This window comes from Brevibacillus choshinensis, assembly GCF_001420695.1.
Lineage (GTDB): Bacteria > Bacillota > Bacilli > Brevibacillales > Brevibacillaceae > Brevibacillus > Brevibacillus choshinensis.
Map to the genome: position 1 here is coordinate 575491 of NZ_LJJB01000013.1, position 230686 is coordinate 806176.

Genomic DNA, 230686 nt, shown 5'->3' on the forward strand with positions numbered 1-230686 from the left:
TCATAGCGAGATCTGGCGAGCCAAGCAGAGCTGAGCGGACAGACTCGTCATTCGAAAAACAATTGGCGACCAACCTACTGGGCCTTTTTGCGGAAACGTCCGTCAAAACGGGTAGAACACGGTTCGATGCCAGAACGCCATTGGAAGTTGAGATAATTTGCAAGCTGGTCACGTACGGTTACCAAAAGCACATGTTCGGGATTGAACTGAAGATAGGTTCGAAGCGACGATACATTGTGAAAAAAATAAAGGATTGCTTAGAGCGGATCGAGCAAGGAAAACCATATGAATTCACGAGCCACTTCCGTTACGATCCAACTCTTCACTATTTCCAAAAGGAAGATGAGTTCGTTCTCAAACAACTGATTGAGATCCTCCAAAATGAAAAGATGTATCGAGAGACTTCTCACCGTACCTCGATCCATAACCGCGATAGTGAAACGAGGACGTTACTCGTTCCGCCTATCTCTTGGGGAAAACTGATGGAGTCTCTTTTGCGTGCTCCGATAATAACCTTTGAATTGGAAAACGGGACGTTCGAGGGGATTACGGTATCCGAGGAACCATTACCGTTGTGCTTTTCGTTTGATCAAGGAAGCTCGGACAGTTATCAAATGGAAATAAAAGGTCTTGAGCATGTCACCGTGATGGAACCATATGGTGTAGCGGTTTCCAATGGAAAGCTGCATAAGCTGTCCCCAGAGATGGGCTATCGCCTCTCCGAGTTGAAAAGGATGCTAGCTACTTCGCGTAAACACGGCATTCAAATCTCGCAGGATCAGATGGAGCCTTTTATGGTACAAGTTGTCCCGGAGCTGGTGAAGGTTGGGAGCGTGGCGATCGCACCATCTGTTTCTTCTCGCTTGGTACGTACACAGCTCCAGGCAAGATTGTATTTGGATCGAATCAGGGATCGGCTGATAGCTGGACTGGAATTTCAATACGGAGATATTGTTTTTAATCCTCTTGAAGACTCCTCTCAAAGTCGTGGGACTGACCTGATTGTGGTAAGGGATGGAGAACGGGAACGGCAAATTTTAGAGCTGATGGAGCAGAGTGCCTTTGCCCAGACAGAAGCAGGCTATTATATGGAAGATGAAGAATCAGAATATGAATTCTTGTATCGGATGGTCCCACAGCTGGAAAAGCTGATAAAAGTTTATGCTACCAATGCAGTAAAAGTGAGATTACACACTGCAACTGCTCCTCCAAAGATCAGGGTGGACGTAGACGAGCGAACGAACTGGTTAGATTTTACATTTGACATTGACGGGATTCCAGAGACAGAGATTCGTAGTTTATTGAAGTCACTGGAGGAAAAGCGAAAGTATTACCTTCTCCCAAATGGAGCCATGCTTCCATTAGAAAGTGCTGAATATCAAGACATTCAACGCTTTATGGGCGAAATGGGAATCCATGGGAAAGATATTCAGGGTACCCAGCTACGCCTCCCCATCGCACGCGGTCTAACGATGATGGATACAGACAACAGAAGCACAGCGATTACCGTGGGAAAATCATTTCGTCGACTCCTGGAAAACGTGCGCAATCCGGACAATCTGGACTTTCCTGTACCGGAGAGCCTGTTGAACGTCCTACGCGACTATCAGGTGTATGGGTATCAGTGGTTAAAGACACTCGCCCACTATCATTTCGGAGGGATTTTGGCAGATGATATGGGACTGGGAAAAACTGTGCAGAGTATTGCGTTTCTCGTGTCTGTCCTGCCGGAGATCAGGGAGCGCAAACAGCCTGCATTAATCGTGTCGCCTGCCTCTCTTATCTACAACTGGCGAAGTGAGCTGAAGAAATTTGCGCCGCAGATCCGCGCGGTCATTGCGGACGGCACCAAGAGTGAGCGTACACAGACCTTGAAGGATGCGTCACAGGTTGATGTCATTATTACCTCGTATCCTCTATTACGCAGAGACTTTGCTACGTATGCGAAGGATTCGTACCATACACTCTTTCTGGATGAGGCGCAGGCATTCAAGAATCACACAACACAGACAGCCCAAGCAGTAAAAGGCATACAGGCTGCCTACCGATTTGCCCTCACTGGTACGCCTGTCGAGAACGGATTAGATGAATTGTGGTCGATTTATGACGCAGTCTTTCCGGGCCTTTTCCCGGCTCGAAAAGCATTTCACGACTTATCCAGAGAACAGGTGGCCAAACGCGTCCGTCCATTCCTGTTGCGGAGATTGAAGACAGATGTCTTGAGGGAGCTTCCAGAAAAGATCGAAACTCTTCAAGCCACCGTGCTCTTGCCGGAACAGAAAAAGCTCTATGTAGCCTATTTGGCTAAGCTTCAGCAAGAGACGCTGAAGCATTTGTACAAAGAAACCTTTCAGAAAAACCGGATCAAGATTCTTGCTGGCTTAACCAGACTACGTCAGCTGTGCTGTCATCCCGCCCTTTTTGTGGAAGACTACGAAGGAAGCTCAGCCAAATTCGAGCAGTTGATGGAAATCCTAGAGGATTGCCGAAATGCAGGGAAACGAGTATTGTTGTTCTCCCAATTTACGGAAATGCTCGGGATAATTGGACGTGAGCTAGGCTACGAAGGAATTCCATTCTTTTATTTGGACGGAGACACGCCGGCAGCGACACGCGTTGAGCTGTGCAATAGGTTTAATGAAGGGGAGAGAAATCTATTTTTGCTTTCACTCAAGGCAGGGGGTACGGGATTGAATTTGACTGGTGCTGACACGGTGATTCTCTACGATCTATGGTGGAATCCAGCTGTGGAGCAGCAAGCGGCAGATCGAGCCCATCGAATCGGGCAAAAAAATGTCGTCCAAGTCATCCGCCTCGTCGCAGAAGGTACAGTGGAAGAAAAAATGTTTGAACTTCAGCAAAAAAAGAAGAACCTCATTCAGGAAGTAATCCAACCCGGCCAAGAAGCGTTGTCCAGCTTGACGGAACAGGATATTAGAGAGCTATTGATGATCGGGTGAGATGATTAGATAAAAGTCTTGGTCTGTGTCATATACAGATCAAGGCTTTTTTAATTGGCTTCCCCATGGATATTTGTCCGTTTCCTGTTCAAAATAGAACGAATAGTTTATTAAGAATTCGTAAGGAATTTCCAATTGTACCGGGGGGGGGGAATGGAATGGAACAGTATCTGATTACGCCGTGGGATACTCGGGTGGGTTCTGAACCGACTCCTTTGGACTGGGATATGCACGTACCGCCAGAAGTTGATGCGATAGCGGAGCAGGTCATCAAACTATACGACATGACCGTTACTTCTCGTACACTGATCACTTCTAAGCCAGACAAAGGTGGAGCGATTTGGAGGATAGAGACGAATAAGGGACCACGCAGTCTAAAACTGTTGCATCGGAATCCAGAGCGAAGCTTGTTCAGTGTGGGACTGCAGGAGTATGTTGTTCAGCAAGGTGCGAGGGTACCGGCACTGATCCCTGCGATAGATGGCAAATTATTTGTAGAGATGGGCGGAAAGCTTTGGATCGTTACGGACTGGATCAATCTTACGCCGGCAACTAAAGTGGATTTAGTAGGCGCACAAGAATTGTGCTACGGACTTGGTGAATTCCATCGGCATACCAAAGGGTACTTGCCTCCGTTTGGTGCCAAAAACTCTTCTCGTTTGTATCGTTGGCCGAATTACTATCAAAAAATAGCCAAGAAAATCGGCTGGATGAGAGAAATGGCCAAGGCATACCGCGATACTGTAGCAAGCCCATCGATTTTGGCAGTAGTCGATCAGTACGAGCAACAGGCGGTGGAAGCATTGAATCGCCTGAAAGCTTCAGCCTACCCAAGAATGGTTACGATGGGGGAGCCTCACTGGGGGCTGGTGCATCAAGATTACGGTTGGTCTAACGGACAGAATGGACCCGGTGGGTTGTGGGTAATCGATTTAGATGGCGTTTCATACGATCTGCCATTTCGAGATTTGCGCAAGCTGATTACGAGTACGATGGACGACATGGGCGTCTGGGATTTGACGTGGATGCGTGGCATGATCGATGCGTATCACCAAGCCAATCCTCTTGATGCTGAGTCCTACGAGGTACTTTTGATCGATATGGCAGTGCCGAACGAATTTTATAAGCATTTGAAAGAAATGTTTTTCGACCCCATTATGTTTTTGAATACAGAAGCGGATGCAATCCTGCAGCGGGTGGTTGCGACCGATCAATCAAAAGCACATGCATTGGCTGAACTGGCAGGCGACTTGGGGAAATACAAGGCTGGCGATTACGAGCAAAAAATTGCAGCTACGGAACCTCAGCGTGTACCTTCCGAGAGCAGTACGTGGAATCAAAACAACTGGGGCCTGCAGCCACAAAAGACAGCAAACGCCGAGGATACTGCTGGATCGAAGGAAAAAAGAACGGAGAAAATCAAAGTCACAAAGAAGCGGTCCAAGTCTGTTGCAGCTGAACATACACCGGCTGTGGAAGGAAGCAAGTCACTACTCGAATCCGGGAGATCGGCTAAAAAAACAAGTGCAGAGCAGAAAGAGTCCAAATCAACGACAAAAGAAGCGAAACCGGTAAAAGAGGAATCCAAAACGTCGACAAAAGAAGTGAAACCGGTAAAAGAGGAATCCAAATCGACGACAAAAGAAGCGAAACCGGTAAAAGAGGAATCCAAATCGACAAAAAAAGAAGCAAAATTGGAAAAAGTGCAATCCAAATCAGCTTCAAAAGAAGAAAAGTCAGCAAAAGAAGAAACCAAATCAGCTTCGAGAAAAGCAAAACTCGTGACAGTTGAGCCTCAATCGTATGGGAAGAGCAGAACAACTACTGGATCAACCAAAGAAGAGACGAACACTTCTTCAGAACAAAGCACAACACGTACGCGCAGGGCGCCTTCCTCCAATGTGATTGACCTTACCCCTTATCTTGCTAGCGGACAAACCAAAAAGACGAATGCGAAAAAGAAGGTCGTACGCAAGAAAGCCGCGAGCGCGAGTACCTCTTCCGCCAAAAGAAAGACAACAACGCTTGCGAAGTTAAAACAGCAGGCTCAAAAGAATAAGATTGTTGCCGCATCTAAAGCTGTCTCTTTACAGCAACGAAAGGCAAAAATGGCCAAACAGAACGTTAAACAGGCTAGCAAACAGTCTGTCAACCAAGCAGCGAAATCAGTGAAACAAACAGCATCTGTAGGGAATAAAACAAAAAAAGCGGCTTCGTCTAACATCAAACACTCTTATGCCAAGGTTACTGCACCTAGCAAGAAAATGAACAAACAGGCAGCGAATAAACCAAGCGCAAAAAAAGGGGTAAAGTCCAGAGGAGTGCGATGAGCCGTACGAGGAAAGGAGAATTCGGATGAAGGTAGTCATGATCTGTACGGAAAAATTGCCCGTCCCTCCAGTCCGCGGCGGCGCCATCCAGACCTATATAGCGGGAATCGTCGATTTTCTCGGTCAACATCATGACCTGACTGTATTAGGAACGACAGACCCTTCCCTTGCGTTGGATGAGAGGGTCCGCAATGTACGGTATGTGAGGGTAGACGGACAAGGTGTATTTGAGACATATGCAGAACAAGTCATTCAGTTTTTAGCCACCCAATCCTACGACATTATCCACGTGTTTAACCGGCCGAGATTGGTGCCGCTCATTCGGGAAGTTTGTCCGAATGCGCGAATCGTCCTCAGCATGCACAACGATATGTTTGATCAGGCAAAAATTGATCCACAGGAAGCTGCCAAAACGATTGCTACAACTGACCGAATTATCACCATCAGCGATTATGTGGGGCGGGTGATTCAGTCCCTCTATCCGGATGCTGCTGGAAAGCTCCGTACCATTTATTCCGGAGTCGATTTGCAAACGTTCGTCCCATGGGAAAAATCTCAGTCAGCGCGTCAGATAAGGCAAGAACTTAGGGCCATGCACAATCTGGGAAACAGACAGGTGATATTGTTCGTAGGTAGATTGACTCCGAAAAAAGGGGCAGACATCTTGGTAAGGGCAATGAATGAGCTTCACTCTCAACATTCAAATATCGCACTTGTCCTCGTCGGTGGAGCTTGGTACGGAGTCGATAAAATTAGCGACTATGTAGCCTATGTGCGTTCTCTGGCAGATCGTTCGCCCATTCCGGTAATTACAACCGGATATGTAAATGCAGAACAGATCCACCAATGGTTTTGGACAGGAGACATTTTCGTCTGTCCTTCACAGTGGGAGGAGCCGTTGGCAAGAGTACACTACGAGGCGATGGCGGCAGGGCTGCCATTTGTGACAACCAAGCGGGGGGGAAATGCCGAAGTCATCATTGGGGAAAATGGATTCTTGGTTGAAGAGCCTGAAAATCCACGTTCCTTTGCTGACCAGCTAAACAAGCTACTCTCCAGCCGGGATTTACAGAAGAATATGGGAAGTGTCGGGAGAAAGCTGGCCGAAAACAGGTTCACCTGGGATCGGGTCGCAATAGAAGTATTAGAGGTTTGGAACGGGATATCTTCTCAAGATTAAATAGGCTAAGAGTCGGAAGCCCGCTTTCCCTATTCATGTTAAGGGGAGGTGGGCAAGGCTCCATAGGTTGTCTGGCTATTGAAGCGAGGCAATCTTTTTTAGACAGAAAAAAGGACAAGCAGTACTTGAAACGAACCAGGCTTGTCCGACGGCGATAAAAGAGCAGGGTCTTGGGCAGGGAGCAGTATGCTGGTGACCACTCCCCCCGAGCCAAGAGAGGTCTTATCCTGATGCGAGATGGCGGTTTGTAGATTCATCAATATCCTCAGGCCAATGTAGGGAAATGGTTTGCTCCATTTCCTCCTCGATTTCATGAGGTTCCATTCCTTCTGAAGACAGCTGTAGATTGGGAATGACGGCAACAATTCGGTTGAGCGGGATCAGGATGCTGCTTGCATTCATGTCGAGCGAAGCACTCGTACCTAGTTCAATCATACCCTCCTCGACTCGAATCAGAGTGCCGATTCGGTATCGCCGGTTATCTGGGCCCCAGTCTGATTCAAGAAGCAGCTCAATGGTTTGGTTTTGTTTCATACACCTTTTCAGTTCTTTGCGGAGACCTTTCATACTGGCTTCTTCAACGCGCTCCTCTGCCTCGACTTCCACTTGAACAATCGGGGCTGGAATAATGATTGGCTTGGGAGCTTGAATATTCACAGATGGTGCTTCTACTTGAACGGTGGGCACCGAAGCGGAAACAGAGACCTGCGGAGTAGGTGTGGTGACGTGAACCTTTGGAGCACGCACGTTGACCCGAAGCAAACGGTGCAGTCTTTTTTGCAACAGATCGACTTGACGAAGTCTGGCTTTTGCTGATTTGACCCGCCTTCTTTTCCGAGCAGCTTTCGTCATTTTCATAAAGGACACCTCCCACTTGACATGGTTTATCATATTCAGTGCGGGAGGGTCTGTTGTGGACAAATACCCGGTCAAGGAAAAATGGGGTAGGATGCCTTATTTCTCAGCAAGAGCAATTCGGATACCGATTCCAGCATACAAGATCGCTTTACCGTAATTGACATACTTTCCGACAGAGGCGCGACCTAGTAATTTTTGACCGAAAATCCCGGCAAAAACAGCGACGGCTGAAAAGAGGATAATGGTCTGAATCATGAATATGACTCCGAGAATCATCATCTGGAGTGGCTCATTTCCTGTTCCTGGGGTAATGAACTGTGGAAGAAACGCCAGGAAGAACAACGATACTTTAGGATTCAAGACATTCATCAAGATCCCGGTGCGATACAGTCGTAGGGGGGACTTTATTTCTGGTGCAGCTGTGGTTAAGGGGGTTGCTCCTTCTTTTATCGCTTGATAAGCCAGATAAAGGAGATAAAGAGCGCCAGCGTATTTGACGAGCTGAAAGGCAAAAGCGGAGTTGTAAAGAATGGCCGTGATACCTAAAGCGGCTGCAGTCGTGTGAGCGATGAGACCCGTCGTCAACCCCATGGCTGTAGCGATGCCAGCTTTACGACCGTTTGAGATGCTCTGTGCGATGACGAACAGAATGTCAGGTCCGGGAGTCAGCGTCAGCAAGACCGATACTGCCAAGAAAGAGAGAAGCAGAGTGAGATCCATGGATCATGTCGCCTCCTGAGTCAAAAATAAAAACCATTTGACCCATACATTACGGGAAATCAGAAGGACGGTCTAGCGGAAAGGGAAATTTTATTGAAAGAGGAACAAAGAAAATCAAAGGAGTTCTAGATCGGACTTGGCAATTAAACCAAGTTTTACTAAAAACAAATGGAAATTCATGTATAATGGTTCAGGTAATCTTAAAAAAAGAGACATGGAGGTTTCGGCATGAATCAAACGCCGCTCGCTCCTATGGGAGTAGGAAAGCTGCTGGACCGCAGCTTCGTTGTTTATCGTCAGCATTTTGGTGCTTTTTTTCTCATGACCTTGATGCTATTTGGTCCGTTTTTGCTCTTGCAGGATTTACTCCTGTTTGATCTGGGGAGTATGTCTTTCTTCGTACAGGATACGGATGGTTCAGATTTTTGGGAATCGATGGCCAGCAGGTTTACCGCAGAAGACACACGGACTACTGATCAAATTGGATTTCTTCTCCTGTACCTTCTGGTAGTATTGCCGCTGATGACATTGGGTGCCTATCCCCAATTGCTGTCCGGAGCGCTTCTCTTGACCAAAGCCTCGATAGAAGGAAGAGAACTCGGTATCGGGGATGCATTAAAGCAATCGTTTCGCCGATTCTGGCCACTAGTAGGCGCAAGTCTTGTGTACGCTCTGGTCATTATCGGGATCATCCTCGGTTTCATGCTCGTATGCGCGCTGTTCTTTTTCCTGTTTTCACTCGTGTCCGGAGCCACGCTCGGATCTTTGTTTGAAGGCGATAGCGAAATAGGACCCATCGTACTTGTCATCTTTTTTGTGTTGGCCTACCTGGTCTTTTTACTGGTGCTCCTGGTTGTACCCGGCTTTTTTATGCTCCGCTGGGGGTTCTATTTGCCGTTTACATTACTGGAAGGCGATGGAGTAGCGCTCGGAAAAAGCTGGCGCTTGACGCAAGGGAACTTTTGGCGACTTTTCGGTCTTTACCTGGTTCTCATGGTGTTGTATTCCGTTTTGTCTGGCGGTGTTCAGGCTGTCATTACCGCAGCGATGGGAACGTCCATCATCAGCCAACTCATCATGCTTCTCGTATCTTGCCTGTTGACGCCTTGGATGCTGATTGTCTATTCGCTGGCCTACTTCGATCTGCAAGTCAGAAAAGAAGGCACAGACTTGTTCTCGATGCTCCATCAGCAGATGGCACAAGAGCCAGCACCCGATACCACACAGAGCTTTGGAGCTTCCCATGAGTAGTGGACTTACTTGGACAGAAGACAAGGAAAGGCTAGCGGAGATCTTGTCTCGAGAAGAGTATGCCCATCAACAAGGGGAACAGGGAAGCTGGTTGAATCAGCTGCTAGAACCACTGTTCCGTGCTCTATCTCGCATGTTTGAGTTGGCGGAGCTACCGAGTGGGACGGCGAGCACCGTTTCGACGATCATTCTCGTTCTTTTCGTGATGGGGCTGCTCCTTTTTTTATATTGGCTGTCCCGCCGGATTGTGCGTGAGCAACGACTAAGGCAGCCTTTCCTTGCAAAGGGAGAGAAAATACGCACCTACACAGATTATTTACAGGAAGCAAGAGAACGCGGTCATAAGAAAGAGTGGCGTGAGGGGGAGCGATCCTTATTTCTCGCCCTCTTGGTATATTTGCAAAAAAGAGCATGGATTCGCGTAGAACCATGGAAAACGAATTGGGAGTACGCGGAGGAAATCCAATTGAATCAACCGTGGGCAGTAGACTTGTTTCGCAGTCATGCCCGCATCTTCGAACAGGTGTGGTACGGACAAGGGGCCGTTAGTGAGGGGCAATTCTGGGACCGTTTGAAACACCTGGAGACGATTTGCAGAGAGGAGGGGCTAGATGGATAGCTTGCGCACATATCGCGTGGGAATCGCCCTTGCTATTCTGCTCTTGCTCGTTTGTGGGTGGCTTCTGGTCAAGCCGCAGGGTCCCGATTTTCCCCCCTATGTCTCGGTTTCTGCCGAGCCTGACGGACTAAAGGCGTTGACTACCTTGCTAGAGGATAAGGGAAGCCGCGTCAAAGAATGGAAACAACCGATGCGGGTATTGCCTACTGGCCAAGGTCAGGCGCTTGTCATGGTTGAACCACAAGCCCTGTCTACCAATGAGCAAACAGAACTACTCGAATGGGTCAAACAAGGAAATGACGTGATCCTGTTTGCAGAAAATGCGGATGAGTGGGTGGGAGTTCCTTTTTCCACGTTCAAAATGGAAGAGGAAAACGTTCAGGAACGCAATGTTCAAGGTCCGATGCTCGACCAGGGACGAAGTGGAATAGCTCGGACGCCGTACAGGCTCCATCAAGCTCCTTCTCTGGAAGCCCTGCTATATGACGATCTCGGAATACTTGCAGGACGCACTCAGATTGATGAGGGGAGCGTGACCTTGTTTCTCGTACCCGAATGGTTGACTAATGAAAGCATCCTGCAGCATAACCACTTTGAGGCGATTTGGCCGTATTTTCAAAAAGGCTGGTCGGTTCTCTGGATGGATGAGTACCACCACGGTCTACAAGAAAAGCCTGGTTGGCTGGCCGTCTACCCGGGCTGGCTGATCGTGGGATGTGGGCAATTGGCGTTAACGCTTTTGATATGGGTGTGGTGGAAAGGAAAACGCTTCGGTCCCGTCTATACGCTACGGGAATGGACAGTTCGCAGAGGTGATGAGACCTTGCTTGCCATAGCGAGCTGGTACGAACGAAGGCATCTCGCACTCGATGCCCTTTTGCATAGGGAGACGTTCTTGCGGCAACTGTTGTTCGATCACTGGGGAGTGCATCGCCGGGCTGACCGTGCAGAAATTGTTCGTCTGGCGAAGACAAAATGGAGCGCAACAGAAGTAGACAAGATCGAACGCTTGTTGGAGAGAATCGAACGGGCGAAAACAGAAAAAAGGTACACGTCCAAGCGTCTGCTTGAAGACAGCATCTTGATCGACGATATCACCAAGCGCCTGGAGAAGGAGTGAAAACGTAGTGGAGCATTTACTAGGATATATGGAAAAGGAACTGATCGGCCAGCGACAAAACATCCGTTTGCTTGTGGCTGCCTTGCTGGCTGGGGGACATGTGCTGCTGGAAGGGGTACCGGGAATCGGGAAGACAAAGATGGTTCGAACTTTATCCCATCTGATCGGCGGGGAGAGCAAGAGGGTCCAGTTTACGCCGGACATGATGCCGAGTGATATTATCGGCCATGTCGTTTTCAACATGCAGCTCAATCATTTTGAGACGATCAAAGGCCCTATTTTTGCCAATTTGTTGTTAGCAGACGAAATCAATCGTACGGCCCCCAAGACACAAGCTGCCCTACTCGAAGCGATGGAAGAGCACCAAGTCACGATCCAGGGTGTCACCTACCCGTTGCCAGAGCCATTTTTTGTGGTAGCTACCCAAAACCCGGTGGAGTACGAAGGTACATATATATTACCGGAAGCCCAGTTGGACCGTTTTTTGTTCAAGCTCAACATGCAGTATCCATCCTATGATCACGAAAAACAAATTCTCAAGCAGCATCTTGTACAGGCAGAGAGATTGGGGGCGCTGCCTCTGCCGATCTATTCGATGGAAGATATTTTGATTGAACGGCAAAAACTTAATGATGTCGTGGTAGACGATTCGCTTGTCGATTACATCACGACACTGATTCGAAAAACAAGGGAGACAACGCGGTTGCAGCTCGGGGCAAGCTCACGGGCCGGGATTGCCGTCCTGCAGGCGAGCAAGGCATGGGCGCTCCTGGATAACCGAATGTACGTAACACCGGACGATGTGAAGACAGTGGCTCGTCCAGCACTCCGGCATCGACTTATCCTGTCGCCACAAGTGGAATTGGAGGGAGGTACCAGTGACCAAATCATCGACGAGACGTTGGCCGCTATTCCGGTACCTCGCTGATATACTGCAAGATCGCTTTCTTTTGCCAACGAAGCGATTGATTATGCTGCTGTTTCTGGGTACACCGATCGCAGTAGCCGGATATCTGCTGGGGACGGGATATCAAGGGTTTTGGATGTACAATGGTTTGATCGTTTTAGCCTGCCTGATTGACTGGTTTACGCTGCCGCGAAGGACAGATTTGAGCCTGCAAAGAACGATACCAGAACAGACGGATTTGGGTCATTCCTTTCAGGTAGGGATCCGCTTGCATAATAAAAGCGGTCAATTCCTTGGATATTCGATCGTAGACGATCTGCCGATTACCTTTAAAGAGGCTGGTCTGCTCCAAGGACAGATGGAAGGAACAGAGGCGGATATTACGTATTCCACTCAAGGGAACGAGCGGGGACAATACCTGTTTCAATGGGTGTATATGCGTTGGCAGGGACGGGTCGGGCTCTGGTGGAGACAGAGTAGGTTTTCGGCAGAACAGTCCATCCGCGTATATCCGGATTTGTCAGCGGTTCGAGGATATTTAGCTTCACTGCAAGATAGTCTGATTGTGGATGGGAAAAAGATTATGCGCAGGGCAAGGGCTGGATCAGAATTTCACGCCATTCGGGAATACGGCTATGACGATGACCCTAGGATGATCAATTGGTCGGCTTCAGCTCGCACGCGGAGACTGATGACCAATCAGTATCGGCCCGAGCAAGGAAAAGTCGTGACGATCATGCTGGACTGTGGAAGGCTGATGGGAGTGGAGTGGAATGGCCGAACACGACTTGACTCGACGCTAGAGGCAGCGATGACCTTGGCTGCAGTCGCTTTGCGACAAGGAGATCAGGTCGCGCTGCTCGTATACTCAAATGTAATCAAAACGTACATTCCTCCAGGGAAAGGTCTACGGCATTTGCACGTCTTGCTGGAGGCAACGTATGATTTACGCAGTGATTTTGTCGAGTCTGACCCTGCAAAAGCGTTGGAATATTTGTATCGTCAGCAGAAGAAAAGAAGTCTGATGGTTCTCTTTTCTGATATGGAAAACTACTTGGTGGAAGATCAATTGGGTGGTCATCTGTGGAGATTGCGACGTTCTCACTTACTCCTGTTGCTTAGTCTAGCAGATCCGCTGCTGCATGGGTGGAGTAAAGGGGAAACGGCGAGTAGCCATATCGCCTACGTAAAAGCGGTGGCGCAACGATTTCAACTGGATCGCAGAGCCTTCCAACAAAAAATGACCGGCGCGGGCATCCAGGTGCTGGATGTTCCGGCCGATCAGCTGACAGTGACCTTGATCAATACTTATCTGGAAATCAAATCGAGGGATGCCTTGTAAGTGCGCGTTTTAGGCTAATCCCCCAAGCATACCAGCCAACAAGAGCTACCAAGGTAAGTAAGGCAACCCCATACTTGGTTTCCAAGGAAAGGCTAGAAGGTGTAATGTAGCCTTCAATGACACCGGCGACAACGAGCAGGGGGAGTGTCGCGAGCAATAATTGAGCGGATTCTTTGGCAGCTATGAGAAATTGATGCTTGCGGTTATACCGCCCAGGCACGAGCATTCTGTATCCCATATGGAGTCCAGCGCCCCCTGCAATAAATATGGCTGTCAGCTCGATGACACCATGGGGTAGTATGTAAGCCCAAAAGGCGTAGCTACTGTCAGCTTGGGCATATACAGCAGCCAAGGCACCCACCAGTAGACCGTTGAACAACAGCAAGTAGATGGGGAGAATCCCTAGTGTTATGCCACCAACAAAGGCTAACATGGCAACCTTCATGTTATTGGTCATGATCATGGTAGAGAGGACGGGGCTGTTCACAGAGTCGTGTCCTGCTCCCAGCTGAGTCGGATTGATTTGTTCGGCCATCCCTTGCGGAAGGACGACATACAAGTTCAACGGATCTACCATGACAGCAGCGAAACCAGCTATTCCACCGATGAGAAATAAAAGGGCTGCCATGCCGATAAACCCCATTCGTTGTCGAATCAGCAGCAAGAGATAGCTGCCAAAGAAGTGCTTTAATTGATACCAACTAGTTCCCTGTTGTTTGTATGTCAGGTTATGCGCTCGGGATACAAGCTGGTTGAGATACAGCGTGACTTCGTCTGTCGGGTGAAACGTGCGGATGTAGGCGAGATGCGCTGACGTCTTCTTATACAGCAACGTAAGCTTGTCGATCTCATCTGCATGTATCTTTCGCGGTTGCTTTGTGAACCGTTCGACCAATTGCTCCAACTCAGCCCACGAGGCTTTATGTCGATGCCAAAATGAGGTAACATCCATGAATCGTGCCTCCATTCAACAGTTTATAAGAGGGGGAAATGAAGGGAAATGATTGAACCAACGCAACAGCATCATGAGCGCGAAACATCGATCGTGACTCCTGAGCACGTGTTGCTCCGCTTCCAGACAGCGGGTATGGGTAGTCGGGCAGCTGCTATGATGATTGACTTCGCGATTCTTTTCTTGGTTAATCTTACTGTATTCATCGTGTTTGGCCTAGTCATATTTGGTAAAGATAGCGAATTTTTCCTTGAAACAGAAAATATGGCGTTGGCAATCGTCATCCTCGTTGTCTTTGTCCTTAACTTTGGATACTTTTTGCTTCAGGAAGCATTTTGGTCTGGTCAGACGATAGGCAAACGTCTGATGGGCTTGAGAGTCATGAGAGACAATGGCCAACCGATCACGTTTTTGGGAGCGACGATTCGTAATGTATTTCGAATCGTGGATGGATTGCCGATGGGATACTTCCTCGGTGCGCTGATTTCCTTTTTTCATCCGCAGGACAAACGGCTCGGAGATCTAGTTGCAGGCACGATCGTCGTCGTAGAAAGCGGGCGGCCAGCACGGCCATCTCGTAAAAAAGCTACGCAGCCATCTTTGCAAAAGCACGATTATCCGCAGGTGCTCGAGCTGGATGAACGTCAAAAGCAGTTGATAACACGCGAGGACTGGCAGTTGCTCTCGTCCTTTATCGAGCGCATGTCTTCCCTATCCCCTGATAAGAGAAAAGAACTCGGTACACAAGTAGCCAGCCTGCTGGCAAAAAAGCTAGGTGTGCAGGATGAACCGCTGGTCAGGAATGATCCGATTGTTTTCCTCCACTTCTTGCATAGGATTTTGCAAAAAGAATGGAAGCTCGGTTCTTCATGAAAGGACTCTGAAACGAAACCGCCGATCAGGCGGTTTTTTACCGTATAAGAATATATAAGCGCAAACGCTTATGAATTCTGGAGCGCATAAAAACATTCCACTTAAACGCGGTCGCTCCTACATGAACAAGCCGCGATAGAGGTTTTTTTACTAGGTACTGATTGGCAGGAAGGTGTATAGTCAATTCTAAAGGTTATTTTTTGCAAACGAGGAAACGATGCAAGAGAAAGGGAAGGATTTGCGATGAGCACAACAAAACAGCTGGCTGAAACCTACAAGAACAGCAAGTATCAAGTGCCGGGACATGGACCACGAAACATTCACGTTCTGCAAAATGCGCTGGCAGAGCTGGATGGGAATCTGGAAAGCGACATCTACGGGAAGGGACAAGTGATTGAAGAATTCGAAAAGAAGCTGGCTGCGATCTTAGGAAAAGAGACAGCCGTGTTTTTCCCAAGTGGAACAATGGCTCAGCAAATTGCCCTGCGCATTTGGTGTGATCAAAAGTCTGTTAAAAAAGTGGCGTATCATCCACTCTCTCATCTGGAAATTCACGAAGAGGATGGGCTAAAAAAGCTGCATCTGATTGAATCCGTCTTGCTCGCAGACAAGACCCGGTTGATTCGACTGGAAGATGTGAAAAATATGGACACCGACGTCGCTTGTCTATTGCTGGAATTGCCGCAACGTGAGATCGGTGGTGAATTGCCAGAATATGAAGAATTGGTAGCAATCTCCGAGTTTTGCCGAGAAAAAGAAATCAAGCTGCAGCTAGATGGTGCCCGTCTATTTGAAGTCCTCCCTTACTATCAGAAGTCCGCTGCCGAAATCTGCCAGTTGTTTGACAGCATTTATGTTTCCTTTTACAAAGGAATCGGGGGACTTGCAGGTTCGATCCTGGCCGGAGATGAGGAATTTACAAAAGAAGCAAAGGTCTGGAAGCGGCGTCATGGGGGAGACCTGATCAGCTTGTATCCGTACATTCTCAGTGCAGACTATTACTTCGAGCAAAGAAAGAATCGTTTTCCACAATACTATGAACAGGCAAAAGAGCTGGCGAGCTTTTACAATGGATGTCATGGGATCACTACCCGCCCCGTTGTGCCCGTCTCCAACATGTTTCACGTCCATCTGCCATTCCCGAAAGAGACGCTTGAACCCGTGTTTCAGGCGGTCTATGAACAAGCAGGGGTAGGCCTTGCGATGGCTCTTCATGCCGTCGATGAGGCAAGCTGCTACTTTGAGGTGAGTGTCGGTGATAATTACGGAGGCATCCCGAAAGAAGCGCTGCAACATGCTTTCCGCGTGCTTGATGAGAAAATGAAAGAAGTTTAGTTCGTTACGAGAGCTTCCTTAGAGATATTCCTGAGGAGCTTTTTTAATTCAATTTTAACAATATTCCGCAAAAGGCTTGACGAAAAATGTTCTATGTTATAATAAAGCCTCACTCTTTGTCATAGAAAGGAGGGGGTAGCCGATGAGCGATAAATACATTCGTGCTCAATCGACAACGTCATCCACACTGCAACTCCCCGCAAATGGAGGGCAGGAGGGAAGGCGTAAAAGAACCGGATTGTTTCGGAGCTTGTTCCAGACGTTGGTTCCCTCCCAGACAGAAGGCAAACGATCCCCATGGCCGCTGATTGCGACTATCGTGGTCTGGGTTGGCCTCGCTTATGCAGGATATGCCTTTGCGGTCCACACGTTGGACAAGCAGCAGCAATATGTCAACCAACGCTTTGAACAGGTCCAGTCTGAGAATCAGAAGCAAATGATTGCGCTTGGTGATCAATTGACACAAGTACAGGATGAGATGAAAACCGTGCAGGACGGCCTGTCCAATTTGGAAGAAAATTTACAATTGACAGGCGAAACGATTGGCGGATCAAATAAGACGAAGGAAGCACTCCAGGATCGGATCGACCAGTTGAACAAACAACTCGTGGATTTGAAAGCTTCGCTGAAAAAACTGGAGGATGCAGCTCGTGCTTGGTAAAGTAAACCGATTGTTTGCGTTTCTGCTGGCGCCGGCGCTGGGGTTTTTGGTTGCTTTTTCATGGGCCAATCCGGTGGACAAGCTCCAGGTAGAGGCTCTGAAACTGCCAATAGAGCAGTCACATGAACAGGCGACAGCGCTTCGTGAAAAACTGGATGAGACCCGTGAGCAGATCAGTAATGCCGAAGAACTAATTGATGATATTCGCGATCGAACAGAAAAGGAAAAGAAAGATTACGAGCAGCAAAATGAGCATATCAACAGCTTGTTGGCAGCGAGTAAATCACAAACGCAAAAATCCGCAGATGTGTTGGATACGATCTTGTCCAACATGCTAGGGAATCCCATCGGACAATCATTTGGCAAAAATTCTACGGTGAAAGTGTACTCTCTGGAGGAAGCTGGATATCGTGGATACATGGCCAAGGTGCGGCTCAATGATCCCAAGGCATTAAAAATGGTCCTCGCCAACAATTCAGTCAAGAGTAAGGGCGAAACGACCAGTCATGCAGGCAAACGTACGGGAGCCGTCTTGGCGATCAACGCTGGTGGATTTATGACGGATAAGAGCGGGTACGTAACCCCTCTTGGAATTACGGTTGTTGACGGGAAGATTCGTACCTTTTCAAACAATTCGAATTTGAGTTTCGTCGGATTTAACAACAAAGGCCACCTCGTCGGAACGAAGATTACTACCCAACAGCAAATTTCCCAGCAAGGCATTTTGCAAGGGGCCAGCTTCCTCCCGCGACTTCTGCAGGATGGTAAACGTTTGGCGATTCCTCGTGGATGGGCGAATGCCCGTCAGCCGCGTACATTGATCGGTCACTTCGACAATGGAGATTTACTGGTGATTGTGATCGACGGCAGACGCGAAGGCTGGAGTAATGGTGTTACCTTGGAAGAAGCTCAGAGAAAACTACAGGAGTTCCACGTCGTCGATGCCTACAATCTCGACGGTGGCGGCTCCAGCGCTTTCTATTACAAAGGCAAATTGATGAACAAGCCTTCGGGTGGTAAAGAACGCCCGGTCGTCAGCAATCTGGTCATCATGCCGTAAGAATCTGTCTTGCCCTACACCTTTTTAGGTCATGTCCACTAATTGGATTTGATCGGGAAAGGTGTTTTTGCGTGGCCAAGTTTTCTAAAAGGACCATAGACATGTTGACCAATAAAAATGCTGAAAATTATAATAATGGTAGAAACAAGAAAATCTGTAAGGGGGGATCGTATGAAAAAGGTAAGGCTGTTTGCCCTTTCGCTTCTCACGGTTGCGACATTTGCATTTCCAGCTCAGGCGAAGGTGCCGGGTGTACCTGTAGGTGTAGATGGAGCGACGAAAGGGATCGTAGCCGTATCGCATCCAGCAGCAGCCCAAGTCGGCATGGACATCTTGGCGAAGGGAGGAAACGCGGTGGATGCTGCCGCCGCTATACAGCTTGCACTGAACGTAGCAGAGCCGTATATGTCTGGTATGGGCGGCGGCGGTTTCATGATGATTTACCTCAAGGATCAGAACAAGGTCACGGTGTTTGACAGCAGGGAAGTAGCACCTGCTGGGGCGAAACCGAATATGTTCCTGCAGGAGGACGGCAAACCGATTCCGTTTGATGAGAGGCACACGACTGGACAGGCGGTAGGGATACCTGGAACATTGCTCGGCGTAGAAAAAGCACTTAAAAGCTACGGTACCATGAAGCTGCCTGATGTCATCGAACCTGCGATTGATTTGGCAGCAAAAGGTGTGCGTGTGAACTGGGTAACTGCGGATAACATCAAGAACTCACTCGATAAATTACAGAAACATGAAACAGCGGCAAAGGTATTTGCACCAGACGGCGTGCCATTAAAAGAGGGAGACGTCTTGGTACAGCCAGATTTGGCGAAAACGCTCCAATTGGTACACGATAAGGGAACGAACGCTTTTTACAACGGGGAGATCGGTCAAGCACTGGTGCAGGAGGTACAGCGGACAGGTGGGTCCTTGACCTTGCAGGACTTGAAAGCCTATACGGTAAAGGAGAGGGAGCCTGTTCGAGGCACGTTCCGCGGTTATGAAGTCGTCACGATGGGACCGCCTAGCTCCGGAGGCTTGACGATGCTGCAAATCTTAAAGCTGATGGAGGGCTATGACAACCAGAAGGATGGCTTTGGTTCTGTCGCTTATTTGCACCATCTGATTGAGGCCAATCACCTCGCCTATGCGGATCGTGCGGCTTACATGGCAGACGAAGATGTGTATCCGGTGCCCAAACAAGGCTTGATCAACGAAGAGTACATCAAAGAACGCCGAGCACTCATCAGTGACGATACGGTCAATACAAAGGTGCAGGCAGGAGATCCGTGGAAATACGATCCTGGGAAAAAGCCTGTCGTCGCCATGAACTTCAGCGATCCTTCGCCTGTGAAGCAAACCACTCATTTTTCCGTTATGGACCAATGGGGCAATCTCGTTTCCTACACGACCACCATTGAGGATGTGTTTGGTAGCGGGATCATGGTGCCGGGATATGGATTCATGCTAAATAACGAGCTCACTGACTTCGATGCTGTTCCAGGGGGTGTCAATCAAGTAGAGCCTGGAAAGCGACCGCGTTCGAGTATGACTCCGACGATCGTTTTGAAGGATGGAAAGCCGTTTCTGGCAGTGGGCTCACCAGGCGGGTCAACCATTATCGCTTCCGTCTCGCAAACGATTCTAAATGTCATCGATCATGGCATGGAGATTCAGGATGCGATCGTGGCACCGCGAATTTTCTCTAGCGCTTACCCGGCAGTGACATGGGAGGCTGGCTTGGATCAGGATGTCATTCTGCAGCTTCTGGCAATAGGACACAGCTTTGCGGAGAAGCCGACGAATATCGGCAATGTTCAGGCGATTGTGTACGACTTGGAGACAGGAAAAATGTACGGGGGAGCAGACAACACGCGGCAAGGAACGGTTCTCGGTGTCGACGCTGTTGCCTACACGACGGTACAACCCGAAGCGCAACAAGAGGAATTGACGGGGCCATTCGTGCTTGAAGTGAACGGACTGGTTTATCCATACAAGGCGGATCAGAAGCGCATGGTGAATGGAACCGCATATATTCAGGCAGAAAAGCTGCTGCTCGGCTTGAATGGAGACTTTGCAACATTCAGGGAGAAAGCAGTCGCGATCGATGGGATAGGATTCTTGCCGGTTAAAAAAGTTGCTGAAGCATTGGGCTATACGGTGGAATGGAATGCTACGGAACGAACGCTACACTTGCAAAAATAATAGAAGATGGAGGTGCTCAGCTTGAAGAAAGTACTCGTTTTAGGCGGAACCCGTTTTTTTGGAAAAAGATTGGTGCATCTGTTGGTGGCGGCAGGAGCAGATGTGACGGTGGCGACCAGAGGGATGACGGATGTCGAGCTTCCCCCTCAAGTTAAGCGTTTGACCCTGGATCGAGATGATCCGGCGTCTCTGGCAGCTGCGGGGGAACAGGAATGGGATATCGTTTACGATAATATTTGCTATTCCTCAAAAAATGCGCTGGAAGCCTGCGACGTTTTCCGAGGGAAAGTAGGCAAGTACGTGTTGACCTCCACGCTTTCCGTGTATGATTTCTCGGAGGAGGGTCTGAAGGAAGAGGCATTTGATCCTTATACGTATGACATTCAGCCTGCGACGAGAGACAAGGTCACTTATCAGGAAGGGAAACGTCAAGCAGAAGCAGTGTTTTTTCAGCAGACAGAGTTCCCGGTTGTAGCTGTGCGGTTTCCTATCGTTTTGGCAGAGGATGACTATACCAAGCGACTGCACTTCCATGTCGAGCATATTCAAGAAGAACGTCCGATCGGGATTGCGAATCCGCAAGCAATCATGTGCTTTATTCATGCACAGGAGGCAGCGGAGTTCTTACAATGGGTGGGGGCAACGACTTTGACAGGTCCGGTAAATGCCTGCTCACATGGAACCATTCGCCAGCAGACTTTGATGGAGGACATTGCTGACGTAGTTGGCAAACCGGCTCAACTGGTAGCCGAAAAAGATGCTGCCGACTTTTCGCCCTTTGCTTTCCCTGCCTCGTTTTATATGGATAACGAAAAGGCAGCAGCAGCGGGATTCTCTTTTTGGAAGCTAGAGGCTTGGCTTCCTAAACTGATTCAGACAATTTCCACAACAAAATCAGAGCATAAAGTGTGACAATCTGCGCTTTTTTTCTGTCTAACTCCATGGTAAGGTAGAGCAGAACGTATGTGTCTGTATGGAATCAGGAGGACAGGAAATGAAAAGAAATCATACTACTGGTCTTGCTCTCGTCGCAGCATTATCAGCAGCCCTATTAGGTGGATGTGAAGCACCATCGCTCAGCAACCTGTTGTCAGGAGAAAAGTCTCAGGCTTCTGCAGCACCGACTGACTCCTCTTCAGGTCAGACAGCCACACCTGAGCAACAGGAGGCTAGCGCTGTAAAAAATAAACAGCCTTCATTGGAGGAAACCATACAAATGGTGGATGGTGTGCCTACGGTGACCAATCCGACGGAAATGACTGTAGTTGTGAATAAACAGCGAGCGTTGCCTTCTGATTATATTCCTTCTGATCTCGTTGAACCGAATGTACCGTTCCCCTTTGACGAGAAAGTAGAGAAGCGGATGATGCGCGCGGAAGCAGCGGGTGCTCTCGAAAAATTGTTTGCGCAAGCGAAAGAGCAAGGCATCGAGCTCTATGCCGTTTCAGGCTATCGTTCGTACCGTACGCAAAAATCCTTGTTTGATACGTACGTGAAAACGCAAGGAGCTGATCACGCGGCTGCGTACAGTGCGGTTCCAGGTAAGAGTGAACACCAGACTGGTCTTGCTATGGATGTCTCCGGAGTCGACGCTCAGACTCGATTGGAAGAGTCATTCGCGGATACGCCAGAAGGCCAATGGCTCGCGGCTAACTGTGCGCCATTCGGATTTATTATCCGCTATGTGAAAGGGAAAGAAGACATTACAGGGTATGCGTATGAGCCGTGGCACCTGCGTTACGTAGGAAAAGAAATCGCGCAGGAGATCATGAGCAAAGGCATTACGCTGGAAGATTACTTTAAAGAATCTGGATCCGCTCAAAAACAATAGAGAATACGACAAAAGCCGCTCACGAAGAGCGGCTTTTTTGCTTGAGGCCAAACGTCTCGATTAATGGGGAAGGCGGATGTCAGCAAGTGGCCAATAAACAGCTTCGGCACGCCCTACCACATGATCCAGCTTTACGGGACCGATTACCCGGCTGTCCATACTGTTGTTGCGATTGTCTCCCATGACAAACACGCTGCCTTCAGGGATGGTGATTGGGCCAAAGTCTTCGGTGAGGGTCACACCGGCAGCTGAGGCTTTCAACTTGTTGTTCGTCAAATATTCTTCGCTGAGCGGCTTGCCATTGACGTACAGTTGATCATCTTTTGCTTCTACCGTATCTCCAGCTTTGGCAACGACACGTTTGATCCAGTTATCGCCGCTCGCATCTGGATGGATGATCACGATGTCACCTGGTTGCGGGTCTTTCAAGTAATAGATGGCTTTGTTTACGATGACGCGCTCGCGATCGTGTAGAGTACTTTCCATAGAGCGTCCCTGAACCACGTATGGAGCCATCACAAATACGTAGATAAAGACGGTCAAGCCGCCAATCAGTAAGAACGATTTCAACCAATCAAACAATTCTACTTTCCATTTTGTTGCACTATTCGTTTGCTCCATAGATCTGATCTCCTATGTAAGTGGTTTTCGGGTAGATGCCTGCCCAGTATCAAAATCTGCCCTTTCATTATACATGCTTTACGTTTGAATACGAAAGAAGATTCAAGGAAAAGGTTGCCAGAGGCACAAAAGTCTCAAGTCACGATTTTGCCATTTTCGGCTATTGTCAGTTTTTCCTGTTTGAGGTAAGATAATGTTGCAAATAAGTTTTATAGTAAAAATATTAACTTGTAAACACATTGTCACAGTTCACACCTATTTATTTTCAGAAAATAATTTTTGAAGAGTAACGCTTGCTCTTCATGTACTTACACTATATAGTTTTATAGTAAAAGTATCGTTAAAAATTTCTGAAAATAGGTGATGATGTGAGCGAAATGTCCCGCGCCAGTAAAATCGAAGAATTGGATCGAGTATTTGTCGAGATGGCTCGCTATTTTATCAGCCAGTGGCTGGAAGAAGAAGAGCAGATCAGCCCAAAGCAATTTATATTGCTACGGGTGCTTCATCAACGGGGACGAAGTACCGTATCTGAACTGGCGAATATACTGAAGCAGTCCAATAGCGCTACAACGATTGCGCTCAATAGACTAGTAAAAGCTGGTTTTATTGATCGGGTCCGAGACGAACAGGACCGACGTGTCGTATGGGTTACTCTATCTGAAAAGGCAGTTCCATTGATTGAGAGCCTGTTGTCTCGTCGGCGTGTGCTACTAAGTAAGCTGTTGGAAAACCTGAGCGACGAAGAAATTGTACAGTTTACGCATTTTCTGGTGAAAATGAAGCAATGTTTGTAGCAAGCCGTCAGGTTAGCGGGTGGGGGACATTTCTGAGGACAGTGTGTACAACCAATGGGGAGTGTACACAAGATGAGAAAAAGCAGCACATTGATGATGGGAAGCATGATTCTGGGAGCAGCATTGTTTGCGCAAGCAGCTTGTGCAGAGGAGGCTACTCAAACAACAGCTCCAGCTGAAACACCAGTAGTAGCTCCGGCGCCAACTGCTCCACAGGCTACTACAGAAGTAGGCCAACCAGGATGGGTCAACATGCCTGTAGAAGATCAGTTCGTCCTTCCACAGAAAGAGCAAGTAACATCTGAATCTGCTGGTTGGGTTAACATGCCGCATGAGGATCAATATGTCATCTTAAATGGCGCGCAAGCAACTCAGGCAGTTGGAACTGGCTGGGTATATGGTCCAGTCGAGGATCAATTCGTGATCCAAAACCCAAAAACGCCAGTAGATGCGCCTGCAACTGGCTGGGTAGCAGCTCCAGTAGAAGATCAATTTGTGATCGTAAATCCTAGCGCTCAACCAACTGCTCCTACGGCAAGCGGCTGGGTAGCAGGTCCAGTAGAAGACGAAAGCATCATCATCAACGGCAAAGCTTTCCAAAACACAGGTAGCAGCAGTGGCTGGTCTTGGACTGCACCTGAGTCTGACAACGATAAATAAGCTCGACCGAATACAAACGCTTTGCTCATTTTTGGGCAAGGCGTTTTTTCACGTTTTCATTGCGAATGTGATTGATGGGTAAACAGGGAGTATTCGGTAAAAACTATAGCGGAATCATCCGGAAAGGAGGAGGACGAATGGAGCAACAACAGAATGGAAGAAATGAATCGTCCCAGCAGGATAGAGCAATGGATGCAGCTGAGATGGGAGAAACACCTGAGACAGCAAACGGAATGGCGACTACGCAAGAACAGGTGAGTGATATGTACAAGATGGGGACGATTGAAGACAGGGGGAGTACGAGGTAGCATGTCAGTGAAGGCCAGCCAGTGGAAGACAGGCTGGTTCTTCTCTGTTTCATTTGATAAAATATATTTTATTGACTTATCGTGATTTATCGTTAAAAATACAAGAGGAATCAGAAAATTGGGAAAGGGTGTGTGATTCATGAGAGACCCACGTCTTGAGCAATTGGCTTATAACCTCGTAAACTATTCGGTTCGAGTGCAACCAGGTGAAAACATTCTGATTAATGCCAAAGGAGAAACGCCAGAACTGGTAACTGCGCTGGTGCGTGAGATCTACAAGGCAAAAGGTAACCCTTACGTTCAGTTGATCAATCCAGCTGTGAGCCGCGAATTGGCGATGCACTGCAACGAAGAGCAGCTGGCAGTCATGGCTGAGCACGAAGTAAAGTTGATGGAGAAGATGGACGGCTACATAGGAATTCGTGCAGGAAGCAACATCAACGAGATGGCAGATGTGCCAGGTGACAAGCTGGGCCAATACTCTCGCCTGTATGAATTGCCTGTCATGAACGTCCGAGTGCCCCATACTAAATGGGTCGTTCTTCGCTATCCGAATGCTTCGATGGCACAGCTCGCGAATATGTCGACGGTAGCATTCGAAGACTTTTACTTCCAGGTGTGCAATCTGGACTACGCAAAAATGGATAAGGCAATGGATAGCCTCGTCGAATTGATGAATCGCACCGATCAAGTGCGTCTGGTAGGTCCAGATACCGATCTCACCTTCTCCATCAAAGATATCCCTGCTGTCAAATGTGCTGGACTGCGCAATATTCCGGATGGAGAGGTATACACCGCTCCTGTGAAGGATTCAGTGAATGGTACCATTACACACAACGCGCCGACACCGTACCATGGATTTGTGTTTGAAAATGTCCAGCTGACCTTTGAAAACGGGAAGATTGTAAAAGCGACAGCAAATGATACCGAACGAATCAATGAGATTCTCGATACCGATGAAGGAGCACGCTACATCGGTGAATTTGCTATCGGGGTTAACCCGTTCATCCGCAACCCGATGAAAGATATCCTGTTTGATGAAAAAATTGACGGTAGCTTTCATTTTACTCCAGGTCAATGTTACGACGAAGCATACAATGGCAACAAATCGTCGGTTCACTGGGACATGGTATCCATCCAACGTCCAGAGTGGGGCGGAGGAGAGATCTGGTTTGATGGCGTGCTAATTCGCAAAGATGGAATCTTCGTCATTCCTGAGCTGGAATGCCTCAACCCTGAGAACTTGAAAGCATAGAATTGCTTATCTATTGGATATATTGTTTCAAACGCTCTTGAGCTAACTCTACATCCATATCAACTTGAAACAGCATATGGAGGTTGCTAGAGCTCAAGATGCTTCTTCTGGCTGCATGGTACAAGATTGGTTTGGTTTGTTTGACGATGGTCATGATTTCTATGGATGGGGGTACGACTTGTTTGATCCGCAGTACTCCCTGCAAGTAGCGGAGAAATTTTTGGATGGTTTCCTGATCGTCCTGGTTTGGGATGGTATCGATTAAGCCAAAAAATTCTCTGACGATCATTCGTCTTGTCTCCAGAGGTTCAAATACGCTGGTCCGTTGCAAGAGTGTCACCTCACGAGTAAGATAGAGTACTCTATCTTTTACCTCCAGATGAACAAGCGTAAACCTCTAAATGTGAAAAAAGTCTCCGTCATCTAATTGATGACTGGGACTTTTTTGCTATCTTTCTACTCTTTTGTTTGATAAACCGCGCTCTCTTCCATCGGAATCCGGATACGCAGTAGTAGCCATGCATTCAAAAGCGTAAAAGAGAAGGCAGTTAGAGACGCTCCAAACGTCATCGGTAATGCAAAAAGTTCGATTGCTACAACCAAATAGTTCGGGTGCCGAATAACGCGATACGGACCACGAATGATGGGCAAAGAGTCAGGCAGGATCAAGATGCGGGTATTCCAGCGGCTCCCGAGACTCCAGATGCACCAGTACCGCAGGATCTGAGCTGCGAGAAAGAAGGCAAAGGAAAGTAGCCACCAGCGAGGAAGTGAAGATGGTTGGGACATCGTCACCTCTAGAATCAAACTGATGAAAAAGAGAGTGTGGAGAGCTACGATGTAAAGGTAGTGCTCTGCCCCGATCTCGTAACCACCCAACGAGCGAATGATTCGTGCGTTTCTGGCTGCTAGAAATAGTTCACCGACCCGTTGCAGCAAGAGAATCCCGAGTACGATCCAGAAAAAGATCATGGGAGTCACCTCGCTTCCAGCAGCAGCATTTCTGAACTAAATCCGGGCCCAAGCGCCGCAAGCAGACCTAAATCGCCATGCTCCCAGTTCTGCTCCATGCTTTTCTCTAGAACAAAGAGGACAGTCGGAGAAGACATATTGCCAAAGTTGTTGAGTATTTCAGCGGAAAGACGTGTGGCGTCAGCAGAAATGCCCAATGAGCTTTGATAGGCAGTCAGTACCTTGGCACCACCGGGATGGAAAATAAAATGACGCAAACGATCCACGGAGGTGCCGTGCGGGGAAAGAAAGCTATCGACGTTTTCCTTCATCGATTGGCGGATGATACTGGGAATATCGCGGGAAAAGATGACTTTCAAGCCTGGTTCGGTGAGCTCCCAACCCATGACGTCTAATGTGTCTGGCCAGGTCGTTGTACGTGCCCCGCAGAATCGTAGTCGGGGAGCGCGTGAATCGGTTAGGTGAACCGTATCGCCTTCGATTAATACAGCAGCTGCCCCATCTCCAAACAGGCAGGTGGCTACCAGATTACTTTTGGACATATCTTGACGGATAAAGGTCAATCCACATAGCTCAACACTCAAAAGTAGCACTCGGCGATCTGGATAGGCACGAGCGTACTCGCAGGCACGTGAGAGTCCCATGGCTCCACCCGCACATCCCAACCCCCAAAGGGGCACCCTGGTGACGTCCGAGCGCAGTCCTAATCGGTTGACCAAACGTGAGTCAAGACTCGGTGTAGCAATGCCTGTACTGGATACAAACATGAGACAGTCAATGGAGTCTGCAGAGAGGTTTGCTTTTTCCAGACATTTACGCGCAGCGAGGACAGCGAGAGCTTCTGCATTTTCAACGTACAACTTGTTTTTTTCTGCAAAATGCCGCTCACTTTCGTACCAGTCCATCGGCATGCAAAGGTGACGCTTTTGAATTTGACTGTTCCCGAATACACCCAAGAGCCGATCAATATCAGGGTAAGCGTCTTGGAAAAAACGCCGAGCCAATTTCATTGAATCCTCTTGGCTAATCTCGTAGGGAGGAACTGCAGTTGCGACAGCTTCAATACGGGGCATTCAGTCAATCACTCCCGTCTTTAAGTAGGTAACTTCTAGTTTTCCCTTTCCATATCGTTCCAATTCGTGCCGGGTAGAAATTAAAACCTTTTTTTGATTGCCAGGGATAGGCATACAAAAAGCCTAATGCGCGAAACAAGCGACATTAGGCTTTTTTGTGCAATTTATCAATTATACAGAAGGAGAAACTGCCTGTTGTTCTGTCGAGGAAGAAGAAGGTTCTTGACGGAGCATCGCTTTTTTGACAAAACGGTATTGAAAAAGTCCACCGATGATCAGTATCAAGCCTAATACAGAGAACCAAAAAGCGCCGCCTATGCCGCGAAAAGCGACTGCTCCTACGGACGGTCCGATTGTTCCGGTAATGCCCCAGTTGGCGCCGAAAACAGCAAAATAACGTCCTCGGAACTCTTCTGGAGCCATGACAGAGATTGCTTTTTGGATTTGAGGGCCGTACAGCATTTCACCAATCGTAAAGACGGTTTCCGCGATAATAAGGACCAGCAAGCCTGGTGCCCACCCATAACCGAAACCGACACAGGCGAGGAATAGGTACGCGATCAAGATGACACGGTGAGCAGGAAAACGCTCGGCGAATTTGGCAATAGCGATTTGGCAACAGACGACGAGAATCCCGTTAATGGTCATTAAGGTAGCGAAGATCGTGAGGAAGTCATCGTATTTAGTCCGCAAGTGCTGCGGCAGGATGATTTCGACCTGCGAATACAGCAAGGATACGGGGATGGCGGCCAAGGTCATCCAGATCAAGGTTTTGTGCTCGGCAAGCTTGATCCGAGGTGCAGGGTTCCCACCATCCTTGCTCCTCGCATGATTCCGCTTTTCCAGTGGCAATGTCTCAGGCACTTGCCACAAGATCAGCAAACAGTAAATAAAGAGAGCGAGTGCACAGATTCCAAATGCAATTCCCGGATTGATCTTGTAGAGCGCAACCCCGATTAATGGGCCTGCTGCAGCTCCAACGTTTAGGGCGGTATGGAGCAAAGCAAATACTTCGCTTCTTTTCTCCTCAGGCACGATGTCGGTTACTTGAGCGCTGGCAGCTGGCCAGAACAGGGACGCACCTACTCCATTGAGAATGGTCAGAAAGGCAAAAGCGTAGAGGGATTCTGCCCAGATGTAGCCTGCCATGGATATGGACTCGATCAAAAGGGCGGCAACCATCAACGGCTTTCGGCCGTATCGATCGGATATGCTCCCCGCAAAATAGCCAGAAATGATACTAGTTAGTGGTTGCAAACTTGTCACCATTGCGGCAAGCAAAAGATTGCCATCCATTCTGTCATACAGATAAAAGGCGAGGAATGGTCGGAGCATGAAGCCAGCAAACGTTGTTAGGATTGTCCCGATGACGCGAATCCAGATCGCTCTGTCATAGCGGGATAGGAGGTGTTGCAGCCAAACCATTCAGTTAATCCTCCTTATCGATAAAGGATATTTTTGTAAGTATAATGGAGCGTCATAAGAAAAGAAAGAGGGTTGGGATAAATGTGAATAGTAAGTTTTTTGTGATTCGAGAACGAAAATGTATGAAAATTGCGAAAAAATGGGTCTTTGAGTCAGTGAATTTATCTTGAATTCGAGAAAAAACATAGGTAAAATATTCCTATGATTACGAATGAAGTCCTAATTTTGCATAATAAAAATAGGTCTTATGTATCACTAGGAAGCGCGGTGTTGTTTACATTGACCGGAGGGGGATTTCTTTGGATTCACGCTGGATTGGCTTGGGAGCATCCTGCTTGATGATTGGTGTATGGATGGTAGCATTTGGGCTGCCCACAGAGCAAAATGATGTAGGATGGGTATTCTGGGCTGCAGCTGTTCAGTTAGCAGTTGGCTATTGCGTTGGAAAATACGTCCATTCATTGCAGCACATGGCCTACCATGATTCGCTTACAGGAGTTCTGGTCAATCGTCGCTTTGTTAGTAGAATGAATCATGAGGTAGAAATGGCGCGTAGATCTAAATACCCAGTGACCTTATTGTTTATTGATTTGGATAATTTCAAAAAATACAATGACCAGCATGGGCATTTGGAAGGGGACAGACTCTTGTGTCATTTTGCGACGGTCTTGCAAGCCTGCGTGCGTAGGCAAGACGCTGTTGGAAGATGGGGGGGTGAAGAATTTGTCGTCCTGCTTCCTCACACCGATACGAAAAAGGGGCTAGCAATCGGTGAGCGGATCCAGAAGCAAGTCCGAGAAGAGCTTGCTGGTGTTACGGTTAGCATAGGTGTGGCATCATTTCCTCTCCATGCTGCAGATGCTATGCAACTGACTGAAAAAGCCGATACATTAATGTACGAGGCCAAGAAGAAAAAAGACTGTATGTTGGCTGCAACGAATTAAACTGGGGAGCCTATGGCAAAACTAACATTCGTACCGAATCGGCTACGAGTGTTTTCTTTTGGGAAATGTAAAGGTGATTTACAAAAACTTAATAATATTTTAAAGAAAAATACATACACTTTCCCTTGTTTTTAAATTTACGTTAACAATAATGTTCGATATAATCGTCTAGGTGTGATTTTTCCAAAGGAGTGACTAGGGAACGTATGTTGAAATCAAACAAGTATATCTTCTTCGATCTGTTCGAACAGCAAATTGCCACTGTCCACAAAGGAACTCATCTCTTCTATGAGATGATAGGGAACTATCAAGATCTAGAGGCGAAAGTCAAGGCAATCAAAGCTGTAGAAAAAGAAGGGGATGAAATCGTTCGTCGCATCATGAACGAATTGAACTCCACTTTTATCACTCCGCTTGAGCGCGAAGATATTCATCAGTTGGCTCATACGATGGACTCGATGATCGATTACATCGATGGTGTGGCAGATCGCATGTATCTCTATCAGGTTCAACAGCCTGATCCACGCGTCCTCGCACAAGCCAACATTCTCGTAAAATGCTCAGCGAAGCTGATCGAACTGATCCGTACCCTTCGCAAGCTGGACCATCAAGTCGTTACGAAAATCGCACGTGAAATCAAGGATTTGGAACATGAGTCCGATTCCAACTACCGTAAAATGGTTTCCGACCTCCTGAACGCCCCGAATGCGAATCCGATCGAAGCCATCAAGCTGAAAGAGATTTACGACAAGCTTGAAGACTGTGCGGATTTTGCAGAAGACGTATCCAATCTGGTAGAAGGGATCGTGTTAAAGAATGCCTGATCTTTCGCCAGAGGTGATAATTCTCGTACTCGTCGTCATCATGGCGTTAAGTTTTGACTTTATCAACGGCTTTCACGACACCGCCAACGCGATTGCTACATCCGTATCCACAAGAGCGTTGAGTCCGCGTACAGCCATCATTATTGCTTCTGTATTCAACCTGCTTGGTGCCCTCACTTACACGGGGGTAGCAAAGACGATTGGTGGTAAAATTACCGATCCATTCAAGTTGGAAAACGGATTAGTTGTTGTTCTTGCAGCACTTACCGCCGCCATTCTGTGGAATCTGATCACGTGGTGGTTTGGGATTCCGAGTTCTTCCTCTCATGCAATTATCGGCGGTGTAGCCGGTGCTGCGGTAGGTGCTGCAGGATTTGGTGCAATCAATATGGAAGGCTTCCTCGATATTGTTAAAGCACTGATTATTTCACCTATCGTTGCTTTTGTGATCGGTTTTATCGTCATCAAGATCGTTTCAAAACTCGTAGCGAATACCGCCTATCATCGTACGAATCGTAGCTTCCGTGTCCTGCAAGTTCTGTCAGCTTCCTGGCAGTCCTTTAGCCATGGTGCAAACGATGCGCAGAAAACAATGGGGGTAATCACTCTCGCTCTGCTTTCTGGAGGGTTTTTGCATCAAGCTCCAGGAGAGTTCACGATCCCACTTTGGGTAAAGCTGTCAGCCGCAATTGCGATGGCGCTTGGTACTTCCGTAGGGGGATGGCGCATCATTAAGACGATGGGTGGCAAGATTATGAAAATCAAGCCAATCAGCGGTTTCTCGGCTGACCTGTCCTCTGCCTTGATCATTACCATCTTTACAGCGCTCAAGCTGCCTGTAAGTACTACACACGTCATTACTTCCTCGATCTTGGGGGTAGGCGCATCCACGAAGCTGAACGCTGTCAAATGGGGATTGGCTGGCCGTATTCTGGTAACGTGGGTGATTACCCTTCCTGTTACGGCTTTGCTCGCAGCAGCCTGTTATGTCGTTTTTGATGTATTTCTGTAAGAACGGTACAAGACCGGTTTTGGTTACATAAAAAAGGCACCTGACATCGGACAAGCCGGTGGAAGGTGCCTTTTTTATGAACCTTACGCAGAGCCTGTCAAACGTTCCCACAGACCTGGTTTTGGCTTGATTTGTACGAGTCGAATAGATGATAAAGGGATGTAATCCAACGAACCATCTGCTTCTTCCAACAAAATCCCGGTTGGGCTGTAGTCGTACAGTTTGCCTTCCACATGAGGAGCTAGCCCGGGACCAATCATACCCGGGGCAAAGTGAATGCGAACCGAGCGATCCAGAAATTCCTCCAAAATTTCCTCATCCATTGCACATTCTCCTTTTTCGTTTTCCTTCTCTTCTTCTCATGATATCCAGCTTTGTGACAATTCAGACAAGCAACACAAAAAAAGCACCCTTCCAGTAGAAAGGGTACTTCCATTGATGCAAATTGTTACTCCATGGAGTTGTGGGAATGACCCGATTGCTTGCTTCTGCGAGCAAAGATGAGCATCAGGATGAGGCCGAAGGCGATCAAGCTTAGACTGACCAGCTGAGCAACACGCAAGGTATCGGCAATCAGCAGGCTGTCCGTGCGCATTCCTTCAATGAAGAAGCGTCCGATAGAGTAGAGGATCATGTAGCTGAACAAGATTTGTCCATCGAATTTCTTGAAACGGTACAGCATGAGCATCAAGATCGCGAATACCACTAGGTTCCATAGCGATTCATACAAAAAGGTTGGGTGATAGTACTGACCGCCGATGTACATTTGGTCGCGGATAAATGCCGGAAACTTCGCCATAAACTCTGCAGTGGCGGGGCCTCCATGTGCTTCCTGGTTAATAAAGTTCCCCCAACGGCCAATGGCTTGACCCAAAATGACGCTCGGAATCATCAAGTCAGCCAGCTTCAGGAACGGCAGGTTGTGTTTGCGAATATACCAAGCCCCAGCCAAAACACCGCCGATCAGACCTCCGTGAATGGCGAGACCGCCCTTCCAAACAGCGAAAATGTCCATCAGGTTGTTCTTATATTGATCCCATTCGAAGATCACATAGTAGAGGCGGGCACAAATAATGGCGGCCGGTATGATCAATACGACCATGTTCAGGACGTGATCAGCGTCAATACCTGAACGTTTGGAGTTGTACCGGGCGAGATAAGTGCCTAGGAAAAATGCGAGTCCCATAATAATGCCGTACCAGTGGATCTTTAAGGGCCCGAGTGCAATTGCGATCGGATCAATCATGAATCTTCCTCCTTGCCTCTAAACGTCTCAGGACAGTATAGCATAAACTGAAGCAAGGATTCAAAAGTCACGATTACTTCCTCTGCAAAAACGAAAGAATGGCATCCAGTGATGCTCGGTGGGAAGGGGAGCTCACTGCAGCAAAGAGATCTCCCTGCGCTTGCAGTCGATCCGGCACGCTATGCACGGTAAAATGAGTCGGATGAATATGGGGTACCTCGTTCCACGATAAGGGTGTGGAAACGGTAGCATGCTCTCTGGCACGTGTAGAATACGGTGCAGGTAACGTTTTGCCTCGCCAATGCTGCAAGAAGTCGATGTACAATTTCGTTCCCCGATTTTTGATCAATCTTTCAATCGTGATCAACTTTGGATGTTTATTCACCAGATAGGAAGCGACAAACTGTCCCACTTCCCGCGTTTGTTCAAACGAGTAGCCAAGCTCGATAGGAACGTAGATTTGCAGCCCGCTCGCTCCTGAGGTTTTTACTGTGGAGGGCAAATGCAGCTCATCCAGCAGTTCTTTTAAGAGCATGGCTGTTTCGATGACGACAGAGAAGTCATCTGTCGAAGGATCTAAATCAAATACGAGCTCGGTAGGAATCTCATCCTGTGCGAGATGAAAAGAAACGTGCCATTCCAATGCTGCTTTGTTGGCCATCCAGATGAGAGTTGCTTGATCGTTGCACAGTACGTAACGGGTATTCTCCCAGAGACTGGTCTGAATCCAGAGTGGGGAATACTCGGGAGCGTTCTTTTGATAAAAATGCTTGTCATGGATCCCGTGTGGATAGCGTATGACCGTCAACAGCCTGTCCTTCGCATAGGTGAGAAGAGGAGAAGATACCAGCAATAAATACCGGATGTAGTCAAGCTTGGTCACATTTGCTTCGGGCCATAACGGTTTGTATGGATTGGTGATGGTCATGGTGTGGCCTTCTAGAGTAAGTTCGTACTCTTTGGTTGCTGCAGGCAAACGGACACCTTCTTCCCAGACATACTTTGCCCCTACTTTCTCCACCCGCCAGTTCCTTATGCGAGGAAATGGCTCCCTGCATACTTTCGGAGGATTTTATCCATAATACGGTTATCTTACCAGTGGTTGGTGAAGAGATGAAGTTCCCTAATAGAAACAAGCCAAAAGATTTGATCGAGACGATTGACACCTGCAGTCTGATGGAATTGGAGGGCATCCCCCTCTTACCGCGGCTTGATGAGAATGTTGTTTTTTTAAAGCGGCTGTTTTCCGATTGCTCTGATTTTGTTCTACGAGAGTTTCAAATGAAAAACAGTGTCCGGGCCATCGCGGTTTTTGTGGATGGATTGATTGATACCAAAGAAGTAAATCAGGCGTTAAAGTCGTTAATGATCTTGGAAGATGGCGACGAAGATATCGAAGTGATCGAGGAAGCCCTTTTGCCCGTCTCGCAAATAGCTCGAGTCGATGATTACAAAAAGCTATTGCAGGCTGTCCTATCCGGCGATACGGGCATACTCGTGGAAGGAAACGAAGAGGGACTCACCCTGGGAATCCGCGGGGCGGAAAAACGCTCGGTAAACGAACCGGAGGGCGAGGCCGTTGTCCGCGGCCCCCGCGAAGGCTTTATCGAAAACATCCGCACAAATACATCGATGCTGCGCCGAAAGCTGAAAACGCCACGACTGAAAATGAAGTCATTAGTGGTTGGACGAGAGACAAACACCAACATTGTGGTTTCCTTCTTGGAGGGAATTGCGGATCCCCAAGTCGTGAAAGAAGTGTCCCAGCGAATCAGCAATATCGATATGGATGCCGTATTGGAAAGCGGCTATATCGAAGAGTTGATCCAGGACAATGCGTACTCCCCTTTCCCACAGGTGATGTATTCCGAGCGTCCGGACACGATAGCTGGGGCTTTGCTTGAGGGGCGCGTAGCCATTTTCGTGGACGGAACTCCAATGGTGTTGATCGTCCCTGCAACCTTCTGGATGATGATGCAAGCGAGTGAAGACTATTTCGAACGTTCCATAATGACGACCCTGGTCCGATTGTTGCGCTTTCTGTTCTTGGTACTCGCGCTGGTTACCCCTGCCTTCTATGTGGCGATTACCACGTTTCATCAACAGATGCTGCCAACGACTCTATTGCTTAGCGTTGCCGCTGCCCGTGAGTCGATTCCTTTTCCGGCCATTGTGGAGGCACTGATAATGGAAATCTCCTTTGAAGCGTTGCGGGAAGCAGGGATCCGCCTGCCCAAGACCGTGGGCCAAGCTGTCAGTATTCTGGGAGCGCTGGTTGTTGGCCAGGCAGCCGTACAGGCAGGGATCGTCTCTGCGCCGATGGTTATTGTCGTTTCTCTTACAGGGATTGCCTCATTTACCATCCCTCATTTCAACGCTTCCATCTCGATCAGGATCCTACGCTTTCCATTGATGATAGCCGCTTCGATACTCGGGATCTACGGGATCCTGGTCGGGGTCCTGGTCATGCTGGGTCATATGGCAAACCTTCGTTCCTTTGGCGTACCGTATCTCTCACCAATCGCGCCGATGTCGATTGGAGATTTAAAAGACATTTTCATAAGGGTTCCCTGGTCCATGATGGAAAAGCGCCCGAGCTTTTTGGGCGTGGAAAATGCAAGGAGAATGGACGATGGCTTTGCTAACGAAGTCCAGCAAAAAGGAGGGCAGGCGGGGACATCAGGCAACAGCAATTCGAACGAGGAGGGAAAAGCGTGAGCCATGTTGCCCGATTTTTCGTGTTGCTGCTCTGTATGCTTGCGATATCAGGTTGCTGGGATCGTCGTGAAGTGAATGACATGGCGATCGTCATCGCTATGGGCATGGACAAGGAACCGGATGGGATGTATCGCCTATCAGTACAGGTTCCATTGGTAAGCAGCCTGGGCGCTCAGTCAGGCGGTGGAGGAGGAACGAGTGGTAACAAGAGTTTCTACGTGGATTCCGCTGTAGGCAAAACAATCAGAGATGCCAATAGTGTCATTCAGTCGAGGATGTCTCGCAGTATTTATTACTCGCACCATCGGATGATCGTTATTGGTGAACGATTGGCCGAGGAAGGCTTGAGTGATGCATTGGACATCGTTGCCCGTTTTCCAGAAAATCGATTGACGGCTTATCTCGTCATGAGCAAAGGCAAAGCGATCGATCTATTAACGGTACAACCGCAATTTGAGCGGTTTTCTGGTGAAGCCATGCGAGAACTAATCAAGATGGAAGCGATCCCGGTTTCGCTCAAGGACGTTTCCCAAATGTTGAACACACCGGGTGTGGATGCCTTTCTTCCGGTTCTTTCAGCTGTGGATTCTCACCCCAAAGGAAAATCGAAAGAAATACAATTCACGGGGATTGCTATGTTTCGAAAAGACAAGATTGTTGCGGTCTCGAAAGTCGAACAGATCAGTGGGCTGCGGTGGTTTCAACGTACGTTTATTCCGTTTTCTATCGCCTTGCCGCTAAACAACAAGGAGCGGCTCACCTTTGAGTTCACGAAAGGGAAAACAGATCTCAAGCCTGTTATTCGGAATGGCCAAATTCAATTCGAGATTACCGCATACGTTACGGCTGTTGTCATCGAGAACATGACAAACCTGGACTTGGAAGAGGAAAAGAATATGGTCTTGCTGCAAAACAAGCTTTCCCAAGAAATCAACAGCAGCATAAAAAAGACGTTAGATCTGATGCAAAAAAAACGCTCCGATCCGATTGGCTTGGGAATCATGCTGGCGCGCCATTATCCTCGCGAATGGCGGGAAACGTATCGGAACAACTGGAACGAGGTGCTTCCGGATCTAACTTTCCAGATTCGTTCCAAAGTGAACGTAGCTAGCATCGGTCAGACAACGAAGAATATAACGAAGGAAGAGCACGATGAATAGATTGTTCTTATTCTCGTTTGGACTGATGTTGATCATCTCCCTGATCGAGTTCATTATCAGCAGCAAAAAAATGGAAGGGAAACAAAAGAGAGTGATTTCCATCCTTTACGTGCTTACGGTCGTATTCATGATCGCTCTGCAGTTTCAGTACAATCAGATGGTGCCGACCGGTTACCTGCTCAATTATCTCTCGCCCCGTGTGAAAATATGGATTGATCAGATGCTGTAGAGGAGGACGAATCATGATTCACAAGCAAGTCATCAATCATCGGCAAATTGCATGGCTGGTCGGAAGCGTCCTGATGACGGGCATGATGATCAGCTTTCTTAGGTCGGTGGTCCAGTTGGCAAGAATGGACGCATGGTTTTCTCAAGTGATACCTGTCGGTTATGCCATCTTGGTGGCGTATGTGCTTGCGGAATTAACCCGCGTCTTCCCTGGAAAAAACCTCTTTGAAATCTTGTTTATCGTCTGTGGGAAGTGGGTGGGTGGAGCCCTCAACCTGGTCATTCTGTTTTATATCTGGATCATCTTGGCACTCGATATAAAAGGAGCATCCGATTTTCTCCACATATCACTGCTGCCACATACGCCATTGGAAATCATTTTGCTCGTCTTTGTTCTGCTGATGATGTACTACGGGCGGACTAGCCTGGAAGTAGCGGCTCGGGTAAATGAAATATATTTTCCCGCTTATTTTTTGTGTAACTTACTGCTTTATTTCTTGTTGGTCAACGAGTACAGTCTCGAACGTTTGGAACCCATCTTGAGCAACAGTTTGGGGAGGATCGCAGTTAGTAATCTCCTGCCTTTAGGTTTATATGGAGACATTTTGTTATTCGGAGCTTTCCTGCATGCAGTCGCGCAACCTCGCCTGTTTTTTGCGGCAATGAAGCATGGGGTCCTCATTGTCGGCTTTTCCGCCACGATGATCCTGCTCATCCTTCTCGGGGTCATGGGTTATACCATTGCCAGTCGGTTGAATTTTCCTGTTTATATTCTTGTGCAGCAAATTCATGTGACCGATTTTCTGGACAGGGTGGAGATGATCGTATTCAGCTTGTGGTTCCCGGCTTTCACCATAAAGGTGATCGTGGCATATTTGGCATTTTTGGTTGGCATAGGATCATTTGGCGGGCAGCAGCATTACAATGCCTTTAATGCCCCGTGCGGTTGGTTCATGGTGGTGACATCCATGTTGGCCTTTCCGAATGTGGCGGATATCGATCAATTTATCAGTTACAGCTTGCCGGTCATCGTATTGGTGATTCAAGTACCGTTGCTTGTGTTCTTGTTCGTGATGGCACGAATCAGAGGAAAACGCGACACCAATGTCGGAATTCCAGAAGGAACCAAATTATATCGCTTTTATAAAAGCGCTGTGAGGACTGGCTATTTATCGCTGCTCGGTTGTGTGCTTACGGTCGTTATCAGCGACATGTTTGTGGATAAATCACCATGGTGGGGGGGATTAGCGTCGATAGGTTTCATCTTTTGTTTTTTTCTGGCGCTGGTGGCGAGCTATTTGGAGATGCAAGCATTGAACCATGGCAAGCAAAAGATCGCGAAATCCACGGGACCAGGGGCGTTCCGGCAATAGGGGGAGGGTAATGATGAAGCCGATCATTCCGATGGAACCGATAAGCTGTGACATTCTTCCTCGTGGCGACGAATGGGCCGCACAAGTCAAGTGGGATGGTGTTCGAGTTCTAACTTACTATGATAGTCGTGAGGTCCAACTCTTTAACAGGAGATTAAATGAACGTACTTTCCATTTTCCGGAGGTTACTGATCTCTCCTCTTACTGTAATGCCCACTCGGTTATTTTAGATGGTGAAGTGATTGCTCTCGGATCAGATGGCAAGCCCTCTTTTTACGAAGTGATGCGGAGAGATGGTCTGCGACGGTTGGAAAAAGTTCCGCAGATTCAAAAAGCAGTTCCCATCACCTACATGATCTTTGACGTTCTCTATTTGAATGGTCAATGGATAACTTCTTACCCGCTAAAGGAACGGCAGCAAATACTTAACTCGATAATCACTCCTAATAACCACGTTCAACTCGTTGAGAATTTTAATAACGCTGAAGCCTTGTACCAAGTCATTCAAACCCAGGGAATGGAAGGGGTATTAATTAAAGACCTTACTAGTAGTTACTTGATAAACGGAAAAGATCAGCGATGGAGGAAGAAAAAATTTTATCGGGATATTATTGCTGTGGTCGGTGGGGTTACCATAAGAAATAATATAGTAAATTCACTCCTCCTCGGACTCTTTGATAAGCACGAACATCTATGGTATATCGGACATGCAGGGACCGGACGTTTGACGCAAGCGGATTGGCGGAACCTGACGGAACGAGTAAAACCACTCGTCACAGAGCACAAGCCCTTTGCGAATTTGCCCCCGCGAACGGTAGATACCTGGTGGCTAAAGCCTGAGCTTACGGTCAAAATTGTCTATGCGGAATGGAAAGAGGGACATTCCTTGCGACAGCCGAGCATCCAAGGATTTGTAGACATTCCTGCAGAACAATGCACGCTTGAACCACAAGAGAAAAGGGAATAAAGAAGCCCAATGCGAGTCGTGCACTGGGCTTTACTAATTACTCAATTACTTAAAGGATGCATATTCTTCATCGGCCATTACGACGCTACCATTGATCGCGCTTGCTTCCGGCAAAGAAAGCAGATAAACCGAGTCTGCGATTTGTTCGTTTGATCTGCTAAAGATGGAGTGAGTAGTGGAGAGATGAGAAGAATGGGAATTATAAGAAACATTTTATTTGATTAAGTATTGTTATTCGGGTTATACTTACTCTAATCATTTACTTAGGTCATTCTCGAGAGTGAGCCATCTTCATGCGCTAGAAAAATGGGCTATATCTGGTTGAGTAACTTCCGCTTTAGTGGTACGTCCACCACACCTTCAAGCCGGAATGTATTCTCTGATATAGCCCTTCCTTATTTATTTCACTTTCATTAATACATTTTTAATTGATCTACAATTATCTTGATGATTATAATTGCTTTAGTAATTATTTTATAGGCATGATTTCGGTCACGTCTAGGGAAAGAAGGAATTGTCTTGCCGTTTCTTCGATTTAAAGGCTTTGAAAAAGAATGGTTACAAAATGCTTCTCCCGTAATCATTGATGAATTTGCTCGCATAGCAGAGGTAGCAAAGGAAAAAGTGAAAATTGAACTGCTGCTTGTCGAACAAATCACAAATAGTCCGCTCTCCGTAGAAATTATGATGTTTGAGCGCGAACAAGAAAAGCACGATGCGATCGCCCGTATGATTCATGAGATTCTTAAACCACATGGCTTTGAGAATACCCATATCTTTTTTATCTTGCTTTCCCCTTCTCTCTATTATAAAGAGGGATTGCCATTGCAGACAAAATCTATGCGCTAAGTCAAAAAAGGTCGAATTCCTTTCAGTAGGAACCGACCTTTTTTGTTTTGGGACAGATGTAGCAATAGGCAAATGTTTACGTAATCAAATGCATGGTAAGGAGAAAAAACGTGATGACACTGACACGTATTGCAACAAAGCCTCGGTTCGTACCTTGGCTCATACTATTGTAGGCAAATTCATTGCTAGTGGGATGTAATTACTGGGCGGTCGAAAACAATCGGAATCAAAATACGATTCAAACCATTCCCCGCTATTCTGGTGAAAAGAGCAAGGTCATCCCCTTTGTATACACGGCAAAAAAAGAACTGACCTTTACCTTCAACGGGATGGGGGATGAAGCGACGATGACGCGATTGAGAGCTTAAAGCGCAAAGGCTTTACCTTTGTAAAAATGGCGGACTTGATAAAAGAATAGCAGTTTTGGCCTATCTAACTGTATGGAATTGTCACTAGCTCTTTGCTTTCTATTGGGAGTAGTATTAAAGACTGTATATGTAAATGAATCGATGTATGAATGTCGTGTAATAAGGGGTAGAAAGATGCAGACAGGTATAGAAAAAAGAAGTAACCACTTCTTCTTTAAAATGATCCCAGTGGTCATGGTGCTTTTCTTGTTGACAGGCTGTGTCCCTCTTCGTGGCGAGGAACAAATAGTTGGGTACCGTACACAAGAATCCAAAACTACGCAAAAAGTCATCCGCTATACCGGAGAAAAAAGCAAGGCCATCCCCTTCGTGTCCACAACCAAACGAGAGCTGTCTCTTACCTTTAACGGGATGGCAGACAGCGAGACGATGAAGAAGCTTTTGGATGAATTGGACAAGTATCATCTAAAGGCTACTTTCTTTTTACCCGGGATGAGAGTAGCAGAGGAACCAAATTTGGCAAAAGAAATCGCCTCCCGCGGGCACGAAATCGAGAACAACACGTTGAATCAGCTCGATCTGACCAAGCTCAGTTACGATCAGATCTATTCGGAAATCAAACTGAGTAAGGATGTTATTCAAAAGGAAACGGGAATAGTTCCACGTTACGTCCGAACAAAAGCAGGCACCTACTCCGACGATATCCGACTGGCGGCAGCCCAAAACGGACAAGATGCCGTCATTTCCTATAGCCTCTTTCTGCATAACTGGGAAAACGAAACAGACGCACAAAAAATACATTATGTACGAAAATATATCAATCGAGGCGGCGTCATTACAATAGACACCGAAGAGAGTAAGCAGCTCGTTGAAAATGTTTCTCTCCTTGCAAAGGCTGCTGCCGATGTAGGCTATCAATTCGTCCCCTTGCATGACCTGATTGCAGGAGGGAAAGAGAGAAAACCACTTCAAGAAATCGATGGCTATGACGCGGCTGTCATCCATGCAAATGACAGTCAGGCGACCTATCACTACGTCATGAAAGAAGAGACGGGGAAAAAACAAATTGCCTTGTCCTTTGACGATTGGGGTACGGACTATACGATCACGCGAATATTGGACACCCTCGACAAGTATAGCGTCAAGGCATCGTTCTTTTTGAGAGCGGACGGTGTGGAAAAGAACCCGAATCTAGCAAGGGCGATCGCAGAAGCTGGACATGACGTGGCGAACCACACGTATTCGCACCCGGTTGTTACAAAAATCACCCAGATACAGCTGCAAGAAGAAATCGTCAAAGCTCACCAGATTATCACTGAAGCGATCCAGCAAAAGCCTACGATGTATTTCCGCCCTCCGACTGGGGTATTTGATGAAAGCACGCTAAAGGCGATCGGTGCGACTGGCTACCATAGCATTACGAATTTTGATGTAGATCCGTCAGACTATATCAAAAGCAAGACGGCTGACGAGATTGTAAATGCCATCCTGGAGCAGACACACAGTGGGAGCGTCATTCTCCTGCATATGCTGGACGATACGCACACGGTAGAGGCGTTGCCAATTGTCATAGAAAAGCTAAGAAGCAGAGGCTACACCTTTGTGAAGATGACAGAAATGTTTGGTCCATAATCGACAAATAGAGAGGAAGAACAACATGAATCTATATGAAGCGATTGTAGATCAGCAAGAAAAAATCGCGGTCATCGGACTGGGGTATGTGGGTTTGCCTGTAGCTGTCGCCTTGTCGAAAAAGGCCTCAGTCATCGGCTTTGATGTGAATCGCCAAAAGGTGGAAGACTACCTCAACGGAATATGTGTGGATGGAAGCATCGAGGAAGAACGTCTACGTGCGTGCACGATCGACTTTACGAACGATGAGACGAGATTGAAGGAAGCGCGGTTTTTCATTATTGCTGTTCCGACCCCTATCAAAAGCGGTAATGTGCCAGATCTCCATTATGTACAGGCTGCGACCCGAACTGTGGCCAAGCAGATGCCAAAAGGCTCCGTAGTCGTTTTTGAATCGACGGTCTATCCCGGTGTGACCGAGGAAGTGTGCATCCCGATTCTGGAAAGCGAGTCCGGACTGCGATGCGGAACGGATTTCAAGGTAGGATATTCGCCGGAGCGCATCAATCCGGGGGATCAGGTACACCGGTTTGAAACGATTATCAAGATCGTTTCCGGGATCGATGACGAAACGTTAGAGACGGTAGCTCGGGTCTACGGTCTGGCAGTGGAAGCGGGCGTCTACCGAGCGGAGAGTATCAAAGTAGCAGAAGCAGCCAAAGTCATTGAAAATGCTCAACGTGATATCAATATTGCATTTATGAACGAACTCGCGATGCTGTTTCACCAGATGGGGATCAACACCAAGGCAGTGCTGCAAGCAGCCAGCACGAAATGGAATTTTCTTAAATTCACGCCTGGTCTAGTAGGTGGACATTGCATCGGAATCGATCCTTACTACTTGACGTACAAGGCAGAGGATAGTGGATACCGTTCGAAAATCATCCTTGCGGGACGTCACATCAATGATGGAATGGGGAAATACATCGCGGAGCAAATCATTAAGTCAGTCGTGCGTTTAAAGCTGGACGTCAAGAACGTCAAGATCGGAATCCTTGGCTTGGCTTACAAGGAAAATTGCACCGACATTCGCAATACAAAAGTAACGGATATCATTCACGAACTACACGAATATGGAATGGTTCCTCTCATTGTGGATCCCTTGGTTGATTCTCGACAAGCGTTCGAGGAATACCAAATCGAGCTCTCTTCGCAGGAGGCGCTCAAAGATTTGGACGTGGTAGTCGTAGCGGTTCCACATGCATCCTTTGCACAGATGAGCGTCGAAGATTTTGAGGTCATGTACGGCAGCGAAAAGACGAAAATTATGATCGACGTCAAAGGCATCTACGACAAAGCCGATTTCGAGAACAAAGGATACCATTACTGGAGCTTGTAAGATGGAATGGGGAGAGCGACAGTGTTTTTTAAAAAGAAAAAGCAGAAAGTGGAAGAAGTACTGACTGTCTCCCGAGCAGATCGACGCCTTTTATCAAACGTACCTGATCCGGAAAGGCTACGTACCCAAGTGGATCGCAGAGGTCACGTGTCGGATACCAATGAGGCTGACCCGGAATACTTGGACAAGATTCGGATGCTCAGCTTGAGATACATGGCCAATTTTGATGTTTTAATCTATCCCCGCAAGCAACAGAGAAAAAATGCGCTGAAGGGACGAGCAGTCGACATTTCTTCCACGGGAATATTGGTGGAGCTTGGCCCAGCCTCGACAGATCGCATATTCGTAGGGAAAAAGGTCTACCTTCATTGCGACATCCCACCGGGTACGATGCCGGAAGGATTTGAATCTACGGTAAAAATGGATGGAACGGTAGTCAGGACGTTTCGCGAGGAGCAGGATGGTCAGGAGAAGCTGATGGTAGCCTTTGAATTCGCCAAACCTCTTACGGAGTACTTCCAAAAAAAGAGATGGGGCTATGCCATTTACACATCGAGCGCGATGCTGCTTGTAGCGGCCATATTTATCATACTCATGCGGGCAGAAAGCATTATTTACTTCAAGTACAATATCCTCTTGTACCTGTATAGTCTCATTGCTGCAGCTTTTTTGCTGACGCGCTATTTTTTCGGTGCGCTCTATCGGGATGTTCCGATCAATCCAGACTATACACCAGGCGTGTCCATCATTATCCCCTGCTTCAATGAAGAGGAATGGATTCACCGGACGATTCTGAGCTGTGTGAATCAAAACTACCCGATCGACAAACTGGAAGTCATCGTGGTAGATGACCGTTCAACGGACAAATCAGTGGAACAGATCGAGAAAGTCATCCAGATGATTCATAATGAAGCGGAGCGTTTCATGACCAAAGAACGGGTACGGATGTTTGTGCTTCCCGAAAATGGAGGGAAGCGGGTCGCTCTCGTGAAAGGTGTGGAAATGGCCATGCATGACTTAGTCGTGTTCGTAGACTCTGACAGCTTTCTGGAGCCGACCGCTATCAGACATCTGGTTCAACCGTTTCAAGATCCCAAAATGGGCGGCGTAGCAGGACGGACGGACGTGGAGAATAAGTTTACGAACTCCATCACGAAATTGCAAACGGTTCGTTATTATATCGCTTTTCGTATTATGAAGGCGGCCGAAGCATGGTTTGACAGTGTCACTTGTCTGTCAGGGCCGCTGTCATGTTACCGAAAAGATCTGGTGATCAAACATTCCGAGGCTTGGCTCACACAAAAATTTCTCGGACAGCCGGCTACATTTGGTGATGACCGAAGCATGACCAACTTCATATTGAAAACGCATCGGACATCTTATCAAGACTCGGCGATATGCTCTACCATCGTGCCTTCAAACATGGGAGTGTTCCTCAAGCAGCAGATGCGCTGGAAGCGATCATGGCTGCGAGAATCGCTGCGAGCCAGTACCTTCATTTGGAAAAAGGAACCATTCATGGCGCTGTTCTTTTATATTGGACTCATAGTCCCGATTGCAGCACCCGTTATCGTTTTGTACAACCTCGGGTACGTACCGCTCGTCCATCACGTGTTTCCTGGCACATTCCTGATGGGGTTGTTCCTGATGGCGTCGCTCATGAGTCTGGCTCACTTGTTGTATCGCAAGAGTAGGCTTTGGGTTTTCGGTATGGTTTTTTGCGTGTTCTATGAGTTCGTTTTGCTATGGCAGATGCCAGTCGCATGGGTGACTTTCTGGAAATCCACATGGGGAACGAGGGAAACTCCGCAAGATATTGAGGCAAGGAAGAAAAAAGAAGCCCGCAAACAAAAGAACAAAAAGGGGTTCGGGTTGCCTTTTTAAAGGACACCAGTAGAGTTCATGAGTGAGGGTGGCAGATATGATGAAGGAAAAACGCGATTCCGCTCTGGATTATCAAAAGAAAAATCGCAGAAAAAAGATTCGTGCCGTAGGGCAATTTGCGATCTTGTTGTTCGTGGGCATTTTACTGTATCTAGCCGTATTTGATACGAAGCGGTACGAAGAAGCAGACCTGTCTCAATGGCAGAATGAAAAAGGCTTCATTGCTCTTTCTTATTTTGGGGTGGGTCGCTCCGGTACACCTAAGCTGATTGCAAAGGAACACTTAGACGAACAGCTGCAGGCGCTACAACAGCAAGGGTATGTGACGATCTCACAGCAGGACATTCTTGATTTTTATAAAAAACAAAAGCCTCTTCCAGAAAAGGCTTTGTTCCTGGCCTTTGAGGATGGACGCAACGACTCCCATTTGTTTGCCCAACCGCTCTTGGAAAAGTACAATTACAAGGCAACCGCATTGACGTACGCCAATAAAATGGGCAACAGTGACAATAAATTCCTACAGCCTAAGGACCTGCTGCGCATGCAGGAAAATGGCTTCTGGGAAATGGGAACGAACGGCTATCGACTCACATACATCAATATTTTCGATCAAGATGGGCGCTTTATTGGAGTGAAGGACGAAAATGAGCTGCCCACGAAAAATCATGTGGAGTATTACAATCATTATTTGATGGATTTCATCCGTGATCACAACATGATCCCTGTGGAAGACAGGGCGCAGATGGAAGCTCGAATCACTCATGACTACAAAGAGATGAATCAAATTTACACCAACTCACTAGGGTTCGTACCGAACGTTTATATGATCATGCATGCCAATACGCTCTACCAAGGGATGAATCGACTCGTTTCCAATGTGAATGATGCCAACATCCGTCAAATGTTTGCGATGCATTTCAATCGGGAAGGAAATGCGTTCAATTCCAGCCAGGATAGTCTGTACGACCTGTCGAGGGTCCAGCCTGCTCCGTATTGGTACACGAACCATCTGCTGATGAAAATTCAAAAAGATACTCAACAGAAGATGAAATTCGTGCAAGGCGACGAACAGCACGCGGAACAGTGGGACCGTTTGAGTGGCGCGGAAGAGTTCAAGGAAAACAAAATCGTGCTGACCTCCCCTCCAGGGGAAAACGGCATGCTGTACTTACGAGATAGTGAAAAAAGCCAGGATGTAAAGGTGTCTGCGAAACTGGAAGGGAATGTCGTCGGTAAGCAATCCATTTACCTGCGCTATGATCGCCAAAAAGATTCTTTCGTGCGATTGACCTTGCACGACAATGAATTGACGATTGAGCAGAAAAAGGCAGGCAGTGCCATCACTGAGTTGTCCACCACGAAATTAAGTGAGGTCCAGTGGCAGCCTGAGGATCTGGCCTACGACAAGGCGGCGGTCTACAGTAAAGCCCAGACTGAGGCAGGGGCACCAAAGGAAGAGGAAGGCTATCCGATCAACATTCAAAATTCACGACAGATGGATATCGTCGTCCGAGGGGATCAACTGACTGTGTCTGTGGACGAGCAGATGATGATCGACAAGAAGAGAATTGATGGCACCCTTGACAAGGGCGGTGTGGCACTGGAATCTGAATACAGCAAGCAAAACAAGAAGGATGACATTTATGATGCTGTGTTTACCGATGTAAACGTGATTGCCGTAGCAAACAAATCCTCTGCTCAAGAAAACGTACTCTACCGAAATTCTTACACGGGCTTTGAAAAAGTTGTCAACTTTATCAAAAAAGCGATCTCTGCCACGATAGACTGGGTCATCGAAACGTTCTGATCAGGAAGAAAAGGGGATACGAGGTAGGTGACAATGAAGAAGCAGATGAGAAAACATGTGGTAGTCCTGACCGTTTGCCTGAGCGTTTCTGGTGCATGCCTAACGGGATGCGGGAATGACAGAAGTGCTCCCGATTCGATGAAAACCGTAGCAGCGGCGGAGCAGCCATTGAAGAAAACAGCATGGGTGGTCGACTGGCAGTGGAAGGCTGGCTCCGAGGATTTGCAGGGAATGACGAATGGATTGACGAGTGTCCAAATGTTTGCGGCGTATTTCGATGAGTCAGATAACCTGTTCTTTACCGAAGCTTTCAAAAAAGGGTTGCCGAAAGTACAGGAGATATCCCGGAAAAGCAGCTTGGTTCACGTGGATTTGACTATCGTCAACGATCAGATACGAAAAGACGGCTCCGATATTCAAAAAGACCCGACCATTGTCACGAGATTGATGGCTACAAAAGAGAGCCGCACCAAGCACGTCGATCAAATCATGGAGGCCGTATCTACGTATCAGTTCCATGGTGTGGAAATTGATTACGAGCGCATACATGAAAAAGATTGGAACAACGTGCTCGCATTTATCGAGGAGTTGTATCAGCGACTCCAGGAGCAGGATAAAACGCTTCGCATTGTGCTTGAGCCGCGCACGCCATTCGAGAGTCTCTCGTTACCTAAAGGACCCGTTTATGTCATGATGGCGTACAATTTGTTTGGCACACAGACCGGTCCAGGACCAAAGGCAGATCGGTCCTTTATTACCGAGCTTGCGAACCGAATGAAAAAAGTACCGGGAGAGAAGGTAATCGCCCTCTCAGCTGGCGGATTTGATTGGTCCGAATCCGGTGATGTTACAGCCGTTACGGAAGAGCAGGCCGCTGAGCTCGCGAAGTCCAGCCTGGAAATGCCCAGACGGGATAATGCGAGTGGCAGCATACACTTTCAGTATGTAGATGAAAAAAATCAAAAGCATACGGTTTGGTATGCAGATGGGACGACGTTGCAGACGTGGGCAAATGTCATTTCCGTCGAAGGGTTTCACAACATCGCCTTGTGGCGGCTGGGAGATTTGGGTAGAGAAAGCGTCCGCTTCATGAACAAGTGATAATCGTATGGATAAAACCAGACCGAAGAGGACTGCTCTTCGGTCTTTTTGATCGTCCATCATTTCTGTTCAATAATATAGACTTTCGGTAAACAGACACTTCACGCAGGTTCGAGCGAGCGTAGACTCTTGAAATTGGTGTGCACAGCTTTGCTGCAAACTGAGGAGCTGATGATGATGCTCCTGGATGGATTCCTGAAGTCGCCTGATTTCTTCCCGCAATCGGATGGCTTCATCCATGTGCAGTTCCCTCCTTCGTTCCTAATACTACGTATAAAGGCGGCTTCCTTGTTGGCGAAACTCCTCTGCCTTTTCCTTCATGCCTTCCTCCCGTGCGGTATCTGCACTCACTTGCTTTTCGTGTGCATACGCCCGAATGTCCTGTGTAATTTTCATGCTGCAAAATTTGGGTCCGCACATGGAGCAGAAATGAGCGGATTTGGCCCCTTCTGCAGGCAACGTCTCATCGTGGTACTCCCGTGCGCGTTCTGGATCAAGTGACAAGTTAAATTGATCGACCCAACGGAATTCAAATCGCGCTTTGGACAAAGCATCGTCCCGTTCCTTGGCACGAGGGTGGCCCTTTGCCAGATCAGCGGCGTGCGCGGCTATCTTATAGGCGATCAAACCGTTACGCACGTCTTCCTTGTTCGGTAAGCCGAGATGCTCTTTCGGAGTCACGTAGCAGAGCATGGCTGTTCCAAACCATCCGATCATGGCGGCACCGATAGCTGAAGTGATGTGGTCATAACCAGGTGCAATATCTGTCGTCAGCGGACCTAGTGTATAGAAAGGTGCCTCGTGGCAGATGGTAAGCTGCTTCTCCATGTTCTCCTTGATCTGGTGCATCGGGACGTGGCCGGGTCCCTCTATCATGACTTGGACATCGTGTTTCCAAGCGATTTTCGTCAACTCGCCCAGCGTCTCCAGTTCAGCAAATTGTGCTTCGTCGTTTGCATCCGCGATGGAACCGGGCCTTAGACCATCCCCTAAAGACACGGAGATGTCATACGCTTTTAGAATTTCACAAATCTCTTCAAAATGTGTGTACAGGAAATTTTCCTCATGATGAGCGAGGCACCAAGCAGCGTGGATGGAGCCACCTCGAGAGACGATCCCTGTGACCCTTTTGGCGGTCAGTGGGATGTATCGTAACAGGACACCAGCATGAATGGTGAAGTAGTCCACGCCTTGCTCCGCTTGCTCAATCAGCGTGTCGCGATAGATCTCCCAAGTCAAGTCCTCTGCTTTGCCGTTTACTTTCTCCAACGCTTGGTAGATGGGGACAGTACCGATGGGGACTGGGCTGTTTCGGATGATCCATTCACGGGTAGTGTGAATGTGCGAACCTGTGGACAGATCCATAATGGTATCAGCCCCCCAGCGTACGGACCACATCATTTTTTCCACTTCCTCCCCAATCGAAGAGGTTACAGCGGACGTGCCGATATTTGCATTCACCTTGACATGGAAGTGACGGCCAATGATCATGGGCTCGCTCTCAGGGTGATTGATGTTGACAGGAATGATCGCTCGGCCGCGGGCGATCTCTTCTCGCACGAACTCGGGATCGACACCTTCTCGGAGCGCGACGAACTCCATTTCAGGTGTCACCATTCCTCGTCTCGCATAGGAGAGCTGAGTGACAGCCAGCCCTTGTTTGGATCGTAGGGGCTGGTGTCCTTCTCGAGGAAAGGTAGGAACCGGATTCTGAGGGTTTTCTTTTCTCCCTCCGTTGTCCCGTGGCTGAACCGGTCGTCCTTCGTATGCTTCCGTATCCTGACGAGCCGCAATCCATTGGGAACGCAAAAGAGGCAGCCCGCGCTGAATGTCGGGCATGTAGCCCTCGAATGTGTACTCTCCACTGGTGTCGTAGACGCGGAGAGGGGGATTAGGGACAGTGCCCGTCAGTCCTTCGGAAGGATGTAGCGAAATTTCTCTCATGGGAACACGGATGTCTGGGCTGCTGCCGATCGTGTAGACTTTTCGGCTTCCAGGAAAAGATTCGACTGGGGTCAAGGAAAACGGGGAGTTACTGGATGATGTGGACATAATAAAACCTCCTTGGTCATGGTTGCACGTTGCGTGAACCTTGCGGTGGGAGGCGAAAGAATCCCCGCGCCACGAAAAAGCGCCGCATGGGAGCATGCGACGCCAGACGCGAGAGAAGAAAAGATACGGGTATCCTATAGATACGTGGTATCTGATCGTGTCGTATATGACAATTCCTCCGCTGGCATTACCCAGTTCAGGTTCAACGGTCGATGGCAAGGTAGCCATCCTCTCAGCCTGGTTTCTCCCAAGCTCCCGTGCTGTTTTATTTTGGATTGCATGATTAGCATACAGGCATCCAATTCCATTTTCAAGTAAAAGTTTGGGAAGAAGGATTGCGCTCACGCAACATAGTTTCCTTTCCCCTATAGTCATGAATCGTTCTAAAACTGTTTCTGTAGACCCACACGAAATGGGTCTGATACGATGAAGTTCGGAAATAGAGCACGTATCTTTTTCAGTCCTGTCCCCTATGGAGACAACCGAGATTGTAGAGGTGATGATGTATGGATGTGTATTCCAATTTAAAACAAGGGGAACGTGGAGCGTGGGTGAGCATATTCGCCTACATTTTTTGTTCGGCTTTAAAAATTACGATTGCGATTTTGGCAGGATCCGAAGCCTTGATGGCGGACGGTTTGAATAACTCCACAGACGTTGTGGCCTCCGTTGCGGTCTTGGTTGGCTTGCGTATCTCCCGCAAACCACCTGATCAAGACCATCCTTACGGTCATTTTCGAGCAGAGACCATTTCCGCACTCGTAGCTTCTTTTATTATGTTGTTTGTTGGGATTCAGGTTGTCACAGATGCTATCCCGGCTCTTTTTGATCCCAACCATACGGCGCCGAATATGCTGGCAGGTTGGACGGCACTTTTTACGTCCGTCATCATGTTCTTTGTGTATCGTTACAACCGGGCGCTGGCACAGAGAACGAACAGTCAGGCGCTGATGGCAGCAGCCGTAGACAATCGCTCAGACGCACTGGTGAGCATTGGTACGTTTGTGGGGGTAGCAGGCGCACAATTTCACTTGGATTGGCTCGACCCATTGGCGGCTTTTGTTGTCGGCCTCATCATCCTGAAGACGGCGTGGAGCATCTTCCGCGAATCAACGCATCGATTGACCGATGGCTTCGATCAAGACTTACTCGAACAGCTGCGTGGCACGATCTCGGCAATTCCCGGTGTGGAAGAGATCAGTGATATTAAAGCGCGATATCTCGGCAGCAGCGTGCTTGTGGATGTCGTCGTTCATGTAAATCCAGACCTGAACGTAGTGGAGAGCCACACGATTACGGAAAAGATCGAAGACCGTATGAGAAAAGTCCACAAAATCAACACAGTCCACATCCACATTGAACCCATTCACAAATGGGCACCAAAAATATGACAAAAACCTGTCTTAGTGCGGACAGGTTTTTTGTTGATTGTATGGATTTCACACGGTGGTTTTCTTTCGGCGCAATGTTTTTGTGGTGGCCCCAGGAGTAGAGGCGCCTGCTGCCTGTTGGACAGGCGCTGCTTCTTTGGCAGATGAGGTAGCCTGTTTACGGGCTGGCTTTTTCTTAGCAGGCTCTGGAGTTGGCTCTGACTCGATCTTGACGGGGACAGCGCCGTTGCCACCAGTCGCTTCGAGGCTTTCCTTGAGTGCTTGCATGAGATCGATGACATTCGTACGCGGTACGGCGGGAGAGGTGGCAATTTCTTGACCCTCCAGCTTTTTTTCGATCATGGCTTGAAGCTCTGAACGGTATTCATCTGTATATTTGCTCGGATCAAACGGAATGGTCATGTTGTTGATGAGTTCCGTCGCCATCTTCAGCTCATTTTCCGCCAGTGTAACGTTCGAATCAGGAAGGGCAGGGACTTGATTCACCGGTCGGACTTCGTCAGGATAGAAAATGGTTTCCAGCATGATGCAATGGTCGTACAAGCGCACAACGGCCAGACTTTGACGATTGCGCATCGTTACCTGTGCCACGGCGATTTTGCCGGTCTCCTCCATAGCAGCACGCAGCAGAGAATACGCCTTATCGCCTGTTTCTTGGGGGGAGAGAAAGTAGCTTTTGTCAAAGTAGATGGGGTCGATGTCTTTCAGATCCACGAAATCGAGAATTTCGATGGCTCTCCGTGTATCTGGTGTGATTGCCTCCAGATCAGAGTCTTCGATGATGACAAAATGCCCTTTTTCGTATTCATAACCACGAACGATCTCGCTAGCCTCAAGCTCGCGTTGGCAGTGGGGACACATCTTGGTGTATTTGATGGGTGTGTGACATTCTTTGTGCAATTGGCGAAAACGGATGTCGCGTTCTTCCGTAGCGGTGAACATTTTGACAGGGATATTCACGAGTCCAAAGCTGATGGAGCCTTTCCACACTGTATGCATGACATTCCTCCAGTCTGCGCCTCATGTGAGTAGTATTTGCTATCTATGTCAGGTGCGCGAAGGAAAATGCAGGTGTAACAAGCGCATATAGAAAGCCAGCCGAATGTGTGGGTTCGGCTGGCCTTTACGTTCTTATTGTCCGTGTTTGATGATGTCTGATTGATCGGCTTCGGATTGCATCTGTCTTGCTTGCTCCGCGCCTTCACCGGTGCGATCCGCAATGGATTGGGCTTCGGATGCTTGTAGCTTTTGCTTGGATGGTTGTTTTTCGGCCAAGATAGCTCACTCCTTTTCGACGCAGGGTTCGGTGGATGGAGGTACATCCTATGTTGTATCGTGCCCGAACATAAAAAAAATACCCCATCGCCACAAGACGACGAGGCAGCTGTTCAACTCCTCCCGCGTGGGGAGAAATGGCACGGAATGCTCCTATCAGACACGCCGTGCGCTTAAGTGAACCGCCTTTCAATTATGGGAGAGGAGAAACCGGAGGAAGAGCTTATGGGGAAACGTAAGTCTTCTCCGCGGTTGTCAGCGACAACGTTGCGTCGCTATCCATAAGCTTTTCCCATTTGTTTGCCAAGTATACCTATTCGAGAGCATAAAATTACCACTAGCAATTTTACGCGTTCCTAGCAGTTGTGATAGTATGAAATCATTCTTGGTCTTCTTACAACAAGAACAACTACATAAACAAAAATGACAGGTGAAAATGTATGCGGGTCATCTCAGGTGAACACAAAGGACGTAGGTTGGCAGCCGTTCCTGGTAAAGGAACTCGCCCTACGACTGACAAAGTGAAAGAATCGATTTTTAACATGATTGGTCCGTATTTTGACGGCGGGTGGGCGTTAGACCTGTATGCCGGCACGGGCGGTTTAGGGATTGAAGCCTTGAGCAGGGGAGTAGATCGTTCCGTTTTTGTGGAACGCGATGCTAGGGCGTTTGCTGTCGTAAAGCAAAACCTTGAGACATGCAGACTGGAAGGAAGTGCGGATCTGTACCGGATGGATGCCGATCGGGCGATTCGTACATTGGCAACGCGAAAACAAGCGTTTGATCTTGTTTTTCTGGATCCACCGTATGCACAGCAAAAAATTGCCGAAGAAATCCGGCTGTTGCAAGAGCTGGATCTCTTGGCAGACGGAGCCTGGATCGTCGCCGAACACGATGTTGATGTAAAACTGCCGGAAGAGATTGGCGATTGTGTACAGGATCGTGCTTCGACTTACGGGGATACGGCTGTCACGTTGTACTATTTTGATCGTGAATCCCAGGAGGAAATATCGGACATAGGATCAGACGAAGTAACGCAGTCCGAGGAAGGATGATGAGCCATGACCATCGCGGTTTGTTCAGGAAGTTTTGATCCCGTTACGTACGGCCATCTCGATATCATTGCGAGAGGGTCAAAGGTGTTCGACAAGGTGATCGTTGCCGTTTTGATCAATGCAAAGAAAAACTCCTTGTTTAGTGTGGATGAACGTGTGGAGCTTTTGCGGGAAGTGACGGCGGATATGGGCAATGTGGAAGTGGACTCGTTTGACGGTCTCTTGATTGATTACATGAAAAAGCGCAATGCCCAGGTGATTATCCGGGGATTGCGCGCTGTTTCTGATTTCGAATATGAAATGCAGGTTGCTTCTATTAACAAGAAGCTGAATGAAGATGTAGAAACGTTTTTTATGATGACGAACAATCAATACTCTTACCTGAGCTCCAGCATCGTGAAGGAAGTAGCCAGTTACAAGGCGAGCGTGAAGGATCTGGTGCCACCTGCCGTTGAGCAGGCGCTGATTGCCAAGTTGAACCGGTAGCTATTAACGAGTATGGCTTGGACGTAAACGGCGAATCAAGACACTCGTCAAAAGCAATAAGGCGGTCAATCCTAAAACCAGCAGGCTGGAATGCCAGAACGTCTCCCACCAACTGAATACAAGCATGCCTGAAGAGGTAGGTAAAAAGACAGGTAAGGTTTTTTCCGAGAGCCATGCACTTGAGCTGAGTGGACCCCAGAGCACAAAAGTCAGTACGGCTGCTACAAATGCGTGCGCTGAACGTGCGATTATATACGGAGCGACCCGAATATCCGTGTCACTCAAAATGCTCGCGACTTGGGCATGTACACTCAGTCCACCCCAAGAGAGAATCGCACTCGCGATGGCAGCCTTCCATACCATGGAGACACCATCGGGTACGACGCTGGCTGCTTGGGCTCCTAGTGTCACTTCAAACAATCCAGCGACAATCGCATGAGAAAAGGCTGGCGGAAATCCAAACGGCACGAGGAAAATGGACAAGAACGTGCTGATGATTTGCGTGAGATGAATCGCTGCAAACAACTGGATCAACACCGAGAAGACAATGATAAACCCGCCGATCATGAACAGAGTGTTCAAGGCAGATTGGACAGCATCTCCCATGAGCTTTCCAAAAGGACGCGCATCACGCACTCGCGCTCGATGCATGGCCTGGAGGGCTCTCAGTGGCAAGGGCAGGTGTGTCTTCTCCAAAGGCTTGCTGACTGTGGCAAAAGGCGCATGGAACCGGTAGATCAATCCCATGATCACAGCAGAGAGATAGTGGGTAAGAGCAAGTATGACTCCCATCTGTTCACTGTGAAAAAAACCAATGGCTACTGCACCCATGACGAACAACGGGTCACCTGTGGTCGTGAAGGAAACGAGACGTTCTCCCTCTGCCTGGGTCACATTTCCTTGTTGTCTCAAGCGCGTCGTCAGTTTGGCAGCGACAGGGTAACCGGACGAAAAACCCATTGCGAGAACAAATCCTCCCGTACCGGGAACGTTAAATAGCGGGCGCATCAGCGGTTCCAGTAAGACACCGACAAAGTGAACGACGCCGAGACCCATCAAAATCTCTGAGAGGACGATAAATGGTAGCGTGGATGGAAACACCACTTCCCACCATATTTTCAATCCGCGGACTGCTGCCTCAAACGAGATTTGCGAATAGGCCACCAGCGTAAATACGAGGGCTATCGTCGAAAAGGCGAACAACAGGGTAAAAATCGGAGAGTGGCGTGACATGGAATCCTCCTGAACCGACAACGAGATAGTACATGTCTACGTAACGAGTCGGCAAACTATGCTCGGGCATCCAACTTCAAGTATGAAAGGATCGTCGATTCCCTACATACGCTTGATACAGGGGGAATGTGATCATGTCAGCGAAACGCAAACCGGTGGTAGGGGTAGCCCTCGGATCAGGTGGAGCTCGGGGTTTTGCTCATATCGGCGTACTCAAGGCACTGGAGTCACATGGGATTAAAGTGGATATGCTAGCAGGCAGCAGTATGGGCAGTTTGATCGCGGCTGTCTATGCAAACGGTATTGAACCCCACATGATGGGAAAACTGGCGCAAAATCTAAAGCGCAAGCATTGGCTCGATTTGACCGTACCCAGTCTTGGCTTTGTTTCTGGTGAAAAAATCAAACAATTGATTCGACTTCTCACGCATGGCAAACGAATCGAGGAGTTGAACAAACCGCTTGCGATTGTAGCGACGGATATTGAAAGTGGAGAACGAGTAGTTTTTCGTGAGGGACCGATTGATCAGGCTGTGCGAGCCAGCATCTCGATTCCCGGTATTTTTGTTCCGGAGAAGGTAGGGAACCGTCTGCTCGTCGACGGCGGAGTGATTGATCGAGTACCTGTGACCGTCATCCGTGAAATGGGCGCTGATATCGTGATTGCAGTCGACGTCGCGCAGGTGGATACGCCGATGAAAGTCTCGACCATTTTTGATGTCATTGCGCAAACCATTGATGTGATGGAACGGGAAATATTGAAACACAGGATCCTGTCTGCTGATCTCGTAATCCGACCGGATGTTGGACATTATAGCAGTATTGCATATAGCGGAGTCGAAGAAATAATCGAACTAGGTGAGCGTGCTGGGAAAGAACAAGTGCAGCGCATTCACGAATTGATCGAGAATTGGGAGGCAGTAGAATGAGTGAGGATCGGCTAAACTCCAATCAGAGAAGAGCGAAGGGTACCAAAGGCGTAAGCTGGGTACTAGCTCTAGCTTCAGTCGCGCTGGGCCTTTCCTTTTTTATCCCTACGAATTATTACATCACCCGGCCAGGTTCAGCCATTGAGCTGGCTCCGATGATTGAGGTAGAAGGCGGGAAGAAAGACGAATCCGGTTCCTTTATGCTGACCACTGTCCGCATGGGAGAGGCCAATCTTGCTTGGTATGTCTATGCCAAGGTTTCTCCAGACGCAGAGCTGATGCAAAAAGAACTGGTAGTGAGCCAGGGTGAAAGCAACGAAGACTTTGTCCGGCGAGAGCAGGCGGTCATGGACAATTCGCAGAAGCTCGCGGAGGCAGTAGCATTCCGCCTCGCAGGGTACGATGTGAAAGTAGAGAAGCAGGGTGTCTGGGTCATGGGCACCATCGAGGGCCTTCCTGCGAAAAAGGAATTGAAGATCGGGGATGTCATCACGTCTGTTGACGGAGTACCTACTACAGAAGCCAAAGACCTGCTTCAGGTGCTCTCGAAAAAGAAAGCGGGAGACTCTGTAACGATTACATATTCGAGAGATGGACAAGAAGCAAAAACGATGTTAACCTTGGTACCACTGCCTGAATCTAAGTCGGTCGGAATCGGTGTGCGCCCGGATAACAAGCAAAATATTGTGATCCCCAAAAAGGTGAATATCGCATCCAATGGAATCGGAGGTCCATCTGCTGGGTTGATGATGACGTTGGAGATTTTCGACCAATTAAAAACAGATACAGATTTGACAAAGGGCTACAAAATCGCAGGGACGGGTACCATCTCGTTAGACGGTACAGTAGGTCGCATCGGTGGAATCAATCACAAGGTCGTAGCGGCGGACAAGGCAGGTGCAGACATCTTTTTTGCCCCGCAGGATACACCCGGAGCTGATTCCAATTATGAAGAGGCTTTAGCGACTGCAAAGCGCATTGGGACCAAGATGCGTGTCGTGCCGGTCAAGACCGTGAAAGATGCGGTTACGTATCTAAATGAGCAGCCGAAGAAACCTTCCTGACGATATAAGCTGTCAAGGGAAAATGGTTGACAAAGCTTTGGGCAGGGTCTATAATCATCCTTGTTGTGCATGAGGTGAAAGCTATGAATATTAAGTTGACAGAGTTAGAGCATCGCAAGGGAGAGCCGTTACCGTTTCAGTTGACGCTCGATGCGACAGAACTGAAAAAGCGCCATCACGAGATCAGAGGAATTACTCCGGTCGAAGCGAAAGGCGAAGCGGTACAGCTAGGCAATCTCTATTATGTAAAAGGTGATTTGAAAGCGGACGTAGATTTTATATGCGCTCGTTGTCTCAATCCTTTTACACACCATGCGTCAGTTGCATTTTCCGAGACCTTTGCACCCGAAGATGATCCGATTCTTCGTGAGGATGAGGACAGTGACATTCTTCCGCTAGAAGGCGATGAGATCCAATTGGACTCACTGCTCCAGGAAGATTTTCTGCTCGCCATGCCGACCTTCCCACTTTGTGAGGAAGATTGTAAAGGGCTGTGCCCGACGTGCGGTGTCAATCGCAACGAAGTGGCCTGCAGCTGTACGAACGAACGGATTGACCCACGTTTAGCAGGGTTGGCTGATTTGTTCAAAGATAGCAACAAGTAGTCGTTCCTATTGTTTTCAAGATGGGACGCCGATCTTACCGATTGGAGCGTCTCATTTTTGAAGGATGGCATAAGCTTTCGCCTATACTATCCACCCAAATAGAGCATCTTAGCATTTGTCAGTTGAAGGAGGTGTAAGGAAGATGGCAGTACCTCAACGGAGAACTTCCAAAACCCGTAAAAGAATGCGTCGTACGCACTTCAAATTAGAGATTCCAGGCATGATCAAATGCGATAATTGCAGCGAATACAAGCTTGCGCATCGCGTTTGCCCAAGCTGCGGTCACTACAAAGGTGTGAAAGTAGCGAAGTAAGATCCGCTGCTCAAAAAGGCAAGGTGAGAAATCACCTTGTCTTTTTTATGTACAAAAAAGCTAAGTGCTAAATTGAAGAAACACTTACAATTACTTAAGAATGCTTATTTTTACTTGCGCGAGTTGCGAGAATGACTTACAATGATCATGAAATGAGTCGGTTGCAAATGGATGGAGTGGAAGATGATGTATCAAGAAGAGAGGCTTGCGGCCATCTTGCACTATTTGCAGGACCATCAGCGGATCAGTGTACAGGATGTGGTAGAGCAGTTCGGAGTCTCCCGTGATACGGCCAGGCGAGATATTGTAAAGCTGGAGGAACAGGGACAAATTCTCCGTACTCGTGGCGGGGCTATTTTGCCCACGCTTTCCAAGAAGAGTTATTCCTACCAGGAGCGCATGCAGCTCGATCTGACAGGAAAGCGAAGCATTGCAGCCATAGCGGCAGGTCTGGTCAAGAATGGTGACTACTTGTTGCTGGATGCATCCACCACTGTCCAGCTTGCCATCGAATCCTTGGAAACCACGGATCACGTCATCATCACAAGCTCACTCGCAGCGGCTTCCAGTCTCGCAGGAAAAAAGGGCTTTCAGGTAAAACTGCTAGGCGGAGATGTCCATCCCGAAGATCAATATGCATACGGTTCTCGTACGATTCAAAACCTCTCCGATTACCATGTTGATAAGCTGTTTATCGGGGCGTGCGGAATCACCCCTCATGGACTTGTTTCACCAACAGAGGAGTCCGGCTATTTGATTAAAGAAATGATGAAACGAGCTGATCAGGTCATCGTGCTGGCGGATCACTCCAAATTTGGCAAGTCGATGCTGTATCGAGTGGCAGAACTACACCAGCTGGACATCATTGTGACAGACCAAAAGCCGAATGCGGATCTGGTCGAAGCGCTGTTACGTCATGAAGTCGAGCTCCTGGTTGCAGAGGACATACACGAATAAGCGGGTAAACTTCACTTGGCTGGCGTGATTGGCTTTTAAATAGCGTGACAGCAAGTGAATTTATCAGAGGAAGTCCTTCTTACGGAAGGGCTTTCTCTTTTTTGGATGATGTTGTGTTCGGATATATGACGAGACCATAGTGCCATTTTCACCAACTTTGCTTGTAATTCAGGGAAACCTCCCTTATACTTTGTTTGGTACCAGGTATTAAAGACTGATCGCAATCATAGATAGGAATACATGAACCTTGCTGGGGGGGTGTCGAGCATCGCCCGCTTGCCGAAAAAAGATCGCCAGACTCGATTGGTGCAATCATTGCAAGAAAATCCTTTTGCGACTGACGAGGATCTGGCTGAGTTATTTCATGTCAGTATTCAAACAATACGTTTAGACCGATTGGAATTAGGGATACCAGAGTTGCGCGAGCGGATCAAATCGGTGGCAGAGAAAAGTCTGGACCCGGTAAAGTCTCTCGGGATTGATGAAGTCATTGGTGAGATCATCGATCTGCAGCTTGATTCCCAAGCGATTTCCGTTTTGGAAATCAAGGAAGAGCACGTCTTTTCACGAACACAAATTGCTCGTGGACACTACATATTTGCTCAGGCCAACTCATTGGCTGTGGCAGTCATCAATGCGGATGTGGCACTGACAGCGACGGCGAGAATTCGCTTCGTTCGACCTGTGCGGGCGGGTGAAAAGCTAGTTGCAAAGGCACTGGTACGGAGTCGCAACGGCGATGAGTGCAAAGTACGCGTAGAGACAAAAGTGCAAGGCGAATTGGTCTTTACCGCAACGTTCCGCGTCGTCGGAATGTCAGCTGTCCAATAAACGGCATGGTTGAAAACTAAGGAGGAGACTCGGTTGCGAATTGCAGTGGATGCGATGGGCGGAGACAACGCACCGCGCAGTACGGTGCAGGGAGCGTTGGCTGCCATCAAGGAAAACCCATCCATAACAGTTGTTTTGGTGGGAGATGAACAAGGCATTCGGAGCCATCTGCCGGGAGAGATTCCGGCAAACATTGAGATTGTACCTACTTCAGAAGTGATTGAAACGGATGATGAACCCGTGAAGGCAGTGCGGAAGAAGAAAAACTCTTCCCTCGTCGTAGCAGTCCAGATGGCACGCGAAAATTTGGTGGATGCTGCGATATCGGCAGGAAACACCGGTGCTCTCATGACAGCAGGGTTACTATATGCAGGGCGTATGGATGGGATCGAACGTCCAGCTCTGGCAGCCTTTATCCCGAATATTAAAGGGCGCGTGACATTGACGTTGGATGTCGGTGCCAATATGGACGCAAAACCGCATCATTTGCTGCAATATGCGCTGATGGGCAGTCTTTACGCGGAGCGCGTGCTTGGTTTTGAACGCCCGACTGTAGGACTGCTGAATGTGGGAACAGAAGAGGGCAAAGGGAACGAACTGACCAAGGCTGTCTTTCCGTTGCTTGCTGAGGCAGATCTGAATTTTGTCGGAAACGTAGAAGCTCGCGACGTCCTGCAAGGGGCATGCGATGTTCTCGTTTGCGACGGATTTGTAGGAAATGTTTTGTTAAAAGCTGTCGAAGGCTCTGCATCTACAATCTTTTCGCAGTTAAAGCAGGAGTTTACTTCCAGCCTGATTAATAAGGTAGGGGCGGCAATTCTCAAGCCAGGATTGATTCGCTTTAAAAAACGCATGGACTATGCGGAATACGGTGGAGCACCACTACTCGGCTTGCGCAGCCCTGTCATCAAGGCGCATGGGTCGTCTGATGAAAAGGCGATCAAGAATGCGATTGCCAGTGCTGCTCGCTTTGTGAAACAAGACGTCAACGAAATTATTGCGCAAGCTCTACAGAAAAATAGTACGGGAGAAAGCGAGTGAAGCAGATGAATGGCAAACGTTCAGTAGGTATTTTGGCAACTGGCTCCTACACCCCTGATCGGGTGTTGTCCAACTTTGATCTGGAGAAAATGGTGGATACTTCGGATGAGTGGATCGTATCGCGTACGGGTATTCGTGAACGCCGCATTAGTTCCCCGGATCAAGCTTCTTCTGACTTGGCGTACGAGGCAGCAAAAAAGGCATTAGCCAAAGCAAACCTGAGTCCAGAACAATTGGACTTGATTATTGTCGCAACCGTGACACCAGACACGATGTTTCCATCTACGGCTTGCATTTTGCAGGATAAACTAGGAGCGACTCGGGCGGCAGCCATGGATTTGTCAGCGGCTTGCACCGGCTTCTTGTATGGAATCACGACAGCGACCCAGTTTATCTCCAACGGCCTTTACAAATACGTGCTTGTCGTAGGTGTAGAGAGCCTTTCCAAAATTACAAACTACAAAGATCGTAATACATGCGTACTGTTCGGCGACGGCGCAGGTGCAGCTGTCATCGGTGAAGTTCAGGATGGCTATGGCTTCCAATCCTTTGAACTGGGTGCAGACGGATCGGGTGGACCATTGCTCTGCATGCCAGCAGGTGGTTCACGCATTCCAGCATCTAATGAAAGCATAGAAAACGATTTGCACTACCTCGCTATGGCGGGTGGTGAAGTTTTTAAATTCGCAGTTCGCGTGATGAACTCTGCGACTGAAGCGGTATTGAACAAAGCTGGCTTGTCAAAGGACGACATTGATCTCTTGGTGCCACATCAGGCGAACAAACGCATTATTGATTCGGCTGTACAGCGCTTTGGATTGAATGAAGACAAGGTAGTCATTAACCTCGACCGTTACGGAAACATGTCATCTGCTTCGATTCCGGTAGCGTTGGATGAAGCAGTTCAAGATGGGCGTGTAAAAGAAGGCGACCATCTGGTTCTCGTAGGCTTCGGAGGAGGTTTGACTTGGGGGGCAACGCTCCTGAAATGGTCAACCACACCTGTTGAAGGGAGCGAGAAGTAATGGGGAAAGTCGCATTCGTTTTTCCAGGTCAAGGCTCGCAATTCGTAGGCATGGGCCAGGCCCTTACCGAACAATCCGAGGCTGCACGTCTCGTATTTCAACAAGCGGATGAAGCACTTGGCTTTTCGTTATCGGGCCTGTGCTTTGAAGGCCCGGAGGAAGCGCTTCGTTTGACAGCGAATACTCAGCCGGCGATTTTGACTGCGAGTGTTGCTGTTTTGTCCGCTTTTCAAGAGAAACAGCCTGGTTTTCAACCGGATTTTGTAGCTGGTCACAGCTTGGGTGAATACTCCGCACTGGTTGCAGCAGGAGCTCTTTCTTTTGCAGATGCGGTGAAGACCGTACGTGCGCGTGGACAATTCATGGAAGAGGCAGTTCCAGCGGGTGAAGGTGCGATGTCTGCTGTGCTGAACATGGATCGTTCCGCATTGCATACTGTATGTGAAGAAGTGACCGCATCTGGACATCCGGTGCAGCTGGCAAACATGAACTGTGCAGGTCAAATTGTGATTTCCGGTTCGGCTGAAGGTGTCAAACTCGCAGGTGAAAAAGCGAAGGAAGCCGGAGCAAAACGCGTCCTGCCGCTCAATGTTAGCGGACCGTTCCACTCCAGCCTGATGCAGCCAGCTGCTGACAAGCTTCATGCCGTATTAGCAGGAGTCACTGTACAGGATGCCAAGATTCCTGTCGTGGCCAATGTCTCCGCAAGACCAGTATCGGAAGCACAGATGATCGTGGACAGTTTGGTTCAACAAGTGTCTGCTCCTGTTCTTTGGGAAGACTCGGTACAGTGGATGGTAGAACAAGGTGTTACGACCTTCGTTGAAATTGGCCCGGGTAAAGTGTTGGCTGGTTTGATCAAGAAGATTGCTCCTGCAGAGACGACCATTATTTCGGTGCAAGATATGGATTCATTGACAGAGCTGTTGAACGGAGGGGTACTATGCTAGCTGGAAAAACAGCCCTGGTCACAGGTGCATCCCGCGGAATCGGTCGTGCGATTGCATTGAAGTTGGCCGAAGCTGGTGCAAATGTCGTGGTGAACTACGCGGGTAGCGAGGCAGCTGCTGCGGAAACCGTAGCTCTCATCAAAGAATTGGGACGCGACGCTATCATGGTACGTGCGAATGTCTCCCAAACAGAGGAAGTAGGCGAGATGTTTAAGGCTGCTCTCGATCATTTCGGTGCGATTGATATCCTCGTGAACAACGCGGGGATTACTCGAGACAATCTTCTGATGCGCATGAAAGAAGACGAATGGGACGACGTCATTGCGACCAACCTCAAGGGTGTGTTCAATTGCCTGAAAGCTGCTACTCGTCCAATGATGAAACAACGCTCAGGCAAGATTATCAATATTACTTCGGTTGTCGGTGTGCTCGGGAATCCAGGTCAGGCAAACTACGTTGCTGCAAAAGCAGGTGTCATCGGTTTGACCAAGACTGCAGCGCGTGAGCTGGCTACCCGCGGAATTACCGTGAATGCGGTTGCTCCTGGCTTTATTGATACCGAGATGACTTCCGTTCTTTCAGATGATGTGAAGTCTAGCATGATGGGGCAAATCCCATTGGGGAGATTGGGGCAGACAGATGATATTGCTTCTGTCGTCCTGTTCCTGGCTTCAGATGCTGCGAATTACATGACAGGGCAAACGCTCCACGTAGATGGCGGTATGTACATGTAGTCATAGGTTTGAAAGAGTCTTCCCGACCAGATGCAGCGTGGATTTCTCCTCTTATCTATAAACTGGTTTTTTGGAAGCTCATCCACTATAATACGGGAGAGGGGGTGAAGCAAGATGGCAGATACATTGGAACGTGTGAAGAAAATCATCGTCGATCGTCTGGGTGTAGATGAGTCCAAGATTACTTTGGAAGCTTCTTTCAAAGAAGACCTGGGCGCTGACTCCCTGGATGTAGTAGAACTCGTAATGGAACTCGAAGATGAGTTTGATTTAGAGATTTCTGACGAAGATGCTGAAAAGATCACTTCTGTAGGTGAGGTTGTAAAATACATAGAATCTCAGAAGTAGGTCCATCAGTTGGAAGTCCCGTATCGTACGGGACTTCTCCTTCATTACCAAGTGTACATACCTGCAAATGCAAAAATCATGACCAGCTAAGTGAAGTAAACAGAAGCAGATTGCTGACTTTTATATAGAGGTGATCGTAATGAAACGAAGAGTGGTGATTACCGGCGTTGGAGTCATCTCCCCGGTGGGAAATGATGCGCAGACCTTCTGGAACAGTTTGTTGGAAGGGAAATCAGGCATTGATCGCCTGACTGCATTTGACGCTTCGGAGTATCCGACGCAGATCGCGGGAGAAGTCAAAGATTTCAACCCTGAGCTGTATATGGATAAAAAAGAAGTTCGACGTACAGACCGATTCGTTCAATTTGGATTAGCTGCTGCAAAAATGGCGATTGAAGACGCCAAGCTGGAGGTTACAGCTGAAAATGCGGAGCGAGTGGGTGTATACATCGGGTCGGGGATTGGTGGTCTTTCCACGTGGGAAGAACAGCATACGGTTTTGTTGGAGAAAGGTCCACGCCGCGTCAGTCCTTTCTTTATCCCTATGCTGATCGCAAACATGGCGTCTGGAGCGGTTTCCATTCAATATGGAGCTAAAGGTCCGACATCTAGTGCGATTACAGCGTGTGCGACAGGTACCAATGCAATCGGCGATGCGTTGCGCTTGATTCAGTTTGATCATGCAGACGTGATGATTGCGGGTGGAGCTGAAGCAACGGTACGTCCCATGGCATTCGCGGGCTTCTGTTCGGCCAAAGCGATGTCAACCCGTAATGATGAGCCACAAAAAGCGAGCCGACCATTTGACGTTGACCGTGATGGATTCGTCATGGGTGAAGGCGCAGGAGTAGTCATTCTGGAAGAACTGGAACATGCGAAAAAGCGTGGAGCCACAATCATCGCTGAAGTAATTGGGTATGGTATGAGTGCAGACGCGCATCATATCACGTCTCCATCACCTGGTGGCGAAGGTGCAGCTCGTTGCATGAACAATGCTTTGAAAGACGCTGGCATCGATCCGACTGAGGTCGATTACATCAATGCTCACGGTACATCCACCGATCAAGGTGACATCGCGGAAACGCAAGCAATCAAATCGGTGTTTGGTGAACATGCCTACAAGCTTGCTGTCAGCTCGACCAAGTCGATGACAGGCCACTTGCTTGGCGCTACAGGCGGGATTGAAGCGATTGCTTCTGCTTACGCACTGCGTGATCAAATCCTGCCTCCTACAATCAATCTGGAAAATCAGGATCCGGAGTGTGACCTGGACTACGTGCCGAATCATGCACGAAAAGCGAAAGTGGATGTGGCTGTTTCCAATACCTTTGGATTCGGTGGCCACAACGCTACGGTCATCTTGAAACGATACGAAGCATAAATGAGTCCTACTGATAGAATGAGTAGGAAGTCTCCTGGAATGGTGGTGAGGGTGATGAATTTTGCACAGCTGCAAGAGAATATAGGCGTACGCTTTCATGACGAGAGTGTGCTGCGGCAGGCATTCACCCATTCTTCCTACGTGAACGAGCAACGCGGAAAGCGGATACAAGACAATGAACGGCTGGAGTTTTTAGGTGATGCTGTCCTTGAATTGACAGTTTCTCAGTTTTTGTATAAAACATTTCCCAAAATGAGTGAAGGGGAAATGACGAAGCTTCGAGCAGCCATTGTTTGTGAACCGTCTCTGGTGAAGTTTGCTGAGCTGCTGAATTTCGGCGATCTCGTTCTGCTGGGAAAAGGGGAAGAGCTGACGGGTGGACGTCAGCGACCTGCCTTGCTAGCGGACGTTTTTGAAGCATTTGTAGGCGCCCTTTATTTGGATCAAGGGGTGGATGCAGTATTTACCTTTATGGAGAAATACGTCTATCCTCGGGTAGATAAGGGAGAGTTTGCCCAGGTAACCGACTTCAAGAGCCAGTTGCAGGAATTTGTTCAACAAGACAATCTGGGAGACATCCAATATCGCATCGTCGAAGAAAAAGGACCAGCTCATAATCGAGAATTCGTTTCTGAAGTTCTCTTGAACAATCGTTCGCTAGGTGTCGGCTCAGGCCGTTCCAAAAAAGAAGCGGAACAGCAGGCAGCTGCACGGGCATTGGTCAAGCTGGGAGATAAATAAGAAGATGCTAAAAGGGGGGCTGCACCAACTCTAGCCGAGTGGTGTAGCTTTCTCTTTTCCTCCCCGTAATCAAAGGGAAATTACTGCGAGACGTGCTCTTCTATGTTACACTTATGTCGATATGACGAAGCTGATTGTAGTAAGTTCCTGTCCGATACAGGGGCTTCTTTTCGAGCCATGTCCGATAGCCGAGATGCTATCAATCTCATAATTCAGAGAGAGGACTTGGTTCAAGCCATATTTCGGATGGGTTGTTAAGGGAGGACCGTCAGTATGTATTTAAAACGCCTGGAACTGGCAGGATTTAAGTCCTTTGCCGACCGGACGGAACTGGAATTTGTGCCAGGAGTGACAGCGGTAGTAGGCCCAAATGGAAGCGGAAAGAGTAATGTCTCCGATTCGATCCGTTGGGTATTAGGCGAGCAGAGCGCCAAGTCTCTACGCGGAGCAAAGATGGAAGATATCATTTTTGCCGGTAGTGACACCCGCAAGCCCGTAAATTTTGCCGAAGTGACGCTCACGTTGGACAATACGGACCGTTCGCTCGATGTGGAGTATTCGGAAGTCTCCGTTACCCGCAGAGTGTTTCGCTCCGGCGACAGTGAGTACTACATAAACAACAGATCCTGCCGTCTGAAGGACATCATGGAGCTGTTCATGGATACCGGTTTGGGAAAAGAAGCGTATTCGATTATCGGCCAAGGGAAAATCGAAGAAATTCTCAGTACCAAATCAGAAGATCGCCGCGGAATTTTTGAAGAAGCCGCGGGGATTGTAAAGTACAAGACGCGCAAACGTGAAGCGGAAAAGAAGCTCGATGAAACCGAGCAAAACCTCGTACGTATTCATGACATAGTTAGTGAAATTACCGAGCAAATCGGTCCCTTGCAGGAGCAAGCTGATACCGCACGCACCTACAAGGAGCTTCATCGCAAGCTGGTCGAACACGAAGTAGCCTTATATGTACAGCAGATCGAAGTGGCTCATGCCAAATGGGAAGCAGCGACTCAACGTGTTCAAGAGCTACAGGAACAGCTGGTCGGTCAATCGACAGAAGCATCCAAGCAGGAAGCGGATTTGGAGCAAGCTCGCTTTCACGTCACGCAGATTGACCAATCCATCGAAGAACTGCAGCAAGTTCTGTTGACGGTCAGCGAAGAGGCGGAAAAGGTAGAAGGTCAGCGCGAGGTTTTGCGAGAGCGTATGCGCAACCTGCATGCCAATCGCCAGCAGACGATGGAACAGATGCACCGGATCACCGAGAAGCAGCATGCCCTGGAGACAGAACTTGCGGAAGAGCAAGACCGTGCACAGGAAGCCAACCGACGGATGACGGAAGCCAATTCATCGCTCCAAGAAGCAGAGGGACAGTTTTTCTCGATGGTGCAGTCGCTGACAGATGATGTGGAACGGTTGAAAGGGGACTATTTCGAAAAACTTAACGAAATGGCCAACCTGCGTAACGAAATGCGTCATCAGCAGCAATTAGTGCAAACGAGTCAGGCGCGATTGGACCGTCAGCTGTCAGGAAAAGAACAGCTGGATCAAGAAGAACAACAACGCTTGGCCAAGCTGACCTCCCTAAAGGAGCAGCTCGAATCGATCGACCAGACGATTCAGGATACAGTCGCAGGCTACAAGGCATTGATGGAGCGAAATCGCGAGGGACAAGCCCGTCTGGAGGCCTCGCGCCGCGAGTTACGCCAATGGGAGCAAAAGAAGGAAGCAGCCAAGTCTCGCTTTGATCTCTTAAAAGAAATGCAGTCGGAGTTCGCTGGCTTCCAGCAAGGTGTAAAAGAAATTTTGAAGGCTCGTGAGCGAGGCTTTGCAGGCATTCACGGAGCCGTAGCGGAACTTGTCGTGGTACCACAGCAATACGAGACTGCACTGGAAGTAGCACTCGGTGGTGCTCTACAGAACGTTGTCGTAGAAAATGAGGGTGCAGGTCGAGCTGCTATCGCCCACCTCAAGAAACACAACGCCGGTCGTGCCACATTTTTGCCATTGGATGTCATTCGACCGCGCCAGCTTCAGTCTGACGACAAGCGTCAGCTGGCAAAAGAGTCGGGTGTTGTAGGGATCGCGAGTGAGCTGGTAACGTTTGAGGATACGTATCGTCCGATTCTGGAGTCGTTGCTCGGCAATGTGATCGTGACGGAAACGTTGGAACAGGCCAACCGGGTAGCACGTTCTTTAAGCTACCGCTATCGGGTGGTTACGCTCGAAGGGGACATTGTCAATGCAGGTGGTTCCATGACAGGGGGGGCGCTGAAAAAGAACAGTACCAACCTCTTGGGACGCAATCGACAAGCCGAAGAGCTGGAAGTACAAATGAACGAAATCGACCAGGCAATTTCTGGGCATACTACGCATATGGATCAACTGGCGAAAGAATTGCGCCAAATGGAGCAAGAACAAGAAGCGCTACGTTCTCAGGGTGAGGCTCTGCGCCTGAAGGAACAGGAAGTAAAAGGCAATCTCCAGCAAACAGAAGCAGAAGGTCGTTCCTTAGGTGAGCGTTCGAAGTTGGTTGAGCAAGACATTGCTGGTTACCGCCGTGAGATGGAGGACGCTCTGAGCAAGCAAGAAGAGCTGCAAGTGTCTTTGTCTTCCATGGATGCAGATGAAAAGAAGCTAGCAGCACTGATTGCGGCAGCCGAAGCCAAACGCCAGGAGCAGCTCGAATCCAAGGAAGAGATGAATCAGAAAATCACCAGTCTCAAGGTGCTAAATGCACAGGTCATGCAGGAATACCAGTCGCGGATCGAACAAACGGAGCGTTTGAACGAACAAAAAGGCACCTTGCAGAAGGAATGGGAAGAGCAAAACGCGACACTTGCCTCCCTCGATGAGCTAGAAAGAACCAACGAATCGTCTGGTTCCGAGCTGGATCAAAAAATTACCGAAATGCGGCAGGACAAGGATCGCGTAGCCGGGCTGATTCAGGAGCGCCGAAGCGAACGAGCTACCTTGTTCTACAAGCAGGAGCAGGTCGAGCAGCAAGTCAAAGAGATCCGCAGAGAAGTCAAATCGCTCGAAGAAAAGCTGCATCAGGAAGAGGTCAAAGTGAACCGCAATGAGGTCGAACTGGATCACTTGTTGAACAAACTCTCCGAAGAATACGAAATGAGCTACGATCTGGCGAAGCAAAAGTACCCCGCTCGTGGTGAGATATCCGAAGAGGTGCAGATTGTCTCTCGCCTGAAGAAACAGATTGGCGCATTGGGAACCGTGAATTTGGGAGCGATCGAGGAATTCGAGCGTCTGTCTGAGCGCCAGCAATTTTTGAGCTCCCAGGAAGCAGATCTGAACGAAGCAAAAGACATGCTCTATCAGGTCATCCAGGAGATGGACACGGAGATGTCACGCAGGTTCAAAGAGACGTTTGATGCGATATCCGAGCAGTTCCGCGATGTGTTTGTGAAGCTGTTCGGCGGAGGTCGTGCAGATCTTGTGCTCTCCAATCCGGAAAATCTGTTGGAGACAGGGATCGATATCGTTGCTCAGCCACCAGGGAAGAAGCTGCAAAATCTGGCATTGCTCTCAGGTGGCGAACGCGCCCTGACAGCGATGGCTCTACTGTTTGCCATCCTGCGCGTCAAGCCTGTGCCGTTCTGCGTTCTAGATGAGGTCGAGGCAGCGCTGGATGAGGCAAACGTGAACCGCTTTGCCGAATATATGCACCACTTCAGCAATCAGACCCAGTTTATTTGTGTCACGCACCGCAAAGGAACCATGGAGAGTGCAGATGTGCTCTACGGGATCACGATGCAAGAAGGTGGCGTCTCCAAGCTGGTTTCCGTGAAGCTGGAGGAGAGCGACAAATTTATCGAATCTGCTTCGTAATCTCTGTGACCGAACTATTATGACCCGCAAAGGAAGATGACCATGAGCTTTTTCAAGCGTCTACGTGACACGATTGTCCAAAAATCAGAAGAGGTTACCCAGAAGTTTACTGATGGGCTGGCCAAGACGCGGGATCTTCTCGTTGAGAAAGTCGAGGATCTGGTTCGCCGTTATAAAAAAATCGATGATGATTTCTTTGATGAGCTCGAAGAAATTTTGATTACCTCCGACGTTGGTGTCAATACCGTGATGGAGCTGATTGATGACCTGCGCACGGAAGTACGTAAGCAAAAAATCGAAAATGCCATCGATCTACAGCCGATTCTCTCGGAAAAGCTGGTTGCTCTATTGAAAAACGACGAAGCGTCCGATACTGCGCTCAACGTACAGGACGGACGTCTCAACGTCATCTTGTTCGTAGGAGTAAACGGTGTAGGGAAAACCACGACAATCGGAAAAATGGCGCACATGTTCAAGCAACAAGGCAAAAAGGTATTGCTGGCAGCGGGCGATACGTTCCGTGCCGCAGCAATTGAGCAACTGGAAGTATGGGGAGACCGCGTAGGCGTTGACGTCATCAAACAGCAACAAGGCTCGGACCCAGCAGCCGTCATTTACGATGCGATCCAGGCTGCAAAGTCACGTCAAGTGGACATCCTCTTGTGTGATACAGCTGGCCGTCTGCAAAACAAGGTCAATCTCATGGAAGAGCTGGCAAAGGTACACCGTGTTCTGCAACGTGAATTGCCGGGTGCCCCTCATGAAGTATTGCTTGTGCTGGACGCGACGACAGGCCAAAACGCGCTTTCCCAAGCCAAGACCTTCGGGCAGTCTGCCGGAGTGAGCGGGCTTGTCCTGACCAAGCTGGACGGTACGGCAAAAGGTGGAATCGTCATTGCGATCCGCAACGAACTGAACATCCCTGTGAAGTATGTTGGATTGGGCGAGAAGATGGATGATCTGCAGCGTTTTGACCCAGAGCAGTTTGTTCATGCCTTGTTTGCGGGACTCATTGCACAAGAAGTAAATGAGGAACAAAAAGAAGCGTAAGTAGAGGAATTCTCTCCATAAAAAATGATGTCAATAAAAAACCTTGACACTGGGTGTGGAATTGGGTACTATAATCTACGTGCTGTAAAGAAAAAGTCTTTACAGTTTGCACCGAGTACCTCATAGCAAAGGATTGGATTCCATGCTGGAAAAAACCAATCAAGTCAACCTCTTGTTTGATTTCTATGCGCCGCTACTCAAGGGCAAGCAGCGAGAATATCTGGAGCTTTACTATCTGGATGATTTGTCGCTTTCAGAGATCGCCGAGATGCATGAGGTCAGCCGACAAGCTGTTTATGATCACATCAAGCGAGCCGAAAAGCAACTGTTCGAATACGATCAGAAGCTCCACCTCGCAGATCGACATGAACAACGAATGAACGTGCTGAACCGAATGAAAGAGCTTGTGAACGAGCTTGCGGATAGCGAGGCAAGAGACGAACTGAACACTTTGCTACACCAACTGTCAGAGATGGATTAGGAGGGCTCGCATGGCGTTTGAGAGCTTAGCCAATCGGCTGCAGAACGCGTTTGACAAACTGCGAGGCAGAGGCAAGATTGACGAAACCGTCGTCAACGAAGCGATGCGTGAAGTACGACTCGCCCTGTTGGAAGCAGATGTTAACTTTAAAGTAGTAAAAGACTTCGTCGCTCGAGTAAAGGAGCGCGCAGTTGGTCAGGATGTCATGAAAAGCCTGACACCTGGTCAGATGGTTATCAAGATCGTGAACGAAGAGCTGGTCGAGCTGATGGGCGGCAGTGTTGCTCAACTAACGATGGCTCACCGACCACCGACTGTCATCATGATGGCAGGTTTGCAGGGGGCCGGTAAAACGACCACGACTGGTAAACTCGCCAAGTATTTGCAAAAGCAAAACCGCAAGCCTCTGTTAGTGGCGGGTGACATTTATCGCCCAGCAGCGATCAAGCAGTTGCAGGTTTTGGGGGAACAATTAGGAGTCCCCGTCTTCACACTCGGTGATCAAGTCAGTCCAGTAGAAATTGCTCGTCAAGCGATTGATCATGCAAAGACAAATCATCTCGACGTCGTTTTGATCGATACGGCAGGTCGCCTGCACATCGATGAAGCGCTGATGGATGAGCTGAAGCAGATTCGCGAGGTAACCAAGCCCGATGAAATCCTGCTCGTCGTCGATGCGATGACTGGACAAGATGCTGTCAATGTAGCAGAGAGCTTTAACAGTCAGCTGGAGCTGACCGGTGTGGTTCTCACCAAGCTCGACGGCGATACCCGAGGTGGTGCAGCGTTATCTGTCAAGGCTGTCACCGGCAAGCCGATCAAGTTTGCGGCAATGGGTGAAAAGCTCGACGCGCTGGAGGCGTTTCATCCGGATCGTATGGCATCCCGTATCTTGGGTATGGGTGACGTGCTCAGTCTGATTGAAAAGGCACAGGCATCCGTTGATGAAGAGAAGGCGCGCGACATGGAACGCCAAATGCGTCAAGGTGAATTCTCCTTTGACATGTTCCTGGACTCCATGCAGCAGTTACGTAATCTAGGTCCTTTTGAAGACATTCTCGGCATGCTGCCAGGGATGAACAAGATGAAGGACAAAATGAACGTCGATGAGAAGCAGATTGCCCGCGTGGAAGCGATCGCCAAGTCCATGACGAAAGCGGAACGAGCCAATCCTGATCTGTTGAACGCAAACCGTCGCAAGCGAATTGCAAACGGTAGTGGTACCAGCATTCAGGAAGTGAATCGGTTCATCAAACAATTCGATGAAATGAAGAAGATGATGAAGCAGTTCTCTGGTGCCGCAGACAAGATGATGAAGAAGTCCAAGAAAAAAGGTGGACTGGGTCTTCCGTTCATGGGTAAAGGTGGCGGCAAAAACCAGGGTGGCATGAACTTCCCCTTTAATTTCAAACCGCCGTTCAAATGAGTTTGCATGATCTCTTCGCGCCGCTGATTCGTCAGATGACGCGATGGTTCAGATATAGTAGCACCAACGCGAAGTGAATGTCGCGTTGATCCATACAGGAGGTGACACAACATGGCAGTTAAAATCCGTCTGAAGCGTATGGGTTCCAAGAAAGCTCCTTTCTACCGTGTAGTAGTAGCTGACTCTCGTTCCCCTCGTGATGGCCGTTTCATTGAAGAAATCGGTTACTACAATCCGGTTGCACAACCGGCAGTGGTGAAAATTGATACCGACAAAGCGGTACAATGGATCCTGAATGGTGCAGCTCCAACTGATACCGTTCGTAACCTTCTCTCCAAAGAAGGCGTAATGGCTAAAGTACACGAAACCAAATACGGCAAATAAGTCGGTCATCTGGAGGTCTGATGATGAAAGCGCTGGTCGAAACGATCGCAAAAGCTCTCGTCGATCATCCGAATGAGGTTCGTGTGAACGCAGTGGAAAAAGAACGCACTCTCGTCTTTGAATTGTCGGTCCACCCTGATGATATGGGGAAGATCATTGGCAAGCAAGGACGGATTGCGAAAGCACTGCGCACGGTCGTGATGGCGGCATCCGTGGAAACGGACAAGCGCGTCACGGTTGAAATTGTTTGAGTGAAAAGGCTGGGAGAATTCCCAGTCTTTTTTCCTGTGAGAGCAATTCTGGACGGTTGGTTCGATCGTTCGTCGAAAGGAGTGGCACTTCATGCTCACTATTTTTCGTTCGGTACAGGTCAAGATCATCATGACAGAAGCATCCCGTGCAGTGTTGGTAGAGAAGTATGCAAAGCAGATTCGCCAACATCGCGACGGGTGGGAGCAGTGGCAGTTTCAAACGAAAAAGATACTCGCTGACGCTAAAAAAAAGTCAGCCGATACATACGCGCTAGCACAAGAGAAGATAGCGCGAGAAGAAAAGCAGCGCAAAGAAAAGATCGAGATTCTCCAATTTCAGCTCAAGCAGGCGGAAAATTTGCCGGAGGGCAGCGAAATGGATTATCAGACCGTACAGAGCCCGGTAACGGTACAAATCGGCGATGTTTGGGATGAAATCATAGCGGGGACGGAAATCCTGATAAAAGATGGTCAGGTGCATGAGATTCGTCAGCGAACATCAGACCAAAGGTAAGAGTTTAGGAGGAATGGACGGATTGGAAAAGCGTTTCTATGGAGTGGGAAAGCTGGTGAACACCCACGGTTTGCGTGGCGAAGTGCGAATCATACCCAGCACTGATTTTCCTGATCAACGTTTTCGAAAAGGGAACGAATTGTTATTGTTTCACCCGACGCTTGCAGAGCCGTTGAAACTGAAAATCGCGACCCGCCGACCGCATAAAGGGTTTGAGATTTTGAGCTTCCATGGCTATACGAATATTAATGACATCGAGAAGTACAAGGGCGGCGAGTTGAAAATTCCGGAAGAGTCATTGATGGAGCTGGAAGAGGACGAATTTTACATCCATCAGCTCATTGGCTGCGAAGTGGTAACAGACGAAGGCGAGGAGCTAGGAAAAATCGTCGACGTTATGCAACCAGGTGCCAATGATGTTTGGGTAATAAAAGGAAAGCGTGGCGAAATTTTGTTGCCCTACATCGATGATTGCATCAAACAAGTGGATGTCGCGAACAAACGCGTGGTCTGCCATCTGATGGAAGGCTTGCTGTAGGGAGGATCGAATTCGTATGCGCATTGACATTCTTACTCTTTTTCCAGAGATGTTCGAGGGAGTTTTATCCAGCAGTATCTTGGGAAAAGCGAGCGAAAAGAAAATCGTGGATTACCATGTGACCAATTTTCGCGATTTCTCAGAAAGCAAGCACGGTACGGTAGATGATACCCCGTACGGTGGCGGCGGAGGAATGGTTCTAAAGCCTGAACCACTGTTTCGGGCGGTAGAATCGATGGCAGGGGACAAAAAGCCCCGTGTGGTGCTCATGTGCCCTCAGGGAGTGCCTTATCATCAAAAGCTTGCGGAAGAACTCGCCCAGGAAGAGCATCTCGTTTTTATTTGTGGTCATTACGAGGGCTATGATGAGCGTATTCGCGAGCACTTGGTAACGGACGAAATCTCTATCGGCGATTATGTACTGACCGGTGGTGAACTCGCAGCGATGGTCGTGATCGACAGCGTCGTCCGTTTGCAACCAGGCGCATTGGGTAATCAGACTTCAGCTGTAGAAGACTCTTTTTCCACGGGGCTTCTGGAGTACCCACATTACACCAGACCACCTGAATTCCGTGGCTGGAAAGTACCTGACGTGCTTCTCTCCGGTCATCATGCGAATATCGTGAAATGGCGCTTGAAAGAGTCACTGAGACGTACGGGTGAACGCAGACCAGACCTCTTGGACAAACTCGAATTGACAGCGGAAATGAAAAAGCTGCTAGTTGAGCTGGAAAAAGAGAAAAAAATGGAGAACAATCCGTAGAAACTGTCTTGTAGTCCTTCGCCCAATGTGGTAATATACTTCTTGTGGCAATTTTGCCCGCTGACTAAGGCGGTCCGCTACTCGTATCTCGGGCATATGCGCTGAGCCATCTATTGGTAGACGAGTAAGAACGTCTGATCGGAAGGAGGGAATTCAAATGAACCAAGTAATCCGTGAATTGGAAAAAGAGCAATTGAAACAGGACATTCCTGCGTTCCGACCTGGTGACACTGTACGTGTACACGTTAAAGTTATCGAGGGTCAGCGTGAGCGTATTCAGCTCTTCGAAGGCGTATGTATCCGCCGTCGTGGTACTGGTATCAGCGAAACTTTCACCGCTCGTAAGATTTCTTACGGAGTTGGTGTTGAGCGTACCTTCCCATTGCACACGCCTAAGATCGACAAGATCGAAATCGTGCGTCATGGTAAAGTACGTCGTGCGAAACTGTACTATCTGCGTGATCGCGTAGGTAAAGCAGCTCGTATTAAAGAAATCCGTCGATAAGCGTTTGCTAACGCATAAGAAAGAGGACTGGTCTGCTAGCCAGGCCTCTTTTTTCCATTTCGGCAAGAAAAGAATACGATGGACGAGCTAACACGGGAGGATCGGATCATGAGCGAAGAAGTTACCTCCACCCGCGCCAAGAAAAAAGAGCTATGGGAATGGATCAAGGCGCTGGTTATTGCGATTATCCTAGCGTTTCTCATCCGGACCTTCCTATTCGCCCCCTTTATCGTAGAGGGCGAGTCCATGGAAACCACCTTACATAACAACGAAAAACTGGTTGTAAACAAAGCCGTTTATTATATGGGAGATCCGAAGCCAGGAGATATCATTGTGTTCCACGCAGAAAAGACACGCGATTATATCAAGCGGGTCATAGCCGTTGCGGGAGACACTGTGGAGGTCAAGAACGATCAGCTTCTGGTGAACGGTAAGCTAGTAGAAGAGCCTTATCTTGCACAACATAAAGAAGAGGCGAAAAGACAGGGAGAGCCCTTTTTCACAAATGACTTTCCTCCTGTAAAAATACCTGCGGACCACATTTTCGTCATGGGGGACAATCGTCTGAACAGCCATGATAGCCGAGCAATCGGACCCGTCGCAATTAGTACGGTCGTCGGAAGGGCAGAATTCACATTTTGGCCGATGACGGACATCCGCATGACGAGGTAGATGGTAAGGGAATACGCAAGAACAGCTTCAAGGTAGGTGAGACAGCATGACAATCCAATGGTTTCCGGGCCACATGGCAAAGGCGCGCCGTCAAGTGACGGAGAAGCTCAAACTGATTGATGTGGTTATCGAATTACTGGATGCAAGACTTCCTCTATCCAGTAGAAACCCGATGATTGACGAGATTGTCAGTGAGAAGCCAAGGCTGATATTATTAAACAAAGCAGATCTGGCAGATGAAAAAGTAACGGATCAATGGATTAACTATTTCCGTGGGCTAGGAATTCGCACACTGCCGATTGATGCCTTGAGCGGTAAAGGGGTCAACAAGCTGCCCGAGCTATGTAAAGAGCTAGCTGGCGATATGCTGGCGAAGCGTACAGAGCGAGGCATGCAGGGACGTGCCATCCGCATTATGATTCTGGGGATCCCAAACGTAGGGAAGTCCTCTTTGATCAATCGCCTGTCCAAACGTGCAGTCGCGCAAACGGGAGATCGTCCCGCAGTGACAAAAGCACAGCAATGGGTGAAGATGGGGGATACCCTCGAACTTTTGGATACGCCAGGGATTTTGTGGCCTAAATTTGAAGATCAAATGGTCGGTCTGAGACTCGCAGCTAGTGGGGCGATCAAGGACGAGCTGATTGACTTTACGGAAGTAGCTCTGTTTGCCATCAGCTACATGATGCACTACTATCCAGAGCAGCTACTGGAGCGATTCAAGCTAAAAGAAATGCCAGAGGATCGGGTAACCATGCTCGAGGAGATCGGAAAGAAACGCGGCTGTCTCGTATCAGGTGGAAACATCGACTACGACAAGGCGGCGGAACTCTTCTTACGGGAGCTGCGTTCTGGTAAGCTGGGGCAGGTATCAGTGGAGCGTCCGATTGACTGGGAAATGGATGAGCCCATTGGCAAGCCAATCTCGTTATATGAGTAATTAGAGCGCTAGAAAAACCTGTCTATCAATCGTGGTAGGCGGTTTTTTTTACGCGTAGAAAAGTTTTTACGTACATAAGGAGAAATGGATCAATGAATATTGGAGAAATGTCGATAAAGGAAATAAAGGCATGGATCGAAAAATTGGACGAACTACCTAAAGATTTCTTACAATTGTTAAAAGCAGATAACCGGGCTGGTGTTCAGGAAATTGCACGCCAGCAAGAAGCAGCGATCGCGCGTCAAGAAAAGCTCGCTTTGCAATGGAACGAAATGACGCAATACGAACGACAACTACGCGACAAAGGGCATGTCCATCTGTTTGGTGTGGACGAGGTTGGGCGTGGTCCGTTGGCTGGCCCAGTAGTGGCTGCTGCTGTGTGCTTATCTGCAGACTTCTACTTGCCAGGCTTAAATGACTCCAAGAAAGTACCCGTTGCGAGCCGGGAGGCATACTACGAAATTATCATGCGAGATGCAATAGCTGTGGGCATTGGAATCGTGGATGCGGCACGGATTGACTCGATTAATATCTTGAATGCAACAAAAGAAGCCATGGGAAAAGCGATCAACAGTGCTTCTGTAGCTCCTGATGCCTGTCTGATTGACGCAGTACAGCTAACCGGACTCACTTGTGAACAAGTACCCATCATCGGTGGGGACGGAAAAAGTGTATCGATCGCTGCCGCTTCCATTGTCGCAAAAGTGACACGCGACCGAATGATGGCGGATTTCGCAAAAGATTATCCACAATACGGATTCGATAAACATGCAGGCTATGGAACAGCAGAGCATTTGGCTGCCATTGGACGTTATGGACCGACGCCGATCCATCGGATGTCGTTTACCGGCGTTAAAGAGCAAGCGTAATCTCTTCACTGTTTTCTGGTCTAGCGGGAGGTGTGAGGTACCATGTTTTCCCCTTCACAGTTCATTCAATCAATGGTGCAACGCGCACCTGTATCTTCACCCAAACCAGTAGAGCTGACACCAGGGCAAGTGTTCAAAGGAACTGTGATCAAGCAATACCCGGACAATATGGCTCTCGTTCAAATTGGTGGGATGCAAGTACAGGCCAAACTGGAAGCAAAGCTAGAACAGGGACAAAAAGCATGGCTCCAGGTACAGCCATCTGCTGAAGTCGTTACGTTAAAGGTACTGGACACACCGGTGGAGGGACCAGGCAAAGAGGCTTCGATGGAAGGGCTAATCCGTTCGTTGGGCCTCCCTGAAACGAAAGAAAGCAGGGTGATCGTCGCTGCTTTGATGAATGCCAATTTACCTGTCACGAAAGAAACAGTCCAAGCTTTCACGGCGGTCGCCACTCGTCTCGGCACGGATGACGCAACAGTGGAGGCATTCATGATGGCGGTAAAAAGGAACTTGCCGCTTACCCCTGATACGGTCGCAGGCTTGAAAGCATTCTTGGCTGAAAAGCCGATCAGTCAGGTGATTCAGAACTTTTTGCAGCAAGCTTCGCAATTCCTGGACAAAGAAACAGAGGGGTCTCTTCCATCGCCAATGAATGGAAAGGAAGGACGTTCTGGACAAGCAGATGGAGTGATTCGACAGCTGGTAATGAACCTGAGAGAGAAGGTCCAGGCGCTACCTGTGGCCATCACAAATCCGGGAGAATCAGATCAACCAGTTGGGGCAACTCAAAGTCAGGTAAATCGTACCCCTGTCGAGGGACAAGCTTCTCAGGTTCTATCCCAGACGGCTAGTAGTGCAAGTGCAAGTGCTTCCACCGTGAAGCCTTCAGCCCAGCTAAATCCAACTCAACAGGCGATGGCCGCTAAATCCTCCTCTCAAACAGCAAATGCTACAATTACAGACATGCCCGATGACCTTTCATCAAATCAATTTACTCGTCTGGGGCAGAGAGATAGTCAATTCCAGCCGGAATCAAACACTACGAATGGAAGAACCCTCGCAAACAGCGTGAATGCGCCTGCGTTAGGTACCCATAGCCAAGCACAAAGTGGTATCTCGCAAGGGGGCGCAGCACAGTCTGCGGGGGGCGTCCAGCCTGCTGTTCTCAATAACAATGGTCAACAACAACTGCAAACTGCGCAAAGCAAGCCAGTAGAGAAAGTCAGCGCTCAACCAGTGGATGGCGCTAATCAGAGAACTACGATGGCTGTGCAGTCGGCAAACGGAGCTACTGCAAGCGCAGCTTCTGGTACACATCCAATTCAAGAGTTGTTCCGGCAGATGGGGATTGCTCATGAGCGTGATTTAATGGGCCATACGTTGGCGGGAGCTACGGCAGATGTAGGCGCACATAGACAGATGGAGTCAGTAAAGTCCATGCTCTTGCAGCTCACCCAGGCGCAAGCGCACACGGTACCTGCGGCATTACGCGAAGCCGCAGATCAGCTGTTACAACAGGTAACTGGACAGCAATTAATGATGCTCCAACCGACCAGCCAAGCCCTTTCTCAAATCGTCATGCAAATTCCTATCCGCTCAGCGCAAGGGGAGGAGACTGCTTACGTTCAGATCGAATCCAAGAAAAAAGGCGGCGGGCAGGTGGATGCCGAGAACTGCCGTTTGTTTTTCCATCTCGAACTGCAGTCGATGGGGACGACCATGATTGATGTGAGCATTGTGAATCGAATCGTCAATCTGCAAATATTCAACGATTTACCTTGGGTAGATTCTTTTGTTCAGGGGATGAAGAGCGGCTTTGCAGAGCAATTGCAGGAAGTCGGATATTCGCTTTCTTCCGTCCGCGTGCAGTCCATTCCAGAACAAAGGACCAAGTCTTCCATAACGAATGGAGCCAAGGGCGCAATCATGTCGGATTACAAAGGAGTGGATCTTCGCGTATGAGCCAGTCATCCCCTTCCGACAACAAGCGAAAACAGGCAGTTGCCCTCAAGTATCAGGCGGGTACGATGGAAGCGCCAAAAGTGGTGGCTAAAGGGAAGGGTTACGTCGCTGAAAATATGCTAAAGACGGCAAAAGAGCACCAGATCCCGGTTCAGGAGGACCCCTCACTCGTGGAGGTGTTGGGAAAGCTTGATTTAAATCAACAAATTCCACCGGAGTTGTATCAAGTCGTGGCTGAAATTCTCGCTTTCGTTTATCGGTTGGACAAAGGGGGAGCAGGTAACGGATGAGTGCAAGGCGGCGAGCATTGGGACAAAAGGGAGAAGAGATGGCAGAGACCTTCTTAAATCAAAATGGGTACGAAATCCTCGGGCGCAATATTCGTACAAGGCGCGGAGAAATCGATCTGATTGCTCGAGATGGGGACACCCTTGTCTTTGTTGAGGTTCGTACCAGAACGAGTCAAGCCTATGGCTCAGCCGCAGAATCTGTTACATGGAGAAAGAGGCAGAAGCTTCGGGAACTTGCCATGGACTACCTGCAGAACTCTTTGACTTTCATTCCCGCTTTTCGTTTTGATGTTGTCGCGATACATTGTCCCGCGAGAAGTGAAGCTCGGGAGGAAATAACGATCGAGCATTTCAAGCATGCGTTTTAAAAAACGGGCTCGTGAAACCCTAGTGAATGGGGATATGACTACATCAAGCGCCTTGTTGTCAGCGTACTATGTACTGTACTCGACGCGATGAAACTCCTCCAAGCATCAACATGAGCTTTCCGGCGCTACTGCTGGAAAGCATTTTTTTTTGCATATAAAAACCCCGCACGGCTGGTCATAACCCTGTCAAGTAGACTGTCTAAAAACCCATAGTTACGCGGCGATCGCTTTCCGATACTCAATCGGGGAACGGTCGCCAAGTTTTTTCTGAAAACGATTCTGATTATAGAAGGCAATGTATTTTTCAACAGCTTGATTTAATTCCACATGTGTTTTTGGCGAGCATCGATACATCATTTCTGTCTTTAGATGTGAAAAGAATGATTCGATACAGGCATTATCTAGGCAATTTCCCCGTCTCGAATGACTTCCTAGTACTCCGTACTCATCCAAACGTTTATTGTAGTGTCTGGAAGTGTATTGAAAACCTTGGTCCGAGTGTAGGATGGAACCGTTCATTTCTCTTCCCTTACAAAGACTATCTACTGTGCTCATCACAAGTGACAAATCGTTTTGGGAAGAGACCTGCCAAGCANGATCAAATCGTTATTGATAAGACGAACACGGAAGAAGAATTCGAGGTTACTTATGGATGAGTATTTTTAAATGATAGAACATGGATTTGGTACAGTCGAGGCAATAAAAACATTTGCCCACCCCCACTATCTTTTCCTACCCTAAAAGACGAGGGGGGAAGAATCCAATGTACGCATGCAGCTATTCCGGTACGGTACTCGGTATTGATGGCTTGATCGTATCCGTAGAGACAGACATTGCCAATGGCTTACCACAGTTTGACTTGGTGGGTCTCGGCGGCTCAGCTGTAAAGGAAGCGCGCGACCGAGTCCGTGCCGCATTACGCAATGCAGGCTTCGACTACCCGATGCAGCGCATTACCGTAAACCTCGCCCCAGCAGACCAGCGAAAAGAAGGCTCAGGCTTTGACTTCAACACCTGTCTTTTTTCTGGAATACCTAATCTTCTGGCGACTTCTCTAGACGATACTCCGGACTCGTAAAGACGTACCGCTTCCATTTTTTCCTCTTCCGTATAGACCTTATATGTCTGTCCCTTTTTAGCCATAAAAAATCCCCTCTGGTCAATTGTGTCTTACCCAATTGTAACAGTGGGGTTTTAAACACAGTCAACCATGAGGGGATATTACCAGGCTGGACAAGCGGGGTTTTGCGAACCGTTTCACTTTTTGATCTCATCGTACAGCTCAGTTGCCGTACTTGCGATATGTTCAAATGCTGCGCGAAGTTCCTGGATGCTCGCTGAATGATTTTGGGATTGAGATGTGACAGATTGGATGGAAATATTCATCTTATGAATGGAGGTTTCAATGAACTTCAGCTGCTTTTGAATTTCCTCAGAAGCATCTTTGCTCTGTGTAGCCATTTTGCGGATCTCATTGGCAACGATACTAAAGCCTCTGCCATGTTCACCTGCGCGCGCAGCTTCAATCGCCGCATTTAATCCGAGCATATGGGATTGGGACGCCATATCGTTAACAAAAGACAAGACCTTAAAAATCTTTTCAATTTCTTTTGTCACAAATTGTGACTCACTGGATACTGTCATGATTTGCTCGTTTACGTGAATCGAAGCGGAAGCGACCTGATCTGCTGTCGCAGTCATTTCCTCCACCGTCGCAGCTAGTGTGGAAGAGACGGATCGGATGTTTTCGATTTTGGTATTGGCAGTCAAAATGGTGAGGCAACCGACTAACGCACCCTCTTCAAATATAGGTGTAGCAGAGGAGACGTAAGGAATTCCGCAAACCTCTGGTCCTTGTTCCTGTATCATTTTTTTGCCACTACGTAACGCCTTTTCTGTGACGGTACCCTTAATTTCATTGATGAATGTACCTGGTTTGGTTTCGATACCCAACGTTTCACTCTGTAAAAAGGCAATGTACTTTTCTGTATCCGTCAATGCAACACATGCATCTTCCGCTTGACTTGCCTTGATATCCTCCAAGCATGCTAACAAGGCCTGCAATTTTGGCGACATGTCCAAACTCCCCTTTTATCTTTCTTTTCAGTCAATGATTGTAATATTCACACACACTCAGCAATCTTCTGCTTGATGTAGATAAATACCGTTGTTACATACATCGGTAAAATCGGATAGATCGATGAGAAAACAATTGGCGGAAAAAATAACAAATGTTTTTTAAAAAAACTGGTAAAAAGATGTGACGTTTTTCCACACCATACGTCAAACATGATATAGGAAAAATTTTGGAGGTAAATCATGAAAAGAATGAAAAGAAATATTTTTCAAACCCTTACAGTAGCTTTGGCTACGGTATGTGCGGTACATTTTGCGTTTCCGACCGCTACTTTCGCTCAATCGCTTACGAAAGTGCAGGCAGCAAACTCAGAAGGGTTGACTGTTAGCACGTCTGCTATCAACGTAGTGAAGGGAAAAACGGGTACCCTTAAATTAAAGTATAACGGTCAAACTCTGGATTCTTCCCGAGCAACGTGGACTACATCAAACTCTTCGATTGCTACCGTATCGAATGGGGTCGTAACTGGTAGAGGTACGGGTACTACCTTTGTTACGGTACGTTACAGTGGAGAAACGGTAAAAGTCAAAGTGACGGTTTCAGCACCGGATGAATTAAAAGCAAATATTACGAAAACGACCCTGAAAAAAGGGAAAGAGCAAACGATTGATTTGACGTATAACGGAAGTACACTTCAAGGAAGTAAAGCGATTTGGAGCTCGAGTAACTCTTCGGTTGCTACAGTAAAGAATGGAGTCATTACTGCAAAAGCAAACGGAACCGCAATCATTGGCGCCAAATATAAAGATCTAACAGTTTATGTGGATGTAACCGTCGAATCAAACTCTTCCGGTAAGTTGGAAGCAAATGAATCCAAGATCAAATTGGATAAAGGTGACGAAGAAACGATCAAGCTCAAATATGACGACGAGAGTCTTTCTGGCTCAAAAGCATCCTGGTCCACTTCGAAATCATCTGTCGCAACTGTAGATGATGGCGTAGTTACTGCGAAAGGTAAAGGGACAGCTACCATTACTGCTAAGTATAAAAATGACAAAGTTGAGATCGAAGTGATTGTAGGCGGCGGAGGAAGTTCTTCTGATTTGCTGGAAGCAGATGAAACGGATATCACCTTGAAAAAAGGGGATAAAGAAACGATTAAATTGTACTATGATGATAAAATCGTGAGTGCGTCTAGTGCAACTTGGACCACATCCAAATCGTCTGTAGCAACCGTAAGCAAAGGTGTTGTCACAGCAAAAGGGAACGGAACTGCGACAATTACAGCGAAGTACAAAGGTGAAAAGGTTGAAATCGAGGTTACCGTAAAGAATTCCGATAAGCTGGAAGCAGACAGCTCTTCCATGTCCCTGAAAAAAGGGAAAAAAGAAGAGATTCAATTGTATTATGATGACAAGGAATTGAAGGGTTCCAAAGCAACTTGGAGCACTTCGGACTCTTCCGTAGCAACCGTCAAAGATGGGGTCGTTACAGCGAAGAAAAAAGGAACAGCAACGATTACAGCCAAGTACAAAGACGAGTCCGTGAAGGTTAAAGTAACCGTAAAATCGTAACATCTTAGTGGAAAGCCCATCGGAGATTGAGCAAAAGCCGGTGGGCTTTTTTTATCAAAATGTTTGAAATTACTAGTAATAACTACCTACGTTAGTTGGCACTGGAGCTGCCAACGCATCTGAGGCAGTGGATGCTTCCGCTCAATTAAAGTCGAGCTTTGATAATTTCCCCAGCACACTAGAAGTTGGGAAGAGATATCAGTTTACAGTCAGCACAGAAAATGTCGGGACACTTGAAGCCGAAGGAAAGTTTTTCTTCCTGGTATCAAGTGGGGAAAAAATGGAATCAGTAAAGACAACTTTAAACCGAACAAAGAAAGCTTACGTAACAACCGGTTACTTCATCCCAAAAGCTGAGGGTTCCTACATACTTCTCTATTCCATGAAGCAAAAAAATAGTAAGGGTGAAGCGGTAGAGGCAAACGCTGAAAAGAGCTTTAAGACTGTCGACAAAAACAAAATTAACTTAACCGTATCTCCAAATGAAATCACTGCAAAGTTGGGCGAGGAGATTCCAGTCTTAGTCACCTACAGCAGCAGCATCACAACCAAATTGGAATTCAACCAAAAACTAACAGAACTAGGCTCCAGCAGAAAAAACGGTGTGTATAAAAAAGTGTACCTGTGGAAGCCAGAGAAAAAGGGTGAATACACCTTGAAAGTGAAGGCGACTCAAAGCAGAACGGATCGAGTAGAAACCAAGGAAATCACGATTGTGGTAGAATAAAGAATATCGTCAGACCCTCTCATCGTGTCACGATTATGAGAGGGTTTTTCTAATCCAAAGTGCTAAGTAAGAAAGAAGGAACGCTATGTTATTCTACACGACCTCCATCTTGGTTCTCATAATCGATCAACTCTCCAAGTACATGGTTCGATCAACCCTTGATGTAGGGGAAACGGTGTACATCGGGACTACGCAGTTAACCCATTATGAGAACTCAGGGATGGCCTTTAGCTTATTCCAAGGATACGCACGTCTTTTTGCTTTAGTAGCTATTCTATTTGTAGTAGGGATTCTGTATTATCGCATGCATGAAGCCCCGAAAGGAAAGCTGCTGAATACCGCCTTGGGCTTTCTAGTGGGAGGAGCCGCAGGTAATGCAATCGATCGAATCATATTCGGACGAGTGACAGATTTTCTCGTGTCTCGCTCTGGGAAGGGTATCCTCAACTTTGCGGATCATGCCATTAATGTGGGGATTGTTCTGCTGCTTATGCATGGGATTGTGCAGTATGTAGTGGGGAAGTGGGGAAAGAGAGAAGCAAAGTAATTCTAGTTAAAGAAGGAGGAAGAAACATGGATAGAAATGATAACGTCCCTACTCTCTATCGCCATTATAAAGGTGGAGTCTACAAAGTTACTGGAATTGCAACGCACACAGAGACGGATGAAAAAATGGTTGTGTATTATCGAGTAGAGGACGAGGAACTTTTTGTAAGACCATTTCGAATGTTTTTTGAGAAAGTCGAAGTTAACGGGAAGAAAGTACCGAGATTTGAAAAAATGAACTAGCGTGGCAATAAGCGCTACGCCACGATGACCTCGCTATCAGATAAGAAGCGTCACGAGATACAGGAGTGGAAGGTTAGATTTTATCACGAGAATGAAAGGGTCTGGTTGACTGATCATGTTGATAGGAAGTACTTAGACTATTTGATGTAAAAGAGATGACACGTCTAATACGAATCATGGACCATACATTAAGTCAAAAGGACTTATTATGGGGAGGACGGTCAAATGATTATTAGAAGAGCCATTGGGATGCTATCAGTGGCTGCCGGAGCGTTCTGTCTGATCAAAACCGGTGGTGCATTGCCTATCAGCTATAATGCCATCCTAATTTGTCTGAGTGCCGTATTTGTCATCATTGGGTTACATCTTTTTGAGCGATGACCAGCCTGTGTGCTGGTTTTTTATTGTTACGTTATGTCCTGCAATCGTGAGCCAAGGTGGTGGTAGACGTGTGGCTCGGACTTGAAGCTAAAGGATGTCAAATTGACTTGAATATTGGTTTTTATCAAGACCAACTTTCAAAGAATAAAAGATAAGGAAAGATCAAATCGTTATTGATAAGACGAACACGGAAGAAGAATTCGAGGTTACTTATGGATGAGTATTTTTAAATGATAGAACATGGATTTGGTACAGTCGAGGCAATAAAAACATTTGCCCACCCCCACTATCTTTTCCTACCCTAAAAGACGAGGGGGGAAGAATCCAATGTACGCATGCAGCTATTCCGGTACGGTACTCGGTATTGATGGCTTGATCGTATCCGTAGAGACAGACATTGCCAATGGCTTACCACAGTTTGACTTGGTGGGTCTCGGCGGCTCAGCTGTAAAGGAAGCGCGCGACCGAGTCCGTGCCGCATTACGCAATGCAGGCTTCGACTACCCGATGCAGCGCATTACCGTAAACCTCGCCCCAGCAGACCAGCGAAAAGAAGGCTCAGGCTTTGACCTCGCCATCGCTTTCGGCATTTTACTTGCTTCCAAACAAATAACACCCCGTACTGAGCGAATTCTCATCTTAGGCGAGCTCGCTTTAGACGGTTCCTTGCGCCCTGTTACAGGAGTTTTACCAATTCTGCTGGAGGCAAAGCGCACAGGCTTCACGCATGTTATCCTACCTGCACAAAATACCCCCGAGGCAATGCTCGTTGATATAGTCGTGCTTCCTGCTCCTGACTTAACGGCAGCAGTCCATTACTGGAAGCATGAATTACAACCAGATGCCAGCTCCTTAGAGCAAACCCAAACTTCCATTCACCCAAACACCAAAAACCACGATGACACACCTGATTTCGCCAACGTTTACGGTCAACAATTTGTCAAACGAGGACTGGAAATCGCAGCAGCTGGTTTTCATAATGTCCTGCTAGTCGGGCCACCGGGCTCAGGAAAAACGCTTTTGGCCACCTGTTTGCCTGCCATTATGCCGCAAATGTCTACGAATGAATCCTATGAAGTTACGAAAATATACAGCATCGCCGGACAATTGACGCGAACGAGTGGGCTGATCCGCGAAAGACCATTTCGCTCCCCGCATCATACCATTACTGCGACCGCCCTGATTGGAGGAGGAACCCAAGTACCCCGCCCAGGTGAGTGTAGCCTGTCTCACGGAGGGATCCTGTTCCTCGATGAGATGCCAGAGTTCTCGCGACATGTGCTGGAAGTTCTTCGACAGCCGCTGGAAGGAGGAGTCGTTACAATCGGCAGAGCCAAACAAGTGTTTACATTTCCAGCTCGCTTCTTACTCATTGGATCGTGCAATCCTTGTCCGTGTGGCTTCTTTGGCTCCAGAGACCAACAAGCCTGTACCTGCACGCACCAACAAATCCAAAAATATCGCTCCAAGCTGTCTGGTCCTCTGTTGGATCGCATTGATCTTCATCTAGAAGTACCGAGAGTGCCTGTCCAATTATTGAATAAACGAACGATGGAAGAATCGTCCGCAGACATTCGAAGCAGGGTGGAACAGGCAAGAAAAATTCAGAGTGAGAGGTATGCCAAGCGACAAGGATCTCCGTTTAACAGTGCGATGAACGGAAACGAGCTGCGTCGATATGCCTCACTGGACAAAGAAAGTCAGGAGCTGCTGCAGCTTGCCTTTGAGACACTTGGATTGAGTGCAAGGGCCTATGACCGCATTGTAAAAGTTGCACGTACGATCGCTGATTTAGCGGGTTCCTTACGAGTTGAGTCTACTCATGTAGCTGAAGCCATACGCTACCGGGCTTTGGACAGGGGGATATCTTTGTAATCTGTTCACGTCTGTAGTCTGTGTGTAGGTATGTTCGAAGTCTGCTGAATCCTTCTCATTTGTCCTTTACGTAATCTGGACAATTGTAAACGAAAAAGTTGCACAATCGCCTTCGTCCCATGGGCGACAGTATTTCATAGCAATAGATGTCATTCCCTGTCTCAAGGAATGAAAGGTCAAGACTTGATGGCCGCTTTGACCGACACGAGAAGGGGAGGGTGGTGGGAAGAACTCATTGGAGACCAAGGATAGGTAGCGGCTGTCTAAAGGATTGGATAAAAGCCATTGATAGCCAGTCGTCGGATTGGCATTAAATGTGAGGGCAAACGAACGTCCGGACATGACATGGATCGTATGAGTAGTCGAATCTGCCACTGATTTCATCTTTCTTATTTACATGCTTCCCAAACAATATATGTATCTGCTTAAATTGGGTGTTTGCCTTCCGTCGAAGCTGTATACCAACACAGTGTATTTACAAATTAGTGACAAAATGGAAAAGTCCTAATTTTTTTATGAGCATTTAGAATGATATGGAAAGGAATTTGCAAAATATTGGCGAATGAATAGGAATAAAGGCATAAAATGTCGAACGAAAGCAGAAACGATCTACTCAAAAATTCCTATCAGCTGAAATGGTAAGAAGACAACAAGGGCGTTTAGGACGAATGTTACCATGTCGCGACTATTTTTTTGTATATAGATTACTTCCCGGCACTTCCAAAAGAGCAGGTTTTACGATGTCGCTCCTCTCTAATGGGAGAAGCTTTTTCTTTGTGTTCATCTTTTGCTAGAAATGGGAAAGGGAAAGGAAAACTGATGGAAAGCATTGCGAAGTTATTTGAAAAAGAGGAATACTACCATGCATTTCAGCCGATATGCAACCTTCCTGGTAAAAATCGATTAGGATATGAAGCACTACTTCGGAGTAAGAAAGCAGTTCATCCAGAAGGGTTGTTCCAAACAGCCAAAGAAAAAAACAAGTTGCTAGAATTGGATACTCGTTCCTTGTATTACGCTCTATTGGCCTTCTTTCATTCACCAGATCGTTGCAATAATGAGCTATTGTTTGTCAATATTTTTCCTTCGACAATCGTTGAAGACTCATTTCCAGATTTTATTCAGGAGATCACATGTGATTTTGAACCATTCCTGGACCATATTGTGCTGGAAATTAACGAGTCTATTATGGAAGGGAAGATATGGAACGAACCTATTTTTTTACAAAGGATTGCTGATTTACGTCAAATCGGGTTTTTGATTGCGTTAGATGATGTAGGGGAAGGAACAACAACCTTCCGGAAAATACTTGAGATTGCACCTGATTTCATTAAGATCGATCGCTTCTTTTCGCAAAACCTATCCGATTCTCAAGAGAAACAAAAAGTTGTGAGGTTGTTCGTAGAGTTTTGTCGAGATGACTCACAGCTGATTCTAGAAGGAGTGGAAGAAGAAGAGGATTACGCTTGCGCGGCTATGATCGGGGTCGCGATTGGGCAAGGGTATTTGTTTGGAAAGCCTGGACGCTTATTGGGTGAGTAAGAATGGTACCCGGATGGAATGGAGGTATACATATGATTGGTGAAAACAATGTCACGTCTAGAAAAGCAACCTTAACTTTGAAAATCTCAGAATTTGAAGTTCCTCCGATGCAGGATATGCTCATCATTGGAAGGAAAGCACCCATAGGACCGGAAGCGGTAAGGCGAATGGCCGAAGCCCTCTCACCCGAGCAATTCACCCTAATAAAAATGAATCATCCGAAGATCGAAGCAGTCCTTCTTCGGAATTCATTACTACAGATGATCGATGAAAAATTGTTGATGAATATTATTTTGGAAGAGGCAGAGCGAATGATCAGTGATTCGATGGTTCTGCGTTCCGAATTGAAAATAGCCATGTCTGTTCAACGAGAGGTGGACCTGTTATGAAAATCTCCGAAATCATGACAACGGCGGTGTGCTCCATTACCTCTGACAAGAGCGTTTCTCACGCGGCAGAGCAGATGAATGAATACAGCACAAACTCCTTAGTTGTCGTGGACTACGGAGAGTTGACGGGAATTGTTACTTCCCGCCATGTAGCTTCTGCACATCCCAATCGAATTGTTGCTGATGCGATGGATGTTTCACCGAATCGCATTTCTCCTGAGCAAAATATATGGTATGCACATAGTCTTTTACTAGAAAGTGACAAAGATTTATTGATTGTGATGGACCATCAGGAAGAAGTACTGGGCATAGTTACCAGAGAAGCCATACAAATCAAACTAGCGGAATACCTCGATCCGTTAACTGGTCTGTACCGAGCTCCTTATATCCATTACATCGGCGAAAAAATGCTGGCGGAGAACAAACCCTTTCACCTCCTATTTATTGACGTTAACGATTTTGGACAGATCAATAAACAGTTCGGTCATCCTTTTGGGGATGATGTCATTCGTAGCTTTTCGGCTGTACTCTCTTCGCTGGTTGTGGAGCAGGGGGATCATCTATGTAGGTATGCGGGTGATGAATTTATCCTGATTACGTCCGGACCAGAGTCACATGTACAACAGTGCATTGAGACGATTGTCAGTCCTACGGAGATTTATCATGTAACCGTATCAGCAGCGGTAGGATACATGAACGGATATCGGGAACCCAATTTCTTTGCTCGACCTTTGCGTGAGCTAATAGCGAATGCAAGTCTTTTATCGACTGAGGCAAAGAAAAAAAGTCTGTTTCGATGCTGACTTCTTAAACAGTGAACTAGTTGTCTTGGAATAGTAGCGGGGGTACAAGCATACACTCTTTGATGATAAGAACAAAACGCTCATTGGAAAAATGTAACTTGTTAGGTTTTCGATCGTAAAAGGAAGAGAAGTATACAACTGTATATACAGGAGGCTTGCAACATGATTGTATCAACCACAAGTACCTTGCAAGGAAAAGAAATCGAAGCATACTTGGACATTGTCAGCGGTGAAGTGATAATGGGAGCAAACGTCGTACGGGATTTCCTAGCTGGGATCACGGACATCATTGGCGGCAGAAGCGGAACGTATGAAAACAAGCTGGCAGAAGGTCGCGAAGTAGCCATTCGCGAGATGAAGGAAAAAGCGAGAGCCCTTGGTGCGAACGCAGTCATCGGTGTCGATCTCGACTTTGAAACACTGCGCGAAGGTATGATGATGGTCATTGCGACCGGAACTGCCGTCCGTGTGAAGTGAGCCGGAACCTCCGGCTTTTCTTTTTTCTTTGCTCGAAGGAATGAAGAACCTTTTCTTAGAATAGTAGGAACCATACAAGTGCAAGAAAGAGAGTGAATCCGATGTCAGTGGAACAAACTTTGACGGCTTTAGCTGAAAAAATAAATGCCAATCCTCACGCAATTAACGGATTTCATGCTGTTTATCATTTTCTGTTGAGTGGAGAGGATGGCGGGAATTACCAGGTGATTTTCGCGGGAGACCACGCTACTTATCTGAAAGGAACGCCAGATGAAGCAAAATGTTTATTGGAGCTCTCAGATGCCAACTTCATAAAATTAGTGGAAGGAAATTTAAATCCGACAGCAGCTTTCATGATGGGGAAGCTGAAAGTTAAGGGAGATTTAGGGTATTCCCTAAAGCTACAGACAATTCTGAACGCCTATCAATCGTAGAAAATCCTAGTCAACCTTCCAAGGGTTACTGTAAAATATGACCAACGAACGAAGGGTTGCTAATTCAAAAGAACGAGGGGTACCATGCGGCATAATTGTTCATTTGTAGCAGTCGTAGCCAGAGTCGAAGAACAAATTGTACACTTTGATTTTTACCAAGAGTCAAAACGGTCAAAAGCAGGACGAGAGCTACTCAAGCAGAAGGTATCATTACCGAGACATTATTTTGATTACTTACTTCACTCCGGGGTGATGGAGGTGGAGTGCGATCCACCTTATTGCCCTACTGTGACGCAGCCGGCTGCCATTGGGATGAACATCCGTTCACTAGGAAGTTCCGTATTGTTTGACATGTGTTTCTCTCCACAAACGTATAAATTGTGGCAGAACACTGATGCCGTCTTGGAAGACCTCTCCCTTTCTGCCGATATTTTTGAAGAATACGTGTATCGCATGGGGGCGATCAGTAGGTTTCGCTATCTGGGAAGAGTCGATGATCCATCCGTAGCTACACAGCTTGGTGAAAATGACATGATTGAATTCAAACGCGACTTTTTGTTATCGAAAAGCGGCATAATCAAGACGATTGTGGCGTTTGCCAATTCAAACAACGGAAACTTGTTCCTTGGAATTACTGATGAAGGTACGATCATTGGTGTCAATCACGAAATTGAGCAGTACGGCGATCCGGATAAATACCTGCTTGCCATCACTCAATACATCCAGGATAAAACGGCGCCTTTACTATCACCATTCCCTAAAATTTCTTTGAAAAAAGTACAGGATCAATATGTGGTCGCCATTTTTGTGGAAGTATCGTCCGAATTGATTTGTGGACTGGACAAGAATGGTGAAAAGTATGTCGTTATTCGCACAAATAACCGCTCAGTCATCGTGAAGGACCCGCATCAGATTGGAGAAATATACGTAAAAAGAAAGCTCGGCAGTGAAATCAGCCGTCGATTAGGACTTCTGTAGCAAGATCTGACAGATTGCATACATGAAGGAGGATTGCTGCATGAAATCATCTTTACGTGCCTATCTGTTATCCATTGTAGTGGCATGTACGGTCATAACTGCTTGTGCGCAGGATACGAAAGTAACGGATGCGGACATGAGGGATCGAATCGGAACTGAACTGGGAACGGTGGAAAGAGTGACGGTCATGTCGACAGATGGTCAAGAGGTGTCACTTGACTTACCTGAGTTTTTAAAGGGACTCCAAGGTCAAGGAAAAGACCTCCAGTTATCCAATGATCCGTTAAAACAGGAAGATGTTCGATTCACACTGGTTCTGTATAGAAAGCAAGTAGCCCCCCTCGTGGTATCTGTAGGAGAAAAGGCGAGCAAATTTGGAGAAAATACGTATCGGGGTGCTGGAGCCATTACATTTTATCAATGGATTCATCGGCTGACAGGCAACGGGCTATTAGCGATAAAAAGTGAAAACATTCTTTTGAGTGCAGATGATTTATCACTGTCGCGAATGTTGGCAGTAGATGAGACGGCGTACATAGAAAAAGTACTTCAGGTAGCGATTTCGGAAAGTGATCAGAATGTAAATCAGCATCCGCTGTATCCGAACTATCGGCTGCGCATCGACTCAGTCGAAAGACCGCTAGAGGTAACGGTCCTGACACCTACTCTCATCTCAATACCTTTTGGCAGAGAAAGGCACTTCTACCACGTCGACGGACAAATGTTTTCGAGATTGACGGAATATTTGGTCCCCAAAGAGAAAACGACACAACCCATCGATAAACTTTTTAAATCAACCAACATTCGTGTCGAAGCGACAGGTGAGATGCGGGTAAACAACCTGGACTTGGATGTGTCGCAAAGCACCGTCGAGCAAGGAATGGCACATCAAGCAGTTCGCTTGCTAAAGACGGGAGTGCAGCTTGTTGACCGGCCTCAGCAAGGAGTCGGACCAGAGGAATACAGACTTCATTTTCGTGTAAACGGAAAGGACCACACCGTGATCTTTTATTCCCGTCATTTCCGCATCAACGACTCATGGTACGCCCATAACCAACTGCAAAAAGCTATTTGGAAATTAATTGAACCTACTCAAAAATAAGGATCGTCCTCATGAACTGGAACAATAATGGTCACGATAAAGAGAACATATGACTACCACTTTTGCGATTTTTGTCGTAGAATAGTTACTGTTGCACTGATAGTGGCGGTTGGGACTGGAACAGACATTTGTTTATGTATCAGTCATTAAGCCTGCCGATCTTTATCTGCCATAGGAGGATGGAGAATGAACATTCATGAGTATCAAGGTAAAGAGATACTTAAGCAGTACGGTGTGAAAGTTCCTGAAGGTCGCGTTGCTTTCACAGTTGAAGAAGCTGTTGAAGCCGCAAAAGGGCTGGGAACTCAAGTAGTTGTAGTAAAAGCACAAATTCACGCAGGTGGACGCGGTAAAGCGGGCGGCGTGAAAGTGGCAAAAAATCTGGATGAAGCTCGTACATATGCTGGGGAAATTCTTGGCAAAGTACTGGTTACTCACCAAACAGGTCCAGAGGGTAAAGAAGTAAAACGCCTTCTGATCGAACAAGGCTGCGACATCAAAAAAGAATACTACGTGGGTGTTGTTGTAGACCGTGCAACAGGAACCGTAGTAATGATGGCATCTGAAGAGGGCGGTACTGAAATCGAAGAAGTAGCTGCACACTCTCCAGAAAAAATCTTCAAAGAAATTGTTGACCCAGTGACTGGCCTGAATGCTTTCCAAGCACGCCGACTGGCTTATGCAATTAACATTCCGAAAGAGCAGATCAACAAAGCTGCTAAGTTCATGATGAGCTTGTACCAAGCATTTGTTGACAAAGATTGCTCGATCGCTGAAATTAACCCACTGGTAGTTACTGGCGACGGTGAAGTAATGGCACTCGATGCTAAACTGAACTTCGACAGCAACGCTCTGTATCGTCACCCTGACATCGTAGCTCTGCGCGATCTGGATGAAGAAGATGAAAAAGAAATCGAAGCTTCCAAATTTGACCTGTCCTACATCGCTCTCGATGGTAACATCGGTTGCATGGTAAACGGTGCTGGTTTGGCGATGGCTACGATGGACATCGTGAAGTTCTACGGTGGAGATCCTGCTAACTTCCTTGATGTTGGCGGCGGAGCTACTGAAGAGAAAGTAACCGAAGCATTTAAAATCATTCTTCGCGACGAAAAAGTTAAAGGGATCTTCGTTAACATTTTCGGCGGTATCATGAAGTGTGACGTTATTGCGAATGGCGTTGTTAACGCTGCGAAACAAATCAAATTGGACAAACCGCTGGTTGTTCGTCTCGAAGGTACGAACGTAGACCTCGGTAAGAAAATCCTCAATGAGTCCGGTTTGAACATCGTTGCTGCTGAATCCATGGCAGACGGCGCTGAAAAAATCGTATCTTTGGTTAAGTAATCTAGGTAGTTTGATACGTCAAAAAAAGGTGGGAATAATACGCGATGAGTATTCTCGTTAATAAAAATACAAAAGTCATTACACAAGGGATTACGGGTGCAACTGGTCTGTTCCACACTCGCGGAGCCGTTGAATACGGTACTCAAATGGTGGGCGGTGTAACACCTGGTAAAGGTGGCACTGAAGTTGACGGTATTCCAATTTTCAACACAGTAGCAGAAGCAGTAGCAAAAACTGGCGCAAATGCGTCCGTTATCTACGTAGCTCCTCCTTTTGCAGCTGACGCGATCATGGAAGCGGTAGACGCTGAACTGGATCTGGTTATCTGCATTACTGAGGGTATCCCAGTTCTGGACATGGTTAAAGTGAAACGCTACATGGAAGGTAAGAAAACCCTTCTCGTAGGTCCTAACTGCCCAGGCGTTATCACTCCAGGCGAGTGCAAAATCGGCATCATGCCTGGTTACATCCATACTCCAGGTAAAGTGGGTATCGTTTCCCGCTCCGGTACCTTGACGTATGAAGCAGTACACCAAACTTCTACTCGCGGCATTGGTCAATCCACTGCTGTTGGTATCGGTGGAGACCCTGTAAAAGGGATGGAATTCATCGATGTACTGAAAATGTTTAACGAAGACCCAGACACAGAAGCAGTTATCATGATTGGTGAAATCGGTGGTACTGCAGAAGAAGAAGCGGCTGAGTGGATCGCTGCGAACATGAAGAAGCCAGTGGTAGGCTTCATCGGCGGACAAACTGCGCCTCCAGGAAAACGCATGGGCCATGCTGGTGCGATCATTTCCGGTGGTAAAGGTACAGCTGCTGAAAAAATCGCTAAGCTCGAAGAGTGTGGTGTGCGCGTAGCGAAAACACCTGCTGTTATCGGCGAAACCCTTGTTGAAGTGCTGAAAGAACGCGGCATGCTCGACAAGGTTATGAGCAAATAAGATTGATCGTTAAAAGGCGGACAAGCATCGACTTGTCTGTCTTTTTCTTTTTGAACGACCCGCTGTCTTTGGATAAAATAGCACTCGAAACCGCTCGTTCTTTGGCGAAGATGGGGGAGTGCAAAAGATGGTAATGATTGATAGAGAGGAAAGAGACTGGCTGTATTTATTGTCAATAGTACCGGGGCTCGGCAGAAAGCGGATCAGGTCAATCTATGAGATGTATGGATCATTTGCAGAAGTGATAAGTGACTGGCCAACTATCGAAAAACAATGGAGAATTCCCCCTAAGGTCTCAGAGCAAGTTCGTGAACATATAAAGGAAGAAAAAGGGCGAATTCTTGTCGAGCAAAGAAATAGATCCGAAGTAAATTACCTCTGCTTCTTAGATGAAACATTTCCGGACAAACTTCGCCATATTCCAGATGCTCCTCTTACCCTTTACAGCAAGGGAGATCTAACGTTGTTGCACCAGCCAGCGATCGGAGTCGTAGGCTCACGCAGACCGACGCCTTATGGCCGAGCATGCTGTGCCCATCTGGTGAAAGAATTATCAAATCAAGGTTTGGTAATCATATCCGGCCTGGCACAAGGGATTGATGGTGAAGCGCATCGGGCAGCGTTACAAGCGGAAGGCAAGACTGTGGGGGTACTAGGGTGCGGAATTGATCAGATTTATCCCACGGGACATCGAGCACTGTACCGAAAAATTGAGTCTTTGGGCCTGCTTGTATCCGAATATCCGCACGGTACGTTGCCATTACCCGGGCTGTTTCCCGAGCGAAACAGGATTATTAGTGGGCTTTCTCTGGGTATTTTAGTGGTAGAAGGAGCGGAAAAAAGCGGATCATTAGTGACTGCTGATTGTGCGCTCGAACAAGGAAGGGACGTTTTTGCCGTTCCGGGCTCAATTTTTTCATCTGTGAGCACAGGTCCGCATAACTTGATCAAACAAGGAGCAAAGCTAGTAACATCGAGTAAAGATGTACTGGAGGAGTGGAGTCACCTTTTGCCGTCATTTACAGGGAATCATCCGGGTAGTGAGGCTGTTAAGCAGCTAAATGAGCAAGAAAAAGCTGTTTTAACAGCGCTGTCATACGAAGGGATCCATGTGGACGAATTGACAGTGCAGGTAAGTCCAGACTTGCAGATTGTGCTGCATCGGAGCCTTCTTCATTTGGAAGCAAAAGGGATGATTGTTAGCCTTCCTGGTGGGTACTTCGCTAGGAGATAAGGTACATTCTTGATTCCTCCGTCTCCCCTAAGTACTGCAAGTGTTTGACAAATCGGATAAGCATAATTAATAATAGGGAAGATTCCTTACTAAAAGGGGAGGAAAAAAATGGCTGACACGCTCGTAATCGTAGAATCCCCTGCGAAAGCGAAAACCATTGGAAAATATCTGGGTAGCAAATATATCGTCAAAGCTTCTATGGGTCATGTGCGCGATCTCCCAAAGAGCCAAACGGGTGTCGACGTTACACGTGGCTTTGAACCCAAATACATAACCATTCGCGGCAAAGGCGACGTTTTGAAGGCTCTAAAGGATGCCGCCAAAAAAGTAAAGAAAGTCTATCTGGCGGCCGACCCGGATCGCGAAGGGGAAGCAATTGCTTGGCACCTGGCACAATACTTGGGGCTGGATTTGAATCAGCCACTTCGAGTTGTCTTTAATGAAATTACGAAGGATGCCATCAAGGAAGCTTTCAAACACCCTCGACACATTAATATGGATTTGGTGAACGCCCAGCAGGCACGCCGCATTTTGGACAGATTGGTTGGTTACAATATCAGTCCGATTTTGTGGAAGAAAGTGCGCAAGGGCCTGAGTGCTGGTCGTGTACAATCCGTTACCGTAAAACTAATCATGGACCGCGAACGGGAAATTCAGCAGTTTATTCCGGAAGAGTACTGGACAATCGCGAGTAAGCTCATTAGCAATGGCAAAGAATTTGAAGCCAAGTTTTACGGCTATGGAGATGAAAAGATCGAACTCAAGTCGGAGGCTGACGTTCAGGAAGTTTACAAACGTATGACCGATCAGCCGTACCTCGTTCAAAAAGTGACGAAACGCGAGCGCAAGCGCAATCCGGCACCTCCGTTTATCACCAGTTCCTTGCAACAGGAAGCAGCGCGCAAGCTGAATTTCCGTACCGCCAAGACAATGAGGATCGCTCAGGAGCTCTATGAAGGGATTGACGTCGGCAACAAGGAAGGCGCCGTCGGTTTGATCACTTACATGCGTACTGATTCCACGCGTATTTCTACAACCGCACAAGGGGAAGCAAAAGAATACATACTGGAAAAGTTCGGATCTGAGTACATTTTGTCTGAACCGCGTACTCAAGCCAAAAACGAGAATGCTCAGGATGCTCATGAAGCGATCCGTCCTACAGCTGTTATGCGGACGCCTGATGAAATCAAAGAGTTCTTGTCACGTGATCAGCTTCGTCTCTATCGATTGATCTGGGAGCGTTTCCTCGCGAGTCAAATGTCTTCTGCCGTTTTGGACACGATGAGCGTCGACATCGCTGCAGGAGAAGTGACCTTCCGTGCGACAGGCTCCAAGGTAAAGTTTCCTGGCTTTATGAAGGTATATATTGAAGGAAATGATGACGGTACAGAGGAAGAGAGCTTCCTGCCCCCGATCGAAGAGGGGCAAACGCTCGAGCAAAAAGAGATCGAACCGGCACAGCACTTTACACAGCCGCCTCCGCGTTACTCCGAGGCACGTCTGGTAAAGACGCTGGAGGAAAGAGGGATCGGTCGTCCGTCTACATACGCCCCTACCCTGGAAACTGTGCAAAAACGAGGCTATGTCGCCCTCGAGGAGAAACGTTTTATTCCTACCGAATTGGGAGAAATCGTCATCACGCTGATGGAAGAATTCTTCCCTGAGATTCTGAATGTGGAATTTACCGCACATATGGAGAATGGTTTGGATAGCATCGAAGAAGGCATCGCAAATTGGGTGCAAGTCCTAGATGCGTTTTACGGTGACTTTGCCAAACGGCTAGCCTTTGCAGAAGAAGAAATGAAAGAAGTCGAGCTAAAAGATGAAGAATCCGATGAAACTTGTGAGCATTGCGGTCGTGTGATGGTTTACAAGCTGGGACGATTTGGTAAGTTTCTCGCATGCTCTGGCTTCCCGGATTGCCGTAACACCAAGCCGATTGTAAAAGAAACCGGAGTAAAATGCCCGCAATGTGAAACCGGAGAGATTATTGAACGTAAATCTAAGAAGAGCCGTATTTTTTATGGATGCAACCAGTATCCGGAATGTGATTTTGTTTCGTGGGACAAACCGATTGCCCGCCCTTGCCCGAAGTGTTCCAGCATGCTAGTGGAAAAGAAACGCAAGAAGCAAGGTGTGAGCGTTGTTTGCACCAAATGCGATTATCAGGAAGAAGCAGATTCCTGATGAGATTTTTAAAGCTTGGAGGATTATCATCATGACACAACCAACAATCACCGTAGTGGGCGCAGGGCTGGCAGGAAGTGAAGCAGCTTGGCAGATCGCCGAAGCAGGTGTTCCCGTGAGACTATACGAAATGAGACCAAAAACACAAACACCGGCGCATCATACCGACAAGTTTGCAGAACTCGTCTGCAGTAACTCCCTTCGTGCCAATACGCTGACGAATGCAGTCGGAGTATTAAAGGAAGAAATGCGTCGATTAGGTTCTGTCATTATTGATGCAGCGGACCGTTGCGCCGTACCTGCTGGTGGGGCGCTGGCCGTGGATCGGCATGAATTTGCTGATTACGTGACGGAAGCGGTGCGAAATCATCCGCTTGTGGAAGTGGTCTCAGAGGAAATCACAGAGATTCCGGAGGGGATTGTCGTAATCGCGACGGGTCCTCTGACTTCCCCGGCTTTATCTGAGCAGCTCAGAGGATTGACTGGTGAGGACTATCTCTACTTTTACGATGCGGCAGCACCGATCTTGGAAAAGGACTCCATCGATATGGAGAAAGTGTTTGTAGCCTCACGCTATGATAAAGGAGAGGCTGCATACCTGAATTGCCCCATGTCGGAAGAGGAATTTAATCGTTTCTACGATGAACTGATCGCTGCAGAAGCAGTTCCCCTAAAGGAATTTGAAAAAGAGATCTTTTTTGAAGGCTGCATGCCAATCGAAGTGATGGCAAAGCGTGGACGTCAGACCATGCTTTTCGGTCCGTTGAAGCCAGTAGGCCTAACCGACCCGAGAACAGGTAAAAAGCCTCATGCAGTAGTACAGCTGCGCCAGGACAATGGAGCTGCAACCCTCTACAACATCGTAGGCTTTCAGACGCATTTGAAGTGGCCTGAGCAAAAGCGTGTCTTTTCTTTGATCCCTGGTCTGGAAAATTGCGAGATCGTCCGTTACGGTGTCATGCACCGAAATACGTTTATCAACTCGCCTAAACTGCTGAAACCAACGTATCAATATAAAGAACGGGATACATTATTCTTCGCAGGTCAGATGACGGGAGTCGAAGGTTACGTTGAATCCGCAGCATCTGGATTGCTTGCAGGCATCAATGCAGCTCGCTTGGCCAAAGGGGAGGAACTGATGGTCCTTCCACCAGAGACGGTCATGGGAAGTATGGCGAGATACATCACAACAGCAGATTCGAAGCATTTTCAGCCAATGAATGCGAATTTCGGACTCGTTCCAGAGTTGCCCGAGCGTATTCGAAATAAGCGAGAAAAGAACGAAAAGCTTGCTGAGCGGGCGCTAGATACAATTCAGAATTTTACACAAGAACGACACAATTTACGTTGATATCCGAATTTCGACTGTGTTACTATATAGGTGCTTCGAGGAGGGTGCATCCCGTATGGACATTTCGCAACTGAACTCTGCGGAAATTGCGATGTTTACCCGATATTTGCAAGTTGAGAAAAACGCCTCTCCTCACACGGTGAAGCAGTATGTGGCAGATATCCGCGAATTTGTCGCTTTTATGGAACAGCACCAAATCACCGTATTTGCTGCTGTTTCTTATTTGCATGGTCGATCCTTTCTCGCGCATTTGGCGAAAAAAGGTCTCTCCAGGCGGAGTATTGCCCGTAAGCTTTCCAGTTTGCGAAGCCTGTATCGTTTTTTGTTGCGTGAAGGTCAATTGGAACAGAATCCATTCCAACTCGTTTCAACTCCGAAAATGGAGAAGAAACTTCCTACCTTTTTGTATCCACAAGAAGTTCAATCGTTTTTTGATCTGCCTGACATGTCCACTCCGCTTGGGGTGAGGGATCGGCTGATATTTGAACTGTTGTACGCTAGCGGCATACGTGTGACGGAATTGGTTACTCTCTCACTAGATTCAATCAATCCGAGCATGGGCGTCGCGCTCGTTTATGGAAAAGGGGCAAAAGAGCGCTATGTGCCGGTAGGAAGTTATGCCTGCGACGTTCTTAGGCAATACCTAGAGTATGGAAGACAAAAACTGCTGGCTGGTAACGAGGAGCATGGATATCTACTAGTCAATTACCGTGGTGAGCCGTTGTCTGATCGAAGCGTTCGTCGCGTCGTAGACAAATACGTCGAAACCCACGCCCTCCATCTACATGTCTCACCGCATACGTTTCGTCACACATTTGCTACCCACATGCTGAATGGAGGCGCTGACCTCCGCACGGTTCAGGAATTGCTGGGGCATGTAAATGTATCAACGACGCAGGTATACACACATGTGACTAAAGAGAGGCTTCGCCATGTTTACGACACCGCTCATCCGCGTGCTACATCGCGCGATACCGGTTCCGCCAATCGTACCTAAAACGGGAGGAATCAGTCATGGAACAGTTTCATGCCACAACGATTTTTGCCATTCAACATAATGGATCCGTAGCGATGGCCGGAGATGGTCAAGTCACATTTGGCAACAGCATGGTCATGAAGCGCGGTGCAAAAAAAGTGAGACGACTCTATCGTGGAGAAGTCTTGGCTGGCTTCGCTGGATCAGTGGCAGACGCCATTACGCTTTTCGAGAAATTCGAGGGTAAGCTGGAGGAGTATCACGGCAATCTGCAAAGGGCTGCTGTAGAGCTGGCAAAAGAATGGCGAATGGATAAAGTATTACATCGTCTCGAAGCAATGATGATTGTACTGAATAAAGACCATTTACTGCTCATATCTGGAAACGGTGAAATTATTGAACCAGATGATGGGATATTGGCGATCGGTTCCGGAGGCAGCTTTGCATTGTCGGCTGGACGGGCACTGAAAAAGTATGCTCCCCATCTCAGCGCAAGAGAAATTGCAGAAGCATCTCTTCTCACCGCTGCAGAAATTTGCGTTTTCACGAACAACAATCTTGTTGTGGATGAATTGAATTGAGCATAAGGGAGGACGTTTACGTGCTGAATCTTGAGCAATTAACCCCGCGTAAGATCGTTGAGCATTTGGACAAATACATCGTCGGGCAAGCACAAGCCAAGAAAGCAATTGCCGTGGCCTTGCGTAACCGTTATCGCCGTAGCCGCTTGCCGGAACAAATCATTGATGAAGTCGTACCAAAAAATATTTTGATGATCGGACCTACAGGTGTTGGTAAGACGGAAATTGCGCGTCGAATCGCCAAACTGACGGGTGCTCCTTTTATCAAAGTAGAGGCAACTAAATTTACTGAAGTGGGTTACGTGGGCAGAGACGTAGAATCCATGGTTCGAGATTTGGTTGAGGCCTCCATTCGTACCGTGAAGCAAGAAAAGATGGAATCAGTAAAGGAAAAAGCGGAAAAGCTTGCAAATGAAGCCATCGTCAATGTGCTCGTTCCTTCACGCAAACCGCAGAACTCATTTAAAAATCCCCTGGAGATGCTCTTTGGAGGACAGCAGCAACAGCAGTCCTCTACACCGGATCCGGAAGATGCTTCTGTCGAACAGCAACGTAGACAGATCGCATGGCAGCTGGCAAATGGCCAACTGGAAGAGCAAATGATCGAGATCGATGTGGAGGATCAATCTCCAACGATGTTTGACATGTTCCAGGTTCCGGGTACAGAACAAATGGGGATGCAAATGCAGGATATGTTAGGTAGCCTGATGCCAAAGCGGACGAAGAAACGAAAATTGCGAATAAAAGATGCGCGAAAGGTATTAATTCAACAAGAAGCGCAAAAACTGGTGGATATGGATGAAGTCACGCAGGAGTCGGTTCGCCGGGCAGAGAATCACGGAATTATCTTCATCGACGAAATCGACAAGATTGCGGGGAAGGATGGCCGTGGTCCAGATGTTTCCCGAGAAGGGGTACAGCGTGATATCTTGCCAATCGTGGAAGGTTCAACGATCATGACCAAATACGGTCCGGTAAAAACGGATTACGTTTTGTTCATTGCAGCGGGTGCTTTTCACATGGCAAAACCATCTGATCTGATCCCAGAGCTGCAAGGACGCTTTCCCATCCGGGTAGAGCTGACCAGTCTTCGTGTAGAAGAATTTGTGCGGATATTGACAGAGCCTAAGAACGCCCTGTTGAAGCAGTACATTGCGCTCTTGGAAACAGAAGGCGTGCATGTTGAATTTACACCAGAAGCGATCCAGGAGATTGCCAGTTTGGCAGCGGAGGTAAACCAAAGTACCGATAACATCGGTGCCAGACGTTTGCACACGATTTTGGAGAAGCTGTTGGAGGACTTGTCCTTTGAAGCACCAGAAATCCACCTGGAAGTTGTACAAATCACCCCTGATTACGTCCGGCAAAAACTGGGCAATATCGTAGGGAATAAGGATTTAAGCCAATATATCCTGTAAAGAATCGGATAGCATCACCTATACATTGGGAGGAAATACAGATGGATCTACTGTCAAAAACAAGAAGAATTAACCGCATGTTGCAAAAATCAGCAGGGCATGCCGTCAATTTTAATGAAATGGCACAAGTATTGAGCGATGTCATCGAAGCCAATACATTTGTTGTGAGCCGTAAAGGTAAATTGCTCGGTTTTGCTATTCATCAGGAAATGGATAACGCGCGTATCCGCAAGATGCTAGAAGATCGCCGCTTTCCAGAAGACTACAGCCAAGGCTTGCTGAAAGTGGAAGAAACTTCTGCGAACCTGGATGTAGAAAGCCCATACACCATTTTCCCTGTGGAAATGAAAGAAGTATTCCGCACTGGTTGGACTACACTCGTTCCGATCATGGGTGGAGGAGATCGATTGGGTACACTCATTCTCGGCCGTATTAATGATCAGTTCGTCGATGATGACTTGATCCTTGCAGAAGTAGGGGCAACGGTTGTAGGAATGGAAATCTTGCGTGAGCGTTCCGAAGCGATTGAAGAAGAAGCTCGCAGCAAAGCGGTCGTTCAAATGGCGATTGGCTCCCTGTCTTATAGCGAGTTGGAAGCAGTAGAACACATCTTCGAAGAGCTCGAAGGCAAAGAAGGCTTGCTCGTCGCTTCCAAAATTGCAGACCGTGTAGGTATTACACGCTCTGTGATTGTAAACGCTCTTCGCAAGCTTGAAAGTGCTGGTGTGATCGAATCTCGATCCCTTGGCATGAAGGGTACTTTCATTAAAGTATTGAATGAAAAGCTGTTGCCAGAGCTAGAGAAATTGAAAACCTCTTAAACTCGAATGGCTCAAAAGTTATAGTTTGTTAAACAAGAGGTGCAGCACAACTCCGTGCTGCACCTTTTGTCGTGGTACAAAATACCTAAACCCAACAAGATCCGACAGAATCTTAGGATTACTGGATGCGTAAATATTGACGTATTTTCTTTCTAATATATGGGATTTTCCCATTTGCAATTGTAAAATGCAGTAAATAATCAGGAAGGATAAGGGATTTAGTGCCATTGAATCATTTTGAAAATCGTCATGAAAAGGGGCTTTTTTCGCTATAGCAGTTTTGCTATGATTGTAACGTATCTCAGATGTCGAATATGGAAGAATTATAGCGCATTAGCGAAAATGAGATGGAAACTAATGGGGGAGAAGAACCGATGCTGGGAAGCTATCATACGCAGATCCTCGAGCGATCGATGGACGCTGCAAACCTTCGACACAAAACGATCACGAACAACCTGGCCAACATAGACACCCCACAATTTAAGAGCCAGCAAGTCGTTTTCGAAGAGTACCTGCAACAGGAAATATCTGGTTTGCATGGACAGCAAAAGCTGGAAGCGTACCGCACGAGCGACAGACACATTCCTTTTGCAAATGCGGGAGGATTCGCAATGCCACAAATCGTTTCCAATCCAAACAACTTTGTACAAAACAATGGGAACGATGTCGATTTGGAATCAGAAGAAACCGAGTTGGCAAAAAACCAAATTTGGTATAGCGGTCTTACGCAGCTAACAGCAGGGTCTTACCAAAAAATTCGAAGCGTTATTGACGGTGGAGGGAAATAGGGAATGAGTCTATTTCAAGGAATCAACACAAGTGCTTCGGCGCTGACAGCTAATCGGCTGCGTCTGGATACGATCGCTTCCAACATTGCAAACGCAGAGACAACAAGAGCTAACTTCGCAAATGGCGTATGGCAACCATACAAGCGAAAAATGGTAGAGCTTTCCCCAAAATCCAGTGAGTCGTTTGATAATCTACTGCAAGCGGCCGTTGGAAACATTTCAGGGAAAAACGGAGACCAGGGTGTCAGAGTCACTTCGATCAAGGAAGATGAGACTCCATTCAAACGGGTATTTGATCCGAGTCATCCGGACGCTGATAAAGACGGCTACGTGCTGATGCCAAATGTGGACATGATGAAAGAAATGGTGGATATGATATCTGCCTCAAGATCTTACGAGGCGAATATCACAGCATTGAATGCTTCGAAAAACATGATGATGAAGGCTTTGGAAATCAGGTAGAGAGGATGAAGGTAATCGATGGAGATTAACACGATTTCTCAAGTCAGCCCCATTCAGACTTCAGGCGTTGCCAAAACGCAGACTCCAGCTCAGGTAACGAAAGAGTTTGGTTCCTTTCTCAGTGATGCGATCAATCAAGTCAATCAAGCACAAGTTGAGTCTGCAATGTTGGGAGATATGTTTGCAGCAGGAAAAATTGACAGCATTGATCAAGTGATGGTTGCCGGTGTAAAAGCTACGAACATGTTGCAGATGACCTTACAGGTACGTAACAAGGTGATCGAGTCTTATCAAGAAATCATGCGTATGTCGATATGATTTGTTGTTGGTATCCTGTGAGAGGTGAATCATGAACGAACGTATAGCAGTATTCAGAGAACAGCTTGCGTCAAAATGGAACCAGTTTTCCAAGAAACAAAAATGGATGATCGCAGGAATATCCGTGTTTCTGCTCATCTCACTCGGACTATACATATACATTGCATCTCAGCCGGTGTACACACCACTTTACAATCAAAGACTGAGTGAACAAGAAATCGGAACGATCAAACAAGAGCTGGAGAGCTCAAAAATTCCTTATCGAATTACAGGAAATGGGACAGGCATTGAAGTTCCAGAAAAAATGGCACAGGATGTCATTGTTGATTTGGCAGCTCAGGGAATACCTAGCGAGGCGGGAATTAACTCGGAGATCTTTTCCAATACATTGGGTGTGACGGATCGTCAATTCGATGTGATGAAGAAGGAAGCCTTGCAGCAGGAATTGCGCAAGATGCTGGAGCGAGTGAAAGGCGTACGCAGTGCCCAGGTCATGATTACGTTACCGGAAGAAAGTGTGTGGGTAACAGAAACGCCAGATACTGCAACTGCTTCTGTGATTGTTGATGTAGAACCGGGAACGACATTGGATCAAAAGCAAATCAACTCTCTTTACCTGCTTGTGTCCCGAAGTGTTCCAAAACTTCCTATGGAAGCGATCGCGATCACAGACCAATATTCGAATCCATTGGAACGTGCGGCAGCGAATGAAAATGAAGGAACACTAAGTGGCTTTAAGCAACAAGAGGAGATCAAAGCAGAAGTAGAAAAGAAAATTCAACAAAACCTGTATAATCTGCTCGGTACCATCATGGGTAGAGACAAAGTGATCGTCCATACGTTTATCAAGATGAACTTTGATAAGGAAAATCGCGTGGAAAATCTCGTGGAAGCTCCGGACAAAGAAAATAACGAAGGACTTATTATCTCATCTCAAAAATTATCAAAAACGTTTTCTGGTCAAGGTGCTCCTCCAGGGGGAATTGCTGGAACGGGAGCTAGTGCAGTTCCAAGTTATCCTGCGAGCACACCAGCGGGCAGCAACAGTGATTACGAAGAGCTGAATGATACGATCAACCGTGAAGTAAATCGAATTACTCGTAATGTAACGATGAGTCCGTATAAAATCGAGGATGTTACGATCAACGTTGGGGTAGAGCCTCCTGCAGGTGGCACATTGGATGATGCGACTGTTGAGAGCATCAAACAAGTGCTGCGAAATGTTGTTCGTGTGACTTTGAGCAATCAAGGTGTTGATTTGACACAGGAAGAACTGGACAAGCATATTTCTGTCCTGCCTCGTCCATTCTCAGGAAAAGTAGCAGTAGAAGACTCCAATTCTCTTAGCCCCGCCGTTCTTTGGACAGTTGGTGGTATTGCTGTACTGGCACTCGCGGCTGTTGCATTCCTCGTACTGCGCAGACGTAAGCAGGCGAAACAGCAACAAGAAGAAGAAGATGCGGATTTGCTGTCACCTTCACAACCGTTGGAAATCCCAGATCTTATATATCAAGAAGATGGGGATCAGGTCGTGGTCAGGAAGCAGTTGGAAAAATTGGCGCGAAGCAAGCCAGATGAATTTGTTGTACTGCTTCGTACTTGGCTAGCAGAAGACTAAGGAGTGAAAGGGTATGGCTCGCGGCGCTAAAGAGTTGACTGGACGACAGAAGGCGGCTATCCTTCTCATCTCACTCGGGCCGGAAATCTCCGCCCAGGTGTTTAAGCACTTGCGTGAAGATGAGATCGAGCAACTGACATTGGAGATTGCCAATGTCCGTAAAGTCGATACCGATGAAAAAGATAAAATTTTAGCAGAATTTCATCAAATAGCAGTAGCCAAAGAAGTAATTGCCCAAGGCGGTATTACATACGCAAAAGAAATTCTACAGAAGGCATTGGGCGAGACGAAAGCGATGGATATCATTAATCGTCTTACCGCCAATTTGCAAGTTCGACCGTTTGATTTTGCTAGAAAAGCAGATCCTGGTCAGATCCTCAACTTTATCCAGAATGAGCATCCACAAACGATTGCGTTGGTCTTGTCTTATTTGGAAGCCCAGCAAGCTGCTATGATCTTGTCAGCTTTACCACAAGAACGCCAAGCAGAAGTGGCAAAACGGATCGCGATGATGGATAGTACTTCTCCGGAAGTCATTGCACAGGTCGAACAAGTCTTGGAGCAAAAGCTTTCTGCCACTGTTACACAGGATTACACGCAAGCAGGTGGTATCGAAGCAATTGTCGCGGTACTCAATGGTGTCGATCGAGGAACCGAGCGCACGATCCTGGATTCCTTGGAAATTCAAGATCCAGAGCTGGCAGAAGAAATCAAGAAGCGCATGTTCGTTTTCGAAGACATTGCTACCTTGGACAATCGTTCGATCCAGCGTGTCATCCGGGATGTGGAGAACGCAGACCTTCAGCTTTCTCTCAAAGTGGCCAGCGAAGAAGTGCGTGAAGTTATTTTCCGCAATATGTCCAAACGGATGGCCGACACTTTCAAAGAAGAAATGGAATTTATGGGGCCGGTTCGACTTCGCGACGTCGAAGAAGCTCAATCCCGTATCGTTGCCATTATCCGTCGCTTAGAGGAAGCCGGTGAGATCATCATCGCTCGCGGTGGAGGAGATGATATCATTGTCTAGGATCATCAAGGCCTCGTATTATCAGCCTTCAGACGATTCTGTGCTCCTTGCGGTAACGCCTGCACCACTAAAGACGGAAGCAGATCCAGAAAGGTTGCAAGAAAATCAAAAAATTTTAAATCAAGCCGAAGAAGAAGCGCAAATCATCATACAGGACGCGGAAGAAACGGCTCAAAAAATATTGCAGCAGGCAGTGGAACAAGCGGAGCAATTGAAGCAGGACGCGATGATGGAAATGGAACAGTGGTGGGAGCAAAAGCGAATGGATGCGGCCGCTCTGTTCCAGGAAGTTCATGAACAAGCAGGACGTGAAGGTCACGATTCCGGTTATGAAGCAGGCAAGCAACAAGCGTACGAGGAAGAGACGAGCGCAGTCGAACAAGCTAGAAAGCTTCTCGAAAATGCGTTTGCTGAGAAAAAACAAATCGTGGCTGAAGCCGAGCCGTTTTTGGTGGAATTAAGTATCGAGATTGCCAAAAAAGTCATAAACGCAGAGTTGCACCACTCATCTGAACAAGTAATGGAAATCGTGAAGAAAGTGATGCGTCGCTCACGTGTACACGGACATATAACCGTTTGCGTCAATCACAAGTACTTCGACTATGTGCAAGAGCACCGAGCACAATTACTAGAATTGCTCGATGGACAAGCGGAGTTATCAATTTACCCGGATTATACCGTTCAAGATGGCGGATGCGTGATTCGCACACCGTTGGGTAGTGTGGATGCCCGGATCGATACGCAGATGACGGAGATCAAGCAGGCGTTGCTCGAGATTGCACGAGGAAGTGAAGCCCCATGAGTATTCTCGATCTTTCTAAATACAAACACGCATTAATGGGGATGGATCCGATGCGGGTAAACGGAAAGGTGACTCAAGTAGTTGGACTCACGATTGAATCTCAAGGGCCGGAAGTGAAGCTCGGCGAGATCTGTCACCTGTTTCCGAGCAATAGCCAGGAGCCTATCATTGCGGAAGTCGTTGGGTTTCGTGAAAACAAGGTTCTCCTGATGCCGCTTGGTGAATTGACGGCGATCGGTCCCGGCTGTGATGTCGTCGCGACTGGCCGATCATTGGAAGTTAAAGTAGGTCCTGAAATACTCGGTTCCGTTTTGGATGGTCTAGGTCGTCCATTCCAAGGAACTTTACCGTTTGGGCTCTCCTCTTATCCGACCAATAATATGCCGCCGAACCCGATTCTTCGTCCTCGCATTAAAGAAGCACTCAGTGTCGGTGTCCGAGCGATTGACGGACTGCTTACGATCGGTAAAGGACAACGCGTCGGGATCTTTGCAGGTTCTGGTGTGGGGAAGAGTACGCTGATGGGGATGATTGCCCGTAATACTACAGCGGACATCAATGTTATCGGACTGATCGGTGAGCGTGGACGCGAGGTTATGGAGTTTATTGAACGGGATCTAGGGGAAGAAGGACTGAAGAAATCAGTTGTCGTGGTAGCTACATCTGATCAACCTGCGATGATCCGAATCAAGGGAGCCATGATCGCCACATCAATCGCTGAATATTTCAGAGATCGTGGTATGAACGTGATGCTCATGATGGACTCTGTGACCCGATTTGCCATGGCACAGCGGGAAGTAGGACTTGCAATTGGTGAGCCTCCTGCGACGCGAGGTTATACGCCTTCGGTTTTTGCCTTGTTGCCCAAGCTGATGGAAAGAGCTGGAACAGCCGATCGAGGCAGTATCACTGCTTTCTATACCGTGCTTGTTGACTCAGATGACATGAATGATCCGATTGCCGATGCTGTTCGCGGAATTTTAGATGGTCACATTGTATTGGACCGGAAAATTGCGCACAAAGGTCAATTCCCTGCGATTGATGTTCTTGCCAGTGTCAGCCGGGTCATGACTGAGATTGTCACTGACAATCATATAGAAGCAGCCCGGCAGTTAAAAAGACATATGGCGACTTATCGTGATGCAGAAGATCTCATTAATATCGGGGCGTACAAGCCTGGCACGAATCGAGAAATTGATGCCGCCATACGTTATCGGGATGTCATCCGCGATTTTACCGGACAGGGTACACATGAGCCTTCTACTTTACAGAGTGCGATAAAAGCGTTGACCGCTAATTTCGGAGGAGTGAACTAACGTGGCTGTGTTTCAGTTTCATCTCCAAAAGGTTCTGGATCTGAAGGAAAAAGAGAAGGAACAGGCGGAGTGGGCATTCGGCAAATCAGTCCAGCGGAAGAACGAAGAGGAATGGAAGCTGTATCGCCTGCATGAGCACCATGACGAAATGTCTCTGCTTCTACAGGATGCGCAGACACAAACGTGCAGTGCTGCTCAGCTCATCCAGATTACCCAGTACAAACAATCCGTAGAGCGTTCGATTAAAAGCCAAAAGCGGACGTTACATGGTTGCGAACAAGACGTGGAGCGCTGTCAGTCTCGATTGACGGAGAGAATGAAAGAGTCCCAGCTATGGCAGCGTCTACGGGAGCGGTCCCACACTCAATTCATGGACATGGAAAAAGTGCGGGAACAAAAAGAGTTGGACGAGATTGGCACCCAGCTCTATCTTCGTCGAAGCAACTGAGGGAGGTTCCAGATGGAAGAAATCCAAGAAGAACGGGAGTACGGCAGGTGGGAATGGTTTTTTTACATGATCGTGATTCCTGCACTGTTTGCCAGCCTCCTTGGCGGTGTGCTCCTCAGTTTGCTGGGGGTCAACGTGCTGGGGAATGTTCTCCATTGGGCCAAATCCGTACCGTACGTGGAAAAGCTTGTCCCGGACGAATATGCAGCGGCTCCCGGCTCTGATCCAAAAGAAGAGTTAAACAAACAAGTAACGAGTCTGCAAACAGATCATGTGAAAAGTCAGCAAGCTCTTTCTTCATTAAAGGTAGAAACGGCAAAGAAAGACTCCACGATCCAGGCACTGGAAAAACAAGTGCAGGATCTCCAAAAGATGATGGAAGACAAGCGAGCCACAGAAGAGGAACGCCAGCAGCAGTTTACAGACTTGGCCAAGGTATACACGACCATGTCTGCGAAAAATGCAGCAGCGATTATTGAAAATCTCAGCTTGGACGAGTCTGTTACCGTCATGACCAAAATGAAGCCTAATCAGCGTGCAGACATTTTGGCAAAAATGGATCCGAAAAAAGCGGCTGACATTTCGATCATGTTAAAAGATTCAGTAGTCAACAAAGATGATGACATCGCTGCTTTGCAAGAGAGAGTGCAAGTTTTGACCAAAGCACTGAGTGAGACGAGAAATAACACAGCAAGCAACAGCAATACAAAGGAATCATTGGTTAATTCATTCGCGCAAATGCCAGCAGCTGATTCTGCCGCAGTGATCCGGTCCTTGATGCAAACAAACAAGGCAAGGGCCATCTCGATTTTGTCTGACATGCCTGATGACAAGCGGGCACAAACTCTCGCAGCGATTGCACAGGAAGATAAGAAGAAAGATGACAACCTGGCAGCGCGCATTACCGAGGAGTTGCTTCGATAAAAGACAGTGAAAACTGATCGGCTATCGTTTTTATAGCAACAAACCAAGATAAGGGAGGTGAATGAGATGAATGTAGCAAATGTGGCAACACCAGTTGGAGCATCCGGAACCGTTACGGCGACACCGGGAAGCTCATCAGGGAGTGGTAGCGCTGGGATTGGTGATTTGTTCTCCATGCAGCTGGTTCAGGCCTTGCAAAATGTGCCTACAGCTGATGAACTGGCTATCGCCCCTGAAGGGCTGAATGAAGAGGACATGGACGCCTTGCAAGAATTGATGGCACTACTCGCGCAAATGCTCGGGTCAGGTCAACAAGTACCGGAAGAGGTGGCTCCCAAGCTGGAAGAGAAAGCAGGAGCGATCGAGCAGCTCCTTCAGAAGGCACAAGGCCAATTTCCTCAAATCTCGGAAGACTGGAAGCAACTTTTGTCTAAGCTGAACGAAGGCGAACCAGCTTCTGATGAAATGAAAAAACTGGCTGAACTTCTCGAAGCTTTGAAAGCCCAAAAGGGCGAGCAGGAAACAGGAAAGAAAGGTCCCACCTTAAACCGTTCTGACCTCATTGGTAATGGAAACAACTTGCAGCAGGAAGCCAACAAGAGCATTCAACCGCTGCGCTTTAACCAAGGGCTTTCCGCATACAAGGCAGAAGCAGGCATTCCATCTCAACCCGTACAACCAGCAATGCAAGACTCAGGCTTGTTGAATCAGGATAGCAAGGAGGATGGTGGTCTGCCGTTTGGAAATGCACAAGGTCAAGTAAGTGCTACGAACCAGTTGCAGACGAACCAGCCATTCCAGCAATCATCCGTACAGACTCATCAAGTGCATGCCAATCAGCTGACTCAGCAGGTAACCCAGATATTTGTGAAACAGATGAAGCTGACGCAACTGAATGGGGTACACGAAGCCAAGCTCATCTTGAATCCGCAGTCTTTGGGGCAAGTCGATGTGACCATTACGTCGCAAAATGGCGTGATTACGGCACACTTCTCAGCGGAAACACAGGCAGGCAAGGATATGTTGGACAACCAGCTGCCGCAGCTGCGAGCGGCTTTGACCCAACAAGGCTTACAGGTAGATCGTCTGGAAGTCAATCAGCAGCAGGAGACGGCGTTTGGTTTCCAACAACAACGAGAACAGGCTAGACAACAGCAGGATAACAATCGCAAGCAAGACCAGCAGGAAGAGCAGGATTTCGCTCTGGAAGCACTAGTAGACAACAATGAATCGACAGAATCGTTATGGAATCGCCTGTGGGAAACCGCACAAGGCATCGACGATATCGTCTAGGAATGGAATAAAGGAGGAAGCACGATGAACCAATTTCGTGTGTCGCAAACCTACTTCCCTCCGAAAACGAATCACGTCACCAAAGCTACTACCCAGACTGCCCAGGGAAGCGGCAAATCGTTTCAACAGTTTCTGACGGAATCGCTGGGTGCTACCGCCAAAACGCAACCACTCAGCATGAGCCAGCACGCCGTCAATCGACTGAGGGAACGGGGAATAACACTTGATGCCCCTCAAATGGAACGTTTGGAAACAGCCGTGCAAAAAGCGGCTGCCAAAGGAGCCAAAGAGTCTCTCATTCTTATGGATAATGTGGCTTACGTCGTGAGTATCGTAAATCGGAAGATCATTACCGCTGTCGACGATGGAAGCATGAAGGACAATGTGTTTACCAATATTGATAGTGCTATCTTCGTTTAGTACTTAGGCAACATCGGGCTGGACCTCGCGCGAGGAAGCCCAGCGGTTACCGACCGACAGAGGTAATCGTACCGAGGATTAAGTAGAGGAGGAAACAAATTATGCTTCGTTCTATGTACTCGGGTATTTCAGGTTTGCGTGGTTTCCAGACAAAGCTGGACGTTATCGGGAATAACATCGCAAACGTAAATACCGTAGGCTTTAAAAAGGGTCGCGTTATGTTCCAGGATATTTTGAGCCAAAACATCCAAGGGGCAAGTGCTCCTACTGATGGTGGTAAAGGCGGTACAAACCCGACTCAGATCGGTCTGGGTGCGAAAATTGGATCCATCGATACCGTGTTTAACGCAGGTAGCCCGATGACCACAAACTTGCCGACTGACCTCTCTATTGAAGGCGATGGATTCTTTGTCGTAAAAGACGGGGATGACGGATTGACCTACTTTACCCGCGCTGGTAACTTTACACGCGATATGAACGGTACGCTGGTGAATCCACAGGGTATGGTAGTCCAAGCTGCTGGCGGTGGAGCGATTACAATCAGCCGTGACACCTACACCTCTTACTCCATCGGTCAAGATGGGAAAGTAATTGGGGTTACACCAGATGGAACGCTGGAAGAAATCGCTACCATCGGGGTCATGGGTTTTAATAACCCAGGCGGTCTGAAAAAAGTAGGGAACTCTTTGTACGAGAACACAGTGAATGCTGGGGACGTCAATGGAGGAGATCCAAATACTCCTCTGGAGCCATCCGATGACCTCATTAAAGTGAACATCATCGCAGGTCAGTTGGAAATGTCCAACGTTGACCTATCCGAAGAGTTTACTGAAATGATCGTCGCTCAACGTGGCTTCCAGGCAAACTCGCGTATCATCACCACTTCCGACACGGTATTGGAAGAGCTGGTAAACCTGAAGCGCTAATCGCGTAAAGGATGAGTAGGGGGAAGGGAATTGATCGCTTCCCCTGCTCACTACCGAAAGGAGCAGCTGATGATCCAATTGACACGATTTAACGGCGCAATTTTTTATCTGAATATCACGCATATCGAGACGGTAGAGGCTACTCCCGATACGGTGATTACTCTGTTCAACGACAGGAAATACATCGTCAAAGATTCGGCAGAGTCAATCGCTGAACGTGTCCAGGCCTTTTATCAAAATGTTCCTCCGGCAAGTAGTGCACCGAGATTGCCGGAAGATGCAAATGAATAGCGGGAGGCTTTGCGATGTTTCAAAATCGATTGTTTAACATGGCTCTAATTATTATCATCGCGATATCGCTTCTGGGAGTTATTTCGTTCGTGCTCTGGCAAACCTATCTCTCCCCAACTGCACAGACGGCTAGTAGTGCAGAAAAGCAATTGGAACCATTGTCTGCAAAGGAAATGCATGAGTACTCAGTGGACACCGGTGAAATTACTACCAATCTGCTAACGAACAATTACATGATCGTACGATTCACGATCACAGCAGATAATTCCGACGCAAAAGCGGAACTGGAACAACGCCTGCCCCAAATCAATCAGGTCATTATCAAGACTTTGGCTGGTTTGACGCCTGAAGACATCAAGGGTACAGAAGGCGTGAACAAACTGGAAGCAAAAATCATGAATGAAGTCAGCTCCCTGATGCAAGAAGGTAAGATCGTTCAAGTGGTAACGACCAAACGTGTCTTGTCCTAGGGTAGCGACGCAGGTATACATAGCAGGGAGGTGACGATTATATGGCCGAGGTTCTCTCACAAAGTGAGATTGATGCGTTGTTGGCTGCTCTCTCATCGGGGGAGATGGACGCCAACGAGCTGAAAAAAGAAGAGACTGAGCGCAAAGTAAAAGTATATGACTTTAAACGAGCTTTGCGTTTTTCCAAAGATCAGATCCGTGGTCTGACGCGTATTCATGAAAACTACGCGCGGCTGTTGACGACGTATTTTTCCGCTCAGCTCCGTACCTTCGTGCAAATTACGGTTGCCTCCGTCGATCAATTACCGTATGACGAGTTTATTCGTTCCATTCCCAAGATGACCATTCTCAACATCTTTGAAGCGCCACCATTGGAAGGTCGTATGGTCCTGGAAGTGAATCCTAACATCGCTTACACCATGCTCGATCGTCTTTTAGGTGGGCAGGGTGCGATTCCTGAAAAAATGGGCTCCCTTACGGAAATTGAAACAACGGTGATGGAGCGTGTGTTTGGCAAAGCGCTGGATACATTCCACGAGGCATGGAAACAAATCATTGAACTTGATCCTTATCAGGAAGGCCTTGAGATGAATCCGCAGTTTATGCAGATCGTCTCACCCAATGAAATCGTGGTCGTTATTTCATTCAGTACCAAAATCGGGGACACGACTGGCATGATTAACTTGTGTTTGCCACACGTCGTTCTCGAACCGATCATGACAAAGCTGTCCGGACAATACTGGTTCTCAAAACAGAAAAAAACGCGCGACGAAGAAGAACGTCTGCGTGTAGAAGACCGGGTAAAGACTGCGAAGCTACCGATCGTCGCAGAAATGGGCACAGCTACGATTTCGGTAAAAGATTTCCTCCAGCTTCAACAAGGAGATGTCATTCAACTGGATCAGTCGTTAGATAACAAGCTTAAAATCAAGATCGGCAACCACCTGAAATTTCTCGGACAGCCGGGTACTCTTAAAGGAAGAGTTGCCGTACAGATTGATGAAGTCATAGAGGAGGGGGAGGAACACAATGAGTAGAGACATGCTTTCTCAGGACGAGATTGACGCGCTGCTTCGCGCGAACAACTTGGTAGAGGATGAAGAGGAAGCTGATTCGGTAGTCAGTCAGGATGTTGCCGAATTTCTTTCCCCGTTTGAACAGGATGCTCTCGGAGAAATTGGAAATATTTCTTTCGGTAGCGCTGCGACAGCACTCTCCACGCTGCTGAGCAGAAAGGTAGACATTACGACCCCGACTGTTTCGGTAGTCAATGTGAACGAGCTGGAAAGCGAGTTCCCTATTCCCCACGTCGCCGTCCACGTGGAATATACAGACGGGTTTAAAGGAATAAACCTGCTTGTCATCCGCATGGAAGACGCAGCGGTGATTGCCGACCTGATGATGGGTGGAGAAGGTCGACCAGAGAATACAGATCTATCTGAACTACATATCAGCGCAGTACAAGAGGCGATGAACCAGATGATGGGTTCAGCAGCGACCTCTATGTCCACGATCTTTAACCAATTCATCAACATCACTCCTCCTGGTATTGATGTGATGGATCTAGCACAAGGCAAAGGTGGAGATAGCTTCACGGAAGATGACAGCCCATTGGTTAAAGTGTCCTTCCGTTTAAAAGTGGGGGAGCATGGTGAACTGATTGATTCAAACATCATGCAACTACTGCCGCTATCGTTTGCGAAAAAGATGATTGATAGACTGGTGGGAGGTACTGAAGAAGAGGTAGCAGCCGCTGCTGCAGCCGTCGAAATGCCAAGTATCCCGGCCATTACCCAATCAGCTGCACCAGTAGCAGCAGCTCCTGTTCAACCAGAACCGGCCTACGTGCCACCTGCTGCACCACAGCCACAACCACAACCGATGTACGAACAACCGCCTATGGGCTATGCACCACCGCCCATGTACGCGCAACCTATGGGATACCCAGGACAGCCTTATCCGGATGCTTACGCACAGCATGCCATGCCGCCAGGATACGCACCTTATCCACCAGCGTATCCACCGACACCTATGGCGCCGACACCTCAGCATTTTGGCAGCCCAGCTGCAAATCAAGCAAACGTGAAACCAGCGCAATTTGTGCCGCTTGGAGGTGCTCCCATGGTAACGGGAGAAGAGCAAAACTTGAACCTGCTTCTAGACATTCCACTGCAAGTAACAGTCGAACTCGGACGCACCAAGAAATTAATCAGAGAAATCCTTGACTTGTCCGCTGGATCAATTATACAGTTGGACAAGCTGGCAGGTGAGCATGTAGACATCTTGGTAAACAACAAGCTGATTGCCAAGGGAGAAGTGGTCGTCATTGACGAAAACTTTGGGGTCCGTGTCACAGATATCATCAGTCAGTTCGATCGTGTTCAAAAATTACAATAATCCATTCAACAGTGAAGCATTGGGAGGAGCTAATCATGTCAAACAAAGTATTAATCGTGGATGATGCAGCGTTCATGCGTATGATGATCAAGGAGATTTTGTCCAAAAACGGCTACAGCGTTGTCGGGGAAGCGAGCGACGGTGCTCAGGCGATTGAAAAATACAAAGAACTCGGTCCTGACCTGGTAACGATGGACATTACAATGCCAGAAATGGACGGTATTGCTGCTTTGAAGGAAATCAAAAAGCTTGATCCAAACGCACGTGTCATCATGTGCTCTGCGATGGGACAACAAGCCATGGTTATTGATGCGATTCAGGCGGGCGCAAAAGATTTCATCGTGAAGCCGTTCCAGGCTGATCGCGTTCTGGAAGCGATCAAGAAGACATTGAGCTAATGATGAAATTCCGGAATGCAGGGACGCGACTCATTTGGGTTTGTTGTCTCATCATGCTGCTTGTCGCCTCCCTTCCTGTCATGGCATCAGCCGAGGGTACTGTGGCTGATTCCTATAACCAGGGGAATGCACCAAAGAGCAATGCGCCCGCCGGCGGCGAACAGCCGGCGGCCATTCCGGGCAGCGGAAACGGAAGTATGTGGGGATACTTGGTCCAAGTCATCTTCTCACTCGGATTCATTGCTGTGCTCATCTACCTGTTGCTGCGATTTTTGGGCAAGAGGCAAATTGGACAAGGCCACGGACCAATCAAGATCATTTCTGCAGCAGCTCTCGGAAACGGGAAAACCATGCAGGTTGTCATGATAGGGGAAACCTTGTATATCGTCGGAGTTGGTGAAAATGTACAACTGCTCCGAATGATCGAACCGGGAGAAGAAGTCGACCTCATTTTATCAGACGCAGAAATGAAGCCCATTTCTTCACAGTTTACTTTCAAATGGCTGCCTTTCGGGAAAAAGAAACAAGTAGAAGAAGAAATCTTGTATTCTTCCGAAGTGGATGGACAATCGTTTCAAGAGTTGCTGAAGGGACAATGGAATGATGTCCAGAAGCGACCGATTCAAACAGATGTATGGACCAAAGAGGAAGCTCAGGACAGAGGGGACCTAAAATGAAACATTTTTTGCAGGTGCTCGTGATTGCCGCAGTGCTGCTGGCTTTGCCAAATGTCGTAATGGCAGCTCCCGTGGGAACACCGCTTGTTCCGAGCATTGATTTGAAAATTGGCGGCGGAACTGGAACGCCTCAGGAAACATCCTCGGCGATTCAAATTTTGCTGATTTTAACGGTTTTGTCTGTAGCTCCGGCGATTTTGCTGCTCATGACGAGCTTTACCAGGATCGTGATCGTGCTGTCATTCGTCCGTAATGCCCTGGCTACTCAACAAATGCCTCCAAACCAGGTTCTGGTGGCATTAGCGCTCTTTATGACATTTTTTATCATGGCTCCGACACTTGGCAAGGTAAATGAAACAGCCGTTCAGCCTTTTATGGCGGGGAAGATGAGCCAGCAACAGGCTTTTGATACGGCAGTGATCCCTTTCAAGGAATTCATGGCGAAGCAAACAAGGGAAAAAGATTTGGCGTTATTCCTGGAATATACAAAGGCAGATAGACCAAAGACCATTCAAGACATTCCCTTGAGTGCATTGGTACCCGCGTACGCTATCAGTGAATTGAAAACGGCATTTCAAATCGGCTTTATGATCTTCATACCATTCCTCGTAATTGATATGGTCATCTCCAGTATTTTGATGGGGATGGGGATGATGATGTTGCCACCTGTCATGATTTCGTTGCCGTTTAAAATCTTGCTTTTCATCATGGTAGATGGCTGGTATCTGGTCGTAAAATCACTCTTGATCAGTTTCTAGGTACATTCCAAAGGGTCCAAGGAGGTAGAGCATGACACAAGAATTATTGATGCAGATTGCCCAGAGCTCAGTCTATACCATCCTGATGCTTTCGGCGCCTGCCCTAGGGATCGCCTTGCTGGTCGGATTGATTGTCAGCGTCTTCCAGGCAACGACACAAATTCAGGAGCAAACTCTTGCATTCATTCCAAAAATCTTGGCAGTCTTCATCACACTGCTAGCAGTTGGACCATGGATGCTGCGTGTAATGCTTGATTTTACGATGGGAATCTTCGGAAACCTCCATCGATTTGTCGGATAGCCTATGAATCTCTTCTTGATGTACCTTCCCATTTTTTTGCTTGTGTTTGTAAGAATGAGTGCTTTTATTGTAGCCGCTCCTTTCTTTTCGATTAAAGGGGTGCCCAATCAATTCAAAATAGCGTTTGCCTTTATTATGGCGTTGATCAGTTTTCAATACATACCCGTTCAGGCCCAAATAACCATGGATTTGACTTTCATCCTTCATGTGTGTAAGGAAGCGTTAGTAGGACTCATCCTCGGTTATATTTGTGAGTTGATGTTCGTAGCTGTTCAGGTCGCTGGTGGTCTGATGGACATGCAGATGGGACTAGCAATGGCCAACGTAATTGACCCGAGGACGGGTGCATACGTACCGATCACGGGTAACTTCAAAAACATCCTAGCCATTCTCTACTTTTTCAGTATTAATGGGCATCACATGCTCATAAGGGGAGTCATCAAAAGCTACGAGGCGATCCCGGTTGAAGCGGTATGGGCAGCATTCGGCAGTGAGCAAGTCATGATGACTGCTGTCAAAGTCTTTCAAAACATGTTTCTTAGTGCATTTATGATGGCGGCTCCGATCGTCGTGGCGTTATTCCTCGTGGATCTCTCCCTTGGGATCATCGCTAAATCTGTACCGCAATTTAATATTTTCGTAGTAGGTTTACCGATTAAATTGCTCGCAGGATTTCTGTTATTGATTGTGGTGATGCCCGCTTTCCTGTTGACCTTGAACGGATTATTTGAAAGTATGTTCCGGGCACTCGCAGAAATGATGAAAATGCTCGGAGGCACACCATGAAGCAGATCAGGTTTCATTATCCGATAGACTTGCAATTTTTCAATGGGGAAAAAACTGAAAAAGCGACACCGAAGAAAAAAGACGATGCGAGAAAAAAAGGACAGGTTGCCAAGAGTCAGGATTTGTCCCCGTCGATCGCACTCACTACCTTCTTCTTTCTATTGATCATGCTGGGCTCGAACATGCTAGCGACTTTTCAAAACATCATGCGAGAGTCGTTGATTACCTACACGAGCTGGCAGGTAAATGAAGAGAATCTGAAACTCATGGTGTCGCAACTTGCTTTTGAAGCATTCAAAATAGTAGGTCCTGTATTAGGGGCTTCATTGCTCGTCGCTTTTGCCGTGAATTACATGCAGGTCGGTTGGTTAATTTCTACAGAACCCCTTCAGATGAAGCTGGAAAAATTAAATCCGATTGAAGGCGCAAAACGCATTTTTTCCTTACGTTCCATCGTGGAACTGCTCAAATCTTTATTAAAAATCAGTGCTGGAATTTTCGTTGCCTATTCGATTTTATGGAACACCAAAGATCAGGTGGTGCAGCTTTCTCTGAAGTCTTTGGGAGCGGTTCTATCATTTACGGCGGGCGAGGTCGCCAAGCTAGGAATCTACCTCGGATTACTGCTGTTTGTCTTAGCGGTGTTGGATTACGCCTATCAGCGCTATGAACACGAGAAAAATCTACGGATGTCCAAACAAGACCTGAAAGATGAACACAAGCAGGCAGAAGGGGATCCGCTGATTAAAGGAAAGATTCGTGAGCGACAACGCAGCATGGCAATCCGACGAATGATGCAAGAGCTGCCAAAAGCAGATGTGATTATTACCAACCCGACGCACTTTGCCGTTGCTATCCGTTATGACGTCAGTGCCATGAGCGCTCCAACGGTAGTAGCCAAAGGGCAAGACTATCTCGCTTTAAAAATCAGAGAAGTGGCCAAAAAACACCGGATCGTTACGATGGAAAACAAGCCCTTGGCCAGGGCTCTCTATAGTCAGGTTGAGATTGGACAGCAAATTCCCGAAGAGTTGTTTAAAGCGGTAGCGGAAGTTCTCGCGTACGTGTACAAGCTGCAGGGGAAAGCGAAATAAGAGAAAGGAGGATGAACAGTGGGATTCAAGTTCAAGGAAATAGGTACGATCCTATTCGTCATAAGCATTGTGGTCATGATGGTGATCCCACTCCCTTCACAACTGCTTGACTTGCTTTTAATTCTCAATATCTCCCTTGCGTTGACGATTTTGCTTGTGTCCATGTACACAAAGGAAACGTTGGAGTTTTCCATTTTCCCCACGGTCCTGCTCATTACTACGCTTTTTCGCCTGGCTTTGAATGTATCCACGACGAGGAACATTCTTTCTCACGGAGAAGGCGGCAAAGTGATTGAAACCTTTGGGGATTTTGTCGTTGGTGGTAACCAAGTCGTTGGTTTCGTTGTGTTTCTTATCTTGATTATCATCCAGTTTATCGTCATCACGAAAGGTTCCGAGCGTGTGGCAGAGGTAGCAGCCCGCTTTACGTTGGATGCGATGCCAGGGAAGCAGATGAGTATTGATGCGGATCTAAACGCAGGGATGATTACGGAAGCAGAAGCGCGAGCACGACGGAAGAAAATTGAGAATGAAGCAGACTTTTACGGAGCAATGGATGGTGCTAGTAAATTCGTAAAAGGGGATGCCATCGCCGGAATTATTATCTTTATCGTAAATATCATCGGAGGATTTATCATCGGGATGCTCGTCCATGATATGGACTTTGCTGAATCAGCCTCCAAATTTACAACGATGTCGGTAGGGGATGCGCTTGTTAGCCAAATTCCGGCCCTGTTGATTTCGACAGCAGCTGGTATTATCGTGACACGCTCCACCTCCGGAGAAGGGCTCGGAGAAGACATCGTCAAGCAGATGTTCAACTTTCCACGACTGTTGTATATCGTTTCCGGATGTATGCTCTTGTTGGGGCTCTTTACTCCGATTGGCTTGTTGCCAGTACTCCCGGTAGCCGGAATTTTAGGCTTCGCAGCTTGGAAACTGAACAAGAAACAACGAATTGAGATGCTCGAATCCGCCGACAAGGTTGAAGAACAACAGATCGAAGAAGTGCGTAGCCCAGAAAGCGTGGTCAATCTGTTGCAGGTCGATCCGATCGAATTCGAATTTGGCTACGGCTTGATCCCGTTGGCAGATGTCAAACAGGGCGGTGACTTACTCGATCGCGTCATTATGATTCGTCGTCAAATTGCCTTGGAAATGGGAATTGTCGTTCCAGTTATCCGCATTCGGGATAACATCCAGCTCCGTCCGAATGAGTACATGATCAAGATCAAAGGCAATCAGGTAGCTAAAGGGGAAATCATGCTTGATCACTACCTGGCAATGAGCCCTGGGATTGAAGATGACTCCATTGTTGGGATAGAAACAGTAGAACCTGCGTTTGGATTACCTGCTTTATGGGTAACAGAAGAGAATAAGGAGATTGCCGAGTTGTCTGGTTATACGGTAGTCGACCCACCTTCAGTCGTAGCCACACATTTGACCGAGATCATTAAGCGTCACGCACACGAACTACTAGGCCGTCAGGAAACGCGTGCACTGATCGACAATGTGAGAGAGACGGCACCGGTGCTGGTGGACGAGCTCATACCAGGATCTCTGTCTATCGGCGATGTGCAGAAGGTGCTACAAAAGTTGCTGCGGGAAAAAGTATCGGTACGCAACTTGAATGTCATACTCGAGGCTTTGGCGGACCATGCTTTGTACACCAAAGATCCGGAAGTTTTGACAGAGTACGTCAGACAGGCCATGTCGAGGCAGATCACTCTTCAGTTTACAGAACCTGGACAACCGCTTCGAGTACTGACCGCGGGTGCCGGTCTGGAGAAAGCAATCTCCGAACACGTCGAGCAATCTGAGCAAGGCAGCTATTTGGCGATGGATCCAGAAACGTCTCAGCGGATCTACCAGATGATGTCTGCAGAAGTAGGGAAAATGATCAACTCGGGACAACAGCCGATCATCCTTTCTTCTCCAGCCATTCGGATGTATCTACGTCAATTGCTGGATCGGATGATGCCAGATGTACCCGTTTTGTCATACAGCGAGTTGGAGCCACATGTTGAAGTGCAAAGCGTAGGGATGGTGAACATTTCGTGAGAGTGAAGCGTTACATAGTCGATTCAATGCCAGAAGCACTGGACAAGATCAGAGCGGATTTAGGAAAGGATGCCGTCATTTTAAATTCCAAGCCTGTTAAAACAGGTGGAATGTTTGGGATGTTTGGCAAGATGCGGATCGAAGTGATTGCTGCAGTAGATGAAAAGGCATCTGAGAACGAGAAAACTCAGAGGTCCAGTATGAATCGACAAATGGACGCTACCACTCGACCACAGGCCGGGACTTATACGGCGAAACAAGCGTATCGAAATGCTGCTGTCCCACAACGCATGAAGACGGAGAGTGCGGTTGCTGTAGAAGAACGTGAGCCCTCCCCGGACGTTGTATCCCAGGAACCGAAAAGAGATTACGCAACTCGTGAGGCTGCTCCGGCTAACGCTTTGAACGAAAGGCCGAAGCAGCCTGAACCTCCTATTCAAACTTCCAGACAAGTTGAGAATCAGACGGGAACGACTGGCACAGATGAATTGGCGAGTGAAGTAAGAGGGATGCGTCAGATGTTCCAGAAGCTTCTTGTTCATGACTTGAGTCAGCAGCTCCCGGAGGCTTTTCAAGTCATTCGCACACGACTTTTGGATCAAGGAGTTACCGAAGAAGTCACTGCGGAAATCTTGAAAAAGTTGATGGAGAAGACGGATGCAGGTCATCAATGTCAGGTGGAAGAAGCGCGTGATGCTTGCCGAGAGATCATCACCGGAATGCTCGCTGCAAACGCTCAGACATCTGTGAGGCTGGAACGATCCGTGCAGTACGCTTTTTTCTTTGGACCAACAGGAGTGGGAAAAACCACGACGATCGCAAAAATGGCTGCCAACAGTATGTTGAAAGAAAAAAGAAGAATTGGCTTCATCACTGCGGATACGTATCGAATGGCAGCTGTCGAGCAATTGAAAACGTATGCGAACATTCTCAATGTCCCGATGGAAGTCGTGTTTCAGCCGAAAGAAATGGTCACCGCGATGGAACGCTTGAGCGACTGCGACCTGATCTTTGTTGACACGGCTGGGCGTAATTTCCGCAATGACGAATACGTGCAGGGGATACGGGAACTCGTCGAGCAAGGGACAAATAGCGTGAATTACCTGGTGCTCAGTTTAACTTCCAAATACACCGATATGAAGGCCATCATCCAGAACTTTTCGGATGTACCTGTCAAGCAAGTGATCTTTACGAAGGCGGATGAGACACAGAGCTTCGGTACCATGTTGAACGTTTCGGAAGAGATGAAACTGGCTCTCTCCTATATCACGACTGGTCAAAATGTTCCGGATGATATTGTCGTAGCGACACCTACGCTCGTTTCATCCATGGTAGTGGGAGACTGAATGAATGCGTGATCAAGCTGAACAACTCCGCCAACGTATACAACAGAGCGCCCAGAAGCGCCCGACAAAACTCGTAACCGTCACCAGTGGAAAAGGCGGGGTAGGGAAGTCTAATTTCAGTCTCAACTTCGGCCTTGGATTGATTGAAAGAGGACATAAGGCAATCTTATTCGATGTGGACCTAGGCCTCGCCAATCTGGATGTCTTAATGGGTATTACCCCCAAAAAGCATTTGTTCCATCTGTTAGAACCAGATAAGACGGTATGGGACATCATGGAGCAAGGACCCGGGCAATTGGAATTTATTGCTGGTGGGTCAGGTTTTACGCAGATCATGCAATTGGATGATGAAAAGCTTAACCTTTTGTTTAGCAAGCTGGATCCACTGCAAGGGTACGCGGATACGATTATTTTTGATACAGGAGCGGGCTTGTCCAAAGAATCCCTGCACTTCATGCTGTCCTCGGACGAAGTGATTGTCGTGACAACACCTGAACCACCTGCAATCACAGATGCGTACGCCGTTATCAAAATGCTGCACTCTCGTAATCCTGTTGTAAAGATTCGACTGGTAATCAACAGGGCGACATCTGAACGAGAAGGGAAAATGACTGCCGACAAGCTCGCGATGGTGGCAAAACGCTTTCTTGGCATGGAGATTCATTCGTTAGGGTTTGTCTCGGATGATTCCCATGTATCCAAAGCAGTGAAGCAGCAGCGTCCTTTTCTACTTACATATCCGCAATCGCTAGCCTCTCGGAGCATTCGGAATTTAGTTGGGCGGTATTTGGAGAGTTCCATAAAATCAGATATCCCGGCGAATGGTCTCAAAGGATTCCTAGCGAGGCTGAAACACTTCATTCGATAAGTCAACAGGGTGTAAGGAAGGGAGCGACTTTGCATTGAGTAAAATTCGAGTTCTTGTCACAGATGATTCTGCATTCATGAGAAAAGTTATTTCCGACATTTTATCGACAGATCCAGATATCGAAGTCATTGATCGAGCAAGAAACGGACTCGAGTGTATTGAAAAATGCAAGCAACTGAATCCGGACGTCCTCACGTTGGATATTGAAATGCCCGTCATGGACGGACTGACAGCGTTGAAGTCATTGATGAGAGATCATCCCTTGCCGATCGTAATGTTGAGTAGCCTGACGAGAGAGGGAGCGGATGCAACCATTCAAGCGTTGGAATTGGGCGCGTTCGACTTTGTAACCAAACCGTCAGGACCGATATCGCTTGATATACATAAAGTTGGCGATCGTTTGATTGAACGGGTAAAAGCGGCCTATCTCACAAAAGGTCGCTTGCAACGACAATCCGCTATTCAGAATACGATCAAGCCACTAGAGTCGGATCCATTGCAACCAGTTAAGCCGGTTGCTCCTGTACCTGTAACGACAGTAGCGACACCGACTGTTATCGAGCGGGCATTGCCACCGAGAAGGATCGGCATTGCAAAGCCAAGACTGGTGACTTTGGGAACTTCTACTGGTGGACCAAAAGCACTGCAAATCGTTTTGACAGCTATACCAGCTGATTTTCCTGCTCCAATCGCTGTGGTTCAACACATGCCTGCCGGCTTTACCAAATCGTTGGCGCAGCGACTGAATACGTTGTCGAAAATCCACGTAACTGAGGTCGAGGATGGACAAGTATTGGAGCCAGGGACGGCCTATATTGCACCTGGAGGCTTTCATTTTGAAGTTCGGCAAGTGAACGGCCGATTGCAGGCTCATCTGCATCAGGAGGAGCCGCGCGGAGGCCATCGTCCTTCTGTCGACGTTTTATTTGAATCAGTCAGTCGATTGACAAATGTAGACAAATGGGCAATTATCATGACAGGCATGGGAAATGATGGGACAAAAGGTCTAAAAATGATGAAAGAACTCGGGACTGTTACGAGTATTGTCGAAGATGAGTCGACTTGTGTCGTATACGGAATGCCCCGTTCAGCCGTTCATGCAGGCCTGGCAGACAAAGTAGCCCCTGTTGATAAAATTCCAGAGCTGTTGTGCAAGCTCGTGCACTGATTTTGGGAGGTGGATCACCGATGGATATGAATCAGTATTTGGACATGTTTATCGAAGAATCGAAAGAACATTTGCAAGCAATCAATGCAAATCTGCTCCTGTTGGAAAATGATCCCGGCAACATTACACATGTAAAGGAAATTTTCCGCTCTGCTCATACCCTCAAAGGGATGTCGGCGACCATGGGTTTTGAAGACATGGCGAGTCTAACGCACGAAGCAGAAAATGTGTTAGACCTCATTCGCAACCAAAAGCTGACGATTAACAGCGACATCATGGACGTGATTTTCCATAGCGTCGATTTGATCGAGGGCATGGTGATCGACATTACCGAAGGCGGAGATGGGTCTGCAGATGTTTCGATTCCGGTAAAAAAATTGCGATCGATCGTTGCTGGTGATTTTAGCGCCGAGCTGGAAATCGCTGCGGCCGTAGCCGTTGAGGAAGAAGCTCCGGTAGTGGAGCAGGCAGTAGTCGGGGAAAATGAGCTGGATGACTACGCTCTGATGGTCTTGAAACAATCCAAAGAGCTAGGCAATCAATTGATGTGGATCAAGGTTACGTTGAATGAAAATTGCCTGCTCAAAGCGGCTCGTGCCTATATGGTATTCGATCAGCTGGAATCGATGGGTGAAGTCATCAAGACTAAGCCGACTGTAGAAGACATCGAGAACGAACGCTTCGAGACCTCATTCGAGATTGCTTATGTAACGATGCAGTCCGAGGAAAAAATTCGCAATACGATTTTAAACATTTCTGAGACTCATGATGTAAAGATTGATCCAATTCAACTGAAAGAAGCATCGGCTCCAGCACCAGTGGTTGCAGTGCCTTCTGAGTCAGCTTCTGAAGTGAAAAAAGCACCAGAGGTACAGCAAGCGACGGCACGTAAGCAAGCAGCCGGTGGTAAAACGATCCGCGTAGATATCGATCGTCTGGATATTCTGATGAATCTGTTTAGCGAGCTTGTTATCGATCGTGGTCGACTGGAGCAGTTGGCCAAAGAAATTGGCAAAAGTGAGCTGCATGAAACGGTTGAACACATGAGTCGCATCAGTGGAGATCTGCAGAATATCATTTTGACTATGCGAATGGTCCCAGTCGAACAAGTTTTCAATCGCTTCCCACGTATGATTCGCGATTTACAAAAAGATTTGAACAAGAAAGTCAATCTCGAAATCATCGGTGCGGAAACAGAGCTGGATCGTACGGTGATCGATGAAATCGGTGATCCTCTCAATCACTTGCTCCGCAATTCTCTCGACCATGGTATCGAGTCACCTGCTGATAGGAAGAAAGCAGGAAAGCCAGAAGAAGGGACCATTGTCCTGCGCGCATACCACAGTGGGAACCACGTCTTTATTGAAGTAAAAGACGATGGGGCAGGTATCAACAAGGAACGAGTGCTGAAAAAAGCAATCGAGCGAGGGATCGTGAACCCTGCAAATGCGGACAGCATGAGTGACAAGCAAATCCACGAATTGTTGTTTGCGGCTGGCTTTAGCACAGCTGAAGTCATCTCGGATATCTCCGGAAGAGGCGTCGGTCTGGATGTCGTAAAATCAAAGATCGAATCGCTTGGTGGCAGTGTCGGAGTTGATTCCGTACGCGGTCAAGGCACGACATTCTTGATCCAGCTTCCACTTACACTCTCTATTATTTCTGCCATGCTCGTTCAAGTGCAGGATGAGAAATATGCAGTTCCGCTGAGCTCGATTATCGAGACGGCCGTATTCAAGAAAGATCAGATCATGATGGCTCATCGCCAAAAAGTGATCGACTTCCGAGGACGAGTTGTCCCGCTTGTATCCCTTCAAGACATATTCCAAGTGCCTGTGAGTGATGCGGCAGTCGATGAAGATGAAGTTGCTGTCATCATCGTACGAAAAGGAGAAAAGATGGCTGGACTGGTCGTCGATTCCTTCATCGGTCAACAGGAAATCGTACTGAAATCCTTAGGCAAGTATCTGGTTAATGTTTTCGCCATCTCCGGTGCAACGATCCTAGGAGACGGTCAAGTAGCACTCATTATCGATTGCAATGCACTGATCAAGTAAAAGAGGAGGGGCAGCCACATGCTCGAGCACAAGGAAATCGTAGGCGAAGTGAAAGTGATTGTCTTTCGTTTAAAAGATGAAGAGTACGGAGTCGAAGTCAACCAGGTCAAATCGATCGAAAAACTGGAACACATTACACGTGTTCCGCGAACGCCGAAGTTTGTGAAAGGGGTAATCAACCTGCGTGGAGTTGTGACCCCGATCATCGATTTGCGTAACCGTTTTGAGTTGGAAGAGAGCGTCTACTCCGAATCGACACGTATCATTATCGTGGCGGTGGGAGAGCTGGAAGTAGGCTTGATTGTAGATGCTGCCAACGACGTAATTGATATCGCGGTAGACGCGATCGAACCACCGCCAGAAGTAGTTGGCGGAGTAGAGGCAGCCTATCTGCGCGGCGTTGCCAAGCTGGACAAGCGTCTCTTGATTCTCTTGAATCTCGATAAAGTGTTGAGTACAGAAGAAATCAAGCAATTGGACGCAATTGAGGGGTAAGAAAATGGGCTACTTTACGAAGTTTGGAGATTTCCAGTTTGACGTACTGCGAGAAATTGGGAATATTGGAGCGGGACATGCAGCCACCGCCCTCTCTAAACTCATGCAAAAAGAAATCGATATGAAAGTGCCGCAGGTCAGCATTATTCCTTTCGATGAAGTGGCGGATTGTGTGGGTGGGGCTGAGACAGTTGTCGTGACGGTTTTCCTCCGTGTAGAAGGCGACAGCCCCGGGAATATGTTCTTTATTCTTGATATGGATTCAGCCAAGCATATACTGCAGCAAATCACAGGGATCGAAAAGGATGTGCATGAATGGGAAGAGCTTGAGATTTCGGCTTTGCACGAAATCGGGAATATCTTGACAGGCTCTTACCTTTCATCGCTTGCTGATTTTACCCAATTGAATTTGCAGCCATCGGTACCTGCTTTGGCAGTAGACATGGCGGGTGCCATTCTCAGTTATGGTTTGATTGCTCTTGGACAGGCAGGCGATTTCGCACTCACGATTGACACAGCATTCTTTGAGGGAAATGAACAAGTGAAAGGGAACTTCTTTTTGATTCCTGATCCCGATTCCCTCCCCATTCTATTTCGTTCACTAGGAGTTCCTTTCGATGGAGATAATTAAGATTGGTATGGCCGATCTCGGTGTGGCAAAACCGACGAGCCGACTGCGTACTACTGGCCTTGGCTCTTGCGTAGGGGTCGTGCTCTACGACAATATTCATAAAATTGCTGGAATGGCTCATGTCATGCTACCAGAATCATCTCTGGCAAAGGGCGGGGAACTGACAGTAGGGAAATATGCAGACACGGCTATTCCATATCTGATCAATCAGATGGAGCGAGCGGGTGCTTCCACCCGTCATATCGTGGCGAAACTTGCTGGAGGAGCACAAATGTTCGCGTTTCTCGGAAGCACTGATACGATGCGGATTGGTCCGAGGAATGTGGATGCATGTAAATTGGCTTTGAAGGACGCGCAGATAAAAATAGTGGCCGAAGATACAGGGGGTAACTGTGGTCGGACAATAGAGATGGATGCCACAAACGGCGTGCTTCAAATCCGAACTGTAAATCAAGGTGTGAAGGAAGTATAGGGATGATAGGAACCATTTGGATTAATTCTGGCTTGGGACTTCTCGCTTTTGTTGTCACGCTTGCGACGGCATGGGCGAGCAACGTCTGGCTTGTTTCACTGGAACGAGCAGGTGTCGCATTCATTATATTTTTCCTCGCCGCTTTTCCTATCCGTTGGGTTCTCACCAAGGTGACACATAACGCTTCTCTTCCTTCCGTAAAAGAAGGAGAAGTTGCTCTTCATGAAAGGAGTACTTCTCCTCTAGAGGGAAAAGAGGATAGGCAGGCAGACGAGAACACGGAATCATTCTCTCCCCTTTCTATTTCCCAAATGGAGAGAATTCGTCCGATTGAGGATCCCACCACTGTTGCAGAGGTCGTTAGGCGCTTAACAGATGAGTAAAGGCTGGTGACTAATTCGTGGCACGGCTAACCATTCAAGAGAAGGCAAAAGAATTCGATAAATGGGTCATGTGGAAGCAAGAGGGCAGTCGCGAGGCAGAAATCGATCTGATCACACGGTTTTTGCCACTCGTGGACAAAGTGGCCAACCGTTTGGCGATCAACCTACCAGCCAACGTGGACAAAGATGACTTGATCAGTTATGGCCGCTTCGGGCTGCTGGACGCATTGGCCAAGTTTGACCATACACGTGGCTTGCAATTCGAGACGTACGCGATGTGGCGTATTCGTGGTGCCATGATTGACGGATTGCGTGAAAATGACTGGATCCCTCGTACTGTTCGAGACAAGGCCAAAAAAATCGAAGAAGCATACACAACATTGGAACAGCAAATGCTGCGAATGCCCACCGATCAAGAGGTAGCGGAGTACTTGGGGATTAGTGAGAAAGACCTTCAACAGGTGTTTTTTGAGACCTCTCTGGCGACGATGGTGTCTATCGACGAAGCAGTCGGTGATGAAGATGAGCAGAAAACAGCACGGCATTCATACATCGTAGATGAATTGACCCCGCGACCTGAAAATGTGGCGGAGGTTACTAGCCTGAAGGAAGTGCTGGTCACTGTTATCGATAAGCTCCCTGAAAAAGAAAGACTCGTCGTTTCCCTGTTTTACTTCGACGAGATGACCTTATCGGAAATCGCTGAGATCATGGGCCTATCACCTTCACGCATTTCCCAGCTCCATTCCAAGGCTCTTTTCCGTCTTCGTTCTGCGTTGTCCAGGTGGAAGTCGCAATTGATGTAGAGTAAAAGTACCCAATGGTTTAAGGGGGTTAGAAGTTTGGAAGAGATCGGGAAATATCGATTAGAGGTAAAGCTGTCTGCAGACAAATTGGAAGCGGGGATCCTACTTCGAGTAGATGAGGAGGATCTTGACACCCTTTTACTCAGGGAAGAGGACATTTACAAGGAACTGCAAAAACAAAGAGTCACGTTTGGAATCTTGGACAATGTAATCAGAGACATGTGTGCCTTGCCGAGAAAGTATGCCAATGCACAGGCGACCATTGCCCGAGGTATTCAACCAATCCCAGGGAAGGATGGCTCGATGGAGTATCCGTATCTGGATGCCGTGCAAGATGGCAATGGCCCCAAAGAGCTGGAAGATGGTCGAGTCGATTTTTACAACGTGACGGTGATTCCGAATGTAGCCAAAGGACAGCTGCTGGCTCGCAGGATTCCTGCAGATCATGGTCAACCGGGTACAGCTGTTACCGGAGAGCCCATCGCTCCCAAAGCCGGCAAAGAAGTGATCATTAAGCCTGGAAAAAACGTGGTGCATAATCAGGAGAGAACCATGATTTATGCCGCTATCGATGGACAAGTATCGTTCACGGATCAGGATAAGATGAACGTCTTCCCCGTTTTTGAAGTAAATGGAGACGTAGACTTTGGTGTAGGCAACATCGACTTTGTGGGAACGGTGGTCATTCGCGGGAACGTCTTGAATGGTTTTCGTGTAAAAGCATCAGGAGATATTCGTGTATTGGGGAGCGTAGAGGGCGCTGAGCTCCACGCGGAAGGTTCAATCGAAATCAAAAGCGGAATCGTAGCTCAGGACAAAGGTTCTATCGTGGCAGGACAAAACATCCGGACTTCCTTTATTCAGAATGCGAATGTGACTGCTGGTAATCAAGTAATCGTCTCACAAAGTATTATGTTTTCTACGGTTCGTGCAGGGAAACAAATTATTTGCAAAGGCGCGAAAGGCATTATTATTGGCGGTGTTTTACAAGCAGGGGAGAAGATTGCTGCACGCGTATTTGGAAATTCCAGCGCCACTCCCACTGTTTTAGAAGTCGGAGTTAAACCGGAACTCCGTCAAGAATTGGTCCAAATTCAGAAAGAACTGCAACTAGTGTACGAAAATTTGCGCAAAACGGACCAAGGTCTAAGTGTCATGAATCAGATTCTGCAAACAAGTGGCGAGTTGCCAGCAGATAAACGGATGCTGCAAATCAAGCTAACGAACACCCGATTGGTTTTGGAAAAGGAATGCAAGTCTCTGGAGACACGCAAGAAAGACGTAGAAACCGAACTAAAAGGTGAGGGACCTGCGGCTATCGAAGCGTATCACGTCATGTATCCGGGTATTAAAATGACATTTGGTAAGCTCGTTCACTTCATAAAACACGAGTATGCACGGACGCGATTCGTCGTAATGGAAGGCGAGATCAGTACAGCGACGCTCATATAAAATACAGGTCCAGTAACATCTTGTACAAGGGAGTTGGGCTGCGATGAGTTTGAAGACGGTAGAATTGCAAGTCGCGTTGCCGCGTACGCTAGAAGTTAGCCGAATTCAGGAGCATCAACAGCAGCGTACTGTACATGAGCAGCAATCGCTGATCAATGAGAGGAACCTTCACGATCAACAGATGCGTCAACGGCCTCTCGATATCGAGCATACCGAAAAAAATCAGATCCGGGAGCGGGAGAAGAAACAAAAAAAGAACCAGAAAGATTCCGCAGCGTTTGCCTCTTCTGAAGGAGGAGACATGACCGGTGAAGCAAAAACAACCCTTCCTGTATCGATGAGAGATCCCTTACGCGGGCGTATGATTGATATATCTTTGTAATATCGGAAAAAAGACAAGCCAGAAGCAAAGGTGGCTAACATGGACGTAGTGTATCTCATCTTGATCGGTGTGGGAGTACTGAGTATGGTTATTGCTTTGTTCATAAAGGCAAAGCCAGCAGGTGATTTCGACACGATGTTACCGACACATCGCACCACGGACAAGGCAGAGCTAGAGAAGGCTCTGCAGCATATGGGTAGACAAATTAAGCAGGAAAAGGACTGGATGCAGAAACAACTCGACCAGTCTCACGAAGAGCTTCTAATAGAAGTAAAAGATCTAAGACAGCGTTTGGAGCAGCTGGAAAACGGGCGAGGCGTGCAACAAATACAACAAGTCCGTGAGAACGTACAGCACGAGGCAGCGATTGAAAAGCTTGATCCCAAGGAAGAAGACGTGCTGGTACTGCGTGAAAGATATCGCAGAGTCTTTGAATTGCAGCGAGAAGGGCTATCCCTTGATGAAATCGCCAAACGTCTGGGAGCAGGGCGTGGGGAAATCGACCTGATCTTTGCATTGGCTGCGAAGAACGAAAGAGGTATGGCAGATGCGTAAACGGGAGCTGTTATTAGGTTTCGGAGCGGGAATGATCGTAGCTGCCGCTATAACGGGCTGGTTTCAAGCAAAGCAGGTGCCTTCTTCGACGAGGGCTCTTTCGTCTGACCAGATTAAAAATGCCGCAAAGGAATTACAAATGGTTGTTTTGACAAAAGAAGAATATGAGCAGTGGCAGCAGGAGAAGAAAGTGAATGTAAAGCCTGCACCAGCACCACCGAAAGCACCTACAAAGCCACAAGCCCCATTATCGAAGCAGACAAGCACGCCGCATGTCTCAGCCGCGGAGACAAAGGAAACCACCGAGAAGACATCGACACACGAGAATGCAGCTACTGTTACACCGACACCTGCCCAAAATCCAGCTCCTCCTTCTGTAGAGATACCGCAGATTGAAAAGCAGGTTTCCTTTACCGTACCTTATAAAGCAACGGCAGAAGGTGTGGCAAAGCAACTTGTGCAAGCGGGAATCTTACCGACTGACAACAAGTTTGTCGACGAATTACGGAATCAGGACAAACTCAATCGAATCCGGGTGGGGACCTATCAAATATCTACACCTGCGACAGAAGCACAAATCGTCAAACTCATTACGACACCGCCGAAGAAGTGAGGCGGTATTTTTTTGCGAAAATAATGGAATCTGTTTGTTGCAATTGAAAGTTCCATATGATATATTCATTTACGGTGTTGAAATCGCACGTCCACCAATTCCAGCAACGGTGCTGCCTCAGGCAGATTTGTCTGGAACATGCGGTGTGGCGGAGGTACTCATCAAAAAACCACTTTTAAGGAGGTGTGAAATATGGCAGTAATTTCGATGAAACAACTCCTCGAGGCTGGTGTTCACTTTGGTCACCAAACTCGTCGTTGGAACCCGAAAATGGCTCGCTATATCTTCACCGAACGTAACGGAATCTACATTATCGACCTGCAAAAAACCGTAAAAAAAGTTGAGGAAGCGTACAACTTCGTACGTGAACTCTCTCAAAACGGCGGTAAAGTGCTCTTCGTTGGTACGAAGAAACAAGCACAAGAATCCGTTAAGGAAGAAGCAGAACGTACAGGTCACTACTTCATCAACCAACGTTGGTTGGGTGGTACCTTGACTAACTTCACTACCATCAAAAAGCGTACTTCTCGCTTGGCTGAGCTGAAACGCATGGAAGAAGATGGTACGTTTGAAGTATTGCCGAAGAAGGAAGTAATTGTTCTTCGCAAAGAAATGGATCGCCTGGAGAAATTCCTCGGCGGTATCGCTCACATGGATCAACTGCCGGACGCTCTGTTCGTCATCGACCCACGCAAAGAGCGCATCGCTGTTGCAGAAGCTCGCAAACTGGGTATCCCAATCGTTGCAATCGTAGATACTAACTGCGATCCAGACGAGATTGATTATGTAATCCCAGGTAACGACGACGCAATTCGCGCTGTAAAACTGCTGACTGCTAAAATGGCAGATGCCCTGCAAGAAGGCAACCAAGGCGGAGAGCAAGCCACAACAACTGCGTAAGCAAGTGTAAGAGGGTGGACTGAGGGTGTCAGAACCCCCCGTCCATCCTTTTTTACTGAATCAGAATGCAATAGAAGTAACCAAAACGATACTTAGAACGTAACTTTCCAAGGAGGTTAACTCAATGGCAATTAATGCACAGACAGTTAAAGAACTGCGTGAGCGTACAGGTGCAGGTATGATGGATTGCAAACGCGCGCTGGAAGAAACAAACGGCGACATGGAAAAAGCAATTGACTTGCTCCGCGAACGCGGTATTGCGAAAGCGGCGAAAAAATCCGGCCGTATCGCAGCTGAAGGTCTGACAGCGACTGCAGTTTCTGGTAACGTAGCAGCTGTTGTAGAAGTAAACTGCGAAACAGACTTCGTTGCGAAAAACCCTGAGTTCCAAACACTCGTGAAAGACATTGCAGAACACGTTGTTTCCCAACGTCCTGCTACTGTTGAAGAAGCACTGGAGCAACCATTCAAAGGTGAAGGCGAAACCTTGGCTCACGTGATCAACGAGAAAATCTCCACAATCGGTGAAAACATCTCCTTCCGTCGTTTCTTCGTTTCCGAGAAGTCCGACAATGGCGCTTTCGGTGCTTACCTCCATATGGGTGGCCGCATCGGTGTTCTGGTTACACTGGAAGGCACTCAAAACGATGGCCTGGCAAGAGACCTGGGAATGCACGCTGCAGCGTCTAACCCACGCTTTGCAAACCGTGAAGAAGTTTCCGCAGACGAGATCGAACGCGAGCGTGAAGTTCTGAAAAACCAAGCACTGGCTGAAGGCAAACCTGCTAACATCGTTGAGAAAATGGTTGAAGGTCGTCTCTCCAAGTTCTTCGAAGAGTACGTACTGGTTGAACAACCATTTGTTAAAGACCCAGACAAGAAAGTATCTGCTCTGTTGAAAGAAGCGGGCGCTACCTTGAAAGAATTCGCTCGTTTCCAAGTGGGCGAAGGTATCGAGAAAAAGCAAGAAGACTTTGCAGCTGAAGTAATGGCGCAAGTGAATAAACAATAATAAGGATATAGGGAACACCTCCGTGTTCCCTATTTTCAAAGCGAGAGTTTCACTTCATGTGAAACTCTCCTGTACGTAAAAAGCAATGTGCAGCTTTCCTGGCGGGATCCCCGAGACACTTGGTGTTATCCAAGTTTGTAAATCAGAAGGAATGCCGACAATGCACAGAGAATGATTCATGAATGGAGGCCGTTTCACATGCCACTTCCTGCCTATAAACGGGTTGTGTTAAAGTTGAGTGGGGAAGCACTGGCGGGAGACTTGGGGTACGGTATTGACCCTAAAGTGATTTTCTCCGTCGCTAACCAGATCAAGGAAATCGTAGAATTGGGAGTACAAGTCGCAGTAGTCGTCGGGGGAGGAAACATCTGGCGCGGACTTTCCGGCGCATCCAAAGGTATGGATCGGGCAACCGCCGATTACATGGGCATGCTGGCCACGATTATGAACTCACTCGCCTTGCAGGATGGGTTGGAACAAGTGAACGTCCCGACTCGTGTACAAACGTCGATTGAGATGAGACAAGTGGCTGAACCATACATACGCCGACGGGCGATTCGTCATTTGGAAAAAATGCGTGTCGTCATATTCGCTGCGGGTACTGGAAACCCTTATTTCTCTACGGATACAACGGCAGCCTTGCGCGCAGCCGAGATCGAAGCTGAAGTGATTCTAATGGCGAAAAACAAAGTGGACGGCGTATATTCCGCAGACCCAAGCCTGGATCCAACTGCAGAAAAATATGATCGTTTGACTTTCCTGGAAGTCCTGAATAAAGGGCTGGGCGTCATGGATTCAACGGCATCGAGCCTGTGCATGGACAACAGTATTCCACTGATCGTCTTTAACATCTCCGAAGAAGGCAATATTCGCCGGGCAGTGATGGGCGATAAGATCGGTACTCTTGTAAAGGGGGAATAATGAATGGCACAAACCGTGATTAAAGACATGGATGATCGCATGAACAAAGCGATCGCCAATCTGAAAAGAGACCTGTCCACCTTGCGTGCAGGGCGTGCAAACCCTGCTATGCTGGATCGTGTGATGGTTGATTATTATGGCTCACCAACGCCGATTAGCCAATTGGCAAACGTGAGCGTCCCAGAGCCGCGCATGCTGATCATTCAGCCATGGGACAAAACGGCGCTGAAAGAAATTGACCGTGCCCTGCAGCAATCCGACCTCGGTATCTCTCCGAGCAATGATGGTGTTGTCATTCGTATGGTCATTCCACCACTGACGGAAGAACGCCGTAAGGACTTGGTGAAATTGGCAGGAAAAAGCGGGGAAGAAACGAAAGTTGCGATTCGCAATATCCGCCGCGATGCAAATGATGAAATCAAAAAGCTCGAGAAAGCTGCAACGATTTCTGAAGATGATTCTCGCCGTCATCAGGAAACAGTTCAAAAAACGACGGATAAATTTATTGCAGAAGTCGACAAAATCGTTAAGGATAAAGAGAAAGACATCTTGGAAGTGTAATTCAAGGGAATCCCCCTCACATTGAGGGGGATGTACGTCTATATCTCTCATTACGGGGGAACACTTTATGTTAGAACATCTAGCGCGCAAATGGACCCGAAAAGAAAAACAAACCGTACAGGAAGAAGTGGATCTCTCGGGCAAAATCCCAGAGCACGTGGCAGTCATCATGGACGGGAACGGAAGATGGGCCAGTATGCGCAGTTTACCCCGGGTCGCCGGGCATCGAGCAGGTATGAAAACGGTGAAGAATGTCGTGAAGGCCGCTGATGAAATTGGTGTGCGCTATATTACGATGTACGCTTTTTCCACCGAAAACTGGAAGCGACCACGGGACGAAGTGGATTTTCTCATGAAGCTTCCGCAGGAATTTTTGTCGACAGAATTGGATGAATTAATTGAACGAGATGTACGAATTCGCATGCTGGGTAGCAAGGACGAATTGCCTTCTCACACCTTAAAAGCGCTGCTGGAAGCGGAAGAGCAAACAAGGGACAACCGTGGATTACAACTCAATTTTGCGTTAAACTACGGGGGTCGCGATGAGATTGTCAAAGCGTTTTCAATCATTGCGGAGCAAGTAAAAGCGGGGAAACTCGACCCGAAAGATTTGGATGAAGAAGTCATTTCCCGTTACCTGTATACAAGCGAAATTCCCGACCCAGACCTCTTGATTCGCACTAGTGGAGAGATTCGTTTGAGCAACTTTATGCTTTGGCAATTGGCCTACACGGAAATGTGGTTTACGGATGTGCTTTGGCCTGATTTTACCCGTGAACACTTTTATCAAGCGATTGTGGAGTACCAAGGCCGAGCTCGTCGCTACGGGGCGGTATAGCCGAGAGGTGGAATCTGTTGAAGCAACGAATAGTTACTGGTTTGATTGGTGGAGCAGTCTTTCTGTTTTTGATTTACGCAGGAGGAGCTTGGTATTCACTTTTGGTTCTATTATTGGCTCTTGTTGGCCACTTTGAATTTATGAGGATGGCACGCCTTCAGCCATTCAATGTAGCAGGTATTCTGGGATACGTTTTGATGGTGAGCATCCTTTGGCCATCACTTACTTTTTCCACATGGTTACCCATCAGTACGCCGGATCTGATGATAGCGATACTCTTGCTTTTATTGATTTACTCCGTGCTGCGGAAAAATCAGTTTCATATCGAACACATCGCCCTTACGTTGGTGGGGGCGTTATACATAGGCTTCGGTTTTACTTACATGGCTGCTACCCGCAATCTACCGGACGGATTGATGTTAACGGTGCTGGTCATTCTAGCGATCTGGTCGACCGACTCGGGGGCTTATTTTGTCGGTAAAGCGATTGGCAAGAATAAACTGTGGCCAGAGATTAGCCCAAACAAGACGATCGAGGGGTCGTTGGGAGGTCTCGTTGCTGCAGTCGTTGTGGTACTAGCGGTAAATGCATGGCTAGGAAATTTGAGTATCGTACATGCCCTCATGATTGCTGTTGTCGCAGGAATCGTGGGGCAATTGGGAGATTTGGTTGAATCCGGACTGAAGCGTCATTTTGGGGTAAAAGATTCTGGACAGCTTATACCTGGACACGGGGGAGTGCTCGATCGGTTTGACAGTTTCCTACTTGTCTTTCCGGTTTTGCATCTACTAGGTATCGTCTGAGACCTGGCGCATAAAGAAATATAGAGGGTGAAATCATTGAAACAAATAGCACTCTTGGGTTCCACAGGTTCAGTCGGAACGAGTACCCTGAATGTGGTCGAACAGAATCCAGAGGAGTTTTCGGTTGTCGCGATGGCGGCAGGAACCAATGTGGACTTGCTGACAGAACAAGTCAAGAAGTTCAGGCCACAGCTTGTCTCCGTCGGAAATGAACAGGCTGCCACTGCCCTGCAGAATCAACTCGGGGGACAGGTAAAACCTCAGATCGTATACGGGTCTGAGGGATTGGAACTGGTAGCTCGCCATGAAGCTGCTAACTTCGTCATGACCGCAATTGTAGGCAGTGTGGGCGTCGCTCCCACATTGGCTGCCATTGAAGCGGGAAAAACGATTGGCTTGGCTAACAAAGAAACACTCGTTAGCGCTGGACCAGTTGTGATGAAGGCTGCGAGGGAAAAAGGGGTGGAGATCATCCCCGTCGACAGTGAGCACTCTGCTGTTTTTCAGTGTTTGCAAGGCGAGCGCAGTGCAGATGTAGCCCGTATCATTTTGACCGCCTCTGGAGGGTCTTTTCGTCATTTACAGAGGGAAGACTTAGAACAAGTGACTGTTGCCCAAGCCTTGGCTCATCCGAACTGGAGCATGGGAGCGAAAATCACCATCGATTCGGCTACGATGATGAACAAAGGATTCGAGGTGATCGAAGCCCACTGGCTATTTGATATACCTTATGAACAGATCGACTGTGTGCTGCATTATGAAAGTATCATTCACTCTATGGTAGAATACAGGGACAGGGCGGTCATGGCGCAACTGGGGACACCGGATATGAGAGTTCCGATTCAGTATGCGCTTAGCTATCCGGGGAGGATGAATCTGGCTACGGAAGAACTCGATTTGGTGAAGCTGGGCACTCTTCACTTTGCAGCCATGGATTTTGAACGCTATCCTCTGTTACAATTGGCATATGAGTGCGGAAAAGCTGGCGGTACACACACAGCTGTTCTGAACGCAGCCAATGAAGTGGCCGTCGACCTGTTTTTAAAAGGTGCCATCCGTTTTCTAGAAATTGAAACCATCGTCAGAAAGACATGCGAAGCTCACCAAGGAGTAAACGACCCGACACTTGAGGAGATTTTTGCAGCCGATCAGTGGGCTCGTACTCAAGCTAGGGAATTGTATACGGTAGGGCTTTAGATACTGAATGAAAGGTGGCTGTTCACTTGCCTTTTCCCAATATGGATTCCGTTGAATCAATTCTCGCGATTGTAGTCGTTTTTGGGGTACTCGTATTCGTGCATGAACTGGGACATTTCCTGCTGGCCAAAAAGGCGGGAATACTTTGCCGCGAGTTTGCACTTGGCATGGGGCCCAAAATTTTTCGCGTGAAGCGGGGAGAGACGGAATACACGCTTCGCCTGTTGCCTATCGGAGGATTAGTTCGCATGGCGGGCGAAGACCCTGAAATGGATATGTTAAAACCCCACATGGAAGTCAGTGTGGAGCGAGATGCAGTGGGGAAGGTAACTCATATCCTTCTGGATGGGCCAAGTGCTGGCTCGGCTCGAGCTATTTCGGGAACGGTTGTAGACTTTGATCTGGAACAAGCGCTGAATTTGACGCTTGAAATCGATGGCGAACAACGAACGTTCTCCTTGCATCCTCAGGCTCAATTGGTGAAAGATGGACAAGAGGTTCAGATCGCACCACTCAACAGGCAGTTCAAAGGGAAGACGGTATCGCAACGATTTTGGGCGATTTTTGCCGGTCCTGCAGCCAACTTTATTTTGGCGTTTCTGCTGTTTGTCGCGATTGGGCTGATTTACGGGGTACCCAAAGACATTCCTTACCTCGGCGAAGTGAGAGCAGGAGGACCTGCTGCACAAGCTGGGTTGCATCAAGGGGATAAAGTCATCGCCATTCAAGGCAAGCCTGTAGCTTCATGGAAAGAGATCGTAGAGATTGTGAGCCAATCACCGGGTAAGGAGCTAACCTTCGATTACGAGCGTAACGGACAGCGTCATACCGTCCCGGTCAAGGTAGCAAAAGACGAAAACAACGTCGGGAAAATCATGGTCTCCAACTCGTTGACATACGCGCCAGGTGAAGTCTTGAAGTACGGTGCGTCGTCGACCTATGAATTTACCATGATGATCCTGAAAAGCCTAGGAATGCTCTTCACCGGCTCTGTAGGGCTTAATGATCTAAGTGGACCGGTTGGAATCTTTAAGATGACCGGTGAGTTCGCTCAACAAGGCTTGGCGATTCTGATGAAGTGGGCTGCCGTACTGAGCATCAACTTAGGGTTGTTCAATCTGTTGCCGCTTCCGGCGCTGGATGGTGGGCGTCTAGCATTTCTGGCAGTCGAAGCTTTGCGAGGTCGTCCTATCGATCCGCACAAGGAAGGCATGGTTCACTTCCTCGGATTTGCGTTCTTGATGCTTTTGATTCTTGTAGTAACTTGGAATGACCTGCAACGGTTTTTCTTCCAATAACGTACTCACATACTAGAAAGAATACAGACAAAATGAAGGATGGTGCAAAATGTACAAGCGCGAGGAGACGAAACCGGTATTTGTCGGAGGCGTACAAATTGGGGGCCAAAAAAGCGTAGTCATTCAGTCTATGACAACTGCAGACACGCGTGATGTTGAAAAAACATTGGCCGAGATTGGGCGATTGCACGAAGTAGGATGTCAGATTGTTCGACTGGCTGTCATTAACGAAGATGCTGCACGTGCGATTAAACAGATCAAGGAACGGTCCCCATTACCGCTCGTCGCTGACATTCACTTCGATCACAAGCTCGCTTTGATTGCTCTGGAAAGCGGAATCGATAAAATTCGGATCAATCCGGGTAATATCGGATCCAAGGAGAAAACGCAAAGAGTCGTCGAGGCTTGCAGAGAACGTAATGTACCGATCCGTATTGGAGTAAACTCCGGTTCCGTTGAAAAGCGGTTACTCGAAAAATATGGTTATCCATCTCCAGAAGCTATCGTAGAAAGTGCAATGGACCACGTGCAGATCCTCGAAGACTTGAACTACGACAACATTGTCATCTCTTTGAAGTCTTCAGATGTTCCAACGATGATCCAAACGTACTCGCTTATGGCGCAAAAACGTAACTATCCGCTGCACGTCGGGGTTACGGAAGCGGGGACTCAATTCTCTGGCAGCATCAAGTCTGCTGTAGGGATTGGTACCGTTTTGTCCATGGGGATTGGTGATACCATCCGTGTTTCGCTTACAGCAGATCCGGTTGAAGAGATCAAGGTAGCCAAGCAAATTTTGCGCAGTCTCGATATCGTCAATAACGATCCAGTTGTCATTGCATGCCCTTCCTGCGGACGTTGTGCAATTGATCTGATTGGTTTGGCGACGAAAGTTGAGGACGCTATTTCTACCTTGAAAGTTCCTTTGAAAGTAGCCGTTATGGGTTGTGCGGTAAATGGACCTGGAGAAGCGCGTGAGGCCGATGTAGGCGTTGCGGGTGGTAACGGAGAAGGTTTGATTTTCCGCAATGGCGAAATTGTTCGGAAAGTCAAGGAAACCGAACTGTTTGAAGAATTGATGAAGGAAATTGACGAAATGGTCGGTGAGCAAAAACCTACACATGTAGGGTAAGCGATCTGATTGGTGAGCGTTAGGAATGGCTAAGCACAGACGCTCATGAATTCTGAAACGAATGAAGCTTTCTGCTAAACCGCGGTCTCTCATCAATGAGCAGGCCGCGTTAAAGGTTTTCTATAAGGCATAAGGAGGACACGCACGTGTTGAAGCAAAGCCAAATGTTGATTCCTACCCTGCGGGAAGTACCTGCTGACGCGGAGATTGCCAGCCACAAGTTGCTGCTACGCGCCGGTATGGCACGTCAGTTGGCATCCGGTATTTATACCTACCTGCCACTGGCGCTCCGCTCGCTCCATAAAATCCAAGCCATCGTGCGTGAAGAAATGAACAACGCTGGCGGTCAGGAACTGTTGATGCCTGCGATGCAGCCTGCTGAGCTGTGGCACCAAACTGGCCGTTGGGATGTATACGGCCCTGAGCTGGTCCGTCTGCGCGACCGCCATGATCGTTCCTTTGCCTTGGGACCGACCCACGAAGAGGTCATCACCAGCCTGGTTCGTGATGAAATCAATTCTTACAAAAAGCTGCCAATCAACCTGTACCAAATCCAAACCAAGTTTCGTGATGAAGTACGCCCACGCTTCGGACTGATTCGTTGCCGTGAATTCATCATGAAAGATGCGTATTCGTTTGACACGACCCAAGAAGGTCTGGATCGCAATTTCCAAGCGATGTACGATGCCTACACAAACATCTTTACCCGCGTCGGATTGAATTTCCGTGCTGTTGAAGCGGACGCAGGGGCAATCGGTGGAAAAGGAACTTATGAGTTTATGGCGCTGTGTGATATCGGTGAAGACACCATCGCTTACTCCGAAGAAGGTGATTTTGCTGCCAATCTGGAGAAGGCAGAAGTCGTGTACAAGCCTGCCGCAAAACCAGAGACAGAAGCACCAGCAGCAGAAAAATTGCATACGCCTGGTGTGAAAACGATCGAGCAATTGACAAATGCGCTCCATATTGAAGCCAAGCAGATTGTGAAAAGCTTGATCTACCGTGTAGATGACAAGCTTGTAATGGTTCTGGTTCGTGGTGATCACGAGTTGAACGAAATCAAGTTGAAAAACTTGTATGACGCAACCAGCGTAGGGCTGGCGACTGAGGCTGATATTGTATCTGTCACAGGAGCACCTGCAGGATTTGTTGGGCCAGTTGGCATCGACAGTGAGAAAGTGGAAATCATCGCGGATAATAATGTTCAGGATGTTTATGATGGCGTCGTAGGAGCCAACGAAACGGACTACCACCTTCAACACGTTGCTGCAGGACGGGATTTTACAGTTTCTCGTTATGCTGATTTGCGTAATATTACCGAAGAAGATACTTGCCCTCGTACAGGCGGTGCAATTAAATTTGCACGTGGTGTAGAAGTAGGTCATGTATTCAAACTCGGAACGAAATATTCGAAAGCGATTGGCGCGACCTTCCTCGATGAGAATGGAAGAAGCCAACCGATGATCATGGGCTGCTACGGTATCGGGGTATCCCGTACGATCGCGGCAGTCATCGAGCAAAATAACGATGAGAATGGAATCATTTGGCCAGTCGCTGTCGCACCTTTCCACGTGCACGTGATTCCGGTCAATGTTAAAGTAGAAGAACAACGTCAGACCAGTGAGCAGATCACAGAAGCATTGCGTAAATCAGGCGTCGAAGTGCTATTTGATGACCGCCCTGAGCGTGCTGGTGTGAAGTTCAAGGATGCTGACTTGATCGGCTTGCCTCTGCGCATCACCGTGTCCGACAAGGCTGCGGAAGAAGGAACCGTTGAAGTTCGCGTACGTAAAACCGGTGAGACCGTTCATGTCAAACTGGACGATATCACCACTGAAGTGAAAGCTCTGCTTGCTCGTGTGGATCACACTGGAGCAGAACTGTTCGGTCAGTAATTTACAGCAGGAATAAAGTAGGTTTTTGTCGAAATTTACGGGGTACTCCCCTGAGGAAATGGGAGTACCTCTTTTTCTTGTTTTGGGGAAGGTGGGATATCCGTGGACCGTACACAAGAGCAAAAGCATCGTTTCTCCCTGCTGGTCAAGCAAATGGATCTGCCAGCAGAATGGGTGGAGCGTTTTTTTCTGGATGGACAGATTGATAAACTCGAGCTGTACAAGCAAAATCGGGAATGGGTGTTTCGCTTTACGCTGCCCAACATGCTGCCAGCCGACGTATTCCATGCGTTTACGCAACGGTTGTCACAGACGTTTTCGCATTTGGCAAAAGTAGATGCGAGTTTTCGTTATGGGCAAAAACCACCATTATCACAGATCGTAGATGAATATTGGGATGTCCTGCTTGGCAGAGTAGAGCCTGCCCTCAATTCGCTGGCGGTTACGATGAAAACAGCGAGGAAGCAGGTAGATCAGCAAGAGATCAAAGTTTACTTGCCGACCGAAATGACGGTAGAAGTCGCGAAGAAAAAGAAAGCCGACAGCGAGCTGCTAGCGACTTTTCAAAAAGTGACGGACACGTCGCCGAGGTTCACTTTCCATGCCGAGGAGAGTGATGAAGCTTACAAGGCTTTTGTTGAGCAACGAAACGAAGAGGAACGAGCCCTGGTAGAAGTCGTAATGACGGCTGCTGCGGCTGAAAGCAAGTCTTCTGACAAGACCGAAGCCATCACCACCTTAATGATGGGCTATGAGATCAAGGATGCGCCCATTCCGATCTGCGAGATTCAGGATGAAGAGCGTCGTATTGTTATCCAAGGTACCGTGTTCAATGTCGAGGTCAAGGAGCTGCGCAGTGGTCGACACTTGCTTACGTTTAACGTGTCGGACTATACAGACTCACTCACGGTCAAAATGTTTTCTCGCGACAAGGAAGACGTCAAGATGCTGGAAGCCCTCAAGGATGGCATGTGGGTGAAGGTAAGAGGTAGCGTACAGCATGATACCTTTATTCGAGATCTTGTGATGAATGCCAATGATCTCAATCAGATTGAGCAAGTCGTGCGTCGAGATACGGCTGACGAGAAGCGAGTGGAACTGCACTGTCATACACCGATGAGTGCATTGGATGCGGTCGCCTCCGTTAAATCACTGGTATCGACAGCGGCGAAATGGGGTCATCCGGCGATCGCTATAACGGACCATGGAGTCGTACAGTCATTCCCAGAGGCATATTCTGTTGCGAAGAAAAACAACATCAAGTGTATTCTAGGGATGGAAGCGTACGTAATCGAAGACGGGATTGATATCATCTACAATCTCACCTCTGAAAACAACGTCGCCATCGATGAACATACTGAATATGTGGTGTTTGATACGGAGACGACAGGTCTAAATGCCGCAGAACATACGATTATCGAGATCGCTGCTGTAAAGATGAAAGGCTCTGAGATCATCGATCAATGGACGGAATTGATCGACCCACAATTGGAAATTGGACCGAAAACGACTGAGATCACAGGAATTACGAATGAAATGCTGCGTGGTCAAGAGACACTCGACGTTGTTCTTCGCAAATTTAAGGAATTTACGGGAGATGGCATTCTAGTCGCCCATAATGCTGAATTCGATAAAGCGTTTATCAATGCATGTGCGAAACGAGTTGGCATGGAACCTTGGAACAACGCATTTTTGGACACGTTGCCTTTGGCTCGCATGATGTATAAAGGAATGCGGAACTATCGCTTGGGCAGTTTGGCCAAAAAATTTAACGTAGAGTTGATCAATGCTCACCGTGCGTTGGATGATACCGTTGCACTGGCCCATGTGTTCCAGCAAATGCTCAAAGATATCAAGGAAGCAGAAATCAAAACGCTCGCAGAGTTAAACGAGCGAAGTAACGCGGAAGCGGATTATAAGAGCGGACGTCCATTCCACGCGACCATTCTCGTGAAAAACAAGGAAGGGCTCAAAAACCTGTACAAGCTGGTGAGTCGCTCCCATGTTGAAACTTTCTTCAGATGGCCTCGGATTCAACGCAGCCAGTTGACGAAGTACAGAGAAGGTCTGCTCGTAGGAACGGCATGTAAAGATGGAGAGCTGATGCAGGCGATCTTACGCGGGAAATCTCCTGAGGAGCTAAAGGAAGTTGCTGCTTTCTATGACTACTTGGAGCTTCAGCCCGTCGCACAATATTCACCTCTCTTGCGCAATGAAGAAATACCGAGCCTGGAGACGATGAAGGGCTACCACCGTATGATTGTGGAAATGGGCAAAGAGCTGGATAAGCCCGTCGTTGCGACAGGGGACGTACACTTCCTCAATCCGCAGGATGAGATCTTCCGCGATGTCTTTTTGTTATCCAAAGGGGATCCAACAGCGGGTAACCAGCCTCCACTTTACTTGCACACGACGGATGAAATGCTGGAGGCATTCTCTTTCCTGGGAGAAGAAACCGCACGCGAGATTGTCGTGACGAATACGAATGCCATAGCTGACATGATCGAGGATGTCAGCCCAATTCCGGATAAGCTGTACACGCCTATCATCGAGGGTGCAGATGACGAGCTGCGCCAGATGTGCTACGACAAAGCCAGATTACTTTATGGCGACCCACTGCCAGAACTGGTAGAGCACCGTTTGGAAAAGGAATTGACCAGTATTATCAAGCACGGCTTCGGCGTGATTTATTTGATTTCCCAACGTCTGGTGACAAAGTCACTGACAGATGGCTATCTCGTAGGTTCACGGGGATCGGTAGGTTCCTCTTTCGTCGCTACGATGTCGGATATTACCGAGGTTAATCCATTACCGCCGCATTACCGTTGTCCGAGCTGCAAGCACAGTGAATTCATTACGGATGGTTCGATCGCGTCCGGATTTGACCTGCCGGATAAAGAATGTTCGTCTTGTGGCACGAGCTATGCGAAGGATGGACAGGACATTCCGTTCGAAACGTTCCTAGGCTTCAAAGGGGACAAGGTACCGGATATTGACTTGAACTTCTCAGGGGACTATCAGCCACGTGCGCATAAATACACCCAGGAGTTGTTCGGATCGGACTATGTTTATCGAGCGGGCACGATCGGTACCGTAGCGGAAAAAACAGCTTACGGTTACGTCCGCAAATACGCCGATGAACGAAAAATGACTCTGCGCAATGCGGAAGTATCGCGCATTGTAAATGGCTGCACGGGCGTAAAACGGACGACAGGACAGCACCCGGGCGGGATTATCGTTGTTCCGGACTACATGGAAATTGAAGATTTTTGTCCGATTCAGTTCCCAGCGGATGATAACGAGTCAGAATGGCGCACCACTCATTTTGACTTCCACTCGATTCATGATAACTTGTTAAAACTTGATATTCTGGGACACGACGATCCCACGGTGATACGGATGCTGCAAGACTTGACGGGCATGGATCCGAAAACCATTCCGCTGGATGACAAGAAGACCATGTCGATTTTCAGTACGACGGAAGCATTAGGAGTGACTCCTGAGCAAATCGGTACGAATATGGGAACATTGGGAATCCCCGAATTTGGTACCAAATTCGTACGTCAAATGCTTGAAGATACTAAGCCGACCACGTTTGCCGAGCTGGTTCAGATTTCCGGTTTGTCTCACGGAACGGACGTTTGGTTGAATAACGCTCAAGATTTGATTCGCAATGGTACGTGTAAGCTGCCTGACGTTATTGGTTGTCGTGATGACATCATGGTTTACTTGATTTACAAAGGCCTGGAACCTTCACGTGCATTTAAGATCATGGAGTCGGTGCGGAAAGGGAAGGGCGTGCCAGAGGAAGATCAGGTAGAGATGCGGAACAACAACGTTCCTGAATGGTATATCCAGTCATGTCAACGAATTAAGTACATGTTCCCGAAAGCGCATGCCACCGCATACGTGATGATGGCCGTACGCATTGCCTACTTCAAGGTGCATCGCCCGCTGGAGTTTTACGCGACGTACTTTACCGTTCGCGCAGATGATTTCGACATTCCTCTAATGGTAAAAGGCTCGGCGGCTATTCGACAAAAAATTGATGAGATCGAAGGGAAAGGCCATGACGCGCAGCCAAAAGAAAAATCGTTGCTAACCGTACTGGAGATGGCCTTGGAAATGGTGGAGCGTGGTTATCGTTTTGCCAATGTCGATCTGTATGCATCCGATGCCTCCCGCTTTTTGATCGACGGGGATTCCTTGATCGCGCCATTTAATGCGCTGCCTGGATTAGGGACGAATGCTGCGATCAGCATCGTAGAAGCGAGAAAGCAAGGAGAGTTCCTATCCAAGGAAGACTTGCTCTCTCGTTCGCGAATCTCCAAGACCATTTTGGAGTATCTGGAGGAGCAGGGCGCCCTGAAAGGATTGCCAGAATCAAACCAGCTGTCCTTGTTCTAATGAGGCGTCAAGAGACTGTCGCTCATCCAAAGGTTGTCAGCGGAGGGCGCTTATGCTATAATTTTTTTGGAAATACTGGTTTTATACGCATGACAGATCGAGAGTGGGGAAACCCACTCTTTCTTTCTGGCTACACCTCAGGGTTCATACGAGAAGGAGGTACTTGCTTGAGCAAGGTAACGGACATCGTCTCCGAACTGGCCACGCCCATTGTTGACGAATTGGGTCTGGAACTAGTTGAAATTGAGTACAAAAAGGAAGGCAGCAACTGGTTTCTGCGCGTCTTTATCGACAATGAAACTGGCAACATCGACATCGATGACTGCGCCCTTGTCAGCGAGAAGCTGAGCCAAATATTAGATGAAGTGGATCCGATCCCAACTGCATACTTCTTGGAAGTATCCTCGCCGGGCGCTGAGCGTCCGCTGAGAAAAGATAAAGACTTTGAGAAGGCTGTCGGACGGCATGTTCACATCACAACAAAAGAGCCAATAGAAGGAGCGAGCCTATTCGAAGGCGAACTGATATCCTTTGAGGATGGCAAGCTGACAGTTAAGGAACCAAAAAAGACGTACGTGATCCCACAAGAACAAATTGACACGGCCCGCATGGCAATCGTCTTTTAATAGTCAAGGCCGGTGGTAAGTAAAGGAGGAGGCAACGAAAGTCATGAACGGCGATTTTATCGAGGCTCTAGAAGCCATTGAGAGAGAGAAAGGCATCACCAAAGACGTACTGATTGAAGCCATCGAAGCGGCTCTTATCTCTGGATACAAACGTAACTTCAACTCGGCCCAAAATGTGCGAGTAGATGTAAATCGTCATTCGGGTACCGTGCGTGTATACGCGCGTAAAAGCGTAGTAGAGGAAGTATTGGATCCACGCCTTGAGATTTCCCTAGAGGCATCACAGGAAATTGATCCAAATTTCCGTCTGGATGATATTGTTGAAATTGAGGTAACACCACGTGATTTTGGGCGGATTGCAGCGCAAACAGCGAAGCAAGTCGTTACTCAGCGCATTCGCGAAGCGGAGCGTGGATTGATCTACAGCGAATTCATCGAGCGTGAGGACGACATCGTTACGGGTGTTGTACAGCGCATGGATGCTCGCAATTACTACATCGATCTGGGCAAAGCAGAGGCAGTTATGCCGATCACAGAAAAAATGCCTTCCGAAGACTTCAAATCACAAGATCGCGTAAAGGCATATATCATCAAGGTAGAAAAAACAACGAAGGGTCCACAAATTGTGGTATCTCGTACCCACCCAGGCCTTTTGAAGAGACTCTTTGAATTAGAAGTTCCAGAGATTTACGATGGCGTTGTGGAAATCAAGTCCGTCGCTCGTGAAGCCGGAGACCGTTCCAAAATCGCTGTTCATTCGATTAACGCAGACGTAGATCCAGTCGGTGCATGTGTCGGTCCTAAGGGCATGCGTGTACAGACGATTGTCACCGAGCTGAAAGGTGAGAAGATTGACATCGTTCGTTGGTCTGAAGACCCCGCTGAGTATGTCGCAAATGCACTCAGCCCTGCAAAGGTTCTCCACGTTGAAGTGAATGCGGCAGAGAAAGTGACGCGCGTTATCGTGCCAGATTACCAATTGTCTCTGGCGATTGGTAAGCGCGGTCAAAATGCACGTCTTGCTGCCAAACTCACCGGATGGAAAATTGATATTAAGAGTGAGTCCCAGGCTGATCAAGAAGGCATCGCTTATCCAAAAGCAGTAGAGAGCGATGAAGGGGCTGACAACGAATAATCATGAAGCAAAAAAAAATACCTTTACGTAAATGCATCGTTTGCCAAGGAATGTTCCCGAAAAAGGAATTAATTCGTGTGGTCCGGACGCCTGAAGAAGAGATCGTCATTGATCTGACCGGAAAGGCGGCTGGCCGTGGAACTTATGTTTGCCGGCAGGATAGCTGTCTGAAGCCGGATGCGTTCGCGTCGGGAAAATGGAAGAAAGTGCTGGAACGCGCCCTGAATATGTCCATCACCCAAGAGAAATACGATGCATTTCGTGAAAAATGGCTGGAGATGATGGGACAATGATCCCAAAAGCTGCGCAATTGCTCGGACTCGCAATGCGAGCAAGAAAAGTAATTACCGGTGAGGAGCTCGTCCTTGCAGCTGTACGCAGTGGTCAGGCCCGCCTGGTGTTGCTAGCAGCGGATGCATCTGACAACACTGCCAAAAAAGTAAGAGATAAATGTTCCTATTACGGTGTTTCGTGTGTTACCACTGGGGACCGACACGAACTGGGGCACGCAATCGGAAAAGATGGGCGCGTTACCGTGGCGGTAACCGATGGGAAATTGGCCGAAAGCATTCAGCGTCTGCTCACCTAACTAACGAAAGGGTGAAGTCCATTTGAAGACACGTGTGTATGAATATGCCAAACAACACAACATGAGCAGTAAGGAAATCCTCAATTTGCTAAAGCGATTGAATATAGAAGTAGCAAATCATATGAGTATCATGGAAGAAGGGTCGATCAAAAAGATCGAGGATCACATGGCAAAGCTGCGTGCGAGCTCCAAGCCGGAGCAGCGCTCAACGCCACCAAGTGATGCAAGACCGAAGCAAACAGACGATCAACGACGCCCCAACGAATCCAGAGGACAATCCCGTCCCCAGTCGCAACCAGGGCAAGGTCAACCTTCACAGCAACAGAGGACTGACCGCCCGGCCGACCGTGATCGTGGAGGAAACAACCCGAACAGCAATCGTCCAACGGGTACCAGCCAAAATGGCAACCGTCCCGATCAGCAAAGTCCTCAACATGGAAAAAATCAGGGGAAGAATCAGGAGAGAAGACCAAACAATATGAGAAGTCAACCCGCAAAACCGACTGACCGCAAGCCACAGCCGCAAAACCAACAACAGAGACCATCAAGACCACAAAATCAACAACAACGTCCGCAAAATCAAGCTGCTCCTGCTGCCAGTACTACTGCAGAGCCACGTACGGGAGAGGATTTTGAAGACAAAGTAAAACTCCCTACAAATGTTAGCACTGAGAAACGCGAAAAAATTAAAAAGGCGCCTCAAACCCAGAAAACATTTGAAGACAACAAGAAAAACACGCCTTTCCGTGGCGGCAACAACCGCAACCAAAATAACCGCAGAGGCAATAACCATCGCGCGACGCAAAAACAACCGCGACCAGTTATTGAGCCACCTACAAAAATCACATTCACCGATTCTTTGACTGTGAACGAGCTGGCGGTAAAACTGCGTAAGGAACCGGCGGAAATCATCAAAAAGTTGTTTAATTTGGGGATCATGGCCACTATTAACCAATATCTGGAGAAAGAGGCCATCGAGCTCATCTGCGCGGAGTACAACGTAGAAGTCGAAGAAAAAATCATCATCGATGAGACTAATTTCGAAACACTGGAAGAAGTGGATGCACCAGAAAGCTTGATGGAGCGCCCACCAGTTGTTACGATCATGGGTCACGTTGACCACGGTAAAACGACCTTGCTAGACGCGATCCGCTCTACCAACGTGGTAGCAGGCGAAGCGGGCGGAATTACCCAGCATATCGGTGCTTACCAGGTCGAAATTAAAGGAAAGAAAATTACGTTCCTGGACACCCCTGGTCACGCAGCGTTTACAACCATGCGTGCACGCGGTGCGCAAATTACCGACATTACGATTCTGGTTGTAGCAGCTGATGACGGTGTGATGCCACAAACAATTGAGGCAATCAGCCACGCAAAGGCAGCCAATGTTCCAATCATCGTAGCGGTGAACAAAGTGGATAAGCCAGATGCGAATATTGATCGCATCAAGCAAGAACTGACTGAGTATGAGCTCGTTGCAGAAGAGTGGGGCGGTGAAACGATTTTCTCCCCATTGTCCGCAAAACAACGTACGGGTATCGAGGAGCTGTTGGAGTACATCCTGCTTGTATCCGAAGTACAAGAGCTCAAAGCCAATCCTGACAAACGTGCCCGCGGTACTGTTGTGGAAGCTGAGTTGGACAAAGGACGCGGTCCAGTTGCGACCATCCTCGTACAACAAGGTACACTGCGCGTAGGCGATCCGATCGTTGTGGGCTCCGCATTCGGCCGTGTCCGTGCAATGGTAAATGACAAAGGTCGTCGTCTGAAAGAAGCGGGTCCATCTACTCCTGTAGAAATTACAGGTTTGAATGATGTTCCACAAGCGGGTGACCAGTTCCGCGTCTTTGAAGACGAGAAAAAAGCTCGTGCCATCGGGGAAGCTCGTGCATCGAAACAGCGTGAATCCGAGCGTCGCGATAGTGCTCGCGTGTCGTTGGACGATCTCTTCCAGCAAATTCAAGAAGGCGATATTAAAGAACTGAACCTGATTGTAAAAGCAGACGTTCAAGGTTCTGTAGAAGCTTTGCGTGGTGCTTTGGAAAAAATCGATGTAAACGGTACTCGCGTGAAAATCATTCACACAGGCGCTGGTGCGATTACCGAGTCCGACGTGACTCTGGCAAACGCATCCAACGGGATTATCATCGGTTTCAACGTTCGTCCTGAGCCAAACGCGCGCAACATGGCTGAACAAGAGAAGATCGACATCCGTTTGCACCGTGTTATCTACACCGTAATCGAAGAGATCGAGCAAGCTCTGAAAGGTATGCTGGATCCTGTTTATAAAGAAAACATTATCGGTCAAGCAGAAATTCGTGAAGTGTTCAAAGTATCCAAAGTGGGTAACATTGCTGGTTGCTACGTAACGGAAGGTAAGCTGAGCCGCGATGCGGGAGCTCGTCTGATTCGTGAAGGCATTGTGATTTACGAAGGTAAGCTAGATACCCTGAAACGCTTCAAGGACGATGCGAAAGATGTTGCTGCTGGTTATGAGTGTGGTTTGACACTCGAACGCTTCCAAGATCTGAAGGTGGGAGACGTTGTAGAAGCCTTCGTAATGGTGGAAGTGAAACAATAATGTTCGCTGGTGTGCAGATTGAACTGTTTCTGCCCGCTTGTCAAAACTTGAAAGAGAAAAGGGCCATCGTCAAGAGTCTGATTGGAAAGTTGCGGAGCCGCTTCAATGTCTCCGCAGCAGAGATGGCTTATCCCGAGCAGTGGCAGCGTACCATTTTGGGTATCGCTGCCGTTGCTAATGAGATGTCCTTTTTGCAAAAGGAAATACAGGCTGTTATACGATTGGTGGAAAACCACCCCGACGTGGAGTTGATTCATGCGGATACGGAATACTACGATTAGTGCAGCCAGCGGAGGTGAAAAACATGAACAAGACACGGATGAGCCGAGTAGGGGAAGAGATCAAAAAAGAACTGAGCATTCTTTTGCAACGTGGACTCAAGGACCCGCGCATCGGTTTTGTGACCGTAACAGATGTAGAAGTGAGCAGTGACCTACAGTTGGCAAAAGTATATGTCAGCATCTTCGGCAGTGAGGAAGAGCGCAAAGCATCATTGGCAGGCTTGCAAAAAGCAAAAGGCTACTTGCGTACAGAAATCGGCAAGCGGGTAAAGCTGCGCCACATTCCAGATTTCACTTTCAAACTGGATGAGTCGATCAACTACGGCAGTAAAATAGAATCAATCCTGCGGGAAATCTCCACTGAAGAGGGAAAACAGGATGAATCCAAATCATAATCGTGTGGAGGAAGCGGCGCAATTCATGCATGCGCATGACCGCTTCCTGGTTCTTTCTCATGTCAATCCAGACGGGGATGCGACTGGCTCGGCTCTGGGTGTAGTCATGATTCTAGAGCAATTAGGAAAAGAGTACGTCGTCGTAAATGAAGGAGAAACTCCGGTGAAATTCAACTTTTTACCGCGTTTTGACCAACTGCGAAATCTCTCGAAGCAACCGCTGGACGAAACATTCGAGGCCGTAATCGCTGTAGACTGTGCTGATGAGTCTCGGATGGGCGATGTACGGTCTCTATTTGGTTCAGGAGTTGCTTTGCTGAATATTGACCATCATCCAACAAATGACGGCTTTGGCACCATCAACCTCATTCGGACAGATGCTGCTGCAACCGCAGAAATTTTGTACGATGTGGCATTGGCGGCTGGAGTGACCTTTAACGAAGAGCTGGCACTATGCATCTATACAGGCTTGTTGACAGACACCGGAGGATTCCGATACTCTAACACGTCGCCGTATGTGATGGAAATCGCTTCACAGCTGTTGCGTTACGGTGTCAAACCAGGAGAAGTAGCAGAACGCTGCCTCGAAGAAATTACCTTTGCCCATGTCAAGATTTTGCGCCTCGCGTTGCAATCCTTGGAGCTATCCCACCAAAACCTCGTGGCGTCCATTACTGTTCGTCAAGAGGACTTTGTCCAATCGGGGGCAGAACGTGAAGATGCGGGTGGATTGGTGAACTACTGCCGAAACATCGAGGGCGTAGAAGTCGGAGTTTCTTTCGTAGAGTCCGAAGCAGGGGCAGTTAAGGTGAGTATGCGGGCACGTGATCGGGTAGATGTATCTGCCATCGCCAAGAAACTGGGCGGCGGCGGGCATGCAAAAGCAGCAGGGTGCACCATTCGGGGATCTCTCCAGCAGGCAAAAGAAACAGTAAGGCTTGTCTTGGAAGAAGCACTAGGAGTGAACAGCAATGAGTAACGTAAACGGTGTACTGGTAGTGGACAAACCGGCTGGCATGACCTCTCATGATTGCGTGGCGCGTATCCGTCGCCTCTACGGCACTAAAAAAGTAGGGCATACCGGGACTCTTGATCCTGATGTAACGGGAGTTCTACCGATTTGCCTCGGACAAGCTACACGGCTCGTTGAGTATTTGCAGGAACTGCCCAAACGTTACGATGTGGTCATGCGTATCGGTTCCTCTACGACAACCGAGGATGCCTCAGGTGAAGTCACCCGGCAGATGGCAGTAGATACAGCCTCGATTACCAAAGAACGCGTAGAAGAGTTATTCTGTTCCTTCCTGGGAGAGATTGATCAAGTACCGCCCATGTACTCTGCGGTCAAAGTAAATGGCGTACGACTTTACGATCTGGCTAGGGAAGGGACGGTCATTGAACGGCAAGCCCGCAAAGTGACGATCTATGAGCTGACTCTTCATGAGATCCAGGTGGGTGACGGTGTGGTGGATGTATCGTTTACGTGTACATGCTCCAAAGGCACTTACATGCGCACCTTATGTGTTGACCTTGGGCGCGTACTGGGGTATCCTGCCCATATGAAGCTGTTGCGGCGTATCAAAAGCGGTCCGTTCGTACAAGAGGAAGCGATCCCTCTTCAATTGTTGGAAGATGCGGCTGCTGATCGGGAAGAGCTTTCCCGAAAATTGGTCTCGATCCCGCAAGCGATGTCGTTCTTGCCCGCTATTCAAGTAAAACCGGAGCGCGTCAGAGCGGTGCGTAATGGATTAGTTACTGCACTGCCAGGAGTAAGTGCCGAGGAAGGAAGCTTGATCTGCCTGTTTGATGGGGACGAATTGCTCGGGATTCACCGCGTGTGCCGTGGGGACAAAGGCCTCTACGCCAAAGCAGAAAAAGTCTTTCCTTCCGAGGTGTAACCGTGAAAACGATCTCCCTGACATACCCACTTTCTACTGATTTGCAAACGCAGCCTTGCGCAATCGCATTAGGATATTTCGATGGTGTACATATCGGTCATCGGCGAGTCATTCAAAAAGCAATTGATACCGCAAAGGCGAACGGTTGGCAAAGTACGGTCCTGACTTTTGATCCTCACCCGCGTGAGGTTTTGGGGCAAAGCGGCTATACTCGATACCTGACACCACTCGCTGATAAACTGGAACAATTCGAGAAAATGGGTGTGGATAACACCTACGTAATGAATTTCGATATCGGTTTTGCTGCCGTATATCCGGAAGATTTCATTTCCGAATGCCTCTTGCCACTGGATTGTCGCCACGTGGTAGTCGGTTTTGACTATACGTTTGGACATCGCGGTATGGGGACGGCTCAGACGCTACAGGAAATGAGCGAAGGGCGTTATGGTCTGGATATCGTCGGACCTGTAAATCGCCTGGGAGAAAAGGTGAGCAGTACCATCATCCGGGAATACTTGCATGATGGTGATGTGGATCAGGTCCGTCATTTGCTTGGGCGTCCATACAAAGTTCGGGGGACTGTTGTTCACGGTGATAAACGTGGTCGTACGATTGGTTTTCCTACCGCAAACGTGAAAGTGGCTTCACCTTATTTGATCGGGAAAAACGGTGTGTATGGCGTACGATTTACCGTTGATCAAAAAAGCTACTACGGTGTGATGAACGTAGGAATTAAACCGACCTTTGAGCTTGAAAAGAAAGAAAAATCGCTGGAAGTACACATTTTTGAGTTCTCGGGCGAGATTTACGACAAGGATGTAGAGGTTGAATTTTTGTTCTATATCCGCGAAGAGCAAAAATTTGCAGGTGTCGACGCACTGATCGCTCAAATTCAACGTGACGTGGAAACAGCCAAGCAAAAAATTCGCGAGTAAATCTTGTATTGGAATCTCTTTGCTTTTCGTAAAATGGTATGCTATAATTCAAAACGTTGTACAGATAACCGTAGCTTGGCCGACCGAGGCTCACCGACGGCGGACTCGGCTAACGGTATACAAAATAAGGAGGTGAGTCATGATGGCATTGACTCAAGAACGTAAAACTCAACTGATCCAAGAGTTCCGTACTCATGAGAACGACACCGGTTCGCCGGAAGTACAAATCGCTATCCTGACCGAAAACATTAACAACCTGAACGGACACTTGCGTACGCACAAGAAAGATCACCACAGCCGTCGTGGTCTGTTGAAAATGGTAGGTCAACGTCGTAACCTGTTGACATACTTGCGTGAATCGGACGTACAACGTTACCGTTCGGTAGTAGACCGTCTGGGTCTGCGTCGCTAATTAGCGTCTTGTAAAAAGCGGGTTCATCCCGCTTTTTCTATCGTGTAGGAGGGTGTAGTGCGAATGGAAGTGCTGCACTCTCTGAAACGAATAAACCCTTCAATAGAAGAAGGAATGGTTTCATCAATAGCTTCAATAGAAGCTTTTTTTATTATCTAGAAAGACTGCCAAACGTAACCATTTAATTTTGAGTACGGCAGGAAATAATACATATAGGTAGAAAACAAAGTGTAGATATGCACATTGTCGTGAAGGAGGACTGCTAGCAACATGGAGCAACAATTCCGTACATTTGATTTCGAACTGGCAGGCCGCAAACTGACGCTGGAATTTGGCAAAATGGCCAAACAGGCGCACGGTTCGGTTCTGGTTCGGTACGGCGATACGGCAATCCTGTCTGCAGTGACGGTCTCGAAGGAACCAAAAGCTCTTGATTTCTTCCCGCTAACTGTCAACTACGAGGAACGTCTCTACGCGGTCGGGAAAATACCCGGCGGCTTTATTAAAAGAGAAGGTCGTCCGAGTGAAAAGGCGATTCTGGCCAGTCGTTTGATTGACCGCCCAGTTCGTCCACTTTTCGCAGAAGGTTTCCGTAACGACGTACAAATCGTAAATACCGTTCTGTCTGTTGATCAAGATTGCTCGCCTGAGATTGCCGCTATGATTGGTACATCTGCAGCGTTGTGCGTATCTGAGATTCCTTTCGAAGGCCCGATCGCAGGTGTGATCGTCGGTCGTGTCGATGGACAATTCATCATCAACCCTACTGTAGCTCAAGCTGAGAAGAGCGATATCCATCTGGTCGTAGCGGGAACGCACAAAGCGATCAACATGGTGGAAGCTGGTGCGAATCAAGTGCCAGAATCGGTTATGCTGGAAGCGATCATGACAGGTCATGATGAAATCAAGAAAATCATTGAGTTCCAAAACCAGATCGTAGCAGAAATCGGCAAAGAAAAAATGCAGGTGATCTTGCATGAAGTCGATCCGGAAATCGATCAGGCTGTTCGCGGCTATGCCGAAACTCGTCTGAAAGAAGCCGTTCGTATCGAGGAAAAGCAAGCACGCTACGATGCTATTGATGAGATCAAAGCACAGACCAAGGAGCATTTCGCTACATTGAATCCTGAAGCCTTTGCAGAACAGGAAAAAATGATTAGTGAAGTCTTGGGCAACATCGTAAAAGATGAAGTCCGTCGTCTGATTACAGAAGATAAGGTTCGCCCTGATGGACGATCTCTCGATGAGATCCGACCACTCTCTAGTGAAATTGATATTTTGGCTCGTACTCACGGTTCGGCTATGTTTACACGTGGTCAAACCCAAGCGCTCAGCGTATGTACCCTCGGTGCGCTTGGTGACGTGCAAATCTTGGACGGGCTTGGTTTGGAAGAGTCGAAACGCTTCATGCACCACTACAATTTCCCGCCTTACAGCGTAGGGGAAGCACGTCCGCTTCGTCCTCCTGGTCGTCGTGAAATTGGACATGGTGCGTTGGGTGAACGTGCGATTGAGCCGATCATCCCATCCGAAGTCGAGTTTCCTTACACGATTCGTCTTGTTTCAGAAGTCATTGAATCCAATGGTTCCACATCCCAAGCGTCGATTTGTGCCAGTGTTCTCGCCTTGATGCATGCAGGGGTACCGATCAAAGCTCCGGTAGCGGGGATCGCCATGGGATTGATCATGGGCAAGGATGAGCAATCGTTCTCGATCTTGACCGATATCCAAGGCATGGAAGACCATCTGGGTGACATGGACTTTAAAGTAGCGGGTACCGAAGCGGGTGTTACCGCGATTCAGATGGATATTAAAATTTCCGGTATCAACCGCGAAATCTTGGAAATGGCATTGGAGCAAGCGCGTATCGGCCGCCTGCACATTTTGCAGCATATGATGAGCACGATTTCCGAACCTCGTGAAACGCTGTCTCCATACGCTCCAAAAATCATGACCATGTCCATCAATCCGGAAAAAATCCGTGACGTTATCGGGCCACAAGGTCGCGTAATCAACAAAATCATCGAAGAAACCGGTGTCAAGATCGATATCGAACAAGATGGTCGCGTCTTCATCGCTTCGATCAACCACGAAGCAAACCTGCGTGCAAAACAAATCATCGAAGACCTCGTTCGCGAAGTGGCTGTCGGCCAAACGTATTTGGGTACAGTCAAACGCGTAGAGAAATACGGTGCATTTATCGAGCTGTTTGCAGGTAAAGAAGGATTGTGCCACATCTCTCAATTGGCGGAGGAACGCGTAGCCAAGACAGAAGATGTTGTAGCAGTTGGCGATAAGATAGAAGTAAAAGTAACCGAGATCGACGACCAAGGTCGTGTCAATCTTTCTCGCAAGGCTGTTCTGAAAGAGCAAGCAGCAGCTCAACAAGCGGACTCTGCTCCAGCCACAGCTGAATAAACAACAAGCAAAAGCCTTCGTCACTCGAAGAAATTCGCGTACGGAAGCTTTTTTCTTTTTCGTCTAAGTCAAGTGCCCGACTCATACATTGGACAAAGAGAGACTTGTACGAACGGGAGGATGCGGATGCCCCTATGACGGAAACGAAAAGTAGGCTTTGGTTTACGATCAGCTGTGCGGCATTGTTTATGCTCGTGCTCAATTATCAGCCCATTCATCAATACATAGACGTAATTAAGAAACAAAAGGCCGTAACTGCGGATGGTCGTGTGGATGAAAGAGAGCGTTTGCGGGGTATGATCGAGGAGTGGAAAGAAGGCAAGGAAGAGATGCCGATCGATGCATTCTTCGATAAAAGCTGGAAAGCGGCAATTCCTGGCTACAACGGGCGTATAGTGGATGTAGAAGCATCTGTTAACAAAATGATCGCAACAGGTGCCGTTAATCCTGACTCGATGGTTTACAAAGAAATTCCACCTGCTGTTTCTTTGGAGCAGCTAGGAACTTTGCCGATCTATCGCGGAAATCCGAACAAACCCGCGATTTCTTTCATGATCAATGTCGCCTGGGGGAATGAGTATCTCGACTCAATGCTGGATACGCTTGATAAGCATGGGGTGAAAACGACCTTCTTTCTGGATGGTTCTTGGGTAAAACGTTACCCCGAGGAAGCCAAAAAAATCGCGGCACGTGGTCACGAAATTGGTAATCATGCCTATTCACATCCGGACATGAAAACATTGGGCGTACAGAGGATTCAACAGGAAATCAGTCGGACGCAGGAAGTCATCGAGAAGACGATCGGAGTAAAGCCTACTTTGTTTGCTCCTCCATCTGGTTCATTTAATCAGAGGGTAGTTCAGATCGCGCAATCGCCGTTTCAGATGAAAACCATCTTATGGACTGCAGATACAGTCGATTGGCAAAAGCCTTCTTCGAGCTGGGTCGTTCGCAAAATCAGCCGTTTGATGGGCAATGGTGTGCTCGTGCTGATGCATCCGACAGCTGCTTCTGAGGCGAGCCTCGATCAGCTCCTAATGATTGCCAAGCAAAAAGGACTGGTTGCCACCACAGTATCTGAAGTCATTTCCAGTAACCGCTTGAACAAGTGAGAAAACGTGTACATTTGTTGTGGTGACAAGGGAAGTTTGCTATAGTTAGACGTGTTTACAAGATTTCCCCCTAGAAAGTGGATAGAGACAGATGATCAACCGAGGAGGATTTGTGTGATACTACGTCATACGTGTGATAACGGTCTTAGAATCGTGACGGAAAGGATTCCGTCGGTTCGCTCTGTTGCTCTTGGCATATGGGTTGGGACCGGTTCGAAATATGAGAACGAAGTGAATAACGGAATTTCCCATTTTCTGGAGCACATGTTCTTCAAAGGTACGGCCACTCGTTCGGCCAAGGAAATCGCAGAGACTTTTGACGAAATTGGCGGGAATGTTAACGCCTTTACATCAAAAGAATATACCTGCTACTACGCACGAGTACTTGATCAGCATGCCCCAATCGCCTTGGACGTGCTCTCCGATATGTACTTCAACTCTGTATTTGATGCAGAAGAACTCGAAAAAGAAAAGAACGTAGTTATAGAGGAAATCAGCATGTACGAGGATACGCCAGATGACCTCGTACACGATTTGATTGCTCGCGCCTCTTATGACAAGCATCCATTAGGCTATACGATTTTGGGGACAGAGGATGTCCTGAGAAGCCTGAAGCGCGACGATTTGCAAAGCTACGTAGATCAGCGCTATTTGCCTACAAACACGGTCATTACGGTCGCAGGAAACTTCGACGATAGCTTGATCGAAGACATCCAAAGACGCTTTTCTTCCTACCAGCGCACAGCGAGCTTGCCGATCCTGACGACGCCTGATTTTGCTGCGAACGTCATTTCTCAGCAGAAAAAGACAGAACAAGCTCATTTGTGTATCTCGCTACCTGGTTTCAAGGTTGGTCATGAAGAAGTATATTCCTTGATCTTGCTGAACAATGTACTCGGTGGCAGCATGAGCTCCCGCCTCTTCCAGGAAATTCGTGAAGAGCGAGGATTGGCTTACTCTGTGTACTCGTATCACTCTTCGTATAAAGAGGCAGGTACGTTCACCGTATACACCGGTACAGCTCAAGAGCATGTCGGTCAAGTGTTCGACATCGTATCTCACGTGCTTCGCGATGTAGCCGATCACGGTATAACGGACAAAGAGCTCAATAAAGGCAAGGAGCAGCTGAAGGGCAGTCTCATGCTCAGCCTGGAGAGCACGAATAGCCGTATGAGCCGCCTGGGTAAGAATGAATTGCTGCTGGAACGCCATCTCAGCCTTGATGAGATTTTGGCGAAGATCGACCGGGTGACTCATGAAACGGTCTTGTCGGTAGCGCAGCAGCTCTTCCGTTCCAAACTGGCGCTAGCGATGGTCAGCCCATTGGACGGCTTCCCAGAAAATGTGAAAAACGAAATCCTCTTATAGAAATGACGCTTTCAGGAAAAATCCGGCATAGGCCGGGTTTTTTTGCGTATATCAACAAGTAATCAGGACAAAGGGGGAACCATGATGCGTTTGAGTGAGCTGGGTGGGAAGGAAATCATTGGGCTGGATACAGGTGAGAAAATGGGTGTGATCAGCGATTCAGACCTCGTCATCAATCCGGATGGTGGACAGATTCAATCGATCATCTTGCCAGGTGGCAGTTTCTTTGGATTCGGCAAGAAACGAGAGGATATGGTCATCCCGTGGAGCTCGATCGTGAAAATTGGGCCTGACATGGTCATCATTCAGCTCAATCAGCAGGAGATACAAGCCTCTCAAAAGTAGGCCTCACTGTCACCTAACCCGAGTGTGGAGAATAGGATGGGGGTAGACCGCAACGTTTTTCGTCAACTTTTTCACATGGAAAAACCTTTGCGTTTCGATCAATTAATGCAGTAAAATGTGTGGAAAGGGGAACGCAGCATGCTAACGGGCATACATGTTGCCTTCATCGGCGGAGACGCTCGCCAGTTGGAAGTAATCAAGCGTTGCATTCAACTGGATGCTAGCGTCACGTTAGTAGGCTTCGACAACCTGGAAAGCAATTTCACAGGGGCAACGAAGAAACCATTAACATGCGATGTGTTGAAAGACGTGGACGCCCTCATCCTTCCGATCGTTGGAACCGATGATCAAGGCTTCGTGGAAAGTATCTTTTGCTCCAAACAATTGCAGCTGCAAGATGAGCACGTAGCTAGCTTACCTAAGCACTGCGTGGTATACACGGGAATGGCAAAACCTTATTTGAAAAGATTGTTGAGTCCCAAGCAGATTCCACTGGTGGAGCTGCTGGAGCGTGACGAAGTAGCTATCTATAACTCCATCCCAACGATGGAGGGAGCTTTGATGATGGCGATTCAAAATACCGACATCACAATCCACGGATCACAGTCCATTGTATTAGGTTTAGGCAGAACCGGATTGTCCATGGCTCGAGGGCTGCATGCATTAGGAGCACGCGTCAGAGTGGGGGCTCGGCGTCAAGAACACTTGGCACGCATTTATGAGATGGGAATGACTCCCTTCCATATAAGCGAACTTAAGCAACAGGTGACGAATGCTGATTTCATTTTTAATACTATCCCGCAATTATTACTCACTGCTGAAGTAATCGCCCAGATGTCCCAGTCGGCGTTCATTCTCGACCTGGCTTCCAAGCCGGGTGGCACGGATTTTCGCTACGCCGAAAGACGAGGCATCAAAGCGCTTCTTGCTCCTGGATTACCTGGAATCGTTGCACCAAAAACCGCAGGACAAATTCTAGCTCAAACTTTGTCTCGTCTCATTGCGGAGCAATCGAAAACCAGGGGGGAGCCATCATGAGTAAACTGCAAGGGAAAACGATCGGTTTTGGTTTGTCAGGTTCACATTGTACATTTGAGGAGACTATGCCACAAATCAAAAGGTTTGTGGATGCGGGAGCACGTGTGATCCCGATCGTATCGAATACAATCATGACAACGGATACGCGTTTCGGGACGTCTCTCGGCTGGCAACAGCAGATCAAGGAGCTTACAGGAGAAGAGTTGATTTCAACGATTCCCCAGGCTGAGCCGCTAGGTCCATCCAAACTATTGGACGTGATGCTCATTGCTCCCTGCACAGGTAGTACGACAAGCCGTTTGGCAAATGCCATTACGGACAGTGCCGTGCTGATGGCTGCAAAGGCAACCATGCGCAATCTGCGTCCACTGGTGATCGCGATATCCACAAACGATGGTCTGGGATTAAATGCTGCCAATATTGCCAAGCTGTTGGCTGCGAAAAACATCTATTTCGTCCCGTTCGGACAGGATGCTCCGGATAAAAAGCCTAATTCGCTTGTTGCACGCATGGACTTACTATTGGAGACATGCGAAGCTTCCTTGGAAGGTCGACAATTGCAACCCTTGCTCATCGAAAGATTCAACGATTAATTACACTACAGAAAAACAAAAATCAACCAACTTGTTTTTTCGCGATTAGGAGGAGAGTAAGAGATGGCTAACCAACTGACTTACAACGTCGCTGTGGTAGGCGCAACTGGCGCAGTCGGACAACAAATGATTCGACTTTTGGAAGAGCGCAATTTTCCCATCAAAGAGCTCAAGCTACTAGCTTCCGGACGTTCTGCAGGCAAGAAAGTAACGTTTAAAGGACAGGAAATTGTTCTGGAAGAAGCTACGCCAGAGAGCTTTGCAGGTATTGACTTCGCTTTGTTTAGTGCAGGTGGAGGGATTAGTAAAGAATTGGCTCCCCATGCTGTGCGGCACGGTGCTGTCGTGATTGACAACACAAGTGCATTCCGGATGGACCCGGAAGTTCCTTTGGTCGTTCCGGAAGTAAACATGGAAGCTGCGCTCGCAAATAACGGAATCATTGCGAATCCGAATTGCTCCACGATTCAGATGGTAGCCGCTCTGAAACCCTTGTATGATCGTTTTGGCATAGACCGCATTATCGTATCGACATATCAAGCTGTTTCAGGGGCAGGACAATCCGCAATCAACGAGCTTCAAACGCAAAGCCGTGATATTCTGGATGGCAAGGAGCCGGAGTGCAACGTGCTTCCGGTTGGTAAGCTGCCGGTTCATCATCAAATTGCGTACAATGCGATTCCGCAAATTGATGTATTCACGGATAACGGCTTTACTTATGAAGAAATGAAGATGGTGAACGAGACCAAGAAAATCTTCGGTGATGACACAGTATTGGTATCTGCTACATGCGTTCGCATTCCGGTCGTTTACGGGCATAGCGAATCCGTATACGTAGAACTGAAGCAGGACTTTGATCTGGAAGAAGTGAAGTCACTGCTGGAAAGCGCTCCAGGAGTCGTTCTGGTAGACGTACCGGAAGAGCAACGCTATCCGCTTGCTACCGATGCTACAGGCAAACTGGATGTATTTGTTGGCCGTGTGCGTCGTGATCTCCATCATCCTCGCGGGCTGCATATGTGGATCGTTTCTGACAACCTTCTCAAAGGTGCGGCATGGAATACGGTGCAAATCGCTGAAGAACTCATCAAAGCAAGAGCATAGGGGAGAGGTTTGTGAAGATTCTCGTCCAAAAGTTCGGTGGTTCTTCCTTGACGACGGAAGATTGCCGGATTAGGGCAATCTACCATATGGAAAAAGCGATCGACGAAGGCTACGCCCTCGTCGTTGTCGTATCGGCGATGGGACGCAAAGGTGATCCCTATGCAACCGATACACTTTTGCAGTTGGTTCGCAATAATGGGAACCAACTGCCAAGTCGGGAAATGGATATGCTGATGCATACGGGGGAAATCATTTCGGCTACGATCATGTGCAGCATGTTAAATGCGCGCGGGATCAAAGCGACGATTCTCACAGGTGGTCAAGCGAATATCGTAACCAGTGACGATTTTACCAACGCCCAGATTTTAACGATCGACCCTGCTCGCATCCATAAAGAACTGGAGGCGGGCAATGTCGTGATCGTTCCAGGTTTTCAGGGGCGGACAGCAGAATGGGAAATCACGACGCTGGGACGCGGTGGAAGCGATACGACTGCCACAGCATTGGGAGTCGCTCTGCAAGCGGAAATGGTGGACATTTTCACGGACGTGGAAGGGATCATGACAGCGGACCCACGGATCGTCGAAGAAGCACAGCCTCTGGCCATGGTGACCTATACCGAGATTTGCAATATGGCTCATTTAGGAGCCAAAGTGATTCATCCACGGGCCGTGGAGATCGCCATGCAGGCAAACGTGCCAATTCGCGTGCGCTCCACGTTTTCGGACGACCCTGGGACATTGGTTACGACCATGCTGGAAATCGGCAAGATGGGTTATACTGTTCTCGATCGGGTCGTCATGGGAATTGCCCATGTTCCGAACATTACGCAGGTGAAGGTCGCAAATAAAGAAGGGCATTACGATACTCAATTACAAGTGTTCAAAACAATGGCTACGAACAGCATCAGCGTAGACTTTATCAATGTCAATCCACTAGGGGTTGCATACACCGTCCACGATGAGATGGGAGAAAAAGCGGCCCGCCTGTTGACGGAAATGGGCTATGAACCCCAGCTGTTACCGCATTGTGCGAAAGTATCTGTAATTGGGGCAGGAATGACCGGAGTACCTGGAGTAATGGCACAAATTGTAGAAGCTCTGACGCAAGAAGACATCCAAATCCTGCAATCAGCAGACTCCCATACGACTATATGGGTGCTCGTGCACGAAATGGATATGGTCAGAGCAGTTCGAGCACTCCACCAACAATTCAATCTGCATGCACATCATATGTAAAACTAACAAGAACAGAGGAGTTGGAGAGGCAGTGGCACGTTTTGGCCGATTGGTTACCGCAATGGTGACTCCGTTCAATGAAAGACTGGAGATTGATTACGGGAAAACAGAGCACCTCATCGACCATTTGCTGGCGACGGGGAGCGAAGGGATCGTAATTAGCGGAACGACAGGCGAGTCACCCACTCTGTCTCGCGCAGAAAAATTGGATTTGTTCAAGCACGTAGTTGCTTATGCAAAAGGCAAGTGCCATATCATCGCAGGTACGGGCAGCAACGATACGGCATCCAGCATCGAATTTACACAGGCTGTTCAATCGATCGGCGTAGATGCTGTCATGGTGGTTGCACCTTACTATAGCCGACCTTCACAAGAAGGACTCTATGGTCACTTCAAGTCCTTGGCGGAAGCATCTGAGCTCCCCGTTATGCTGTACAATGTACCAGGGAGATCCGCAGTGAACATGACGGCAGAGACCACATTGCGTCTCGCACAATTGCCGAATGTTGTGTGCATCAAAGAAGCTTCCGGCAACCTCTCTCAAATGGCAAAAATCATCGAACACGCGCCAGAAGGATTTGAGCTGTATAGCGGTGATGACAGTTTGACCTTGCCTACGCTCGCGATTGGTGGCGTAGGGATCGTCAGTGTTGCCAGCCATATCATCGGTAGTCAAATGACGGAGATGATACACGCGTTTTTACATGGTGACCACACCACTGCAGCTAGCGTGCATCGCAAGTTGATGCCAGTGTTTGATGGGTTGTTTGCATATCCGAGTCCAGGACCGACTAAAGTGGCTTTGGAGAAGCTGGGTGTAAAGGTTGGCGGGGTACGCTTGCCGCTAGTTGAGCTGAATGAACAGGAAAAGGCATTTGTCCATTCCTTGCTTGTTTAACCATATCGAAGAAAAAGAGCCGTTCCCCCGGGAATGGCTCTTTTTCCTTGTGTTCATGTTTTCACTTCGGGTATAATGATAACAAGTGATTTGGGGCGGTTTAATTGAGTGGACATGACAACTAAATATAGGAGGTTACACGTTTTGGCAAAGTCGAATCACTCTGTTCTCATTTTCGCCCTGGGCGGAGTCGGCGAAATTGGGAAGAACATGTACGTGGTACAAAGCGAGGATGACATCGTAGTGATTGATGCCGGATTGAAATTCCCAGAAGAGGAAATGCTGGGAATTGACATGGTTATTCCGGATATCACTTACCTCGAGGAGCATCGCGACAAAGTTCGAGGGATTATCGTGACGCACGGACACGAAGACCATATCGGTGGCCTCAGTTATGTACTGAAGCACCTGAATGTGCCAGTCTATGCGACAAAACTTACCCTGGGACTCATTGATGCAAAATTGAAAGAAGCGGGCATCCTAAATGACACCAAGCGCGTTTTGATCAACGGTGAATCGGAGATCGTCCTCGGCAAGATGAAAGCGACCTTTTTCCGAGTAAACCACAGCATTCCTGACTGCGTCGGGGTTTGCTTGGATACTCCAGAAGGGTATGTCGTCCACACGGGGGACTTCAAATTTGATCAAACGCCGGTAAACCAACAAACAGCCGATCTTGCGAAAATGGCGATGATTGGTGACCGTGGTGTATTGTGTCTTCTTTCCGATAGTACCAATGCTGAGCGGCCCGGTTTTACCGGATCGGAACGTTCCGTCGGCATTGCAATTAAGGATGTGTTCAGTAAATCGACTGGTCGCATCATCGTTTCTACATTTGCATCCAACGTACACCGGATTCAACAGGTCGTGGATGCCGCAGCACAATTCAACCGAAAACTGACGGTTGTCGGGAGAAGCATGCAAAACGTTATCAATATTAGTAGAGACTTGGGTTATCTTTTTGTACCTGAGGGCTTGATTGTTGATACGGATGAAATCAACAAATTACCCGCTGAACAAGTGGTTATTTTGTCAACTGGAAGCCAAGGAGAGCCCATGTCTGCGCTCACTCGAATGGCCCGATCCGCCCATCGGAAAATTGACATCCTTCCAGGAGACACTGTCATTATCGCGGCTACTCCCATTCCTGGGAATGAGAAATATGTAGCACGCACAATCGATCAACTTTCTCGCATCGGTGCCGATGTCATCTACGGCGGCCATGGACCAAATGGGACTGTCCACGTCTCCGGTCATGGTAGCCAGGAAGAACTGCGTCTGATGCTTAACCTGATGAAGCCGAAATACTTCATCCCGATTCACGGCGAATATCGGATGTTGAAAACACATTCGCTGTTGGCGGAACAAGTTGGCGTACCTGAAGAGAACATCTTCTTGCTGGATAACGGCGATACGGTGGAGATCTCTGGTGGCAGAGCTCGTTACGGTCCAAAAGTTCATGCAGGCAATGTCCTGATTGATGGTTTGGGCGTTGGAGATGTAGGAAATATCGTACTCAGAGACCGCAAATTACTATCTCAAGATGGAATTCTGGTAGTTGTCGTTACACTCAGTAAACAAAATGGCACGATTTTGTCTGGACCAGATATCATTTCCCGTGGATTCGTTTACGTTCGTGAATCTGAGGAGTTGCTGGATGAGGCCAATCGCATAGTGACCCAAACACTTGTCAAATGCATGGAAGAAAATGTGAATGAATGGTCATCTCTCAAAAATAATGTCAAAGAGGCGTTGGGACGTTATCTGTACGAACAGACTCGTCGCCGCCCGATGATTCTTCCGATTATCATGGAAGTTTAAAACGATGGTTTAGAAGCCGGAAATCCGATCTCAACAGGATTTCCGGCTTTTTACGTTAAGCTGCCAAAGGTGCATTATTTTCCCTCGTCCAAACCATACTAACAGAGGAAAGTGAGGGAGGATTATTCATGTCGAAGCAACAATTTACCGATTTCCTAAATCGGCCACCTTTTGCAAGTTCCATGATGAACAAGGGAAGTTCTCCACAGCCTTCACCTGCTGAAGAGCAAGAACCGAATACGGTTCCGCTTACAGAAGCCCCAGGTCCCGAGGATCCGAAGAAAAAGCTGCTCGATTCCATATCGCAGTTGGGGCAGACAAATGTACCGCAATTGGAAAGCAATATCTATTGTATGAGTATCATCGGGCAAGTAGAAGGTCATATCCAATTACCACCGCAAAACAAAACAACCAAATATGAGCACCTTATTCCCCAATTGGTGGCTGCTGAACAAAACAGCAAGATTGAAGGAGTTCTAGTGATCCTCAATACGGTTGGCGGGGATGTAGAAGCGGGACTCGCGATTGCTGAGATGGTTTCATCGTTGTCTAAACCCGTAGTGACGCTCGTGCTAGGTGGAGGTCATAGCATTGGTGTACCAATCGCAGTGGCGGGTACATACTCGTTTATCGCCGAAACAGCCACGATGACGATTCACCCAATTCGCCTGACTGGTCTGGTCATTAGCGTCCCGCAGACATTCGAATATCTGGACAAAATGCAAGATCGCGTCGTCAGCTTTATTGCACGGCATTCCAAAATATCCGAGCAGCAGTTCCGAGAATTAATGACCCGCACGGGAGAACTGACACGAGATATCGGGACGAATGTGATTGGTGCTGATGCGGTCAAATACGGCCTGATTGACGAAGTAGGCGGTTTGGGCTCGGCCTTGAGAAAGCTCAATGAATTGATGGACCAGGCGCGTAACGGAGAAAAAGAGGTGCTTCAATGATTCTTCACTCGGTCATGCCAGCTGAAACAGTGTTCGCCAATATGGACGCCGTAGAAAAGCAAGAGCTCAAGGAAGTGACATACGGCCACGCCACCATGTTGGTGGAACAGACAGGTCCATTTGAGGGGAGGATTGTGCGGTTGATCAGTCCGGACCCTCAAGACTACTTGAAACCACATTACGCACCTGGTCAGATTGTTCGCTTTCTACCGGATTGGAACTAGCAAGAAGTCCTGTATTTCTATGATTTTCCTGTGTTATACTAGTTGTGTACGAACAGCAGCCGAACAGCGGACGGCTGCCTTTTTACCATTTGGTATACATATCAGAAAAATAGGCAAAAGGAGGCGTGCCATCTGAGTAGAAGAAAAAGAGAGCAGTCGCAAGCGGCATTGGCCTCAGTTGTCAAAATAGAATTGCTGGGGCTGATCGTGATTGTCCTATCCCTGATCGGATTGTTGGAGAGCGGGTGGTTAGGAAAAAACGTTCTTGCCTTTCTATTCCGATTTATTGCAGGTTCATGGGATTTCATTATTCCGGTCCTCTTGATCGGAATGGCGATTCACATGATGTTTACGAGAAAAGCACCACGATTGACGTACCGTGTATTAGGGATTGTCCTGATTGCAGTGGCGATCTTTACGTGGGATCACCTCATTCTTTACAAGCAAATTACGGCTGATGGAAAGTTTGCAGAGCAGAGCATCGTCCGAGTGACGTGGGACAGGTTATGGCTCGACCACAATCAGAAAGTATCGACGACCGGTGTCGGTGGAGGCATGATAGGTGCACTCGTTTTTGCCATCTGCAATGGCTTGGTCGGTATGATCGGAACAGGGCTCGTGATTGTCTTTCTGTTTTTGGTAGGCCTTATGTTCCTGTTCAATATTTCCTATGTGAACATCGTGATGTTCCTGCGTGACAGAGTAGCCCAGATGTACGGGAAGGCCAAAGATACGGTAAAAGATTCCGTACAGCTTTTGCAAGAGGAGAGTGACAAGCGCAAGCAGGAGGCAAAAGAAGCGCGGGAAGCACGCAAAGCGAAACAGGCAGCTGAAGCAGATGCCGCTATCGTGGTTCCGGTCATTCATGACACGCACCATAGCGATTCTTATGATTCCCACTCTTCAGCACCCGCTGAAATACCTGTCGTGGCTCCGGTGATTCGTGATTTTACAGATCGAATTGCTTTGGAGGATGAAGAGCAGCCGAATGCGCAGGCAAATCGGCCGTCATCCGCAAACAAACAAGAAATCACCTTCTCCCTCGAAGGGGAAGAAGAGATTTTTGGTACGCTTGAGACTGGTGAAGCGCAGCCAGCAGCGCCATATGAATTGCCAGGACTGCATATGCTTTCTCGCCCGAAATCAAGTGGAGCGGGAAAAGACGTGGATCATACTTCGAATGCAAACAAGCTCGTTCAGACATTAAAAAGCTTTGGAGTAAATGCGACTGTCTCTGAAGTGCATAGAGGACCAGCCGTAACACGATACGAGGTGCAGCCAGCAACTGGGGTAAAGGTAAGTAGAATCGTCAGTCTGACAGATGACTTGGCGTTGGCTTTGGCAGCGAAAGACATTCGGATCGAGGCGCCGATACCTGGTAAATCAGCAATCGGTATTGAAGTACCGAATTCAGAGGTCGCAGTGGTTTCTCTGCGAGAAGTGCTGGAGGCACCACAGTATCAGGACGCTCCAGGGAAGCTGACAGTGGCGCTGGGGCGAGACATTTCGGGTGAACCGATCGTGGCTGACCTGACCAAGATGCCCCATCTGTTGGTCGCAGGAGCGACGGGAAGCGGAAAATCCGTTTGTATCAACGGCTTGATCATGAGCATTTTATTCAAGGCAAGCCCTGAAGAAGTTAAGCTGATGATGGTAGACCCGAAAATGGTCGAGCTGAATGTTTACAATGGAATCCCACATCTGCTAGCTCCAGTCGTTACGGATCCTCGACGAGCTTCAGTTGCCCTTAAAAAAGTAGTGGCGGAAATGGAACGGCGCTATAATTTATTCGCAAAAACGGGTAGCCGCAATATTGAAATGTACAATGCACAAGTGGAGGGCACTCCGTTGCCTTACATCGTCGTCATCGTTGACGAGTTGGCGGATTTGATGATGGTGGCGCCTGGAGAAGTGGAGGACGCCATTTGTCGACTGGCTCAGATGGCTCGTGCATCTGGTATACATTTGATCATCGCTACACAGCGACCTTCCGTTGATGTTATTACAGGGGTAATCAAAGCGAATATCCCATCACGTATTGCCTTTGGTGTATCGTCGATGGCGGATTCCCGGACGATTTTGGATATGGGTGGCGCTGAAAAGCTGTTGGGAAGAGGCGACATGCTGTCCCTTCCAATGGGAGCTTCCAAACCAATCCGTGTTCAAGGGGCGTTTGTTTCCGACAAAGAAGTAGAGGAAGTTGTTCGCTTCGTGAAAGAGCAGCAGGAAGTTCGCTACAACGAAGAAATGATACCGGGAGACGTACAAGAAGAACAACAGCCCGTAGTCGATGATGAGTTGTATGATCAGGCTGTCCAGATTGTCTCCGAGGCACAAACTGCATCAGCTTCCTTGCTCCAGCGTCGACTTCGTGTCGGGTATACCCGTGCTGCACGCTTGATCGACATGATGGAGGCAAAAGGAATCGTAGGTCCATATGAAGGCAGTAAACCGAGAGAAGTAAGGCTTCCTCGTCCTTCCATCGAAAGTAATATATCTTGATAGGGATTTAGGAGTAGAATCATTTTTGCCGAAGTGGGCGTGAAGTCATGCAAGTATTTATGTTTATGCATATTTATTCATAAATATTTGGCTTGCATGATACACGCCCCTAGGTTAAAATTTTTACGAGATTGAAGGAAATTGTTGTATCGTTTCCCATACGAATCAGAGGTCTGACGTCCTACCTGTTGGGATGGCTAATGGACAGCAGGAGTGAATGACAATGAGCATCAAAGGGAATGTTCGATCGCTTTGTCTCTTAGTTATGGACAAGATCAAGGGAGATATCGAATCAGGTCAACTGCGTCCAGGTGAACGCCTCCCTTCCGAAGCCGAACTTTCAAAACAGTTAGGCGTTAGTAGGGCGACGCTTCGAGAGGCGCTACGTCTTCTAGAAGAAGAGAAGATTGTCATTCGCCGACACGGAGTAGGTACCTTTATCAATTCAAAACCTGTTTTTTCAGGAGGGATTGGGGAACTCTTTAGTGTGACGGATGCGATTGAGCGTCAGGGATATACAGCAGGAACGATGATCCTGAAGACATCCTTTGGCGAGTCTGCTGAAGAAGAGCGAAAAAAACTGTCACTGAATCCGGGCGAAGGCGTGTTAAGTGTTGAGCGCATTCGTACGGCTGATGGGGAGCCTGTGGTCTATTGTGTTGACCGCATTCCCGCACACCTGGTTCCTGAAGGCTACACAGCTGTAGGAGAGTCCATCTTTAAATGGTTAGAGAGTGTGACCGGATTACGCATTGCGTACGCCGTGGCTGAGATTGAACCCATGGGCTACAATGAAAAGGTTTCCAACCTGCTACAATGCGATAAATCTACTCCACTGCTCTTGCTAAAGCAGATTCACTACGACGAAAGTGAAAGGCCTGTGCTGTACTCCCATAACTACTTCAGGGCTGACAAAATTCACTTTCATGTCGTACGGAGACGGTTGTAACTGTGAGGGAAACCTCACTCAACAATTTCATTCAACTAAAAACAGGGGGTATTCTCAGATGAAGAAAGTTCTTTCTGTGCTGTCTGTGGCAACTCTCAGCCTTTCGATCGTTTTGGCTGGGTGTGGTAGCAAACCAGAAGCACAACCTCAAGGTCAAGCTGGCGGTTCGACTGGTGGAGCAGCTGGCGGTGCAGCACCAACTGTAAAAATCGGTATGGTAACGGACGTAGGTGGAGTGAATGACAACTCCTTCAACCAAAGTGCTTGGGAAGGTCTGCAAAAACTGCAAACCGAACTGAACCTCCCGAAAGACAATGTAAACTATCTTCAATCCACCAGCGATGCTGAGTACGTTCCAAACCTGACCCAATTTGTAAAAGACAAATGGGACCTGACTTGGGGTATCGGCTTCCTGATGGGAGACCACCTGAAAAAAGTGGCTGACGAAAACAAAGATGCGAAGCTGGCAATCATTGACGCGGAAGTTGACGCGCCAAACGTGGAATCCGTTCTTTTCAAAGAGCATGAAGGTTCCTTCCTCGCAGGGGTAGTAGCTGCGAAAATGTCCAAAACCAAAAAAGTTGGTTTCGTGGGTGGCGTTGAGATCCCAGTAATCAAACGTTTTGAATTGGGCTTCGAAGCTGGTGTGAAAGCAGTAGATCCAAGTGTTCAAGTACTGAAAGTATACACAGGTGCTTTTGACAAGCCTGACCTTGGTAAGTCCACAGCTTCCCAAATGTACGGTCAAGGTGCAGACATCATCTTCCACGCTTCCGGCGGAACTGGTGATGGCGTATTTAACGAAGCAAAAGACCGCAAAGCTAAAGGCGAAAATGTATGGGTAATCGGTGTTGACAAAGACCAATCCCTGACATTCGGCGATGACATTACCCTGACTTCCATGGTTAAACGTGTAGACCAGGCAGTATTCAAAGTTTCCAAAGACCTCATCGATGGTAAATTCGAAGGCGGAAAAATCGTATGGCTCGGTCTTGCTGAAGACGGTGTAGGACTGGCTGACACTTCCAAGAAAAACGTTCCTGAAGACGTACTGAAGCTGGTTGACGATTACAAGCAAAAAATCGTTAAAGGCGAAATCACTGTACCTGAAAAATAATTACATTGAAGCTGCAAACGGACAAGGCTAGTTCGATCAACTAGCCTTGTTCTTTACCTTCAAACTAGACCCACAAAAACGGGGGGAACATGGTTGAATCCGGTAAAGAATGTTGTTGAAATGCGAGGAATTACCAAGCGTTTCCCAGGAATCATCGCGAATGATAGTATTACGCTATCTGTAAAACATGGGGAAATTCACGCCCTTCTCGGAGAGAACGGCGCAGGCAAGTCTACTCTTATGAACATTTTGTTTGGTCTTTATCAACCTGATGAAGGCGAAATCCTTATCAATGAAAGACCGGTTAAAATCACGAATCCCAATATAGCGAATGAGCTTGGTATTGGTATGGTGCATCAACATTTTATGCTGGTTGAAACATTTACGGTAACAGAAAACATTGTGTTAGGAAATGAACCGAAAAACGGGTTGCAAATAGATATCCAAAGTGCGGAGAGGGCAGTGGAGAAGCTTTCCAATCAATATGGTTTAAAAGTGGATCCGAGAGCAAAGATTCAAGATATTTCTGTGGGTATGCAGCAACGGGTTGAAATTTTGAAAACGCTGTATCGCGGTGCGGATATCCTAATTTTTGACGAGCCGACTGCGGTATTGACACCACAGGAAATCAATGAACTGATCGAGATTATGCATAACTTGGTCAAAGAAGGAAAAACCATTATTCTCATAACCCACAAACTGAAAGAAATTATGGCAGTTTGTGATGCGGTGACGATCATCCGTCGCGGAAAGGTCATTGATTCGGTGTGGGTCAAAGACACGAATCCAGATGATTTGGCAGCGAAAATGGTAGGTCGGGAGGTTAACTTCCGTGTAGACAAGCAGGCTTCCCAGCCAAAAGAAACGATTCTCGCAGTCGAAAACGTGACGGCTATGGGCAATCGTGGTGTCAATGCACTCAACAACCTCAGTCTTGAAGTTCGCTCAGGCGAAATTCTCGGGATTGCTGGGGTAGATGGTAACGGTCAAAGTGAATTGATTGAAGTATTGACAGGTCTGCGAAAAGCGACCAGCGGCCGTGTACTTCTTAATGGCAAAGAAATCACCAATCAGGCTCCACGGCAGATCTCTGAATCTGGGTTGTCCCACATTCCGGAGGACCGTCACAAGCGTGGTTTGATCCTGGATTTCACCATGAGTGAAAACATGGTACTGGAAACTTATTTCCATCCGACGTTCAATAAGAACGGTTTTCTCGATTATGGCGCCATTGACAAGCACGCGGCAAAGCTCATTGAAGAGTTTGATGTCCGTACACCGAGCATATATACCCCAGCTCGCGCTCTTTCTGGTGGAAACCAGCAGAAGGCAATTATTGCTCGCGAAGTGGACAAGAACCCTGATCTGTTGATTGCAGCGCAACCAACACGTGGCTTGGATGTCGGAGCAATTGAGTTCATCCATCGCCGCCTGATTGAACAGCGTGACAATGGAAAGGCAGTCTTGCTGCTATCACTCGAGCTGGATGAAGTGATTAACGTGTCTGACCGTATCGCCGTCATTTATGAAGGTAATATTGTAGGGATTGTCGATGCAAAAACGACGACTGAACAAGAGCTTGGCCTAATGATGTCCGGGGGAAAACGGATGCTAGGAGGGGGAAACGATGAATAGAGTTATTGCTGTATTTACAAAAGAGTCGTTTCTCGTTCCGCTAGTAGCGATCATTCTTGGTTTGTTAACCGGTGCGATCGCGATGTTGGCTGGTGGATTCAATCCGATAAAAGCGTACATGGCTCTTCTTGAGAAGGTATTTGGAAGTGCCTACAACTTCGGGGAGACGATTCGCCAGATTACACCCCTTATCTTTACGGGTCTCGCCGTTGCTTTTGCATTCCGGACAGGTCTATTTAACATCGGTGCCGAAGGTCAGTTCATCGTTGGGATGATCGCTTCTACGGCAGTAGGTGTATCCTTTGATCTTCCGGCTTATATCCATGCTCCTCTCGCAGTCATTGCGGGTGCGGTGGCAGGCGGACTGTGGGGTTCGATTGCCGGTTATTTAAAGGCAGCACGTGGTGTCAATGAGGTTATTACGAGCATTATGTTGAACTGGGTGGCACTCTATTTGGCCAACTGGGTCATGAATGCTTTCTTCGTACCCGCCGGACAACAGCGTTCCGAAATGATTCACGACTCTGCTGTCATTACAATTGGTTGGCTTTCGACGATGTTTGATAGTGCGCGTTTGCACTGGGGTACATTAATTGCGGTGCTTGCAGCTATTTTCTTTTACGTTATCCTGTGGAAAACGAAATCCGGTTATGAACTGCGTGCCGTTGGTTTAAACCCGCATGCTTCTGAGTATGCAGGGATGAACGTAAACCGCAATGTCGTAAAAGCTATGTTTATTGGTGGAATGTTTGCGGGAATTGGCGGAGCTTGTGAGATTCTGGGTGTATTCCATTATCAAGCGATCATGACCGCGCAACCAGGTTATGGATTTGATGGGATCGCAGTAGCGTTGATCGGTGGGAACACACCACTTGGAGTCGTTCTTGGAGCCATCTTGTTTGGGATACTTACGTTCGGTGCGGCAGGGATGAAGTTTGGTGCAGGAGTGCCAGTTGAACTCATCCGTGTCGTAATTGCTTCCGTTATTTTCTTCGTTGCTGCACATGGTATAGTGAAGATTTTTGTGAAACCTATCATGAAGAAGAAAAAGGAAGGTGGAAACTGATGGATTGGGGAATTATTCTAAGCAACCTCGTTCATGATACCATCGTGTTTTCCACTGCCTTGATTTTTGCATCACTAGGTGGACTGTACTCAGAGCGTTCTGGTGTCGTGAACATTGCTTTGGAAGGTATGATGATTATCGGAGCATTTACCGGTGCGGTCATCACTTATGCTTTCCAGGACTCCCTCGCAGGAGGAGCTCCGTGGATTGGATTCCTCGCAGCAGGGATCGCTGGTGCTATTTTTGCACTGCCTCATGCGGTAGCTTCCGTTACTTTTAAAGCTGACCAGACAGTGAGTGGTGTAGCTCTCAACTTCTTGGCAGCAGGTCTTTCTGTCTACTTGACCAAAATTATCTTTAACGGAGCAGGGCAAACCACTACGCTGTCCAGCGTATTTGGTAAGTGGAGCATTCCGTACTTGCATGATATTCCCTATTTGGGTCATGCCATTTTTGAAGCGTATCCGACTAGCTTCTTGGCGTTTATCATGGTGTTTTTCACGTGGTACTTGATCTTTAAGACGCCATTTGGATTGCGTTTGCGCGCAGTGGGTGAGCATCCGCGAGCAGCAGACACAGTAGGGATCAATGTCAAAAAGATGCGTTACATGGCAGTAATGATTAGTGGGTCACTGGCTGCATGGGGTGGAGCAACGATTTCATTGACCACGACCAGTAACTTTTCGCACAACACGGTTTCCGGTCAAGGGTTTATTGCAATCGCAGCCTTGATCTTCGGTAAGTGGCATCCAGCGGGTGCGATGGGAGCAGCCTTGTTCTTCGGGGTAGCTCAAGCCATCAAGTCATTGGTACAAATTTTTGGATTGACTAAGTATGTACCGACAGAGTTTATCTTCATGCTTCCATACGTCTTGACAATTCTCGTCATGGCAGGACTTGTCGGTCGCTCGAATGCTCCAGCAGCATTGGGCAAACCATACGAAACAGGATCTCGTTAGTTGACATAATTTGCGTCTAGAACCTTGATCTTTCCCTATGCGATAATTCTTTGTGTAAGATTGCGCGGGGAGGGATATTGATGAACCGCTGTTTACATAAAAACAGCAGTCGTCTGTGGCCAAAGGTTCTAGGCGCTTTTTTCTTTTGTCTGGGATTAGGTGTCACAGGTACGGGCGGCACAGGAGTGGCTGCAGCTGCAGAACCAGGTCCTGTCATTTCTTTAGTGATTGATGGGAAAGGAATTCCTACAGATGTACAACCGTTACGACAAAATGGTCGCATGCTCGTGCCGATTCGTGTTATTGCCGAGTCTACGGGCGCAGACGTCACATACGAAGCATCCAATCGACAAGTGAATGTCACGGATAAGGGAAAACGGATTGTCCTGCTTGTTGACAGCCGAACGGCGTATGTGGATGGCAAACGCGTCACACTGGATACTCCTGCTATGATCGTGAATCAGCGGACAGTTGTTCCCATCCGCTTTGTTAGTGAAGCATTGGGATACCGTGTTGTATGGGATGATCGATCTGGCGTTGCCCAAATTCAAACCAAGCCCATCGGAGATACGGCAGCAGTGATTAAAGATGCAACCAATCCATATGTGGTTCAGTTAGGTGATACTTTGACCGAGATTGCGAAGCGACACAATACCACTGTGCAGGAAATGAAAAAAAATAACTTTCTGTCTTCAGATGAGCTGACTTTCCAACAGCTTTTATTCTTACCGAAGGGTGCTAAAAAAGCAGAGCATCCATTGTCCAAAGAAGTTGGGGATCGCAGACTGCTTGATGACACTTATTATTTTCCCTTCTCGGAGGTGAGCTGGTACGAACCGTATGGTGACAGCTACGGATCTGACCGAGAATGGACGGAGAGTAATAATGGAAGCGTGCGCAACCATGAAGGAATTGACATCATGGCTCCAAAAGGAACACCGGTGTATTCCGTAGCGGACGGCACGATTAATCGCGTAGGGTGGAATACGTACGGGGGATGGCGTGTAAACATCACAGATGATGCAGGTCTTTATCGGATGTACTACGCACACTTGAGTGCGTATGTTCCAGGACTGGAAATCGGGGACACGATCCGAGCAGGTCAATTGATTGGTTTTGTAGGTGATACCGGGTACGGAGGTACGGGCACGGTTGGAATGTTTGAGCCACATCTTCATTTTGGACTCTACAAAAACAGCGATGGGTTAGCAATCGACCCCTACTACTATTTGAAGTACTGGGAGCAAAAGAAAGTTGGAAGTCCTTACTCGTAATGGGACAAACTATACGGAGTAAATTCCTTTCCATCAAAAGGAGGGCTCTGTATGTGGGTATGCCCATATTGTGGCGGGAATCATGGACTCCCCTTTCATGACGAACATTTGGATGGCATGCTTTGTTTATCGGATGATTGTGGTCGATTTGTACAGGAAGAGACCATCTCTGAAGAGCGGACTGAATGGGACTATAGCGACTTATAAAAAAGAAGGAGCGAAGAAGCTCCTTCTTTTTTTATACAGAAAAAAGATCCGTTTCTGTTTTCGTAGATTGAAAAGACTACACCGTCATCCGTATTCCATACCTTGCATACATAATGAAAAGAATGTGGCAGCAAAAAGCACTTTGTTGAGAAGTTTCGCATGCTTGATGGCCTGTCAATTGGTTACAATAGAGGAGAGTACGCTGATGGAGAAGGGAGATTGAGCGATGAGTGCGAACATAACGGAAATCGCGTTTCAAAGTACCCAGATAAATGGGATGAACGTACATATCTTGCCAACAGGCAAATTCAAGACCACAACTATTGTGACAATGATTGAGCAGGCTCTTTCCGAGGAGACTGTGACGAAGACTGCCTTGCTAGCGATGGTCATGAAACGAGCCAGTGCGCGTTTTCCTGAAACCAAGCTACTGCGTGCACACCTTGACTTTTTGTATGGAGCGATCTTTGACGTTGACGTCACGAAAAAAGGCGAGAGGCAAATTTTGCAGATCTACATGGAAGTACCGAATGAGAAGTATTTGTCGCAAGATGACTCTCTCCTCGACCAAGCCATTCAATTTGTAGGAGATATGCTGACAAAACCTTATGTAGAGAATGGTGCGTTTTTAGAGAAGTATGTCACGCAGGAGAAGGAAACTCTTCGCAAGCGTGTGGAAAGTCTGATTGACGACAAGATGAAGTACGCAAACCAACGTGTTACGGAAGAAATGTGCCAAGGAGAGCCCTTCTCTTTACTCATTCAGGGTAGAGTGAAAGACTTGCCTGCCATTACGGGACAAGAGCTCTATCAGTATTTCAAAGAAATTACAACGTCGAATCCAATCAACATCTTTGTAGTGGGTGACGTGAATCCGCAGGAAGTAGGGCAAGCCATCCAGAAGCATGTTCCATTGGAGCGATCTGAGGTCCAAGCGTTGGACATCAGCAATTCGTCCAAGCAAGTATCGGACGAACGCAAAGTCATCGATCGCTTGGATGTCAATCAAGCAAAGCTCAATATTGGCTGCCGGACGCACATTACGTACAAGGATGATGATTACCCTGCACTGCTCTTATATAACGGTGTCCTCGGTGGGTTCCCTCACTCCAAGCTGTTCGTAAACGTACGTGAAAAGGAAAGTCTTGCATACTATGCGGTATCCCGTCTGGAAAGCCATAAAGGGATCATGATGATCATGTCGGGCATCGATGTAAACAAGTATGAGCGGGCAGTTGAGATCATCAAGCAGCAGATGGATTCCATGCGTCAGGGGAACATCTCTGAAGAAGAAATGAGCCAGACGAGAGCAACGCTATCTAATCAATTTCGCGAGCTACTGGATAGTGCACGCGGCATGATCGAATTTACCTATAATGGTTTGGTTAGTGGACGCAAGCGGCAGCTGGATGAACTATTAAAAGGAATCGAAACGGCTACGATAGAAGACGTCAAAAAAGTGGCAGCCAAAGTGGACATCGATACGATTTATCTGCTGCGTGACAAGAAGGGAGAGGCGTAACGATGCAGACGACCAAATTTGAACAAGTCAACGAAACCGTTTACAACGAGACATTGCCAAATGGCCTGCAGGTGTACTTGGTACCGAAGCAGGGCTTTAGCAAAACCTATGCTGTTTTTACGACGAAATACGGTTCCATCGACAGCCATTTCCGTACCCGTAATGGCGAGGAAATCAACGTGCCAGATGGGATCGCTCACTTTCTCGAGCACAAGATGTTTGAGAAAAAAGACCGGGATGTCATGCATGAGTTTAGTAAAAATGGAGCATCCTGCAACGCCTTTACGAGCTTTAATCGGACAGCATATCTTTTTTCCTGCACAGACAAATTGGACGATAATCTGAATCTCTTGTTGGATTATGTTCAGGAGCCGTATTTTACGGATGCTAGCGTGGAAAAGGAAAAAGGGATCATTGGTCAGGAAATTACCATGTACGACGATAATCCCGACTGGAAGGTCTACATGAATCTCCTAAAGGCCATGTATAAAGACTATCCAATCAATATCGAAATCGCAGGGACGATCGAAACGATTTCCCACATCACGAAAGAAAATCTGTACGAATGCTACGAAACCTTTTATCATCCAGCCAACATGCTGTTGCTGGTCGTAGGTTCTTTTGAGCCCGAGTCAATCATGCATTTAATTCGTCAAAACCAGTCTGCCAAAGAGTTTCCGCCTGCCCCGCAAATCACTCGACTCTTTCCAAAGGAGCAGGCAGAGCCAGCACAGGCAAAAATTGAAGCAAACCTGACCGTCGGTTTGCCCAAATGCATGATTGGGATCAAGGAACGGGATCAAGGCTTGACGAAAGAAGCCTTGTTAAAAAGGGAACTGGCTACTAAACTGTTATTGGATATCGCGTTTGGCACCAGCTCTGCTGTCTACGAGAGGCTATATGACAGCGAGTTGATTACGGAAAGCTTTGATTTTGACTACAGCAGCGAAAAAGATTACGCGTACACCATCATGGGTGGCGATACGCCGGATCCGGAGCGGTTGGTGGAGACGATTCAAGCAGAGATCGAACAATTGAAGCAAAAGGGTATTGATCAAGATGATTTTGAGAGAGCCAAACGGAAGAAAATTGGCAACTTCTTGCGGTCGCTCAACTCTGTAGAGTTTATCGCGAATCAATTCACTAGCTTCAAATTTAATGAAAACGATCTCTTTACTGTAGTGCCGACTCTCGAGTCGATCACTCGCGAAGATGTGGAAAAACGTTTGAATGAGCATTTTGTGGTTGGACAAATGGCTGTTTCTATCGTTCGCTCCGCTTCGCAACAGGAGTAGTGAAAGAGGATGAATCAACAAACGCCATGGGCGTTGGTAACAGGAGCTTCCGGTGAGCTGGGGCAGGCTATAGCCTCGAGCCTAGCTCATGCGGGAGTTCCGCTTTACCTGCATTACAATCAATCGGAGCAAAAATTGGACGGACTCCTTCAGCAGTGTCAGCAATTGGGGGTACCTGCTGTGAAATTGCAGGCAGATTTGCGAGACCCTGTTCAGATCACAGTTATGTTTGAGCAGATGGCGGTCGCTCCGCTGCTGATCGTCAACAACGCTTCTGCGGATCATATCGGCCTTTTTTCAGATGTGACGGTCGCCCAGTTTGATGAGTTAGTGGCCGCGAATGTGCGCTCCGCTTTCTTGGTGAGTCAAGCGGGTCTTTCTTCTATGCTTCGGGAGAGGTACGGCCGCATCGTAAACATTTCCTCTATCTGGGGAATGACCGGCGGTTCGTGTGAAGTGCTCTACTCGTTGACCAAGGGCGCAGTCATTACATTCACTAAAGCACTGGCAAAAGAGCTTGCTCCCAACGGAATTACGGTAAATGCCGTAGCTCCTGGAGCGATTATGGGTGGAATGATGGAACGCTTTTCTCCTGACGAAGTAGAGATGATTGCTGAAGAGATTCCAGCCAATCGCTTGGGTTTACCTAGCGAAGTAGCGGCAGTCGTACGTTTTTTGCTCTCCAGAGAAGCGAGCTATGTTACCGGACAAATTATTAGTCCCAATGGTGGCTGGTATACGTGATGGAATCCCTCGTTTGCCTGCATAAATCCCGAGATTTGGTGGAATTCTACCTCTGTGTGGGCAGCAAACCTGTTCGCAACGTACTTAAGGAGGGAATTTCCACATGTCAGTTCTTGACAATTTTCGCGACTGGAAAGAGTTTCTCGGTGATCGAGTAGAGCAAGCGAAACAGGCAGGTATGGAGAGCGAGACAATGCAAAATGTAGCCTATCAAATCGGTGGCTATCTAGCAGAGCAAGTTGATCCGAAAAACGACCAAGAGCGCTTGCTGAAGCAACTCTGGGATGCTGGAGATCAGCAGCAACAGCAAGCTCTGGCTTCTCTGATGGTGAAGCTGGTCCAAGATCCCAACAATGCTGACCGTGGCATTTAGCCATTAAATCCCCTATTTTGGGGATTTTTCTTTTCCCGGATTGTCGATTGATGGGAACGTGATATACTACATAAGAAGAGAATCTGTATGTCGGAGAGGAATGCATATGGAAGCAAAGAAAGAATGGTATATGGAGTATGAAATTGCCCGTAACCGTCCCGGGCTTTTAGGGGACGTCGCTTCTATTCTGGGGATGTTGAACATTAACATCGTGACCATTAACGGTGTCGATACCATGCGAAGAGGCATGTTACTTTTGACGGACGACGATGAAAAAATTGAGGTTTTGCGCAACGTTGTGCAAAAAATGGACAACATAACCATAACGAGGCTGCGTCCGCCTACGATGCTTGATCGTTTAGCGGTGCGTCATGGCCGCTATATCGAGCGCGACAGCGAAGATAAGAAAACGTTCCGCTTCGTTCGCGATGAGCTGGGATTATTGGTTGACTTCATGGCTGAAATTTTGAAAAAGGAAGGCCATCAATTGATTGGGATCCGCGGGATGCCTCGCGTAGGAAAAACAGAATCTATGATTGCGGCCAGCGTTTCGGCAAATAAACGTTGGACGTTTATTTCTTCGACTCTCTTGCGTCAAACGGTGAGAAGTTCACTTGCCATTGATGAATTGTCTACCGATCATGTATATTTGATAGATGGCATTGTGTCGACGATGCGTTCTACGGAAAAGCACTACACATTGCTTCGGGAAATCATGAATTTCCCAGCCGCCAAAATTATTGAGCATCCGGATATCTTTGTAAGGGAATCAGAGTATGAGCTATCTGATTTTCATTACATTATTGAACTGCGTCATCATCCGGAAGAGGAGATCACCTACGAATTGATCAATAATCGCGGCTTTGATAATTTTGAAATGAATTAAGGAGGGGCAGCTGTGTCTGAGCTTGGTCAAGTACTACAAAGGGCCCGCGAGGAAAAAGGAATCACGCTCGACGACGTCCAACGTATCACGAAGATACAGAGACGTTATTTGGAAGCCATTGAGAGGGGTCATTTTCACGTACTTCCTGGCCACTTTTACGCGCGTGCGTTCATCAAAAGCTATGCGGAAGCCGTTGGTCTCGACCCGAATCACATCATGAATCACTTCCAGTCCGATTTGCCGGCCCAGCCGCCTACAGAACAAGTGGAAAGGTTGCGTCGCCGCCGCGTAGCGTCGACCAACAGTCCATTGCAAGCAGGTCGATGGGTTACGAAGACCCTGCTCGTCCTGTTTATCGCCTTGATCATTGGCGTCATCTACATAGCTGTTGTCAATAGCAATGGTGGAACGATGACACAGCCCGTTCCGGGAGGATCCGTAAACCCTGGAGCAGAGATGGTCTCCCCTGGAAATGGTGGCGGAGCAGCTACATCGCCGATCGCCCAACAACCACAACCCCCGACCAACGTCTCACCGACTCCCGATCCCGGGACTGTCACTACTGACCCGGTCACCGAAACTCCCAAGTCGACGATTACGTTCGAGTCTCAGCAAGGTTCCATATACAACTATGCTGTACAGGGTGAAGAAAAATTGACGGTCAAGTTGAAGGTAAAAGACGACCGTAGCTGGTTTGGTGTATCGGAAGGAAAAGGTAAGAAGTATGTTGAAGAAGGCGAGCTCAAAAAGGGCGAAGAAAAAACAATTGAGCTGGGCAAATCGGCTTATGTGCGTTTGGGTAAGCCAATGCTAGTAGAATTGACGGTAAATGGAGTGCCTGTGGATACTTCTAAAATGAAGTCCATGCCGTCGAATATTGTACTCAAAATGAAAGAGGCAGTGACTCAGTAGGCAAGCATTCGCTTGCCTTTCATACTTTTGTCTCTTTTGACACTTCCTTTACGCTTATATTATACTGGATAGGTGTAATATGGGCTGGTGTGACCAATTGGAGGAAAAATGATGGCAGAGAAGGTAGGCTCGCGAGAAAAAGTTGCGATTGTAACACTGGGCTGTGAGAAGAATCTGGTTGATTCAGATATGATGGCCCATCTGATAGATGAAAAAGGCTATGAACTGGTTGAGAATCCAGAGGAAGCAACCGTAGTCATCGTCAACACCTGTGGTTTCATTGATGCAGCTAAAGAAGAATCGGTTAACAAGATTTTGGACATGGCTGAACTGAAGGAAACGGGCAAGCTCAAATCGCTTGTAGTGGCAGGCTGTCTAACCCAGCGTTACAAAGAGGATATCTTGAATGAGATTCCTGAAGTGGATGGCATTGTCGGAACGGGCGATTTTATGTCGATTACAGGGATCATCGAAGAGTCACTCGAAGGCAAACGCCCTATTTTTGTGGGGAACCCGATTTTTACGTACGAAGACGTAGTAAAGAGGAAAGTGAAGGAAGGTACCTACTCTGCATACATTAAGATTGCAGAGGGTTGTGATAACGCGTGTACCTTTTGCAGCATCCCTCTGATGCGCGGAGGATTTCGAAGCCGTACGATCGAATCCATTCTGGAAGAAACACGTCATCTTGCCGCACAGGGGATCGTCGAAGTAAGCTTAATCGCGCAGGATTCCACCAACTACGGTACAGACATTTACGATGGAAAACTCATGCTCCCAGAACTGTTGAACCGCTTGTCGGAGGTGGACGGAATCCAGTGGATCCGTCTTCATTATGCGTATCCAGGGTTCTTTACGGACGAGTTGATTCACACGTTCGCGACGAATCCAAAAGTATGTAAGTACGTGGATATGCCTCTGCAGCATTCTGAGGATCACATTCTGAAAAGGATGCGTCGACCTGGGCGCCAGACGGATATTCGTGCACTAGTTGCGAAGATCCGCGCGCAAGTACCGGATGTAGCTTTGCGCACGTCGTTGATTGTTGGTTTTCCTGGAGAAACGGAAGAAGACTTTGCTCGTCTCAGTGAGTTCGTAAAAGACATCCGTTTTGATCGTCTTGGCGTATTTACCTATTCCAATGAAGACGATACCCCAGCTTCCAGACTACCAGACCATGTTGAAGAAGAGACGAAAGAAAAGCGTGCCAATCTCCTGATGGAAATTCAGCGTGAAGTGGCAGGCGATCGTAACAGTCGCTTTGTGGGTCAGGTGCTCGAAGTGTTGATCGAACGGTACGAAGGGCGCAATGATATTTACGTGGGACGTACGCAGTATGATGCCCCGGAAATTGATGGTGAAGTATTCGTCTCCGGTTTTAAGGGGGAACTTGGCTCGATCGCGAACGTTAAGATTACGCACTCCTTTGAATACGATTTAGCTGGGGAGGTAGTCTAGGTGAATCTCGCCAACCGCATCACCCTCGCCAGGATTTTCCTGGTACCGGTCGTTATGTTTTTTCTGCTGGTGCGTTACAACATCGGGACGTTTACGATTGGTAGCCTGACGATGACGTTTAACGAGCTGATTGCGGCTTTGGTGTTCATCCTAGCAGCCAGTACGGACGGACTCGATGGATATATTGCACGCAAGCGGAAAATCGTAACGAACTTTGGCAAGTTTTTGGACCCACTCGCCGATAAGCTTCTCATTTCAGCGGCATTGATTTCGTTAGTTGAAATGCAACGGCTTGAAGCGTGGATTGCCATTGTCATTATCAGTAGGGAATTTGCAGTGACGGGTTTGCGGTCGATTGCAGCTGCGGAAGGGCAGGTTATTGCTGCCAGCGCTCTGGGTAAACTGAAGACATGGGTGCAAATCGTAGCCATTACAGTGGTCATGATTCGTAACTTTCCGTTCGAGTTTCTCGGTATACCATTTGACGAGGTCGCTACATGGGCAATGGTCATCATCACGATTTACTCCGGGTACGACTACTTTGCGAAGAATCGCAACGTTATCCAATACTCGTAATGCGGGTATTGGTCTCTTTTTTCACAAGGCTCTTCTCCAATACGGTTGTCAATGATAGACTGTTAGTTTAGAGGCTTTGTACTCTCAATGAGAATGGGTGAGGAAAATGAGAGCGGAGATTATCGCGGTGGGAACCGAGCTTTTATTAGGTCAAATTGCTAATACCAATGCACAGTTTCTTTCGCAAAAACTTGCCGATATTGGTGTCGGGGTGTATTTCCACACGGTTGTAGGCGATAATACGGAGCGGTTGCTCCAAGTCATTCGTATGGCGGCGAAGCGGTCGGATTTGGTCATTTTTTCAGGAGGACTTGGTCCAACACAGGATGATTTGACCAAGGAAACGGTGGCCGCTCACGTCGGTGTAGGATTGGTAAAGGATTCACCGGCTATGCAGCGTATTGAGGACTTCTTTTCACAACGTGGCATTGTCATGACGGAGAACAACCGAAAGCAGGCACTTGTTTTGGAAGGTAGCCATGTATTCTCCAATGACTTCGGGATGGCGCCTGGAATGGCGATCCGTCATGACAGTACTACGTTCGTATTGCTGCCTGGCCCACCTAGTGAGCTGTATCCGATGGTAGATCGCTACGTGATGCCGTATCTGATGAATCTGCTTCCGGAGAGTCAAGTGTTTCATTCCCGTGTTTTCCGCTTCTACGGTATCGGTGAATCAGCATTGGAAGAAAGACTGATTGATCTGATTGAAAAGCAGGATAATCCGACGATTGCACCTTATGCCAAGGAATTTGAAGTCACGTTGCGTGTCACAGCGAGAGCAGCGACTGCGGCCGAAGGTGAAGCGATGATTTTACCAGTGGAAAAAGAGATTCGTGATCGGGTTGGGCAGTATATTTACGGAACAGGAGAGGATTCCTCTCTGCATGAAGTACTGGTCACTGGTCTGATCCAAAGGGGAGAGACGGTCGCTTGTGCGGAGAGCTGCACTGGTGGTACGGTGGCTTCTTTGATTACCTCTGTGCCTGGAAGTTCCGCCGCTTTCAAAGGCGGTGTAGTCTGCTATACAAACGAGGTCAAGCATCAAGTCCTCGGAGTACCTGAAGAAGTATTGAACACGGATGGTGCTGTCAGTGAAAAAACAGCCCAACTGCTAGCTGAACATGTAAGAAAGAAACTGGGATCGACTTATGGGATCTCGGTGACTGGCGTGGCTGGACCCGATTCATCCGAAGGCAAGCCTGTCGGGCTGGTCTACGTAGGTATCGCGGCGGAAGGTCTGCCAACGGTGGTAAAAGAGCTGCGACTTGCAGGAAGAAGGCAGGCAATCGTTGGCCGTGCCGCCAAATTCGCGCTGTTTTACGCGCTGCAAATGCAAAAAGAAAGGTGACGTTTTCATGACGATTTTTTCTGATTTTCCTTTACATAAATCTATTCTTCAAGCGATCCATGACATGGGGTTTGAAGAACCATCACCGATCCAGGAAGCTTGCATTCCAAAGGTGCTAGATGGCGGAGACTTGATCGGTCAAGCACAAACTGGTACAGGGAAGACTGCGGCATTCGGGATTCCGCTGGTTGAGAAAGTAAGCCAGGCAAACCGCGTTCAGGCGATCGTACTGACGCCTACTCGCGAGTTAGCCATTCAGGTAGCGGGAGAGCTGCTGCGCATTTCCAAGTACAACAAGGTGCGTACACTGCCTATCTACGGCGGTCAATCCATCGGTCATCAAATCCGTGCACTGCGCCAAGGCGTTCAAATTGTCGTAGGTACACCTGGTCGCGTGATGGACCATCTTCGTCGCAAGACCTTGAAACTGGATCATGTACATACCCTCGTCCTGGACGAAGCGGATGAAATGCTGGACATGGGCTTTATCGAGGACATCGAGACGATCATTACTCAAATGCCGGAAGAGCGTCAGACCCTGCTGTTCTCCGCGACAATGCCGCCAGAAATCAAGCGCTTGGCGACTCGCTACATGAAGCAACCGCAAACCATCGCGGTAAGCCGTGAAGAAGTAACGGCACCATTGATCGAGCAAGTGTATTACAAAGTGTTCGATCGCAATAAAGTAGAAAGCCTTTGCCGTATCTTGGACAGTGAGGATGTGGAGCTCGGTATCATCTTCTGCCGCACCAAGCGCGGTGTAGACGAACTCACTGAAGTTCTTCAATCTCGTGGGTACCTGGCAGATGGTCTGCACGGAGACTTGTCGCAAGCACAGCGTGATAAAGTTATGAACGCTTTCCGTGAAGGCTCTATCGAGTTCCTCATCGCGACGGATGTAGCGGCTCGCGGTATCGACGTTGGGAACGTATCGCACGTAATCAACTATGATATTCCGCAAGACTCGGAAAGCTACGTTCACCGCATTGGCCGTACGGGTCGTGCAGGTCGCAAAGGGATTGCTATGACCTTGGTGACTCCACGCGAAGTAAGACAGATGATGTTCATCCAAAAGCAAACCAAAGCGCAAGTGATGTCCCGTAATGTTCCTTCCCTCGAGGAAGTAGCAGAGCGCAAGCAAGAGCAGCTGCGTGAGCAATTGACCAGCCTCTTGGAGAGCGATGCGATCGCAGATATGTATCAAAAAGTAGCGGAATCTCTGGTTGGACAATACCCAGCAGAGAAAGTGGCTGCAGCAGCCTTGCATCTTGCTTTCCATAGTGAAGCAGGTCAATCCCAAGAGGTAGAAGCGTACAACTTTGGAGAGACAGGTGCAGCCAAAGGGATGGTTCGTTTCTTCCTGAACGTGGGACGCAATGCAAACATGAAGCCGCAAGATCTCGTTCGCGAGATTTCCGAATCCGTAGGGATCCCTGGAAAAGCGGTTGGACGCATCGATATTTTCGAGAACTTCACCTTCGTGGAAGTACCGGAAGAGGTTGCGGCATTCGTATATGAGTCTCTGCGTCAGACACGTATCAACGGCAAAAGAATCAATCTGGAGCCAGCGAAGCCTCGTGGAGCAAAGCGTACCTAGGCTCTGCCTCTTAACGGGAAAAGACAGTCATTTTGCCAGAAACATCGGCGGATGGCTGTCTTTTTGTGATGCGAATATTTGTTCGCAAAAAACACTTGGCAAACCGTTCTGTCTCGATGTATGATGGAAACAAGAAAAACAGAAGCGAATGTGAAAGGGTGTGTACCATTTGTCAGATCGTCGCGCAGCTTTGGAAAGTGCTTTGCGTCAAATAGAAAAACAGTTCGGAAAAGGTTCCATTATGAAGTTGGGGGAAGTATCCAACATTCAAATTTCCACTACCTCCAGTGGTGCGCTTGCTCTTGATATCGCACTTGGGGTTGGCGGTTTCCCACGCGGCCGAATTGTTGAGATTTACGGACCAGAGTCTTCTGGTAAAACCACAGTAGCCCTCCATGCGATTGCGGAAGTACAGAGGCAGGGTGGACAAGCTGCCTTTATCGATGCCGAGCATGCACTGGACCCTGTGTACGCTGCCAAGCTGGGTGTCAATATTGATGAACTGCTGCTGTCTCAGCCTGATACTGGTGAGCAAGCATTGGAAATCGCAGAAGCATTGGTGCGCTCTGGCGCTGTAGATATTATCGTAGTAGACTCGGTAGCTGCATTGGTGCCAAAAGCAGAGATCGAAGGAGAGATGGGGGATTCCCACGTTGGTCTCCAAGCGCGTCTGATGTCTCAAGCTCTGCGCAAGCTGTCCGGTGCGATCAACAAGTCCAAGACCATTGCGATCTTTATCAACCAGCTTCGTGAAAAAGTGGGCGTCATGTTCGGTAACCCAGAAACAACACCAGGTGGACGTGCCCTCAAGTTCTACGCTAGCGTGCGTCTGGATGTTCGTAAAGCCGAGTCGATCAAAGTCGGCAATGACATCTTGGGTAGCAAAACCAAGATTAAAGTCGTGAAAAATAAAGTGGCTCCACCATTCAAAGTGGCCGAAGTAGACATCATGTACGGCGAAGGGATCTCTAGAGAAGGTAGCATCCTCGACATTGGTTCTGAGATCGATGTGGTACAAAAGAGCGGAGCATGGTACTCCTTCAATGAAGAGCGTCTCGGACAAGGTCGCGAAAATTCGAAAATCTATTTGAAAGAGAACCCGCATGTTGCGGCTCAAATCGAAACGAAAGTCCGTGAGTATTTCAGCCTCAATCCCGGCTCTATTCCTGAAGGGGAAGCTGTCATTGATCCTGAACAGGACGAAGAACCAGCCTTTGATTTAGAGTAAGCGAGTGCTCAAGAAGCAGCCTGTCGACGCGACAGGCTGTTTTGTTAACGTATAGAGGGAAGGAGGGAGCGCGATGAAAAGCGGAACGATCACTGCCGTTCATCGGGATAACAAGCAAAAGCAGCGTTATCACATTGATCTCGATGATGAGTATGCTTTTTCGGTACATGAAGATATACTGGTAAAGTACAATCTCTTTAAAGGCACAGAAGTAGACGAGGCGTTTTATACCGAAGTACTCGTAGCCGAGGAAAAGCATAGGGCGTACCTGAATGCCTTGCGTTATTTGGGCATACGTCCACGAACAAAAACCCAGCTTCACTCCTATCTGCTAGAGAAAGGCTTTCTACCACCGGTAGCGGAGGAAGTTTGCGACCGTTGTCAGGAACAAGGATATATAAATGACGAAGCGTTTGCGCGGCAGTGGGTGGATGAGCGCTTGCGTTTAAAGCCGCGCAGTCCCTATATGCTACGGATGGAGCTCCAACAGCGTGGGGTAGATAGAAGTATCGTAGATGACGCTGTACGCGGCGTTTCTAGAGAGGATGAACTAGTAGCGGCGAGAGCATTGATAGAGAAAAAAGCGAGGCGGCTAGAGGGCCCACCGGATCCGGACGAAGAGCGAAAACTACTGTCAATGCTGATGCGAAAGGGTTTCTCCCATGGAGTGGTTCAGCAAATTCGCGGCGAATTACGTCAGAGAAGTGATGGATAGGTTTGACCCAATTTGCATGATCTTGACAATTCTTGTTCACAAATAATAAAATAGATTTGTATTTACTTGGTGTATCATAACTTTTTGCTGGTTTTCTTACTCGTTGCCTGTGGAACAACTGAAGACCCGTGCGACGAGTGCGGATTCAGCGGACCGAGTCGAATCGGTCTTGTTTTTTAGTCGAATGTCCGATGGTTGATCAAAACGACAGCGGCACTCCATGAAAAACGAATGCTTGGAAAGCGGGGAGATGTCTTACAATAAGGAGGTGAAATGAAAAACCTATGGATCCTATATTAACTGTAGTCATTGTGCTCATCGCTCTGCTCATCGGTGCGGGTGCCGGCTACTTCACTCGCAAATCCATTGCGGAAGCGAAGATCTCTAGTGCTGAAGAAGCTGCTAGACAGATCGTTGAAGAAGCGAAACGGGACGCCGAAGCTGTAAAAAAGGAAAAGGTACTCGAAGCCAAAGATGAAGTGTTCAAGCTTCGTTCAGAGGCGGAAACCGAACTGCGCGAGCGGCGCAACGAGATACAACGTCAGGAACGTCGAATCCTGCAAAAAGAAGAATCGTTGGACCGCAAGATGGAACAACTGGAGCGTAAAGAAGAAGAATTGTCTGAGCGCGACAGAGCCATCGCAGAACTGCAAAGCAAGGTAGAGCACTTATATAAAGAACAAGTTTCTGAGTTGGAACGTATTTCCGGCCTGACACAGGATGAAGCGAAAAATATCATTCTGACAGACGTTGAGAATACGGTTCGCCATGAAATGGCTGTAATGATCAAAGAGATTGAGACACAAGCCAAAGAAGAGGCGGACAAACGCGCTCGAGAAATCATTACGACTTCCATTCAGCGTTGTGCGGCAGATCACGTAGCGGAGACTACTGTTTCCGTTGTTACCCTGCCAAATGATGAAATGAAGGGACGGATTATCGGTCGTGAAGGACGTAACATTCGTGCACTGGAAACGTTGACGGGCATTGACCTCATTATTGACGATACTCCAGAAGCTGTGATCCTGTCTGGTTTTGATCCGATTCGTCGGGAAATTGCCAAGACTGCTTTGGACAAGCTGGTCGCTGATGGACGCATTCACCCAGCCCGTATTGAGGAAATGGTGGAGAAAGCGCGTCGTGAAGTGGACGAGCGTATCCGTGAATATGGTGAACAAGCTACGTTTGAAACAGGCGTACATGGACTGCATCCGGACTTGATCAAAATCCTTGGTCGTTTGCGTTATCGTACAAGTTATGGTCAAAACGTACTGAAGCACTCGATGGAAGTAGCTCATCTCGCAGGATTGATGGCAGCCGAATTGAAAGAAGATGTCAAACTAGCGAAACGCGCAGGTCTTCTTCACGATATCGGAAAAGCGATCGACCACGAAGTGGAAGGCTCCCACGTGGAAATCGGTGTGGAATTGGCCAAGAAGTACAATGAGCATCAAGTGGTTATCAATAGTATTGCATCGCACCATGGTGATACAGAGCCAACCTCCGTTATTGCCATGCTGGTAGGAGCTGCGGATGCGTTGTCTGCTGCTCGCCCAGGCGCACGCCGTGAGACATTGGAAACCTATATCAGACGTTTAGAGAAACTGGAAGAAATCTCTGAGTCGTTCGATGGAGTAGAGAAGTCTTATGCGATTCAAGCAGGACGCGAAATCCGCGTAATGGTTCAGCCTGAAAAGATTGACGATGCAGAAGCAACTCGCTTGGCTCGTGATATTACGAAACGAATCGAAAATGAACTCGACTATCCGGGTCACATCAAAGTGACGGTTATCCGTGAAACACGGGCAGTTGAGTATGCAAAGTAAAGTGGCGATATGCCACTTTACTTTTTTTCTAAGGAAAACAGTAAGATATTGAGACCTCAATAAGGTTTTTTTATCTCTCTTCCGTTGTGTATACTAGCATTGAGGTGATTGGAAATGAAGTTGTTGTTTATCGGAGATATTATGGGTTCACCTGGAAGAGAAATGGTGAAGATGTATTTGCCCCTCTTAAAACGAAAATACCGGCCCACTTTCGTCGTTGCGAATGGTGAGAATGCGGCGCACGGACGAGGAATTACCGAGAAGATTACGAAAGAGTTGTTTGAACTCGGCGTACATGCGATCACACTGGGCAATCATACATGGGATCAAAAAGAGATATTCGATTTTATCGACGACGAACCGCGCATGATTCGTCCAGCGAACTTCCCCGAAGGAGCACCTGGGAAAGGGATTACATACATCAAGCAATCGGAAGGGGAGCTGGCGGTCATCAATTTGCAAGGCCGTACGTTCTTACCCCCGTTGGATTGTCCGTTTAAAATGGCTGATAAATTGGTGGAGCAAGCGAGGAAGCGTACCAAATACATCTTCGTAGATTTCCACGCAGAAGTTACTTCTGAAAAGCAAGCGATGGCCTGGTATTTGGATGGAAGAGTGAGTGCCGTCGTAGGAACACACACTCACGTCCAAACAGCAGATGAACGTGTCTTGCCACAAGGAACGGGATTCTTGTGCGATGTCGGTATGTGTGGCCCGAGCAATGGGATCTTGGGAATGGAGAGAGAAGCCGTGATCAAGAAGTTTTTGACGCAGCTCCCGGTACGCTTTGAAGTGGCACCAGATCCAGCTCAGTTGAACGCCGTAGTGATCACGCTTGATAAGGCGACAGGGACCGCGAAAAAATTGGAACGAATCCGAATTGACGCCGACCACCCGTTTATGGAATAATATGAATAAGATTAGAATTTTTTGAATCTTTCATGGTAGTTAGCAGGAATTTTTAGGGGTTATGCGAATATCATTCTAATGATGACAGGATTCCTATCAGACGGGAGGTTCAAAAGGATGGAAGTATTAAAAGTTTCAGCAAAGTCCAACCCCAATTCCGTTGCTGGTGCCCTTGCCGGTGTGCTTCGCGAACGCGGGGCCGCTGAGATCCAAGCCATTGGCGCTGGGGCGCTTAATCAAGCAGTGAAGGCAGTAGCTATCGCACGAGGGTTCGTAGCGCCGAGTGGAGTTGACCTCATTTGTATTCCAGCCTTTACCGACATCGTGATTGATGGAGAAGAACGAACTGCAATCAAACTAATCGTAGAGCCCAGATAACAAAAAGTGAACACCGTTTGGCCCGCCTGTTTGTTCGACGAATGAACAGGTTTTTTCGTTTGTTTACATAATTAACAAGGCATTCTTACAGAAAAGAGGCGAGTTGGCTCATGAAGATTTTTGACGCACATTGTGATGTATTGATGAAGCTATGGCAAAATCCAGAGATTGATTATTATAAGGGAGACAAGCGTTTACAAGTAGGTTTTCCCGATCTAATAAAAGGGAATGTAGATATACAGGTTCTCGCCTGTTTCGTTCCGACAGATGTGCCGTTTGGGCGTCGTTTTCATACTGTACTAGAAATGATTGACGTTTTTTACGAGCGGGTAGCAAGTGATCAGTTCCGTCCTATCTACACCAAGGCGGATTTGCAGGATAGCGTATTAAAGGGGCGGAAAGGGGCTATTCTGTTTGTAGAAGGAGCGCATGCTCTGGAGGAAAGCCTCGTTCAGTTGCGAACGTGGTATCGTCTAGGAGTTCGAGGAATGACGCTGACGTGGAATCATGGTAACGCGGTTGCTGATGGTAGTGGCGAACCTAATCCAGGTGGAGTGACCGGTTTTGGGAGACAAGTAGTCGCTGAGATGAACCGTTTAGGTATGATCATCGACGTATCTCATTTATCCGACCCTGGTTTTTGGGATATCATGGAACTCTCTCTAGCACCAGTGATTGCTTCCCATTCTAATGCGCGTGCGCTGTGCGACCATCCTCGCAATTTGACAGATGAACAGATCAAAGCAATGATCGCAAAGGATAGCGTGATGGGCCTCACGTTTGTTGACTTCTTTACCGTGAAGGAAAAACGAACGGTTTGGATCGATGATCTCTTGAGACACCTGGATCATGTATGTGCACTGGGTGGAGTAGACCATGTCGCTTTTGGATCCGACTTTGACGGCATATCCCAAACGTTTGGCGACCTTACGTGCGCGGGCGATTATTCGCTTTTACTAGAAGCTTTGTTAAAACGTTATAAAGAGGAAGAAGTAATCAAATTTGTGCAAGGAAACTGGTTGCGTGTTTTCGGAAACGTGCTACAATGATACATGAAGATATATTAATGAACCAAGTTCAACATTAAAATTCAGGTCAAAAGTAAGTTGAGTAAAAGCACTTGCAATTTTACATGGACAGGACTACAATTGTTACTGTCTATGCACAGAATTGTCACATCTTATGTAAGATGGGCAGCTTTTCTCACAGTCACTGAAAGGGTGGAATCTGAATGATTAGTCAACTTTCTTGGAAAGTTGGAGGACAGCAAGGGGAGGGCATCGAGAGTACTGGTGAGATCTTCTCGATGGCGATGAACCGGATGGGCTATCATCTGTATAGCTATCGTCACTTCTCTTCCCGTATTAAGGGTGGACATACGAACAACAAAATCCGCGTAAGCACAACGCCAATGCGCGCGATTTCTGACGATCTGGACATCCTTGTAGCTTTCGACCAGGAGACGATCGATTTTAATGCGCACGAGCTGCGTGAAGGCGGCATCATCATCGCGGATGCTAAATTCAATCCAAAATTGCCAGACGGTTTGAAGGAAGTTCGCTTCTTGACCGTACCACTTAGTGAAATTGCAGATGAACTGGGAACTTCCCTGATGAAGAACATGGTGTCGATCGGTGCTTCCAGCGCGATCCTCGGTATTCCAGTGGAAAGTTACCGTGTCATTGTTGAAGATATGTTCCTCCGCAAGGGCGAAAAAGTGGTTGAAAAGAACATGGATGCCATTCGCCGTGGTTTTGAATTTGTAAGCGAACTGACTGGTGGTCAGCTGCCTGAGTTCCAATTGGACAAAGCAGACCCACAAAAACAATTGTTCCTGATCGGTAACGATGCGATCGCTCTCGGTGCAGTAGCTGCAGGTTGCCGCTTCATGCCTGCTTACCCTATTACTCCTGCTTCCGAAGTAATGGAATACCTCATTAAAAAGCTGCCTAAATTGGGTGGTACCGTTATTCAAACAGAAGACGAGATCGCTGCGATCACAATGGCAATCGGCGCTAACTTCGCTGGTGCTCGTTCCTTGACTGCATCTGCAGGTCCTGGTCTGTCCCTGATGATGGAAGCAATCGGTTTGGCTGGTATCACTGAGACTCCAGTGGTAATTGTTGACACACAACGTGGTGGTCCATCCACTGGTATGCCAACGAAAATCGAGCAATCCGATGTAAACGCTATGATCTATGGTACTCATGGTGATATTCCTAAAGTAGTTTTGGCTCCAAGTACAGTAGAAGAATGCTTCTATGATGCTGTTGAAGCCTTTAACATCGCTGAAGAATACCAACTGCCAGTAATCCTGATGACTGACTTGACTCTGTCCTTGGGCAAACAAACAGTTGTACCGTTTGATTACAGCCAAGTTGAAATCCGTCGTGGGAAACTGATGGCTGGACAAGAATTGCCTGAGAAAGAGCAAAATGACCTGTTCAAACGTTATGAAGTAACGGAAGACGGCATTTCTCCTCGCGTAATTCCTGGCCAAAAATACGGTCTGCACCATGTAACCGGTGTTGAGCATGACCAAACTGGTCGTCCATCCGAGAACGCAGCAAACCGTAAAGCTCAAATGGAAAAACGCATGCGCAAACTCGATGGCGTACTGAAAAACTTCAAAAACCCTGTAACAGTAGACGCACCTCATGCTGACGCTGATGTTCTGGTTGTTGGTATCAACTCCACAATCGGTACGATTCAAGAAGCAAAAGTTCGTCTGGAGCAAGAGGGTGTGAAGGTTAACCATGCCCAAATTCGCCTGTTGCATCCTTTCCCAGCTGAGGAAATGGCAGCACTTGTAGCAAAAGCGAAAAAGGTTGTTGTTGTCGAACACAACATCCAAGGACAAGTTACAAACCTTCTCAAACAGCACGTAGGCAACGCAGAGAAGATCGAATCCGTGCTGAAATATGACGGAAATCCGTTCTTACCAAAAGAAATTTATGCTGAAGTGAAGGAGCTGGTAAAACATGGCGACTATGAAAGAGTTTCGAAATAACGTTAAGCCAAACTGGTGCCCAGGCTGTGGTGACTTCTCCATTCAAGCAGCGATTCAACGCGCTGCAGCGAATGTAGGTTTGGAGCCTGAGGATCTGGCAGTTATTTCTGGTATCGGTTGTTCCGGTCGTATCTCCGGCTACATCAACTGCTATGGTTTCCACGGTATTCACGGACGTTCCCTGCCAATCGCACAAGGTGTGAAAATGGCTAACCGTGAATTGACTGTAATCGCAGCAGGTGGAGACGGTGACGGTTTCGCAATCGGTATGGGTCATACTGTACATGCTATCCGTCGTAACATGAACGTTACGTATATCGTAATGGATAACCAAATCTATGGTCTGACAAAAGGTCAAACCTCCCCGCGTTCCGCGACAGGTTTCGTGACCAAGTCTACACCAGCAGGTTCTATCGAGTCTTCCATTTCTCCAGTTGAACTGGCGCTGTCCGTTGGTGCAACATTCATTGCTCAATCGTTCTCCAGCGATCTGAAAGGCTTGACTGAGCTGATCGAAAAAGGGATCCAACATGAAGGTTTCTCTCTGATCAACGTATTCAGCCCTTGTGTTACTTACAACAAAGTAAACACCTACGATTGGTTCAAAGAGAACATCGTACCAGTAGATACAATCGAAGGTTACGATGCTCATGACCGTATCAAGGCTATGGCTACTTCCATGCAATACAAAGGCTTGCTTACAGGTCTGATCTACCAAAACACCGAGCAAAAATCTTACGAATCTCTCGTATCTGGATTCAAAGAAGAAGGCTTGGTAAATCAAGACATTCGTTTGTCTGATGAAGACTTCGCGAAACTGGTTGCAGAATTTGCATAAGGTTTCGATGAAAAACCTCTCCTTAACCGGGAGAGGTTTTTTTTGTGCTTTTTAAAGTGTTCGTCCACGCCATTGGCGATAGAACAGCATGACCAGGAAAAAGACGACCAGCTGCCCAAAAAGAGGATATAAGAAGCGCAATAGGGAGCTGAATCCGATGAAGCTGATGAAGTAGCAGATGATGAGGATGCCAAAGAGGATAGTCGGTCCGCGAAGACGAGTAACCAGGCGCAATTGTTCCGCTAGTCCGAATACGTTGGCAACGAGAGTAGAGAAAATTTCCGCGTAAACAAGTAAGGAAAACAGGAGAGGAATGCCCCGTCCTACGCCCTGTAGCAAAGCAATCATGGGCATTTCCGCGTGCTGGATACCGGGCATTTTTGCAGATAGGGATGAAAAGGCAAGCACGAGCAACAAGCCAATTCCAAGTCCACCGATGACCCCGCCTGCGATCAAAGGCTTTTCACTGGTACTATGGCGTCCGATTGGGACAAGAACTGCTTGTGTAAGAGTCACGTTTAAGGCAACATAATAAAAGGGAGAGCTTAACCATGCCAATGGCCGGGTCGATTCGCTGATCAAGATGGGATCTTCCCACGGTTGCGTGTACAGAAATACGAGTAAGGTAAAGGCAATAAGTGTAGGAACAAAGATACTATTGACTCGATGGATGGCAAAGAGCCCTTTTCTCGTGACTACGAAAATCATGAGCATGCTGATCCAGATTCCGACTTGGGAAGGCAATTGAAACGATTCCCAGAAGATCGCGCCTGTCGCAGCTAGCATGACAGATGTAGTCCCGAACAATACGGTCAGCAACAGGGTATTGAAGACTGTCCCAAACGGATGACCAAACAAATAGATACTGACATCTTGGTAAGAATTGGCTTGGATTCGATAGGAAATTAACATAACCCGCGTACCAGCCCATATAAATAATGCGGTCGCGAGCAAAATTCCTACCAAGCCTTGCGTTCCATATTGAACAAAGAATTCTACGATTTCTTTACCAGAGGCAAAACCAGCTCCCACGACGGTCCCGATGTACGTAAAAGCGATCTGCCATGCGATTCTCCATGATCCTTGCATCTCAGACCTCCTGTCCCACCTTATTCCATCCTATGAATAGGAGTGAGTCGAATATGCGCGTTACTGTCTTAGGTTATCAATCTCCATATCCAGGGCCTGCAGGAGCTACCCCTGGTTATCTCGTTGAAACCGATCAGATCCGTCTCTTGCTTGATTGTGGGAGTGGTGTACTGGCTCAACTAGGGAAGCATTACCCTATCTATGAGCTGGATGCCTTGATTCTTTCCCACTACCATCACGATCATGTGGCGGATATCGGTGTGCTCCAGTATGGCCTCATGGTTCATCAATTGTTTGGAGAGAGAGATCCACACAAGCCTCTCCCCATTTATGGACCCGAAGCGCCAAATGTTAATACGCAATCACTTCCTTATCGAAATGCGACAGCTTTTTACCCGGTACAGGAGAATACTGATTTGACACTAGCCGATGTCCATGTCCGATTTTTACGAACGGATCATGGCGATGGCGATCCTTGCTACGCGATGCGTTTAGAGGCGGGGAGAAAGGTATTGTTATATGGAGCTGATAGTGGGCCAGGTACGAATTGGGGAAGTTTTATCAGAGAGGCAGACCTTTTTATATGTGAAGGGACTTACTTGGATCACAATCTGCCGAAAACGCCTAATGGTCATCTCTCCGTACGGCAAGCAGCAGAACTGGCAGAACAGCATGCCTGCCGGTCCTTACTGATCACTCACCTTTACCACGCTTATGATTCAGATGAAGTATTACGGCAGGCTGTGGCGTATACAGTCGGGAACTGCCATGTTGCACAAATTGGCTTGCAAATAGCCTTGTAGTTGGCTGTCATTACATAGTGAGGAGAATGAGAAGATGTTTCCAAATGTTTTGGAGGTTGCTCGAAAATTGATAAAGGAGAGAGTGAAGGCTGGGGAAACAGTCATTGATGCGACAATGGGAAACGGAAATGATACTCTATTCCTTGCCCAGCTCGTCCAAGACACTGGTAAAGTAATCGCCTACGACATTCAACCATTGGCAATGGAGAAGACGAGAGAGCGGCTGGAGCGGGAAGGAGTTGCGGGTTGGGTCGCGATGCGTCTCGCGAGTCACGAAGAAATAGAAACTGTGGAAGAGCCTGTAGGGGCCATCATGTTCAATCTCGGGTATCTACCAGGCGGGGATAAAGAAATAACCACTCAGGCTGCCAGCACGATCCGTGCGATCGAGTCAGGACTCCGCGTATTACGTCCGGGAGGCGTGATGACGGTTATGATCTACTGGGGGCACCAGGCAGGAGAAGCGGAAAAAGCAGCTGTAGAATCTTATTGCCAGTCGATCAGTCAATTGGATTACCTCGTTTTGAAATATCAGTACATCAATCAGCAAAACCAAGCGCCCTTTTTACTCGCAATCGAGCGTAGAGAGTTGTAGCAAAGATAGGCCCTTTTCCCGGGCAAGCGCAGATTGCGACAGCGTACTTACGCAAAGCGTGAATTCTGTCAAATTAAGAGACAATTCCTTTCTTTCATCTGACTAAAAATAGGCACGCCCCTTACGATCGAGGCACATACCTTATGTTGAGGAATGAAGCAAGGGGGATCTATGTGAATAGAGTCGGCATTATGTTAGATTGGGGCATTATGCAGAAAGGAATGAAAGGATACAAGTCATACGAGCGCTTGACTCATTATGTCAAAATCGGTAAAGAGCTAGGCTTGGAGCCGGTTTTTTTTCATCCCTTTCATGTTCTTGCTGGCGACGAAAGAGTGCACGGGTACTTTTGGAATGGGAGCAGGCTTATCCCCCGTCTGGTTCAGATCCCACGCGTGATTCATAACCGTGTTTTGACCGGGGATGCGAGAGCACGGGGTGTGATCCAGCGGTTAAGCAGAAAGAAAACGGTCTTTAACGGTTTGGTAGTTCGGGATAAGCGAAAGGTCCATCAGATGCTTTGGAAAAATCCGCAGATTCGCATGTATTTACCACACACGGTGCCTTATTCAGGAGAGCAGCTAAAGCAGTTTTTGGAGAAGTACCGAGTCGTTTACGTGAAGCCTTCGATCGGTTCTGTCGGAATCGGTGTCGCACGAATCGAGAGGCTTGGAAACGAGTATCACTTTATTGCGTCTAAAAAGAGAAAGACCATGTCACTAAAAAGATTGATGTCTGTCGTACGTACCTGGGTAGGAGGCAAGCGCTTCCTCATCCAACAAGGCATTCATTTGGCGAGGTACGAAGGAAAGACCTTTGACATCCGTGTATCCGTTCAAAGAAATGGCGAGCGGGAATGGGCGGTAAGTGGAATGGTCGCCAAAGTTGCCAATCAACAAAACAAACTGAGCAATTTGTCTCGCGGAGGGAGGGCTGTTCCTTTGACGACAGCGATTGCTCCGACGATTCCTATGGACGATCAAAAAGGGACTCTGGACCGCATCCAGGAAGCTGCCATCGTGATTGCAAAGCAGTACGCACATCACTTTCCGTCGCTTGCTGACTTGGGAATGGATATGGGGATCGACGACAAAGGTCATCCCTACTTAATCGAGGTAAACGTCAGGGATCAGCGCTATTCATTTTACAAAGCAGGAGAAAAGGCCATGTTTAAGCAGACGTACCGACATCCGATGGAATATGCTCATACGCTGATTCATGAAGGAAAAAAACCGAAAAAGCAGCTTGCCTGAACGAAGAAAAAGAAGGAGCAGACCGAAGCGTGAAAACAGTGTCTGCTTCTTTTTTAGAGGTAATGTTTTCATACATAATGAATGAATCCTGGGAGGAAGTGTACGTTGCGCCCGTTTGATCGAGTCGTATGGATCATCGTCATCGTATTGGTGTTGCTTCCTTTTGGGTACGTGCAATATAACAGGATGGCGTATGCACACACAACGATGTGATTCAGTTTGGCTATCGTTTGACAGAAGAAGGGAAAAGGAAAGGGGTGGAGAAGAAGGACCTGAGGCATTATGAATCACTTCCAGAGTAGACTAGTCCAGCCGAGGTAAGAAAAAGAACGGAGGCATGTGCACCCGTTCTTTATTTGCGCTTATTCAGTAGAGGTTGTAAGCTGTTGATCCGCATTTGGATAAGGCAAGTTGCGAAAATGGCGGTAAGACAGAGCCAAAATCGATTTGCGCGTGAGAATCCCTTGGAAGTATTGCTCTTCATCTTCAATGCAAATAAAAGGATGGTTGATGGAGACCTCTAATGCTTTTAGAAAATCATCCGTGTACTTGAGTCGAGCAATCTTGGTGTCCATGACTTCATCTACCGTATGTTCGGACATCTTTTCCGTTTCAAATCGTTCCAGACCTAGCGTTTTATTCATGATCATATTGGTGCTGATTAATCCGTGCAAGCGATACTGATGATCCAAAACGGGAATGGCCGAATAGCCGGATTTGATGAGGACGAGCAAGGCATGCTCAATCGAGTTGCCGAGTTGAACATGAGCTACTTTTGTCGATGCAATGATGAGGTCTTTAATGGGTGTATGTAGCAATGGGATATCCTGATTCATCTGGATCCACCACCTTTTCTGTCGTCTATGGCAGTAGGGTAGCTGCCTGTGGTTCTCTTCTATGATACCGTAAGCAGCTTGCCAGTGGTAGGGTTACATTCGAAATCTTCACCTTGCCAAGTCCTTCAAGGAAAAAAGAAAAAGCCCGGCAGCTTCGCCGGGTCAAGAATCGAGGTGTGGAACAATTGTCCCTGTAATTAGTATGCAAGATCGGTTCGGTTTTTACATTAGGAGTTTGGAGGAAAGGTATCCACTTGTTACGCCTTGTGTGCTTCCATACGATAAAGCGGTTTGTATTTCGGTTTTCCTCCACGCGTCCAGTGGGAGAGGAGCGTGTGTTCATACAAGAAAATGCAAAGCGGTGGCGTGATGACAAACATCGCCAGCATGATGAGTGGTGTCGACCAGTCCAATCGGAAAATCACATAGCTTTCCAATAAAAACAGGATTAACGGGTGCACCATATAAATGGCCATGTTTTGTTTCGCGAGTCGGGATAACCATTTTCCGATCGTAGGTAAAGCGCCTAAATATCGGGAAATGGAATAAAAGGCGATCAGAAAGCTCAAGGTGTAGACCAAGTACAGTGGGTCAAATATATTGAGGCTATCCGCGTAGCTTTTCGAACCATTCAAGTACCGCATCATAATCCATGCCCCAGTCACGATGGTAACGGCATAGGAAATCGATTGCAACCGGTATGTCCAGTAACGCCATTTGTCCAGGTTTAGTCCCGCATAAGCGCCGAGTGCAAACGTGAAAATGTACATGTAGAAATAGTTCTGACCGGCTACGTAGCTGTGTTGGATAAGGCCAAGCAACGGATTGGCCGACCAGTCGATCGCCCAGATTGGATCAACAAAAAGGGCTTGGTAGAGCATATATAGTCCGATTTGTCCAAGGAACAAAACAACCAGAACTTTCAAAGACATGTAACGTTCAATGAGTGGCTTCGTCAAAAAGAACAGGACATTCATTTGCAAGTAGAGCGGAATGTAATACAGGTGGTAAAAAGAACTTCCTGTAAAGAGACTGTGAAAGAATGGTCCAGCCAATTCAATCGGATTGATGGTCTGTAATTGAAATCCGGTAAAGATCGCCGTCCAAATCATGTATGGAAAAACGATGACCCGCCAGCGTTTACGCCAAAACGCTGCCCAGTCCATTTGCTTTTTTTGATGCCAATAAAACAAGAGCATTCCCGTTGCAAAGATAAACAGGGAACGGCCAAACCGCAATAATATCAAGGATATCGCTTCGAAATCGCCGTTCCACGGGTAATCGGCTTGGTTTTCGATGAAAAAACCCAGGATGTGAATGATCAAAACCGTACAAGCCCCGAAAACAAAAAGGGCATTCAGATCCTGAAAAGTCCCCTTTCGATTGTTATTCATATGTCCTCCATTATTCTCGCCGACAGCACCTTATGGAGAGTGCCCACCTGGTTGTCAGTAGAACAAGGCCTTTAATCAGGCAACTTCCAGTCTGGTGCAGCCAGTTCTTTTGCTGTATAGGAAAACAAGTGCAAGCGCGAAGACAGATGTTCCTGAGCATCCCGAAGTAAGTCATCTTGCACCATAAAAGGAGCAGGCGACACCGGCCACTCTGTACGTATCGTGGAAAGCAAGCGAGCTTTCACATCATCGACCGTAACGAGTTTCTCTGTCAAACCGGTTATGCTGCCAACCGTAGACCCATCAATACGTGGAATGGGTTTGTGGTTCTCCATTTCTTCTAATCCAGCTACTTGATAAAATCGTTCCATCCATTCGCCGCGAGGTCGCTCGTCCACGTTGATGCAGAGCTGCAGAATCGAGCCATAGCGGGTACGTCGTTGGGCCATGCCCCCAATTTTTTTGCCGTGTAGGGAAAAGTCGTATTCACCCGCACAATAAGAGCCGGCTACTTCGCCAAATTGAATCGATCCGTAATCGCGCAAACCCACCGACAGTAGTTGAGCGACAAAAGAGAAGAAAGAATCAATCGAGATCGTCGTATCCGGCAATAAACAGGCTACATTCAGCACGCCGGCATCTAAAGGCACACAGGCGCCTCCAGAAGAACGGAGTACACAGCCAAAGCCATCTTGACCAAAGCGACGCAGTGCTGCCTCCAGATGCGGTAGTTTCGCATCACGGCGTCCCAGGTAAAGCGCTTGATCGTACACCCAGAGATGAATGATAGGCGGTGAGTTGTGATCACGCATGCCGGCAGCCAATGCTTCATCCCGAACGAGCGGCTCGAGAGGACTGCCCTGATAGGTACCCGAGTCCATCCAATTGAACGGTTGATTGATAGAAAATGACATAGTGAACTCCTCACCGAACAAGAATAGCTACCATTATACAACTGAACCACGTTCATTTCTAGGTTTTAGACGCCCTTTTTTCTAGGTGGTAAATGATGCTTTCTTTCGTATGTATAAAAAAGCCCGACACCATTGCATAAAAGTGTCGGGCTAGTCATTCAGGTTACTTTACTTCTTTAAACGAAAAATTATCCAGATACGTCATTTTGCGAGGCGTGTCTTTCGTTGCTTCACGCTGCAGGTACAATCCCAGCTTCGTTCCTTCTTGTTTGATTTGTTGGTTGCCAAACAAGAACTGTCCGTTCATGTAGATGGACACGGAGCTGCCGTCCACGACGACTTTCAGGCGATTGCTCGACTTCAGCTTGTAGGAGCCAGAAGCGATCCAATCGATATTGTCTTCGTACACATTGTTTACTTTGCCCAGGACAACGCGGTCTTTTTGAACAAAGACGACATTTGCTTTACCGTCTTTGCCATTGAAGAACAGGCCACCCATACCATCTGTATCAGAGGTGTTTACATCGACAGACAGCTCGTAATGATTCACTTTGTCTGACTCATCCCAGTTCAATGGTAGCAGGTAATGATCCAGATTTTTATCTGTAGAGATCGCGGTTACTTGTTTGTTGATAACTCCCCAAGAACCATTTGCCTTGTCAGTCTGCCAGTTCTTCAGATCATTTTCAGAGAAAGCGTCACTGATGTTAATGGGAGTTGGTTTAGGGTCTTCTGGAGCTGGGAAAACCACTTTTGTTTCGTCATCGTCTTTGCGATCAATCAGAGCACGGTAGAGCAGAGACGCGGCTTCCGCACGGGTGATTGGATCTTGAGGACGGAAATAGTTGTTGGAGCCTTGCATCAGGTTCGATTGGATGGCGATGGCGATATAAGAGCGCAGTGCTGGCGAGATATCGTCGTCATCCTTGAACTTTTTCAATTGGTTCAAATCTGCTTTGTACTTCTTGTCGTAGCCGAGCAGGCGAACCAGAGCTACAGCAATGTCTTCACGTACAGCAGATTCATTTGGTTTGTACGTGTAAGTAGAGCCCGATTTGTACCCAGTCAAGTATGGCTTGGCGTATTCCACATAGTAGAATGCCCAGTGAGACTTCGGCACATCTTTAAAGGTTTGAGTGATGGAGCGCTTATCCATGTCGACATCGGCTGCCGCAATCATGATTTTCGCAAACTCAGCACGGGTTACTTGGTTGTTAGGGCGGAACGTTCGGTTGTCGTAGCCTGCGATAATGCCTTTTTCTGCCATCTCGGTAATTTCTTTATACGCCCAGTGACTACGTGGGACGTCGGAGAAAGATGAGTTGGCGGCACTCACAAAGGGAACGACCGTCAAGAACATCATCACCGATAAAAATATGGCTAGTGCTCTTTTCATGTAGGACCTCCTCATTTGGGATTGTGGTTTGTGTCTGGCTGTTATTCAGACGATGGATGGGGGAGGAATGTTGCAAGTTATAAAATGTTTTTTGGAAAAAATGAGTAAATGGTCGCGCTGAGTCGATCGGTAAGCAGGATATATATCCCGATGAGAGGAAGCGTCTATCGTTCTTTGGTATCTGACAAAGGGAGGCACCTGTCAAAGTTCCGTCGGCAAATATTCTTTATATGGAAGAATTGCCGTAGCCAGCATTAATTGGAAGGGGTGAAGCAAGTTGGGTTTTGTACATATTTTGCCTCATTATGCATTAGCGATGTATCGCCCAAAATGCTATAATTCTGTATTGGTGACTATGACAATTAATTCTAGTTGAGGTGATACATTATGAAGGATACGAAAGAGGCGACTGTGGACTTAAAATCCACTAAGTCTCCGAAGACCACGGCAGACTTTGCAAAATACTTTCAAGCACCTTCCCTTAAAGAAGCAAAGCAACGAGGGAAGGAAGATATTTTAGTGCATTACGACTTTGCCATCTCGGACGACATGCGGGATATTGGCAAAGGGAAGCGCTACCACGTACGCACTTATGGCTGCCAGATGAATGAACATGATTCGGAGACGATCTCGGGTATTCTCGAGCAGATGGGGTACACAGCGTCTGAGGAGATCGAGGAAGCAGACGTCATTCTATTCAACACCTGTGCGATTCGGGAAAATGCAGAGGACAAGGTATTTGGAGAGCTGGGTCACATGAAGCGACTGAAGCATAACAATCCGAACCTCATTCTCGGTGTGTGCGGCTGTATGTCGCAAGAAGAAAAGGTCGTCAAAAAGATCCTGAAGAGTTACAACCAAGTTGACCTGATCTTCGGCACACACAATATCCACCGCTTGCCTGAGCTGTTGCGTGATGCGATGTTTAGCAAGGAAATGGTAATTGAGGTATGGTCTAAAGAAGGCGATATTGTCGAGAACATGCCGAAGATCCGTGAAGGAAACACCAAGGCCTGGGTGAACATCATGTATGGCTGTGACAAGTTCTGTACGTACTGCATCGTACCGTACACGCGCGGGAAAGAGCGTAGCCGCCGTCCCGAAGATGTCATTGCTGAAGTGCGTGATCTGGCACGACAAGGCTTTAAAGAAATCATGCTGCTCGGGCAAAATGTAAATGCGTACGGCAAAGACTTCGAAGACATGCAGTACGGCTTTGGTGATTTGTTGGACGAGATCCGCAAGATTGACATTCCACGAATCCGCTTCACTACAAGCCATCCACGCGATTTTGACGATCATTTGATCGAAGTGCTGGCAAAGGGCGGTAATCTGGTGGAGCAAATTCACTTGCCTGTGCAATCGGGATCAAGTGATGTCCTGAAGCGGATGGCGCGCAAGTATACGCGTGAACACTATCTGGAGCTCGTGCGTAAAATTAAAGCGGCGATCCCGAATGTTTCCCTCTCCTCCGATATTATCGTAGGGTTCCCTGGTGAAACGGATGAGCAATTTGAAGAGACGATCTCTATGGTCGAAGAGGTCCGTTACGAATTTGCCTATACCTTCATCTATTCCCCTCGGGAGGGTACGCCGGCGGCCGTCATGGAAGACAACGTACCGATGGAAGTGAAAAAAGCACGCCTGTATCGATTGAACGAAGTCCTGGCGAAAATCGGTCTGGAAGAAAACAAAAAGCTGCAAGATCAAGTACTGGAGGTTCTGGTGGAAGGCGAGTCGAAAAACAATGCAGAAGTATTGGCAGGACGTACTCGCACCAACAAACTGGTTCACTTCAGAGGAGATAAAGCGTTAATTGGCCAATATGTGCATGTCAAAATAACAGATGCGAAAACGTGGACACTCCACGGTGACATCGTTACTACTGTCGAGGTGTAAAGAGATGGAACAAACCAATGTATTCACACAAAAAGAAATTCTAGACAAAGCTCGTGAACTGGCATCGATGATTTCCCGTACCAATGAAGTCGACTTTTTCAAACGCGCAGAGCTGCAGATCAAACACAACGAGCGCGTGCAAGAACTGATTGATTCCCTGAAACAAAAACAGAAGCAGATGGTCATGTTCGAGTCCATCAACAAGCCGGAACTTTTGAAAAAAGTGGAAGATGAATTCAATCAGATGCAAGATGAGCTGGATGCGATCCCGATTGTGAACGAGTTCAAGCAATCCCAAGTCGACGTAAATGACTTGCTGCAAATGGTCACCAACGTCATCACGAATACCGTCTCCGAGCGAATCATTTTGGACACAGGCGGCAATCCTCTGACTGGCGAAACAGGTGGCGGTCCCGAGAAAAAACACGACGGCGGTTGCTGCTCGTAAACCATTTGAAGACAGCGAAACGCAGTCACGATGAGCTTTCCAACGACTTTCTCTAAAATAAGGTGGGTGTTTGCACCCTAGCCGAATGCCCTGCATACAAATGTACAGAAACGTTGTATGGAGGAGGTAACGAAATGTCGGGTACAGACAAAGATCTACAGTGCCGGGAACTCATCGCGAAAGCTGTCTGCGGTAAAGGCCATAAATTCTCTACTACCACCCACACCATCATACCGTCGCAAACTCCTTCGACGATCCTCGGATGCTGGATTATAAACACGAACTTCCAGGCAGAGAAAGTCGGAGACGCGGTTGAAGTATCTGGTACGTATGACGCCAACCTGTGGTTCTCGTTTGCAAATAACACGCAAACCGAAGTCAAGCGGGAAACTGTCAAGTTCTCCGTACTCGTTCCGCTAACGTTCTTCGATAAAAACTGCAGAGGCGATCTTGAAATCGTTGCTCGAGCCGTGGAACAGCCGAAGTGTGTAAAAGCCGAGTTGAGTGGTGGAGGCACGATTACAGTCAAGGTTGAAAGCGAGTTTGCGGTCGAAATCATTGGAGAAACAAAGGTGTGCGTTGTTGTCTGCAATAGTTGCGATGACAAAGACTTCCATGTTCTTGGCGACTACGAAGAGAACAGCGACGAATTTGATGACTTTGATTCAGCCACATTGCTCGACGAGCTTGACTAAAGAGGAGAGAACCATCTCCTCTTTTTTTCTTTTTTTGGAAGGCAAGAGGTTGGCTCACGCTTTCTCACTCTTTTCTGGGCGCTTACATAAGATACAGAAGATCATCAGCGAGGGGAAGTGGATGGTATGCTAGCACGCAATCAAAAGGATGTGGAAGTGCTGCAACAGATGACCGCCAACGCAAAGGGAGCCGTCGACAATTTGAAGCGTCCTGACGTGGGGCGATGGCTGCTTCGCCTCGGTGGTATACCAGTCACCTCGGGAAAAAACTCTCTTCCAGGCTGGCGCACTTACAAGATCAGCCTGTATCAGGAGCATGTTCTGGAAATGGTATGCAGTACAGAAAGTCCGCAGTGGTTGCTGCAGCGTATGGAAGACCCTGCTTTTGATCCGGTTAGTCTCCCTTCTGCAGATCCTGAGGTCAACCTCGTGAAAAGCATGGCTGCTCGAAGCCTCTATGCAGCAGGAATTGATGCAGGCCAAGTAACGATCATGGCTGCTTCTGCACATCGAGCGAAAGTCGTTCGAGTCGATCCGGATTGGCCTATGAAATCCGTAGATCACTATCTCATGAAGGCAAGACAATGGTGGGAAGCAAAACTCGCCACGCATACCCAAGAACTCGAGCGGATGGGGGCAGACCCGGAATTCGCCTTGCGAAAGCCTGACGGGGGAATGGCGCTGGCATCCGATTATTTAAAAGTGAACGGTACAGTCGGATGTGATACAACGAGGTATCGAGAAGAGCTCGCCATGCATCAGCATCCAGTGGCAGAGCTTCGACCGGCTCCGTCTGAAGATCCAGATGACCTCTTTTTCCATGTGTTCGATGCTCTAAAGCTGGCCGCGAAAAAAATAAGCAATCCCAAGCTTGAATGGCTGGCCGGGGGAATGCCTTTTCCTGGGTATCCGATAGGGGGACATATTCATTTTGCAGAAATGACGCCCACCTTTTCCCTTCGGCGTAAACTGGATGCTTATTTGGCATTGCCGCTAGTTCTGATTGAAGATGCCGGTTGCCACCTTCGGAGAAAGCGCTATGGCTTTTTAGGTGATGTCCGTGAAAAAGAATACGGCTTTGAATACCGAACATTACCTAGCTGGCTGGTCCATCCGGATGTGACTCGTGGTCTCTTGCATCTTGCTCGATTGGTTGTCACCTCTTTGCATCAACTACAAGCCACTCCTCATCTCCAGCTTCCCTTGATAAAAGCGTACTACCGAGGAGAAAAAGGCGTTTTGGCACCTTACGTACGGCAAATTTGGAGTGAGCTGTCAGAACTTCCGGGCTATGTGCTTTCTCGTATTCACTTGGATCGTTATTTTACTTACTTGCTTTCCCGAGAGCCTTGGCCTGCTTCGGAGGACTTGCGCAAGATATGGGGTCTGGTCTGAGCAGCTGACTTTGTTCAACTAAATGTTCGAATCGTGTTATAATAACAGTCGAGATTGGTAGGCTAGGAGAAGAATACAATGACTCAATATACCCCGATGATTCAACAGTATCTGGCGATCAAAAAAGATTATCCGGATACTTTCTTATTTTTTCGCTTGGGCGACTTTTACGAACTGTTTTTTGATGACGCTGTTTTGGCATCCCGTGAACTGGAGATTACATTAACGGGGCGTGAAGGCGGTGGGGATGAAAAAATCCCTATGTGCGGTGTTCCTCATCATGCGGCAGACGGCTATATTGCGGAGTTGCTGAAAAAGGGTTACAAAATCGCGGTTTGTGAACAGGTGGAAGACCCGAAGGAAGCAAAAGGGGTAGTCAGACGAGAAGTGACTCGTGTGGTTACGCCAGGCACGATGATGGAAGGCAAATGGTTGACGGATAAGGAAAATAACTACATGGCTGCCGTGGCTGAGCTGGACGGTCGTACAGGGATAGCAGCCTGCGACATGAGTACGGGAGAGATGTATGTGACATCTCTCCCAGGAAAAGGCGAAACCTTGCTTGAAGAAGCGCTGCAATACCGTCCAAAAGAATTGGTATTTTGCGGCCTTTCCTCGATTCCGAAAACAGCCCTTCCCTTTTCTGTGTTGGACGTAAATGAGATCGACGCGTTCGCCGTCGACACCCACTATCAGGAGCAAGCAAAAGATTTGGATGTCGTCATGCGTACGGCAGTCAACGCCCTCCTCGGATACATAGGAACAACTCAAAAGCGTAGTCTCGCACACATGCGGCTGATCAAACGGTATGATGCCAGACAGCATTTGCAGATGGACGGTTTTTCGAGGCGAAACCTAGAGTTGACCGAGACGATTCGGGACAAGACCAAGAAGGGCTCCTTACTCTGGTTGTTAGACAGGACCGAGACAGCGATGGGTGGTCGATTGTTACGCAGATGGATCGAACGACCGTTACTTCGTTTACAGGAGCTGCAAGCCAGACTCGATGCCGTCGAAGCACTGAAAGGAGATCTGCTGTTGCGTTCTGATGTACGTAGCTGCCTGGATCGTGTCTACGATTTAGAACGGTTGGCTGGCCGTATTTCATACGGAAATGCGAACGCACGAGACCTCATTCAATTGCGGTATTCGCTAGAGGCAGTTCCAGAGCTGAAGAGCTTGCTGGTTGAGACGAAATCCCCAGTACTGGAGGATCTCGCGGCTGGTATGGAAGATTGCGCAGATATCGTCGGTTTCTTGCAAACGGCCTTGGTCGATGATCCGCCTATTTCCGTTCGGGAAGGCGGCATGATCCGGACTGGGTATGATGAGTACCTGGACAAGCTTCATTCGGCTAGTCGCGATGGAAAGACGTGGATTGCGCAGCTCGAACAGGGTGAGCGTGAAGCGACTGGCATTCGTTCGTTAAAGGTAGGCTTCAACAAAGTCTTTGGCTACTACATCGAAGTGTCCAAGTCGAATATCGCCAACGTTCCAACCGGACGATACGAGCGAAAACAGACTCTCGCAAACGCTGAGCGCTATATCACACCAGAATTGAAAGAGCGTGAAGCGCTGATTTTGGAAGCGGAAGAAAAAATGATCGAGCTGGAATATCAGTTGTTTTCCGCTGTTCGCTCAGAGGTGGCGCAGCACATTCCTCGCTTGCAGGGCCTGGCTGAACGAATTGCGTCGGTCGATGTTCTACAATCATTTGCAACAGTGAGTGATGAGCGGGGATATGTGCGGCCTGAACTGATGGAGTCTGGCGAGTATGAGATAGTAGATGGCCGTCATCCAGTGGTCGAAGCTGTACTGGAGCGGGAAAAATACGTAGCGAATGACGCACGTATGGATCAGGACAATCGGCAGGTTCTGCTGATTACAGGTCCGAATATGGCAGGGAAGAGCACGTACATGCGGCAAATTGCTCTGATTACCGTGATGGCGCAGGTAGGGTGCTTCGTTCCAGCCAAGTCTGCAAAGCTGGCACTCGTCGATCAAATTTTCACCCGGATCGGTGCAGCGGATGACCTGGTTGGCGGACACAGTACATTCATGGTAGAGATGTTGGAAACGAAGCATGCTCTGCAAAAGGCGACAGCTCAAAGCTTGATTTTGCTGGATGAAATCGGACGAGGCACGTCTACGTACGATGGGATGGCGCTTGCACAAGCGGTCATCGAGTACATTTGCCAAAAAATCGGGGCCAAGACACTCTTTTCTACGCACTATCATGAATTGACGAGTCTGCAAGAGACGATGAGCGGTGTAGTAAACGTCAATGCCCGGTGCGAAGAGCGTGAGGGAAAACTATTGTTCCTGCACAAAATCGAGGAAGGCAGAGCCGATAAGAGCTACGGCATTCATGTGGCTGAATTGGCTGAAATGCCGGTTTGGGTTATCGAACGGGCTCGAAATATTCTTGCCGGTTTGGAAGCGGGAAGTGCAGGATCTGGGTCAGCGGATATGCAAATGTCGTTGGAAATGCTTTGGTCAGCTCCAGTGGCTGCTGTAAAAGAAGAACCGGAATCACTCCTCACCACCGAGGAAGCAGCGATTATGGCTGACTTACGCGAGCTCGACCTGAATCAAACTACACCAATGGATGCCATGATGAAGCTGTTTGCATGGAAACAACAGCTGAAAAAAGGGTAGAGCAAAGGCAGAGAGGAGGAACCCATGGGCAAAATTCAAGTGCTGGATGAACATCTCGCGAACATGATTGCTGCTGGCGAGGTGGTGGAGCGTCCAGCGTCCGTCGTAAAAGAATTGGTGGAAAACGCGATTGATGCGCAAGCAACCACCATTGAAGTGCATGTTGAGGAAGGCGGTTTGGAACTCATTCGCATCGTGGATGACGGTCTGGGCATGGATCGGGAGGATTGCCGTCTCGCATTTGAACGCCATGCGACGAGCAAAATCCAATCTGCACGTGACTTATTTCGCATTCGCACGCTTGGGTTTCGCGGGGAAGCACTACCGAGTATCGCTGCTGTCTCCCGTATGGAGCTTACGAGTAGCCCTTCCAGCAACCAGATCGGTACTCGGCTGACGAATGAGGGTGGACAATTTGGCGAGCCGATGGATGTGGCAGCCGTAAAGGGTACGGAGATTTGTGTTCGCAGTCTGTTTTTCAATACCCCGGCACGGTTGAAATATATGAAATCGATTGCGACTGAAGTCGGGCACATTTCCGATTACGTCAATCGCCTCGCTCTGACTCATCCGTCGATCTCGTTTACCTTGACTCATAATGGAAAGAGCTTGTTACAGACGTCAGGTGATGGAAAGCTCCTACATGTCATGGCTGCCATATACGGTGTCCAAGTAGCCAAACTATTACTGCCGATTTCCGGTGAAACCCTTGATTTCCGCTGGAGCGGGTTTGTCTCCAAGACGGAGGTGACACGGGCCAATCGCACGTATTTATCCACGCTCGTAAACGGTCGATATGTGCGCAGCTACTCCTTGAACAATGCGATCATGCGAGGGTATCATACGCTCTTGCCGATTGGCCGGTTTCCGATCGTTGCGCTTCAGATCGAGATGGATCCTTCTCTTGTCGATGTCAACGTCCACCCGGCAAAGCTGGAGGCGCGCTTTAGCAAAGAAGATGAGCTCTGCAGTGCGATCGAGCAATCGGTAAAAGATACGTTGCGGCAAGGTCTTGGGATAGTGCGACCAATGGTGACGACGCCAAAAGCGAAGGTAATGACACAGGTTGTCCAGCCCCAATTTGACTTGCAGCTACCGAAGCCATCTGTCTCGCTGTCTCCTACTTTGGAAGCTAGCCCACGCTTACAAGAGTGGATGTCCAAACAAGAAACGAAACGAGAACAACCGACGGAATCACTTCCTTCTCAGAGGGAGACGGCCACAATCAAGGAGTCGCTTGCTCGCTATGAAAATGCAGAACAAAAAATAGTTCAGGACTCGATGTGGGAAAAAAGGATGGAAAGGAGTCCATCCGAACCAATACAGACATCCACATTGGGTATTACGGCCGAAAGTGATGTAGGGCTCCAGGATCTTGTGGCTTCAGAAGCAGCTTCAACTATCGAACCTGCCTTGACTGAGATAGTGGAGGAAGCAGGAAGTGTGGAACAACCGACCGACATAGTAGAAGCAGACGATCAATCGGCAGTCCCTCTGTTGTATCCGGTGGGACAAGTACACGGTACTTACATCGTTGCTCAAAATGATGCGGGGATGTATCTCATTGATCAGCATGCTGCTCAGGAACGGATCTTTTACGAGTATTTCATGGCCAAGCTGGCAGATGAAGGCATATCCAGCCAAATGATGCTGTTTCCCCATACGGTAGAGGTGACGATGCAAGAGGCGAGCAAGCTGGAAAAAAGACTCCCTTTGCTTCAGTCCTTCGGGTTGGAAATTGAGTCTTTTGGAGGGCGGACATTCATCGTGCGCGCACATCCTCACTGGTTCCCGGAAGGCGCTGAGATCGAAGTGATCGAGGAATTGATCCAGTTCGTCCTGGAAACGGGTGAAAGCATGCAGGCGAATGTGGTACAAATGCGGGAAAAAGCGGCGATCCTCATGTCATGCAAAGCATCCATTAAAGCCAACCGTTATTTGACGCATGCAGAGATGGAAAGCCTCTTGAACCAGTTGCGTACAACGAGCAGCCCTTTCACTTGTCCTCACGGCAGACCGATCGTCATTCATTTCTCCGGGTACGATTTGGAAAAGATGTTTAAACGAGTCATGTAAACACAAAGCGAAAATCCTCAGGGTCATTCCTGAGGATTTTTTTAAACGTGAGAGAAAACAGTTTTCAAAAAGAATTGTTTGACTCTCCAAATTAATCCTGCGTACAATAAAAGAGTTTCCGTCCACCTGGGACGAACACACGAGGGAAGGAACGGACACATGATCATAACTACCGGACTTGAGCCCTGTATGGATACCTTGTACCACGCAACTGAATTGGCTAAGCGATTTGGTTTGGATGTCGTCAAGCGGGGCGATCTGTCTTTAAAAGAAATGCGGAGTCGGCATGGCGATGAAGAAGTATTGGTTGTATCAGCGCTGGGTGCTCGTCTTGATGTTCCGGGGAAAAAGCCGTTCTTTTTTCATCCGAACACTTCTGCTTTTCGTATAAAGAGGCTAGTGCGAGGCGATACTGATACTATGCTTGTTGCCTGCCAAATTCAACCAGGGGATCGCGTCTTAGATGCGACTATGGGTCTAGGTGCTGACTCGATCGTGTTTGCCCATGCTACGGGTGAAGCTGGACACGTACTAGGGATTGAGTCTGAGGAAGTGTTGGCTATCTTGGTAGAAGATGGATTTCAGCATTGGTCTTCCGACGATCTCGCTCTGGAACAGGCCATGAGGCGCATTGAGGTTCGCTGTGGGAACCATCTGGATGTTCTGAAGGGAATGTATGATCGTTCTTTTGACATCGTTTATTTCGATCCGATGTTTGAAATGACCGTTCAGAGCTCGACAGGAATCGCAGGAGTCCGCGAATATGCGAATCCGGAAGCGTTGCATGAGGAAGCAGTATCTGAAGCACTTCGTGTAGCCAAAAAAAGAGTGGTGCTAAAGGAAGGAAAGACAGGTCGCATGTATGAGCGGTTTGGCTTTACCCCATTTCGCTCTCGCGGCCAACAGGTCGTGTACAGCTACAAAGAGATAAGTGGAGGGGAGTGACCTTGCACAAGAGAGAAAAGCTTGTTGTCATTATTGGCCCGACAGCCGTAGGCAAAACGGATCTCAGTCTGGAGCTGGCCGAACAGTTTGATGGAGAAATCATTTCCGGTGACTCCATGCAGGTCTATCGCGAAATGAATATCGGTACGGCAAAGGCTGCGCCAGAAGAATTGGCACGCGTGCCACATCATTTAATCGATATTATTTCACCGAGTGACGAATATTCTGTCGCCCAATTTCAGGATAGCGCCACAAGACTGATTACTGAGATTAATCAGCGAGGGCATTTGCCATTTATTGTGGGTGGAACGGGTCTCTACATAGAATCGGTAACCCATCGCTTTCAATTCTCACAGACGTCTCAAGATCCAGAACTGCGTGATCAACTGCAACGTCTGGCTGACACCGAAGGAGTGGAAGCACTCCATTCCAGACTAGCAGATGTCGATCCGGTTACGGCTGAACGACTGCACCCGAATGATGTAAAGCGGGTCATTCGCGCTCTCGAGATTTATGAGTGTAGCGGGTACAAAATGTCCGACTTTCAGCTGCGGGCTCAGTATTCTCCGTATGATTTAGTCATCATCGGTCTTACGATGGATCGGGAAAAACTATACCAACGTATTAACCATCGGGTCGATCTGATGATTGAGGCAGGACTGATTGAGGAAGTGAGAAGTCTTTTAGATCGTGGATACGATGCAACTCTGGTGTCCATGCAGGGGCTGGGATATAAAGAAGTGATCCCGTATCTGTATGGAGAGGTTACATTGGAAAAAGCGGTCAATGACATCAAGCAGCGGACTCGACATTTTGCAAAGCGCCAGCTTTCCTGGTTTCGTCGTATGCCACAAATACAGTGGTTTGACATGACTGACCCGGTAGAGCAGCCAAACAACGTGCAAACTATCAAGCAGATATTGGCAGGAAAGTTTCAACAATTGCCGAATATATAACATACAAGTCCTTTTAGGGGGTAATGTACATGAAACAGACGATCAATATTCAAGATACGTTCTTGAATCATTTGCGGAAAGAAAACATCGCGGTCACCATTTACCTGGTGAACGGATTTCAATTGCGTGGCTACATTAAAGCATTCGATAATTTCACGATTGTGATTGATAGCGAAGGCAAACAACAACTGGTATACAAGCATGCGATTTCCACGTTTACCCCGCAACGCCCGGTATCTCTGATGTCTCAAGAGAACAACCAACAGTAACAAAACTTCTTTACTGAAAGCCTGGATATGATCAATCCGGGCTTTTTTCTTTGAAAGAAAGAAACGGGCGAGGATGCGAAAACGCGTATCCTTTGCCCGTTTGTACGTTTCAAATGTTTGAGGAAGCTCAGGATTTTCGGCGGATCATGAATAAATAGCAGAGTGTGGACAGAACGGTAGCAACAGCCATTACAACACCCATCGGTACGGCTGTGCTGCTGCCGCCGATCCCTACCAGTGGCGCCACGATACCACCACCAATAAAGGAAATGAGCCCTTGGAGTGCAGAGGCGCTACCTGCAGCTTTGCTCTGATTTGCCATCGCCAACGAGAAGCCGGTGGCACCCACGATACCTACACTAGAGACCACGAAGAAGAGGGGAACCAGCACAGCGAACAGACCGGTATCGAGAAGGATCATGGTCAACAAGGTAATTCCGCCAATAGCCGCAATGCTAATTCCGGTGACGAACAGCTTGGTTTCTTTGACGTTTCCAGCCAGCTTCCCAGTAATCTGACTCGCAATAATAATGCCCAGCCCGTTGACTGCAAAGATCACGCTAAACATTTGTGGAGAGACGCCAAAAATCTCTTGTAGTACAAAGGGAGAGCCGGAGATATAGGCAAACATAGCAGCGGTCACGAGTCCCTGGGACAATGCATAGCCCATAAAGGTACGATCCTTTATTAAACCGCTAAACGTCTTCAGCGTATTCCCTAAACCGCCCTTGGAGCGCATCCGCGCAGGCAGTGTTTCTGGCAATCCGAACATCACCGTGAAGAACATAACGACCCCAATGAGCCCCAGTGCAAAAAAGACTCCATGCCACGAAGTTACCTGTAGCAGCTGACCACCAACAATGGGAGCTGCAATCGGAGCGATCCCGTTAATCAGCATGAGCAGAGCAAAAAACTTGGTCAATTCGGTACCTGAATACAGATCACGAACTGTAGCGCGAGCAATTACGATCCCCGCGGAGCCAGCCATACCCTGCACCAGACGTAGAAGGAGAAACGTCCAAATGGAAGGGGCTACTGCACATAAAAAGGAAGCAAGCGCATAAAAGATCAGTCCGATTAATAGCGGCTTGCGACGACCTTGAACGTCACTGAGCGGTCCTGCGAACAGTTGCCCGACAGAAAGCCCAACGAGACAGGCTGTCAGACTCATCTGTGCCATCGAGGTCGTTGTTTGCAGATCCGTTTCAAGCATGGGTAACGCAGGTAGATACATATCTAGGGACAACGGTCCGAAAGCAGATAGCGAGCCGAGAATGACTGCCATCCACAGGCGGCGCGATCTACTTACGGAAGATTTTGGGGTTTCCAATTCTTTTGCGAGATTGTTCAAAGAGATGTTCAAACCTTTCTTTATGATAGTTGGCATTAGTAGATACCGATGCCACAAAAAACGCATGCCTAGCTGCTATACTCGCGGTTGAACGTCTCCATATCCGTGTGTAGGCGCGTGAGCATACCTCGAAGCAGGGTGGTTTCCTCGTCCGTAAAATGCTCAAAACACCTGGTCTCCAAGAGCTGTAAGGCTTCTTTCACGGCCAAGGTTGCCACTTTACCCTTTTCCGTTAAATACACTCTAGATATCCGCTGATCGTTCGGATCGGGTGTACGTGTGACAAGACCTGATTTTTCCATCCGATTGATCATGACTGTCAGGGTAGCTGGCTTTACATTCATGCTACGAGCGAGCTCTTTTTGCATCAACCCCCCGTGACGATAAAGACGCAGGAGCAGTGGAGGTTGGCCAGGGTGTACATCGTACTTTTGAATGAGCAAATCAAGATTATGCCGATGGAGCTTCATTACGTGACCCATAATATGAGTCAAGGCATTCACGTAGTCAAAATCCAAGACGATTCCTCCAGTTACTTAGCTGGCTAACTAAGCGTAATGTAAACGATTCTCATTCGGGTGTCAATACTTCTATGAGCATAAGAAAGGACAGACGAGGAATAAGGATGGTTATGGTACAATCAACATTATAGAGAATGTTAGGAAGGATCGGATAAACGAAATGATCATCATGAATGAAAAAATTAAAGCTTCTGAAGTACTGCTGACAGGAGTAAACGGAGAAGATCTAGGAATCATGTCTACAAAAGAAGCGCTTAAAATAGCAAAGGAGTTGCAAGTTGACCTGGTATGCCAGTCTCTTGCCAGCAGTCCACCGCCGTGCCAGCTAGTCAGTCGTACTGATTTCAAACAACAAGTGATCAAAGAAAGCGCAAAAAATCGAAAAGTTGAAAAGGGGCCCAAGCTAAAGGAAATCCGTTTGAGCGCCTATATCGAAGACCATGATTACGATACAAAGAAAGGTCAGGCTGAGCGAATTCTTACTTCCGGCGATGCCGTACAACTAACGGTTCGACTAGAGAAAAAAGAAAGCCAGGAGGCAAAGAAGCTGGTCGAGCAGCTGATCCGTGAACTGACTCACTGTGGAAAGCAAGACAAGGGCATTCAAGTCAGCGGAAAACAAGTGATCGCTGTGATGCTACCCCATTAATGACGTACCAGCACCTAACAAAGGCCATGTCTTTTAAGTTGGGTGCTTTCTTTTTGGAGCTGTATCTTTTTCGTTAGAATGGGCGTCATAACGAGAGAAGAAAGGAGGGCATTCATTGCCATTTACCTTTGCGCACCCAGCCATCGTTCTGCCACTTCGCCAGCATCACTACTTTCATTTTCCTGCCTTACTCATAGGCAGCATGGCGCCCGATTATGAATACTTCTTTCGAATGCAGGCTTATAGTACATACAGTCATACCATCGTAGGGGTGTTTTATTTTGATATACCGCTAGTGATTATGCTGTGGTTGTTGTATACCCATGTAGTGAAAAGACCGTTGCTCCACTCATTACCAGCATTTATAGGCAAAAGCTTTCACCTAGACGGAACGCGACAATCTACGGATGCGCTTCGATCATGGCGGTCCTCAGTGATCTTTTTGTACTCTGCTTTGCTTGGCATCATCAGTCATCTTGTTTGGGATGCCTTTACGCATAAAGGGGCTTTTGCTGTTGCACGGTTACCATTTCTTACGCAGCATCTCTCATTGGGGGGAATAGATCTGCCGGTGTACAAGGTGCTACAGCATGGGAGCACATGTGTTGGTTTTGCCGCCATTGCTTTTGTAATCTGGAGGTGTGGGAAGGGAATCCCCACTTCAACTGTAAAAAGGGTAGTACCTGCGTGGTTGAAATGGCTGTACTGGCTTGGAATAGCTACTGGGGGAGTAGCAGTTGCTTGCCTTCATCTTTTAGCTACGAAAGGATCTCTGTCCCTGACACACCTCTTGTCCGGAATCGTTCCTTTCTTGTCAGGGTGCATGATCACCTTGATCGTTCTCTCATGGTTTGTAGACAGGTTCACGTTGAAAAAATAGGGCAGGTTTACCTTGTTCGTGAGTATACTAATGTATGACGAAGAATTAGGTGATCTCGTGTGAAACCGTCGAACAGGTGGTATTTCACAGACCATACTACCAACACTCATTTTTGAATGACAGGTGGGTGATAAGCTTGAAGCCAATGGAGAGCAATATTTTAGTTGAGTCAAGTGGAATTCCGAGTTCAACCAATCGTATTCAAGTAGTATTCAAGCGTGAGCTCCCCAAAAAGCCAGCAAATACATTGGCAGCAAGTATTAGTGCAACAGCACCCTCGGAATTGTTGTCATTATTTGATGAATTGGAAGGGCTTGTAGGATTACAAGAAGCAAAGAAAACGATTTATGAGATCTATGCATTACTCAAAATCAACAAAGAGCGGGAAAAACATCATCTAAAGCAGGAAAAGCAAGTATTTCACATGGTATTCAAAGGGAATCCGGGCACCGGCAAAACGACGGTTGCCCGTTTATTTGGTAAAATGTTCCGTGAGATGGGTATATTGAGTAAAGGACACTTAATAGAAGTCGAACGTGCGGATTTGGTAGGAGAATTCATCGGGCATACGGCACAAAAAACGCGTGATCTGGTCAAGAAAGCGCTGGGGGGCATCTTGTTTATCGATGAGGCGTACTCATTGGCTCGGGGCGGCGAAAAAGATTTCGGCAAAGAGGCAGTAGATTGTTTAACCAAAGCACTTGAGGACTCAAACAAAGACTTCATCTGTATTATTGCCGGTTACAATGAAGAAATGGAGAATTTCCTGGATCTAAACCCAGGCCTTCCTTCTCGTTTCCCCGTTCACATTACGTTTGACGACTACAGTGTCGATGAATTATTGGAAATTGCAAATATCATGGCACGGAATAAAGATTTTGAAATTACAAAAGATGGACTAGAAAAAATAAAGAGAACCGTCTCAGGAATTGTAAGTGACCCTTTCCAGATGAATTTCAGTAATGCGAGGTTTATCAGGAATTGTATTGAAAAGGCAATTAGAGTTCAGGCCGTTAGATTAATCAAGGCAAACGAGTTTGGACGAGATGATTTAGTAAAGCTTAAACCAGAAGACTTCTCTATTTAGTCTTCTGGTTTTTTAATATGATGCCAGATGACTAATATTGGCTGTGATGCAAATACTAACGTCAAATAAATTTCCAAGAGGTGAATATCATGGCACGATCAAATCGTCTCATCAATGAACAGGCTAATGCGGTTCTAAACCAGCTGAAGAACGATATTGCCAATGGATTTGGGGTAGCACTTGGGGGAGAAACCACATCGCGTCAGAACGGCTCTGTAGGCGGCGAAATGACGAAGCAATTGGTACAATTTGCGGAGAAGCAACTTACTCAAGTCTAATGAGCGTTAAATGTCACGACAATTAATACCCCCTTTGATTTATTCATTGGGGGTATTTTTGGTATGTGGACATCATGCCTGAAGGACAGCGCATTTTGTCAGGGGTACGCCGTAACGAATAAGGGGAAATTGTGGTATGATAGGGGAAGAAAGGGCGTGAATCGGTGAACGATCTGATTAAAACCAAAGAGACCGCCATCTTGGTTGGTTGCCTTTTAGATAACCGTGATGAAGAACGCATGCGTCTGTCACTTGAGGAGCTACAAGAGCTCGCGGATACGGCCGGCGTGGAAGTGTTAGATGTGATCACGCAAAACCGTGAACGGATTGACCCGGCCTGGTATTTAGGCACCGGTAAAATCGATGAGCTCGCGCAACGTGCTGAAGAGCTGGATGTGGATGTCGTGATCTTTAACGATGAACTTTCTCCGAGTCAGACTCGTAATCTGGATCGTATTTTTGATTGCAAAGTCATTGACCGGACCCAGCTTATTCTCGATATTTTCGCAGGTCGTGCTCAGTCTCGCGAGGGGAAGATTCAGGTAGAGCTGGCTCAGTACAACTATTTACTCCCTCGTCTGGCAGGGCAAGGCAAACAGCTTTCTCGCCTGGGTGGTGGGATTGGTACGAGAGGTCCTGGTGAATCCAAGCTGGAGAGCGATCGCCGTCATATTCGCAGAAGGATTACGGAGCTCAAACAGCAACTGACCGATACCGTTCGGACCCGTCAACTCCATCGGGAAAGACGGAAGAAAAACAATGTCTTTCAAGTTGCGCTGGTCGGTTACACCAACGCAGGCAAGTCCACGATTCTCAATCAGTTGACGAATGCCAACACCCTGCAGGAAGATAAGCTTTTCGCGACTCTCGATCCGACGACACGTCAGCTTTCCCTTCCAAGCGGGATGGAGGTACTACTCACGGATACGGTTGGATTTATTCAAGATTTGCCAACAAGCCTAGTAGCTGCGTTCCGTTCTACACTGGAAGGGGTTAAGGAAGCTGACCTGATTTTGCACGTAGTCGACAGTCATCATCCTGACTTGCAGATTCATATCCAAGTAGTCGATCGGATTTTGCGCGAATTAAAAGCGGAAGACATTCCCCAGCTCGTTGTTTTTAACAAGGCAGATGCCATGGCTGAAGGTACGTATTTGCCTCCCGCAGACGAGTGGATCTTGATTTCTGCGATGCGAGAAGATGATTTGAAACGTTTGTTAAAGCGGATTGAATCATATGCGCTTGCGACTTTTAACCAAATGACCCTAAAGGTGCCTGTAGAGCGCGGAGATATCCTGTCGCTTTTGCATCGGGAAGGAGTCGAGATGGAGCAACATTTTGATGAAGAAGAAGAGTCCTATCGTGTCACGGTACGCGTGAATCGGGATAACCCGATTTATGGACGGATTGCCCCTTTCCTCCTGGACAAACCAGAGACTGTCGAAGAGAGTTGGTAAGATAGCTGATGTTTCAATATTTTTCCCATGGCGAGAAGCTTCGTCCTCTCGTCTTAGAAGTAGAAGCGACGATTTCAGAAAGACACAGACAGGTCGCGGCGCTCGTCGATACTAATCAATTAAAGGTGCTGCGCTCGTTTCAAAAGCATGAAGTCAATGAATTTCATTTCTCTCCATCGACTGGGTACGGCTACGACGATTCCGGTCGTTCCACATTGGAATCCATTTACGCAGAAGTATTCGGGGGAGAAGCGGCGCTAGTACGACCGCATATCATCTCGGGCACACATGCCATTGCGATTTCCTTGTTTGGGGTATTGCGTCCAGGTGATGATTTGCTTTATATCACTGGTAAACCTTACGACACGTTGGAAGAAGTCGTTGGTGTACGAGGAGAAGGGCAAGGCTCGCTCAAAGATTACGGGATTGGCTACAGCTACGTCCCACTGACACCTGAGGGTGAAATCGACTTCATTGCGGTTGCGGGAGCCATCACTCCTAAGACAAAAGTAATTGGCATCCAGCGCTCACGTGGGTATGCAGATCGCCCTTCCTTTACGATCGCCAAGATTCAAGAGATGATCCGACTCGTCAAAGAAATGAAGCCAGATGTAATCGTGTTCGTTGATAACTGCTACGGAGAGTTTACCGAAGAGCAGGAGCCTTTGCATGTAGGGGCCGACATCATGGCAGGATCGCTTATCAAAAATCCCGGTGGTGGCTTAGTCAAAACCGGGGGATACATCGTCGGTCGACAGGACCTCGTGCAACTGGCCTCTTACAGGATGGCAGCACCAGGGATAGGAGCAGAGGGTGGAGCATCACTGTATTCTTTGTTGGAAATGTTCCAAGGCTTTTTCCTAGCTCCTCACGTTGTAGGGGAGGCACTGAAAGGTGCGGTGTTTTCTTCTGCGATCCTGGAACGACTCGGGTTCAAAACGAACCCACTTTGGCATGAGCCTCGCACAGACTTGATTCAATCCGTAGAGTTTGGATCTGCTGAGCGTCTTATCGCGTTTTGCCAAGGGATACAAAAAGCAGCACCTGTTGATTCGCATGTAACACCCTACCCGAGTGAAATGCCAGGGTATGCGGATCCAGTGATTATGGCAGCGGGAACGTTCATTCAAGGGGCAAGCATCGAGTTTTCTGCGGATGGTCCTATTCGCCCGCCTTACCTTGGCTTCGTTCAAGGCGGCCTGACATACTCCCATGTGAAAGTCGGGATATTGACGGCACTGAATGGATTACTGGAAAAGGATTTGCTTGATATTCCTGTGTCTGAATGATGAAATGGAAAACAGCGATACGTCATGTTTGTCAAGTGGCGTCCCGCTGTTTTTTTAATTGTCATAACTTGTTACGTAATCTTTTCTAACATCTGTTGACAGGGTTTGTGATGTTGCATACAATAAAAGCATAAGGAAAACAATTGAGGAGGGACAAGTCATGAGTGATGACATTCGCCGGAATATGGCCCTCTTTCCCATTGGAATCGTCATGAAGCTGACGGATCTTACTGCGAGGCAAATTCGCTACTATGAACAAAACGAGCTTATACACCCAGCCCGCACCGAAGGGAAACAGCGCCTCTTTTCCTTCAACGATGTAGATTGCCTGTTGGAAATTAAAGCCCTGATTGAAAAGGGACTTAACATTGCGGGAATCAAGCAAGTCTTGCAAATGCAAGAACCTGCAGCGGAACAGACTGAGATTTCCACTACTTCTGAGGCAAAA

At 47.8% G+C, this 230686-nt stretch carries 229 protein-coding genes, 2 pseudogenes and 1 riboswitch (2 of these 232 running past the window's edge); of the genes and pseudogenes, 203 read left to right on the plus strand and 28 right to left on the minus strand.

Features of this window, described 5'->3' with window-relative positions:
• From AN963_RS22985 to AN963_RS22995, 3 genes are all read left to right on the plus strand, one after another.
• Nucleotides 1–2960: the 3' portion of a DEAD/DEAH box helicase gene (locus tag AN963_RS22985; RefSeq protein WP_055746878.1), read on the plus strand. 301 nt of this gene lie to the left of the window's left edge; only the last 2960 of its 3261 coding nucleotides appear in the window; the start codon falls outside the window, past its left edge; it ends in the stop codon at nucleotides 2958–2960.
• 158 nt (nucleotides 2961–3118) lie between these two features.
• Nucleotides 3119–5290: a CotS family spore coat protein gene (locus AN963_RS32390; protein WP_083497037.1), complete on the plus strand. Its 2172-nt coding sequence runs from the start codon at nucleotides 3119–3121 to the stop codon at nucleotides 5288–5290.
• A gap of 25 nt (nucleotides 5291–5315) precedes the next feature.
• Nucleotides 5316–6470 carry a glycosyltransferase family 4 protein gene (locus AN963_RS22995; protein ID WP_055746879.1) on the plus strand — a complete coding sequence of 385 codons (1155 nt, stop codon included), beginning with the start codon at nucleotides 5316–5318 and terminating at the stop codon, nucleotides 6468–6470.
• Nucleotides 6471–6692: 222 nt separating this feature from the next.
• Here the strand turns inward: AN963_RS22995 and AN963_RS23000 are convergent, their stop codons facing one another.
• Together AN963_RS23000 and AN963_RS23005 are read right to left on the minus strand one after the other, a co-directional pair.
• Nucleotides 6693–7328, minus strand: a complete 636-nt coding sequence (locus AN963_RS23000) for a hypothetical protein (RefSeq protein WP_055746880.1) — start codon at nucleotides 7326–7328, stop codon at nucleotides 6693–6695.
• Between the two features lie 96 nt (nucleotides 7329–7424).
• Complete coding sequence (locus tag AN963_RS23005; protein ID WP_055746881.1) at nucleotides 7425–8048, minus strand: LysE family translocator; 624 nt, start codon at nucleotides 8046–8048, stop codon at nucleotides 7425–7427.
• Between the two features lie 228 nt (nucleotides 8049–8276).
• On the opposite strand from AN963_RS23005, the gene AN963_RS23010 reads away from it, so the two are divergent.
• Genes AN963_RS23010 through AN963_RS23030 form a run of 5 tightly spaced genes read left to right on the plus strand, consistent with a single transcriptional unit; the run spans nucleotide 8277 to nucleotide 13287 of the window.
• Complete coding sequence (locus tag AN963_RS23010) at nucleotides 8277–9299, plus strand: hypothetical protein (RefSeq protein ID WP_055746882.1); 1023 nt, start codon at nucleotides 8277–8279, stop codon at nucleotides 9297–9299.
• Nucleotides 9292–9918 (plus strand): DUF4129 domain-containing protein, encoded by a 627-nt coding sequence (locus AN963_RS23015; protein WP_055746883.1) that lies wholly within the window; start codon nucleotides 9292–9294, stop codon nucleotides 9916–9918. The genes AN963_RS23010 and AN963_RS23015 overlap by 8 nt, the downstream gene beginning before the upstream one ends.
• On the plus strand, nucleotides 9911–11038 hold the full coding sequence (locus AN963_RS23020; RefSeq protein ID WP_055746884.1) for a DUF4350 domain-containing protein: 1128 nt from the start codon (nucleotides 9911–9913) through the stop codon (nucleotides 11036–11038). Before AN963_RS23015 ends, AN963_RS23020 begins: the two co-directional genes overlap by 8 nt.
• 7 nt (nucleotides 11039–11045) lie before the next feature.
• Nucleotides 11046–11966: an AAA family ATPase gene (locus AN963_RS23025; RefSeq protein ID WP_055746885.1), complete on the plus strand. Its 921-nt coding sequence runs from the start codon at nucleotides 11046–11048 to the stop codon at nucleotides 11964–11966.
• Complete coding sequence (locus tag AN963_RS23030; protein ID WP_055746886.1) at nucleotides 11917–13287, plus strand: DUF58 domain-containing protein; 1371 nt, start codon at nucleotides 11917–11919, stop codon at nucleotides 13285–13287. The genes AN963_RS23025 and AN963_RS23030 overlap by 50 nt, the downstream gene beginning before the upstream one ends.
• Here the strand turns inward: AN963_RS23030 and AN963_RS23035 are convergent.
• Nucleotides 13265–14239: a stage II sporulation protein M gene (locus AN963_RS23035; RefSeq protein ID WP_055746887.1), complete on the minus strand. Its 975-nt coding sequence runs from the start codon at nucleotides 14237–14239 to the stop codon at nucleotides 13265–13267. The genes AN963_RS23030 and AN963_RS23035 overlap by 23 nt on opposite strands.
• Nucleotides 14240–14287: 48 nt before the next feature.
• On the opposite strand from AN963_RS23035, the gene AN963_RS23040 reads away from it, so the two are divergent.
• The 7 genes from AN963_RS23040 (at nucleotide 14288) to AN963_RS23070 (ending at nucleotide 22198) form a co-directional block, all read left to right on the plus strand.
• On the plus strand, nucleotides 14288–15112 hold the full coding sequence (locus AN963_RS23040; RefSeq protein ID WP_055746888.1) for an RDD family protein: 825 nt from the start codon (nucleotides 14288–14290) through the stop codon (nucleotides 15110–15112).
• A gap of 243 nt (nucleotides 15113–15355) precedes the next feature.
• Nucleotides 15356–16447 carry a threonine aldolase family protein gene (locus tag AN963_RS23045; protein WP_055746889.1) on the plus strand — a complete coding sequence of 364 codons (1092 nt, stop codon included), beginning with the start codon at nucleotides 15356–15358 and terminating at the stop codon, nucleotides 16445–16447.
• A gap of 142 nt (nucleotides 16448–16589) precedes the next feature.
• Nucleotides 16590–17108 (plus strand): hypothetical protein, encoded by a 519-nt coding sequence (locus AN963_RS23050; RefSeq protein ID WP_055746890.1) that lies wholly within the window; start codon nucleotides 16590–16592, stop codon nucleotides 17106–17108.
• Nucleotides 17098–18168, plus strand: a complete 1071-nt coding sequence (locus AN963_RS23055) for a phosphodiester glycosidase family protein (protein ID WP_055746891.1) — start codon at nucleotides 17098–17100, stop codon at nucleotides 18166–18168. The genes AN963_RS23050 and AN963_RS23055 overlap by 11 nt, the downstream gene beginning before the upstream one ends.
• A 171-nt stretch (nucleotides 18169–18339) precedes the next feature.
• Nucleotides 18340–20367, plus strand: coding sequence for a gamma-glutamyltransferase (gene ggt, locus AN963_RS23060; RefSeq protein WP_055746892.1), 2028 nt, complete (start codon nucleotides 18340–18342; stop codon nucleotides 20365–20367).
• Between the two features lie 21 nt (nucleotides 20368–20388).
• Entirely contained in the window at nucleotides 20389–21279 is an 891-nt protein-coding gene (locus AN963_RS23065; protein WP_055746893.1) for an NAD-dependent epimerase/dehydratase family protein, read from the plus strand.
• Nucleotides 21280–21361: 82 nt separating this feature from the next.
• On the plus strand, nucleotides 21362–22198 hold the full coding sequence (locus tag AN963_RS23070) for a M15 family metallopeptidase (protein ID WP_055746894.1): 837 nt from the start codon (nucleotides 21362–21364) through the stop codon (nucleotides 22196–22198).
• 60 nt (nucleotides 22199–22258) lie between these two features.
• On the opposite strand, the gene lepB (AN963_RS23075) is transcribed toward AN963_RS23070, so the two are convergent.
• Nucleotides 22259–22819: a signal peptidase I gene (lepB, locus tag AN963_RS23075; RefSeq protein ID WP_055746895.1), complete on the minus strand. Its 561-nt coding sequence runs from the start codon at nucleotides 22817–22819 to the stop codon at nucleotides 22259–22261.
• A 368-nt stretch (nucleotides 22820–23187) separates the two neighbouring features.
• Between lepB (AN963_RS23075) and AN963_RS23080 the strand changes: the two genes are divergently transcribed.
• The 4 genes from AN963_RS23080 (at nucleotide 23188) to AN963_RS23090 (ending at nucleotide 25839) form a co-directional block, all read left to right on the plus strand.
• Nucleotides 23188–23616: a MarR family winged helix-turn-helix transcriptional regulator gene (locus AN963_RS23080; protein WP_055746896.1), complete on the plus strand. Its 429-nt coding sequence runs from the start codon at nucleotides 23188–23190 to the stop codon at nucleotides 23614–23616.
• 72 nt (nucleotides 23617–23688) lie between these two features.
• Nucleotides 23689–24276: a hypothetical protein gene (locus AN963_RS23085; protein ID WP_055746897.1), complete on the plus strand. Its 588-nt coding sequence runs from the start codon at nucleotides 23689–23691 to the stop codon at nucleotides 24274–24276.
• A 137-nt stretch (nucleotides 24277–24413) separates the two neighbouring features.
• Nucleotides 24414–24584 carry a DUF4025 domain-containing protein gene (locus AN963_RS30975; protein WP_236708065.1) on the plus strand — a complete coding sequence of 57 codons (171 nt, stop codon included), beginning with the start codon at nucleotides 24414–24416 and terminating at the stop codon, nucleotides 24582–24584.
• A gap of 139 nt (nucleotides 24585–24723) precedes the next feature.
• Entirely contained in the window at nucleotides 24724–25839 is a 1116-nt protein-coding gene (locus AN963_RS23090; RefSeq protein WP_055746898.1) for an aminopeptidase, read from the plus strand.
• Nucleotides 25840–25849: 10 nt separating this feature from the next.
• On the opposite strand, the gene AN963_RS23095 is transcribed toward AN963_RS23090, so the two are convergent.
• The 4 genes from AN963_RS23095 to AN963_RS23110 all read right to left on the minus strand — a co-directional run bounded on the left by AN963_RS23095 (nucleotide 25850) and on the right by AN963_RS23110 (nucleotide 29309).
• On the minus strand, nucleotides 25850–26179 hold the full coding sequence (locus AN963_RS23095; protein WP_236708066.1) for a hypothetical protein: 330 nt from the start codon (nucleotides 26177–26179) through the stop codon (nucleotides 25850–25852).
• Nucleotides 26180–26295: 116 nt separating this feature from the next.
• Complete coding sequence (locus AN963_RS23100) at nucleotides 26296–26811, minus strand: isoprenylcysteine carboxyl methyltransferase family protein (RefSeq protein ID WP_055746899.1); 516 nt, start codon at nucleotides 26809–26811, stop codon at nucleotides 26296–26298.
• Between the two features lie 5 nt (nucleotides 26812–26816).
• Complete coding sequence (locus tag AN963_RS23105; protein ID WP_055746900.1) at nucleotides 26817–27884, minus strand: type III polyketide synthase; 1068 nt, start codon at nucleotides 27882–27884, stop codon at nucleotides 26817–26819.
• Nucleotides 27885–28055: 171 nt separating this feature from the next.
• On the minus strand, nucleotides 28056–29309 hold the full coding sequence (locus AN963_RS23110; protein ID WP_055746901.1) for an MDR family MFS transporter: 1254 nt from the start codon (nucleotides 29307–29309) through the stop codon (nucleotides 28056–28058).
• 299 nt (nucleotides 29310–29608) lie between these two features.
• Between AN963_RS23110 and AN963_RS23115 the strand changes: the two genes are divergently transcribed.
• The 3 genes from AN963_RS23115 to AN963_RS23125 all read left to right on the plus strand — a co-directional run bounded on the left by AN963_RS23115 (nucleotide 29609) and on the right by AN963_RS23125 (nucleotide 32089).
• Nucleotides 29609–30253, plus strand: a complete 645-nt coding sequence (locus tag AN963_RS23115) for a GGDEF domain-containing protein (protein WP_055746902.1) — start codon at nucleotides 29609–29611, stop codon at nucleotides 30251–30253.
• Nucleotides 30254–30459: 206 nt separating this feature from the next.
• Entirely contained in the window at nucleotides 30460–31077 is a 618-nt protein-coding gene (locus tag AN963_RS23120) for a DUF47 domain-containing protein (protein ID WP_055746903.1), read from the plus strand.
• A complete protein-coding gene (locus AN963_RS23125; RefSeq protein ID WP_055746904.1) occupies nucleotides 31070–32089 on the plus strand; it encodes an inorganic phosphate transporter in 1020 nt (339 codons plus the stop codon). The genes AN963_RS23120 and AN963_RS23125 overlap by 8 nt, the downstream gene beginning before the upstream one ends.
• 83 nt (nucleotides 32090–32172) lie before the next feature.
• On the opposite strand, the gene AN963_RS23130 is transcribed toward AN963_RS23125, so the two are convergent.
• The 3 genes from AN963_RS23130 to ligD all read right to left on the minus strand — a co-directional run bounded on the left by AN963_RS23130 (nucleotide 32173) and on the right by ligD (nucleotide 34311).
• Complete coding sequence (locus AN963_RS23130; RefSeq protein WP_055746905.1) at nucleotides 32173–32412, minus strand: hypothetical protein; 240 nt, start codon at nucleotides 32410–32412, stop codon at nucleotides 32173–32175.
• Between the two features lie 125 nt (nucleotides 32413–32537).
• Complete coding sequence (gene lgt, locus AN963_RS23135) at nucleotides 32538–33335, minus strand: prolipoprotein diacylglyceryl transferase (protein ID WP_055746906.1); 798 nt, start codon at nucleotides 33333–33335, stop codon at nucleotides 32538–32540.
• 73 nt (nucleotides 33336–33408) lie between these two features.
• The gene (gene ligD, locus AN963_RS23140) at nucleotides 33409–34311 is read right to left on the minus strand and encodes a non-homologous end-joining DNA ligase (RefSeq protein WP_152985739.1); all 903 of its coding nucleotides are present in this window, start codon (nucleotides 34309–34311) and stop codon (nucleotides 33409–33411) included.
• A 137-nt stretch (nucleotides 34312–34448) separates the two neighbouring features.
• On the opposite strand from ligD, the gene AN963_RS23145 reads away from it, so the two are divergent.
• Genes AN963_RS23145 through AN963_RS23165 form a run of 5 tightly spaced genes read left to right on the plus strand, consistent with a single transcriptional unit; the run spans nucleotide 34449 to nucleotide 39781 of the window.
• Nucleotides 34449–36053, plus strand: a complete 1605-nt coding sequence (locus AN963_RS23145; RefSeq protein WP_055747839.1) for a spore germination protein — start codon at nucleotides 34449–34451, stop codon at nucleotides 36051–36053.
• A complete protein-coding gene (locus tag AN963_RS23150; protein WP_236708067.1) occupies nucleotides 36050–37213 on the plus strand; it encodes a Ger(x)C family spore germination protein in 1164 nt (387 codons plus the stop codon). Before AN963_RS23145 ends, AN963_RS23150 begins: the two co-directional genes overlap by 4 nt.
• On the plus strand, nucleotides 37206–37442 hold the full coding sequence (locus AN963_RS23155) for a hypothetical protein (protein ID WP_055746907.1): 237 nt from the start codon (nucleotides 37206–37208) through the stop codon (nucleotides 37440–37442). The genes AN963_RS23150 and AN963_RS23155 overlap by 8 nt, the downstream gene beginning before the upstream one ends.
• Nucleotides 37443–37455: 13 nt before the next feature.
• Nucleotides 37456–38814 (plus strand): GerAB/ArcD/ProY family transporter, encoded by a 1359-nt coding sequence (locus AN963_RS23160; RefSeq protein WP_055746908.1) that lies wholly within the window; start codon nucleotides 37456–37458, stop codon nucleotides 38812–38814.
• 13 nt (nucleotides 38815–38827) lie between these two features.
• Entirely contained in the window at nucleotides 38828–39781 is a 954-nt protein-coding gene (locus AN963_RS23165; protein WP_055747841.1) for an ATP-dependent DNA ligase, read from the plus strand.
• A gap of 45 nt (nucleotides 39782–39826) precedes the next feature.
• Here AN963_RS23165 and AN963_RS32135 read toward each other — a convergent pair.
• Nucleotides 39827–39928 (minus strand): annotated as a pseudogene (locus AN963_RS32135) (SDR family NAD(P)-dependent oxidoreductase); the annotation flags it as partial.
• A 372-nt stretch (nucleotides 39929–40300) separates the two neighbouring features.
• On the opposite strand from AN963_RS32135, the gene AN963_RS23170 reads away from it, so the two are divergent.
• The 7 genes from AN963_RS23170 to AN963_RS23200 all read left to right on the plus strand — a co-directional run bounded on the left by AN963_RS23170 (nucleotide 40301) and on the right by AN963_RS23200 (nucleotide 48761).
• The gene (locus AN963_RS23170) at nucleotides 40301–40630 is read left to right on the plus strand and encodes a DUF1904 family protein (RefSeq protein WP_055746909.1); all 330 of its coding nucleotides are present in this window, start codon (nucleotides 40301–40303) and stop codon (nucleotides 40628–40630) included.
• Nucleotides 40631–40812: 182 nt separating this feature from the next.
• A complete protein-coding gene (locus AN963_RS32140; RefSeq protein ID WP_055746910.1) occupies nucleotides 40813–40998 on the plus strand; it encodes a hypothetical protein in 186 nt (61 codons plus the stop codon).
• 174 nt (nucleotides 40999–41172) lie between these two features.
• On the plus strand, nucleotides 41173–42630 hold the full coding sequence (locus AN963_RS23180) for a polysaccharide deacetylase family protein (RefSeq protein ID WP_055746911.1): 1458 nt from the start codon (nucleotides 41173–41175) through the stop codon (nucleotides 42628–42630).
• A gap of 25 nt (nucleotides 42631–42655) precedes the next feature.
• Nucleotides 42656–43969 (plus strand): nucleotide sugar dehydrogenase, encoded by a 1314-nt coding sequence (locus AN963_RS23185; RefSeq protein WP_055746912.1) that lies wholly within the window; start codon nucleotides 42656–42658, stop codon nucleotides 43967–43969.
• 6 nt (nucleotides 43970–43975) lie between these two features.
• Nucleotides 43976–45853 carry a glycosyltransferase gene (locus AN963_RS23190; protein ID WP_055746913.1) on the plus strand — a complete coding sequence of 626 codons (1878 nt, stop codon included), beginning with the start codon at nucleotides 43976–43978 and terminating at the stop codon, nucleotides 45851–45853.
• A 40-nt stretch (nucleotides 45854–45893) separates the two neighbouring features.
• Nucleotides 45894–47660, plus strand: coding sequence for a polysaccharide deacetylase family protein (locus AN963_RS23195; protein WP_055746914.1), 1767 nt, complete (start codon nucleotides 45894–45896; stop codon nucleotides 47658–47660).
• A 33-nt stretch (nucleotides 47661–47693) separates the two neighbouring features.
• Nucleotides 47694–48761 (plus strand): glycosyl hydrolase family 18 protein, encoded by a 1068-nt coding sequence (locus AN963_RS23200; protein ID WP_236708069.1) that lies wholly within the window; start codon nucleotides 47694–47696, stop codon nucleotides 48759–48761.
• Between the two features lie 69 nt (nucleotides 48762–48830).
• Here AN963_RS23200 and AN963_RS31600 read toward each other — a convergent pair whose 3' ends face one another.
• Both AN963_RS31600 and thiC read right to left on the minus strand, forming a co-directional pair.
• Nucleotides 48831–49001 (minus strand): hypothetical protein, encoded by a 171-nt coding sequence (locus AN963_RS31600; protein WP_169791940.1) that lies wholly within the window; start codon nucleotides 48999–49001, stop codon nucleotides 48831–48833.
• Nucleotides 49002–49028: 27 nt separating this feature from the next.
• Nucleotides 49029–50813, minus strand: a complete 1785-nt coding sequence (gene thiC / locus AN963_RS23205; protein ID WP_152985719.1) for a phosphomethylpyrimidine synthase ThiC — start codon at nucleotides 50811–50813, stop codon at nucleotides 49029–49031.
• A gap of 157 nt (nucleotides 50814–50970) precedes the next feature.
• A riboswitch (TPP riboswitch) is annotated at nucleotides 50971–51082 on the minus strand.
• Between the two features lie 237 nt (nucleotides 51083–51319).
• Between thiC and AN963_RS23210 the strand changes: the two genes are divergently transcribed.
• Nucleotides 51320–52204 carry a cation diffusion facilitator family transporter gene (locus tag AN963_RS23210; RefSeq protein ID WP_055746915.1) on the plus strand — a complete coding sequence of 295 codons (885 nt, stop codon included), beginning with the start codon at nucleotides 51320–51322 and terminating at the stop codon, nucleotides 52202–52204.
• 48 nt (nucleotides 52205–52252) lie between these two features.
• Here AN963_RS23210 and ku read toward each other — a convergent pair whose 3' ends face one another.
• Nucleotides 52253–53203 (minus strand): non-homologous end joining protein Ku, encoded by a 951-nt coding sequence (gene ku / locus AN963_RS23215; protein ID WP_055746916.1) that lies wholly within the window; start codon nucleotides 53201–53203, stop codon nucleotides 52253–52255.
• A gap of 132 nt (nucleotides 53204–53335) precedes the next feature.
• Nucleotides 53336–53479 carry a hypothetical protein gene (locus tag AN963_RS31605; protein WP_169791941.1) on the minus strand — a complete coding sequence of 48 codons (144 nt, stop codon included), beginning with the start codon at nucleotides 53477–53479 and terminating at the stop codon, nucleotides 53336–53338.
• 440 nt (nucleotides 53480–53919) lie between these two features.
• Here AN963_RS31605 and rsmD point away from each other — a divergent pair, with 440 nt between their 5' ends.
• Together rsmD and coaD are read left to right on the plus strand one after the other, a co-directional pair.
• A complete protein-coding gene (gene rsmD / locus AN963_RS23220) occupies nucleotides 53920–54534 on the plus strand; it encodes a 16S rRNA (guanine(966)-N(2))-methyltransferase RsmD (protein WP_055746917.1) in 615 nt (204 codons plus the stop codon).
• 6 nt (nucleotides 54535–54540) lie between these two features.
• Nucleotides 54541–55020: a pantetheine-phosphate adenylyltransferase gene (gene coaD / locus AN963_RS23225; protein ID WP_055746918.1), complete on the plus strand. Its 480-nt coding sequence runs from the start codon at nucleotides 54541–54543 to the stop codon at nucleotides 55018–55020.
• A 3-nt stretch (nucleotides 55021–55023) separates the two neighbouring features.
• Here the strand turns inward: coaD and ylbJ are convergent, their stop codons facing one another.
• Nucleotides 55024–56253, minus strand: coding sequence for a sporulation integral membrane protein YlbJ (gene ylbJ / locus AN963_RS23230; RefSeq protein WP_055746919.1), 1230 nt, complete (start codon nucleotides 56251–56253; stop codon nucleotides 55024–55026).
• 134 nt (nucleotides 56254–56387) lie between these two features.
• Between ylbJ and AN963_RS23235 the strand changes: the two genes are divergently transcribed.
• The 29 genes from AN963_RS23235 (at nucleotide 56388) to AN963_RS23375 (ending at nucleotide 82034) form a co-directional block, all read left to right on the plus strand.
• Nucleotides 56388–57182 (plus strand): patatin-like phospholipase family protein, encoded by a 795-nt coding sequence (locus AN963_RS23235; protein WP_055746920.1) that lies wholly within the window; start codon nucleotides 56388–56390, stop codon nucleotides 57180–57182.
• On the plus strand, nucleotides 57179–58246 hold the full coding sequence (locus AN963_RS23240; RefSeq protein ID WP_055746921.1) for a SepM family pheromone-processing serine protease: 1068 nt from the start codon (nucleotides 57179–57181) through the stop codon (nucleotides 58244–58246). The genes AN963_RS23235 and AN963_RS23240 overlap by 4 nt, the downstream gene beginning before the upstream one ends.
• An 83-nt stretch (nucleotides 58247–58329) precedes the next feature.
• Nucleotides 58330–58851 carry a YceD family protein gene (locus AN963_RS23245; protein ID WP_055746922.1) on the plus strand — a complete coding sequence of 174 codons (522 nt, stop codon included), beginning with the start codon at nucleotides 58330–58332 and terminating at the stop codon, nucleotides 58849–58851.
• 142 nt (nucleotides 58852–58993) lie between these two features.
• The gene (gene rpmF, locus AN963_RS23250) at nucleotides 58994–59164 is read left to right on the plus strand and encodes a 50S ribosomal protein L32 (RefSeq protein ID WP_005834357.1); all 171 of its coding nucleotides are present in this window, start codon (nucleotides 58994–58996) and stop codon (nucleotides 59162–59164) included.
• A 186-nt stretch (nucleotides 59165–59350) separates the two neighbouring features.
• The gene (locus AN963_RS23255; RefSeq protein WP_055746923.1) at nucleotides 59351–60121 is read left to right on the plus strand and encodes a DeoR/GlpR family DNA-binding transcription regulator; all 771 of its coding nucleotides are present in this window, start codon (nucleotides 59351–59353) and stop codon (nucleotides 60119–60121) included.
• 240 nt (nucleotides 60122–60361) lie between these two features.
• The gene (gene fapR / locus AN963_RS23260; protein ID WP_055746924.1) at nucleotides 60362–60952 is read left to right on the plus strand and encodes a transcription factor FapR; all 591 of its coding nucleotides are present in this window, start codon (nucleotides 60362–60364) and stop codon (nucleotides 60950–60952) included.
• Nucleotides 60953–60985: 33 nt separating this feature from the next.
• A complete protein-coding gene (plsX, locus tag AN963_RS23265; RefSeq protein WP_055746925.1) occupies nucleotides 60986–61993 on the plus strand; it encodes a phosphate acyltransferase PlsX in 1008 nt (335 codons plus the stop codon).
• Between the two features lie 5 nt (nucleotides 61994–61998).
• Nucleotides 61999–63018 (plus strand): beta-ketoacyl-ACP synthase III, encoded by a 1020-nt coding sequence (locus AN963_RS23270; protein WP_055747844.1) that lies wholly within the window; start codon nucleotides 61999–62001, stop codon nucleotides 63016–63018.
• Nucleotides 63018–63968, plus strand: coding sequence for an ACP S-malonyltransferase (gene fabD, locus AN963_RS23275; RefSeq protein WP_055746926.1), 951 nt, complete (start codon nucleotides 63018–63020; stop codon nucleotides 63966–63968). Before AN963_RS23270 ends, fabD begins: the two co-directional genes overlap by 1 nt.
• Nucleotides 63962–64702, plus strand: a complete 741-nt coding sequence (fabG, locus tag AN963_RS23280) for a 3-oxoacyl-[acyl-carrier-protein] reductase (protein ID WP_055746927.1) — start codon at nucleotides 63962–63964, stop codon at nucleotides 64700–64702. Before fabD ends, fabG begins: the two co-directional genes overlap by 7 nt.
• Before the next feature lie 114 nt (nucleotides 64703–64816).
• The gene (gene acpP / locus AN963_RS23285) at nucleotides 64817–65050 is read left to right on the plus strand and encodes an acyl carrier protein (protein ID WP_049738730.1); all 234 of its coding nucleotides are present in this window, start codon (nucleotides 64817–64819) and stop codon (nucleotides 65048–65050) included.
• Nucleotides 65051–65189: 139 nt separating this feature from the next.
• Nucleotides 65190–66431: a beta-ketoacyl-ACP synthase II gene (fabF, locus tag AN963_RS23290; protein WP_055746928.1), complete on the plus strand. Its 1242-nt coding sequence runs from the start codon at nucleotides 65190–65192 to the stop codon at nucleotides 66429–66431.
• A 54-nt stretch (nucleotides 66432–66485) separates the two neighbouring features.
• Nucleotides 66486–67172: a ribonuclease III gene (gene rnc, locus AN963_RS23295; RefSeq protein WP_330218853.1), complete on the plus strand. Its 687-nt coding sequence runs from the start codon at nucleotides 66486–66488 to the stop codon at nucleotides 67170–67172.
• Nucleotides 67173–67445: 273 nt separating this feature from the next.
• Nucleotides 67446–71018 (plus strand): chromosome segregation protein SMC, encoded by a 3573-nt coding sequence (gene smc, locus AN963_RS23300; RefSeq protein ID WP_055746930.1) that lies wholly within the window; start codon nucleotides 67446–67448, stop codon nucleotides 71016–71018.
• Nucleotides 71019–71060: 42 nt separating this feature from the next.
• Nucleotides 71061–72068 (plus strand): signal recognition particle-docking protein FtsY, encoded by a 1008-nt coding sequence (ftsY, locus tag AN963_RS23305; protein WP_055746931.1) that lies wholly within the window; start codon nucleotides 71061–71063, stop codon nucleotides 72066–72068.
• Between the two features lie 142 nt (nucleotides 72069–72210).
• Nucleotides 72211–72549: a putative DNA-binding protein gene (locus tag AN963_RS23310; protein ID WP_055746932.1), complete on the plus strand. Its 339-nt coding sequence runs from the start codon at nucleotides 72211–72213 to the stop codon at nucleotides 72547–72549.
• A gap of 10 nt (nucleotides 72550–72559) precedes the next feature.
• Nucleotides 72560–73975, plus strand: coding sequence for a signal recognition particle protein (gene ffh, locus AN963_RS23315; RefSeq protein WP_055746933.1), 1416 nt, complete (start codon nucleotides 72560–72562; stop codon nucleotides 73973–73975).
• Between the two features lie 111 nt (nucleotides 73976–74086).
• Nucleotides 74087–74359 carry a 30S ribosomal protein S16 gene (rpsP, locus tag AN963_RS23320; protein WP_007719713.1) on the plus strand — a complete coding sequence of 91 codons (273 nt, stop codon included), beginning with the start codon at nucleotides 74087–74089 and terminating at the stop codon, nucleotides 74357–74359.
• A gap of 23 nt (nucleotides 74360–74382) precedes the next feature.
• Nucleotides 74383–74610, plus strand: coding sequence for a KH domain-containing protein (locus tag AN963_RS23325; RefSeq protein WP_055746934.1), 228 nt, complete (start codon nucleotides 74383–74385; stop codon nucleotides 74608–74610).
• Between the two features lie 91 nt (nucleotides 74611–74701).
• Nucleotides 74702–75124, plus strand: coding sequence for a YlqD family protein (locus AN963_RS23330; protein WP_055746935.1), 423 nt, complete (start codon nucleotides 74702–74704; stop codon nucleotides 75122–75124).
• A gap of 22 nt (nucleotides 75125–75146) precedes the next feature.
• On the plus strand, nucleotides 75147–75662 hold the full coding sequence (gene rimM / locus AN963_RS23335) for a ribosome maturation factor RimM (RefSeq protein WP_407922561.1): 516 nt from the start codon (nucleotides 75147–75149) through the stop codon (nucleotides 75660–75662).
• Nucleotides 75663–75678: 16 nt separating this feature from the next.
• A complete protein-coding gene (gene trmD / locus AN963_RS23340) occupies nucleotides 75679–76425 on the plus strand; it encodes a tRNA (guanosine(37)-N1)-methyltransferase TrmD (protein WP_055746937.1) in 747 nt (248 codons plus the stop codon).
• Between the two features lie 157 nt (nucleotides 76426–76582).
• Nucleotides 76583–76930, plus strand: a complete 348-nt coding sequence (rplS, locus tag AN963_RS23345) for a 50S ribosomal protein L19 (RefSeq protein ID WP_055746938.1) — start codon at nucleotides 76583–76585, stop codon at nucleotides 76928–76930.
• Nucleotides 76931–77038: 108 nt separating this feature from the next.
• Nucleotides 77039–77602: a signal peptidase I gene (gene lepB / locus AN963_RS23350; protein WP_055746939.1), complete on the plus strand. Its 564-nt coding sequence runs from the start codon at nucleotides 77039–77041 to the stop codon at nucleotides 77600–77602.
• Between the two features lie 46 nt (nucleotides 77603–77648).
• The gene (gene ylqF / locus AN963_RS23355; protein ID WP_055746940.1) at nucleotides 77649–78542 is read left to right on the plus strand and encodes a ribosome biogenesis GTPase YlqF; all 894 of its coding nucleotides are present in this window, start codon (nucleotides 77649–77651) and stop codon (nucleotides 78540–78542) included.
• Nucleotides 78543–78634: 92 nt separating this feature from the next.
• Nucleotides 78635–79411 (plus strand): ribonuclease HII, encoded by a 777-nt coding sequence (locus AN963_RS23360; protein WP_055746941.1) that lies wholly within the window; start codon nucleotides 78635–78637, stop codon nucleotides 79409–79411.
• 42 nt (nucleotides 79412–79453) lie between these two features.
• Nucleotides 79454–81376: a hypothetical protein gene (locus AN963_RS23365; RefSeq protein ID WP_055746942.1), complete on the plus strand. Its 1923-nt coding sequence runs from the start codon at nucleotides 79454–79456 to the stop codon at nucleotides 81374–81376.
• Nucleotides 81373–81666: an EscU/YscU/HrcU family type III secretion system export apparatus switch protein gene (locus tag AN963_RS23370; protein ID WP_055746943.1), complete on the plus strand. Its 294-nt coding sequence runs from the start codon at nucleotides 81373–81375 to the stop codon at nucleotides 81664–81666. The genes AN963_RS23365 and AN963_RS23370 overlap by 4 nt, the downstream gene beginning before the upstream one ends.
• Complete coding sequence (locus tag AN963_RS23375) at nucleotides 81663–82034, plus strand: YraN family protein (RefSeq protein ID WP_055746944.1); 372 nt, start codon at nucleotides 81663–81665, stop codon at nucleotides 82032–82034. The genes AN963_RS23370 and AN963_RS23375 overlap by 4 nt, the downstream gene beginning before the upstream one ends.
• Before the next feature lie 213 nt (nucleotides 82035–82247).
• Here AN963_RS23375 and AN963_RS32590 read toward each other — a convergent pair.
• A partial coding sequence (locus tag AN963_RS32590) for an IS3 family transposase (protein WP_152985741.1) occupies nucleotides 82248–82629 on the minus strand: 382 nt, incomplete at its 5' end.
• A gap of 168 nt (nucleotides 82630–82797) precedes the next feature.
• On the opposite strand from AN963_RS32590, the pseudogene AN963_RS23380 reads away from it, so the two are divergent.
• Nucleotides 82798–83040 (plus strand): annotated as a pseudogene (locus AN963_RS23380) (magnesium chelatase domain-containing protein); the annotation flags it as partial.
• On the opposite strand, the gene AN963_RS32595 reads toward AN963_RS23380, so the two are convergent.
• Together AN963_RS32595 and AN963_RS23385 are read right to left on the minus strand one after the other, a co-directional pair.
• Nucleotides 82971–83177 carry a transposase gene (locus AN963_RS32595; protein WP_083497042.1) on the minus strand — a complete coding sequence of 69 codons (207 nt, stop codon included), beginning with the start codon at nucleotides 83175–83177 and terminating at the stop codon, nucleotides 82971–82973. The pseudogene AN963_RS23380 and the gene AN963_RS32595 overlap by 70 nt on opposite strands.
• Before the next feature lie 114 nt (nucleotides 83178–83291).
• A complete protein-coding gene (locus tag AN963_RS23385) occupies nucleotides 83292–84110 on the minus strand; it encodes a methyl-accepting chemotaxis protein (RefSeq protein ID WP_055746946.1) in 819 nt (272 codons plus the stop codon).
• A gap of 243 nt (nucleotides 84111–84353) precedes the next feature.
• Between AN963_RS23385 and AN963_RS23395 the strand changes: the two genes are divergently transcribed.
• The 6 genes from AN963_RS23395 (at nucleotide 84354) to AN963_RS23415 (ending at nucleotide 89457) form a co-directional block, all read left to right on the plus strand.
• Nucleotides 84354–85685 (plus strand): Ig-like domain-containing protein, encoded by a 1332-nt coding sequence (locus AN963_RS23395; RefSeq protein WP_055746948.1) that lies wholly within the window; start codon nucleotides 84354–84356, stop codon nucleotides 85683–85685.
• A gap of 127 nt (nucleotides 85686–85812) precedes the next feature.
• Nucleotides 85813–86412 (plus strand): hypothetical protein, encoded by a 600-nt coding sequence (locus AN963_RS23400; protein WP_055746949.1) that lies wholly within the window; start codon nucleotides 85813–85815, stop codon nucleotides 86410–86412.
• A gap of 85 nt (nucleotides 86413–86497) precedes the next feature.
• Nucleotides 86498–86959: a signal peptidase II gene (lspA, locus tag AN963_RS23405; RefSeq protein ID WP_055746950.1), complete on the plus strand. Its 462-nt coding sequence runs from the start codon at nucleotides 86498–86500 to the stop codon at nucleotides 86957–86959.
• A 26-nt stretch (nucleotides 86960–86985) separates the two neighbouring features.
• Nucleotides 86986–87201, plus strand: a complete 216-nt coding sequence (locus AN963_RS23410) for a DUF1653 domain-containing protein (RefSeq protein ID WP_055746951.1) — start codon at nucleotides 86986–86988, stop codon at nucleotides 87199–87201.
• A 225-nt stretch (nucleotides 87202–87426) separates the two neighbouring features.
• A complete protein-coding gene (locus AN963_RS31250) occupies nucleotides 87427–87582 on the plus strand; it encodes a hypothetical protein (RefSeq protein ID WP_161827303.1) in 156 nt (51 codons plus the stop codon).
• A 327-nt stretch (nucleotides 87583–87909) separates the two neighbouring features.
• A complete protein-coding gene (locus AN963_RS23415; RefSeq protein ID WP_055746952.1) occupies nucleotides 87910–89457 on the plus strand; it encodes a YifB family Mg chelatase-like AAA ATPase in 1548 nt (515 codons plus the stop codon).
• A 66-nt stretch (nucleotides 89458–89523) separates the two neighbouring features.
• Here AN963_RS23415 and AN963_RS30570 read toward each other — a convergent pair whose 3' ends face one another.
• Entirely contained in the window at nucleotides 89524–89841 is a 318-nt protein-coding gene (locus AN963_RS30570) for a protease inhibitor I42 family protein (RefSeq protein WP_083497043.1), read from the minus strand.
• Between the two features lie 372 nt (nucleotides 89842–90213).
• Here AN963_RS30570 and AN963_RS23420 point away from each other — a divergent pair, with 372 nt between their 5' ends.
• From AN963_RS23420 to AN963_RS23975, 111 genes are all read left to right on the plus strand, one after another.
• Entirely contained in the window at nucleotides 90214–90999 is a 786-nt protein-coding gene (locus AN963_RS23420; protein WP_236708072.1) for an EAL domain-containing protein, read from the plus strand.
• Between the two features lie 32 nt (nucleotides 91000–91031).
• Entirely contained in the window at nucleotides 91032–91388 is a 357-nt protein-coding gene (locus AN963_RS23425; RefSeq protein ID WP_055746953.1) for a hypothetical protein, read from the plus strand.
• Nucleotides 91385–92191, plus strand: a complete 807-nt coding sequence (locus tag AN963_RS23430) for a diguanylate cyclase domain-containing protein (RefSeq protein ID WP_055746954.1) — start codon at nucleotides 91385–91387, stop codon at nucleotides 92189–92191. The genes AN963_RS23425 and AN963_RS23430 overlap by 4 nt, the downstream gene beginning before the upstream one ends.
• Nucleotides 92192–92353: 162 nt before the next feature.
• Nucleotides 92354–92668: a YbjQ family protein gene (locus AN963_RS23435; RefSeq protein WP_055746955.1), complete on the plus strand. Its 315-nt coding sequence runs from the start codon at nucleotides 92354–92356 to the stop codon at nucleotides 92666–92668.
• A 101-nt stretch (nucleotides 92669–92769) separates the two neighbouring features.
• Nucleotides 92770–93102, plus strand: a complete 333-nt coding sequence (locus AN963_RS23440) for an SCP2 sterol-binding domain-containing protein (protein ID WP_055746956.1) — start codon at nucleotides 92770–92772, stop codon at nucleotides 93100–93102.
• Between the two features lie 84 nt (nucleotides 93103–93186).
• Nucleotides 93187–94080: an AlbA family DNA-binding domain-containing protein gene (locus AN963_RS23445; RefSeq protein ID WP_055746957.1), complete on the plus strand. Its 894-nt coding sequence runs from the start codon at nucleotides 93187–93189 to the stop codon at nucleotides 94078–94080.
• 40 nt (nucleotides 94081–94120) lie between these two features.
• Nucleotides 94121–95182, plus strand: a complete 1062-nt coding sequence (locus AN963_RS23450) for a hypothetical protein (RefSeq protein ID WP_055746958.1) — start codon at nucleotides 94121–94123, stop codon at nucleotides 95180–95182.
• Nucleotides 95183–95368: 186 nt separating this feature from the next.
• Nucleotides 95369–96529, plus strand: a complete 1161-nt coding sequence (gene sucC / locus AN963_RS23455) for an ADP-forming succinate--CoA ligase subunit beta (protein ID WP_055746959.1) — start codon at nucleotides 95369–95371, stop codon at nucleotides 96527–96529.
• A 44-nt stretch (nucleotides 96530–96573) separates the two neighbouring features.
• Nucleotides 96574–97476, plus strand: a complete 903-nt coding sequence (gene sucD, locus AN963_RS23460; protein WP_055746960.1) for a succinate--CoA ligase subunit alpha — start codon at nucleotides 96574–96576, stop codon at nucleotides 97474–97476.
• A gap of 220 nt (nucleotides 97477–97696) precedes the next feature.
• Nucleotides 97697–98710: a DNA-processing protein DprA gene (dprA, locus tag AN963_RS23465; RefSeq protein WP_236708125.1), complete on the plus strand. Its 1014-nt coding sequence runs from the start codon at nucleotides 97697–97699 to the stop codon at nucleotides 98708–98710.
• Between the two features lie 108 nt (nucleotides 98711–98818).
• Entirely contained in the window at nucleotides 98819–100897 is a 2079-nt protein-coding gene (gene topA / locus AN963_RS23470) for a type I DNA topoisomerase (protein WP_055746962.1), read from the plus strand.
• A 31-nt stretch (nucleotides 100898–100928) separates the two neighbouring features.
• Nucleotides 100929–102248, plus strand: a complete 1320-nt coding sequence (gene trmFO / locus AN963_RS23475) for an FADH(2)-oxidizing methylenetetrahydrofolate--tRNA-(uracil(54)-C(5))-methyltransferase TrmFO (RefSeq protein ID WP_055746963.1) — start codon at nucleotides 100929–100931, stop codon at nucleotides 102246–102248.
• Between the two features lie 55 nt (nucleotides 102249–102303).
• Nucleotides 102304–103245 carry a tyrosine recombinase XerC gene (gene xerC / locus AN963_RS23480; protein WP_055746964.1) on the plus strand — a complete coding sequence of 314 codons (942 nt, stop codon included), beginning with the start codon at nucleotides 102304–102306 and terminating at the stop codon, nucleotides 103243–103245.
• A gap of 17 nt (nucleotides 103246–103262) precedes the next feature.
• Complete coding sequence (gene hslV / locus AN963_RS23485; protein ID WP_055746965.1) at nucleotides 103263–103805, plus strand: ATP-dependent protease subunit HslV; 543 nt, start codon at nucleotides 103263–103265, stop codon at nucleotides 103803–103805.
• A gap of 20 nt (nucleotides 103806–103825) precedes the next feature.
• On the plus strand, nucleotides 103826–105223 hold the full coding sequence (hslU, locus tag AN963_RS23490; protein ID WP_330218854.1) for an ATP-dependent protease ATPase subunit HslU: 1398 nt from the start codon (nucleotides 103826–103828) through the stop codon (nucleotides 105221–105223).
• A gap of 41 nt (nucleotides 105224–105264) precedes the next feature.
• Complete coding sequence (codY, locus tag AN963_RS23495) at nucleotides 105265–106044, plus strand: GTP-sensing pleiotropic transcriptional regulator CodY (RefSeq protein ID WP_055746967.1); 780 nt, start codon at nucleotides 105265–105267, stop codon at nucleotides 106042–106044.
• Nucleotides 106045–106418: 374 nt separating this feature from the next.
• A complete protein-coding gene (flgB, locus tag AN963_RS23500) occupies nucleotides 106419–106832 on the plus strand; it encodes a flagellar basal body rod protein FlgB (RefSeq protein WP_055746968.1) in 414 nt (137 codons plus the stop codon).
• Nucleotides 106833–106835: 3 nt separating this feature from the next.
• Nucleotides 106836–107294 carry a flagellar basal body rod protein FlgC gene (gene flgC / locus AN963_RS23505; protein ID WP_055746969.1) on the plus strand — a complete coding sequence of 153 codons (459 nt, stop codon included), beginning with the start codon at nucleotides 106836–106838 and terminating at the stop codon, nucleotides 107292–107294.
• A gap of 18 nt (nucleotides 107295–107312) precedes the next feature.
• The gene (fliE, locus tag AN963_RS23510) at nucleotides 107313–107612 is read left to right on the plus strand and encodes a flagellar hook-basal body complex protein FliE (protein ID WP_055746970.1); all 300 of its coding nucleotides are present in this window, start codon (nucleotides 107313–107315) and stop codon (nucleotides 107610–107612) included.
• A 31-nt stretch (nucleotides 107613–107643) separates the two neighbouring features.
• Entirely contained in the window at nucleotides 107644–109230 is a 1587-nt protein-coding gene (gene fliF / locus AN963_RS23515; protein ID WP_055746971.1) for a flagellar basal-body MS-ring/collar protein FliF, read from the plus strand.
• Nucleotides 109231–109243: 13 nt separating this feature from the next.
• A complete protein-coding gene (gene fliG / locus AN963_RS23520) occupies nucleotides 109244–110257 on the plus strand; it encodes a flagellar motor switch protein FliG (RefSeq protein ID WP_055746972.1) in 1014 nt (337 codons plus the stop codon).
• Nucleotides 110241–111059 carry a flagellar assembly protein FliH gene (fliH, locus tag AN963_RS23525; protein ID WP_055746973.1) on the plus strand — a complete coding sequence of 273 codons (819 nt, stop codon included), beginning with the start codon at nucleotides 110241–110243 and terminating at the stop codon, nucleotides 111057–111059. Before fliG ends, fliH begins: the two co-directional genes overlap by 17 nt.
• Complete coding sequence (gene fliI / locus AN963_RS23530) at nucleotides 111056–112375, plus strand: flagellar protein export ATPase FliI (protein WP_055746974.1); 1320 nt, start codon at nucleotides 111056–111058, stop codon at nucleotides 112373–112375. Before fliH ends, fliI begins: the two co-directional genes overlap by 4 nt.
• A 1-nt stretch (nucleotide 112376) precedes the next feature.
• Nucleotides 112377–112823 (plus strand): flagellar export protein FliJ, encoded by a 447-nt coding sequence (fliJ, locus tag AN963_RS23535; protein WP_055746975.1) that lies wholly within the window; start codon nucleotides 112377–112379, stop codon nucleotides 112821–112823.
• A gap of 12 nt (nucleotides 112824–112835) precedes the next feature.
• On the plus strand, nucleotides 112836–113747 hold the full coding sequence (locus tag AN963_RS23540) for a MotE family protein (protein ID WP_055746976.1): 912 nt from the start codon (nucleotides 112836–112838) through the stop codon (nucleotides 113745–113747).
• A 66-nt stretch (nucleotides 113748–113813) separates the two neighbouring features.
• Complete coding sequence (locus tag AN963_RS23545) at nucleotides 113814–115040, plus strand: flagellar hook-length control protein FliK (RefSeq protein ID WP_055746977.1); 1227 nt, start codon at nucleotides 113814–113816, stop codon at nucleotides 115038–115040.
• A gap of 24 nt (nucleotides 115041–115064) precedes the next feature.
• Nucleotides 115065–115460: a TIGR02530 family flagellar biosynthesis protein gene (locus AN963_RS23550; protein ID WP_055746978.1), complete on the plus strand. Its 396-nt coding sequence runs from the start codon at nucleotides 115065–115067 to the stop codon at nucleotides 115458–115460.
• Between the two features lie 101 nt (nucleotides 115461–115561).
• A complete protein-coding gene (flgG, locus tag AN963_RS23555; RefSeq protein ID WP_055746979.1) occupies nucleotides 115562–116386 on the plus strand; it encodes a flagellar basal body rod protein FlgG in 825 nt (274 codons plus the stop codon).
• Nucleotides 116387–116455: 69 nt separating this feature from the next.
• A complete protein-coding gene (locus AN963_RS23560) occupies nucleotides 116456–116677 on the plus strand; it encodes a flagellar FlbD family protein (protein ID WP_055747846.1) in 222 nt (73 codons plus the stop codon).
• Nucleotides 116678–116691: 14 nt separating this feature from the next.
• Entirely contained in the window at nucleotides 116692–117147 is a 456-nt protein-coding gene (locus AN963_RS23565) for a flagellar basal body-associated FliL family protein (RefSeq protein WP_055746980.1), read from the plus strand.
• Nucleotides 117148–117188: 41 nt separating this feature from the next.
• The gene (fliM, locus tag AN963_RS23570; RefSeq protein WP_055746981.1) at nucleotides 117189–118184 is read left to right on the plus strand and encodes a flagellar motor switch protein FliM; all 996 of its coding nucleotides are present in this window, start codon (nucleotides 117189–117191) and stop codon (nucleotides 118182–118184) included.
• A complete protein-coding gene (fliY, locus tag AN963_RS23575; RefSeq protein ID WP_055746982.1) occupies nucleotides 118177–119544 on the plus strand; it encodes a flagellar motor switch phosphatase FliY in 1368 nt (455 codons plus the stop codon). Before fliM ends, fliY begins: the two co-directional genes overlap by 8 nt.
• A gap of 35 nt (nucleotides 119545–119579) precedes the next feature.
• Complete coding sequence (locus AN963_RS23580; protein WP_055746983.1) at nucleotides 119580–119942, plus strand: response regulator; 363 nt, start codon at nucleotides 119580–119582, stop codon at nucleotides 119940–119942.
• Nucleotides 119942–120619 (plus strand): flagellar biosynthetic protein FliO, encoded by a 678-nt coding sequence (locus AN963_RS23585; protein WP_055746984.1) that lies wholly within the window; start codon nucleotides 119942–119944, stop codon nucleotides 120617–120619. Before AN963_RS23580 ends, AN963_RS23585 begins: the two co-directional genes overlap by 1 nt.
• Complete coding sequence (gene fliP / locus AN963_RS23590) at nucleotides 120616–121377, plus strand: flagellar type III secretion system pore protein FliP (protein ID WP_055746985.1); 762 nt, start codon at nucleotides 120616–120618, stop codon at nucleotides 121375–121377. The genes AN963_RS23585 and fliP overlap by 4 nt, the downstream gene beginning before the upstream one ends.
• Nucleotides 121378–121408: 31 nt before the next feature.
• Nucleotides 121409–121678, plus strand: a complete 270-nt coding sequence (gene fliQ / locus AN963_RS23595; protein WP_055746986.1) for a flagellar biosynthesis protein FliQ — start codon at nucleotides 121409–121411, stop codon at nucleotides 121676–121678.
• A gap of 3 nt (nucleotides 121679–121681) precedes the next feature.
• A complete protein-coding gene (gene fliR, locus AN963_RS23600; RefSeq protein ID WP_055746987.1) occupies nucleotides 121682–122464 on the plus strand; it encodes a flagellar biosynthetic protein FliR in 783 nt (260 codons plus the stop codon).
• Nucleotides 122461–123558 carry a flagellar biosynthesis protein FlhB gene (flhB, locus tag AN963_RS23605; RefSeq protein WP_055746988.1) on the plus strand — a complete coding sequence of 366 codons (1098 nt, stop codon included), beginning with the start codon at nucleotides 122461–122463 and terminating at the stop codon, nucleotides 123556–123558. Before fliR ends, flhB begins: the two co-directional genes overlap by 4 nt.
• Nucleotides 123559–123576: 18 nt before the next feature.
• Nucleotides 123577–125619: a flagellar biosynthesis protein FlhA gene (flhA, locus tag AN963_RS23610; protein ID WP_055746989.1), complete on the plus strand. Its 2043-nt coding sequence runs from the start codon at nucleotides 123577–123579 to the stop codon at nucleotides 125617–125619.
• The gene (flhF, locus tag AN963_RS23615; protein WP_055746990.1) at nucleotides 125616–126965 is read left to right on the plus strand and encodes a flagellar biosynthesis protein FlhF; all 1350 of its coding nucleotides are present in this window, start codon (nucleotides 125616–125618) and stop codon (nucleotides 126963–126965) included. Before flhA ends, flhF begins: the two co-directional genes overlap by 4 nt.
• Nucleotides 126966–126969: 4 nt before the next feature.
• Nucleotides 126970–127833: a MinD/ParA family protein gene (locus AN963_RS23620; protein ID WP_055746991.1), complete on the plus strand. Its 864-nt coding sequence runs from the start codon at nucleotides 126970–126972 to the stop codon at nucleotides 127831–127833.
• Between the two features lie 34 nt (nucleotides 127834–127867).
• A complete protein-coding gene (locus AN963_RS23625; protein ID WP_055746992.1) occupies nucleotides 127868–129001 on the plus strand; it encodes a protein-glutamate methylesterase/protein-glutamine glutaminase in 1134 nt (377 codons plus the stop codon).
• Nucleotides 129002–129021: 20 nt separating this feature from the next.
• Nucleotides 129022–131058 (plus strand): chemotaxis protein CheA, encoded by a 2037-nt coding sequence (locus AN963_RS23630; RefSeq protein ID WP_055746993.1) that lies wholly within the window; start codon nucleotides 129022–129024, stop codon nucleotides 131056–131058.
• An 18-nt stretch (nucleotides 131059–131076) separates the two neighbouring features.
• Entirely contained in the window at nucleotides 131077–131553 is a 477-nt protein-coding gene (locus tag AN963_RS23635) for a chemotaxis protein CheW (RefSeq protein ID WP_055746994.1), read from the plus strand.
• A 4-nt stretch (nucleotides 131554–131557) separates the two neighbouring features.
• Complete coding sequence (locus tag AN963_RS23640; protein WP_055746995.1) at nucleotides 131558–132184, plus strand: chemotaxis protein CheC; 627 nt, start codon at nucleotides 131558–131560, stop codon at nucleotides 132182–132184.
• Nucleotides 132171–132656, plus strand: a complete 486-nt coding sequence (locus AN963_RS23645) for a chemotaxis protein CheD (protein WP_055746996.1) — start codon at nucleotides 132171–132173, stop codon at nucleotides 132654–132656. The genes AN963_RS23640 and AN963_RS23645 overlap by 14 nt, the downstream gene beginning before the upstream one ends.
• 2 nt (nucleotides 132657–132658) lie before the next feature.
• Nucleotides 132659–133039, plus strand: a complete 381-nt coding sequence (locus tag AN963_RS23650) for a hypothetical protein (protein ID WP_055746997.1) — start codon at nucleotides 132659–132661, stop codon at nucleotides 133037–133039.
• A gap of 17 nt (nucleotides 133040–133056) precedes the next feature.
• Nucleotides 133057–133845, plus strand: coding sequence for a FliA/WhiG family RNA polymerase sigma factor (locus AN963_RS23655; protein ID WP_055746998.1), 789 nt, complete (start codon nucleotides 133057–133059; stop codon nucleotides 133843–133845).
• A gap of 36 nt (nucleotides 133846–133881) precedes the next feature.
• Entirely contained in the window at nucleotides 133882–135297 is a 1416-nt protein-coding gene (locus AN963_RS23660) for a DUF342 domain-containing protein (protein WP_055746999.1), read from the plus strand.
• A 43-nt stretch (nucleotides 135298–135340) separates the two neighbouring features.
• Complete coding sequence (locus AN963_RS23665) at nucleotides 135341–135679, plus strand: hypothetical protein (RefSeq protein WP_055747000.1); 339 nt, start codon at nucleotides 135341–135343, stop codon at nucleotides 135677–135679.
• A gap of 39 nt (nucleotides 135680–135718) precedes the next feature.
• Nucleotides 135719–136234, plus strand: coding sequence for a DUF6115 domain-containing protein (locus AN963_RS23670; protein ID WP_055747001.1), 516 nt, complete (start codon nucleotides 135719–135721; stop codon nucleotides 136232–136234).
• Nucleotides 136227–136847 (plus strand): hypothetical protein, encoded by a 621-nt coding sequence (locus AN963_RS23675; protein WP_055747002.1) that lies wholly within the window; start codon nucleotides 136227–136229, stop codon nucleotides 136845–136847. The genes AN963_RS23670 and AN963_RS23675 overlap by 8 nt, the downstream gene beginning before the upstream one ends.
• A 192-nt stretch (nucleotides 136848–137039) precedes the next feature.
• On the plus strand, nucleotides 137040–137747 hold the full coding sequence (gene rpsB, locus AN963_RS23680; protein WP_055747003.1) for a 30S ribosomal protein S2: 708 nt from the start codon (nucleotides 137040–137042) through the stop codon (nucleotides 137745–137747).
• A 124-nt stretch (nucleotides 137748–137871) separates the two neighbouring features.
• A complete protein-coding gene (gene tsf / locus AN963_RS23685) occupies nucleotides 137872–138759 on the plus strand; it encodes a translation elongation factor Ts (protein ID WP_055747004.1) in 888 nt (295 codons plus the stop codon).
• Nucleotides 138760–138957: 198 nt separating this feature from the next.
• Nucleotides 138958–139680 carry a UMP kinase gene (pyrH, locus tag AN963_RS23690; RefSeq protein ID WP_055747005.1) on the plus strand — a complete coding sequence of 241 codons (723 nt, stop codon included), beginning with the start codon at nucleotides 138958–138960 and terminating at the stop codon, nucleotides 139678–139680.
• A gap of 3 nt (nucleotides 139681–139683) precedes the next feature.
• Entirely contained in the window at nucleotides 139684–140241 is a 558-nt protein-coding gene (gene frr / locus AN963_RS23695) for a ribosome recycling factor (protein ID WP_055747006.1), read from the plus strand.
• A gap of 67 nt (nucleotides 140242–140308) precedes the next feature.
• Nucleotides 140309–141079 (plus strand): isoprenyl transferase, encoded by a 771-nt coding sequence (locus tag AN963_RS23700; RefSeq protein WP_055747007.1) that lies wholly within the window; start codon nucleotides 140309–140311, stop codon nucleotides 141077–141079.
• 17 nt (nucleotides 141080–141096) lie between these two features.
• Complete coding sequence (locus AN963_RS23705) at nucleotides 141097–141882, plus strand: phosphatidate cytidylyltransferase (protein ID WP_055747008.1); 786 nt, start codon at nucleotides 141097–141099, stop codon at nucleotides 141880–141882.
• Nucleotides 141883–141918: 36 nt separating this feature from the next.
• Nucleotides 141919–143079, plus strand: a complete 1161-nt coding sequence (locus AN963_RS23710; protein WP_055747009.1) for a 1-deoxy-D-xylulose-5-phosphate reductoisomerase — start codon at nucleotides 141919–141921, stop codon at nucleotides 143077–143079.
• Between the two features lie 26 nt (nucleotides 143080–143105).
• Entirely contained in the window at nucleotides 143106–144377 is a 1272-nt protein-coding gene (gene rseP / locus AN963_RS23715; RefSeq protein ID WP_083497044.1) for an RIP metalloprotease RseP, read from the plus strand.
• A 49-nt stretch (nucleotides 144378–144426) separates the two neighbouring features.
• Nucleotides 144427–145509: a flavodoxin-dependent (E)-4-hydroxy-3-methylbut-2-enyl-diphosphate synthase gene (gene ispG / locus AN963_RS23720; RefSeq protein ID WP_055747010.1), complete on the plus strand. Its 1083-nt coding sequence runs from the start codon at nucleotides 144427–144429 to the stop codon at nucleotides 145507–145509.
• Nucleotides 145510–145658: 149 nt separating this feature from the next.
• The gene (locus AN963_RS23725; RefSeq protein ID WP_169791951.1) at nucleotides 145659–147404 is read left to right on the plus strand and encodes a proline--tRNA ligase; all 1746 of its coding nucleotides are present in this window, start codon (nucleotides 145659–145661) and stop codon (nucleotides 147402–147404) included.
• Between the two features lie 102 nt (nucleotides 147405–147506).
• Nucleotides 147507–151811: a PolC-type DNA polymerase III gene (locus AN963_RS23730; protein WP_055747012.1), complete on the plus strand. Its 4305-nt coding sequence runs from the start codon at nucleotides 147507–147509 to the stop codon at nucleotides 151809–151811.
• A 167-nt stretch (nucleotides 151812–151978) separates the two neighbouring features.
• A complete protein-coding gene (gene rimP / locus AN963_RS23735; protein WP_055747013.1) occupies nucleotides 151979–152437 on the plus strand; it encodes a ribosome maturation factor RimP in 459 nt (152 codons plus the stop codon).
• Between the two features lie 43 nt (nucleotides 152438–152480).
• Nucleotides 152481–153572, plus strand: coding sequence for a transcription termination factor NusA (gene nusA / locus AN963_RS23740; RefSeq protein ID WP_055747014.1), 1092 nt, complete (start codon nucleotides 152481–152483; stop codon nucleotides 153570–153572).
• Nucleotides 153573–153574: 2 nt separating this feature from the next.
• Nucleotides 153575–153865 carry an RNase P modulator RnpM gene (gene rnpM / locus AN963_RS23745; RefSeq protein ID WP_055747015.1) on the plus strand — a complete coding sequence of 97 codons (291 nt, stop codon included), beginning with the start codon at nucleotides 153575–153577 and terminating at the stop codon, nucleotides 153863–153865.
• Nucleotides 153862–154161, plus strand: a complete 300-nt coding sequence (locus AN963_RS23750) for a YlxQ family RNA-binding protein (RefSeq protein WP_055747016.1) — start codon at nucleotides 153862–153864, stop codon at nucleotides 154159–154161. The genes rnpM and AN963_RS23750 overlap by 4 nt, the downstream gene beginning before the upstream one ends.
• 22 nt (nucleotides 154162–154183) lie before the next feature.
• Entirely contained in the window at nucleotides 154184–156742 is a 2559-nt protein-coding gene (gene infB, locus AN963_RS23755; protein WP_055747017.1) for a translation initiation factor IF-2, read from the plus strand.
• The gene (locus AN963_RS23760) at nucleotides 156742–157023 is read left to right on the plus strand and encodes a DUF503 domain-containing protein (protein ID WP_055747018.1); all 282 of its coding nucleotides are present in this window, start codon (nucleotides 156742–156744) and stop codon (nucleotides 157021–157023) included. The genes infB and AN963_RS23760 overlap by 1 nt, the downstream gene beginning before the upstream one ends.
• A gap of 23 nt (nucleotides 157024–157046) precedes the next feature.
• Nucleotides 157047–157418, plus strand: coding sequence for a 30S ribosome-binding factor RbfA (gene rbfA / locus AN963_RS23765; RefSeq protein WP_055747019.1), 372 nt, complete (start codon nucleotides 157047–157049; stop codon nucleotides 157416–157418).
• Nucleotides 157402–158397 carry a DHH family phosphoesterase gene (locus tag AN963_RS23770; protein ID WP_055747020.1) on the plus strand — a complete coding sequence of 332 codons (996 nt, stop codon included), beginning with the start codon at nucleotides 157402–157404 and terminating at the stop codon, nucleotides 158395–158397. Before rbfA ends, AN963_RS23770 begins: the two co-directional genes overlap by 17 nt.
• Nucleotides 158390–159316 (plus strand): tRNA pseudouridine(55) synthase TruB, encoded by a 927-nt coding sequence (truB, locus tag AN963_RS23775; RefSeq protein WP_055747021.1) that lies wholly within the window; start codon nucleotides 158390–158392, stop codon nucleotides 159314–159316. Before AN963_RS23770 ends, truB begins: the two co-directional genes overlap by 8 nt.
• A 2-nt stretch (nucleotides 159317–159318) precedes the next feature.
• On the plus strand, nucleotides 159319–160251 hold the full coding sequence (locus AN963_RS23780; RefSeq protein WP_055747022.1) for a bifunctional riboflavin kinase/FAD synthetase: 933 nt from the start codon (nucleotides 159319–159321) through the stop codon (nucleotides 160249–160251).
• A gap of 142 nt (nucleotides 160252–160393) precedes the next feature.
• Nucleotides 160394–160663 carry a 30S ribosomal protein S15 gene (gene rpsO / locus AN963_RS23785; RefSeq protein ID WP_049738821.1) on the plus strand — a complete coding sequence of 90 codons (270 nt, stop codon included), beginning with the start codon at nucleotides 160394–160396 and terminating at the stop codon, nucleotides 160661–160663.
• Nucleotides 160664–160933: 270 nt separating this feature from the next.
• Nucleotides 160934–163081 (plus strand): polyribonucleotide nucleotidyltransferase, encoded by a 2148-nt coding sequence (gene pnp / locus AN963_RS23790; protein ID WP_055747023.1) that lies wholly within the window; start codon nucleotides 160934–160936, stop codon nucleotides 163079–163081.
• A 134-nt stretch (nucleotides 163082–163215) separates the two neighbouring features.
• Nucleotides 163216–164193 carry a polysaccharide deacetylase family protein gene (locus AN963_RS23795; RefSeq protein WP_055747024.1) on the plus strand — a complete coding sequence of 326 codons (978 nt, stop codon included), beginning with the start codon at nucleotides 163216–163218 and terminating at the stop codon, nucleotides 164191–164193.
• 114 nt (nucleotides 164194–164307) lie between these two features.
• Entirely contained in the window at nucleotides 164308–165561 is a 1254-nt protein-coding gene (locus AN963_RS23800) for a M16 family metallopeptidase (RefSeq protein ID WP_055747025.1), read from the plus strand.
• 84 nt (nucleotides 165562–165645) lie between these two features.
• Nucleotides 165646–165906, plus strand: a complete 261-nt coding sequence (locus AN963_RS23805) for a YlmC/YmxH family sporulation protein (protein ID WP_055747026.1) — start codon at nucleotides 165646–165648, stop codon at nucleotides 165904–165906.
• 138 nt (nucleotides 165907–166044) lie between these two features.
• Nucleotides 166045–166944, plus strand: coding sequence for a dipicolinate synthase subunit DpsA (gene dpsA / locus AN963_RS23810; RefSeq protein WP_055747027.1), 900 nt, complete (start codon nucleotides 166045–166047; stop codon nucleotides 166942–166944).
• Nucleotides 166941–167537, plus strand: a complete 597-nt coding sequence (locus AN963_RS23815) for a dipicolinate synthase subunit B (protein WP_055747028.1) — start codon at nucleotides 166941–166943, stop codon at nucleotides 167535–167537. The genes dpsA and AN963_RS23815 overlap by 4 nt, the downstream gene beginning before the upstream one ends.
• 63 nt (nucleotides 167538–167600) lie before the next feature.
• A complete protein-coding gene (locus AN963_RS23820) occupies nucleotides 167601–168641 on the plus strand; it encodes an aspartate-semialdehyde dehydrogenase (RefSeq protein ID WP_055747029.1) in 1041 nt (346 codons plus the stop codon).
• Between the two features lie 11 nt (nucleotides 168642–168652).
• Nucleotides 168653–169879, plus strand: a complete 1227-nt coding sequence (gene dapG, locus AN963_RS23825; protein WP_055747030.1) for an aspartate kinase — start codon at nucleotides 168653–168655, stop codon at nucleotides 169877–169879.
• Nucleotides 169880–169910: 31 nt separating this feature from the next.
• Nucleotides 169911–170777 (plus strand): 4-hydroxy-tetrahydrodipicolinate synthase, encoded by an 867-nt coding sequence (gene dapA / locus AN963_RS23830; protein ID WP_055747031.1) that lies wholly within the window; start codon nucleotides 169911–169913, stop codon nucleotides 170775–170777.
• A 114-nt stretch (nucleotides 170778–170891) separates the two neighbouring features.
• Entirely contained in the window at nucleotides 170892–172598 is a 1707-nt protein-coding gene (locus AN963_RS23835; protein ID WP_236708127.1) for a ribonuclease J, read from the plus strand.
• 128 nt (nucleotides 172599–172726) lie between these two features.
• On the plus strand, nucleotides 172727–173554 hold the full coding sequence (locus tag AN963_RS23840; protein ID WP_055747033.1) for a ClpP family protease: 828 nt from the start codon (nucleotides 172727–172729) through the stop codon (nucleotides 173552–173554).
• Nucleotides 173551–173778, plus strand: coding sequence for a YlzJ-like family protein (locus AN963_RS23845; RefSeq protein ID WP_055747034.1), 228 nt, complete (start codon nucleotides 173551–173553; stop codon nucleotides 173776–173778). Before AN963_RS23840 ends, AN963_RS23845 begins: the two co-directional genes overlap by 4 nt.
• Before the next feature lie 132 nt (nucleotides 173779–173910).
• A complete protein-coding gene (locus AN963_RS23850; protein ID WP_055747848.1) occupies nucleotides 173911–176280 on the plus strand; it encodes an FtsK/SpoIIIE family DNA translocase in 2370 nt (789 codons plus the stop codon).
• 223 nt (nucleotides 176281–176503) lie between these two features.
• Complete coding sequence (locus tag AN963_RS23855; protein WP_055747035.1) at nucleotides 176504–177229, plus strand: GntR family transcriptional regulator; 726 nt, start codon at nucleotides 176504–176506, stop codon at nucleotides 177227–177229.
• Between the two features lie 58 nt (nucleotides 177230–177287).
• Complete coding sequence (locus tag AN963_RS23860) at nucleotides 177288–178346, plus strand: BMP family lipoprotein (protein WP_055747036.1); 1059 nt, start codon at nucleotides 177288–177290, stop codon at nucleotides 178344–178346.
• Between the two features lie 120 nt (nucleotides 178347–178466).
• Entirely contained in the window at nucleotides 178467–179981 is a 1515-nt protein-coding gene (locus AN963_RS23865) for an ABC transporter ATP-binding protein (protein WP_201783791.1), read from the plus strand.
• Nucleotides 179974–181047 (plus strand): ABC transporter permease, encoded by a 1074-nt coding sequence (locus AN963_RS23870; protein WP_055747038.1) that lies wholly within the window; start codon nucleotides 179974–179976, stop codon nucleotides 181045–181047. The genes AN963_RS23865 and AN963_RS23870 overlap by 8 nt, the downstream gene beginning before the upstream one ends.
• Complete coding sequence (locus tag AN963_RS23875; protein ID WP_055747039.1) at nucleotides 181047–182006, plus strand: ABC transporter permease; 960 nt, start codon at nucleotides 181047–181049, stop codon at nucleotides 182004–182006. Before AN963_RS23870 ends, AN963_RS23875 begins: the two co-directional genes overlap by 1 nt.
• An 80-nt stretch (nucleotides 182007–182086) precedes the next feature.
• Nucleotides 182087–183280: a stalk domain-containing protein gene (locus AN963_RS23880; protein WP_055747040.1), complete on the plus strand. Its 1194-nt coding sequence runs from the start codon at nucleotides 182087–182089 to the stop codon at nucleotides 183278–183280.
• Nucleotides 183281–183713: 433 nt separating this feature from the next.
• A complete protein-coding gene (gene yfmF, locus AN963_RS23890) occupies nucleotides 183714–185009 on the plus strand; it encodes an EF-P 5-aminopentanol modification-associated protein YfmF (RefSeq protein WP_055747042.1) in 1296 nt (431 codons plus the stop codon).
• 2 nt (nucleotides 185010–185011) lie between these two features.
• The gene (gene yfmH, locus AN963_RS23895) at nucleotides 185012–186304 is read left to right on the plus strand and encodes an EF-P 5-aminopentanol modification-associated protein YfmH (protein WP_055747043.1); all 1293 of its coding nucleotides are present in this window, start codon (nucleotides 185012–185014) and stop codon (nucleotides 186302–186304) included.
• 9 nt (nucleotides 186305–186313) lie between these two features.
• The gene (gene ymfI, locus AN963_RS23900) at nucleotides 186314–187048 is read left to right on the plus strand and encodes an elongation factor P 5-aminopentanone reductase (RefSeq protein WP_055747044.1); all 735 of its coding nucleotides are present in this window, start codon (nucleotides 186314–186316) and stop codon (nucleotides 187046–187048) included.
• 103 nt (nucleotides 187049–187151) lie between these two features.
• Nucleotides 187152–187421 carry a DUF3243 domain-containing protein gene (locus AN963_RS23905; RefSeq protein ID WP_055747045.1) on the plus strand — a complete coding sequence of 90 codons (270 nt, stop codon included), beginning with the start codon at nucleotides 187152–187154 and terminating at the stop codon, nucleotides 187419–187421.
• A 106-nt stretch (nucleotides 187422–187527) separates the two neighbouring features.
• Nucleotides 187528–188307 (plus strand): YmfK family protein, encoded by a 780-nt coding sequence (locus AN963_RS23910; RefSeq protein ID WP_055747046.1) that lies wholly within the window; start codon nucleotides 187528–187530, stop codon nucleotides 188305–188307.
• 12 nt (nucleotides 188308–188319) lie between these two features.
• On the plus strand, nucleotides 188320–189219 hold the full coding sequence (locus AN963_RS23915; protein WP_055747047.1) for a helix-turn-helix domain-containing protein: 900 nt from the start codon (nucleotides 188320–188322) through the stop codon (nucleotides 189217–189219).
• Nucleotides 189220–189330: 111 nt separating this feature from the next.
• Nucleotides 189331–190677, plus strand: coding sequence for a 30S ribosomal protein S12 methylthiotransferase RimO (gene rimO, locus AN963_RS23920; RefSeq protein WP_055747048.1), 1347 nt, complete (start codon nucleotides 189331–189333; stop codon nucleotides 190675–190677).
• The gene (pgsA, locus tag AN963_RS23925) at nucleotides 190678–191253 is read left to right on the plus strand and encodes a CDP-diacylglycerol--glycerol-3-phosphate 3-phosphatidyltransferase (protein WP_055747049.1); all 576 of its coding nucleotides are present in this window, start codon (nucleotides 190678–190680) and stop codon (nucleotides 191251–191253) included. It abuts the gene before it with no gap.
• A gap of 106 nt (nucleotides 191254–191359) precedes the next feature.
• Nucleotides 191360–192604 (plus strand): competence/damage-inducible protein A, encoded by a 1245-nt coding sequence (locus AN963_RS23930; RefSeq protein ID WP_055747050.1) that lies wholly within the window; start codon nucleotides 191360–191362, stop codon nucleotides 192602–192604.
• Nucleotides 192605–192611: 7 nt separating this feature from the next.
• A complete protein-coding gene (locus AN963_RS23935; RefSeq protein WP_055747051.1) occupies nucleotides 192612–194201 on the plus strand; it encodes a DEAD/DEAH box helicase in 1590 nt (529 codons plus the stop codon).
• 169 nt (nucleotides 194202–194370) lie between these two features.
• Entirely contained in the window at nucleotides 194371–195429 is a 1059-nt protein-coding gene (gene recA / locus AN963_RS23940) for a recombinase RecA (RefSeq protein ID WP_055747052.1), read from the plus strand.
• Nucleotides 195430–195502: 73 nt separating this feature from the next.
• The gene (locus tag AN963_RS23945; RefSeq protein WP_055747053.1) at nucleotides 195503–196144 is read left to right on the plus strand and encodes a RecX family transcriptional regulator; all 642 of its coding nucleotides are present in this window, start codon (nucleotides 195503–195505) and stop codon (nucleotides 196142–196144) included.
• Nucleotides 196145–196428: 284 nt separating this feature from the next.
• On the plus strand, nucleotides 196429–197970 hold the full coding sequence (rny, locus tag AN963_RS23950) for a ribonuclease Y (protein ID WP_055747054.1): 1542 nt from the start codon (nucleotides 196429–196431) through the stop codon (nucleotides 197968–197970).
• Nucleotides 197971–198084: 114 nt separating this feature from the next.
• Nucleotides 198085–198879 carry a TIGR00282 family metallophosphoesterase gene (locus AN963_RS23955; RefSeq protein WP_055747055.1) on the plus strand — a complete coding sequence of 265 codons (795 nt, stop codon included), beginning with the start codon at nucleotides 198085–198087 and terminating at the stop codon, nucleotides 198877–198879.
• Nucleotides 198880–198996: 117 nt separating this feature from the next.
• Nucleotides 198997–199257: a stage V sporulation protein SpoVS gene (gene spoVS, locus AN963_RS23960; RefSeq protein WP_003385776.1), complete on the plus strand. Its 261-nt coding sequence runs from the start codon at nucleotides 198997–198999 to the stop codon at nucleotides 199255–199257.
• 110 nt (nucleotides 199258–199367) lie between these two features.
• The gene (locus AN963_RS23965) at nucleotides 199368–200306 is read left to right on the plus strand and encodes a dipeptidase (RefSeq protein WP_055747056.1); all 939 of its coding nucleotides are present in this window, start codon (nucleotides 199368–199370) and stop codon (nucleotides 200304–200306) included.
• A gap of 182 nt (nucleotides 200307–200488) precedes the next feature.
• Entirely contained in the window at nucleotides 200489–202267 is a 1779-nt protein-coding gene (locus AN963_RS23970) for a 2-oxoacid:acceptor oxidoreductase subunit alpha (RefSeq protein ID WP_055747057.1), read from the plus strand.
• The gene (locus AN963_RS23975) at nucleotides 202239–203105 is read left to right on the plus strand and encodes a 2-oxoacid:ferredoxin oxidoreductase subunit beta (RefSeq protein ID WP_055747058.1); all 867 of its coding nucleotides are present in this window, start codon (nucleotides 202239–202241) and stop codon (nucleotides 203103–203105) included. Before AN963_RS23970 ends, AN963_RS23975 begins: the two co-directional genes overlap by 29 nt.
• Nucleotides 203106–203156: 51 nt before the next feature.
• Here AN963_RS23975 and AN963_RS23980 read toward each other — a convergent pair whose 3' ends face one another.
• Nucleotides 203157–204194, minus strand: coding sequence for a YkvI family membrane protein (locus AN963_RS23980; protein ID WP_055747059.1), 1038 nt, complete (start codon nucleotides 204192–204194; stop codon nucleotides 203157–203159).
• A gap of 53 nt (nucleotides 204195–204247) precedes the next feature.
• Here AN963_RS23980 and AN963_RS23985 point away from each other — a divergent pair, with 53 nt between their 5' ends.
• The 3 genes from AN963_RS23985 to AN963_RS23995 all read left to right on the plus strand — a co-directional run bounded on the left by AN963_RS23985 (nucleotide 204248) and on the right by AN963_RS23995 (nucleotide 206845).
• Complete coding sequence (locus tag AN963_RS23985; protein ID WP_055747060.1) at nucleotides 204248–204997, plus strand: MBL fold metallo-hydrolase; 750 nt, start codon at nucleotides 204248–204250, stop codon at nucleotides 204995–204997.
• A 34-nt stretch (nucleotides 204998–205031) separates the two neighbouring features.
• Nucleotides 205032–205592, plus strand: a complete 561-nt coding sequence (locus AN963_RS23990) for a tRNA (mnm(5)s(2)U34)-methyltransferase (protein WP_055747061.1) — start codon at nucleotides 205032–205034, stop codon at nucleotides 205590–205592.
• Between the two features lie 173 nt (nucleotides 205593–205765).
• Nucleotides 205766–206845, plus strand: a complete 1080-nt coding sequence (locus AN963_RS23995) for a YheC/YheD family endospore coat-associated protein (RefSeq protein ID WP_055747062.1) — start codon at nucleotides 205766–205768, stop codon at nucleotides 206843–206845.
• 362 nt (nucleotides 206846–207207) lie between these two features.
• Here the strand turns inward: AN963_RS23995 and cbpB are convergent, their stop codons facing one another.
• The 4 genes from cbpB to AN963_RS24015 all read right to left on the minus strand — a co-directional run bounded on the left by cbpB (nucleotide 207208) and on the right by AN963_RS24015 (nucleotide 211385).
• Entirely contained in the window at nucleotides 207208–207681 is a 474-nt protein-coding gene (gene cbpB / locus AN963_RS24000; RefSeq protein WP_055747063.1) for a cyclic-di-AMP-binding protein CbpB, read from the minus strand.
• 257 nt (nucleotides 207682–207938) lie between these two features.
• The gene (locus AN963_RS24005; protein WP_055747064.1) at nucleotides 207939–209075 is read right to left on the minus strand and encodes an acyltransferase; all 1137 of its coding nucleotides are present in this window, start codon (nucleotides 209073–209075) and stop codon (nucleotides 207939–207941) included.
• A gap of 71 nt (nucleotides 209076–209146) precedes the next feature.
• Complete coding sequence (locus AN963_RS24010; protein WP_055747065.1) at nucleotides 209147–209989, minus strand: lipoate--protein ligase family protein; 843 nt, start codon at nucleotides 209987–209989, stop codon at nucleotides 209147–209149.
• Nucleotides 209990–210152: 163 nt separating this feature from the next.
• Nucleotides 210153–211385, minus strand: coding sequence for an S-layer homology domain-containing protein (locus AN963_RS24015; RefSeq protein WP_055747066.1), 1233 nt, complete (start codon nucleotides 211383–211385; stop codon nucleotides 210153–210155).
• 387 nt (nucleotides 211386–211772) lie between these two features.
• Between AN963_RS24015 and miaB the strand changes: the two genes are divergently transcribed.
• The 9 genes from miaB (at nucleotide 211773) to hfq (ending at nucleotide 222726) form a co-directional block, all read left to right on the plus strand.
• Nucleotides 211773–213284, plus strand: a complete 1512-nt coding sequence (gene miaB, locus AN963_RS24020; protein ID WP_055747067.1) for a tRNA (N6-isopentenyl adenosine(37)-C2)-methylthiotransferase MiaB — start codon at nucleotides 211773–211775, stop codon at nucleotides 213282–213284.
• A gap of 4 nt (nucleotides 213285–213288) precedes the next feature.
• Entirely contained in the window at nucleotides 213289–213732 is a 444-nt protein-coding gene (locus AN963_RS24025) for a RicAFT regulatory complex protein RicA family protein (protein ID WP_055747068.1), read from the plus strand.
• A 134-nt stretch (nucleotides 213733–213866) separates the two neighbouring features.
• Nucleotides 213867–214427: an outer spore coat protein CotE gene (cotE, locus tag AN963_RS24030; protein WP_055747069.1), complete on the plus strand. Its 561-nt coding sequence runs from the start codon at nucleotides 213867–213869 to the stop codon at nucleotides 214425–214427.
• 126 nt (nucleotides 214428–214553) lie between these two features.
• The gene (locus AN963_RS24035; RefSeq protein ID WP_055747070.1) at nucleotides 214554–215822 is read left to right on the plus strand and encodes a putative amidoligase domain-containing protein; all 1269 of its coding nucleotides are present in this window, start codon (nucleotides 214554–214556) and stop codon (nucleotides 215820–215822) included.
• Nucleotides 215823–215900: 78 nt separating this feature from the next.
• Nucleotides 215901–218480, plus strand: a complete 2580-nt coding sequence (gene mutS / locus AN963_RS24040) for a DNA mismatch repair protein MutS (protein ID WP_055747071.1) — start codon at nucleotides 215901–215903, stop codon at nucleotides 218478–218480.
• 24 nt (nucleotides 218481–218504) lie between these two features.
• On the plus strand, nucleotides 218505–220556 hold the full coding sequence (gene mutL, locus AN963_RS24045; protein WP_055747072.1) for a DNA mismatch repair endonuclease MutL: 2052 nt from the start codon (nucleotides 218505–218507) through the stop codon (nucleotides 220554–220556).
• Between the two features lie 159 nt (nucleotides 220557–220715).
• On the plus strand, nucleotides 220716–221501 hold the full coding sequence (locus tag AN963_RS24050; RefSeq protein WP_055747073.1) for a class I SAM-dependent methyltransferase: 786 nt from the start codon (nucleotides 220716–220718) through the stop codon (nucleotides 221499–221501).
• Nucleotides 221498–222457 carry a tRNA (adenosine(37)-N6)-dimethylallyltransferase MiaA gene (gene miaA / locus AN963_RS24055; RefSeq protein ID WP_055747074.1) on the plus strand — a complete coding sequence of 320 codons (960 nt, stop codon included), beginning with the start codon at nucleotides 221498–221500 and terminating at the stop codon, nucleotides 222455–222457. The genes AN963_RS24050 and miaA overlap by 4 nt, the downstream gene beginning before the upstream one ends.
• A gap of 29 nt (nucleotides 222458–222486) precedes the next feature.
• Nucleotides 222487–222726, plus strand: coding sequence for an RNA chaperone Hfq (hfq, locus tag AN963_RS24060; RefSeq protein WP_007719110.1), 240 nt, complete (start codon nucleotides 222487–222489; stop codon nucleotides 222724–222726).
• Nucleotides 222727–222853: 127 nt separating this feature from the next.
• Here hfq and AN963_RS24065 read toward each other — a convergent pair whose 3' ends face one another.
• Nucleotides 222854–224077 carry a multidrug effflux MFS transporter gene (locus tag AN963_RS24065; RefSeq protein WP_055747849.1) on the minus strand — a complete coding sequence of 408 codons (1224 nt, stop codon included), beginning with the start codon at nucleotides 224075–224077 and terminating at the stop codon, nucleotides 222854–222856.
• 68 nt (nucleotides 224078–224145) lie between these two features.
• The gene (locus tag AN963_RS24070) at nucleotides 224146–224595 is read right to left on the minus strand and encodes a MarR family winged helix-turn-helix transcriptional regulator (protein WP_083497045.1); all 450 of its coding nucleotides are present in this window, start codon (nucleotides 224593–224595) and stop codon (nucleotides 224146–224148) included.
• Between the two features lie 166 nt (nucleotides 224596–224761).
• On the opposite strand from AN963_RS24070, the gene infC reads away from it, so the two are divergent.
• From infC to AN963_RS24105, 7 genes are all read left to right on the plus strand, one after another.
• Nucleotides 224762–225247 (plus strand): translation initiation factor IF-3, encoded by a 486-nt coding sequence (gene infC / locus AN963_RS24075; protein WP_055747851.1) that lies wholly within the window; start codon nucleotides 224762–224764, stop codon nucleotides 225245–225247.
• Between the two features lie 115 nt (nucleotides 225248–225362).
• Nucleotides 225363–226127: a DUF4184 family protein gene (locus AN963_RS24080; RefSeq protein WP_055747075.1), complete on the plus strand. Its 765-nt coding sequence runs from the start codon at nucleotides 225363–225365 to the stop codon at nucleotides 226125–226127.
• A gap of 145 nt (nucleotides 226128–226272) precedes the next feature.
• A complete protein-coding gene (locus AN963_RS24085) occupies nucleotides 226273–227214 on the plus strand; it encodes an AAA family ATPase (protein WP_055747852.1) in 942 nt (313 codons plus the stop codon).
• An 89-nt stretch (nucleotides 227215–227303) separates the two neighbouring features.
• A complete protein-coding gene (locus tag AN963_RS24090; protein ID WP_055747076.1) occupies nucleotides 227304–227492 on the plus strand; it encodes an alpha/beta-type small acid-soluble spore protein in 189 nt (62 codons plus the stop codon).
• Between the two features lie 164 nt (nucleotides 227493–227656).
• Nucleotides 227657–228949, plus strand: a complete 1293-nt coding sequence (gene hflX / locus AN963_RS24095; protein ID WP_055747077.1) for a GTPase HflX — start codon at nucleotides 227657–227659, stop codon at nucleotides 228947–228949.
• Nucleotides 228950–228957: 8 nt separating this feature from the next.
• Nucleotides 228958–230238, plus strand: a complete 1281-nt coding sequence (locus AN963_RS24100; protein ID WP_055747078.1) for a methionine gamma-lyase family protein — start codon at nucleotides 228958–228960, stop codon at nucleotides 230236–230238.
• A 160-nt stretch (nucleotides 230239–230398) separates the two neighbouring features.
• Nucleotides 230399–230686 carry the 5' portion of a MerR family transcriptional regulator gene (locus AN963_RS24105; RefSeq protein WP_055747079.1) on the plus strand. It continues 123 nt past the right edge of the window, so only the first 288 of its 411 coding nucleotides appear in the window; its start codon is at nucleotides 230399–230401; its stop codon lies off the right edge, out of view.

Bases quoted from the DNA above. Each gene is read 5' to 3' on its own strand.
- AN963_RS24015 (WP_055747066.1), bottom strand. From the start codon at position 211,385: ATGAAAAGAGCACTAGCCATATTTTTATCGGTGATGATGTTCTTGACG.
- AN963_RS23640 (WP_055746995.1), top strand. From the start codon at position 131,558: ATGGGCTACTTTACGAAGTTTGGAGATTTCCAGTTTGACGTACTGCGA.
- AN963_RS23945 (WP_055747053.1), top strand. From the start codon at position 195,503: ATGAAAAGCGGAACGATCACTGCCGTTCATCGGGATAACAAGCAAAAG.
- AN963_RS23360 (WP_055746941.1), top strand. From the start codon at position 78,635: ATGAATATTGGAGAAATGTCGATAAAGGAAATAAAGGCATGGATCGAA.
- AN963_RS23235 (WP_055746920.1), top strand. From the start codon at position 56,388: ATGTCAGCGAAACGCAAACCGGTGGTAGGGGTAGCCCTCGGATCAGGT.
- AN963_RS23420 (WP_236708072.1), top strand. From the start codon at position 90,214: ATGGGAGAAGCTTTTTCTTTGTGTTCATCTTTTGCTAGAAATGGGAAA.
- acpP (WP_049738730.1), top strand. From the start codon at position 64,817: ATGGCAGATACATTGGAACGTGTGAAGAAAATCATCGTCGATCGTCTG.
- hslV (WP_055746965.1), top strand. From the start codon at position 103,263: ATGGAACAGTTTCATGCCACAACGATTTTTGCCATTCAACATAATGGA.
- AN963_RS23040 (WP_055746888.1), top strand. From the start codon at position 14,288: ATGATTGAACCAACGCAACAGCATCATGAGCGCGAAACATCGATCGTG.
- fabG (WP_055746927.1), top strand. From the start codon at position 63,962: ATGCTAGCTGGAAAAACAGCCCTGGTCACAGGTGCATCCCGCGGAATC.
- AN963_RS23330 (WP_055746935.1), top strand. From the start codon at position 74,702: ATGCTCACTATTTTTCGTTCGGTACAGGTCAAGATCATCATGACAGAA.
- rimO (WP_055747048.1), top strand. From the start codon at position 189,331: ATGGCAGAGAAGGTAGGCTCGCGAGAAAAAGTTGCGATTGTAACACTG.
- AN963_RS23635 (WP_055746994.1), top strand. From the start codon at position 131,077: ATGCTCGAGCACAAGGAAATCGTAGGCGAAGTGAAAGTGATTGTCTTT.
- fliQ (WP_055746986.1), top strand. From the start codon at position 121,409: ATGACACAAGAATTATTGATGCAGATTGCCCAGAGCTCAGTCTATACC.
- mutS (WP_055747071.1), top strand. From the start codon at position 215,901: ATGACTCAATATACCCCGATGATTCAACAGTATCTGGCGATCAAAAAA.
- lgt (WP_055746906.1), bottom strand. From the start codon at position 33,335: ATGATTGATCCGATCGCAATTGCACTCGGGCCCTTAAAGATCCACTGG.
- AN963_RS23375 (WP_055746944.1), top strand. From the start codon at position 81,663: ATGAGTGCAAGGCGGCGAGCATTGGGACAAAAGGGAGAAGAGATGGCA.
- AN963_RS23980 (WP_055747059.1), bottom strand. From the start codon at position 204,194: ATGCAAGGATCATGGAGAATCGCATGGCAGATCGCTTTTACGTACATC.
- flhB (WP_055746988.1), top strand. From the start codon at position 122,461: ATGAAGCAGATCAGGTTTCATTATCCGATAGACTTGCAATTTTTCAAT.
- AN963_RS23415 (WP_055746952.1), top strand. From the start codon at position 87,910: ATGTACGCATGCAGCTATTCCGGTACGGTACTCGGTATTGATGGCTTG.
- frr (WP_055747006.1), top strand. From the start codon at position 139,684: ATGGCACAAACCGTGATTAAAGACATGGATGATCGCATGAACAAAGCG.
- rbfA (WP_055747019.1), top strand. From the start codon at position 157,047: ATGAACAAGACACGGATGAGCCGAGTAGGGGAAGAGATCAAAAAAGAA.
- AN963_RS23435 (WP_055746955.1), top strand. From the start codon at position 92,354: ATGATTGTATCAACCACAAGTACCTTGCAAGGAAAAGAAATCGAAGCA.
- AN963_RS23670 (WP_055747001.1), top strand. From the start codon at position 135,719: ATGGACGTAGTGTATCTCATCTTGATCGGTGTGGGAGTACTGAGTATG.
- fliG (WP_055746972.1), top strand. From the start codon at position 109,244: ATGGCTCGCGGCGCTAAAGAGTTGACTGGACGACAGAAGGCGGCTATC.
- trmFO (WP_055746963.1), top strand. From the start codon at position 100,929: ATGACACAACCAACAATCACCGTAGTGGGCGCAGGGCTGGCAGGAAGT.
- AN963_RS23645 (WP_055746996.1), top strand. From the start codon at position 132,171: ATGGAGATAATTAAGATTGGTATGGCCGATCTCGGTGTGGCAAAACCG.
- AN963_RS23990 (WP_055747061.1), top strand. From the start codon at position 205,032: ATGTTTCCAAATGTTTTGGAGGTTGCTCGAAAATTGATAAAGGAGAGA.
- AN963_RS24050 (WP_055747073.1), top strand. From the start codon at position 220,716: ATGATCATAACTACCGGACTTGAGCCCTGTATGGATACCTTGTACCAC.
- AN963_RS23180 (WP_055746911.1), top strand. From the start codon at position 41,173: ATGCAGACAGGTATAGAAAAAAGAAGTAACCACTTCTTCTTTAAAATG.
- AN963_RS23675 (WP_055747002.1), top strand. From the start codon at position 136,227: ATGCGTAAACGGGAGCTGTTATTAGGTTTCGGAGCGGGAATGATCGTA.
- AN963_RS23245 (WP_055746922.1), top strand. From the start codon at position 58,330: ATGAATATTAAGTTGACAGAGTTAGAGCATCGCAAGGGAGAGCCGTTA.
- fliH (WP_055746973.1), top strand. From the start codon at position 110,241: ATGATATCATTGTCTAGGATCATCAAGGCCTCGTATTATCAGCCTTCA.
- AN963_RS23155 (WP_055746907.1), top strand. From the start codon at position 37,206: ATGAATAGATTGTTCTTATTCTCGTTTGGACTGATGTTGATCATCTCC.
- AN963_RS23805 (WP_055747026.1), top strand. From the start codon at position 165,646: ATGCGTTTGAGTGAGCTGGGTGGGAAGGAAATCATTGGGCTGGATACA.
- fliR (WP_055746987.1), top strand. From the start codon at position 121,682: ATGAATCTCTTCTTGATGTACCTTCCCATTTTTTTGCTTGTGTTTGTA.
- spoVS (WP_003385776.1), top strand. From the start codon at position 198,997: ATGGAAGTATTAAAAGTTTCAGCAAAGTCCAACCCCAATTCCGTTGCT.
- AN963_RS23130 (WP_055746905.1), bottom strand. From the start codon at position 32,412: ATGGATGAGGAAATTTTGGAGGAATTTCTGGATCGCTCGGTTCGCATT.
- ku (WP_055746916.1), bottom strand. From the start codon at position 53,203: ATGCATACAGTGTGGAAAGGCTCCATCAGCTTTGGACTCGTGAATATC.
- ylbJ (WP_055746919.1), bottom strand. From the start codon at position 56,253: ATGTCACGCCACTCTCCGATTTTTACCCTGTTGTTCGCCTTTTCGACG.
- AN963_RS23000 (WP_055746880.1), bottom strand. From the start codon at position 7,328: ATGAAAATGACGAAAGCTGCTCGGAAAAGAAGGCGGGTCAAATCAGCA.
- AN963_RS23020 (WP_055746884.1), top strand. From the start codon at position 9,911: ATGGATAGCTTGCGCACATATCGCGTGGGAATCGCCCTTGCTATTCTG.
- rpsB (WP_055747003.1), top strand. From the start codon at position 137,040: ATGGCAGTAATTTCGATGAAACAACTCCTCGAGGCTGGTGTTCACTTT.
- AN963_RS23110 (WP_055746901.1), bottom strand. From the start codon at position 29,309: ATGGTTTGGCTGCAACACCTCCTATCCCGCTATGACAGAGCGATCTGG.
- AN963_RS23965 (WP_055747056.1), top strand. From the start codon at position 199,368: ATGAAGATTTTTGACGCACATTGTGATGTATTGATGAAGCTATGGCAA.
- AN963_RS23700 (WP_055747007.1), top strand. From the start codon at position 140,309: ATGTTAGAACATCTAGCGCGCAAATGGACCCGAAAAGAAAAACAAACC.
- fliP (WP_055746985.1), top strand. From the start codon at position 120,616: ATGAAACATTTTTTGCAGGTGCTCGTGATTGCCGCAGTGCTGCTGGCT.
- topA (WP_055746962.1), top strand. From the start codon at position 98,819: ATGGCTGACACGCTCGTAATCGTAGAATCCCCTGCGAAAGCGAAAACC.
- rpsO (WP_049738821.1), top strand. From the start codon at position 160,394: ATGGCATTGACTCAAGAACGTAAAACTCAACTGATCCAAGAGTTCCGT.
- AN963_RS23910 (WP_055747046.1), top strand. From the start codon at position 187,528: ATGGAAGCAAAGAAAGAATGGTATATGGAGTATGAAATTGCCCGTAAC.
- AN963_RS23240 (WP_055746921.1), top strand. From the start codon at position 57,179: ATGAGTGAGGATCGGCTAAACTCCAATCAGAGAAGAGCGAAGGGTACC.
- AN963_RS23760 (WP_055747018.1), top strand. From the start codon at position 156,742: ATGTTCGCTGGTGTGCAGATTGAACTGTTTCTGCCCGCTTGTCAAAAC.
- ymfI (WP_055747044.1), top strand. From the start codon at position 186,314: ATGAATCAACAAACGCCATGGGCGTTGGTAACAGGAGCTTCCGGTGAG.
- AN963_RS23870 (WP_055747038.1), top strand. From the start codon at position 179,974: ATGAATAGAGTTATTGCTGTATTTACAAAAGAGTCGTTTCTCGTTCCG.
- AN963_RS32595 (WP_083497042.1), bottom strand. From the start codon at position 83,177: ATGGCTAAAAAGGGACAGACATATAAGGTCTATACGGAAGAGGAAAAA.
- fliY (WP_055746982.1), top strand. From the start codon at position 118,177: ATGAGTAGAGACATGCTTTCTCAGGACGAGATTGACGCGCTGCTTCGC.
- AN963_RS24025 (WP_055747068.1), top strand. From the start codon at position 213,289: ATGGAACAAACCAATGTATTCACACAAAAAGAAATTCTAGACAAAGCT.
- AN963_RS23975 (WP_055747058.1), top strand. From the start codon at position 202,239: ATGGCGACTATGAAAGAGTTTCGAAATAACGTTAAGCCAAACTGGTGC.
- pnp (WP_055747023.1), top strand. From the start codon at position 160,934: ATGGAGCAACAATTCCGTACATTTGATTTCGAACTGGCAGGCCGCAAA.
- truB (WP_055747021.1), top strand. From the start codon at position 158,390: ATGAGTAACGTAAACGGTGTACTGGTAGTGGACAAACCGGCTGGCATG.
- yfmF (WP_055747042.1), top strand. From the start codon at position 183,714: ATGAGTGCGAACATAACGGAAATCGCGTTTCAAAGTACCCAGATAAAT.
- AN963_RS24090 (WP_055747076.1), top strand. From the start codon at position 227,304: ATGGCACGATCAAATCGTCTCATCAATGAACAGGCTAATGCGGTTCTA.
- AN963_RS23585 (WP_055746984.1), top strand. From the start codon at position 119,942: ATGATGAAATTCCGGAATGCAGGGACGCGACTCATTTGGGTTTGTTGT.
- AN963_RS23185 (WP_055746912.1), top strand. From the start codon at position 42,656: ATGAATCTATATGAAGCGATTGTAGATCAGCAAGAAAAAATCGCGGTC.
- AN963_RS23560 (WP_055747846.1), top strand. From the start codon at position 116,456: ATGATCCAATTGACACGATTTAACGGCGCAATTTTTTATCTGAATATC.
- AN963_RS23200 (WP_236708069.1), top strand. From the start codon at position 47,694: ATGAAGAAGCAGATGAGAAAACATGTGGTAGTCCTGACCGTTTGCCTG.
- AN963_RS32390 (WP_083497037.1), top strand. From the start codon at position 3,119: ATGGAACAGTATCTGATTACGCCGTGGGATACTCGGGTGGGTTCTGAA.
- AN963_RS23840 (WP_055747033.1), top strand. From the start codon at position 172,727: ATGTCGAAGCAACAATTTACCGATTTCCTAAATCGGCCACCTTTTGCA.
- AN963_RS23125 (WP_055746904.1), top strand. From the start codon at position 31,070: ATGCCTGATCTTTCGCCAGAGGTGATAATTCTCGTACTCGTCGTCATC.
- AN963_RS23835 (WP_236708127.1), top strand. From the start codon at position 170,892: ATGACAACTAAATATAGGAGGTTACACGTTTTGGCAAAGTCGAATCAC.
- AN963_RS23010 (WP_055746882.1), top strand. From the start codon at position 8,277: ATGAATCAAACGCCGCTCGCTCCTATGGGAGTAGGAAAGCTGCTGGAC.
- AN963_RS23090 (WP_055746898.1), top strand. From the start codon at position 24,724: ATGAGAGACCCACGTCTTGAGCAATTGGCTTATAACCTCGTAAACTAT.
- AN963_RS23070 (WP_055746894.1), top strand. From the start codon at position 21,362: ATGAAAAGAAATCATACTACTGGTCTTGCTCTCGTCGCAGCATTATCA.
- rsmD (WP_055746917.1), top strand. From the start codon at position 53,920: ATGCGGGTCATCTCAGGTGAACACAAAGGACGTAGGTTGGCAGCCGTT.
- AN963_RS23145 (WP_055747839.1), top strand. From the start codon at position 34,449: ATGAAGTTCCCTAATAGAAACAAGCCAAAAGATTTGATCGAGACGATT.
- AN963_RS23750 (WP_055747016.1), top strand. From the start codon at position 153,862: ATGATCCCAAAAGCTGCGCAATTGCTCGGACTCGCAATGCGAGCAAGA.
- AN963_RS31250 (WP_161827303.1), top strand. From the start codon at position 87,427: ATGATTATTAGAAGAGCCATTGGGATGCTATCAGTGGCTGCCGGAGCG.
- lepB (WP_055746939.1), top strand. From the start codon at position 77,039: ATGAGCGAAGAAGTTACCTCCACCCGCGCCAAGAAAAAAGAGCTATGG.
- AN963_RS23860 (WP_055747036.1), top strand. From the start codon at position 177,288: ATGAAGAAAGTTCTTTCTGTGCTGTCTGTGGCAACTCTCAGCCTTTCG.
- AN963_RS23425 (WP_055746953.1), top strand. From the start codon at position 91,032: ATGATTGGTGAAAACAATGTCACGTCTAGAAAAGCAACCTTAACTTTG.
- fliF (WP_055746971.1), top strand. From the start codon at position 107,644: ATGAACGAACGTATAGCAGTATTCAGAGAACAGCTTGCGTCAAAATGG.
- cotE (WP_055747069.1), top strand. From the start codon at position 213,867: ATGTCGGGTACAGACAAAGATCTACAGTGCCGGGAACTCATCGCGAAA.
- cbpB (WP_055747063.1), bottom strand. From the start codon at position 207,681: ATGAATCAGGATATCCCATTGCTACATACACCCATTAAAGACCTCATC.
- AN963_RS23795 (WP_055747024.1), top strand. From the start codon at position 163,216: ATGACGGAAACGAAAAGTAGGCTTTGGTTTACGATCAGCTGTGCGGCA.
- flgC (WP_055746969.1), top strand. From the start codon at position 106,836: ATGAGTCTATTTCAAGGAATCAACACAAGTGCTTCGGCGCTGACAGCT.
- lspA (WP_055746950.1), top strand. From the start codon at position 86,498: ATGTTATTCTACACGACCTCCATCTTGGTTCTCATAATCGATCAACTC.
- AN963_RS23540 (WP_055746976.1), top strand. From the start codon at position 112,836: ATGGAAGAAATCCAAGAAGAACGGGAGTACGGCAGGTGGGAATGGTTT.
- codY (WP_055746967.1), top strand. From the start codon at position 105,265: ATGGATCTACTGTCAAAAACAAGAAGAATTAACCGCATGTTGCAAAAA.
- AN963_RS23445 (WP_055746957.1), top strand. From the start codon at position 93,187: ATGCGGCATAATTGTTCATTTGTAGCAGTCGTAGCCAGAGTCGAAGAA.
- rny (WP_055747054.1), top strand. From the start codon at position 196,429: ATGGATCCTATATTAACTGTAGTCATTGTGCTCATCGCTCTGCTCATC.
- AN963_RS23845 (WP_055747034.1), top strand. From the start codon at position 173,551: ATGATTCTTCACTCGGTCATGCCAGCTGAAACAGTGTTCGCCAATATG.
- AN963_RS23085 (WP_055746897.1), top strand. From the start codon at position 23,689: ATGAGAAAAAGCAGCACATTGATGATGGGAAGCATGATTCTGGGAGCA.
- ylqF (WP_055746940.1), top strand. From the start codon at position 77,649: ATGACAATCCAATGGTTTCCGGGCCACATGGCAAAGGCGCGCCGTCAA.
- AN963_RS23050 (WP_055746890.1), top strand. From the start codon at position 16,590: ATGAGCGATAAATACATTCGTGCTCAATCGACAACGTCATCCACACTG.
- smc (WP_055746930.1), top strand. From the start codon at position 67,446: ATGTATTTAAAACGCCTGGAACTGGCAGGATTTAAGTCCTTTGCCGAC.
- AN963_RS23410 (WP_055746951.1), top strand. From the start codon at position 86,986: ATGGATAGAAATGATAACGTCCCTACTCTCTATCGCCATTATAAAGGT.
- AN963_RS23450 (WP_055746958.1), top strand. From the start codon at position 94,121: ATGAAATCATCTTTACGTGCCTATCTGTTATCCATTGTAGTGGCATGT.
- fabF (WP_055746928.1), top strand. From the start codon at position 65,190: ATGAAACGAAGAGTGGTGATTACCGGCGTTGGAGTCATCTCCCCGGTG.
- pyrH (WP_055747005.1), top strand. From the start codon at position 138,958: ATGCCACTTCCTGCCTATAAACGGGTTGTGTTAAAGTTGAGTGGGGAA.
- AN963_RS24010 (WP_055747065.1), bottom strand. From the start codon at position 209,989: ATGTCATTTTCTATCAATCAACCGTTCAATTGGATGGACTCGGGTACC.
- fliE (WP_055746970.1), top strand. From the start codon at position 107,313: ATGGAGATTAACACGATTTCTCAAGTCAGCCCCATTCAGACTTCAGGC.
- fliM (WP_055746981.1), top strand. From the start codon at position 117,189: ATGGCCGAGGTTCTCTCACAAAGTGAGATTGATGCGTTGTTGGCTGCT.
- AN963_RS23565 (WP_055746980.1), top strand. From the start codon at position 116,692: ATGTTTCAAAATCGATTGTTTAACATGGCTCTAATTATTATCATCGCG.
- sucC (WP_055746959.1), top strand. From the start codon at position 95,369: ATGAACATTCATGAGTATCAAGGTAAAGAGATACTTAAGCAGTACGGT.
- AN963_RS23105 (WP_055746900.1), bottom strand. From the start codon at position 27,884: ATGCCCCGTATTGAAGCTGTCGCAACTGCAGTTCCTCCCTACGAGATT.
- AN963_RS23815 (WP_055747028.1), top strand. From the start codon at position 166,941: ATGAGTAAACTGCAAGGGAAAACGATCGGTTTTGGTTTGTCAGGTTCA.
- AN963_RS23875 (WP_055747039.1), top strand. From the start codon at position 181,047: ATGGATTGGGGAATTATTCTAAGCAACCTCGTTCATGATACCATCGTG.
- AN963_RS23930 (WP_055747050.1), top strand. From the start codon at position 191,360: ATGAGAGCGGAGATTATCGCGGTGGGAACCGAGCTTTTATTAGGTCAA.
- trmD (WP_055746937.1), top strand. From the start codon at position 75,679: ATGCGCATTGACATTCTTACTCTTTTTCCAGAGATGTTCGAGGGAGTT.
- AN963_RS23015 (WP_055746883.1), top strand. From the start codon at position 9,292: ATGAGTAGTGGACTTACTTGGACAGAAGACAAGGAAAGGCTAGCGGAG.
- AN963_RS23165 (WP_055747841.1), top strand. From the start codon at position 38,828: ATGAAGCCGATCATTCCGATGGAACCGATAAGCTGTGACATTCTTCCT.
- dpsA (WP_055747027.1), top strand. From the start codon at position 166,045: ATGCTAACGGGCATACATGTTGCCTTCATCGGCGGAGACGCTCGCCAG.
- AN963_RS23440 (WP_055746956.1), top strand. From the start codon at position 92,770: ATGTCAGTGGAACAAACTTTGACGGCTTTAGCTGAAAAAATAAATGCC.
- AN963_RS23395 (WP_055746948.1), top strand. From the start codon at position 84,354: ATGAAAAGAATGAAAAGAAATATTTTTCAAACCCTTACAGTAGCTTTG.
- AN963_RS30975 (WP_236708065.1), top strand. From the start codon at position 24,414: ATGGAGCAACAACAGAATGGAAGAAATGAATCGTCCCAGCAGGATAGA.
- AN963_RS23545 (WP_055746977.1), top strand. From the start codon at position 113,814: ATGAATGTAGCAAATGTGGCAACACCAGTTGGAGCATCCGGAACCGTT.
- sucD (WP_055746960.1), top strand. From the start codon at position 96,574: ATGAGTATTCTCGTTAATAAAAATACAAAAGTCATTACACAAGGGATT.
- AN963_RS23630 (WP_055746993.1), top strand. From the start codon at position 129,022: ATGGATATGAATCAGTATTTGGACATGTTTATCGAAGAATCGAAAGAA.
- flgG (WP_055746979.1), top strand. From the start codon at position 115,562: ATGCTTCGTTCTATGTACTCGGGTATTTCAGGTTTGCGTGGTTTCCAG.
- AN963_RS23310 (WP_055746932.1), top strand. From the start codon at position 72,211: ATGCTGGAAAAAACCAATCAAGTCAACCTCTTGTTTGATTTCTATGCG.
- AN963_RS23365 (WP_055746942.1), top strand. From the start codon at position 79,454: ATGTTTTCCCCTTCACAGTTCATTCAATCAATGGTGCAACGCGCACCT.
- AN963_RS23905 (WP_055747045.1), top strand. From the start codon at position 187,152: ATGTCAGTTCTTGACAATTTTCGCGACTGGAAAGAGTTTCTCGGTGAT.
- rpsP (WP_007719713.1), top strand. From the start codon at position 74,087: ATGGCAGTTAAAATCCGTCTGAAGCGTATGGGTTCCAAGAAAGCTCCT.
- ffh (WP_055746933.1), top strand. From the start codon at position 72,560: ATGGCGTTTGAGAGCTTAGCCAATCGGCTGCAGAACGCGTTTGACAAA.
- AN963_RS23935 (WP_055747051.1), top strand. From the start codon at position 192,612: ATGACGATTTTTTCTGATTTTCCTTTACATAAATCTATTCTTCAAGCG.
- AN963_RS23865 (WP_201783791.1), top strand. From the start codon at position 178,467: ATGCGAGGAATTACCAAGCGTTTCCCAGGAATCATCGCGAATGATAGT.
- fabD (WP_055746926.1), top strand. From the start codon at position 63,018: ATGGGGAAAGTCGCATTCGTTTTTCCAGGTCAAGGCTCGCAATTCGTA.
- hfq (WP_007719110.1), top strand. From the start codon at position 222,487: ATGAAACAGACGATCAATATTCAAGATACGTTCTTGAATCATTTGCGG.
- mutL (WP_055747072.1), top strand. From the start codon at position 218,505: ATGGGCAAAATTCAAGTGCTGGATGAACATCTCGCGAACATGATTGCT.
- AN963_RS23665 (WP_055747000.1), top strand. From the start codon at position 135,341: ATGAGTTTGAAGACGGTAGAATTGCAAGTCGCGTTGCCGCGTACGCTA.
- rplS (WP_055746938.1), top strand. From the start codon at position 76,583: ATGAACCAAGTAATCCGTGAATTGGAAAAAGAGCAATTGAAACAGGAC.
- AN963_RS23550 (WP_055746978.1), top strand. From the start codon at position 115,065: ATGAACCAATTTCGTGTGTCGCAAACCTACTTCCCTCCGAAAACGAAT.
- lepB (WP_055746895.1), bottom strand. From the start codon at position 22,819: ATGGAGCAAACGAATAGTGCAACAAAATGGAAAGTAGAATTGTTTGAT.
- AN963_RS30570 (WP_083497043.1), bottom strand. From the start codon at position 89,841: ATGAAATCAGTGGCAGATTCGACTACTCATACGATCCATGTCATGTCC.
- AN963_RS24085 (WP_055747852.1), top strand. From the start codon at position 226,273: ATGGAGAGCAATATTTTAGTTGAGTCAAGTGGAATTCCGAGTTCAACC.
- AN963_RS23190 (WP_055746913.1), top strand. From the start codon at position 43,976: ATGGGGAGAGCGACAGTGTTTTTTAAAAAGAAAAAGCAGAAAGTGGAA.
- rnc (WP_330218853.1), top strand. From the start codon at position 66,486: ATGAATTTTGCACAGCTGCAAGAGAATATAGGCGTACGCTTTCATGAC.
- AN963_RS23385 (WP_055746946.1), bottom strand. From the start codon at position 84,110: ATGTCGCCAAAATTGCAGGCCTTGTTAGCATGCTTGGAGGATATCAAG.
- AN963_RS23820 (WP_055747029.1), top strand. From the start codon at position 167,601: ATGGCTAACCAACTGACTTACAACGTCGCTGTGGTAGGCGCAACTGGC.
- AN963_RS23325 (WP_055746934.1), top strand. From the start codon at position 74,383: ATGAAAGCGCTGGTCGAAACGATCGCAAAAGCTCTCGTCGATCATCCG.
- flgB (WP_055746968.1), top strand. From the start codon at position 106,419: ATGCTGGGAAGCTATCATACGCAGATCCTCGAGCGATCGATGGACGCT.
- AN963_RS23855 (WP_055747035.1), top strand. From the start codon at position 176,504: ATGAGCATCAAAGGGAATGTTCGATCGCTTTGTCTCTTAGTTATGGAC.
- AN963_RS23880 (WP_055747040.1), top strand. From the start codon at position 182,087: ATGAACCGCTGTTTACATAAAAACAGCAGTCGTCTGTGGCCAAAGGTT.
- AN963_RS24005 (WP_055747064.1), bottom strand. From the start codon at position 209,075: ATGAATAACAATCGAAAGGGGACTTTTCAGGATCTGAATGCCCTTTTT.
- AN963_RS23955 (WP_055747055.1), top strand. From the start codon at position 198,085: ATGAAGTTGTTGTTTATCGGAGATATTATGGGTTCACCTGGAAGAGAA.
- AN963_RS23210 (WP_055746915.1), top strand. From the start codon at position 51,320: ATGGATGTGTATTCCAATTTAAAACAAGGGGAACGTGGAGCGTGGGTG.
- AN963_RS23430 (WP_055746954.1), top strand. From the start codon at position 91,385: ATGAAAATCTCCGAAATCATGACAACGGCGGTGTGCTCCATTACCTCT.
- AN963_RS23195 (WP_055746914.1), top strand. From the start codon at position 45,894: ATGAAGGAAAAACGCGATTCCGCTCTGGATTATCAAAAGAAAAATCGC.
- AN963_RS23620 (WP_055746991.1), top strand. From the start codon at position 126,970: ATGCGTGATCAAGCTGAACAACTCCGCCAACGTATACAACAGAGCGCC.
- nusA (WP_055747014.1), top strand. From the start codon at position 152,481: ATGAACGGCGATTTTATCGAGGCTCTAGAAGCCATTGAGAGAGAGAAA.
- AN963_RS23160 (WP_055746908.1), top strand. From the start codon at position 37,456: ATGATTCACAAGCAAGTCATCAATCATCGGCAAATTGCATGGCTGGTC.
- AN963_RS24035 (WP_055747070.1), top strand. From the start codon at position 214,554: ATGCTAGCACGCAATCAAAAGGATGTGGAAGTGCTGCAACAGATGACC.
- miaB (WP_055747067.1), top strand. From the start codon at position 211,773: ATGAAGGATACGAAAGAGGCGACTGTGGACTTAAAATCCACTAAGTCT.
- AN963_RS23970 (WP_055747057.1), top strand. From the start codon at position 200,489: ATGATTAGTCAACTTTCTTGGAAAGTTGGAGGACAGCAAGGGGAGGGC.
- ggt (WP_055746892.1), top strand. From the start codon at position 18,340: ATGAAAAAGGTAAGGCTGTTTGCCCTTTCGCTTCTCACGGTTGCGACA.
- fapR (WP_055746924.1), top strand. From the start codon at position 60,362: ATGAACCTTGCTGGGGGGGTGTCGAGCATCGCCCGCTTGCCGAAAAAA.
- AN963_RS23255 (WP_055746923.1), top strand. From the start codon at position 59,351: ATGTATCAAGAAGAGAGGCTTGCGGCCATCTTGCACTATTTGCAGGAC.
- thiC (WP_152985719.1), bottom strand. From the start codon at position 50,813: ATGTCCACATCATCCAGTAACTCCCCGTTTTCCTTGACCCCAGTCGAA.
- AN963_RS23270 (WP_055747844.1), top strand. From the start codon at position 61,999: ATGAATGGCAAACGTTCAGTAGGTATTTTGGCAACTGGCTCCTACACC.
- ispG (WP_055747010.1), top strand. From the start codon at position 144,427: ATGTACAAGCGCGAGGAGACGAAACCGGTATTTGTCGGAGGCGTACAA.
- AN963_RS31600 (WP_169791940.1), bottom strand. From the start codon at position 49,001: ATGGATGAAGCCATCCGATTGCGGGAAGAAATCAGGCGACTTCAGGAA.
- ftsY (WP_055746931.1), top strand. From the start codon at position 71,061: ATGAGCTTTTTCAAGCGTCTACGTGACACGATTGTCCAAAAATCAGAA.
- dprA (WP_236708125.1), top strand. From the start codon at position 97,697: ATGTATGGATCATTTGCAGAAGTGATAAGTGACTGGCCAACTATCGAA.
- AN963_RS23370 (WP_055746943.1), top strand. From the start codon at position 81,373: ATGAGCCAGTCATCCCCTTCCGACAACAAGCGAAAACAGGCAGTTGCC.
- AN963_RS23770 (WP_055747020.1), top strand. From the start codon at position 157,402: ATGAATCCAAATCATAATCGTGTGGAGGAAGCGGCGCAATTCATGCAT.
- fliI (WP_055746974.1), top strand. From the start codon at position 111,056: ATGAGTATTCTCGATCTTTCTAAATACAAACACGCATTAATGGGGATG.
- AN963_RS23045 (WP_055746889.1), top strand. From the start codon at position 15,356: ATGAGCACAACAAAACAGCTGGCTGAAACCTACAAGAACAGCAAGTAT.
- AN963_RS23580 (WP_055746983.1), top strand. From the start codon at position 119,580: ATGTCAAACAAAGTATTAATCGTGGATGATGCAGCGTTCATGCGTATG.
- AN963_RS22995 (WP_055746879.1), top strand. From the start codon at position 5,316: ATGAAGGTAGTCATGATCTGTACGGAAAAATTGCCCGTCCCTCCAGTC.
- AN963_RS23120 (WP_055746903.1), top strand. From the start codon at position 30,460: ATGTTGAAATCAAACAAGTATATCTTCTTCGATCTGTTCGAACAGCAA.
- AN963_RS23005 (WP_055746881.1), bottom strand. From the start codon at position 8,048: ATGGATCTCACTCTGCTTCTCTCTTTCTTGGCAGTATCGGTCTTGCTG.
- rpmF (WP_005834357.1), top strand. From the start codon at position 58,994: ATGGCAGTACCTCAACGGAGAACTTCCAAAACCCGTAAAAGAATGCGT.
- AN963_RS24100 (WP_055747078.1), top strand. From the start codon at position 228,958: ATGTTTCAATATTTTTCCCATGGCGAGAAGCTTCGTCCTCTCGTCTTA.
- AN963_RS23650 (WP_055746997.1), top strand. From the start codon at position 132,659: ATGATAGGAACCATTTGGATTAATTCTGGCTTGGGACTTCTCGCTTTT.
- AN963_RS23100 (WP_055746899.1), bottom strand. From the start codon at position 26,811: ATGATCTTTTTCTGGATCGTACTCGGGATTCTCTTGCTGCAACGGGTC.
- AN963_RS23035 (WP_055746887.1), bottom strand. From the start codon at position 14,239: ATGGATGTTACCTCATTTTGGCATCGACATAAAGCCTCGTGGGCTGAG.
- coaD (WP_055746918.1), top strand. From the start codon at position 54,541: ATGACCATCGCGGTTTGTTCAGGAAGTTTTGATCCCGTTACGTACGGC.
- rnpM (WP_055747015.1), top strand. From the start codon at position 153,575: ATGAAGCAAAAAAAAATACCTTTACGTAAATGCATCGTTTGCCAAGGA.
- xerC (WP_055746964.1), top strand. From the start codon at position 102,304: ATGGACATTTCGCAACTGAACTCTGCGGAAATTGCGATGTTTACCCGA.
- AN963_RS23985 (WP_055747060.1), top strand. From the start codon at position 204,248: ATGCGCGTTACTGTCTTAGGTTATCAATCTCCATATCCAGGGCCTGCA.
- yfmH (WP_055747043.1), top strand. From the start codon at position 185,012: ATGCAGACGACCAAATTTGAACAAGTCAACGAAACCGTTTACAACGAG.
- tsf (WP_055747004.1), top strand. From the start codon at position 137,872: ATGGCAATTAATGCACAGACAGTTAAAGAACTGCGTGAGCGTACAGGT.